The sequence below is a fragment of the Frigoribacterium sp. VKM Ac-2530 genome (assembly GCF_015350835.1).
In the GTDB taxonomy this organism is placed as follows: Bacteria; Actinomycetota; Actinomycetes; order Actinomycetales; family Microbacteriaceae; genus Frigoribacterium.
On the sequence record NZ_JADKSE010000002.1, the window covers coordinates 565,795 to 789,511 of the forward strand.

General features: G+C 72.6%; 218 protein-coding genes, 3 tRNA genes, 1 pseudogene and 1 riboswitch (1 of these 223 cut by a window edge). Of the genes and pseudogenes, 106 read left to right on the top strand and 116 right to left on the bottom strand.

All coding sequences use genetic code 11. The features are described 5' to 3' along the window. Both ITJ48_RS11495 and ITJ48_RS11500 read right to left on the bottom strand, forming a co-directional pair. Nucleotides 1–648, bottom strand: partial view of a hypothetical protein gene (locus ITJ48_RS11495; protein WP_194613781.1) — the 5' portion only. Its footprint begins 6 nt before the window's first position; 648 of the gene's 654 nt are visible here — the first part of the coding sequence; its start codon is at nt 646–648; the stop codon falls past the left edge of the window. Continuing rightward, entirely contained in the window at nt 645–1,133 is a 489-nt protein-coding gene (locus ITJ48_RS11500; RefSeq protein WP_370544901.1) for an RNA polymerase sigma factor, read from the bottom strand. The genes ITJ48_RS11495 and ITJ48_RS11500 overlap by 4 nt, the downstream gene beginning before the upstream one ends. Before the next feature lie 420 nt (nt 1,134–1,553). Here ITJ48_RS11500 and ITJ48_RS11505 point away from each other — a divergent pair, with 420 nt between their 5' ends. The 8 genes from ITJ48_RS11505 to ITJ48_RS11540 all read left to right on the top strand — a co-directional run bounded on the left by ITJ48_RS11505 (nt 1,554) and on the right by ITJ48_RS11540 (nt 6,669). Continuing rightward, complete coding sequence (locus ITJ48_RS11505; protein WP_194613782.1) at nt 1,554–2,603, top strand: helix-turn-helix domain-containing protein; 1,050 nt, start codon at nt 1,554–1,556, stop codon at nt 2,601–2,603. A gap of 202 nt (nt 2,604–2,805) precedes the next feature. Next, nucleotides 2,806–3,237: an Asp23/Gls24 family envelope stress response protein gene (locus tag ITJ48_RS11510; protein WP_146903457.1), complete on the top strand. Its 432-nt coding sequence runs from the start codon at nt 2,806–2,808 to the stop codon at nt 3,235–3,237. Beyond that, entirely contained in the window at nt 3,237–3,425 is a 189-nt protein-coding gene (locus ITJ48_RS11515; protein WP_123547931.1) for a DUF2273 domain-containing protein, read from the top strand. The genes ITJ48_RS11510 and ITJ48_RS11515 overlap by 1 nt, the downstream gene beginning before the upstream one ends. Next, a complete protein-coding gene (locus tag ITJ48_RS11520; protein WP_123547930.1) occupies nt 3,422–3,775 on the top strand; it encodes a hypothetical protein in 354 nt (117 codons plus the stop codon). Before ITJ48_RS11515 ends, ITJ48_RS11520 begins: the two co-directional genes overlap by 4 nt. Continuing rightward, nucleotides 3,772–4,353, top strand: coding sequence for a DUF6286 domain-containing protein (locus ITJ48_RS11525; RefSeq protein ID WP_192040955.1), 582 nt, complete (start codon nt 3,772–3,774; stop codon nt 4,351–4,353). Before ITJ48_RS11520 ends, ITJ48_RS11525 begins: the two co-directional genes overlap by 4 nt. Further along, complete coding sequence (locus ITJ48_RS11530; protein ID WP_194613783.1) at nt 4,350–4,955, top strand: hypothetical protein; 606 nt, start codon at nt 4,350–4,352, stop codon at nt 4,953–4,955. The genes ITJ48_RS11525 and ITJ48_RS11530 overlap by 4 nt, the downstream gene beginning before the upstream one ends. A gap of 206 nt (nt 4,956–5,161) precedes the next feature. After that, nucleotides 5,162–6,220 carry an Asp23/Gls24 family envelope stress response protein gene (locus tag ITJ48_RS11535; RefSeq protein ID WP_194613784.1) on the top strand — a complete coding sequence of 353 codons (1,059 nt, stop codon included), beginning with the start codon at nt 5,162–5,164 and terminating at the stop codon, nt 6,218–6,220. Nucleotides 6,221–6,267: 47 nt separating this feature from the next. After that, nucleotides 6,268–6,669, top strand: coding sequence for a hypothetical protein (locus ITJ48_RS11540; RefSeq protein ID WP_194613785.1), 402 nt, complete (start codon nt 6,268–6,270; stop codon nt 6,667–6,669). 30 nt (nt 6,670–6,699) lie between these two features. Here ITJ48_RS11540 and ITJ48_RS11545 read toward each other — a convergent pair whose 3' ends face one another. From ITJ48_RS11545 to ITJ48_RS16245, 4 genes are all read right to left on the bottom strand, one after another. Further along, on the bottom strand, nt 6,700–7,101 hold the full coding sequence (locus ITJ48_RS11545; protein ID WP_194613786.1) for an arsenate reductase ArsC: 402 nt from the start codon (nt 7,099–7,101) through the stop codon (nt 6,700–6,702). Between the two features lie 62 nt (nt 7,102–7,163). Beyond that, nucleotides 7,164–7,538 carry a CrcB family protein gene (locus tag ITJ48_RS11550; RefSeq protein WP_194614450.1) on the bottom strand — a complete coding sequence of 125 codons (375 nt, stop codon included), beginning with the start codon at nt 7,536–7,538 and terminating at the stop codon, nt 7,164–7,166. Next, nucleotides 7,538–7,978 (bottom strand): CrcB family protein, encoded by a 441-nt coding sequence (locus ITJ48_RS11555; RefSeq protein ID WP_194614451.1) that lies wholly within the window; start codon nt 7,976–7,978, stop codon nt 7,538–7,540. Before ITJ48_RS11555 ends, ITJ48_RS11550 begins: the two co-directional genes overlap by 1 nt. Before the next feature lie 178 nt (nt 7,979–8,156). Beyond that, the gene (locus tag ITJ48_RS16245) at nt 8,157–8,654 is read right to left on the bottom strand and encodes a pyridoxamine 5'-phosphate oxidase family protein (RefSeq protein ID WP_370544902.1); all 498 of its coding nucleotides are present in this window, start codon (nt 8,652–8,654) and stop codon (nt 8,157–8,159) included. A 217-nt stretch (nt 8,655–8,871) separates the two neighbouring features. Between ITJ48_RS16245 and ITJ48_RS11565 the strand changes: the two genes are divergently transcribed. Beyond that, nucleotides 8,872–9,303, top strand: coding sequence for a hypothetical protein (locus ITJ48_RS11565; RefSeq protein ID WP_194613788.1), 432 nt, complete (start codon nt 8,872–8,874; stop codon nt 9,301–9,303). Between the two features lie 4 nt (nt 9,304–9,307). Here the strand turns inward: ITJ48_RS11565 and ITJ48_RS11570 are convergent, their stop codons facing one another. After that, nucleotides 9,308–9,691 carry a helix-turn-helix domain-containing protein gene (locus tag ITJ48_RS11570; RefSeq protein ID WP_194613789.1) on the bottom strand — a complete coding sequence of 128 codons (384 nt, stop codon included), beginning with the start codon at nt 9,689–9,691 and terminating at the stop codon, nt 9,308–9,310. Between the two features lie 114 nt (nt 9,692–9,805). Here ITJ48_RS11570 and ITJ48_RS11575 point away from each other — a divergent pair, with 114 nt between their 5' ends. Next, nucleotides 9,806–10,216 carry a RidA family protein gene (locus tag ITJ48_RS11575; RefSeq protein ID WP_123547921.1) on the top strand — a complete coding sequence of 137 codons (411 nt, stop codon included), beginning with the start codon at nt 9,806–9,808 and terminating at the stop codon, nt 10,214–10,216. 51 nt (nt 10,217–10,267) lie between these two features. On the opposite strand, the gene ITJ48_RS11580 is transcribed toward ITJ48_RS11575, so the two are convergent. The 4 genes from ITJ48_RS11580 to ITJ48_RS11590 all read right to left on the bottom strand — a co-directional run bounded on the left by ITJ48_RS11580 (nt 10,268) and on the right by ITJ48_RS11590 (nt 13,256). After that, the gene (locus ITJ48_RS11580) at nt 10,268–11,095 is read right to left on the bottom strand and encodes a phosphatase PAP2 family protein (protein WP_194613790.1); all 828 of its coding nucleotides are present in this window, start codon (nt 11,093–11,095) and stop codon (nt 10,268–10,270) included. An 88-nt stretch (nt 11,096–11,183) separates the two neighbouring features. Then, nucleotides 11,184–12,350 (bottom strand): RtcB family protein, encoded by a 1,167-nt coding sequence (locus tag ITJ48_RS11585; RefSeq protein ID WP_194613791.1) that lies wholly within the window; start codon nt 12,348–12,350, stop codon nt 11,184–11,186. Between the two features lie 134 nt (nt 12,351–12,484). Further along, complete coding sequence (locus ITJ48_RS16470) at nt 12,485–12,619, bottom strand: hypothetical protein (RefSeq protein ID WP_255524536.1); 135 nt, start codon at nt 12,617–12,619, stop codon at nt 12,485–12,487. A gap of 139 nt (nt 12,620–12,758) precedes the next feature. After that, entirely contained in the window at nt 12,759–13,256 is a 498-nt protein-coding gene (locus ITJ48_RS11590; protein WP_194613792.1) for a CGNR zinc finger domain-containing protein, read from the bottom strand. 86 nt (nt 13,257–13,342) lie between these two features. Here ITJ48_RS11590 and ITJ48_RS11595 point away from each other — a divergent pair, with 86 nt between their 5' ends. Both ITJ48_RS11595 and ITJ48_RS11600 read left to right on the top strand, forming a co-directional pair. Continuing rightward, nucleotides 13,343–14,206 (top strand): alpha/beta fold hydrolase, encoded by an 864-nt coding sequence (locus ITJ48_RS11595; RefSeq protein ID WP_194613793.1) that lies wholly within the window; start codon nt 13,343–13,345, stop codon nt 14,204–14,206. A 52-nt stretch (nt 14,207–14,258) separates the two neighbouring features. Next, nucleotides 14,259–14,792, top strand: a complete 534-nt coding sequence (locus ITJ48_RS11600; protein WP_194613794.1) for a GNAT family N-acetyltransferase — start codon at nt 14,259–14,261, stop codon at nt 14,790–14,792. A 55-nt stretch (nt 14,793–14,847) separates the two neighbouring features. On the opposite strand, the gene ITJ48_RS11605 is transcribed toward ITJ48_RS11600, so the two are convergent. The 4 genes from ITJ48_RS11605 to ITJ48_RS11620 all read right to left on the bottom strand — a co-directional run bounded on the left by ITJ48_RS11605 (nt 14,848) and on the right by ITJ48_RS11620 (nt 17,899). Beyond that, nucleotides 14,848–14,919: transfer RNA gene (locus ITJ48_RS11605), tRNA-Arg, on the bottom strand. A gap of 193 nt (nt 14,920–15,112) precedes the next feature. Then, nucleotides 15,113–15,607, bottom strand: coding sequence for an HNH endonuclease (locus ITJ48_RS11610; RefSeq protein ID WP_192040924.1), 495 nt, complete (start codon nt 15,605–15,607; stop codon nt 15,113–15,115). 328 nt (nt 15,608–15,935) lie between these two features. Further along, the gene (locus tag ITJ48_RS11615) at nt 15,936–16,943 is read right to left on the bottom strand and encodes a C40 family peptidase (protein ID WP_228506877.1); all 1,008 of its coding nucleotides are present in this window, start codon (nt 16,941–16,943) and stop codon (nt 15,936–15,938) included. Between the two features lie 263 nt (nt 16,944–17,206). Then, nucleotides 17,207–17,899: a metal-dependent transcriptional regulator gene (locus ITJ48_RS11620; RefSeq protein ID WP_123547908.1), complete on the bottom strand. Its 693-nt coding sequence runs from the start codon at nt 17,897–17,899 to the stop codon at nt 17,207–17,209. Nucleotides 17,900–17,986: 87 nt separating this feature from the next. On the opposite strand from ITJ48_RS11620, the gene serC reads away from it, so the two are divergent. Beyond that, nucleotides 17,987–19,099: a phosphoserine transaminase gene (gene serC / locus ITJ48_RS11625; protein WP_194613795.1), complete on the top strand. Its 1,113-nt coding sequence runs from the start codon at nt 17,987–17,989 to the stop codon at nt 19,097–19,099. Between the two features lie 116 nt (nt 19,100–19,215). Here serC and ITJ48_RS11630 read toward each other — a convergent pair whose 3' ends face one another. Continuing rightward, a complete protein-coding gene (locus ITJ48_RS11630; protein WP_194613796.1) occupies nt 19,216–19,962 on the bottom strand; it encodes a DUF3027 domain-containing protein in 747 nt (248 codons plus the stop codon). After that, nucleotides 19,955–20,332, bottom strand: a complete 378-nt coding sequence (locus tag ITJ48_RS11635) for a cold-shock protein (RefSeq protein ID WP_123547905.1) — start codon at nt 20,330–20,332, stop codon at nt 19,955–19,957. The genes ITJ48_RS11630 and ITJ48_RS11635 overlap by 8 nt, the downstream gene beginning before the upstream one ends. A gap of 92 nt (nt 20,333–20,424) precedes the next feature. On the opposite strand from ITJ48_RS11635, the gene ITJ48_RS11640 reads away from it, so the two are divergent. From ITJ48_RS11640 to ITJ48_RS11665, 6 genes are all read left to right on the top strand, one after another. Further along, on the top strand, nt 20,425–20,703 hold the full coding sequence (locus ITJ48_RS11640) for a hypothetical protein (protein WP_194613797.1): 279 nt from the start codon (nt 20,425–20,427) through the stop codon (nt 20,701–20,703). A gap of 39 nt (nt 20,704–20,742) precedes the next feature. Continuing rightward, the gene (locus tag ITJ48_RS11645; protein ID WP_194613798.1) at nt 20,743–22,602 is read left to right on the top strand and encodes a helicase-associated domain-containing protein; all 1,860 of its coding nucleotides are present in this window, start codon (nt 20,743–20,745) and stop codon (nt 22,600–22,602) included. Between the two features lie 67 nt (nt 22,603–22,669). Beyond that, nucleotides 22,670–24,304 (top strand): DNA repair helicase XPB, encoded by a 1,635-nt coding sequence (locus ITJ48_RS11650; protein ID WP_194613799.1) that lies wholly within the window; start codon nt 22,670–22,672, stop codon nt 24,302–24,304. Continuing rightward, the gene (locus tag ITJ48_RS11655; RefSeq protein WP_194613800.1) at nt 24,301–24,870 is read left to right on the top strand and encodes a hypothetical protein; all 570 of its coding nucleotides are present in this window, start codon (nt 24,301–24,303) and stop codon (nt 24,868–24,870) included. Before ITJ48_RS11650 ends, ITJ48_RS11655 begins: the two co-directional genes overlap by 4 nt. A gap of 106 nt (nt 24,871–24,976) precedes the next feature. Continuing rightward, nucleotides 24,977–25,669 carry a response regulator transcription factor gene (locus ITJ48_RS11660; RefSeq protein ID WP_123355366.1) on the top strand — a complete coding sequence of 231 codons (693 nt, stop codon included), beginning with the start codon at nt 24,977–24,979 and terminating at the stop codon, nt 25,667–25,669. A 67-nt stretch (nt 25,670–25,736) separates the two neighbouring features. After that, complete coding sequence (locus ITJ48_RS11665; RefSeq protein WP_194613801.1) at nt 25,737–27,494, top strand: cell wall metabolism sensor histidine kinase WalK; 1,758 nt, start codon at nt 25,737–25,739, stop codon at nt 27,492–27,494. Nucleotides 27,495–28,116: 622 nt separating this feature from the next. On the opposite strand, the gene groL is transcribed toward ITJ48_RS11665, so the two are convergent. The 5 genes from groL to ITJ48_RS11690 form a co-directional block, all read right to left on the bottom strand. Beyond that, nucleotides 28,117–29,736 (bottom strand): chaperonin GroEL, encoded by a 1,620-nt coding sequence (gene groL, locus ITJ48_RS11670; protein WP_192040916.1) that lies wholly within the window; start codon nt 29,734–29,736, stop codon nt 28,117–28,119. A 134-nt stretch (nt 29,737–29,870) separates the two neighbouring features. Then, the gene (locus ITJ48_RS11675) at nt 29,871–30,074 is read right to left on the bottom strand and encodes a cold-shock protein (protein WP_123547899.1); all 204 of its coding nucleotides are present in this window, start codon (nt 30,072–30,074) and stop codon (nt 29,871–29,873) included. Nucleotides 30,075–30,266: 192 nt separating this feature from the next. Continuing rightward, the gene (locus tag ITJ48_RS11680; RefSeq protein WP_194613802.1) at nt 30,267–30,857 is read right to left on the bottom strand and encodes a LytR C-terminal domain-containing protein; all 591 of its coding nucleotides are present in this window, start codon (nt 30,855–30,857) and stop codon (nt 30,267–30,269) included. Between the two features lie 26 nt (nt 30,858–30,883). After that, a complete protein-coding gene (locus ITJ48_RS11685; protein ID WP_194613803.1) occupies nt 30,884–31,177 on the bottom strand; it encodes a DUF3263 domain-containing protein in 294 nt (97 codons plus the stop codon). A 91-nt stretch (nt 31,178–31,268) separates the two neighbouring features. Then, entirely contained in the window at nt 31,269–32,231 is a 963-nt protein-coding gene (locus ITJ48_RS11690; protein WP_194613804.1) for a DUF2332 domain-containing protein, read from the bottom strand. Nucleotides 32,232–32,388: 157 nt separating this feature from the next. Here ITJ48_RS11690 and msrB point away from each other — a divergent pair, with 157 nt between their 5' ends. Together msrB and ITJ48_RS11700 are read left to right on the top strand one after the other, a co-directional pair. Beyond that, entirely contained in the window at nt 32,389–32,817 is a 429-nt protein-coding gene (gene msrB / locus ITJ48_RS11695) for a peptide-methionine (R)-S-oxide reductase MsrB (protein ID WP_123548307.1), read from the top strand. Next, the gene (locus tag ITJ48_RS11700) at nt 32,817–33,377 is read left to right on the top strand and encodes a nitroreductase family protein (RefSeq protein ID WP_194613805.1); all 561 of its coding nucleotides are present in this window, start codon (nt 32,817–32,819) and stop codon (nt 33,375–33,377) included. Before msrB ends, ITJ48_RS11700 begins: the two co-directional genes overlap by 1 nt. A 49-nt stretch (nt 33,378–33,426) precedes the next feature. On the opposite strand, the gene ITJ48_RS11705 is transcribed toward ITJ48_RS11700, so the two are convergent. Next, nucleotides 33,427–33,609 (bottom strand): hypothetical protein, encoded by a 183-nt coding sequence (locus ITJ48_RS11705; protein WP_123547894.1) that lies wholly within the window; start codon nt 33,607–33,609, stop codon nt 33,427–33,429. Nucleotides 33,610–33,814: 205 nt separating this feature from the next. Here ITJ48_RS11705 and ITJ48_RS11710 point away from each other — a divergent pair. Continuing rightward, nucleotides 33,815–33,888 (top strand) — tRNA-Thr (locus tag ITJ48_RS11710). A gap of 125 nt (nt 33,889–34,013) precedes the next feature. Continuing rightward, complete coding sequence (locus ITJ48_RS11715; RefSeq protein ID WP_194613806.1) at nt 34,014–35,108, top strand: FUSC family protein; 1,095 nt, start codon at nt 34,014–34,016, stop codon at nt 35,106–35,108. On the opposite strand, the gene ITJ48_RS11720 is transcribed toward ITJ48_RS11715, so the two are convergent. After that, a complete protein-coding gene (locus ITJ48_RS11720) occupies nt 35,105–35,356 on the bottom strand; it encodes a hypothetical protein (protein WP_192040910.1) in 252 nt (83 codons plus the stop codon). The two genes, ITJ48_RS11715 and ITJ48_RS11720, sit on opposite strands and share 4 nt — an antisense overlap. 89 nt (nt 35,357–35,445) lie before the next feature. On the opposite strand from ITJ48_RS11720, the gene ITJ48_RS11725 reads away from it, so the two are divergent. The 4 genes from ITJ48_RS11725 (at nt 35,446) to ITJ48_RS11740 (ending at nt 40,913) form a co-directional block, all read left to right on the top strand. Next, nucleotides 35,446–35,727, top strand: a complete 282-nt coding sequence (locus ITJ48_RS11725) for a hypothetical protein (protein WP_194613807.1) — start codon at nt 35,446–35,448, stop codon at nt 35,725–35,727. A 403-nt stretch (nt 35,728–36,130) separates the two neighbouring features. After that, nucleotides 36,131–37,093, top strand: coding sequence for a 3-oxoacyl-ACP synthase III (locus ITJ48_RS11730; protein ID WP_194614453.1), 963 nt, complete (start codon nt 36,131–36,133; stop codon nt 37,091–37,093). Between the two features lie 5 nt (nt 37,094–37,098). Then, complete coding sequence (locus ITJ48_RS11735) at nt 37,099–39,933, top strand: alpha/beta fold hydrolase (RefSeq protein WP_194614454.1); 2,835 nt, start codon at nt 37,099–37,101, stop codon at nt 39,931–39,933. Continuing rightward, nucleotides 39,930–40,913 (top strand): NAD-dependent epimerase/dehydratase family protein, encoded by a 984-nt coding sequence (locus tag ITJ48_RS11740; RefSeq protein WP_194613808.1) that lies wholly within the window; start codon nt 39,930–39,932, stop codon nt 40,911–40,913. The genes ITJ48_RS11735 and ITJ48_RS11740 overlap by 4 nt, the downstream gene beginning before the upstream one ends. Nucleotides 40,914–41,130: 217 nt before the next feature. On the opposite strand, the gene ITJ48_RS11745 is transcribed toward ITJ48_RS11740, so the two are convergent. Further along, a complete protein-coding gene (locus ITJ48_RS11745) occupies nt 41,131–44,619 on the bottom strand; it encodes a bifunctional proline dehydrogenase/L-glutamate gamma-semialdehyde dehydrogenase (protein ID WP_194613809.1) in 3,489 nt (1,162 codons plus the stop codon). 216 nt (nt 44,620–44,835) lie between these two features. Between ITJ48_RS11745 and ITJ48_RS11750 the strand changes: the two genes are divergently transcribed. Next, the gene (locus ITJ48_RS11750) at nt 44,836–45,852 is read left to right on the top strand and encodes an ATP-binding cassette domain-containing protein (RefSeq protein WP_194613810.1); all 1,017 of its coding nucleotides are present in this window, start codon (nt 44,836–44,838) and stop codon (nt 45,850–45,852) included. Next, nucleotides 45,849–46,697: an ABC transporter permease gene (locus ITJ48_RS11755; protein WP_194613811.1), complete on the top strand. Its 849-nt coding sequence runs from the start codon at nt 45,849–45,851 to the stop codon at nt 46,695–46,697. Before ITJ48_RS11750 ends, ITJ48_RS11755 begins: the two co-directional genes overlap by 4 nt. 38 nt (nt 46,698–46,735) lie before the next feature. On the opposite strand, the gene ITJ48_RS11760 is transcribed toward ITJ48_RS11755, so the two are convergent. Continuing rightward, nucleotides 46,736–47,431 (bottom strand): TetR/AcrR family transcriptional regulator, encoded by a 696-nt coding sequence (locus tag ITJ48_RS11760; protein WP_194613812.1) that lies wholly within the window; start codon nt 47,429–47,431, stop codon nt 46,736–46,738. Between the two features lie 76 nt (nt 47,432–47,507). On the opposite strand from ITJ48_RS11760, the gene ITJ48_RS11765 reads away from it, so the two are divergent. Beyond that, nucleotides 47,508–48,818, top strand: a complete 1,311-nt coding sequence (locus tag ITJ48_RS11765; RefSeq protein WP_194613813.1) for an MFS transporter — start codon at nt 47,508–47,510, stop codon at nt 48,816–48,818. Here the strand turns inward: ITJ48_RS11765 and ITJ48_RS11770 are convergent. From ITJ48_RS11770 to ITJ48_RS11815, 10 genes are all read right to left on the bottom strand, one after another. Further along, the gene (locus ITJ48_RS11770) at nt 48,809–49,045 is read right to left on the bottom strand and encodes a hypothetical protein (RefSeq protein ID WP_123547884.1); all 237 of its coding nucleotides are present in this window, start codon (nt 49,043–49,045) and stop codon (nt 48,809–48,811) included. The two genes, ITJ48_RS11765 and ITJ48_RS11770, sit on opposite strands and share 10 nt — an antisense overlap. Nucleotides 49,046–49,056: 11 nt before the next feature. Beyond that, on the bottom strand, nt 49,057–49,263 hold the full coding sequence (locus ITJ48_RS11775) for a DUF2945 domain-containing protein (RefSeq protein WP_123547883.1): 207 nt from the start codon (nt 49,261–49,263) through the stop codon (nt 49,057–49,059). Between the two features lie 138 nt (nt 49,264–49,401). Further along, on the bottom strand, nt 49,402–49,911 hold the full coding sequence (locus ITJ48_RS11780; RefSeq protein ID WP_194613814.1) for a YdeI/OmpD-associated family protein: 510 nt from the start codon (nt 49,909–49,911) through the stop codon (nt 49,402–49,404). Between the two features lie 111 nt (nt 49,912–50,022). Further along, complete coding sequence (locus ITJ48_RS11785; RefSeq protein ID WP_228506881.1) at nt 50,023–50,787, bottom strand: SDR family oxidoreductase; 765 nt, start codon at nt 50,785–50,787, stop codon at nt 50,023–50,025. 201 nt (nt 50,788–50,988) lie between these two features. Continuing rightward, nucleotides 50,989–51,393, bottom strand: a complete 405-nt coding sequence (locus ITJ48_RS11790; RefSeq protein WP_194613815.1) for an SRPBCC family protein — start codon at nt 51,391–51,393, stop codon at nt 50,989–50,991. A 74-nt stretch (nt 51,394–51,467) separates the two neighbouring features. Continuing rightward, a complete protein-coding gene (locus ITJ48_RS11795) occupies nt 51,468–51,791 on the bottom strand; it encodes a hypothetical protein (protein ID WP_194613816.1) in 324 nt (107 codons plus the stop codon). 76 nt (nt 51,792–51,867) lie between these two features. After that, complete coding sequence (locus tag ITJ48_RS11800) at nt 51,868–52,263, bottom strand: hypothetical protein (protein WP_194613817.1); 396 nt, start codon at nt 52,261–52,263, stop codon at nt 51,868–51,870. Between the two features lie 93 nt (nt 52,264–52,356). Continuing rightward, nucleotides 52,357–52,704, bottom strand: a complete 348-nt coding sequence (locus tag ITJ48_RS11805; RefSeq protein WP_194613818.1) for a hypothetical protein — start codon at nt 52,702–52,704, stop codon at nt 52,357–52,359. Between the two features lie 9 nt (nt 52,705–52,713). Then, nucleotides 52,714–52,956, bottom strand: a complete 243-nt coding sequence (locus tag ITJ48_RS11810) for a hypothetical protein (RefSeq protein WP_194613819.1) — start codon at nt 52,954–52,956, stop codon at nt 52,714–52,716. A gap of 48 nt (nt 52,957–53,004) precedes the next feature. After that, nucleotides 53,005–53,778, bottom strand: coding sequence for a LysR family transcriptional regulator substrate-binding protein (locus tag ITJ48_RS11815; protein ID WP_194613820.1), 774 nt, complete (start codon nt 53,776–53,778; stop codon nt 53,005–53,007). A gap of 136 nt (nt 53,779–53,914) precedes the next feature. On the opposite strand from ITJ48_RS11815, the gene ITJ48_RS11820 reads away from it, so the two are divergent. The 3 genes from ITJ48_RS11820 to ITJ48_RS11830 all read left to right on the top strand — a co-directional run bounded on the left by ITJ48_RS11820 (nt 53,915) and on the right by ITJ48_RS11830 (nt 56,500). After that, complete coding sequence (locus ITJ48_RS11820; RefSeq protein WP_123547879.1) at nt 53,915–54,364, top strand: DUF5997 family protein; 450 nt, start codon at nt 53,915–53,917, stop codon at nt 54,362–54,364. A 102-nt stretch (nt 54,365–54,466) separates the two neighbouring features. Then, nucleotides 54,467–55,363, top strand: a complete 897-nt coding sequence (locus ITJ48_RS11825; protein WP_194613821.1) for a neutral zinc metallopeptidase — start codon at nt 54,467–54,469, stop codon at nt 55,361–55,363. A gap of 135 nt (nt 55,364–55,498) precedes the next feature. Continuing rightward, nucleotides 55,499–56,500, top strand: coding sequence for an NADP-dependent oxidoreductase (locus tag ITJ48_RS11830; RefSeq protein WP_194613822.1), 1,002 nt, complete (start codon nt 55,499–55,501; stop codon nt 56,498–56,500). A 110-nt stretch (nt 56,501–56,610) separates the two neighbouring features. On the opposite strand, the gene ITJ48_RS11835 is transcribed toward ITJ48_RS11830, so the two are convergent. Next, entirely contained in the window at nt 56,611–57,501 is an 891-nt protein-coding gene (locus tag ITJ48_RS11835) for a carbohydrate kinase family protein (protein WP_194613823.1), read from the bottom strand. A 140-nt stretch (nt 57,502–57,641) separates the two neighbouring features. Between ITJ48_RS11835 and ITJ48_RS11840 the strand changes: the two genes are divergently transcribed. Next, nucleotides 57,642–58,613: an ROK family protein gene (locus ITJ48_RS11840; RefSeq protein ID WP_194613824.1), complete on the top strand. Its 972-nt coding sequence runs from the start codon at nt 57,642–57,644 to the stop codon at nt 58,611–58,613. Nucleotides 58,614–58,788: 175 nt separating this feature from the next. Next, entirely contained in the window at nt 58,789–59,832 is a 1,044-nt protein-coding gene (locus ITJ48_RS11845; RefSeq protein WP_194613825.1) for an NAD(P)-dependent alcohol dehydrogenase, read from the top strand. Between the two features lie 219 nt (nt 59,833–60,051). Here the strand turns inward: ITJ48_RS11845 and ITJ48_RS11850 are convergent, their stop codons facing one another. The 4 genes from ITJ48_RS11850 to ITJ48_RS11865 form a co-directional block, all read right to left on the bottom strand. Next, nucleotides 60,052–60,591, bottom strand: a complete 540-nt coding sequence (locus ITJ48_RS11850; RefSeq protein ID WP_192040888.1) for a MarR family winged helix-turn-helix transcriptional regulator — start codon at nt 60,589–60,591, stop codon at nt 60,052–60,054. After that, nucleotides 60,572–62,620 carry an MDR family MFS transporter gene (locus tag ITJ48_RS11855; RefSeq protein ID WP_370544904.1) on the bottom strand — a complete coding sequence of 683 codons (2,049 nt, stop codon included), beginning with the start codon at nt 62,618–62,620 and terminating at the stop codon, nt 60,572–60,574. Before ITJ48_RS11855 ends, ITJ48_RS11850 begins: the two co-directional genes overlap by 20 nt. Before the next feature lie 201 nt (nt 62,621–62,821). Continuing rightward, complete coding sequence (locus ITJ48_RS11860) at nt 62,822–63,964, bottom strand: AI-2E family transporter (protein ID WP_194613826.1); 1,143 nt, start codon at nt 63,962–63,964, stop codon at nt 62,822–62,824. 83 nt (nt 63,965–64,047) lie between these two features. After that, entirely contained in the window at nt 64,048–64,857 is an 810-nt protein-coding gene (locus ITJ48_RS11865; protein WP_370544905.1) for a glycosyltransferase family 2 protein, read from the bottom strand. A 31-nt stretch (nt 64,858–64,888) separates the two neighbouring features. Here ITJ48_RS11865 and ITJ48_RS11870 point away from each other — a divergent pair, with 31 nt between their 5' ends. Further along, the gene (locus tag ITJ48_RS11870; RefSeq protein ID WP_194613828.1) at nt 64,889–65,440 is read left to right on the top strand and encodes a metallophosphoesterase; all 552 of its coding nucleotides are present in this window, start codon (nt 64,889–64,891) and stop codon (nt 65,438–65,440) included. Here ITJ48_RS11870 and ITJ48_RS11875 read toward each other — a convergent pair. After that, entirely contained in the window at nt 65,437–66,411 is a 975-nt protein-coding gene (locus ITJ48_RS11875) for a thioredoxin domain-containing protein (RefSeq protein ID WP_194613829.1), read from the bottom strand. The genes ITJ48_RS11870 and ITJ48_RS11875 overlap by 4 nt on opposite strands. 276 nt (nt 66,412–66,687) lie before the next feature. On the opposite strand from ITJ48_RS11875, the gene ITJ48_RS11880 reads away from it, so the two are divergent. Continuing rightward, entirely contained in the window at nt 66,688–67,788 is a 1,101-nt protein-coding gene (locus ITJ48_RS11880; protein ID WP_123547868.1) for an ABC transporter ATP-binding protein, read from the top strand. Nucleotides 67,789–67,992: 204 nt separating this feature from the next. After that, nucleotides 67,993–69,303: a DUF4032 domain-containing protein gene (locus ITJ48_RS11885; RefSeq protein ID WP_194613830.1), complete on the top strand. Its 1,311-nt coding sequence runs from the start codon at nt 67,993–67,995 to the stop codon at nt 69,301–69,303. Between the two features lie 111 nt (nt 69,304–69,414). On the opposite strand, the gene rlmB is transcribed toward ITJ48_RS11885, so the two are convergent. The 4 genes and pseudogenes from rlmB to ITJ48_RS11905 all read right to left on the bottom strand — a co-directional run bounded on the left by rlmB (nt 69,415) and on the right by ITJ48_RS11905 (nt 73,757). Next, on the bottom strand, nt 69,415–70,455 hold the full coding sequence (rlmB, locus tag ITJ48_RS11890) for a 23S rRNA (guanosine(2251)-2'-O)-methyltransferase RlmB (protein ID WP_123547866.1): 1,041 nt from the start codon (nt 70,453–70,455) through the stop codon (nt 69,415–69,417). Further along, nucleotides 70,452–71,870, bottom strand: a complete 1,419-nt coding sequence (gene cysS, locus ITJ48_RS11895; protein WP_194613831.1) for a cysteine--tRNA ligase — start codon at nt 71,868–71,870, stop codon at nt 70,452–70,454. The genes rlmB and cysS overlap by 4 nt, the downstream gene beginning before the upstream one ends. A gap of 152 nt (nt 71,871–72,022) precedes the next feature. Then, nucleotides 72,023–73,285: pseudogene (gene ispD / locus ITJ48_RS11900) on the bottom strand (2-C-methyl-D-erythritol 4-phosphate cytidylyltransferase); the annotation flags it as partial. Then, nucleotides 73,275–73,757, bottom strand: coding sequence for a CarD family transcriptional regulator (locus ITJ48_RS11905; protein WP_043597211.1), 483 nt, complete (start codon nt 73,755–73,757; stop codon nt 73,275–73,277). The pseudogene ispD and the gene ITJ48_RS11905, both read right to left, overlap by 11 nt. A gap of 135 nt (nt 73,758–73,892) precedes the next feature. Here ITJ48_RS11905 and ITJ48_RS11910 point away from each other — a divergent pair, with 135 nt between their 5' ends. Then, nucleotides 73,893–74,522 carry a hypothetical protein gene (locus tag ITJ48_RS11910; protein WP_194613833.1) on the top strand — a complete coding sequence of 210 codons (630 nt, stop codon included), beginning with the start codon at nt 73,893–73,895 and terminating at the stop codon, nt 74,520–74,522. 93 nt (nt 74,523–74,615) lie between these two features. Here the strand turns inward: ITJ48_RS11910 and ITJ48_RS11915 are convergent, their stop codons facing one another. Both ITJ48_RS11915 and ITJ48_RS11920 read right to left on the bottom strand, forming a co-directional pair. Further along, nucleotides 74,616–75,302, bottom strand: a complete 687-nt coding sequence (locus ITJ48_RS11915) for a response regulator transcription factor (RefSeq protein ID WP_146903278.1) — start codon at nt 75,300–75,302, stop codon at nt 74,616–74,618. Further along, nucleotides 75,299–76,489, bottom strand: a complete 1,191-nt coding sequence (locus ITJ48_RS11920) for a cell wall metabolism sensor histidine kinase WalK (RefSeq protein WP_192040880.1) — start codon at nt 76,487–76,489, stop codon at nt 75,299–75,301. The genes ITJ48_RS11915 and ITJ48_RS11920 overlap by 4 nt, the downstream gene beginning before the upstream one ends. Nucleotides 76,490–76,682: 193 nt before the next feature. Here ITJ48_RS11920 and phoU point away from each other — a divergent pair, with 193 nt between their 5' ends. Then, a complete protein-coding gene (gene phoU, locus ITJ48_RS11925) occupies nt 76,683–77,336 on the top strand; it encodes a phosphate signaling complex protein PhoU (protein ID WP_123547860.1) in 654 nt (217 codons plus the stop codon). Between the two features lie 126 nt (nt 77,337–77,462). Continuing rightward, complete coding sequence (locus ITJ48_RS11930; RefSeq protein ID WP_194613834.1) at nt 77,463–77,996, top strand: AAA family ATPase; 534 nt, start codon at nt 77,463–77,465, stop codon at nt 77,994–77,996. A gap of 62 nt (nt 77,997–78,058) precedes the next feature. Here the strand turns inward: ITJ48_RS11930 and ITJ48_RS11935 are convergent, their stop codons facing one another. Beyond that, nucleotides 78,059–78,802: a phosphoglyceromutase gene (locus tag ITJ48_RS11935; RefSeq protein ID WP_194613835.1), complete on the bottom strand. Its 744-nt coding sequence runs from the start codon at nt 78,800–78,802 to the stop codon at nt 78,059–78,061. A 41-nt stretch (nt 78,803–78,843) separates the two neighbouring features. On the opposite strand from ITJ48_RS11935, the gene ITJ48_RS11940 reads away from it, so the two are divergent. Next, a complete protein-coding gene (locus ITJ48_RS11940; protein WP_194613836.1) occupies nt 78,844–79,620 on the top strand; it encodes a class I SAM-dependent methyltransferase in 777 nt (258 codons plus the stop codon). A 3-nt stretch (nt 79,621–79,623) separates the two neighbouring features. On the opposite strand, the gene ITJ48_RS11945 is transcribed toward ITJ48_RS11940, so the two are convergent. The 4 genes from ITJ48_RS11945 to ITJ48_RS11960 form a co-directional block, all read right to left on the bottom strand. Further along, a complete protein-coding gene (locus tag ITJ48_RS11945; RefSeq protein ID WP_194613837.1) occupies nt 79,624–80,688 on the bottom strand; it encodes an FUSC family protein in 1,065 nt (354 codons plus the stop codon). 5 nt (nt 80,689–80,693) lie between these two features. Continuing rightward, nucleotides 80,694–81,821: a folate-binding protein YgfZ gene (locus tag ITJ48_RS11950; RefSeq protein ID WP_194613838.1), complete on the bottom strand. Its 1,128-nt coding sequence runs from the start codon at nt 81,819–81,821 to the stop codon at nt 80,694–80,696. Continuing rightward, nucleotides 81,814–82,449 (bottom strand): FABP family protein, encoded by a 636-nt coding sequence (locus tag ITJ48_RS11955; protein ID WP_123547854.1) that lies wholly within the window; start codon nt 82,447–82,449, stop codon nt 81,814–81,816. Before ITJ48_RS11955 ends, ITJ48_RS11950 begins: the two co-directional genes overlap by 8 nt. A 198-nt stretch (nt 82,450–82,647) precedes the next feature. Then, complete coding sequence (locus ITJ48_RS11960) at nt 82,648–82,941, bottom strand: hypothetical protein (protein WP_194613839.1); 294 nt, start codon at nt 82,939–82,941, stop codon at nt 82,648–82,650. A gap of 120 nt (nt 82,942–83,061) precedes the next feature. Between ITJ48_RS11960 and ITJ48_RS11965 the strand changes: the two genes are divergently transcribed. The 12 genes from ITJ48_RS11965 (at nt 83,062) to ITJ48_RS12020 (ending at nt 96,633) form a co-directional block, all read left to right on the top strand. Beyond that, nucleotides 83,062–83,742, top strand: a complete 681-nt coding sequence (locus ITJ48_RS11965; protein ID WP_123547852.1) for a winged helix-turn-helix domain-containing protein — start codon at nt 83,062–83,064, stop codon at nt 83,740–83,742. Beyond that, nucleotides 83,739–84,569, top strand: a complete 831-nt coding sequence (gene mshD / locus ITJ48_RS11970; RefSeq protein ID WP_194613840.1) for a mycothiol synthase — start codon at nt 83,739–83,741, stop codon at nt 84,567–84,569. The genes ITJ48_RS11965 and mshD overlap by 4 nt, the downstream gene beginning before the upstream one ends. A 345-nt stretch (nt 84,570–84,914) precedes the next feature. Beyond that, on the top strand, nt 84,915–85,208 hold the full coding sequence (locus ITJ48_RS11975) for a WXG100 family type VII secretion target (protein WP_123547850.1): 294 nt from the start codon (nt 84,915–84,917) through the stop codon (nt 85,206–85,208). A gap of 122 nt (nt 85,209–85,330) precedes the next feature. Further along, nucleotides 85,331–85,621, top strand: a complete 291-nt coding sequence (locus ITJ48_RS11980; protein WP_194613841.1) for a hypothetical protein — start codon at nt 85,331–85,333, stop codon at nt 85,619–85,621. Further along, nucleotides 85,621–87,102, top strand: a complete 1,482-nt coding sequence (locus ITJ48_RS11985; protein WP_194613842.1) for a hypothetical protein — start codon at nt 85,621–85,623, stop codon at nt 87,100–87,102. Before ITJ48_RS11980 ends, ITJ48_RS11985 begins: the two co-directional genes overlap by 1 nt. Next, nucleotides 87,099–87,725, top strand: coding sequence for a hypothetical protein (locus tag ITJ48_RS11990; RefSeq protein ID WP_194613843.1), 627 nt, complete (start codon nt 87,099–87,101; stop codon nt 87,723–87,725). Before ITJ48_RS11985 ends, ITJ48_RS11990 begins: the two co-directional genes overlap by 4 nt. Beyond that, entirely contained in the window at nt 87,722–88,411 is a 690-nt protein-coding gene (locus tag ITJ48_RS11995; RefSeq protein ID WP_194613844.1) for a hypothetical protein, read from the top strand. Before ITJ48_RS11990 ends, ITJ48_RS11995 begins: the two co-directional genes overlap by 4 nt. Continuing rightward, a complete protein-coding gene (locus ITJ48_RS12000; RefSeq protein WP_194613845.1) occupies nt 88,408–89,475 on the top strand; it encodes a hypothetical protein in 1,068 nt (355 codons plus the stop codon). The genes ITJ48_RS11995 and ITJ48_RS12000 overlap by 4 nt, the downstream gene beginning before the upstream one ends. Further along, the gene (locus ITJ48_RS12005; RefSeq protein WP_194613846.1) at nt 89,472–93,872 is read left to right on the top strand and encodes an FtsK/SpoIIIE domain-containing protein; all 4,401 of its coding nucleotides are present in this window, start codon (nt 89,472–89,474) and stop codon (nt 93,870–93,872) included. The genes ITJ48_RS12000 and ITJ48_RS12005 overlap by 4 nt, the downstream gene beginning before the upstream one ends. A gap of 13 nt (nt 93,873–93,885) precedes the next feature. After that, nucleotides 93,886–95,043, top strand: coding sequence for a hypothetical protein (locus ITJ48_RS12010; RefSeq protein ID WP_194613847.1), 1,158 nt, complete (start codon nt 93,886–93,888; stop codon nt 95,041–95,043). Between the two features lie 156 nt (nt 95,044–95,199). Continuing rightward, the gene (locus ITJ48_RS12015; RefSeq protein WP_123547843.1) at nt 95,200–95,418 is read left to right on the top strand and encodes a hypothetical protein; all 219 of its coding nucleotides are present in this window, start codon (nt 95,200–95,202) and stop codon (nt 95,416–95,418) included. 96 nt (nt 95,419–95,514) lie between these two features. Then, nucleotides 95,515–96,633, top strand: a complete 1,119-nt coding sequence (locus ITJ48_RS12020; protein WP_194613848.1) for a DUF418 domain-containing protein — start codon at nt 95,515–95,517, stop codon at nt 96,631–96,633. A 12-nt stretch (nt 96,634–96,645) separates the two neighbouring features. Here the strand turns inward: ITJ48_RS12020 and ITJ48_RS12025 are convergent, their stop codons facing one another. Then, nucleotides 96,646–97,254, bottom strand: a complete 609-nt coding sequence (locus ITJ48_RS12025; protein WP_194613849.1) for a TetR/AcrR family transcriptional regulator — start codon at nt 97,252–97,254, stop codon at nt 96,646–96,648. Nucleotides 97,255–97,288: 34 nt separating this feature from the next. On the opposite strand from ITJ48_RS12025, the gene ITJ48_RS12030 reads away from it, so the two are divergent. From ITJ48_RS12030 to pstB, 7 genes are all read left to right on the top strand, one after another. Then, the gene (locus tag ITJ48_RS12030; protein WP_194613850.1) at nt 97,289–98,251 is read left to right on the top strand and encodes a DMT family transporter; all 963 of its coding nucleotides are present in this window, start codon (nt 97,289–97,291) and stop codon (nt 98,249–98,251) included. Between the two features lie 126 nt (nt 98,252–98,377). Further along, a complete protein-coding gene (locus tag ITJ48_RS12035; protein ID WP_123547840.1) occupies nt 98,378–100,546 on the top strand; it encodes an RNA degradosome polyphosphate kinase in 2,169 nt (722 codons plus the stop codon). Beyond that, on the top strand, nt 100,543–101,487 hold the full coding sequence (locus ITJ48_RS12040) for an NUDIX domain-containing protein (protein ID WP_194613851.1): 945 nt from the start codon (nt 100,543–100,545) through the stop codon (nt 101,485–101,487). Before ITJ48_RS12035 ends, ITJ48_RS12040 begins: the two co-directional genes overlap by 4 nt. Before the next feature lie 273 nt (nt 101,488–101,760). Continuing rightward, nucleotides 101,761–102,858 carry a phosphate ABC transporter substrate-binding protein PstS gene (locus tag ITJ48_RS12045; RefSeq protein ID WP_369878301.1) on the top strand — a complete coding sequence of 366 codons (1,098 nt, stop codon included), beginning with the start codon at nt 101,761–101,763 and terminating at the stop codon, nt 102,856–102,858. A gap of 151 nt (nt 102,859–103,009) precedes the next feature. Beyond that, complete coding sequence (gene pstC / locus ITJ48_RS12050; protein WP_194613852.1) at nt 103,010–103,972, top strand: phosphate ABC transporter permease subunit PstC; 963 nt, start codon at nt 103,010–103,012, stop codon at nt 103,970–103,972. Next, nucleotides 103,972–105,069: a phosphate ABC transporter permease PstA gene (gene pstA, locus ITJ48_RS12055; protein ID WP_194613853.1), complete on the top strand. Its 1,098-nt coding sequence runs from the start codon at nt 103,972–103,974 to the stop codon at nt 105,067–105,069. Before pstC ends, pstA begins: the two co-directional genes overlap by 1 nt. Nucleotides 105,070–105,136: 67 nt before the next feature. Beyond that, nucleotides 105,137–105,916: a phosphate ABC transporter ATP-binding protein PstB gene (pstB, locus tag ITJ48_RS12060; RefSeq protein WP_123547836.1), complete on the top strand. Its 780-nt coding sequence runs from the start codon at nt 105,137–105,139 to the stop codon at nt 105,914–105,916. Nucleotides 105,917–106,075: 159 nt separating this feature from the next. Here pstB and ITJ48_RS12065 read toward each other — a convergent pair whose 3' ends face one another. The 3 genes from ITJ48_RS12065 to ITJ48_RS12075 all read right to left on the bottom strand — a co-directional run bounded on the left by ITJ48_RS12065 (nt 106,076) and on the right by ITJ48_RS12075 (nt 109,041). Next, a complete protein-coding gene (locus ITJ48_RS12065) occupies nt 106,076–106,987 on the bottom strand; it encodes an anti-sigma factor domain-containing protein (RefSeq protein WP_194613854.1) in 912 nt (303 codons plus the stop codon). Further along, complete coding sequence (gene sigK / locus ITJ48_RS12070; RefSeq protein WP_194613855.1) at nt 106,984–107,580, bottom strand: ECF RNA polymerase sigma factor SigK; 597 nt, start codon at nt 107,578–107,580, stop codon at nt 106,984–106,986. Before sigK ends, ITJ48_RS12065 begins: the two co-directional genes overlap by 4 nt. A gap of 831 nt (nt 107,581–108,411) precedes the next feature. Beyond that, nucleotides 108,412–109,041 (bottom strand): DNA-directed RNA polymerase subunit beta, encoded by a 630-nt coding sequence (locus ITJ48_RS12075; RefSeq protein WP_133738326.1) that lies wholly within the window; start codon nt 109,039–109,041, stop codon nt 108,412–108,414. Between the two features lie 154 nt (nt 109,042–109,195). Here ITJ48_RS12075 and ITJ48_RS12080 point away from each other — a divergent pair. After that, nucleotides 109,196–109,268, top strand: a tRNA-Lys gene (locus tag ITJ48_RS12080). Between the two features lie 421 nt (nt 109,269–109,689). Here ITJ48_RS12080 and ITJ48_RS12085 read toward each other — a convergent pair. Together ITJ48_RS12085 and ITJ48_RS12090 are read right to left on the bottom strand one after the other, a co-directional pair. Next, complete coding sequence (locus tag ITJ48_RS12085) at nt 109,690–110,655, bottom strand: aldose 1-epimerase family protein (RefSeq protein ID WP_194613856.1); 966 nt, start codon at nt 110,653–110,655, stop codon at nt 109,690–109,692. A gap of 112 nt (nt 110,656–110,767) precedes the next feature. After that, nucleotides 110,768–111,616: a DeoR/GlpR family DNA-binding transcription regulator gene (locus ITJ48_RS12090; RefSeq protein ID WP_370544906.1), complete on the bottom strand. Its 849-nt coding sequence runs from the start codon at nt 111,614–111,616 to the stop codon at nt 110,768–110,770. 88 nt (nt 111,617–111,704) lie between these two features. Here ITJ48_RS12090 and galT point away from each other — a divergent pair, with 88 nt between their 5' ends. Then, a complete protein-coding gene (gene galT / locus ITJ48_RS12095) occupies nt 111,705–112,805 on the top strand; it encodes a galactose-1-phosphate uridylyltransferase (RefSeq protein WP_194613857.1) in 1,101 nt (366 codons plus the stop codon). Continuing rightward, the gene (gene galK / locus ITJ48_RS12100; protein ID WP_194613858.1) at nt 112,805–114,049 is read left to right on the top strand and encodes a galactokinase; all 1,245 of its coding nucleotides are present in this window, start codon (nt 112,805–112,807) and stop codon (nt 114,047–114,049) included. Before galT ends, galK begins: the two co-directional genes overlap by 1 nt. A 112-nt stretch (nt 114,050–114,161) precedes the next feature. On the opposite strand, the gene ITJ48_RS12105 is transcribed toward galK, so the two are convergent. Together ITJ48_RS12105 and glyA are read right to left on the bottom strand one after the other, a co-directional pair. Next, nucleotides 114,162–115,055 carry a bifunctional methylenetetrahydrofolate dehydrogenase/methenyltetrahydrofolate cyclohydrolase gene (locus ITJ48_RS12105; protein ID WP_194614458.1) on the bottom strand — a complete coding sequence of 298 codons (894 nt, stop codon included), beginning with the start codon at nt 115,053–115,055 and terminating at the stop codon, nt 114,162–114,164. A gap of 317 nt (nt 115,056–115,372) precedes the next feature. Then, nucleotides 115,373–116,704 (bottom strand): serine hydroxymethyltransferase, encoded by a 1,332-nt coding sequence (gene glyA / locus ITJ48_RS12110; RefSeq protein WP_194613859.1) that lies wholly within the window; start codon nt 116,702–116,704, stop codon nt 115,373–115,375. A 63-nt stretch (nt 116,705–116,767) separates the two neighbouring features. After that, nucleotides 116,768–116,852: riboswitch (ZMP/ZTP riboswitch) on the bottom strand. Between the two features lie 39 nt (nt 116,853–116,891). Here glyA and ITJ48_RS12115 point away from each other — a divergent pair. The 3 genes from ITJ48_RS12115 to ITJ48_RS12125 all read left to right on the top strand — a co-directional run bounded on the left by ITJ48_RS12115 (nt 116,892) and on the right by ITJ48_RS12125 (nt 118,283). Beyond that, the gene (locus ITJ48_RS12115) at nt 116,892–117,419 is read left to right on the top strand and encodes a hypothetical protein (protein ID WP_194613860.1); all 528 of its coding nucleotides are present in this window, start codon (nt 116,892–116,894) and stop codon (nt 117,417–117,419) included. A gap of 103 nt (nt 117,420–117,522) precedes the next feature. Further along, a complete protein-coding gene (clpS, locus tag ITJ48_RS12120; protein ID WP_123547824.1) occupies nt 117,523–117,825 on the top strand; it encodes an ATP-dependent Clp protease adapter ClpS in 303 nt (100 codons plus the stop codon). Continuing rightward, nucleotides 117,822–118,283: a DUF2017 domain-containing protein gene (locus tag ITJ48_RS12125; RefSeq protein ID WP_194613861.1), complete on the top strand. Its 462-nt coding sequence runs from the start codon at nt 117,822–117,824 to the stop codon at nt 118,281–118,283. The genes clpS and ITJ48_RS12125 overlap by 4 nt, the downstream gene beginning before the upstream one ends. 55 nt (nt 118,284–118,338) lie before the next feature. Here the strand turns inward: ITJ48_RS12125 and ITJ48_RS12130 are convergent, their stop codons facing one another. Then, nucleotides 118,339–118,524: a PspC domain-containing protein gene (locus ITJ48_RS12130; RefSeq protein WP_123547822.1), complete on the bottom strand. Its 186-nt coding sequence runs from the start codon at nt 118,522–118,524 to the stop codon at nt 118,339–118,341. A 160-nt stretch (nt 118,525–118,684) separates the two neighbouring features. Between ITJ48_RS12130 and ITJ48_RS12135 the strand changes: the two genes are divergently transcribed. The 3 genes from ITJ48_RS12135 to ITJ48_RS12145 all read left to right on the top strand — a co-directional run bounded on the left by ITJ48_RS12135 (nt 118,685) and on the right by ITJ48_RS12145 (nt 122,695). Beyond that, on the top strand, nt 118,685–119,563 hold the full coding sequence (locus ITJ48_RS12135; RefSeq protein WP_194613862.1) for a hypothetical protein: 879 nt from the start codon (nt 118,685–118,687) through the stop codon (nt 119,561–119,563). 169 nt (nt 119,564–119,732) lie between these two features. Beyond that, nucleotides 119,733–121,427: an ABC-F family ATP-binding cassette domain-containing protein gene (locus ITJ48_RS12140; protein WP_194613863.1), complete on the top strand. Its 1,695-nt coding sequence runs from the start codon at nt 119,733–119,735 to the stop codon at nt 121,425–121,427. Then, entirely contained in the window at nt 121,424–122,695 is a 1,272-nt protein-coding gene (locus ITJ48_RS12145) for an SGNH/GDSL hydrolase family protein (RefSeq protein ID WP_194613864.1), read from the top strand. The genes ITJ48_RS12140 and ITJ48_RS12145 overlap by 4 nt, the downstream gene beginning before the upstream one ends. Nucleotides 122,696–122,752: 57 nt before the next feature. On the opposite strand, the gene ITJ48_RS12150 is transcribed toward ITJ48_RS12145, so the two are convergent. The 3 genes from ITJ48_RS12150 to ITJ48_RS12160 all read right to left on the bottom strand — a co-directional run bounded on the left by ITJ48_RS12150 (nt 122,753) and on the right by ITJ48_RS12160 (nt 125,984). Then, nucleotides 122,753–123,370 carry a hypothetical protein gene (locus ITJ48_RS12150; protein ID WP_194613865.1) on the bottom strand — a complete coding sequence of 206 codons (618 nt, stop codon included), beginning with the start codon at nt 123,368–123,370 and terminating at the stop codon, nt 122,753–122,755. A gap of 539 nt (nt 123,371–123,909) precedes the next feature. After that, nucleotides 123,910–125,259: an MFS transporter gene (locus ITJ48_RS12155; protein WP_194613866.1), complete on the bottom strand. Its 1,350-nt coding sequence runs from the start codon at nt 125,257–125,259 to the stop codon at nt 123,910–123,912. A 176-nt stretch (nt 125,260–125,435) separates the two neighbouring features. Then, nucleotides 125,436–125,984 carry a DUF805 domain-containing protein gene (locus tag ITJ48_RS12160; RefSeq protein ID WP_194614459.1) on the bottom strand — a complete coding sequence of 183 codons (549 nt, stop codon included), beginning with the start codon at nt 125,982–125,984 and terminating at the stop codon, nt 125,436–125,438. A 259-nt stretch (nt 125,985–126,243) separates the two neighbouring features. On the opposite strand from ITJ48_RS12160, the gene ITJ48_RS16715 reads away from it, so the two are divergent. Genes ITJ48_RS16715 through ITJ48_RS12175 form a run of 3 tightly spaced genes read left to right on the top strand, consistent with a single transcriptional unit; the run spans nt 126,244 to nt 127,387 of the window. Next, on the top strand, nt 126,244–126,639 hold the full coding sequence (locus tag ITJ48_RS16715) for a DUF3253 domain-containing protein (RefSeq protein WP_192040828.1): 396 nt from the start codon (nt 126,244–126,246) through the stop codon (nt 126,637–126,639). Then, entirely contained in the window at nt 126,636–127,010 is a 375-nt protein-coding gene (locus tag ITJ48_RS12170) for a DUF202 domain-containing protein (RefSeq protein ID WP_194613867.1), read from the top strand. Before ITJ48_RS16715 ends, ITJ48_RS12170 begins: the two co-directional genes overlap by 4 nt. Next, nucleotides 127,007–127,387 carry a DUF202 domain-containing protein gene (locus ITJ48_RS12175; RefSeq protein ID WP_194613868.1) on the top strand — a complete coding sequence of 127 codons (381 nt, stop codon included), beginning with the start codon at nt 127,007–127,009 and terminating at the stop codon, nt 127,385–127,387. The genes ITJ48_RS12170 and ITJ48_RS12175 overlap by 4 nt, the downstream gene beginning before the upstream one ends. Nucleotides 127,388–127,528: 141 nt before the next feature. Here the strand turns inward: ITJ48_RS12175 and ITJ48_RS12180 are convergent, their stop codons facing one another. Continuing rightward, nucleotides 127,529–128,047 (bottom strand): DinB family protein, encoded by a 519-nt coding sequence (locus tag ITJ48_RS12180; RefSeq protein WP_194613869.1) that lies wholly within the window; start codon nt 128,045–128,047, stop codon nt 127,529–127,531. A gap of 165 nt (nt 128,048–128,212) precedes the next feature. Here ITJ48_RS12180 and ITJ48_RS12185 point away from each other — a divergent pair, with 165 nt between their 5' ends. Further along, complete coding sequence (locus ITJ48_RS12185) at nt 128,213–129,586, top strand: LysM domain-containing protein (RefSeq protein ID WP_194613870.1); 1,374 nt, start codon at nt 128,213–128,215, stop codon at nt 129,584–129,586. A 135-nt stretch (nt 129,587–129,721) separates the two neighbouring features. On the opposite strand, the gene bla is transcribed toward ITJ48_RS12185, so the two are convergent. Both bla and ITJ48_RS12195 read right to left on the bottom strand, forming a co-directional pair. Beyond that, the gene (bla, locus tag ITJ48_RS12190; protein ID WP_194613871.1) at nt 129,722–130,741 is read right to left on the bottom strand and encodes a class A beta-lactamase; all 1,020 of its coding nucleotides are present in this window, start codon (nt 130,739–130,741) and stop codon (nt 129,722–129,724) included. A 149-nt stretch (nt 130,742–130,890) separates the two neighbouring features. Then, nucleotides 130,891–131,436 (bottom strand): MOSC domain-containing protein, encoded by a 546-nt coding sequence (locus ITJ48_RS12195; RefSeq protein ID WP_194613872.1) that lies wholly within the window; start codon nt 131,434–131,436, stop codon nt 130,891–130,893. A gap of 223 nt (nt 131,437–131,659) precedes the next feature. Between ITJ48_RS12195 and ITJ48_RS12200 the strand changes: the two genes are divergently transcribed. Beyond that, nucleotides 131,660–132,835, top strand: a complete 1,176-nt coding sequence (locus tag ITJ48_RS12200; RefSeq protein WP_194613873.1) for a hypothetical protein — start codon at nt 131,660–131,662, stop codon at nt 132,833–132,835. 220 nt (nt 132,836–133,055) lie between these two features. Here the strand turns inward: ITJ48_RS12200 and ITJ48_RS12205 are convergent, their stop codons facing one another. Then, nucleotides 133,056–133,631: a GIY-YIG nuclease family protein gene (locus ITJ48_RS12205; RefSeq protein ID WP_194613874.1), complete on the bottom strand. Its 576-nt coding sequence runs from the start codon at nt 133,629–133,631 to the stop codon at nt 133,056–133,058. A 52-nt stretch (nt 133,632–133,683) separates the two neighbouring features. Beyond that, the gene (locus ITJ48_RS12210) at nt 133,684–133,917 is read right to left on the bottom strand and encodes a hypothetical protein (protein WP_192041470.1); all 234 of its coding nucleotides are present in this window, start codon (nt 133,915–133,917) and stop codon (nt 133,684–133,686) included. A 149-nt stretch (nt 133,918–134,066) separates the two neighbouring features. Between ITJ48_RS12210 and ITJ48_RS12215 the strand changes: the two genes are divergently transcribed. From ITJ48_RS12215 to ITJ48_RS12235, 5 genes are all read left to right on the top strand, one after another. After that, nucleotides 134,067–135,242 carry a hypothetical protein gene (locus tag ITJ48_RS12215; RefSeq protein ID WP_194613875.1) on the top strand — a complete coding sequence of 392 codons (1,176 nt, stop codon included), beginning with the start codon at nt 134,067–134,069 and terminating at the stop codon, nt 135,240–135,242. Next, nucleotides 135,239–135,928, top strand: a complete 690-nt coding sequence (locus tag ITJ48_RS12220) for a hypothetical protein (protein WP_194613876.1) — start codon at nt 135,239–135,241, stop codon at nt 135,926–135,928. The genes ITJ48_RS12215 and ITJ48_RS12220 overlap by 4 nt, the downstream gene beginning before the upstream one ends. Nucleotides 135,929–136,045: 117 nt before the next feature. Beyond that, complete coding sequence (locus ITJ48_RS12225; protein ID WP_133738305.1) at nt 136,046–136,492, top strand: MarR family winged helix-turn-helix transcriptional regulator; 447 nt, start codon at nt 136,046–136,048, stop codon at nt 136,490–136,492. 82 nt (nt 136,493–136,574) lie between these two features. Next, a complete protein-coding gene (locus tag ITJ48_RS12230; protein ID WP_133738304.1) occupies nt 136,575–137,015 on the top strand; it encodes an OsmC family peroxiredoxin in 441 nt (146 codons plus the stop codon). A 297-nt stretch (nt 137,016–137,312) separates the two neighbouring features. Then, on the top strand, nt 137,313–137,555 hold the full coding sequence (locus ITJ48_RS12235; protein ID WP_194613877.1) for a hypothetical protein: 243 nt from the start codon (nt 137,313–137,315) through the stop codon (nt 137,553–137,555). A 112-nt stretch (nt 137,556–137,667) separates the two neighbouring features. Here ITJ48_RS12235 and ITJ48_RS12240 read toward each other — a convergent pair whose 3' ends face one another. Further along, a complete protein-coding gene (locus tag ITJ48_RS12240) occupies nt 137,668–138,405 on the bottom strand; it encodes an HAD family hydrolase (RefSeq protein WP_194613878.1) in 738 nt (245 codons plus the stop codon). Between the two features lie 117 nt (nt 138,406–138,522). Here ITJ48_RS12240 and ITJ48_RS12245 point away from each other — a divergent pair, with 117 nt between their 5' ends. Further along, the gene (locus tag ITJ48_RS12245; RefSeq protein WP_244644732.1) at nt 138,523–139,200 is read left to right on the top strand and encodes an NADPH-dependent F420 reductase; all 678 of its coding nucleotides are present in this window, start codon (nt 138,523–138,525) and stop codon (nt 139,198–139,200) included. Nucleotides 139,201–139,433: 233 nt separating this feature from the next. On the opposite strand, the gene ITJ48_RS12250 is transcribed toward ITJ48_RS12245, so the two are convergent. From ITJ48_RS12250 to ITJ48_RS12280, 7 genes are all read right to left on the bottom strand, one after another. Further along, nucleotides 139,434–141,506: a hypothetical protein gene (locus tag ITJ48_RS12250; protein ID WP_194613879.1), complete on the bottom strand. Its 2,073-nt coding sequence runs from the start codon at nt 141,504–141,506 to the stop codon at nt 139,434–139,436. Between the two features lie 118 nt (nt 141,507–141,624). After that, a complete protein-coding gene (locus ITJ48_RS12255; RefSeq protein WP_194614462.1) occupies nt 141,625–142,638 on the bottom strand; it encodes a glycosidase in 1,014 nt (337 codons plus the stop codon). A gap of 70 nt (nt 142,639–142,708) precedes the next feature. After that, the gene (locus ITJ48_RS12260; protein ID WP_123547795.1) at nt 142,709–143,542 is read right to left on the bottom strand and encodes a carbohydrate ABC transporter permease; all 834 of its coding nucleotides are present in this window, start codon (nt 143,540–143,542) and stop codon (nt 142,709–142,711) included. A gap of 1 nt (nt 143,543) precedes the next feature. Beyond that, nucleotides 143,544–144,518 carry a carbohydrate ABC transporter permease gene (locus ITJ48_RS12265; protein ID WP_194613880.1) on the bottom strand — a complete coding sequence of 325 codons (975 nt, stop codon included), beginning with the start codon at nt 144,516–144,518 and terminating at the stop codon, nt 143,544–143,546. 5 nt (nt 144,519–144,523) lie between these two features. Then, nucleotides 144,524–145,813, bottom strand: a complete 1,290-nt coding sequence (locus ITJ48_RS12270; RefSeq protein ID WP_194613881.1) for a sugar ABC transporter substrate-binding protein — start codon at nt 145,811–145,813, stop codon at nt 144,524–144,526. A gap of 74 nt (nt 145,814–145,887) precedes the next feature. Continuing rightward, nucleotides 145,888–147,213 carry a hypothetical protein gene (locus ITJ48_RS12275; RefSeq protein WP_228506883.1) on the bottom strand — a complete coding sequence of 442 codons (1,326 nt, stop codon included), beginning with the start codon at nt 147,211–147,213 and terminating at the stop codon, nt 145,888–145,890. Nucleotides 147,214–147,468: 255 nt separating this feature from the next. Beyond that, nucleotides 147,469–148,572: a LacI family DNA-binding transcriptional regulator gene (locus tag ITJ48_RS12280; protein ID WP_194613882.1), complete on the bottom strand. Its 1,104-nt coding sequence runs from the start codon at nt 148,570–148,572 to the stop codon at nt 147,469–147,471. A gap of 227 nt (nt 148,573–148,799) precedes the next feature. On the opposite strand from ITJ48_RS12280, the gene ITJ48_RS12285 reads away from it, so the two are divergent. Then, on the top strand, nt 148,800–150,047 hold the full coding sequence (locus ITJ48_RS12285) for an AI-2E family transporter (RefSeq protein ID WP_228506885.1): 1,248 nt from the start codon (nt 148,800–148,802) through the stop codon (nt 150,045–150,047). A gap of 76 nt (nt 150,048–150,123) precedes the next feature. On the opposite strand, the gene rbsD is transcribed toward ITJ48_RS12285, so the two are convergent. The 6 genes from rbsD to ITJ48_RS12315 all read right to left on the bottom strand — a co-directional run bounded on the left by rbsD (nt 150,124) and on the right by ITJ48_RS12315 (nt 156,183). Then, nucleotides 150,124–150,507, bottom strand: coding sequence for a D-ribose pyranase (gene rbsD / locus ITJ48_RS12290; RefSeq protein WP_194613883.1), 384 nt, complete (start codon nt 150,505–150,507; stop codon nt 150,124–150,126). Beyond that, nucleotides 150,504–151,469, bottom strand: coding sequence for a ribokinase (locus tag ITJ48_RS12295; protein ID WP_194613884.1), 966 nt, complete (start codon nt 151,467–151,469; stop codon nt 150,504–150,506). The genes rbsD and ITJ48_RS12295 overlap by 4 nt, the downstream gene beginning before the upstream one ends. Beyond that, nucleotides 151,469–152,416 carry a substrate-binding domain-containing protein gene (locus tag ITJ48_RS12300; protein WP_194613885.1) on the bottom strand — a complete coding sequence of 316 codons (948 nt, stop codon included), beginning with the start codon at nt 152,414–152,416 and terminating at the stop codon, nt 151,469–151,471. Before ITJ48_RS12300 ends, ITJ48_RS12295 begins: the two co-directional genes overlap by 1 nt. 131 nt (nt 152,417–152,547) lie before the next feature. After that, complete coding sequence (locus ITJ48_RS12305) at nt 152,548–153,519, bottom strand: ABC transporter permease (RefSeq protein WP_146903122.1); 972 nt, start codon at nt 153,517–153,519, stop codon at nt 152,548–152,550. Nucleotides 153,520–153,625: 106 nt separating this feature from the next. After that, nucleotides 153,626–155,149: a sugar ABC transporter ATP-binding protein gene (locus tag ITJ48_RS12310; RefSeq protein ID WP_194613886.1), complete on the bottom strand. Its 1,524-nt coding sequence runs from the start codon at nt 155,147–155,149 to the stop codon at nt 153,626–153,628. A 2-nt stretch (nt 155,150–155,151) separates the two neighbouring features. After that, nucleotides 155,152–156,183 (bottom strand): LacI family DNA-binding transcriptional regulator, encoded by a 1,032-nt coding sequence (locus ITJ48_RS12315; RefSeq protein ID WP_194613887.1) that lies wholly within the window; start codon nt 156,181–156,183, stop codon nt 155,152–155,154. A gap of 219 nt (nt 156,184–156,402) precedes the next feature. Here ITJ48_RS12315 and ITJ48_RS12320 point away from each other — a divergent pair, with 219 nt between their 5' ends. From ITJ48_RS12320 to nagA, 4 genes are all read left to right on the top strand, one after another. Beyond that, a complete protein-coding gene (locus ITJ48_RS12320; RefSeq protein ID WP_194613888.1) occupies nt 156,403–156,819 on the top strand; it encodes a DUF1304 domain-containing protein in 417 nt (138 codons plus the stop codon). A 72-nt stretch (nt 156,820–156,891) separates the two neighbouring features. Further along, entirely contained in the window at nt 156,892–157,785 is an 894-nt protein-coding gene (gene purU / locus ITJ48_RS12325; RefSeq protein ID WP_194613889.1) for a formyltetrahydrofolate deformylase, read from the top strand. 44 nt (nt 157,786–157,829) lie between these two features. Beyond that, on the top strand, nt 157,830–158,216 hold the full coding sequence (locus tag ITJ48_RS12330) for a YrdB family protein (RefSeq protein WP_123547788.1): 387 nt from the start codon (nt 157,830–157,832) through the stop codon (nt 158,214–158,216). Beyond that, nucleotides 158,213–159,424, top strand: a complete 1,212-nt coding sequence (gene nagA, locus ITJ48_RS12335) for an N-acetylglucosamine-6-phosphate deacetylase (protein WP_194613890.1) — start codon at nt 158,213–158,215, stop codon at nt 159,422–159,424. The genes ITJ48_RS12330 and nagA overlap by 4 nt, the downstream gene beginning before the upstream one ends. Nucleotides 159,425–159,458: 34 nt before the next feature. On the opposite strand, the gene ITJ48_RS16720 is transcribed toward nagA, so the two are convergent. Further along, the gene (locus ITJ48_RS16720) at nt 159,459–160,571 is read right to left on the bottom strand and encodes a M23 family metallopeptidase (protein WP_194613891.1); all 1,113 of its coding nucleotides are present in this window, start codon (nt 160,569–160,571) and stop codon (nt 159,459–159,461) included. A gap of 220 nt (nt 160,572–160,791) precedes the next feature. Between ITJ48_RS16720 and ITJ48_RS12345 the strand changes: the two genes are divergently transcribed. Continuing rightward, nucleotides 160,792–161,544, top strand: a complete 753-nt coding sequence (locus ITJ48_RS12345) for a GntR family transcriptional regulator (RefSeq protein WP_194613892.1) — start codon at nt 160,792–160,794, stop codon at nt 161,542–161,544. Nucleotides 161,545–161,604: 60 nt separating this feature from the next. Here the strand turns inward: ITJ48_RS12345 and ITJ48_RS12350 are convergent, their stop codons facing one another. Together ITJ48_RS12350 and ITJ48_RS12355 are read right to left on the bottom strand one after the other, a co-directional pair. Next, entirely contained in the window at nt 161,605–162,066 is a 462-nt protein-coding gene (locus ITJ48_RS12350) for a PTS glucose transporter subunit IIA (RefSeq protein WP_194613893.1), read from the bottom strand. Continuing rightward, the gene (locus ITJ48_RS12355; RefSeq protein ID WP_192169580.1) at nt 162,063–162,302 is read right to left on the bottom strand and encodes a glucose PTS transporter subunit EIIB; all 240 of its coding nucleotides are present in this window, start codon (nt 162,300–162,302) and stop codon (nt 162,063–162,065) included. Before ITJ48_RS12355 ends, ITJ48_RS12350 begins: the two co-directional genes overlap by 4 nt. 241 nt (nt 162,303–162,543) lie before the next feature. On the opposite strand from ITJ48_RS12355, the gene ITJ48_RS12360 reads away from it, so the two are divergent. Further along, entirely contained in the window at nt 162,544–163,800 is a 1,257-nt protein-coding gene (locus tag ITJ48_RS12360) for a PTS transporter subunit EIIC (RefSeq protein WP_194613894.1), read from the top strand. A gap of 3 nt (nt 163,801–163,803) precedes the next feature. Further along, nucleotides 163,804–164,592 (top strand): glucosamine-6-phosphate deaminase, encoded by a 789-nt coding sequence (nagB, locus tag ITJ48_RS12365; RefSeq protein ID WP_194613895.1) that lies wholly within the window; start codon nt 163,804–163,806, stop codon nt 164,590–164,592. Between the two features lie 24 nt (nt 164,593–164,616). On the opposite strand, the gene ITJ48_RS12370 is transcribed toward nagB, so the two are convergent. Further along, nucleotides 164,617–166,344 carry an AMP-binding protein gene (locus tag ITJ48_RS12370; RefSeq protein ID WP_194613896.1) on the bottom strand — a complete coding sequence of 576 codons (1,728 nt, stop codon included), beginning with the start codon at nt 166,342–166,344 and terminating at the stop codon, nt 164,617–164,619. A gap of 85 nt (nt 166,345–166,429) precedes the next feature. Between ITJ48_RS12370 and ITJ48_RS12375 the strand changes: the two genes are divergently transcribed. Both ITJ48_RS12375 and ITJ48_RS12380 read left to right on the top strand, forming a co-directional pair. Beyond that, nucleotides 166,430–167,335: a copper homeostasis protein CutC gene (locus ITJ48_RS12375; RefSeq protein ID WP_194613897.1), complete on the top strand. Its 906-nt coding sequence runs from the start codon at nt 166,430–166,432 to the stop codon at nt 167,333–167,335. A 64-nt stretch (nt 167,336–167,399) separates the two neighbouring features. Next, nucleotides 167,400–168,380 carry an NAD-dependent epimerase/dehydratase family protein gene (locus tag ITJ48_RS12380; protein ID WP_194613898.1) on the top strand — a complete coding sequence of 327 codons (981 nt, stop codon included), beginning with the start codon at nt 167,400–167,402 and terminating at the stop codon, nt 168,378–168,380. Between the two features lie 74 nt (nt 168,381–168,454). Here ITJ48_RS12380 and ITJ48_RS12385 read toward each other — a convergent pair whose 3' ends face one another. Together ITJ48_RS12385 and ITJ48_RS12390 are read right to left on the bottom strand one after the other, a co-directional pair. Next, nucleotides 168,455–169,972 carry a hypothetical protein gene (locus ITJ48_RS12385; protein WP_194613899.1) on the bottom strand — a complete coding sequence of 506 codons (1,518 nt, stop codon included), beginning with the start codon at nt 169,970–169,972 and terminating at the stop codon, nt 168,455–168,457. Nucleotides 169,973–170,052: 80 nt separating this feature from the next. Continuing rightward, nucleotides 170,053–171,408: an alanine racemase gene (locus ITJ48_RS12390; protein ID WP_194613900.1), complete on the bottom strand. Its 1,356-nt coding sequence runs from the start codon at nt 171,406–171,408 to the stop codon at nt 170,053–170,055. 148 nt (nt 171,409–171,556) lie between these two features. Here ITJ48_RS12390 and ITJ48_RS12395 point away from each other — a divergent pair, with 148 nt between their 5' ends. Continuing rightward, a complete protein-coding gene (locus ITJ48_RS12395; protein ID WP_194613901.1) occupies nt 171,557–171,961 on the top strand; it encodes a RidA family protein in 405 nt (134 codons plus the stop codon). A 69-nt stretch (nt 171,962–172,030) separates the two neighbouring features. On the opposite strand, the gene ITJ48_RS12400 is transcribed toward ITJ48_RS12395, so the two are convergent. From ITJ48_RS12400 to ITJ48_RS12430, 7 genes are all read right to left on the bottom strand, one after another. Continuing rightward, the gene (locus ITJ48_RS12400) at nt 172,031–172,657 is read right to left on the bottom strand and encodes an NAD(P)-dependent oxidoreductase (RefSeq protein ID WP_194613902.1); all 627 of its coding nucleotides are present in this window, start codon (nt 172,655–172,657) and stop codon (nt 172,031–172,033) included. Nucleotides 172,658–172,748: 91 nt separating this feature from the next. Further along, the gene (locus ITJ48_RS12405) at nt 172,749–174,413 is read right to left on the bottom strand and encodes an amidohydrolase family protein (RefSeq protein ID WP_194613903.1); all 1,665 of its coding nucleotides are present in this window, start codon (nt 174,411–174,413) and stop codon (nt 172,749–172,751) included. Nucleotides 174,414–174,558: 145 nt separating this feature from the next. Next, nucleotides 174,559–176,265: a beta-N-acetylhexosaminidase gene (locus ITJ48_RS12410; protein WP_194613904.1), complete on the bottom strand. Its 1,707-nt coding sequence runs from the start codon at nt 176,263–176,265 to the stop codon at nt 174,559–174,561. Between the two features lie 4 nt (nt 176,266–176,269). Beyond that, entirely contained in the window at nt 176,270–177,256 is a 987-nt protein-coding gene (locus ITJ48_RS12415; RefSeq protein ID WP_370544907.1) for a carbohydrate ABC transporter permease, read from the bottom strand. Next, complete coding sequence (locus ITJ48_RS12420) at nt 177,253–178,215, bottom strand: carbohydrate ABC transporter permease (protein ID WP_194613905.1); 963 nt, start codon at nt 178,213–178,215, stop codon at nt 177,253–177,255. The genes ITJ48_RS12415 and ITJ48_RS12420 overlap by 4 nt, the downstream gene beginning before the upstream one ends. A gap of 167 nt (nt 178,216–178,382) precedes the next feature. Next, nucleotides 178,383–179,705, bottom strand: a complete 1,323-nt coding sequence (locus ITJ48_RS12425) for an extracellular solute-binding protein (protein WP_228506887.1) — start codon at nt 179,703–179,705, stop codon at nt 178,383–178,385. Nucleotides 179,706–179,883: 178 nt separating this feature from the next. Continuing rightward, nucleotides 179,884–181,089, bottom strand: a complete 1,206-nt coding sequence (locus ITJ48_RS12430; RefSeq protein WP_194613907.1) for an ROK family transcriptional regulator — start codon at nt 181,087–181,089, stop codon at nt 179,884–179,886. A 344-nt stretch (nt 181,090–181,433) separates the two neighbouring features. Between ITJ48_RS12430 and ITJ48_RS12435 the strand changes: the two genes are divergently transcribed. The 4 genes from ITJ48_RS12435 (at nt 181,434) to ITJ48_RS12450 (ending at nt 183,751) form a co-directional block, all read left to right on the top strand. Further along, nucleotides 181,434–182,372 carry an ROK family protein gene (locus tag ITJ48_RS12435; protein WP_370544908.1) on the top strand — a complete coding sequence of 313 codons (939 nt, stop codon included), beginning with the start codon at nt 181,434–181,436 and terminating at the stop codon, nt 182,370–182,372. 65 nt (nt 182,373–182,437) lie between these two features. Beyond that, nucleotides 182,438–182,911, top strand: coding sequence for a GNAT family N-acetyltransferase (locus ITJ48_RS12440; RefSeq protein ID WP_123547763.1), 474 nt, complete (start codon nt 182,438–182,440; stop codon nt 182,909–182,911). Continuing rightward, a complete protein-coding gene (locus ITJ48_RS12445; protein WP_194613909.1) occupies nt 182,908–183,300 on the top strand; it encodes an MGMT family protein in 393 nt (130 codons plus the stop codon). Before ITJ48_RS12440 ends, ITJ48_RS12445 begins: the two co-directional genes overlap by 4 nt. 34 nt (nt 183,301–183,334) lie before the next feature. Continuing rightward, complete coding sequence (locus tag ITJ48_RS12450) at nt 183,335–183,751, top strand: hypothetical protein (protein WP_194613910.1); 417 nt, start codon at nt 183,335–183,337, stop codon at nt 183,749–183,751. Nucleotides 183,752–183,776: 25 nt separating this feature from the next. Here ITJ48_RS12450 and ITJ48_RS12455 read toward each other — a convergent pair whose 3' ends face one another. The 7 genes from ITJ48_RS12455 to sucC form a co-directional block, all read right to left on the bottom strand. Then, the gene (locus ITJ48_RS12455) at nt 183,777–185,744 is read right to left on the bottom strand and encodes an ABC transporter ATP-binding protein (protein ID WP_228506889.1); all 1,968 of its coding nucleotides are present in this window, start codon (nt 185,742–185,744) and stop codon (nt 183,777–183,779) included. Further along, entirely contained in the window at nt 185,741–187,573 is a 1,833-nt protein-coding gene (locus ITJ48_RS12460; RefSeq protein WP_194613911.1) for an ABC transporter ATP-binding protein, read from the bottom strand. Before ITJ48_RS12460 ends, ITJ48_RS12455 begins: the two co-directional genes overlap by 4 nt. Nucleotides 187,574–188,116: 543 nt before the next feature. Next, a complete protein-coding gene (gene purH, locus ITJ48_RS12465; protein ID WP_194613912.1) occupies nt 188,117–189,784 on the bottom strand; it encodes a bifunctional phosphoribosylaminoimidazolecarboxamide formyltransferase/IMP cyclohydrolase in 1,668 nt (555 codons plus the stop codon). After that, the gene (gene purN / locus ITJ48_RS12470; RefSeq protein WP_194613913.1) at nt 189,781–190,374 is read right to left on the bottom strand and encodes a phosphoribosylglycinamide formyltransferase; all 594 of its coding nucleotides are present in this window, start codon (nt 190,372–190,374) and stop codon (nt 189,781–189,783) included. The genes purH and purN overlap by 4 nt, the downstream gene beginning before the upstream one ends. 123 nt (nt 190,375–190,497) lie before the next feature. Further along, on the bottom strand, nt 190,498–192,522 hold the full coding sequence (locus ITJ48_RS16260; protein ID WP_228506891.1) for a DUF6350 family protein: 2,025 nt from the start codon (nt 192,520–192,522) through the stop codon (nt 190,498–190,500). Between the two features lie 220 nt (nt 192,523–192,742). Continuing rightward, on the bottom strand, nt 192,743–193,630 hold the full coding sequence (gene sucD / locus ITJ48_RS12480; protein ID WP_123547757.1) for a succinate--CoA ligase subunit alpha: 888 nt from the start codon (nt 193,628–193,630) through the stop codon (nt 192,743–192,745). Nucleotides 193,631–193,647: 17 nt separating this feature from the next. Next, nucleotides 193,648–194,811: an ADP-forming succinate--CoA ligase subunit beta gene (gene sucC / locus ITJ48_RS12485; protein ID WP_194613914.1), complete on the bottom strand. Its 1,164-nt coding sequence runs from the start codon at nt 194,809–194,811 to the stop codon at nt 193,648–193,650. Between the two features lie 316 nt (nt 194,812–195,127). Between sucC and ITJ48_RS12490 the strand changes: the two genes are divergently transcribed. The 4 genes from ITJ48_RS12490 to ITJ48_RS12505 all read left to right on the top strand — a co-directional run bounded on the left by ITJ48_RS12490 (nt 195,128) and on the right by ITJ48_RS12505 (nt 198,539). After that, nucleotides 195,128–196,852 (top strand): RecQ family ATP-dependent DNA helicase, encoded by a 1,725-nt coding sequence (locus ITJ48_RS12490; RefSeq protein ID WP_194613915.1) that lies wholly within the window; start codon nt 195,128–195,130, stop codon nt 196,850–196,852. A 104-nt stretch (nt 196,853–196,956) separates the two neighbouring features. Beyond that, complete coding sequence (locus ITJ48_RS12495; RefSeq protein WP_194613916.1) at nt 196,957–197,367, top strand: ester cyclase; 411 nt, start codon at nt 196,957–196,959, stop codon at nt 197,365–197,367. 40 nt (nt 197,368–197,407) lie between these two features. After that, nucleotides 197,408–197,641 carry a hypothetical protein gene (locus ITJ48_RS12500; RefSeq protein ID WP_133738265.1) on the top strand — a complete coding sequence of 78 codons (234 nt, stop codon included), beginning with the start codon at nt 197,408–197,410 and terminating at the stop codon, nt 197,639–197,641. A 379-nt stretch (nt 197,642–198,020) separates the two neighbouring features. Further along, nucleotides 198,021–198,539 carry a hypothetical protein gene (locus tag ITJ48_RS12505; protein ID WP_194613917.1) on the top strand — a complete coding sequence of 173 codons (519 nt, stop codon included), beginning with the start codon at nt 198,021–198,023 and terminating at the stop codon, nt 198,537–198,539. Between the two features lie 798 nt (nt 198,540–199,337). Here ITJ48_RS12505 and ITJ48_RS12510 read toward each other — a convergent pair. After that, a complete protein-coding gene (locus ITJ48_RS12510) occupies nt 199,338–199,601 on the bottom strand; it encodes a hypothetical protein (RefSeq protein ID WP_194613918.1) in 264 nt (87 codons plus the stop codon). Nucleotides 199,602–199,753: 152 nt separating this feature from the next. On the opposite strand from ITJ48_RS12510, the gene ITJ48_RS12515 reads away from it, so the two are divergent. Together ITJ48_RS12515 and ITJ48_RS12520 are read left to right on the top strand one after the other, a co-directional pair. Further along, the gene (locus ITJ48_RS12515; protein ID WP_194613919.1) at nt 199,754–201,166 is read left to right on the top strand and encodes a HEPN domain-containing protein; all 1,413 of its coding nucleotides are present in this window, start codon (nt 199,754–199,756) and stop codon (nt 201,164–201,166) included. A gap of 223 nt (nt 201,167–201,389) precedes the next feature. Continuing rightward, a complete protein-coding gene (locus ITJ48_RS12520) occupies nt 201,390–204,011 on the top strand; it encodes a TrlF family AAA-like ATPase (protein WP_194613920.1) in 2,622 nt (873 codons plus the stop codon). A 141-nt stretch (nt 204,012–204,152) separates the two neighbouring features. Here ITJ48_RS12520 and ITJ48_RS12525 read toward each other — a convergent pair whose 3' ends face one another. The 3 genes from ITJ48_RS12525 to ITJ48_RS12535 all read right to left on the bottom strand — a co-directional run bounded on the left by ITJ48_RS12525 (nt 204,153) and on the right by ITJ48_RS12535 (nt 208,240). Next, nucleotides 204,153–204,386, bottom strand: a complete 234-nt coding sequence (locus ITJ48_RS12525; protein WP_194614467.1) for a recombinase family protein — start codon at nt 204,384–204,386, stop codon at nt 204,153–204,155. A 349-nt stretch (nt 204,387–204,735) separates the two neighbouring features. Beyond that, on the bottom strand, nt 204,736–207,162 hold the full coding sequence (locus ITJ48_RS12530) for an ATP-dependent helicase (RefSeq protein ID WP_194613921.1): 2,427 nt from the start codon (nt 207,160–207,162) through the stop codon (nt 204,736–204,738). Nucleotides 207,163–207,253: 91 nt separating this feature from the next. Continuing rightward, entirely contained in the window at nt 207,254–208,240 is a 987-nt protein-coding gene (locus ITJ48_RS12535) for a glycerophosphodiester phosphodiesterase family protein (protein WP_194613922.1), read from the bottom strand. Between the two features lie 243 nt (nt 208,241–208,483). On the opposite strand from ITJ48_RS12535, the gene ITJ48_RS12540 reads away from it, so the two are divergent. After that, complete coding sequence (locus tag ITJ48_RS12540) at nt 208,484–209,329, top strand: Bax inhibitor-1/YccA family protein (RefSeq protein ID WP_194613923.1); 846 nt, start codon at nt 208,484–208,486, stop codon at nt 209,327–209,329. Between the two features lie 420 nt (nt 209,330–209,749). Here ITJ48_RS12540 and guaA read toward each other — a convergent pair whose 3' ends face one another. The 7 genes from guaA to ITJ48_RS12575 form a co-directional block, all read right to left on the bottom strand. Next, complete coding sequence (gene guaA, locus ITJ48_RS12545; RefSeq protein ID WP_123547738.1) at nt 209,750–211,336, bottom strand: glutamine-hydrolyzing GMP synthase; 1,587 nt, start codon at nt 211,334–211,336, stop codon at nt 209,750–209,752. Next, on the bottom strand, nt 211,333–211,776 hold the full coding sequence (locus tag ITJ48_RS12550) for a DUF3817 domain-containing protein (RefSeq protein WP_123547737.1): 444 nt from the start codon (nt 211,774–211,776) through the stop codon (nt 211,333–211,335). Before ITJ48_RS12550 ends, guaA begins: the two co-directional genes overlap by 4 nt. A 99-nt stretch (nt 211,777–211,875) precedes the next feature. Then, a complete protein-coding gene (locus ITJ48_RS12555) occupies nt 211,876–212,691 on the bottom strand; it encodes an SURF1 family cytochrome oxidase biogenesis protein (RefSeq protein WP_194613924.1) in 816 nt (271 codons plus the stop codon). A gap of 139 nt (nt 212,692–212,830) precedes the next feature. Then, nucleotides 212,831–214,339: a cation:proton antiporter gene (locus ITJ48_RS12560; RefSeq protein ID WP_194613925.1), complete on the bottom strand. Its 1,509-nt coding sequence runs from the start codon at nt 214,337–214,339 to the stop codon at nt 212,831–212,833. A 6-nt stretch (nt 214,340–214,345) separates the two neighbouring features. Beyond that, nucleotides 214,346–214,858, bottom strand: coding sequence for a cation:proton antiporter regulatory subunit (locus tag ITJ48_RS12565; protein ID WP_370544911.1), 513 nt, complete (start codon nt 214,856–214,858; stop codon nt 214,346–214,348). A 231-nt stretch (nt 214,859–215,089) separates the two neighbouring features. Further along, on the bottom strand, nt 215,090–216,949 hold the full coding sequence (locus ITJ48_RS12570; RefSeq protein ID WP_194613926.1) for a glycerol-3-phosphate dehydrogenase/oxidase: 1,860 nt from the start codon (nt 216,947–216,949) through the stop codon (nt 215,090–215,092). A 117-nt stretch (nt 216,950–217,066) separates the two neighbouring features. Continuing rightward, nucleotides 217,067–218,188, bottom strand: coding sequence for a GuaB3 family IMP dehydrogenase-related protein (locus ITJ48_RS12575; protein ID WP_123547732.1), 1,122 nt, complete (start codon nt 218,186–218,188; stop codon nt 217,067–217,069). A 290-nt stretch (nt 218,189–218,478) separates the two neighbouring features. Here ITJ48_RS12575 and ITJ48_RS12580 point away from each other — a divergent pair, with 290 nt between their 5' ends. Then, the gene (locus ITJ48_RS12580; RefSeq protein WP_194613927.1) at nt 218,479–219,432 is read left to right on the top strand and encodes a hypothetical protein; all 954 of its coding nucleotides are present in this window, start codon (nt 218,479–218,481) and stop codon (nt 219,430–219,432) included. A 94-nt stretch (nt 219,433–219,526) separates the two neighbouring features. Here ITJ48_RS12580 and guaB read toward each other — a convergent pair whose 3' ends face one another. Then, the gene (gene guaB, locus ITJ48_RS12585) at nt 219,527–221,029 is read right to left on the bottom strand and encodes an IMP dehydrogenase (protein ID WP_123547730.1); all 1,503 of its coding nucleotides are present in this window, start codon (nt 221,027–221,029) and stop codon (nt 219,527–219,529) included. Nucleotides 221,030–221,304: 275 nt separating this feature from the next. On the opposite strand from guaB, the gene ITJ48_RS12590 reads away from it, so the two are divergent. Next, a complete protein-coding gene (locus tag ITJ48_RS12590) occupies nt 221,305–222,672 on the top strand; it encodes a branched-chain amino acid ABC transporter permease (RefSeq protein WP_370544912.1) in 1,368 nt (455 codons plus the stop codon). An 11-nt stretch (nt 222,673–222,683) separates the two neighbouring features. Then, nucleotides 222,684–223,670, top strand: a complete 987-nt coding sequence (locus ITJ48_RS12595; RefSeq protein ID WP_194613928.1) for a branched-chain amino acid ABC transporter permease — start codon at nt 222,684–222,686, stop codon at nt 223,668–223,670. Nucleotides 223,671–223,717: the final 47 nt, after the last annotated feature.

A 223,717-nucleotide genomic window follows, 5' to 3' on the forward strand; every position in this document is an offset into this window, starting at 1 on the left:
CGCGCCTCCCTCGTCCAGCCACACGTCGTCGACGACGACGTGCACGGCAGCGATCCGCAGCTCGGTGTGCAGCGTGAGCGCGGAGACCGCCGCCGCGCGCAGGGTGCCGGCCGCCTCGCGCAGCGGCACGCCGTACCGCGCGGTCATCGTGAGCGTCACCTCGATCGGGGCACCCGCCTCCGTGACGTCGCCGTCGAGCTCGCTCGACCGCACGACGACCCCGTCGACGGCGTCGCCGACCTGGCGCAGGAGCCCGCGCACCGCCGCCTCGGTCACGCCGAGGCGCACGCCGGGGTCGGGGTGCCGGAGGGGGATGTCGCGTCCGCCCACGACCTCGGCCTTGATCGAGTCGATCAGCCCGGCGATCCAGGTGTCGTCGCGCGACGGCAGGCGCGACGCCTCGTCCTCGAGCACCGACAGCGAGAGTCCGCGGACCCGCTCCAGAGCCCGCAGCGTCAGGCGGCACTCGGCGCTCGCCTCGATGCCGGGGTCGCGGGGCGTCCGGCCGCGGTCGAGGTAGTCCTCGAGCTCGTCCAGGGTTCGGCCGTCCACGAGCTCGTCCTGGTCCGCAGGCTGCAGGGGCACGCCCGGCACGCCCGGCACGCCGGGCGCGTCCGGCACGCGCGCGTCGTCGTCGTGGTCGCTCATCGCCAGGCCTCCATCTCGTGGAGCAGGAACTTGCGGGCACGCGCGATCTGCCCGCGCACGGTCGAGAGGGGGAGCTGCAGGGCCTCGGCGATCTCCGCGTACGACCAGCCGCCGGTCTCCCGCAACAGCCAACACCGTCGCTGGTCGAGGGGCAGCTTGTCGAGGGCGGTCCACATCGCGTCCAGCTGCAGCCGCGACTCGACGACGCGGTCCGGGGCGGCTTCGCGGGACGCCGGCGCGTCGTGCGCGTCGATGTCGTCGTGGTCGCGGCGCACGCGGAGCCGGTCGATGCTCTTGTTGCTCACGATGCGCATCAGCCAGGGACGCAGGCGGGACGGGTCCTCGAGGTCGGACAGGCGCCTCCAGGCGGTGAGGAACGCGTCCTGCACGACGTCGTCCGACTCGAGGTCGGTGCCGAGCAGGCGGCCGGCGTAGACGCGCATCAGCGGGCCGTGCCGACGGGCGACGACCTCGAACGCGTGCACGTCGCCGTCGCGCGCCCGGACCGCGAGGGTCGCGTCGGTCGCGGACGAGAGCGGGTCGACGACGGGCTCGGGACCGGGGGCCTCGTCGGGCGTCGCGGTGCCGGAGATGTCGTCCTCCTCCGGCTCGGCCCTGCGGCCGAGGTCACGGCCGTCGCGCCTCCGAGGATGCCACCGCGCGAGGAGCGGGCGCCCAGCACTGGCCGCTGACCGAGTGGGCGGGCAGCCGCGAGGCGCTCTCGACGTGAGCGTTCTGCCCCCGTTCTGGGGCGCCTCCTCGACCCGTCGATCGCGCCACAAGTGCCGAAGATCCTTCAGGTCCTGCGGATCTGTGACGTTCTCGCCTCGGCGGACGTCTTGAAGGTGCACGAGCCGCTCACCAGGAGGCGCGCGCAGCAGGGCAGAGCACCGAGAGGACCACGCATGACCACGACGAGCACAGGACCCGTCACCACGGCGCGACCCACCACCGACGCCGACGCCCCCACCACCACCGACCGGGCGACCACCGCCGCCCACGACGACTCCCCCCGCCGCCACGTCCGCTCCGAGGACGGCGGCGACGACCTCGGCGAGGCCGCCGCCCGGCTCGAGGAGCTCTACGGCGGTCGCCGCTTCCGGGTCCGCACCAGCACCGAGCCGTTCCGCTGGCGCTACGCGTCGGCGGGCGACGACCGGCTGAGCCTGCGCACCTCGACCATCACGGGCCACCTCCAGGGCGAGGTGCCCTGGTCGACCGAGTACGTCATGTCGTGGTTCCGGCACGGCAGCGGCACCCTCGCGAGCCGTGGCGGCTCGTTCGCGAGCATCGGCGGCGAGCCGTTCCTGCTGCCGGCCGAGACGTCGTTCTCGTTCACGCTGACGCCGCACCGCAACTCGCTGGTGCACGCCTCGGCCGAGTTCCTCGAGCAGGTCGCGACCGAACGGCACGGCGGCCCGCCGCAGCGCGTCCTCTTCCAGCCCGGGCCCACGCTGTCGGCCGAGGCCCTCACGGCCTGGCGGACCAGCGTCTCCGGGGCCACGGCGGCCGTCGTCGACGAGGACGTCCCCGCGCTGACCCGTCTCGAGGGGCAGCTCACGTTCGCGCGGGCGATGCTCGACCTGTTCCCGTGGCGTGCCGTCGACGTGCCGCGCAGCATCCGCACGCCGCGCACGGCCCGGCTCCGCGAGGCGGCCGAGTACGTCCACGCGTACGCCGACCAGGCCATCACGCCGGCCGACGTCGCGAACGCCGTCGGCATGCACACCCGCACGCTGCAGCAGGCCATGAGCACGCACCTCGGGATGTCGCCGACCAGCTACCTCCGGCAGGTGCGGCTCGACCGTGCCCACCGGGAGCTGCTCGACGCGTCCCCTCGAGAGGCGCTCGTCTCCGAGGTCGCCCGTCGCTGGGGCTTCGGGAACCTCGGCCGCTTCTCGGCGGCCTACCTCGCCCGCTTCGGCGAGTACCCCCGCGACACCCTGGCCCGCTAGGGCCTCCCCCAAGCCAGGGAAGCGGCGACAGCTCGTCCAGAAAACGAGCGCCGCCTCCCCGGATGCTGAGAGCAAGCTGAACGACCGTGACACCCCCAGCCCTCGATGCGTCTGAATGATGAGTCCCACACCGGGGCCCCGGACGACCACCCGGTCGTCCACCACTAACGACCCATGCACACCACGAACTGAGGAGCACCACATGACCAACGTCGCCCCCGCCACCAACTCCGTCGCGAAGCACACCTCCGACGCCGCGGGCAAGAACACGATCGCCGACGGCGTCGTCTCGAAGGTCGCCGGCATCGCCGCCCGCCAGGTCCCCGGCGTGCACGACCTGGGCAACGGCGCCGCCCGTGCCATCGGCGCGATCCGCAACGCCATCAACCAGCAGGACCGCGGCCAGGGCGTCTCGGTCGAGGTCGGCGAGAAGCAGGTCGCTGCCGACATCGTGATCGTCGCCGAGTACCCCGTCGACCTCCAGCAGGTCGCCGACGAGGTCCGCTCGTCCGTCACCGACGCCATCTCGCAGGTCGTCGGCATGGAGGTCACCGAGGTCAACGTCACCGTCTCCGACGTGTACATCCCCTCCGAGGACGACAACGACGACAACAACGACAGCCGCGTCCAGTAATGACTGCGACCAACAGAGGCATGCTCGTCGGCGCGGTCCTCGCGCTGGCGGCCCTGCAGTTCGGCTTCGGAGGCCTCCTCCTGGTCGCCCTCGCGATCGTGATCGGCTACTTCGTCGGTCGCTTCACCGAGGGCAAGCTGGACGTCCGCGGTGTCGCGGACGCCCTCCGCGGGCGGCGGTCCTCGTGACCGCGGCGGTGACGGCCGACCAGGCCTCCCACGGCCGCACCGTGATCACGTCGCGCGCCGTGCGCCGTGTGGTGTCGGCCGTCACCGCGGAGGCACTGGACGCCAAGTCGTCCGACGTGTCCGTGGAGCTGACCGACCGTGACGGCGGGCTCACCCTCGTCGCCAAGGCACCCGTGCGCATCACACCGCTCGGCCTGCCGAACCGCGCGTCGGGCACCCTGCTGGACCGGCTCACGTCGGCCCAGACCACCATCCGGGAGCGGGTCCGCCAGCTCACCGGCACCGAGGTAGAACGCGTCGACCTGCAGATCACCGGCGCCGAGCTCAGCCAGAGGAGGCGGGTCTCATGAGCACCAGCACCACCTACCGCCGCATCCTCCGCCGGGAGACGCACTCGTCGAGGTCCGGCATCGCCGTGACCCTCGCCGTGCTGCTCATCCTGGTGTTCGCCTGGATCGGCACCGAGTCCGTCCTGGCCGCCGTCGGCACCGCGCCCCTCCTGGTCGCTCCCGCCGACGCCGCCTCGGCCGTCCTCGGGGCAGCCGGCGCCCCCGTCGGCGCCCTCACCGCGATCGGCGTCGTCGTCGCGATCATCGGCCTCGTGCTGATCGTCGTGTCGCTCGCCCCCGGCCGCCGTGGACGCCGTGCCGCCGGTGCCGACCGCACCGCAGCCGTCGTCGACGACCGGGTCATCGCCCGCTCGCTCGCCCGCACCGCCAGCTTCGCCGGCGACGTCCACCCCGACCGGGTGAACGTCAGCGTCGGCAAGAAGGTCGCGCTGGTCGAGATCGACCCCGTCACGGGACGCACGGCCGACCTCCGCAGCATCGAGGAGGCGGTCCGCGACGAGATCTCCGGGTACGACTACACCCCGGCGCTCCGCCCCCGCGTGAAGCTGTCCAAGAAGAAGGGCAAGGTCGGCCGATGAACGACACCAACCGCGGTCTCAACCGCTTCGTCGTGTTCCTCGTGGGCCTCGTGCTCCTCCTCGCCGGCGCAGCCGTCGCCGTGGGCGCCCTGTGGCCCGACGTGCAGCAGACGGTCTCGGACGGCGCGTCCGACGCGACCGGCCAGGTCACGGACGCCCTCTCGGGCGGCCAGGTCTGGATCCTCTGGGTCACGGCCGCCGTGTGCGCCGTGCTGATCGTCCTGCTCGTCGCGTTCATCGTCCGTCAGGGCGGCGGCCGCACGAGCACGCTGATCGACCTCTCGGAGTCGGACGACAGCCACTCGCCGACCGGCGGACACGTGGTCGTGGACGCCAAGGTCGCGGCGAACGTGCTCGAGGAGGCCCTGTCGAACACGCCGGGCGTCCTCGCCGCCGACGTCGTCGCGTTCCGCGTCAAGGGCGAGAACGTCCTCCGCGTGACCGTGGACGCCCGCCGCGGCGCCTCGCCGGTCGACCTGCGTCGCGCCGTCGACGAGGCGGTCGTCCGCTGGGACGACCTGCTCGGCACGGTGACCCCGGTGGTCGTGCAGATCAACGGCGGCCTCCGCACGCAGATGTCGTCGGCCACGCGCCTCGACTGACGCCGCTCCACCCGCACCACCCCGGACGGCCCTCGCTCTCGCACGAGGGCGGGGGCCGTCCGCGTCCCGCCCGGGACGCCCGCGTCGACCTCGACCGCCAGGCCGACCTCGGCCACCACGTCGACCTCGACGCCCGGGAGCAGCCACCGGCGCTCCCCCCAGACTCCGGACCCCCGGTCCGCACCCTCCAGGAAGGACGGCCCCTCGTGACCGACTCCGCGCACCACGTGACCCCCATCGACCTCGACGACGCAGGCCCCGCCGAGGCGGAGACGCCCGAGCAGGCCCTGCACCGCATGATCGCCGTGACCGCCCTCGGCACCACCGGCGTCCACAAGCTGGGCACCACGGCCGCCCGCGTGGCCGGTGCCCTCCGCACCGCCGTCGGCGCCACCTCCACCCCCGGCATCCGCACGAGCACCACCGACGCCGGCCTGCTGGTCGAGGTGTCGGTCGTGGCCGAGTACCCCGCGAAGGTGACCGACGTCGCCGACCACGTCCGCACCGCGGTGCAGCACGCCGTCGGACAGGTCGGCGACGAGGCCGTCACGGTCGACGTGGCCGTCACCGACGTGCACGGCCCCTTCGACGAGGCCGACGAGGCCCGTCGTCAGGCCGCCGCCGAGAAGCGCAAGGCCGCCCTCGCCGACGCCCGCGACTCGGCGAAGGCCAAGGCCGGTCAGGTCCGCGACACCGTCGCCGACCGTGCCGGCCAAGTGGGCGACGCCCTCAAGGAAGGGGCCGACAAGGCCTCCGACACGATCCAGGAGAAGGCCGCCCAGGTCGCCGACAAGGCCGACGAGGTCCGCGAGGCCGCGTCCGACAAGGCCGACGAGCTCGGTCAGCAGGCGAGCCGCAAGGCCGACGAGCTGGGCGACCAGGCCCGTGACCTCCGCGACGAGGCGAGCCGTCGCGGCGACGACGCGGCCGCGAGCGCAGGAGGCGCCGCCTCCGACGCGAAGGACGCCGCCGGCGACCTGCTGGACGCCGCCCGCACGCGCGCCGCCGACGCTCTCGACTCGCTCTCGGACGCCTCCGACCGCGCCGGCGACGAGCAGGACCGCGACCGTGCCGAGACCGGGAGCGACGCCTCCTCGTCCACCCGCGCCTCCTCGGCGGACTCCGACGACGTCGTCACCGACGTGCCCGACGGCACGACCGTGACGGTCACCGTCGAGGACGGCGACACCACCGTCGTCGTCGACACGGCGGACGACTCTCGCCGCGACGGCGACACGGACGACCAGGGCACCTCCGCCCGCTGACCCCCACCACCTCCACCACCACCACCTGACCGCGAGAGGCGACGACGATGTTCGGACGCACCACCATGTCCACCCGACGGGCCCGGCCCCGTGCCGTCTGGGCAGCGCTCGTCACCTCCGCGGTGCTCTGCTTCCTGATCGTGGTGGGGGTCTTCGTGCCCGTCCTCGGTCTCATCGGGGCTGCCGACGGCGGCACCGCCGGCGCACTCGACGTGCCGGTCGGCTCGATCGCCGCGGCCGCCGTGATCGGCTACCTGCTCGCGGTCGTGCTGCTGGCGCTGATCCTCGTGGTCCGCAACGGGGCGCTCGCGTGGGTTCTCGGCGTCGCCGCCGTGATCTCGACGCTGCTCGTGTCGCTCTGGCCGCTGCTCGCGACCGCGCTGGCGGGCGTCGACCAGGCGCGCGACGTCGGCCCGTTCATCCAGGAGCTCATCCAGCGCTTCAGCTGACTCCCGCCCTCGACGTGGTCCGCGGCTGACTCAGCTCCGCAGCTCGGCGAGCAGCCGCTCGACGCGGCCGCGGATGTCGTCGCGGATCGGCCGGACGGCGTCGATGCCCTTGCCGGCCGGGTCGGCGAGCTCCCAGTCCTCGTAGCGCTTGCCGGGGAAGATCGGGCAGACGTCGCCGCAGCCCATCGTGACGACGGCGTCGGAGGCGTGGACCTGCTCGGTCGTCATCAGCTGCGGCACCGCCGTCGAGATGTCGATGCCGACCTCGGCCATCGCCTGCACGGCGACCGGGTTGATGCTCTCGCCGGGCTCGCTGCCGCCCGACCGCACCTCGACGGTGCCGTCCGAGAGCGACCGCATGAAGCCGGCGGCCATCTGCGACCTCCCCGCGTTGTGGACGCAGACGAACAGGACGACGGGCTTCGGGCTCATGCCGTCATCCTGGCCGACGGCGCTCTCCCGTTCCTGAGGACGAGGCGAGCGCGCACGCTGACTCAGGCCGAGCCGAGCAGGACGCCGAGCACGCCGGCCGCGACGGCCAGCACGAGCACGCCGAGCCCGTACACGGCACCCGGCACGCAGCGACGCTCGGCGAGCAGCCGAACGGTCTCGACGCTGGCCGTGCTGAACGTCGTGTAGCCGCCCATCAGCCCGCCGCCCAGCACGAGCAGCCACCCGGGGGCCAGGGCCGAGGAGGCGGCGAGCCCGGTGAGCAGGCCGAGCACGAACGAGCCCCCCACGTTGATCACCGCCGTGGCCAGCGGCAGCCGCGTCGACACGGCCGCGCGGACGATCCCGTCGACGACGAGCCGCAGCGCGGCGCCGAGGCCGCCGGCGAGCGCCACGGCAGCGAAGAGCCAGGGCGCGATCACGAGTCGTGCCGCCGGTCCGGGCGCACACGGGAGCGGTCGCGATCGCGGGCGAGCGCAGCTCCCAGCGCGATGCCGCCGGCCGCGGCGAGCGCCCCGACGACGACCGACCCGAGCGCGTACGCGAGGGCGACGCCGGCGTGCCCGTCGAGCAGCAGCCCCGTGTCGACGGCGAGCGCGCTGTACGTCGTGAAGCCGCCGAGCACCCCCGTGCCGACGAACAGGCGGAGGTCGCGGCGGCGTCCGTGGTCTGGCCCGCGGCGCAGCTGCGACTCGAGCAGCAGCCCGAGGGCGAACGAGCCCACGACGTTGATCACGGCGATCGTGACGGGCAGCGTGCCGGGCGCCGCAGGGAAGGTCAGGGCCAGCGCCTCCCGGGCCCCGGTGCCGAGGGTCCCTCCGACGACGACCAGGCCGAGCGACCGCCAGCGCAGGTGCACCGGCCGGGCCGTCGCCTCCTCGCCTCGCAGGTCGCCGTCCCCGGGGTCGGCCGACGGCGGTGCGGTCACGTGCGCCTCCCCGGTCCCGTGCCGACGGGCGCGGCACCTCGGCAGTCAACCACGCACGAGGGCCCCGGGTCGGCGACGACCCGGGGCCCTGCACGAGCGAGTGGCGCGCCTAGAGCTCGATCTTCTGGTTGTCGGCGTCCAGTGCGTCGCCGGTCACCTTCGACTTGACGAACGAGAGGGCCGAGGCGACCTTGCCGCCGGGGCTGTCCCAGTACTCGGCGCTGTCGGCGGAGAACTTGACGAGGCCGACGGTCGGGTCCGACGGGCCCTCGGGGAACCACGCCTCGACGCGGCTGTTCCACAGCTGCTCGAGCTTCGCGTGGTCGTCGACGACGGCTGCGGTGCCGGCGAGCGAGACCCACGAGTCGCGGGCGCTGAGGGTGACGCCGACGGTGTCCTTGCGCTGGAGGTGCGCGACGGCCGTCGAGCCGAGGCCGACGATGAACCAGAGGTCGCCGTCGAACTCCGTCTCCTGCAGGGTCATCGGGTGCCCGACGAGGGCCCCCTTCTCGTCGATGGTGGTGAGCATCGCGAAGTCGAAGTCGCCGAGCAGCTTCGCGAGCTTGGCGACGTCGTCGTGATGGGTGGTGTTGGTGCTGTCGGCCACGAGTGGCTCCTTCCGTCCGTCGGCCTGGGCCGACACGAGTCGAGCGGGGGTGGTGCTCCGCCCACACTGCTCCCCCGGGCGCCCCGGATGCACGGCTCCCGACGCGGGACCTCGGAGACCGTTCCCAGCCGGGTGCGTGTCTCCCGTGAGGAGGAGCCGCGACGTACGCTGTCGGTGCACGCTGCCCCGTGCACGTCCCCCGGCGCGAAGGACCCCCATGCGACACGACGGTCACCCCGACGACCTGCCTGCCGACCTGCCCGAGGGCGGTGCGGCGACGGGACCTGCCGAGGATGCGCACGAGGCGGGGCGGGAACGCCCGGTGACCGACGCGGCCGCCCAGGAGGCGCCTCCTGCGTCCGACCTGGACGCCTGGTCGGAGGAGCGGCACCGCGAGCTCGAGCTCTACCTCGAGCACGACCGCGAGGTCGAGGCGCTGCGGCAGCGTGAGCTCGAGGCCGCCGAGCGGCAGCGCCGGGAGCGCGCCGCCCGGCTGCGCGAGGCCGAGCTGCCGGCCGAGCTGCGCGACGCGGACGACGACGACTGGGTCCCCGGACGACGCCGTCGCCTCGTCATGGGCACGTCGCGGGTCGTCGCCGCGATCGCCCTGGTGGCGGTCCTGGCGCTGGCCGTCACCGCGGTCTTCTAGGCGACTAGGCGTCCGTCTCGGCGTCGTAGCGGGCGCGGGCGCGCTCGACCTCGGGCAGGTTCCGGCTCGTCCAGGTCAGCAGGGCGTCGACGAGCTCGTTCAGCGAGTCGCCGATCGGGGCGATGCGGTACTCGACGGCGATCGGCCGCGTCTGCAGCACGACCCGCTCGACCATCCCGTTGCGCTCGAGCCGGCGGAGCGTGGCCGTCAGCGACTTCTGGCCGACGGCGGGCACGACCCGGCGCAGCTCGTTGAAGCGCAGCGGCCGCTCGCAGAGCTGGTCGAGCACCTGCAGCGACCACTTGTCGAGCAGCTCGTCGAGCAGCTCGCGGTGCGGGGCGTCGACGTGCAGCAGCTCGGGGCCGGGCGGGGAGGTGGTGTCGTCCATGCCACCTAGTCTCGTTGAAGTTCCTCTCGGGCACCAGGTAGACAGAGGGAACCACGACGACCCGCGACGAACGGCGTCGCCCTGTCGCGTCGTGCCACGAGAGGAAGCCCTGAGATGACCGTCCAGACCCTGAGCCCCGAGGGCATGTTCCAGCCCGTCCCCTACGACCACGTCTCGATCGCGACCGGCTCCCGGCACGTGCACGTCGCAGGCCAGATCGCGCGCGACGGCGAGGGCCGCCGCCTGTTCCCCGGGGATCTCGCACAGCAGGTGGCCCAGGTGCTCCGCAACGCGCACCGCGGGCTCGCGGCCGCCGGAGCCGACTTCTCGGACGTCGTCCGGCTCCGTTTCTTCCTCACCGGCTCGACGCCCGAGATGTTCGCCGACTTCACGGCCGGCATCGCGCTGGTCGCCGACGAGCTCGACCTGCCGACTCCCCTGCCCCCGGTGTCGGCGATCGGCGTCGACTTCCTCTTCGAGCCCGACGTCCTGGTCGAGCTCGAGGCCTACGCGATCCTCGACTGAGGCGGCGGAGCTCCGCGCGCAGCGGGCGGAGGCCGAGCTGGGCCGAGTCGGCTACTCGGCGATCTCGTCGTCGTCCTGGGCGCTGAGGTAGAGGCGGTGGCTCGTGATGATCAGCGAGAGCCAGCCGGTGCCGGTCACCCAGCCGACGGCGACGTCGGTGAACCAGTGCGCTCCGAGCAGCACCCGCGAGAGGCCGACGGTGACCGCAGCGGCTGCGGCCCCGCCGATGACGGCGACCTGGGGGCCGTTCCTCTCCTGCCGCAGGGCGACGAGGTAGGCGAGCACGCCGAGGATCGTCGTCGTGTTGAGCGTGTGGCCCGACGGGAACGAGGGCGACTTCTCGAAGGGCGGGATCGCCTCGTGCCGGGGCGGCCGGTTCCGCGCGATCAGCTTCTTGCCGATCAGCGTCATGGCGAGCGACCCGGCCCCCGCGGCCACGATCAGCGTCACGGGGTTGGCCCGCCGGTCGCGCACGCCGAAGGCCACCGCCGCGCTGACGGTGAGCAGCGGCATGGCGATCGGGCCGAAGACGTGGGCGATGGTCGCGGCCGCGCCGTTGACGACGGGCGAGCGCAGCGCCTTCGCCTTCTCGAGGGCCGGCCGGTCGAGGCGGCCGATGCCGTCGCGGTCGGTGACGCCGTCGTAGATGTAGGCGGCCCCCACGGTCGCCGCGGCGAGGACGCTCCCGCCTACGGCGAGCGTGCCGACGAGCGCCCGGCGGGCGCCGACGCGCTTGGCGATCTCGCGGTGCTGCGACGCGAGCCGCCGCCCCGCCGGGGTGCGCCACTCGGTGAGGTCGCGCTGCCCGATCCGCCGGTCCGCCCGGGAGCTCCCGGCTGCGGTCGGACGTGCGGGGGCCGAGTTCGTGGAACGGGTCATCTGCCCAGTCTGGCCCTCGGGGCCGCAGTGCCGCCGGGAGGTGCGGACCGGGTCCCGATGACCCGGCCCGCACCTCCTCGGTGCCCTGCTAGTCGCCCTTCACGTTGACGATCTGGCGCAGCGTGTGCCGGATCGTCACGAGCTCCGCCGCGTCGGCCATCACCTGGTCGATCGGCTTGTAGGCCGCGGGGATCTCGTCGAGGAACGCGTCGGTGTCGCGGTACTCGATGCCCTCCATCGCGGTGCGGAGCTGGTCGTGCGTGAACGCCTTGCGGGCCGCGCTCCGCGAGTACGCCCGGCCGGCGCCGTGCGGCGACGACTCGAGGGCGACGGGGTTCCCCGTGCCCTCGACCACGTAGGAGGCGGTGCCCATGCTGCCGGGGATCAGCCCGGCCTGCCCCGCCCGCGCCGAGATGGCGCCCTTGCGGCTGAGCCACACGTCCTTGCCGAAGTGCCGCTCGCGCTGCGTGAAGTTGTGGTGGCAGTTGATCCGCTCCTGCTCCTCCACGGGCGCGCCGACCCAGTCGGCGAACTGGCGGACGACCCGGTCCATCATCTCCTCGCGGTTGAGCAGGGCGAAGCGCTGTGCCCAGCCGAGCTCGGCGATGTACCGGTCGAACTCGGCCGTGCCCTCGACGAGGTAGGCGAGGTCAGGGTCGGGCAGCGTGATCCACCAGCGCTTCATGGCCGCCTGGGCGACCTTGATGTGCGCCTGGGCGATCTTGTTGCCGACGCCCCGGCTGCCCGAGTGCAGGAACAGCCAGACTGCGTCGGTCTCGTCGAGGCTGACCTCGATGAAGTGGTTCCCGCTGCCCAGCGTGCCGAGCTGCAGCTGCCAGGTGCGGGCGTACGAGGCCGGGTCGAAGCCGGCCTCGGCCGCCAGCGCCTCGAGCTCGGCGACGCGCGGCTCGGCGGTCGCGACGACCTTGCGGTTGTAGGCGCCGGCCGAGGTCGGCACGGCCCGCTCGATCTGCTCGCGCAGCGGCTTGCGGTCGGTCGGCAGGTCGGCCGCCGTGAACTGCGTGCGCACGGCGATCATGCCGCAGCCGATGTCGACGCCGACGGCGGCCGGCATCACGGCGCCGAGCGTCGGGATCACCGACCCGACGGTGGCGCCGAGGCCCAGGTGGGCGTCGGGCATCAGCGCGAGGTGCGGGTGGATGAACGGCATCGTCGACGTCGTCCTGGCCTGCTGCTCGGTCTTCTCCTCGAGCAGGCTGGCCCAGCTGAACAGCCGGGCAGTGATCTTCTCCATGGTCCTCTCGGTCCTCTGTGGGGTGGGTGTCGTCGTCCGGGGCGGACGGACGCACGCCGACCCTGCAGTGTCGGTGGATGCGGGAGATGCGCCCCGGCCCTCGTGGGCGCGGGGCGTCGGGTGACGCGGGCGGCCTACGAGAGGGTGTCGAGTTCGAGCACGGTGATCTGCTGCTGCTCGGGCAGTGCGTGCTGCGCGAGATAGCGGACTGGACCACGGCCGTCGAGGAGGCGCGGTGCACGCAGGTCGGTCAGGGTGCGGTTCGACACGGTGCGGTCCTCTCTCTCGGGGTGCTGTACGTCGACGAGGCGACGGGCGTACCGACTGTCGGCACGAGAGGCGACAGTACAGCCCGGGCGTGTCGCTGTCCACATCCCGGGCGTGTCGCGGACCAGATGAGCGCCCCTGTCAGGCCCGGAGACGACCGGCGTGTGCGCGGGCCTTCATCCGGTTGCCGCAGGTCGCCATGGAGCACCACTTCGCGGTGCCGGGGCGGCTGTGGTCGACGAGGAACAAGTTGCACTCGTCGTTCGCGCAGGCGCGGACGCGACCCGGGAACTGCTCGGCGACGCGTGACCACGCCAGGACGGCCGTGGTCGCGAGGCGGTCGTCGTCCGCCGCGACGAGGTCCCAGACCACGCCCTCGGACGTGACGCGAGGCGTGCGCACCGCCCCCTCGACCACGCGCGCGAGCTCGTCGACCGCCTCCGGCCCGGCCCCGCGGATGACGGCCTGGAGGGCCGCGCGAGCCCGGCGGAGCTGAGCGCCCTCGTCGACCGAGCCGACGCCTCCCCAGCTCCGGGCCAGCTCGCGACCCTGGTCGCCCTCGAGGTCGTCCGTCGGGTGCCCGTCCACCACCGGGGCGCTGTTGAGCACGGCCAGCAGCAGCCCTTCGTCCGTCAGCATCGGTCCTCGTCTCCTCGCACCTGTCCGGCGCGACCTGACCCATGCTACCGTCGGCTAACCAGTAAAACAATCCAAAGGGGTTACTCATGGTCGCCGTCCACCACCGCACCGTCTCCGTCGACGGGCACGACGTGTTCTACCGGGAGGCCGGGCCCGCCGACGCCCCCGTGCTGCTCCTCCTGCACGGGTACCCGTCGAGCTCCCACATGTTCCGGCACCTCATCCCGGCGCTGGCCGACCGGTACCGCGTGGTGGCCCCCGACCACCTCGGCTTCGGCCGCTCGTCCGCCCCGTCGACCGACGAGTTCGACTACACCTTCGAGGCCCTCGCCGCCGTGACCGGGCGGCTCCTCTCGTCGTTGGGGATCGAGCGGTACACGGTCTACGTCCAGGACTACGGCGCCCCGATCGGCTGGCGTCTCGCCCTCGCCGACCCTGCGGCGATCACCGGCGTCATCACCCAGAACGGCAACGCCTACGAGGACGGCTTCGTGCCGAGCTTCTGGGACGGCATCTGGGTCGACGCCGCCGAGCGGACCGACGAGACCCGCGACGCGCTCCGCCCCGCGCTCGGGAGGGAGGCCGTCGAGTGGCAGTACACCCACGGCGTGCCTGACCCCACGACCGTCGACCCCGACGCCTGGGAGCACGACCTCGCCCTCCTCGCCCGCCCCGGACAGGACGACGTCCAGCTCGCCCTCTTCCGCGACTACGCGACCAACCGCGCCCTGTACCCGGCGGTGCACGACTGGCTCCGCACCTCCGGCGTGCCCGTCCTGGCCATCTGGGGACGCAACGACGAGATCTTCGCCGCCGCCGGCGCGAGCGCGTTCCTCGAGGACTCCCCCGCGGCTCGCGTCGAGCTCGTCGACGGCGGGCACTTCCTCCTCGAGTCGCACCTGGACGAGGTCGCCGGCACGATCAGGGACTGGCTCGCAGACCAGGCCTGAGCGCTCCGCACCGCTCCCCTTCCGCCGCGGGCGCGTGCAGGGAGAATGGACCATGATCAGCGACCTGAGCCTCCCCGTCGTCGTCTCGGCCCGTGGCGCCGACGTGCTCCTGCGACGAGCGGTGCCGGACGATCTCCACGCCGTCATGCGGCTGTTGGCCGACGACCCGGTCAGCGCAGGCCGAGGCGACGTCGCCGGCGAGGAGGACGTGGACGCGTACGCGTCGGCGCTCGGTCGCATCGTCGCCGACCCGGGCAACGACCTCGTCGTCGCCGAGGACCGGGACGGGGTGGTCGTCGGCACGCTGCAGCTGACGGTCGTCCCCGGCATGGCCCGGCGGGGCAGCACCCGGCTGCTCGTCGAGGCGGTCCGCGTCGCGAGCACGGAGCGCTCGTCCGGCATCGGCAGCGCGCTGATGCGATGGGTGGTCGAGCAAGCCGCCGTCGAGCTCCGCACGCCGCTGGTGCAGCTCACCTCGGACGGCGCACGCACCGACGCTCACCGCTTCTACCTGAGGCTCGGCTTCGTCGACTCGCACGTCGGGTTCAAGTACGCCGTGACGCTGCCGGACTCGCCGAGCCGGTAGCCGCCCGTCTGCCGCGGTCTCGGCCGCGGCCGCGGCCGCGAGCGTCATCGAGGGGTGCCCCTGGAGGGACTCGAACCCCCAACCCTTTCCTTAGGACGGAACTGCTCTTCCATTGAGCTACAGAGGCTGACCGGACGAGTCTACCGAACCCGCACCTCCTCGTCCCGGCACCCGCACCTCCTCGACGCTGCGCTGCACTTCACTGCACCGGGTTTCGTACATCGCACCGGGACTAGACCCGGTGCAGTGTACGAAACCCAGTGCGAAGCCGGAGCCGGAGCTGGAGCCGGCGCGAGGCCGACCAGCTGCGGCGCGCGAGCTCACGCCGCCGCGAGGTACTCGTCCCACTCCGCCTGCGGCCGGTCGGTGCCGCGCACGACCCAGCCGACGCCGTGGGGCGCCTTCGGCTGCCAGCGAAGGGTCCAGCCCATCTCGGCCGGAGTCCGGTCGCTCTTGACGTTGTTGCAGCGGAGGCAGCACGCGACCAGGTTCTCCCAGCTGTCCGCGCCTCCTCGCGACCGCGGCTGCACGTGGTCGATCGTCGACGCCGACCGGCCGCAGTAGGCGCAGTGGTGCGCGTCGCGGCGCAGCACCCCGCGGCGCGAGACCGGCACGGTGCGGCCGTGCGGGATGCGGACGTAGCGCGTCAGCACGATCACCGACGGACGGTCGTAGGCGAACCCGGCGCCGAGCACGGGGTGGTCGGCGTCGGCCGAGACGACCGTCGCCTTCTGGGTCATGACGAGCACGAGGGCCCGACGGAACGACACGACGGCGAGGGGCTCGAAGCCGGCGTTGAGGACGAGAGTGCGCATGCTTTCCCTTTCGAAGCACCCTGGACGGCTTCCAGGGATTCGACTGCTCTCGGAGCAGCGGGGGCCAGCAGGCCGACGAACGAGAAAAGCACCGTCACGGATGACGGTGCTCTATCGATCGGCGGTGTGTCGTATGTGCTCGTGCGACAGCGCACCCATGGTGCGGGTGGCTGTCGTGCGGCTCATGTGACGCTCCTGGTCTCAGCGGAACTCCGAGATCGCCAGGTTAACCCGCGAGAGCCGCCCTGCCTAGGGGCGGGGCGGCTCTTCACTGCTCGTTCACTGCTGCCCGACCGACAGCCGAGCCGAGGAGGCGGGCGACCGTCCCCTAGACGGCGTAGCGCACGTAGTGCACCGCGCTGCTCCACAGCGGGCGCACGCTGACGGAGCCGCCGGGCTTCGGCGCGTCGAGGATCATGCCGTTCCCTGCGTAGAAGCCGTCGTGCGAGCCGTCGTTGAAGACGACGACGTCGCCGGGGCGCGCCTCCGAGGCCGAGATCGTCGTGCCCAGGGCGGCCTGGCTGCCGACCGAGTGCGGCAGCGAGACGCCGAACTTCGCGTAGACGTACATGATGAAGCCCGAGCAGTCGAAGCCGGCGGGCGTCGCGCCGCCGAAGACGTAGGGCGTGCCGACGTACTGCAGGGCCGCCTGGTACACGGCGGCCTGGCCCGTGGACCCGGACGAGGCGATGGCCTCGGTCGCCATCGAGCGCGACGACCCGGAGCCGGCGCCCGCCGAGCTGGCGGACGACGAGGCCGACGACGACGCGGCAGCAGCCGCGCTCGCCTGCTCGGCCTGCTGGGCGGCGAGGGCCTGGGCCGACGCGGCAGCCGCCGCGTCGAGCGTGGCCTGCGACGTGGCCGACCAGTCGGCGCGCGTCGCGTCGGCCTCGACCGCCGTGGCGTCGACGGCGAGCGTCTGCCCGCCGGCGACCCGGGCGTCGGTGACGGCGGCGGCTGCCGCTGCCTCGCTCGTGGCCGGGTCGTCCTGGTCGAGGGCGAAGGCGGGCAGGGCCACCGTGCCGAAGAGCCCCGCGGTGACGGTCATGACCGTCACGCTGACGACGCTGCGACGGACGGACAGGCGCGACCGGGTCGCGGGCACCGCGGCGGCGGTCGTCGAGGCGTGGTGCTCGGCGGCACGGCGCGCGACGAGCTCGGACCGCAGCACACGTCGCGCCGCAGGGACGGACGACGACGAGCCGCGACGTCCGGGGGAAGCCGCTGCGGCAGCGGCCTCGGCACGGCGGAGGGAGGAACGGGTGGGGAACTCGGCGGAGTCGGCGCGCTGGGCTGCGCTGCCGCCTCCTTCGGGGGGAAGAACGGGAGTGGTCAAGAGGTCGGGTCTCCTGCGCCTCGTCACCCTAGGGAGGTGCTCCGTCCGACGTCAGATCGCCTTCTCACGGCAGGAGACGGATGCACGAGACGTCCTGCCACGGGCCCCGCGGCCGGATTCCTGGCTCGGGGACCCTGCGACGCTACGTCATCTCCGCCGAGAAATCATCCTGGAGAGGGACATTCGTCTCGAATTGGTAACGGCCATTGCGTCAGCAATCAGGAACCTCTATGAGACCTGGGAACCCCCGGTGCGGGGAGGCGTCAGGCCGAGACGTAGATGTGCTGCGCGACCTCGGTCGGCAGCTCGAGCCCGTCGTCGTGCCCCTCGACCTTCACGAGCACGTAGGCGCCGGCCGACGTGACGGTCGCGACGCCGCCGGGAGTGACCCCCGCGTCCTGCAGCTGCTGGAGCAGCTCGGGCTCGAACTGCACGGGCTCGGCGAGGCGACGCACGGGGCGCGTCACGCCCTCGGGGTTCTCGGCGAGCACCTGCACGAGGTTGACGACGCCGTCGAGGAACCGGCCGGCAGGCGAGTCGCCCAGCTCGTCGAGACCTGGGATCGGGTTGCCGTAGGGCGACTCGGTCGGGTGGTCGAGCATCTCGAGCAGACGGCGCTCGACCTGCTCGCTCATCACGTGCTCCCACCGGCAGGCCTCGTCGTGCACGTAGGCCCAGTCGAGCCCGATCACGTCGGCGAGCAGGCGCTCGGCCAGGCGGTGCTTGCGCATGACGTGGGTCGCCTTCGACCGGCCGTCGTGCGTGAGCTCGAGGTGGCGGTCGCCGGAGACGACGACGAGCCCGTCGCGCTCCATGCGCGCGATCGTCTGCGACACCGTCGGGCCGGAGTGGCCGAGTCGCTCGGAGATGCGAGCCCGCAGGGGCACGATGTTCTCTTCTTCGAGATCGAGGATCGTGCGCAGGTACATCTCAGTGGTGTCGACGAGATCGGTCAACAGGGGCCTCCCGGTGGAACGCGTGGACTACCTCGTCAGCTTACCGGCTGCGCGGGGCGGCCCGTGCCGCGTCACTAGGATCGTGCCATGGCGGACCTCTCGATTCCCACTGACCTCCTCCCCCGCGACGGGCGCTTCGGCTGCGGCCCGTCCAAGATCCGGGGCGCCCAGCTCGAGCACCTCGTCACCGCCGGCGCCACCATCCTCGGCACGTCGCACCGCCAGCCGCCCGTGAAGCAACTCGTCGGCCGCGTCCGCGCCGACCTGGCCGACCTCTTCCGCCTGCCCGACGGCTACGAGGTCGTGCTCGGCAACGGCGGGTCGACGGCGTTCTGGGACGCCGCGGCGTTCGGGCTCGTCGAGAAGCGCGCCGAGAACCTGTCGTTCGGCGAGTTCGGCTCCAAGTTCGCGAAGGCGGTCGCCGCCCCCTGGCTCGAGGCTCCCGTCGTCCGCACCGCGGAGGGGGGCTCGCTCAGCGAGATCGAGGTCGTCGAGGGGGTCGACGTCTACGCCTGGCCGCACAACGAGACCTCGACCGGCGTCATGGCCCCGGTCACCCGCGTCGCCGGCGACCCCGGCGCCCTCACCGTCGTCGACGCCACGAGCGCCGCGGGCGGCATCGACTTCGACGCCTCGCAGGCCGACGTCTACTACTTCGCGCCGCAGAAGAACTTCGCCTCCGACGGCGGCCTCTGGTTCGCACTGATGTCGCCCGCGGCGATCGAGCGGATCGAGCGGATCGCCGCGAGCGGTCGGTACGTCCCCGAGTTCCTCAGCCTCAAGAACGCCGTCGACAACTCCCGGCTCGACCAGACGCTCAACACCCCGGCCCTCACGACGCTGCTGCTGCTCGAGGACCAGACCCGCTGGATGCTCGAGAACGGCGGCCTCTCGTGGGCCGACGCCCGCACGCGCGAGTCGTCGTCGGCGCTCTACGACTGGGCCACCGCCTCCGAGTACGCGACGCCCTTCGTCGTCGACCCGACGCACCGCTCGCAGGTGGTCGCGACGATCGACTTCGCCGAGTCGATCGACGCCGCCGCGATCGCCGCGACCCTCCGCGCGAACGGCATCGTCGACACCGAGCCGTACCGCAAGCTCGGCCGCAACCAGCTGCGGGTCGCCACCTTCACGGCCATCGAGCCCGACGACGTGCGCCAGCTGATCCGCTCGATCGAGCACGTGGTCGGCGCCCTCTAGGCACCGCCCCGGCACGCGGGAGGCCCCGACACCACCAGGTGTCAGGGCCTCCGTGCGTCAGCAGCGCCGGGCGTCAGCAGGACCGAGCCGAGGAGGCGCGGGCCGCGTCGCGCAGGTCAGCGGCGTCGACGAGGCAGCGGGTCCTCGTCCTCGCCGTCCCAGTCGCCGTGGTGCGAGTCGTCGTCGGCGTCCGCCTCGGGGTGCGCGGCCGGAACGACGGGCTCGTCGTCGTCCGAGTCCTCGTCGTCCGAGTCGTCGTCGGCCTCCGAGTCGTCGTCGTCGTCGTCCTCGTCGTCCAGGTCGTCGATGTCGACGCCGTCGACGTCGCCGCCGTGGACGGGCCGAGGGCCGTCGTCCTCGTCGGAGTCGTCGTCCTCGTCGGACTCGTCGTCGTCCGAGTCGTCGTCCTCCTCCGAGTCGTCGTCGTCGTCCGAGTCCTCATCGTCGTCGTCCGACTCGTCGTCGTCCTCGGAGTCCGCGTCGCCCGCCTCCTGCGCCTTCATCTCGGCGAGGCGGTCGGCCCACGGCACCCAGTCGGGCGCGATCAGGGCGTGGTCGCCGGGCAGCAGCTCGACCTCGAGGACGGTGGGCTCGGAGCCCTCGACCTGGGCGACGCTGACCGTCCAGAACCAGCCGGGGTAGCCGGGCAGCAGGGTCGCGAAGCGGACGGAGACGACGCCGTCGACCTCGTCGACCGGAGGCGCCTCGGCGCCGATCGTCTCGTCAGGGGTGATCTCGAGCAGGGCGGTGCGGGCCAGCCCGGCGAAGGGCGACGTGCGGGGCCCGTCGGTCACGGCGACCTCGGGCGCCGCGGCGGCGTCGGGCGTCGAGGCGGCGTCGGGCGTCGAGGCGGCGTCAGGCATCGAACTGGTCCGCGACGGTGCGCAGCAGCACGGCGAGCTTGGCGCCGTTCTGCGGGTAGCGGCCGTGGCGCAGGTCGCCGCCAGCCTGGTCGAGCACCTTCACGAGGTCCTCGACGATGACGGCCATGTCGTCGGCGCTGCGTCGGCTGCGCTTGACGAGGCTCGGGGCGGCCTCCAGCACGCGCACGGACAGCGCCTGCGCGCCGCGCTTGCCGTCGGCGATGCCGTACTCGAGGCGGGTGCCCGCCTTGACGCCGACGGTGCCGGCGGGCAGCGCGGACGCGTGGAGGAAGACCTCTTGGCCGTCATCGCTGCTGATGAAGCCGAAGCCCTTCTCGTCGTCGTAGAACTTGACCTTGCCGGTGGGCACGATGTGACTCCTCGTGGTGTGGGGGTGCGTCCTGAGCCAGGACGCGAGGTGCGGGACCGCCCTGCCCGGCGGTCAGCCACTATCCTGTGGAGGTGGCAGACAAGAACGAGCAGAACGCACCTCAGGGCGTCCATCGTACTGAACGCGTGCTGATCGTCATGATGGTCACGATCGTCGGCCTCTCGATCGCCGCGTTCGTCGCGCGGCTCGTGGGTGCAGTCGTCGGCGTCGACGACTACTCGGGCGGGGCGTGGCCGATGGTCACCGTCCTCCCGTTGATCGGGCTGCCGCTCGCGATCCTGCTGATCATCGCCTCGGTGGTGGTCGGGATCGTCCGGCGCAGCAGGGCGAGTCGCGACACCACACGGTAGACGCAGCACGGCGCTGCTCACCACCAGGAGGCCATGCCCATGTCCAGTGCACTCGACCTCGCGGGCGTGCTCCGCTCCTCCGCGCCCGACGACCTCGTCCGGCTGCTCTCCGCCCGGCTGCTCCGCGCCTCCTCGGTGAACGACGCCTTCGACCTCGCCGACACGCTGCTCGACCCCTCGTCCGTGCGCGACGCGCTGACGCACCTCGACCGCACCGAGCTGCTCGTGCTGCACGCCGCCCGCACGCCGGGCGACCTCGACGCCCTCGTCGGCCGCCTCGACGCGGTCTTCGACATCGGCCGGGGCGCCGTCGCGGTCGCGGTCGACCACCTCGTCGAGCTGTTCCTCGTGGTGCGCCAGGGAGACGGGCAGACCGCGAGCGTCAGCACCCTCGACGGCGTCGGCGACCGACTCGACGACGACCCGGCGCTCTCGCCCGGCCGGCTGGGCGCCGAGCACCCGCCCGTCGTGCTCGAGGCCGTGGCCGACGTCGACCGCGACGCCACCGACGCCCGGTCGGCCGAGCGTCTCTACGCCGTCGTGATCGAGGTCGCCGAGATCCTCCGCGCGCTCGACCGGTCACCGGCTCGCGAGCTGGCCAAGGGCGGGCTCGCCCTGCCCGAGGTGCGACGCCTGGCCGAGGCCGCCCGTCTCGACGTCGACGACGTCCCGACGGTCGTGGCCATCGCCTCCCGCGCCGGCCTCGCGGCCGCCGGCCCCGAGGGCGTGGCGAGCACGCAGGAGGCGGCGGCCTGGCTCGCCTCCTCGTGGCCCGACCGCTGGGAGTCGCTGACCCGCGCGTGGCTGGCCTCGCTGCCGGCCGAGATCCTCGCGGTGCTGCACGAACGCGTCGAGACCTCGTGGGGCGAGCCGCTGTCCGAGTACGCGCGCTGGGCCTACCCGGCCGGCGACGCGTGGATCCCCGACCGCCTCGCGGTCTTCGCCCGGGCGGCCGAGCTGCTCGGGCTGACGAGCGGCCAGGCCCCGACCCGCGCCGCCGTCTCGCTGCTGCGCGAGGGCCCGGAGGCGGCCCGGGCCCGCGTGGCCCACCTGCTGCCCGACGCCATCGAGCAGGTCTACCTGCAGCACGACCTCACCGTCGTCGCGCCCGGCCCGCTGGCCCCGGGGCTGGACGCCCGCCTCCGGGTCATCGCCGACGTCGAGAGCGCCGGCCTCGCCGCCACCTACCGCATCACCGAGGGCGGCATCCAGCGCGCCCTCACCGCCGGCGAGACGGCCGACAGCCTGCGGTCGTTCCTCGAGGGCATCAGCCTCAGCGGCGTCCCGCAGCCGCTCGACTACCTCCTCCAGCAGTCCGCCGAGCGGCACGGCCGGTACCGGGTCGAGCGCGTGGTGGGCAGCGCCGACCTGCCTGCCGGAGCGGTCACGGTCGTCAGCTCCGACGAGCGGGCGAGCGTCGACACGCTCGAGGTCGACCACGCGCTCGCGCCCCTGGCGCTGCAGCGGGTCGACTCCCTGCGCGTCGCGACGACGTTCGACCGCGACACCGTCTTCTGGGCCCTCAGCGACGAGCGGTACCCGGTCGTCGTGGTCGACGACGGCGGCGAGGCGACTCCCCCGGCGCGACGCCGCCTGCACCGGCCGACGCCCGTGCCGCCGCGCGACGCGGTGCGCGACATGGTCGAGCGGCTCACCGCGGGCAGCGAGGCCAGCAGCGAGACGACCGACCGCGCCTGGATCACCCGCCAGCTCGACGCCGCGGTCAAGGGCCGCCTGACCGTCACGATCGCCATCGCGATGCCCGACGGCAGCACGAGCAAGCTCGAGATGGAGCCCACGGGCGTCGGCGGCGGGCGGGTGCGCGGACGCGACAAGAAGTCCGACGTCGAGCGCACGCTGCCGCTGTCGCACGTCGTCTCGGTGTCGAGCTCGGCCTGAGCCGCGAGACGACGCTGAGGGCGGACAGCAGCCGCACCCAGGCAGGGCGCGCCTAGACTCGACCCTCATGACCGGCCCCCTGATCGTGCAGAGCGACCGCACCGTCCTGCTCGAGGTGGCGCACCCTCAGGCCGAGGACGCGCGCCACGACCTGAGCGTGTTCGCCGAGCTCGAGCGCGCCCCCGAGCACGTGCACACGTACCGCATCACGCGCCTCGGCCTCTGGAACGCGCGCGCCGCGGGCCACACCGCCGAGGACATGCTCGGCACCCTCGAGAAGTACAGCAAGTTCCCCGTGCCGCAGAGCGTCACGGTCGACGTCGCCGAGACGGTCGCCCGCTACGGGCGCATCGTGATCGAGCGCGACGGCGAGACCCTCGTGCTGCGCGGCACCGACGACGCCGTGCTGCGCGAGGTCACGCGCGTCAAGAAGATCGGCGAGCTGCTCGGCGTCCGACGGAGCGACACGGTGTGGGAGCTGCTCCCCTGGGCTCGCGGCGAGATCAAGCAGCAGCTGGTCAAGCTCGGCTGGCCCGCGGAGGACCACGCCGGCTACACGCCCGGCACCCCGCACGCCATCGAGCTCGACCAGACCGACTGGCAGCTGCGCGGCTACCAGCAGCAGGCCATCGACGAGTTCTTCTCGGGCGGCTCGGGCGTGGTCGTGCTGCCCTGCGGCGCCGGCAAGACGCTCGTGGGCGCCGGGGCGATGGCCGCCGCCGGCACGACGACGCTGATCCTCGTCACGAACACGGTGAGCGCACGGCAGTGGCGCGACGAGCTCCTGAAGCGCACCTCCCTGACCGAGGACGAGATCGGCGAGTACTCGGGCTCCGTGAAGGAGGTGAAACCGGTGACGATCGCGACCTACCAGATCCTCACCGCTCGCCGAGCAGGCAAGTACACGCACCTGTCGCTGCTGGACGCCCTCGACTGGGGCCTCGTCGTCTACGACGAGGTGCACCTCCTGCCTGCCCCTGTCTTCAAGCTGACGGCCGAGCTGCAGGCACGCCGCCGCCTCGGCCTCACCGCGACCCTCGTGCGCGAGGACGGCCGCGAGGGCGACGTGTTCAGCCTCATCGGGCCCAAGCGCTTCGACGCCCCCTGGAAGGAGATCGAGGCGCAGGGCTACATCTCGCCCGCGAGCTGCTTCGAGGTCCGTGTCGACCTGCCCCAGCAGGACAGGCTCGAGTACGCGGCCGCCCCCGACGACGAGCGCTACCGCCTCGCCGCGACGGCACCGGCCAAGCTCGACGTCGTCAAGCACCTCGTCGCGCGGCACGAGGGCGAGCAGATCCTGGTCATCGGCCAGTACCTCGACCAGCTCGACCAGCTCGCCGAGGTGCTCGACGCCCCGACGCTGACCGGCGCGACGCCGATCGACGAGCGCGAGCGCCTGTTCCAGGCGTTCCGCACGGGCGAGATCAAGGTGCTGGTCGTCTCGAAGGTGGCCAACTTCTCGGTCGACCTGCCGGAGGCGACGGTCGCGGTGCAGGTCAGCGGCTCGTTCGGCTCGCGGCAAGAAGAGGCGCAGCGTCTCGGGCGCCTGCTGCGGCCGAAGAAGTCGGGCCTGCCCGCCTCGTTCTACACGCTGGTGAGCCGCGACACGGTCGACCAGGACTTCGCGCAGAACCGCCAGCGGTTCCTCGCCGAGCAGGGCTACAGCTACACGATCCTCGACTCCCCGGTGCTGGCCGCGTGAGCGGGCCCGATCTGGGCCCCGGCGACGTCCCCCTCGGCGACGACGAGCTCTGGCGCGACGGCCTGCGCCGAGTGTTCCTGGCCGACCAGTCGCCGTGGGCGGCCTTCGGGCCGCTGGTCGCCTCCCTCGACCACGAGGCCGTCGAGTACCGGGGCCAGCGCTCGCGCACCGCGCCGTGGGACGACACGGTCGTCGTCTCGGTCGAGCGCACCTACGAGGTGCAGGGCGGGCTGCACGCCGGCGCGAGCCTGAGCGTCGTCACCTGGACGCGCGACCCCGAGGTCCTCGAGCGCAGCGACCTGCTCGCGGGCTCCCCCGTCGTCGACCACCTCTACGCCGGCCTCAGCGCGCTCGGCGAGCTGGACGACGCCGAGGAGGCGCGGGTCGTCACGGCCCCGGTCGAGCGGTTCCCGGGATGGGAGATCGCCCGCGCCTCCGGCTACACGGCCGTGCTCGAGCAGCGCGACGGCGTCGCCTTCACGCTCGCGGTGCCGGACGAGCTGCTCGAGCTCACGACGCGCATCGCGCTCGTGCCGAACACCGAGTGGGACGACACGAGCCGCTGACCCGGCTGGCCGACTCGGGCCGCTGACGGCCCGCGTGCTGCTCGCTCGCGGCAGGCGCACTCGCGACTCACAGGGAACACCGAGGGCGCGGACAGATACTGGGGCCATGAGCGACGGCCCCAAGATTCTCATCGTCGATGACGAGCCCAACATCCGCGACCTGCTGACCACCAGCCTCCGGTTCGCCGGCTTCGCCGTGCGAGCGGTCGGCAACGGCGCGCAGGCGATCTCCGCGGTCCTCGAGGAAGAGCCCGACCTGATCATCCTCGACGTGATGCTGCCCGACATGAACGGGTTCGGCGTGACCAAGCGCCTCCGGTCGTCGGGCTACACGTCGCCGATCCTGTTCCTCACGGCGAAGGACGACACGGAGGACAAGATCACGGGCCTGACGGTCGGCGGCGACGACTACGTGACCAAGCCGTTCAGCCTCGACGAGATCGTCGCCCGGATCAAGGCGATCCTCCGCCGCACCATGAACGAGGACGAGGACGCGATCATCCGCGCCGGCGAGCTCACCATGGACCAGGACACCCACGAGGTCACGATCGGCGAGACCGCGATCGAGCTCAGCCCCACGGAGTTCAAGCTGCTCCGCTACCTCATGCTCAACCCCAACCGCGTCCTGTCGAAGGCCCAGATCCTCGACCACGTGTGGGAGTACGACTTCAACGGCGACGCCGGCATCGTCGAGAGCTACATCTCGTACCTGCGCCGCAAGCTCGACCAGTTCTCGGCCGAGCCGATCATCCAGACGAAGCGCGGCTTCGGCTACATGCTCAAGGCCGCCAAGGCCTGACGCGGAACGATCACCGGTGGCGCCCGGGAGCCTCGGCTCCCAGGCGCCACCGGTATCTTCGCTTCTCATGCACGAACGCCTGTCGCAGTGGTGGAACGAGATCTCCATCCGCACCAAGATCACCGGGATCACGGTCACCCTGGTGACCCTCGGCCTGCTCGTGGCGGGCCTCGGCACCATGACGGTGCTCAGCACGTACCTCTACGGCCAGGTCGACCTGTCGCTCAAGTCGGCCGCCGAGAGCTTCACGGGTGCCTCGCCGAGCGCGACGAACGCCCAGTCGTGCACCGTGACCTTCGGGGCGACGAGCAGCAGCTTCGTCGCGCTCTTCCGTGAGGACGGCACGCGCATCTGCGACAACGCCGACGAGCTGCAGGGCGGCACGGGGCCCGACCTCTCGGCCGTCGACCTGCCGAAGGCAGGCACCACGGCCGAGCCGATGAGCGTGTACAACTCCGACCACGACCAGCAGTGGCGCATCTACGCGTTCGACAAGACCCTGACCCAGCGCGACCAGGCGACCGGGGTCGTGGAGCAGATCGACGCCACGATCGTCACCGGCACCAACCTCGCCAGCACCAACGCGGTCATCGGGCGCTTCAGCGGCATCTTCCTGGGCTTCGGCGTCTCGGTCATCGTGCTCGGCGCCGCCCTGACCCGACTGCTCGTCACGTCGACGTTCACCCCGCTGCGCGACGTCGAGGCGACGGCGGCCCGGTTCGCCGACGGCGACTTCAGCCAGCGACTCGACTCGACGACGCCCAACACCGAGGTCGGCCGCCTGAACCGGTCGCTCAACACGATGCTCAGCCGGATCGACTCGGCCTTCGACGACCGGTCGCGGACCATCGACCAGATGCGCCGGTTCGTCGGCGACGCCAGCCACGAGCTCCGCACCCCGCTCGTCAGCCTGCGCGGCTACGCCGAGCTCTACCGGATGGGCGCGCTGACCAAGCCGGAGGACGTCGCCCAGGCCATGGACCGCATCGAGAAGGAGGCGATCCGGATGGGCGTCCTCGTGCAGGACCTCCTCGCGCTCGCCCGTCTCGACGAGTCGAAGCCGCTGGAGCTCGGCCCGGTCGACCTGGTGGCCATCGCCCGCGACTCGGCCCTCGACACGATGGCGTCCAACCCCGACCGCGACATCGCCGTCGTCGTGCACGACCCGGTCGTCAGCGACGCGCCGGACGAGGCGCCGGTCGCCGCGCTCCCTGCCGCGCCGGACGACGCCGCAGCCGTGCCGCCCGGGTCGACGGGGGCGATCTCGTTCGCGGGCGCGACCCTCGCGCGCCTCCGCGGCCTGAGGGCTCGAGCCGTCAGGGCGGGCGACCCCGTGGACGACGGGCAGGCAGGCGACCTGTCCGGCCACGGCCCGCAGGCACCGGCCGTGGTGCTCGGCGAGGAGAACAAGCTGCGCCAGGTGATCACGAACCTGATGGGCAACGCGATGCGCTTCACCGAGCACGACAGCCCGATCGAGCTCGCCGTGCAGTCCGACCCGGGCCGCGGTGTCGCGACGATCGACATCGTCGACCACGGCGAGGGCATCCCGCCGCAGATCCGCGAGAAGATCTTCCAGCGCTTCTGGCGTGCCGATTCGTCACGGACCCGCGACACGGGCGGCTCGGGTCTCGGCCTGGCCATCGTGTCCGGCATCGTGTCGGCGCACGGCGGCAGCGTCGACGTGTTCGACACCCCCGGAGGCGGTGCGACGTTCCGCGTCGCGCTGCCGCTGTTCCCCGAGGTCGGGGGCGCGGGTGCTGGTGCTGGTGCTGGTGCTGGTGCTGGTGCCGATCAGGTGTCCGTGGCGCCCACCGCCTCCTAGTCCCGCCGGGCGCCAGTCCCGCGATTCGCGCGCCCTGGTCCAGTGATCTGCGCGCGATCCGCCCTGCCCGCACCACAGAAGCTGGCCGCCGAGTCTTGCGCCGCGCGGATCACTCTCGCCTTGCGACCCCACGCCCCAGACAAGGTGCGGGGCAGCCGCGGCCCCTATCCGCTCACGCGACCCACCCGTGATCCGCGCGCGATCCGCATCATCGGAACCGCGCCTCCCGCACCGCGACCGACGCCGCACGCGGATCACTCTCACAGTGCGGGTGCGTCGCAGATGCCGACCGAGGCGCCTCCAGTACCGGAGAATCCGGGTACAGCGACGACTCCGAGCGCGCTGCGGTCGGCTTCTGCGGCTCACGCGCGCACGTGCACGGCCCCTGGTTCGCAAATGCCGACCAGCGTGCCCACAACAACCGCTTTTCCCGTTGTTGTGACGCGCGGGGACACCGTCTGGTCGGCATGTGCGGAAGAGCACCTGCACGTGCACGAACGCAGGCACGAACGCAGGCCCGAACACGCACCCGCACCCGTACGCACGCGCACCCGCACGAACGCCGAAGGGCGGCTCCCCCGGAGGAGAGCCGCCCTTGCGGTGTGACTGGTGCGGTCGCGGACTAGAAGTCCATGCCGCCCGAGGGGTCGCCGGCCGGGGCCGGGTTGCGCTCGGGCTTGTCGGCGACGACGGCCTCGGTGGTCAGGAACAGACCAGCGATGGAGGCGGCGTTCTGCAGGGCAGAGCGGGTCACCTTGGCCGGGTCGATGATGCCGGCGGCGATCATGTCGACGTACTCGCCGGTCGCGGCGTTGAGGCCGTGTCCGACGGGCAGGCTGCGGACCTTGTCGGCGACGACGCCGGGCTCCATGCCCGCGTTGAAGGCGATCTGCTTCAGCGGAGCGTCGATGGCGACGCGCACGATGTTCGCGCCGGTCGCCTCGTCGCCCTCGAGGTGCAGCTCGGCGAGAGCGGTCTTGCCGGCCTGGATGAGGGCGACGCCACCACCGGCGACGATGCCCTCCTCGACGGCTGCCTTCGCGTTGCGGACGGCGTCCTCGATGCGGTGCTTGCGCTCCTTGAGCTCGACCTCCGTGGCCGCGCCGGCCTTGATGACGGCGACGCCGCCGGCGAGCTTGGCGAGGCGCTCCTGGAGCTTCTCGCGGTCGTAGTCGCTGTCGGTCGCCTCGATCTCCGAGCGGATCTGACGGACGCGGCCCGCGATCTGCTCGGGGTCGCCGGCGCCCTCGACGATGGTCGTCTCGTCCTTGGTGATGACGACCTTGCGAGCACGGCCGAGCAGGTCGAGCGTCGCGTTCTCGAGCTTGAGGCCGACCTCCTCGGCGATGACCTGGCCACCGGTGAGGATGGCGATGTCCTGCAGCTGGGCCTTGCGACGGTCGCCGAAGCCGGGGGCCTTGACGGCGACCGACTTGAAGATGCCGCGGATCTTGTTGACGACCAGGGTCGCCAGCGCCTCGCCGTCGACGTCCTCGGCGATGATGAGCAGCTGCTTGCCGCTCTGGATCACCTTGTCGACGACGGGGAGGAGGTCCTTGATGTTCGAGATCTTCGAGTTGACGATGAGCACGTAGGCGTCCTCGAAGACGGCCTCCTGGCGCTCGGGGTCGGTCACGAAGTACTGCGACAGGTAGCCCTTGTCGAAGCGCATGCCCTCGGTCAGCTCGAGCTCGGTGCCGAAGGTGTTCGACTCCTCGACGGTGACGACGCCCTCCTTGCCGACCTTGTCGATGGCCTCGGCGATGAGCGCGCCGATGGTGGGGTCGGCGGCGGAGATCGAGGCGGTGGCCGCGATCTGCTCCTTGGTCTCGATGTCCTTCGCGTCGGCGAGGAGCTGGGCCGAGACGGCGGCGGCGGCCTTCTCGATGCCGCGCTTCAGCGAGATGGGGTCGGCGCCTGCGGCGACGTTGCGGAGGCCCTCACGGACGAGCGCCTGGGCGAGCACGGTGGCGGTGGTGGTGCCGTCGCCGGCGACGTCGTCCGTCTTCTTGGCGACCTCCTTGACGAGCTCGGCACCGATCTTCTCGAACGGGTCGTCGAGCTCGATCTCCTTGGCGATGGAGACGCCGTCGTTCGTGATGGTGGGGGCGCCCCACTTCTTCTCGAGCACGACGTTGCGGCCGCGCGGGCCGAGCGTGACCTTCACCGCGTCGGCCAGGATGTTCAGGCCGCGCTCGAGGCCACGACGGGCCTCTTCGTCAAAAGCAATGATCTTAGCCATGTGTTTCCTCGTCCCTCCCGGACGTCATGAAGCAGAAGCATTGGCACTCACCAACGGCGAGTGCCAGGGACGATTCTGGCACTCTCACCTATGGAGTGCAAGTGAGCCCCGCACCTCACGACGCCCGGCCGGGGTCAGGCCAGGCGGACGCTCTCCGCCTGCGGCCCCTTGTCGCCCGTGCCGACCTCGAAGACGACCGCCTGGCCCTCCTCGAGGACCTTGTAGCCGTTCATGTCGATGGCCGAGTAGTGGACGAAGACGTCCTGTCCGCCGTCCGTCACGGTGATGAAGCCGTAGCCCTTCTCCGCGTTGAACCACTTGACGGTGCCCTGTGCCATGGTGTCGTTCCCCTTGCTGTGCTCTGGTGCGGCGCGTGCGGTGGTGCCAGTGCCGGGACCAGATGCTAACCAGGGCGCGCGGGCCCGCAGAAGGCCTGGGCGCAGGGTTAACCCGTCAGAAGTGACGAATTCACACGTTCCGCAACGAGGCGGCAACACGGCCGCAACGGGACGGCAACGAGGAGGCGCGCCTCAGGACGCGTAGTCCGCCCCCAGCACCGCGGTCACCGACGAGTCGGGGAACGCGTCGCTCAGCTCGACCGTGGTCGCGCCGAGGTCGCGGGCCACGCCGCGGGCCACGGCCTCGTCGGCCGCGTCGGCGTAGTAGACGATCGTCGAGGGCACGGTGCCGTCGGCGTTGCCCTGGCCGGCCACGGTCCAGCCGGTCTCGGCGAGCGCCAGCGACGCACGGCTCGCGAGGCCGCTCGTCGTCGTGCCGTTGAGCACGGTGATCGTGGTGACGTCGGGGTCGACGGACGCCGGGTCGGCGGGGGCGACGGTCTCGGCCGGCGTCGTGGGGGCGGCGGTCCCGTCCGTCGCGTCGTCGGCCGGCGTCCCGGAGCCGGCCTCGGCCGTCTCGTCGGAGGTCGGCGAGACGAACTGGAAGCTGTCGTTCGCGACGCCGAGGTACACGACGCCCGCGCCGACGAGGACGCCGACCGCGAGGGCGCACCACGCGAAGACGACCCAGCCGCGACCTCGCCGTGCCACGGCTCGGTGGGCCCCGACCCTGTGCAGGTCGTCGGGCACCTCGTCGAATCGGTCGCGGGGGTGTTTCGCCATGGTGTGGTGTCGGTCTTCCGTGTGGGTCAGCGGTCGGTCGGCCCGAACGAGCGGGCGGCCCTCGCCCGCGAGCGCTCCTCGCGCAGTCGCAGGAGCCTCCCCACGAGCATGGGCGAGTAGGCAAGTGCAGCAGGTCTGTCGAGGAGGGAGCCGAGCATCTGCTGATAGCGCGCGGTCGTGAGGCCGAGCTCGCGCCGCACCGCCGCCTCCTTCTGTCCAGGTGAAGAAGGGCTGCGCTGCTCGAAGTCGAGCAGGGCACGGTCGCGCTCGGACAGCGCGCTCGTGCGCACGTCCGCGCTGCTGCTGCCCTCGTCGCTCACTGCCCCGCCCTCTCGGTCCCGGCCAGCTTAGGGGCGGGCGGCGGAGCAGCCGGGGAGGCGCGGGGCGGTTCGGCCGGTCCGCTCGCAGCCGTCAGCCGGTCGTCCACAGGCGGGTGCCGTGGGCGTCCCCCACCGCCAGGGCACGCCCGTCGAGGGCGAGCACGGCGAAGGACTCGTCCGGGGGCACCCCGTCGGGCAGGACGACCGGCACGTCGTGCAGCAGGCCCCGCCGCTCGTACGAGATCCACCGCGCGCCCAGGCCGCGCACCAGGTCGACGAACTCCTGCCGACGGCGTCCGGGCAGGTAGACGAGCGTGCCGGTCGAGACGACGACGAGCGTCGCGTCCCGGGGCGCCTCGGCCGCGAGCCGCGCGAGGTCGTCGACGGCGTCGCCCCGCTCGACCCGAGGAGGCGCGGCGCCGGCCACCGAGACCGCCTGCGCCAGCAGCGCGGCCCGCCCCGTCGCCCCGGGCGGGAGCAGCGCCTCGAGCCAGCCCACGTCCGCCGCGGAGAGCACGTCGAGCGGGTCGAGGTCGAGGCCTGCGCGCCAGACGACCTCGGGCAGCCGCACCTCGCCGAGGTCGCCGTGCACGACGACGTCGAGCTGGACGGCGCTGTCCGGGGCGCCCCAGCGCACGTCGCCCGCGCGGTGCCCGTAGCGGTCGGGCAGCAGGCCGAGGCCGGCCGAGGCGCCGACCTCGAGCAGGGCGACCGGCCCCTCCACCCGAGCCAGGGCGAGCGACACGGGGCTGGTGCGCCGCACGTCGTTGGTCTGCGTGAGCCGCCGGCCGAGCTCGTCGAGGAACCGGTCGGGGTGGTCGAGCAGCCAGCGCCGCAGCTCGGGCCAGGGGCCGAGGGGCGCGCCCAGCCACCTCGCGACGGCGAGCACGAGCACCGGCTGGCGCCGCGCCTCCTCGGCTCGCTCGACCAGCGCGAGCACCTCGGCGTCGCCGGCGATGCCCCGGGCCGCAGCCGCCCAGGTCGGCGACCCCTCGAGCAGGACGGCGTCCGCGTAGGCGGCGAAGCGGTCGGAGAGGGTCGGCGGCGGGGTCACCGGCCGAGTCTCGCACCCCTGGGAGGCAGCCCCGAGGAGGCGGCGGCGCGGAATGGGCGTCGGCGGCGCGGTGTTCAATGGAGAGTCCCCGACGAGCAGGCCCCGACGCCTGCGAGTCCCCCCTGACGCAGAGGAGTGCACCATGGCGAACGAGCCCGTGTCGTACCAGGTCGAGAAGTCCGACGAAGAGTGGCGTCGTGAGCTCGACCCCCAGGCCTACCAGGTGCTCCGCCAGGCGGCGACCGAGCGCCCGTGGACGGGCGAGCTGCTCGACGAGAGCCGTGCCGGCGTCTACGCCTGCGCCGCCTGCGGCGCCGAGCTCTTCAAGAGCGGCACCAAGTTCGACAGCGGCTGCGGCTGGCCGAGCTTCTACGAGTCGGTCGACCCCGAGGCCGTGCAGCTGATCGAGGACGACTCGCTCGGCATGGTCCGCACCGAGGTCCGCTGCGCGACCTGCGGGTCGCACCTCGGCCACGTGTTCCCCGACGGCTTCGGCACCCCGACCGGCGACCGCTACTGCATGAACTCGATCTCGCTCGACTTCAAGGCCGAGGGCACCTCGGCCGGCGACCAGGCCCAGGCCTGATGGGCGCCGTCGCCGACGCTGCCCGCCGGCGACGGTCCCGCGCGAAGGTGACCGACGAGGCGCCCGGGCACGGACAGCTGCTCGAGCTCGTGCAGGCGGCCGCGACGGTGGCTGACCACTCGTCCCTGCGGCCGTGGCGCCTCATCGAGCTGCGCGGCGACGACCGGCTGCTGATCGGCCGAGGGCTCGCCGAGGCGAGCGCTGCCGACGGGAAGTCGGCCGAGAAGCTCGAGCAGAAGTCGCTCCGGGCGCCGCTCGTCCTCGCCGTCGTGCTCTCGCCCGTCGAGAGCCGCAAGGTGCCCGAGTGGGAACAGGAGAGCGTCGCCTCGGGCGTCGCCCACCTGCTGTCGCTCGTGCTCGACGACGAGGGCTGGGGCGTGTTCTGGCGCACCGGCACCGACACCCGCCACGAGGCGGTGCACCGGGCCCACGGGCTGGCGCCGCACGAGAAGCTGCTCGGCTGGCTCTACGTCGGCGGGCGGACCGAGCGCGACGAGAAGCCCCGCAAGCTGCTCGAGCCCGGCCGCTTCGTCAGCGCACCGGGCTCGGCGACGGCCTAGGCCGCGGCTGGCAGGCTGCGCCCGGCAGGCCGTGCCTGCCAGGCCGTGCTCACCAGGACTTGCGGCTCTGCCCCACCACGGTGATCGGCAGCCAGAACGAGCCGGTCATGAGCACGATGCCCGCGAAGAAGACGAAGGCGTTGGGCTCGTCCTGGCCGAACGAGTACGCGAAGAGCGCGAAGCTCGCGAGCAGCAGGATGATCGAGCCGATGGCGGTCAGGACGTTGGTCATGGGAGCTCCTCGTGGTCGGTGCCCGGGGCGACCGGGCGCGACCGCACGGGTCGCTGCAGCTCCTACTTCACCACTTGCGCCGGGTCTGCGCCAATCCTGCGTGGCGTGCAGGCCGTCCGCCGCGCCCCAGCCCGTGCCCGCCGCTCTCGTCCGTCGCCCTCGTCCGTCGCCTGCCCGACGTCGGATCGGTAAGATGGGTCCGCCCGCCGCCTTGGCGCAGTCCGGTAGCGCAGTGCTCTTGTAAAGCGAAGGTCGTCGGTTCGAATCCGACAGGCGGCTCCCCCGGCCCCGTCCCGCCCCTCGGCGGGGCGGGGCCTTCCCCGTGCCGGCCTCAGCCCTCACCCACCGCCCACAGCCCCGCAGCCCCCGACGACGTGCGCTCCCGACGAGAGGACCTCTCGACCGTGCCGTCCCGCCCGCCCGCCGCCTCCGGCAGCCCCTTCCCCCGGCCCCGCGACTTGCTGCGCATGGGGCCGCACGACGGCGCCCACCTGCCCGCCCTCCGAGTGGCCGTGTCCGTCGTGCTGCCGCTCGCGGTGCTCGTCGCGATCGGGCACGCCGAGTGGGCGCCCTACGCCACCTTCGGCGCCTTCGCCTCGGCGTTCGGCCGCGGGCTCGGTCGCGTGCAGCGCCTCGGCATGCAGCTCGAAGCGGGCGCGCTGCTCGTCGTGGTCGTCGTGCTCGGCACGGCGCTGTCGGCGGCGCAGCTGCCCGCCGTGGCCCTGGTGCCGGTCGTGGCGCTCGTGGCGGGGGCGGCCTCCGTGGTCGCGGACGTGCGCGGCTGGAACCCGCCCGGCCCCCTCTTCCCGGTCTTCGGGCTCGGCGTCTGCGCCTTCGTGCCTGCGGTGCCGGCGAGCATCGGGATCGCGGCGGTCGTGTCGTCGCTGAGCGTGCTGCTCGCGCTCGCGACCTCGCTCGTCGGGCTGGTCCGCCGCTCCGGCCGGCGGGCCCTCGCCGAGCCCGGCGCCCGGGTCGTCGGGCGCCCCGTCGTCGGCGTCGACCTGCGCCGCGCCCTCCTGCACGCCGGCGTCTGCCTGGTGGCCTCGCTCGCGGCCGGTCTCCTCAGCGTCGGGCTCGGCCTGCAGAACCCGTACTGGGCGATGGTCTCCGCCGTGGTGCCCGTCGTGGGCCGCGCGACGTCGGGCCAGCTGCTGCGAGCCGGCCACCGCCTCCTCGGCACGGTCGTGGGGCTGGGCCTCGCGACCCTGCTGCTGGTCCTGCAGCCGAGCGCCGTCGCGCTCGTCGTCGCCTTCGGGGTGCTCCAGTTCGCGACCGAGCTCGTCGTCGCACGGAACTACGGCCTGGCCCTGGTGTTCATCACGCCGATGGCGCTCGGCATGCCCGCCATCGGCGGCGCGCCCGTCGACGTGGGGGCCCTGATCGCGGCCCGCGGCGCCGACACGGCGATCGGGGTGGGCGTCGTCGTGCTGGTGCTCCTCGCGACGCACCGGCTCCGCAGCAGGCCCGCGTCGGACGGCGCGCCGACCAGGCTCGCCTAGGAGGCGTCGGCCTGCGCGCGCGCCCGCCGGTCGCCCCGGGACCACCAGACGAGGTCCGCGACGCCCTGCGCGATCAGCAGCACGGCGACGAGGGACACGATCAGCGTGATCGTCTCGACCGGCCCGCCGGAGGTGAGGGTCAGCAGCTGCACGACGAGCCCGAGCACGCCGAGGACGATCTCGAAGACGGGAGGCAGGACGGTGCCGGTCTTCGTCAGCGTGAACCAGGGGCGGCGGAGTTCGCTCATGGTCCGAGTCTAGGGAGGACGTATCCTCGACCGGGTCGCCCGGACGGCGACACGGCACGCCGCCGCGCGGCACGACCCAGGAGGCCATCGTGAGGACCAGGCAGGTGCCCGTCGACCCCGACGTGCCGAACTGGCTGCTGACGAAGGACGGCGGCCTCGTGCGGCCGATCGTGACCGTCGTCTCCGCCGCGCTGCTCGCGGCCAGCATCCTCACGAGCCTGCTCGTCGGGGGCGGCAGCCTCACCGTCGTCGCCGTGCTGCTGCTCGTCGTGGCCGTCGCGGTGACCGTGTGGGCCGTCGTCGACGTCGTCTGGTGGACCCTCGGCGGTCGTCGCCGCATCGTCCGACTGCCGCGAGACCCGAACGGCTGACGCCTCTCCGCCCGACGACACATGCTGCCGAGGGCATGTTCGTGCCCCGCGATCCTGGCAACCGCACAGAGAACTGCGCCGTAAACTTGACCGATGCACCCGACCGGTGCTCACGATCTCTCCGGCTGCCGACGACCACCGTTCGTCGCCCGAGCCGGTGCACACGCCCGAGACAATTCGACAGGGAGTCCCGTTGACAGGACACGCCACGACAGGCGCGGCGCCCACCGACGCCGCCTTCTTCGGAGCCGACGCCGCGACCCTCGAGGCCGACGCCGCCGAGCGCGAGGCCGGAGCCGCCTCCGCGGCCGCACGGGACGACGACGCCGCGGTCCCCGCGGTCGGGGCAGGCAACGCCACGACGCGCCACCGCAACGTCGCGCTGCTCAGCGTCGCGAGCACCATGGCGACCCGCGTCACCACCTCCGCCAGCATCGACGAGAAGCTCCGTCCGGTGCTCAAGCGCCTCAAGCTGCCCACGGGCCTCCTGCAGCGCGTCGCCGGCGTCGAGGAGCGACGCAACTGGGCCGAGGGCCAGAGCTTCGACGAGGCCGCGATCGACGCCGGCAAGCGGGCGCTGGCCGAGGCCGGCGTCCGACCCGACCAGGTCGGCCTGCTCATCAACACCTCCGTGACGCGGCCGCACCTCGAGCCCTCGGTGGCCGTCCGGCTGCACCACGGGCTGGGGCTGCCCTCGTCGGCCACGAACTTCGACATCGCGAACGCGTGCCTGGGCTTCGTCAACGGCATGACCCTCGCCGCGCAGCTGATCGACGCCGGCCAGATCGACTACGCCGTGATCATCGACGGCGAGGACGCGGACGACGTCCAGGTCAACACCATCGACCGCCTCCTGACCAAGGGCTACGAGCGCGACGACTTCATGAGCGAGTTCGCGAGCCTGACGCTCGGCTCCGGCGCCGCGGCGGCCGTGATCGGCCGTGCCGACCGCCACCCCGAGGGGCACCGCATCCTCGGCGGCGTCACCCGTGCGGCGACCGAGAACTACGACCTCTGCGTCGGCAGCGTCGACGGCATGTTCACCGACGCGAAGGCCCTGCTCAAGCGCGGCATGGAGCTCGTCGTCTCGGCCTGGAAGGAGGCGGCCCGCGACTGGAACTGGCAGCGCATGGACCGCTACATCATGCACCAGGTCAGCGACGTGCACACCGGCGCCTTCGTGAAGGCCGCGGGCATCGACCGCAAGCGCGTCCCGCTCACCTACCCCACCCTCGGCAACGTCGGCCCGGCCTCGATCCCGATCACCCTCGTCGAGGAGTCGCGCACCCTCTCCAAGGGCGACCGCGTGCTGCTGATGGGCGTCGGCTCGGGCATCAACACCGCGATGATGGAGCTCGCCTGGTGAGTCGCCTGCCCTCGGCCGCGCGGGCGACGTCGCCCGCGACGCTCCCCCCGGCCGGGCTCGACGGCCTCGACCCGTCGTGGTCGCGGCTGGTGACCGTGCCCGCAGGAGGCGCCGAGCGCGTCGAGCGCACGTGGCACCTCCTCGACAACGCCGCCTCCCTCGAAGCACTCGGGGTCGAGCCCGTCGGCACCGTGCTCTGCGTGCACGGCAACCCGACGTGGTCGTACCTCTGGCGTCGTCTCGTGGCGCAGGCGACCGAGGCCGCCGCAGCTGGCCGGCCCGCCTGGCGCGTCGTCGCCGTCGACCAGCTCGACATGGGCTTCTCCGAGCGGACCGGCGTCGAGCGGGGGCTGCCTCAGCGGGTCGCCGACCTCGCCGCGCTCACCGCCGAGCTCGGCCTCGACGGCCCCGTCGTCACGCTCGGACACGACTGGGGCGGCGTCGTCTCGATGGGCTGGGCGGTCGACCACCCCGGCCATCTCGCCGCGGTGACGATGCTCAACACGGCGATCCACCAGCCGGCCGACGAGCCGATCCCGGCGCCCCTCCGCCTGACGCTCGCCCGCGGCGTCCTCGGACGCGCGACCGTCGCGACGACCGGGTTCATCGACGTGACGCTCGGGCTCGCCCACCCCGCCCTGCCGGACACCGTTCGGGCGGGTTACCGCGCTCCCTACCTCGGCGCCCCGCGCCGGGGCGGCGTCGGCGGCTTCGTGGCGGACATCCCGGTCGACCAGCAGCACCCGAGCCGGGCGGAGCTCGACCGGATCGCGGGGGCGCTGCGCGACGTCACCGTCCCGAGCCTGATGCTCTGGGGGCCGCGCGACCCGATCTTCGGCGACCGCTACCTCGACGACCTCGTCGACCGCCTCCCGCACGCCGACGTGCACCGATTCGAGGGCGCCGGGCACATGATCGCCGAGGACGTCGACTACGCGGCCGCCGTGCTGACCTGGCTGGGCGACCGGTTCCCCGAGGGGCCGGGCCGCACCTCCTCGTCCGGCGACGGCCGCTCCTCCTCGACCGGCGGAGGTGCAGCGGCGACCACCGCAGGCCTGCCAGGCACGGCGCCGACGACCGCCGAGGAGGCGCCGGGCACCCTCCAGGACCGCCCGCTCTGGTCGTACCTCGACTCCCTGGCCGACAGCCCCGAGGCCGCCCTGATCGAGATGGTGCCGCACGGGGCCGCGCGCGGCTCCGGCGCCCGCCGGGTCAGCTGGCGGCTGCTCAGCCGACGGGTGCACGAGATCGCCCTCGGCCTCCGCAAGCACGGCGTGCGACCGGGCGACCGGGTCTCGCTGCTCGTGCAGCCCGGGGCCGACCTCACCGCCGTGCTCTACGCCTGCGTGCGCATCGGGGCCGTGGTCGTCGTCGCCGACGCGGGGCTCGGCGTCCGCGGGCTCACCCGCGCCGTGCGCGGCGCGTGGCCCGACCACGTCATCGGCCAGCTGCCCGGCCTGACGGCAGCCCGCGCCCTCGGCTGGCCGGGACGCGTCGTCTCGACCCAGCGCCTCTCGCCCGTGCTGGCCCGCTCGCTCGGTGTCGAGACCTCGCTGCCCGAGATCGCCGCCCTCGGTCGTCGAGCCCACGCCGCGATGGCCGAGCTGCCCGAGCCGCCCGTGGCCGAGGCACCCGCCGCGATCCTCTTCACGTCCGGCTCGACGGGGCCCGCCAAGGGAGTCGTCTACCGGCACGGCCAGCTGACCGCGCTGCGCGACGCCCTCGCCGACCGGTACGGCGTCGGGCCCGGCACCGGCCTCGTCGCCGGCTTCGCCCCCTTCGCCCTGCTCGGCCCCGCGCTCGGCGCGACGAGCGTGACGCCCGACATGGACGTCACCTCGCCCCGCACGCTGACCGCCCGCGCCGTCGCGGCGGCGGCCGAGGCGGTCGACGCGACGGTCGTGTTCCTCTCCCCCGCCGCGCTGACGAACGTGGTCGCGACCGCGGACGAGCTCGACGAGGCCGGTCGCCGGGCACTCGCCGGGGTGTCGACGTTCCTGTCGGCCGGAGCCCCCGTCTCGGCGACGCTGCTCGCCGCCGCGGGCGACCTGATGCCGGGAGCCGTGCCGCACACCCCCTACGGCATGACCGAGGGACTGCTGATGACCGACGTCACGCTCGACGAGGTCCGCGAGGCCGCCGGCGACCCGTCGGCGAACGGCGTCTGCGTCGGCCGCCCGGCGCCGACCGTGCAGGTGCGCGTCGCTCCGCTCGACGAGGCAGGGCGCGCCTCCGACGCCTTCTCCGACGCCGTCGGCGTCACGGGCGAGATCGTCGTGTCGGCGCCGCACCTCAAGCACGGGTACGACCGGCTGTGGCTGACCGACCGGGCCAGCGTGCGCGGCGTGGGCGACACGACGGGCGTGGGCGGCGCTGCCGCCGGGACCGACGCCTCCTCGGCCGGGTCGTCCGGTCGGTGGCACCGCACCGGCGACGTCGGGCACCTCGACGAGCTGGGCCGGCTCTGGGTCGAGGGGCGCCTGCCGCACGTCGTGACGACCGCCTCCGGCCCCCTGACCCCGGTCGCCGCCGAGCAGGCCGTCGAGTCGCTCGCCGGCGTGGCCCGCGCGGCCGTCGTCGGCGTCGGACCGGCGGGCACGCAGCAGGTCGTCGTCGTCTGCGAGGGGTCCCCCGCCGTGCGGCGTCCCGGGCTCGCGGCCGCCGACCTCGCCGCCGACGTGCGGGCGGCCGTGCTCGACGCGGTCGGCCACCGCGTCGCCGCCGTGCTCGTCGTGCCGGAGCTGCCGACCGACGTGCGCCACAACAGCAAGATCGACCGCGCGCGCCTCGCGACGTGGGCCGCGTCCGTGCTCTCGGGCGGACGGATGCGCCGCCCGTGAGGGTGCTCGTCACGGGCGCCAGCGGCCTGCTCGGCGGCGCCGTCGCCCGGGCCGTCGCGGCCGCCGGGCACGAGGTCACGACGTTCCAGCGTCGACCGTCGGGCGTCGCCGGGGTGCGCGACGTCGCCGGCTCGATGACCGACGCGGCGGCCGTCGCGGCGGCGGTCGACGGGCAGGAGGCGGTGGTCCACCTGGCCGCCAAGGTCTCGCTGGCCGGCGACCCCGCCGACTTCGAGGCGGTCAACGTCGGGGGCACGAGCTCCCTGCTCGACGCGATGCGCGCCTCCGGCGTGGCCCGCCTCGTCTTCGTCTCGTCGCCGTCGGTGGCCCACGGAGGCGCCTCGATCGTCGGCGAGGACGCCGCGCCGGCATCCCCCTCGGGGGCACGTGGCGACTACGCCCGCACCAAGGCCGCGGCCGAGCTGCTCGCCCTCGCCGCAGCGACGGACGAGCTGCGCGTGGTCGCCGTGCGGCCGCACCTGGTCTGGGGCCCCGGCGACACGCAGCTCGTCGAGCGCATCGTCGAGCGGGCCCGGCAGGGGCGGCTGCCGCTGCTCGACCACGGGGCCGCCCTGATCGACTCGACCTACGTCGACAACGCCGCCTCGGGCATCGCCGCCGCGCTCGAGCGGGTCGACGCCCTCTCGGGCTGCTCGTACGTGATCACCAACGGGGAGCCGCGCACGGTCGCCGACCTGATGGCGGGCATCTGCGCCGCGGGCGGGGCACCGGTGCCGCGCCTCCGCGTGCCGGCCGGGCTCGCCCGCGTCGCGGGATCGCTCGTCGAGCGCGTCTGGGCCGTGCGGCCCGGCGCCGACGAGCCGCCCATGACGCGGTTCCTCGCGGAGCAGCTCTCGACGGCGCACTGGTTCGACCAGCGCCGCACGCAGCACGACCTCCGGTGGATGCCCGAGGTCTCGGTCGACGAGGGCCTCCGCCGCCTGGCCGCCTGGTACGACGCGGGCAGCCCCGCCGTCTGACCCACCCGCGCCCGCACGACCCGGCGAACGAGTTGCCCGAGAAGGCTGCCCCGCCCGCGCCGGGCGACCGTTCGGGGCAACTCGTCCGAGCCCTGGTGCGCACACTTGCACGACCCGGCGAACGAATTGCCCCGAAAGACTGCCCCCGCACGTGCGGGGCGACCATCCGGGGCAACTCGTTCGCGCCCACGGGCGAGGCGCGCGGGGCGGCAAGCGGCTAGATGACCGCGTCGCTCCAGCCGTCGGGGTTGCCGAAGCGGTGCGCCGTGATCGACACGGCCTGCTCGCGCAGGAACGGCAGCAGCTCGAGACGTCCGGTCGGCGTGACCGGCGCGGCGAAGACCGCGACGGCCGGGTCGCCGCCGAGCGCGTCGGCGAGGGCCGAGGAGGCGGCGCCCCCGTCAGCAGCGCCCGTCACGAGGCGCACGCGCTCGGTCCGCAGCCCGCCCGCCCGGACGCGGTCGTGCCAGGCGTCGTCGTTCTCGACCCGGATCGCCCCGACGCCGAGGCCGAGCGCTGAGACGAACGGCTCGGGGAGGGCCGTGGCGACGGAGGCCGTGAAGGGCGAGCCCGAGCGCAGGGCGGCGAGCAGCACGCGCACCACGTCGGCGAGGGAGGCGCCCTCGGCGGCGCGCACCGTCACCGCGAGCGGGCGGTAGCGCAGCAGGTCGCGCTCGAGCCCGAGCTCGCTGACGTCGCGGGCGACGCCGAACTCGGAGGCCCAGACGTGCTCGTCGGTGGCGACGGCCGCGGCGACCAGGTCGGCGTCGGCTCCGAGCGACGGGGTCGCCGCGCGGAGGGCGGCGGCGACGGCCTTCGTGGGCCGCGCCTCCGTCGAGGCAGCACCCGCGAGCGTCGTCGGCGTCCACGACCCGAGGTGCACGAGGTAGTTCGGACCGCCGGCCTTGGCCCCGGCGCCGACCGACGACTTCTTCCAGCCGCCGAACGGCTGACGCCGCACGACCGCGCCGGTGATGCCGCGGTTCACGTAGAGGTTGCCGGCCTCGACGCCGTCGAGCCAGGTCGACAGCTCGGCCGGGTCGAGGGTGTGCAGCCCGGCGGTGAGGCCGTAGTCGGTGGCGTTCTGCAGCGCGATCGCCTCGTCGAGGGTCGCGGCCGTCATGACGCCGAGCACCGGGCCGAAGTACTCGGTCAGGTGGAACTCGCTGCCCGCGGCCACCCCGGCGCGCACGCCGGGCGACCAGAGGCGGCCGCTGTCGTCGAGCCGACGGGGCTCCACGAGCCAGGACTCCCCTGCGCCGAGCGTCGTCAGCGCGCGCTCGAGCTTGCCGGAGGCGGGCTCGATGATCGGGCCCATCTGGGTCGTGGGCTCGGACGGGTACCCGACGCGCATGGTCGAGGCCGCGTCGACCAGCTGGCGGCGGAACCGCTCGGAGCTGCCGACCGAGCCGACGAGGATCACGAGGCTCGCGGCCGAGCACTTCTGCCCGGCGTGGCCGAACGCGGACTTGATCACGTCGGCGGCCGCGAGGTCGAGGTCGGCGCTCGGCGTGACGATGATCGCGTTCTTGCCGCTCGTCTCGGCGAGCAGCGGCAGGTCGGTGCGCCAGCTCGTGAACAGCGCGGCCGTCTCGAAGGCACCGGTGAGGATGACGCGGTCGACGGAGGGGTGCGAGACGAGGTGGCGGCCGAGGTCGCCCTCGTCCACGTCGACGAGCCGCAGCACGTCTCGAGGCACGCCGGCCTCCCAGAGCGCCTCGACCATGACGGCGCCGCAGCGCTTCGCCTGGCCGGCCGGCTTGACGACGACGCTGCTGCCCGCGGCGAGCGCCGCGAGCGTCGAGCCGGCGGGGATCGCGACGGGGAAGTTCCACGGCGGGGTCACGAGCGTCAGGCGCTCGGGCACGAAGTCGGCGCCGTCGACGACGTCCAGCTCCTCGGCGAGGTGGGCGTACCAGTTGGCGAAGTCGATCGCCTCGCTGACCTCGACGTCGCCCTCGGCGACGGTCTTGCCGGTCTCGCTCGCGGCGACCTCCATCAGGTCGGCCCGTCGGGCGGCCAGCGTGACGGCGGCGGCACGGAGGACCTCGGCCCGGCCCGCGCCTCCTCGTGCCGCCCACGCGGGCTGTGCCGCGACCGCGCCGGCGACGATCTCGTCGAGCACGGAGGCGTCGGTCACCCGCGCCTGCTCGATCAGGTCGACGCCGAGCACCGAGTCGGTCGAGCGACGCTGGATCTCGCGGCCCCAGGCGCGGTTGTCGGCCTTGGCGGGGTCGGTGTCGGGCTCGTTGTCGAAGCCGCTGCCGGCCTCGCGCGGCCGGAGCGCCTGGGCGTCGTCGAGTCGGCTCTGCACGCGGTGCGGGGCGGGCGCCTCGACGTCGACGTCGGCGAGCGAGGCGAGGAACCGGCCCTTCTCGCGCTCGAACATCGCCTCGTTCGAGGCGAGCTCGAAGACGGCCGACATGAAGTTCTCGCTCGAGGCGTTCTCCTCGAGGCGGCGGATCAGGTAGCTGATGGCGACGTCGAACTCGCGCGGGTGCACGACCGGCGTGTAGAGCAGCAGCCCGCCGACGTCGGCCTTGACGAGCTCGGCCTGGCCCTCGGCCATGCCGAGCAGCATCTCGAACTCGACGCGGCCGCCGACGCCTCGCGCCTCGGCGAGGAGGTGCGCGAAGGCGATGTCGAAGAGGTTGTGGCCCGCGACGCCGATCTTCACCGCGCGCGTGCGCTCCGGCGTCAGCGCCCAGGCGAGGACGCGCTTGTAGTTCGTGTCGCTGGCCTGCTTCGTGTCGTAGGTGGCGAGCGGCCACTCGTGCACGACGGCGTCGACGGTCTCCATGGCGAGGTTCGCGCCCTTGACCACGCGGACCTTGATCGACGCCCCGCCCGCGTCGACCCGTCGGGTCGCCCACTCGGTCAGCCCCTGCAGGGCGCCGAGGGCGTCGGGGAGGTACGTCTGCAGCACGATGCCCGCCTCGAGGCCCTTCAGCTGCGGCTGGTCGAGGAGGCGCGTGAAGACCGCGATCGTCAGGTCGAGGTCGCGGTACTCCTCCATGTCGAGGTTGATGAACTTCGGCTCGCGCGAGCGGGCGGCGAGCTCGTACAGGGGCGTGAGCTTCTCGACGACGCGCTCGACGGTCTCGTCGAAGGCCCACATCGAGAGCTGGCTGACGATCGACGACACCTTGATCGACACGTAGTCGACGTCGTCGCGCTCGAGAAGCGCCCGGGTGCCCGCGAGGCGGTGCTCGGCCTCGGCGTCGCCGAGCACGGCCTCGCCGAGCAGGTTGAGGTTGAGGCGCGTGCCCTCCGCCTTGATGCTGCTGATGGCCGCGCCGAGCTTGGCGGGCCGGGCGTCGGCGATGAGGTGGCCGACCATGCCGCGCAGCACGCGTCGGGCGACGGGCACGACGACGCCGGGCAGCACGGGGGCGACGACGCCGCCGACCCGGACGGCTCCGCGCATGTACCAGGGCAGGAACGCGGGCACCTGCGACGCGAGGCGCGACAGGTTGCGGGCGGCGACGCTCAAGTCCTCGGGGCGGACGACGCGGTCGACGAAGCCGATGGTGAAGGCGAGGCCCGACTCGTCCTTGAGCACCTGGGCGAGCAGGTGGGCCGAGTCGGTGCTGGGCGCCGACGACGCCTCGTGCGCCCAGCGGCGGGCCAGGGCGACGGCGTCGTCGCCGATCGACTCGGGGAGGGCTGCAGCTGCCGGCCGGGCCGGCTGGTCGATGGTGGTCATGCGGTCACGATAAGACCGGAACTTGCCAGGTGGCAAGGTTTGACACATGACCGTAACGTGGCGGCCGATCCGCGCCTCCTGCACAGGTGGCCGGCGCCTCCTCGGCACCGCACGGGACCGACCCGTCCTCTGGTGGGCGGGCCGCACGACTGCTACTTTCGCCTCGTCACCGAACCAGGGGGTCCGGCGACGTCACCCCACGTCGGAGGCGCGCAGATGGCGATGATCGAGGCCTCGGGCCTGACGAAGACCTACCGCTCGAAGTCGGGCCCGGTGCACGCGCTGACCGGCTTCGACCTGACCGTGCCCGAGGGCACCGTCAAGGCGCTGCTGGGGCCGAACGGCGCCGGCAAGACGACCGTGGTCAAGATGCTGACGACGCTCGAGGTGCCCGACTCGGGCACGGCGCACATCGCCGGGATCGACGTGGTCGCCGACCCGCAGTCCACCCGCCGCACCATCGGGGTGTCGGGCCAGTACGCGGCCGTCGACGAGAACCTCACCGGCTTCGAGAACCTCGACATGATCGGTCGGCTCTACCACCTCGGCGCGAAGGTGTCGCGCGAGCGGGCCCGCGAGCTGATCGACGTGTTCGACCTCTCGGCCGCCGGCGACCGCCCGGTCAAGGGCTTCTCGGGCGGCATGCGCCGACGGATCGACCTCGCGGGCGCCCTCGTGACGAACCCGCGCGTGCTGTTCCTCGACGAGCCGACGACGGGGCTCGACCCCCGCAGCCGCCTCGCCCTCTGGGACATCATCACCTCCCTCGTCGCCGGCGGCACCACGGTGCTGCTGACGACCCAGTACCTGGAGGAGGCGGACCGGCTGGCCGACGACATCGCCGTCATCGACGGCGGGCGGGTCATCGCCGAGGGCACCGCCGACCACCTCAAGGCGCAGGTGGGCGGGCACCGCCTCGTCGTCGCGCTCGTCGACGAGGCCCGTGCGGACCAGGCGCTCGAGGTGCTTCGACGGCACGGCGACGCCGAGCCGACGCTCGGCAGCGACGGCCGACAGGTCGAGGTCGCCGTCACCGACGGCCCGACCGCGCTGCAGCGCACCCTGGCCGACCTCGGCGCCGCGGGCATCGAGCTGCACGACGCCGGCATGCGCCGTCCCACGCTCGACGACGTGTTCCTGCAGCTGACCGGGCGCAAGGCCGTCGACGACGACGACCCCGACACGGGCTCGGTCGCGACGAACAAGACGAGCAAGAAGGAGGCGCGGCGATGACCACGACGACGAGCGCGCTCGCGCAGACCCTCACGCCCGTGGGCCCCACGGGGCTCGGCACCTGGGCCTCCGACGGGTGGACCGTGACGAAGCGCAACCTGATCAAGGTCAAGCGCTCGCCCGACATGCTGATCTTCGCGGTGCTGCAGCCGATCATGTTCGTGCTGCTGTTCAGCCAGGTCTACGGCGGCGCGATCGCCGTGCAGGGCACCGACTACACGCAGTTCCTGATGGCGGGCATCTTCGCCCAGACCGTCGTCTTCGGCTCGACCTTCTCGGGCGCCGCGATGGCGCAGGACCTGAAGGAGGGCATCATCGACCGGTTCCGCACCCTCCCGATGAGCCCCTCGGCGGTGCTGATCGGCCGGACGAACAGCGACCTCGCCCTCAACTCGATCTCGATGGTCATCATGATGCTCACCGGGCTCGCGGTCGGCTGGCGGGTGAACACGCCGCCGCTGATGTTCCTCGGGGGCATCGCGCTGCTGCTGCTCTTCAGCTACTCGTTCAGCTGGGTGATGGCGCTGCTCGGCATGAGCGTCAAGACGCCCGAGACGATCAACAACGCGTCGTTCATGGTCCTGTTCCCCCTCACGTTCATCTCGAACGCCTTCGTCCCGAGCGACACCCTGCCGACGGTGCTGCGCGTCTTCGCCGAGTGGAACCCGGTGTCGTCGCTGGTGCAGGCCGCCCGCACGTCGTTCGGCAACCTCGGCGAGACCCCCGTGCCCGACATCTGGACGCTGCAGCACCCGTACGTCACCGTGCTCGTCGGCCTCGCGGTGATGCTCGTGGTGTTCGTGCCGCTGAGCATCCGCAAGTTCCAGCGGATCAGCTCGAAGTAGGGCACGGCCCGGCGATCAGCTCGGCACGGCCCGGCGGATCAGCTCCGGGCGGCGGCGACCTGCTCGCGCACGGCGTCGTCGAGCTGCTCGGTCGGCACGGTCACGACCGTGCCGATGACGAGCCGCATCAGGTCGGCCACCTGCACCTCGTCGCGTCGGTACAGCCACTGCAGCTGCAGGCCGTCCTGCACGGCCAGCACGACACGGGCCGCCGACTCGGCCGTGAACCCCTCCCGCAGCCAGCCGCGCGCCTCCGCGACGGCGAGGTACGCCGAAGTCGAGCCGATGATCCGGTCGTAGTGGTCGGCGTAGTAGTCGTGCGCCGGGTGGTCGCTCGACGTCGCCTCGGCCGACGCCGTGATGAACAGCGAGATGACGGCGGGCACGTCGACGTTGTACTCGGCGAGCGCGACCAGCTCGGCCAGGCGCATGCCGCCCTCGTCGTCGAAGTGCTGCCGGAGGCGCTCGTCGCGTCGACGGAGGACGGCCATGAGGAGCTCGTCCTTGGTCGCGAAGTAGTGCATCAGCGACTGGTGCGAGACGCCGCAGCTGCGGGCGATCTCGCGCAGCGAGGCCCCGTGGAAGCCGACCTTGCCGAACACCGGCAGGGCCGCCTCGAGGATCGCCTCGCGCTTGGCGACGCCCTTGCGGTAGCGGCCGGGCGGGGCGGGCGCGGGCGGCTGCTCGACGACGGACTCGTCCGAGGCGGCGGCAGGCTCGTCGAGTGCGGACATCGGGGCCAGCCTAAGGCGGGCCGCGGGCGATCGCACCGCCTCCGAGACCCCCATGAGCCGAGCGTAGGCTCGCCGCGTGAGGTGGTCGCTGCTGCGCATCCCGGCGTTCCGCGCCCTGTGGGTCGGACGCCTGCTGTCGTGGGTGGTCGGCGGCCTGGCCCCCCTGGCCCTGGTCTTCGCGGCCGTCGACCTCGGCGCGGACGCGACGCAGCTCGGCCTCGTCGTGGCGGCCCGTGCGGTGCCGAACGTCGTGCTCGTCCTCGTGGGCGGCGCCCTCGCGGACCGGCTGCCACGGCGCCTGGTGGCCACCGCCTCCTCGGTGGTCTCGGCCGCCTCCCTGGTCGCTGCGGGGGTGCTGCTGCTGACGGGGCGCGAGACCCTCGTGACGCTGGCCGTCGCGGCGGCCCTGACGGGCGCGGCCGCCGCGTTCTTCGGCCCCGCCTCGAGCGCGATGCTCCGCGACGTGCTCGTCGAGCCCCTCGTGCGCGACGGCACCGTGCTCGCGCGGATCAGCATGAACGTCGGCCTGATCGTCGGCACGGCCCTCGGCGGCGCGCTCGTCGGCGTCGCGGGGACGGGCAGCGCGCTGCTCGTCGGCGCCGGGCTGTCGGCGGCGGCGGCGCTGGCGTTCGGGCGCGTCCCGCGGTCGGTGACCGGCGCCTCCGGCTCGGGGTCGCTGCTGCACGACCTGGGCTCGGGGATCGGCTTCGTCGCGCGGTCGCCGTGGCTGCGAGCGACGCTGGCGCTCGCGTTCGTGCACCAGCTCAGCTTCGCGGGCGGGGTGCAGGTGATCGGGCCGCTCGTGGCGGACGAGTCGTTCGGCCGGGTGCTGTGGGGCTTCGCCGGGGCGGTGCAGACCCTCGGCCTCGTCGTCGGGGCCGTCTGGGCGGGCCGGCTGCGCGGGCGCCTGCGGCTCGCGGTCGCGTGCCTGGCGACGTCGGCGTTGGTGCTGCCCCTGGTGCTGCTCGCCGGCGCCCACGTGGACCAGCCGGAGGTGCTGGACGCGCCGTACGTCGACCCGCTGCACTGGGCGTTCTGGCTCTGCCTCGGCCTCTTCGTGTCGAGCGTCGGCCTCGAGCTGTTCACGGTGCCGCTCGACGTGGCGGTCCAGACCCTCGTGCCGCGCGCCTACCTCGGCCGGGTCTTCGGGGCGCTGACGCTCGCGACGCTGGCCGGCATCCCCGTGGGCGAGCTGGTGGTCGGGCCCCTCGCCGGCCGCTTCGGCACTCCGACGGCCCTGCTGGTCCTGGCCGGCCTGATCGCCGTCGTGGCCGTGGCGGTGGCCGTCAGTCCGCGGGTGCGCCGGATCGACGCACCCGCGGTCCTGTCAGCAGACGATCGGGTCGGCCACGGGCCGTCCGATCAGGAGCCGTTCGATCAGCGGTAGTCGCCGCGCGCGATCGCCTCGGCGTACTTGCGCACGTCCGGGCCGGGCTCGTAGTCGATGAAGCGGCCCTTGAGGCGCTCGTTCAGCGCGGCGAAGGCGGGCTCCCAGTCGTCGCCCTCGTGCTCGGCCGCGACCTCGCGGACGGCGTCCTGCAGCACGCGGTCGGCGTCGGTGAGCATCTTGTCGCGGGCTTCCTGGTTCCAGGTCACGTCGGTCAGATCTGCCATGGTGCTGTCCCCTACTTCTTCTTCGAGAGGGCCGACTCCTTGTGAGCCGCCTCCGCGTCGGTCTTGTCGCTCTTCACGATGAAGTACGGCTCGTCGCCCGAGGCCTTGAAGGTCTGGCCGTCGAACTGGAACTCCTTCACGCGCTTGTCCACCACGGTGCCGTGGGTCTCGCCCTGCGGCGTGTTCCACGTCACGTGGTCGCCCTTGCTGAACGTCATCGTGCCTCCTCAGGCTGTCGGATGCGCTGGACGGTACCCGCGCCTCCTCGGGCCTTCCCGGGCGGGGCACAGGCAGGGCGCGCCGGCGGGTCGGTCCGGCGGCGAGAGCCTGCGTGGCCGGCTGCGTGGCTGGCGGGGTCAGCCGCGCAGCGCATCGAGCGCGGCGGTCACGCGTCGCTCGCGGGTCGCGTCCGTCCTCGCGTCGGCGATCGGCAGCGTCAGGGCCTTCTGCCTGCTGGGCGACAGGGCGTCGAAGGAGGCGCGGAGAGCCTCGTCCCCGGCCCACGCCTCGGCGAGCGCGGCGGGCACCTCGACCACCCGGGGCTCCGTGTCGAGCGCCAGCGTCACCTCCACCTGCTGGCCGCCGACCAGCCCGGACGCCCGACGGTGCTCGGCGCTGAGCGACAGGAGGAGCTGGCCGCCCCTGCTGCCCACCGTGTTGCGGTACGTGTAGGGCGCGGTGGGGGCGTCGCCGGTGCCGTGCACCGTCACGACGACGGCCGGGCGCTTCCCGGCGCCGAGCACCGCGAGCTCCTCGGGCGGCACCACGAGTCCGGTGACGCCCGGGCGGGCCTCGAACACGACGGTGGGGAAGGTGACGGGAGCGACCGGGGTCGCCGTGTCTGCGGTGTCTGCGGTGTCGGTCATGGCACGAGGGTAGGCGGCAGGCCGCGCTGCGGGCAGGGCCCTTCGTCACGGACCCGGCCCGCGCCTCCTCGTCCCGGCGCGCGCCTCCTCGTCCCGGCCCGCGCCTCCTCGTCAGACGGAGATGCCGCCGTCGGTCGTGATCAGCTGGCCGGTGACCCAGCGACCCTCGGGCGACATCAGGAACCGGACGGTGCGCGAGACGTCCTCGGGGGTGCCGAGGCGACCCGTCGGCTGCATCGCGGTCAGCGTGCGGCGGGTGTCGTCGTCCATCCAGCCGGTGTCGACCGGTCCCGGGTTGACGGCGTTCGACGAGATGCCGAGGTGGGCCAGCTCGCGGGCGGCGGCGATCACGATGCGGTCGAGGGCGCCCTTGCTCGCGCCGTAGGGCAGGTTGTGCACGGTGTGGTCGCTCGTGAGCGCCACGACGCGGGCGCCGTCGGGCAGCTCGTCGAGGGGAGGCAGCTGCTCGGCGAGCGCCTTGATGCTCAGCCAGGCGGCGCGGGTGTTCACGGCGAAGTGCCGGTCGAAGGACTCGACGGAGGTGTCGAGGATCGACGAGTCCACGCCCTGCGAGTGCGACAGGACGAGGCCGGTGACGGGCCCGAGGTCGGCGTTCACCTGCGCGAGGAGACGGGCGGGGGTCGCGGCGTCGGAGAGGTCGGCCTGGTAGACGCGGGCTCGCCGCCCGAGGCCCTCGATCTCGGCGACCAGCTCGGAGAGGTCGCCCGGCCTGGCGCCCCAGCTCATGGAGTCGTCGTACGGGTCCCAGGTGGCGAGGGCGAGGTCCCAGCCGTCGGCGGCGAGGTCGCGGGCGACGGCCCGCCCGATGCTCTCGCGGCGTCCGGCGCCGGTCAGGAGGCAGGTCTTCATCGACATGGTGCCAGCGTAGGGGGCTGGCCGCCTCGCGCGACGTTCGCATGCTCATTCGCCCTCGCGCACGCCTCGCCTCGCCTCGCCTCGCTCCGATCGACGATCGAGTTGCCCCTTCCTGCTGCCTCATTCCGCGTAAGGCAGCAGAAAGGGGCAAGTCGCCCGCCCGCCGCTAGCGACTTCAGCGGGCGAGCTCGTCGCACGAGGTCACGGAGCGAGCGCGTCGAGCAGGGCGGCGAGCCGGTCGAGGTCACGCCCGACGGCCTCGACGTCGGCCGCGAAGTCCGCGTCGGAGGCGCCCGGCCGCCTGAAGAGGGTGAAGACCACTTCGCTGCCCCGGTCGTTGGCCAGCACGCGGAGGGGGTTGTGCACGACGGTGCCGTCGGGCAGCGTGACGTCGTGGTCGAGCACGCCGAGCTCGACGGGCCCGGTGAACGCCACCTCGACGACGCCCATCGGCGAGTCGGCGAGCCACCGCCCGGCCTCGTGCCGCACGCCGCTGCTGAGGCCCGCCGCCCACGACGGCAGCTGAGCCGGGTCGCCCGCGACCCGCGACACGGCAGCCACGTCGTGCTCGATCGGACGGGAGACGTGCACGGCGGGCCAGGTCATGCGGGGACGGTACCAGCGCGCCTGCCGCGGCGCCACGACGCTCGGGTCGCCCCTTCGCGGGTCTCTGGGCCCCGTCAGGCCCCACGACGTGGCAAGCCAGTCGTCCCTGCGGCGGGTGCGAGCGCGTTGAGCTCGTCGACCAGCCGGGCCATCCGGTCGACTCCGAGCCTGAGCACGAGGGACTCCGAGAACCAGTGTGCCCAGACGTCCTCGACGTCCCGCACGGTCACGGCCCCCTCTGCGAGGAGCACACGGGCCAGGTCGAGGGCCTCCGGCTCGTACTCGTCTGCCGGAGGCCCCTCCGGCGTGCCGGGCTCGAGACCGTACGGGTCGACCGCGGTGAGGACGGTCAGGACCGCCGCGACGGTCTGCCGGTAGCGGCGGGTCCTCTCCCTCATCCGACGATCATGCACCAGGGCGCAGGCTCGGCCAGGGCGCCGGACGGCCGAGAGGCCTGCAGACGGGCTCGACGCCTCAGTCGGAGCCGGCGCCGTCGGCCGGCTGCTCGCGGGTCCGGACGACCCGCAGCAGGAGCAGCACGGTGACGAGCCCCCCGAGGGAGCCTCCGAGGACGAGCCCGAGGCCGTCCGTCGGATCAGCCCGGGACCACCCCGCCAGTCCGACCGCCACTCCCACGGTCAGGAGGACCGTCGCGGAGAGCAGCACGACGACATGGACCTCGCCCGGAGAGCCCCGCCGCGCACCCGCCCTCGCGATGCCCCAGGCGCACGCCGCCACGACGACGACGCCGAGCGGGAGGCCGACCACGGCCGCCGCGGCCACGAGGAACGCCAGGCTCCAGAGAGCCGTGCTCGCCGGTTCCCCGGGAGCCGACTGCGGCAGGCCCTCGCCCGCGAGGGAGCACGTCATCGCGAGGGCGCCGGAGAGGGCCCCCCGAACAGGCCGGCTCGCCAGGTCTGGCCCCAGGTGATCCGCGCGGTCCGCCGCGGCGAGCGACGCCTCCTACTCACCGGCGGCCCGCCGAGAGAGCCAGCGGGGCCAGCGGGCACGGCGTGCAGCTCGTCGAGCGCGGCGGGCGGCGTCCCGGTGCGCCTCCAGGTGAGCACGGCGCGCACGGTCCATGATCTCGTCCCCTCGGGTCCGGCGCGTCCGATCGGGTCCGCCCGCCGAGAACAGGCCCGCGCCTCCCCCGATGGCCAGGCCGCCGGTGAGGACGACGAAGAGGGGGTGTCCTCTGCCTCCGCCGTCCCAGTCCCCCCGCAGCCAGAGCGATGTGGTCCACAGACCGACGATGACCAGGGCGACCCCCAGGACGACGACGACGACGCCCGACACACGCCATCTCCGCACGCTGCGACCCTAGTGCCCGCGCCGTGCCTGCCAGCGGTTGACGAAGAACACCACGATGCCGACCGCGGCCAGCGCGAGGCCCACGACCAGCCACGCGGTGTCGTCGCCGGGGCTGCGCCCGAGCGCCGCCCGGACGACGAGGACCAACCCGACCACGACCGCCACCCAGGGCAGGACGTCGCGCAGGGGGTTGAACCTCAGGCGTCGGAACCGCCTCGGGACCGGCTTCTCGCCGTCGGTGCTCTCGCTCATGCCCGCCAGGATGCCAGGCGGGCCGGACCGGCGAACAGGAGGCGCGGGTCAGCGGCCACGGCGCGGGCGGCTGCGGCCGGTGCCGCGCTGCGGCCCGCCGCGACCACCGGGCGGCGTCTTCTTCTGGCCGGGCCCCGAGCCGCGACCGCCGGCCGCGCCCTTGCCGCCCGCGGCGCCGCCCTTGCCGGGACCCTTCGCCTTGGCGGCGGGCGCCTCCTGCGCGTCGTCGTCGCGCCTCCTCGACCGGCTGCTGTTGCGGGTGCGCCCGCGGACGACCCCGATGAAGTCGTCGATGTCGTCGTCGAGCTCGCCGATCGGCCAGACGAGCGCGATCGTCGTCGGCGGCACGTCGGAGAGGAACCGGTGCGTCACGCCCGAGCGTCCGTGCAGCCGGGCGAGCGACTGCGGCATCACGGCGACGCCGGAGCCGGTCGCGACCACCTCGATCGCCTGCGCCTCGTCGAGGGCCGGGTCGAGGTCGTGCCGCACCTCGCCGGAGAGGTCGGCCAGCGAGAGCTCGTCGTCCTTGCCCGCGGCGGCCAGCGGGTGCTCCTTGCCGAAGCAGACGACGGCGCGCTCCTCGTAGAGCGCGATGGACGAGAAGTCGTCGCCGAGCGCCAGCGGCAGCCGGGCCAGCACCATGTCGACGCGGTCGTCGCCGCGGAGCACGTCGAGCACGTCTCCGGTCGCGTCGCCGCTGACCTCGACGACGTCGAGGGGCAGGTCCGCGCGCCGCTCCTCCCACAGCCGCGACCACTTCGAGAGGGTCACGCCGGGCACGAAGCCGATGCGGAAGGAGGCGCGGCTCGGCTCGGTCGTCATCGCGCCAGGCTACCGGGCGGCCTGCGTCCCCCGGCCCGTGGCCCGTGCCCCCGCCCGCGGCGGGTGCCCGCGTCGCCCGTCCACAGGCGTGGGCGGCGGCCCCGGCTCCCGCCCGGCCGGGCGGTACCCTTGCGGGATGACCTCGGAGACCCCCAGCGGCAAGAGCCCGCAGACCCTCAAGCCCTTCACGGCCGCGAAGAAGCTCGGGGTGCACCTGCCGGCGACCCCCGAGTCGTTCCAGGCCAGCCCCGTCACCCGCGAGGAGTTCGCCGAGCTGACCGCGAACCCGCCCGAGTGGCTCGCCGAGCTGCGTCGCACCGGCCCGCACCCGCGCCCGGTCGTCGCGCAGAAGCTCGGCGTCACGATCTCGGGCCTCGCCCGTGCCGGCGTCGACGACGCGCTCACCACCGACCAGATCCACGCCCTCCTCGAGGAGATGCCGCAGTGGCTGGTCACCGAGCGCGCCAACCTCGCCGAGGTGCGCGACGAAGAGCTGCGCGTCAAGGAGCGCGACGCCGGCCGTGCCGTGCTGCGCGCCGAGCGCGAGGCCGCCGAGCAGGCCGAGCAGGAGCGCCGCGGCCTCTGACGGCCTGCGGCCCCCTGCCCGGCCCGGCCCCGACTCCGGGCCGGGCCGGGCCGCACCGTCCGCTCCGGTCCCTGGTCTCGCCGGGGCAGTAACGTCTGCTCCATGTCCTTCAACGACGACACCCGCATCGACAGCAGCAAGGTCAAGCGCGCGGGCCGCGGCCGCACGACCGGCATCGCCGCAGGCGGGGTCGGCATCGTCGGCGTCATCGTCGTCGCGCTGATCAGCCAGTTCACCGGCGTCGACCTCTCCGGACTCGTCGGCGGTGCGCAGGTCGGCCCGGCACAGCAGATCGAGGGCGAGTCGCTCGAGGGCTGCTCGACGGGCGCCGACGCGAACGCGAGCATCGACTGCCGCATGGCGGGGGCCGCCGACTCGCTCGACACCTACTGGGCCTCGGCCGCCCCCGAGGTGGGCATCCAGGGCTACGCGAGCCCCGAGTTCTTCCTCTTCACCTCCTCCGTCGACACGGGCTGCGGGGGCGCCACCAGCGCCACCGGGCCCTTCTACTGCCCGCCCGACCGCGCGCTCTACGTCGACACCGACTTCTTCGACCAGCTGCGCGAGCAGTTCGGCGCCTCGGCCGGGCCCCTCGCCCAGATGTACGTCGTCGGACACGAGTGGGGCCACCACGTGCAGCAGCTCAGCGGTGCCTTCGACCGCGCCGACCGCAGCCAGACGGGCCCCGGCTCCGACACGATCCGCCTCGAGGTGCAGGCCGACTGCTACGCCGGCGCCTGGGTGGGCTCCGCGACGACGATCCAGAACGAGTACGGCGAGACGTTCCTCGAGCCCGTGACGCGCGAGCAGGTCGCCGACGCGCTCGACGCCGCCGCCGCGGTCGGAGACGACCGGATCCAGGAGGCGTCGGGCGGCCGGGTGGACCCCGACACCTGGACCCACGGCTCCGCCGAGCAGCGCACGAAGTGGTTCGAGGCTGGCCGCGCCGGCGGCCCGACGGCCTGCGACACCTTCAGCGTGCCGACGAGCGAGCTCTAGCCGGACCGAGCGCCGCTCGGTGGCGCCGGTGCTGCCCCGGGCCGCCCCGCGAGCGCAGGCAGAACTCCCAGCCCGTTCCCGACCCGCCGCGCCTCCGCAGGAGCAGACTCGGCTCACGTCGCGAGGAGGCACGCCATGGTCAAGACAGGCAGAGCAGTGGAGTACGACCGGTACGGGGACATCGACGAGCTGCACTTCGTCCCGCAGCAGCTGCCGGTCCCGGCCGACGACGAGGTCGTCGTCGAGGTCGTGTGCGCCGGGCTGAACCACATCGAGAACTTCACCCGCGCGGGCGACTTCCAGGACCGCCTCCCGCAGACGTTCCCGGCCCACCAGGGCTCGTGCTTCGCGGGCATCGTCAAGAAGCGCGGCTCCGCGGTGCGCGACCTCGCGGTCGGCGCCGAGGTGATCGGCCACGCCGTCGGCGGCGGCGCCCACGCCACGTGGATCACCGTCCCGGCGACCGCGGTCGTCCGCAAGCCGAGCAGCGTCTCGTGGGAGGTCGCGGGCGGGCTCTACCTCGCCGGCGCCACCGCGTACGACATCGTCCGCTCGCTGCACCTCGGCGAGGGCGACGTCGTCGTCATCACGGCCGCGGCGGGCGGCGTCGGCCACATCGAGTGCCAGCTCGCGCTGGCCGCCGGAGCCAAGGTGATCGGCACCTGCAGCCCCGGCAACCACGACTACCTGCGCCAGATCGGCGTCACCCCCGTCGACTACGGCGAGGGCCTCCAGGAGCGCATCGAGAAGGCCGCGGGCCGGCCGGTCACGGCGTTCATCGACAACTTCGGCGGCGACAACCCGGCGCTCAGCACCGAGCTCGGCGTGCCCGAGTCGCGCTTCAGCTCGAGCGAGCACCGGTTGGACGTCGAGATCCGGTTCATCACCGCCGAGCGCGGCGACACCGAGCCGTCGATGATCCTGGCGGCGCTCGCGAAGCTGATCGCCGACAACAAGGTGCGGGTGCTGATATCGGGCTTCTACCCGTTCGACAACATCGCGCAGGCCTACGAGGACCTCGCCGAGCACCACTCCCGCGGCAAGGTCGTCGTCGGCATGCAGCCCGTCGAGACCGGCGCCCGCTCGCACTGGTACCTGTCGGCGAAGGCCCGCACGCTCGCCGAGCAGCGCGGCTAGGGCCGGTTCACTGCGCCGAGTGGTCAGTTGTGGTCCTTCACCGGGCCCTGACGGACAGGAACTGACCACTCGACGCTGGCCTGCGGGCCGGGGAGCAGGGAGCCAGGGAGCTAAGGGCGGCGCAGCAGTGCGCCGGGGGCGCGCACCGTCGCGGCCGCGACCCGCATCGCGTCCGTGAGGGCCGCCTCCCAGTCGACGCTCCCCGGGTCCGCCGACCGCGCCAGCGACGACGCCACCACGGAGGCGAACGTCGCGTCGCCCGCGCCCATCGTGTCGACGACGTCGCCGTCCAGCGACGCGATGCCCTGCCGCAGCGGCGCGTGCCCGGCGAGCGTCAGGCTGGCCCCGTCGGAGCCGCGCGTCGCGAGCACTCCCCCGGCGCCCGCCGCGAGCAGCGCCTCCTGCCACTCGTCGAGCGTGCCTCCCGCGACCAGCGCCGCGTCGTCCTCGCCGATCTTGACCAGCAAGGAGGCGGCGGCCGCCCGGGCGAAGCCGGTCGCGAAGGCCTCGGGGTCGCGCAGGAACCCGGGGCGCGGGTTCGGGTCGACGACGAGCCGCGGCGGCTCCGCGCCCACGGCGGCGAGCAGTCGCTCGGTCAGCCGGGCGTCGTCGAACGGGTACGAGCTGACGGCCACGAGCGGCGCGGCCGCGATCGCGGCGAGCTGCGCCTCGCCGAAGTCGAGTCCCCGGGCGACGGCCGCGTCGCTGAAGGCGTAGGTCGGCTCGCCGTCGACGCGCTCGCTCACCGCTCGGCCGGTGCCGAGCGGGTTGGTCGTTGCGACGAGCTCGACGCCGTGGTCGGCCAGGTACGAGCGGATCGACGCCCCGTCGGCGTCGTCGCCGACCGAGGCGAGCAGCGTGGTGGCGACGCCGAGCCGGGCGAGCCCGACGGCGACGTTGAGGCCGGCTCCGCCGACATGGTCGTCCGATCCGAGGGGGGTGCGCAGCTCGTCGATGAGGGCGTCGCCGATGACGACGACGCGGCGTGCAGAGTGGTCCATGTCGACACCCTACGGGCGGCTCGGGCGGGCGCGGGCCGTCGGCGCACCGGGCGAGCGCACCCCGCCGCCGCACCGGCCTCCCGTCGCGCCGGCCCTCGCCCCTCGCTCACCCGGGTCGGGCGCCGCACTACGCTGGCGCGGTGACTGACTACGCTCTGGCCGTCGACGTCGGCGGCACCAAGGTCGAGGCCGCGCTCGTCGCGGCCGACGGCGTCCTCTCCCCCGGCAGCCGCGACCGCCGCCCCACCGGCCACGACTCGACGAGCGACCAGCTGGCCGACGCCGTCCGAAACGTCGTCCGCCACGCGCTCGCGGCGCTCGGCGACGACGACGTGCTCGTCGGCGCCGGCATCGGCAGCGCGGGCCCGGTCGACCTCGTCGAGGGCACCGTCTCGCCGATCAACCTGCCGTCCTGGCGCGGCTTCCCGCTGCGGGCACTCGTCGTCGAGCTGCTGGCGGAGGCCGGCGAAGCGCCCGACCGCAGCACCGGCACCGACGCCGTCGACCTCCCCGTCACCCTCCGTCTCGACGGCGTGAGCCTCGCCCTCGCCGAGCACTGGGTCGGCGCCACGCAGGGCGTCGACAACGCCGTCGCCATCACCGTCTCGACGGGCGTCGGCGGCGGGCTGATCGTGAACGGCCGCCTCCTCTCGGGGGGCACCGGCAACGCCGGCCACATCGGCCAGATCCAGATCGCCGACCGTCCCGCCGGCGAGAACGCCTGGGCCGCCACCCTCGAGGTCATCGCCTCGGGCCCCAACGTCGTGCGCTGGGCGCAGCAGCAGGGCTGGCAGGGCGAGCGCGGCGAGGACCTCGCCGCCGGCTACGTCGCCGGCGACGAGATCGCCGTCGCGGCCGTGCGCCGCTCGGCGAACGCCGTCGGCGAGGCCATCTCGTCGGTGACGACGCTGCTCGACCTCGACGTCGCCGCGATCGGCGGGGGCTTCTCGCGCGTCAGCGACGACTACCTCGACCTGGTCAGGGCCACCGTCGAGGAGGCGCCCGTCAACGGCTACGCCCGTCGCGTCCGCGTCGTCCGCTCCGGCCTCAGCGACGAGAGCCCGCTCGTCGGGGCCGCCGCCCTCGTCTGGCAGGCCGACCTGCTCGGCTGAGCCCGCGCCTCCTGCGGCTCCGTCCGGGTCCGGACGACACCGGTGTGAGAACGGTTCCCGTCAGGAGCCCGTGTCGGCGGCCTTGCCTAGGCTGGAGACATCCCCACGACGACGTCGGGATCCCGCGCGCCCGCACCCGGGTGCGCACGACCCGCCACCACACGGAGGTATCTCCATGCCCACCACCGTCCCCGTCATCCAGACCCCCTCGGCCGGCGCGCCCTTCGAGCGCTCGACCATCCAGCTGCGCGACGTCGGCCCGAACGACGTCCAGATCGACATCGCCTTCGCCGGCGTCTGCCACAGCGACATCCACCAGGCCCGCGAGGAGTGGGGCAAGGCCATCTTCCCGATGGTCCCCGGCCACGAGATCGCCGGCGTCGTCACCCAGGTCGGCTCCGACGTGTCGAAGCACAAGGTCGGCGACCGCGTCGGCATCGGCTGCTTCGTCGACAGCTGCCGTGAGTGCGAGAACTGCCTCGCGGGCGAGCAGCAGTTCTGCGTCAAGGGCAACGTGCCCACCTACAACGGCCGCCAGTACTCGGGCGAAGAGACCTACGGCGGCTACGCCAAGCAGATCGTCGCCGACGAGAACTACGTGCTGTCGATCCCCGAGGGCATCGCGCTCGACGAGGCCGCGCCGCTGCTCTGCGCCGGCATCACGACCTACTCGCCCCTCAAGCACTGGGGCGCCGGCCCCGGTAAGAAGGTCGCCGTCGTCGGCATGGGCGGCCTCGGCCACATGGCCGTCAAGATCGCGCACGCCATGGGCGCCGAGGTCACCGTCATCAGCCAGACGCTCTCCAAGCAGGAGGACGGCCTGAAGCTCGGCGCCGACCACTACTACGCGTCGAGCGACCCGGCCACGTTCAAGCAGCTCCGCAGCTCGTTCGACCTGATCATCAACACGATCTCGGCCGACATGGACATCGACGCCTACGCCCGCACCCTGCGCCTCAACGGCACGATGGTGTTCGTCGGCCTGCCCGAGAACCCGCAGTCGTTCGGGGCCGGCTCGCTCATCGGCGGTCGCCGCAGCCTCGCCGGCTCGAACATCGGCGGCATCCCCGAGACGCAGGAGATGCTCGACTTCTGCGCCGAGCACCACATCGGCGCCGAGATCGAGACGATCAGCGCCGACGACATCGACGACGCCTACGAGCGCGTCGTCGGCAGCAAGGTCCGCTACCGCTTCGTGATCGACACGGCCACGATCTAGCGCCTGCACGACGAAGGCCCCCTCCCGCACCGGGAGGGGGCCTTCGTCGTCTGTGGCGCACGGATGCGTGGGTCGGTTCCCCGACGGACCACCCCGAACCAACGTGGAAGGGACGAGACGACGCGGGGCCCCGCGTCGTCTTGTCCCTTTCGCGTCGGTGAGCGCCGATCCGGCCAGCCGGCCAGGTCGACGACGCAGCCCCGAGGAGGCGCAGGTCGCCTACCGCGGGTCGGCGGGCGTGTTGAAGCGGTGCAGCCAGCCGGCGAACTCGCCGAGCTCGTCGTCGGTCCAGCCCTCCACGTGGCTGCGGAACACGGCGCGGTTCTCGTGCCGCACCTCCAGCATGCGGGCCTCGGCGCGGTCGGTGCTGCCGAGCGTCATCACGCGGCCGTCGGCGGCGTCGGGAACGACGTCGACGAACCCCGCCTCGCGCAGCAGCGCGACCTGGCGGCTCACGGCGCTCTTGTCGAGGGCCATCGCCTTGACGATGTCGCCGGCGGTGCAGGGCTGGTGCTTCATCACGTAGCGGAGCACGTAGAACGCGGTGGGAGGCACGTCCGGGTCGAACCGCGACGCCGCCGCGGCGATCGTCCGCTTGGCCTCGACCATCATGGAGCCGATCTCGTCGACGACGCTCGCCATCAGGCCCTCGCGTCCGTCGTCGTCCGGGCTGGCCAGGCGCGGCGCTGTGACGCCGACCGGGCGCGGTGCGTCGAGCACCGCGCCCGCGGGCGTGCCGTCATCGGTCGGCTGCGACATCCTTCTCCTCGACCAGGGACGAGAACACCGGGCTCTCGGCCAGTTCGTCGTCCGACACGGGGTGGCCCGCCACCTCGGCGGCACCGGTGGCGATGATCGTGTCGATGGTACCGGTGCCCGTCGTGGCGTGGGAGTGGTGGCGTCGCCCGGCCGCGGCCGGGGCCGTGCGCGTGTCCGCCTCCGTGCCCGCAGGGTCGACGACGGGCTCGTCGTCGCCCTGGTCGACGGGCGACGTGGGGGCAGGCGTCGAGGCGCCGTCGGTCGTGGCGGCCGGTGCGCTCGACACGGACGGGGCGAGCCCTGCCGTGGCCGCGACGCCCTTCTCGACCGCCGAGGCGTCGTCAGGCGCGGCAGCAGCCGCACCGGCCCCAGCAGCACCGGAACCAGCCGTCGCACCAGCACCAGCACCAGCACCAGCACCAGCACCGTCACCCGACGCGGCAGCCCGCTGGATGCCGGTCTTCGTGCCGAGCTCGACGTTCGGCAGCAGGCAGACGAACACGATGGTGATGACGGCGAGCGGCGCCGCGATGAGGAACACGTCGGCGACGCCCTGGCCGTAGGCCGACTCGATGATGGTGCGGATCGGGCCGGGAACGGTGCTGAGGTCGGGGATGCTCGTCGAGCCGCCGCTGCCGAGGGCGCTGGGGTCGACGCCGGCGTCCGTGAGGCCGTCGGTGATGTAACCGGAGACCTTGGTGCCGAGCACGGCCCCCATCACCGAGACGCCGATGGTGCCGCCGAGGCTGCGGAAGAACGCGACGCTCGAGGAGGCGGCGCCCACGACGCTGACGTCGACCGAGTTCTGCACGACGAGCACGAGGTTCTGCATCACCATGCCGATGCCGAGGCCCATCATCGCCATGAAGACGGAGACGATCGCGAAGTTCGTGTCGTACTCGATGGTCGACATGAGGAACAGGCCGGCCGCCAGCAGGACCGAGCCGACGATCATGTAGGGCTTCCACTTGCCGTACTTCGAGATCAGCGCGCCGGCGACCATCGACGAGATGAGCAGGCCGAGCACCATCGGCAGGGTCAGGATGCCCGCCATGGTGGGCGACTGGCCGCGGGCCAGCTGCATGTACTGGCCGAGGAACACGCTGGTGCCGAACATCGCGACGCCCACGCTGAGCGAGGCGACGACCGCGAAGGTGAAGGTGCGGTTCTTGAAGAGCGTGAGGGGGATGATCGGCTCCTTCGAGCGGAACTCCACGACGACGGCCAGCGCGAGCAGCACGGCTGCGCCGACGCCCATCAGCCAGCTGGTGGTCGAGTTCCAGTCGAACTGCTTGCCGCCGAGCGACACCCAGACGAGCAGCAGCGAGACGCCGCCGGCGATCAGGCCGGCGCCCCAGTAGTCGACGACGACGGCCTTCTTGGGCTTCGGGGGCAGGTGCAGGGTGCGCTGGATGACGATGAGCGCGGCGACGCCGACGGGCACGCCGACGAAGAAGTTCCAGCGCCAGCCGATCGAGTCGGTCAGGACGCCGCCGAGCAGCGGGCCGCCGATGGTGCCGACGCTCATCACGGCGCCGAGGTATCCCATGTACCGGCCGCGCTCACGCGGGCTGATGATGTCGCTCATGACGACCTGCACCAGGGCGGTGAGGCCGCCGGCGCCGAGGCCCTGGAACACGCGGAACGTGATCAGCGTCGCGGTGTTCTGCGAGAACCCGGCCGCGACCGACGCGAGCACGAAGAGCACGAGCGCCACCTGCAGCAGCACCTTGCGGTTCGTGAGGTCGGAGAACTTGCCCCACAGCGGCGTGCTGACGGTGGTCGCGAGCAGCGTCGCCGTGATGACCCAGGTGTACGAGGTCTGGCTGCCGTTCAGGTCACTGACGATGCGCGGCAGCGAGGTGGACACGACGGTCGACGAGAGGATCGCCACGAGCATGCCCATCAGCAGGCCCGACAGGGCCGTGAGGACTTCGCGGTGGCTCATGCCGGGCGCTTCGCCCGGTTCGTGCGGCGCGGCGGGCTTCGTGCCCGCGCCCGCGGCGGCGGTGGTGGTGGTCTGCGACAAGGTCGGCTCCGTGGTGACTCTGAGATGTGGGGGCCCGGACGTCGTCGGCCAGGTAGTTGTAGAACCACAACCATACGCCTCAGTTGACGATCCGCAACCATTTCCGTGCAGATCGCGCACTTTTCTTTCGGAGCGGCCACACGGAGGAGGCGCGGTGCCCGACGAACGGACACCGCGCCTCCTGCACTCACCAGCGCTGGGCTAGCGGACTTCTTCCGGTCTCTTCTGCCGGAACATCTCGGCGGGCTGGTCCGGGCCCTTCCAGACGCCGACGATGCCCCAGGCGACGGCCGTCAGCGGCACGGCGATCACGGCGCCGACGATGCCGCCGAGCACGGTGCCCGCGGTCAGCGCGACGAGGATGACGAGGCCGTGCAGGCGCAGCGTGTGGCCCATCAGCACGGGCTGCAGCAGGTTGCCCTCGAGCTGGTTGACGAGCACGACGACGGCGATGACCCAGATGGCGTCGATCGGCCCGTTGGCGACGAGGGCCACGAGCGCCGCGAGGATGCCGGCCGCGGTCGCGCCGACGAGCGGGATGAACGCGGTGAGGAACACGACGACGGCCAGCGGCAGCGCGAGGGGCACGCCGATGATCCAGAGGCCCAGGCCGATGCCGATCGCGTCGACGGCGGCGACGGTGGCCGTGCCGCGCACGTACCCGCCGAGGGTCTGCACGGTCTTGTCGCCGATGCGGCGGGCACGGGCGTACTGCTGGCCGCGGAACGGACGGAGCATGAACTCCCAGATCGCGGGCCCGTCCTTGAGGAAGAAGAACAGCACCACGATCATCAGCACGAGGCCCGTGGCGAAGCTGCCCACGGCGCTCGCGCCGGCGAGGGCGCCCGAGCCGAAGGAGGCGCTGGTCACGAAGTTCACGACGGTGTCGCGGACGTCCTCGATCTGCTGGTCGGTGATCGAGAACGGCAGCGTCGTGATGAAGTCCTGCAGCTGGCCGATGCCCTTCTCGGCCGACGAGACGAGCGACGAGGCCTGGTTCTCGACCGCCCAGACGACGAGCCAGCCGACGAGGCCGAGCACGGCGAGGATGCCGAACAGGGCGATCAGCGTCGCGACCAGCGAGGGCACGCGGTGCTTGCGCAGGAACGACACCACGGGGTGCATCGCGGACGCGAAGATGAGGGCGAGCAGCACCGGGATGGTGACGAGGCTCAGGGTCTTGAACGAGTAGATCAGGCCGGCGGCGACCACCACGACCACGATGATCTGGATCGAGCGCGTGGCGAGGCGGCCGAACGGGTCGCCCCACTGGTTGGCCTGGGTGGCGACTGCCTGCGCGGCGTCGGCCGTCGCGTCGCCCTCGCGGCTGCGGAATATGGCCACGTGGTGTCCTCTTCGTCTCGGTGCGCCGGTCTCGGCGGCACGGGTCGTCGACCCCAGCGGTCGACCGCACCCATCGAACCGCGTCAGCGTGCCCGAGGGCCGGATCTCGCCCGGCGTGCCCCGCCCGATCCGCCGCCCGTCAGCCCCGCGCGCAGCGAGAACGGGTCGCGGCGCCACCAGCGGACGAACGGCACCCCGTCCCGTCCGTGCACCGCGAACGACCGGACGGCGCGCGTGCTGCGGAGCCACTGCCGACCGCCCCGCGCGAAGGGGCGGGCCGAGATCGCCGCGACGACGTCGCGGCGCCACACGATGCGCCCCGGCCGCCCGAGCACGAGGTCGCCGAGGTGCACCGCGAGGTCCATGTCGTCGTGCAGCCCGATGTCGCGGCGGTGCACCTCGTCGCGCACCGCCTCCCAGGCCGAGCGCCGCATCATCATCGTCGAGCCGAAGAGCGGCCAGTGCGCGAGGCCGGCCCCGACGAGCACGTGGTACGCCCCGACGTAGCCGAGCGAGAGGATCCGCTGCAGGCCCACGGGGGCGTCGTAGAAGCGGGCGCCGGTGCTCACCGCGACGGCCTCGGGCCGCTCGGCGAAGGTGCGCGAGAGCTCCTCCACCCAGGTGCGCGGCAGCACGCTGTCGGCGTCGCAGCGCCCCACGAGGTCGCCGAGCGCGCCGTCGTAGCCGGTCGAGGCCGCGGCGGCGATGCCGACGACGGGCTGGTGCAGCACGCGGGCGCCCGCGGCCAGGGCGACGGCCACGCTGTCGTCCGAGCTGCCGTTGTCGACGACGACGACCTCGTCGGGCAGCACGGTCTGGCGGGCCAGCGACCGCAGGCAGACCTCGAGGTGACGTGCGTCGTCACGGACCGGGATCACGACGGAGACACGCACGGCCCCATCCTGCCCGCCTACCCTGGGCGCCATGAGCACCTCCGTCGTCGTCGTGTCCGACACCCACGTCCCGCAGAAGGCGAAGGCCGTGCCCGCCGCCGTCTGGAGCGCGGTCGAGAGGGCGGACGTCGTCGTCCACGCGGGCGACTGGACCGGCGTGCCGCTGCTCGACGAGCTCGAGGCCAGGGCGCGCCTCCTCGTCGCTGTCTGGGGCAACAACGACGGCGACGCCCTGCGCGCCCGCCTGCCCGAGGTGGCCCGGACGACGATCGACGGGGTCCGCCTCGCCGTGGTCCACGAGACAGGACAGAAGGAGGGGCGCGAGGCCCGGATGGACCGCGCCTTCCCCGAGACCGACCTGCTCCTCTTCGGACACAGCCACATCCCGTGGGACACGACCACCCCGGCCGGCCTGCGGCTGCTGAACCCCGGCTCGCCGACCGACCGCCGGCGCCAGCCGAGGGCCACCTACCTCACGCTCACGCTCGACGCCGGGTCGGTGCGTGACGTCACCCTTCACGAGCTGCCGCTGCGCACCGACGCGCTCGACGGGGTGCTGCCGCACCCCCGGATGACGACCTAGCCGGCGGGGGTCTCGGCCGGCGCCTCCTCGGCGGGGGCCTCGGTCGACGTGGGCGCGGGCGTCGCGGTCGCGGCGTCCGCGTAGCTGTTGCCCGCAGCGGTCACGACGAAGTTGCGGAACTCCTCGTTGGTGAACGGCTGGCTGAACTCGTACTGCTGGCCGTTGACGAGCACGGTGGGGGTGCCGCGGAACGACTGGACGTTGCTGTTGGGCAGGGGACCGTCGAGCGCCCGCTCGGTGGCGGCGCCCACCCACGACGCGAACTCCTGGTCGTCGATGCACTGGGTGATCTGCGACGCCGACGTGACCCCGTCGACGCCGGTCGCGATCTCGGCCAGGCGGGCGTCGTCGAGACCCCGTGTGCCCTCTTCCGGCTGGTTCTCGAACATCGCCGTGTTGAAGTCGAAGAACGAGTTCGGCGAGTAGTTCGCGACGCACGCCGCCGCGTTGGCGGCACGGTTCGAGTACTTCGTGCCGAGGGAGCTGTTGGTGAGGATCGCCACCGGGTGGTACTCGACCGTGGCCGCGCCCGACGAGACGAGGCCGGCGATGTACTCGTTGTTCGCCTGCTCGAAGCCGCCGCAGATCGGGCACAGGTAGTCGAGGTAGATCACGATGTCGACGGTGTCGGACGACGCGGTCGTCTCGGTGGCCGTGGGCTCGTCGTCGGCACCGAGGGCCGGGGTCGTCTCGGCCACGAAGTCCTGGCCGATGCGGATGCCGTCGCTGGCCATGTTGGCGGGGCCGGGGCCCGCGGGACGGATGCTGTTGGTGATCACGACGACGACGGCCACGACGATGGCGAGCACCACGACGACGAGGCCGCCCTGCAGCAGCCACCGGCTCGTCTTCTGGCGCCGCTTCTGCTTCTTGCGGGCGAGCTGGGCGCGCTCACGGGCGGCTGCGCGGCGCTGGTTCTTGGTCGCGTTCTTGCTCAGCGGCTCGGAGCCTGAGGGGCCGATGTCAGTCATGGAACGGTTCTCCGATGCGCGACGAGGTCGCGGTCGCGTCGTAGGGGGCTGAACGGGCCCGAGGAGGTGGAGGGCCCGGTCGATGGTACGAGCGCGGACTGGGAAAAGTCCAAACAACCCGTGGCCGGATCGTGACTCCGTGGCCCCCGGAGAGGTGGGGATGAGTCACCTCCTGTGGCATGCTGGGCGGAGTGGTCACCGCTGACCCAGGGTGATCACCAATCCGTTCACGAAGGATCGTCCGGCACGTACCTGCCGGTGAAGGAGAAATGAATCATGGCGTCCGTGACGTTCAGCAAGGCAACCCGTCTCTACCCCGGCTCGACCCGTCCCGCGGTCGACGCGATCGACCTCGAGGTCGCCGACGGCGAGTTCCTCGTCCTCGTGGGCCCCTCGGGCTGCGGCAAGTCCACCACCCTGCGCATGCTCGCCGGCCTCGAAGAGGTCAACAGCGGCGACATCTTCATCGGTGACCGCAACGTCACCGACGTGCCCCCGAAGGACAGGGACATCGCGATGGTGTTCCAGAACTACGCGCTGTACCCGCACATGACCGTCGCCGAGAACATGGGCTTCGCGCTCAAGATCGCCGGCGTCGGCAAGGAGGAGCGCGCCACCCGCGTCCTCGAGGCGGCCAAGCTGCTCGACCTCGAGCCCTACCTCTCGCGCAAGCCCAAGGCCCTCTCCGGTGGTCAGCGTCAGCGCGTCGCCATGGGCCGCGCCATCGTGCGCCAGCCGCAGGTGTTCCTCATGGACGAGCCGCTGTCGAACCTCGACGCCAAGCTGCGCGTGCAGACCCGCACCCAGATCGCCTCGCTCCAGCGCCGTCTCGGCGTCACCACGGTCTACGTCACGCACGACCAGACCGAGGCCCTGACCATGGGCGACCGCATCGCGGTCCTCAAGGACGGCGTCCTCCAGCAGGTCGGCACCCCCCGCGACCTGTACGAGAAGCCGCAGAACGTCTTCGTCGCCGGCTTCATCGGCTCCCCCGCGATGAACCTGCTGCCCGCCGACGTCGTCGCCGGCGGCATCCAGTTCGGCACGGCGGTCACCGCCGTCGACCGCGACACCGTCGGCCAGGCCAACGGGACGAGCGTCACCATCGGCGTCCGCCCCGAGGACGTCGTCGTCAACACCGCCGGCGAGGGCCTCGCGGTCACCGTCGACGTCGTCGAAGAGCTCGGTGCGGACGGCTACCTCTACGGCCACACCGAGGTGAGCGGCCAGCGCGTCGACATCGTCGTGCGCGTCGACGGTCGCAACCACCCCAAGCTGGGCGAGACCATCCACATCACGCCCCAGGCGCACCACGTGCACGTCTTCGACACCGAGTCGGGCGAGCGCCTCGGCGACAAGGCCGTCGTCAGCGCCTAGCGACACCCTGATCGGCCCGTCGAGACCGTCCGGAGCAGCGCTCCGCACGCCTCGGCGGGCCGTTCGGCTGTCCGCGGCCGCAGCTCCTGCGTGACTCGGCCCGCGCCTCCTGCGACACTGGCCCGAGCTGTGCGTCCGCCTCCCCGCAGACCACCGGCTTCCTCGCCCGCACTCCCCCGGTCCCGCCACCCCTCGAAAGCGACCATGAGCGACTCCCTCAACATCACGTCCGCCACGGCCGACCCTGCCCTCCTCGACCTGCCCTGGGCGCTGCCCCTCGACGAGTGGCCCGACGACGCGATCGCGACCCTGCCGAAGGGAATCTCGCGGCACCTGGTCCGCTTCGCGCACCTCAGCGGCTACGTCATCGCGATCAAGGAGACCTCGGGCGAGATGGCCCGCGGCGAGTACGAGATGCTCCGCACCCTGCAGCGGATGGACATCCCCTGCGTCGACCCGCTCGCGGTCATCACGAACCGTCACGACGTCGACGGCAGCCTGCTCAACCCCGTGCTCGTCACCCGGCACCTCAAGTTCTCGCTGCCCTACCGGGCGCTCTACTCGCAGACGCTGCGGCCCGAGACGGCGACGCGCCTCGTCGACGCGCTCGCCCTGCTGCTCGTGCGCCTGCACGTGATCGGCTTCTACTGGGGCGACGTGTCGCTCTCGAACACGCTCTTCCGTCGCGACGCCGGAGCCTTCGCCGCGTACCTCGTCGACGCCGAGACCGGCAAGCTCTACCCGGGCGGCCTGTCGAACGGACAGCGCGAGAACGACCTCGAGGTCGCCCGCGTCAACATCGCCGGCGAGCTGCTCGACCTCGAGGCCGGCGGCCGCCTCGACGACAACCTCGACGCCGTCGACGTGAGCAACGGCATCGTCGCCAAGTACCGCAGCCTGTGGACGGAGCTCACCGGCAGCGAGACCTTCGACAGCTCGGAGCGCTGGCGCATCAACGACCGCGTCGAGCGTCTCAACGACCTCGGCTTCGACATCGAGGAGCTGGCGATCAAGACCACCGAGGGCGGCACGCAGGTGCGCATCCAGCCCAAGGTCGTCGACGCCGGGCACCACTCGCGCCGTCTGCTGCGCCTCACCGGCCTCGACGTCGAGGAGAACCAGGCCCGCCGCCTGCTGAACGACCTCGACGCCTACCGCCTGCGCACCGGCCAGATCGACGCCGACGAGGAGATGGTGGCGCACGAGTGGGCCGCCCGCGTCTTCGAGCCCGTCGTGCGGTCGATCCCGCGCGAGATGCGCGGCCGGCTCGAGCCCGCCGAGGTGTTCCACCAGCTGCTCGAGCACCGCTGGTACCAGTCGCAGCAGGAGGGCCGCGACGTGCCGATCGCCGAGGCGCTGACCTCGTACATCAACGACGTGCTGCGCCACCGCCGCGACGAGCGGACCGTCATCGCCCCCGCCACCGAGTCCATCCGGCTGCCGGACGCCGACCTCGACGGTGACGACGAGCTCGACGGGGACGACGAGCTCGAGGACTGGCGCGCGAAGGTCTGACGCCGCCGGCCACCGGACAGCCGGACACCCCGGAGTGGACGGAACACCCCGCATCGACGGGGTGCTTAGTCCACTGCGGGGTGTTCGCGACCGGGCGAGGCGAAGGAGGCGCTACTTGCGCTCGGCGCGCAGCTTCGAGATCTCGTAGAGCGTCACGCTCGCGGCCATGCCGGCGTTGAGCGACTCGACGGCCGTCGTGATCGGGATCGACACCACCGCGTCGCAGGTCTCGGCGACGATGCGCGAGAGGCCCTTGCCCTCGCTGCCGACGACGACGACGAGCGGGCGGTCGGCGAGCTCGAGGCCGGGCAGCATCACGTCGCCGCCGCCGTCGAGGCCGAGCACAAAGACGCCCTGCTCCTTGAACGACTTGAGGGTCTGGGTGAGGTTCGCCGCCATCGCGACGGGGACGCGGGCGGCGGCGCCGGCCGAGGTCTTCCAGGCGGAGGCGGTGAGGCCGACCGAGCGACGCTGCGGGATGATGACGCCCTGGCCGCCGAACGCGCCCACGGAGCGGATGATCGCGCCGAGGTTGCGGGGGTCGGTGATGCCGTCGAGTGCCACGAAGAGCGGCGTCTGCTGGCGCTTGACCGAGGCCTCGAGCAGGTCGATCGGGTGTGCGTACTGGTACGGCGGCACCTTGAGGGCCACGCCCTGGTGCACGGAGTCGGGGCCGGTCAGGCGGTCGAGCTCGGGGCGCATGACCTCGAGCACGGGCAGCCCGCGACGGGTCGCCAGCGTGAGGATCTCCTTGGTGCGGTCGTCCATCTCGATGCGCGCGGCGATGTAGAGCGTCGAGGCGGGGATGCGCGTGCGCAGCGCCTCGAGCACCGAGTTGCGGCCGGTGACCATCTCGCTGTCGTCCGCCGTCTTCGGGCGACGACGGGGCGCCTCCTGCCCGCCCCGGCCGGCCACGGCCGACCCGGCGCGCGGGCCGTTGCCGGCACGGCCGCGGGCGGCGTCGAGGCGCTCGCGCGCCGCCTTCGCCTTGCCTGCGGGGTGGTACGGGCGGTCCTCCGCCGCGGGCGTGGGCTTCTTGCCCTCGAGCGCCTGGCGCCCCTGGCCGCCGCTGCCGACCTGCTTGCCCTTGCTGCCCTTGCGGACGGCGCTGCTGCTCGGCCGCCCCTTGTTCGCTCCGCTGGTGTTCTTCACTGTTCGAGGCTCCAATGCGACCCGCTGGGGGTGTCTTCGATGGTGATGCCGGCGGACGCCAGCATCTCGCGTACGCGATCGGCCTGCGCGAAGTCGCGCGCGGCCCTGGCTTGCTGACGCTGTGCGAGGAGGGTCTCGACGATGGTACCGAGCGCGCGGTGCGCGTCGCCCTCGTCGGCTCCGCGCCACTCCGGCGCGAGCGGGTCCACCCCGAGCACCGCGACCATGGCCTGGACGTGCTGCCACTCGCGGGCTGCCGCGTCGAGGTCTCCGTCGTCGAGCGCGGAGTTGCCGGTGCGCACGGCGTCGTGCAGCACCGCCAGCGCCTGCGGCACGTTGAGGTCGTCGTCCATCGCCTCGGCGAAGTCGTCGGGGACGACGCGCGCCCCGACGCCGGCGAAGCGGGTGCCCGTGAGGCGACGGCCCGCACGCGAGAGGAACGTCTCGATCCGGTCGAGGGCCGCCTCGGCCTCGAGCAGGGCGCCGTCGTGGTAGTCGATGGTCGACCGGTAGTGCGCCGAGCTGAGGAACCAGCGGACGACGACGGGACGGGCCGCGGCGAGGAACTCGCTCGCGAAGATCGAGTTGCCGAGCGACTTCGACATCTTCTGGCCCTCGACGGCGACGAGGCCGTTGTGGAGCCAGTACGACGCGAAGTCGTCGCCCGCGGCGGTCGACTGCGCCAGCTCGTTCTCGTGGTGCGGGAACCGCAGGTCGAGGCCGCCGCCGTGGATGTCGAAGGCGCTCCCGAGGTACCGGCGCGACATCGCCGAGCACTCGATGTGCCAGCCGGGACGCCCGTCGCCCCACGGGGACGACCACGCGGCGGACGCGGGCTCGTCGGCCTTCGCGCCCTTCCACAGGGCGAAGTCGCGCGGGTCGCGCTTGCCTCGGGGATCGGCGTCGGCGGCCGGCGCCATGTCGTCGAGGCCCTGGTTCGTCAGGGCGCCGTAGGTCGGCCAGCTGGCCGTGTCGAAGTAGACGTCGCCCGAGTCGTCGGGCGCGACGTAGGCGTGGCCCTTCTCGATCAGCGTCGTGACGAGCTGCTGCATCTCGGTGACGCTCGCGGTCGCCCGCGGCTCGTAGGTCGGGGCGAGCACGCCCAGCGCCTGGTACCCGGCCGTGAACTCGAGCTCGTAGCGGTACGCGCGCGCCCACCATTCTTCGTCGGTGCCGCTCGACAGCGCGAGGATCTTGTCGTCCACGTCGGTGACGTTGCGCACCAGCGTCACGTCGAGCCCGCGGTAGGTGAACCACCGGCGCCACAGGTCGTAGACGAGGGCGCTCCGGAGGTGGCCGATGTGCGGCGACGACTGGACCGTCGGCCCGCAGACGTACAGCCCGACCTTGCCGGGGACGAGGGGGACGAAGTCGACGAGCGCCTGCTCGCGCGAGTCGTAGAGGCGGATGGTCACGCGGATCGGTCCGTTTCGGTGGTGTCGGTCTGGTCTGGCTGGTCGGTCAGGTCGGGGTGTTCGGTGTGGTCTGGCTGGTCGGTCAGGCCGGTGGATCCTGCCGCCGAGGGGCCACGAGGAGGCGCGGTCCGCTCCCGCGGCTCGACCACCGACACCAGCGCGGTCGCGATCGCGGTCACGCCCTCGCCGCGGCCGGTGGCGCCGAGCCCGTCGGTGGTGGTCGCGGACACGCTGACGGGCGCGCCGACGACCTCGATGAGGCGCGCCTCCATCTCGAGGCGGCGGGCGCCGACGCGAGGACGGTTGCCGATCACCTGGACCGCGACGTTCACCACGTCGAAGCCCGCGTGCGTGAGGCGCTCGAGCGCCGCGGTGAGGAAGACCTCGCCGCTCGCCCCGGCGAAGCGCGGGTCGGAGGTGCCGAAGACCGAGCCGATGTCGCCGAGGCCCGCGGCGGAGAGCAAGGCGTCGACCACGGCGTGCGCGACGGCGTCGCCGTCGCTGTGGCCGGCGAGGCCCGCCTCGCCGGGGAAGTGCAGGAGGCCGAGGTGCAGCGGCTCGTCCGCGTCGAAGGCGTGCACGTCGACGCCGAGGCCGGTGCGGAGCCGGTCCGCGGCCGCGCGGACGCCGTCGGCGGCAGAGGATCCGCCGGCGCGCTCCGCGACCAGCGTCTCGGCCCGGCGCAGGTCCCAGCTCGTGGTGATCTTGAACGCGGCGGGGTCGCCCGCGACGACGACGACCTCGTGGCCGGCCGCGGCGAAGAGCGCCGCGTCGTCGGTGAACTCGACGACGGGAGCCTCGCCGGCGGCCGCGTAGGCGGCGTCGAGCTCGGCGCGCGGGAACCCCTGCGGCGTCTGGACGGCGACCAGCTCGGAACGGTCGACCGTGCCGACGACCCGGCCCGCGCCTCCTGCGGAGACCTTCTTGATCGTGTCGGTGACCGGCAGCCCGGGCACGACGCCGTGCCCCGTGGCCTCCACGGTCTCGGCGACGAGGTCGAACTGGCCGGTGGGGGTGAAGGGGCGTGCGCAGTCGTGCACGAGCACCGTGCGCACGTCGGGCGCGACGGCGGCGAGGCCGGCCGCGACCGAGCCCTGACGGCTGTCGCCGCCGACGACGACGGTCACGTGGTCGGCGGCGACCCCGGCGACGTCGCGCACGAGGACGGTCGCCTCGTCGACGAGCGCGGCGGGAACGACGACGACGACCTGCGTCGGGACGGAGGAGGCGAAGACGGCCTCGAGCGAGCGCTCGAGGATGGTGCGGCCTGCGACCTCGACGAAGGCCTTGGGGCGGCCCTGGGCGAGTCGGGTGCCGCTGCCCGCCGCTACGACGACGACCGCGCGGACGGTGCCGCCGAGGGGTGAGACCTCGGGGGCGCCGACCGCGCGGTCGTCGGTGGTGCTAGGAGGCAAGAACCTCGTCGAGGACGCTCGACGCCTTCTCTTCGTCCGTCTTCTCGGCGAGCGCGAGCTCGCTGATCAGGATCTGACGAGCCTTGGCGAGCATGCGCTTCTCGCCGGCGGACAGCCCGCGATCCTGGTCGCGGCGCCACAGGTCGCGGACGACCTCGGACACCTTGATGACGTCGCCGGACGCGAGCTTCTCGAGGTTCGCCTTGTAGCGGCGGGACCAGTTGGTGGGCTCTTCGGTGAAGGGGGCGCGGAGCACGTCGAAGACGCGGTCGAGCCCTTCTTTGCCGATCACGTCGCGGACGCCGACCAGGTCGACGTTGTCCGCGGGTACTTCGATGGTCAGATCACCCTGGGTGACGCGAAGCTTGAGGTACAGCTTCTCTTCGCCCTTGATGATCCGCTTCTTGACTTCAGATATGGTCGCGGCCCCGTGATGGGGGTAGACGACGGTCTCTCCGACCTCGAACTGCATGAATCAGGCTCCGTTCTGCGGCACCCAGGATACCATGCGCACCCCTCGGCCAGGCATGCCTGAGAAGCCGGGGTGCACGGCATCGCCTAGGCTAGACGAGAACCCTTGCCGTGAACTGGAACCTGGAGGTCACCCGTGCGAGTCGGACCTGTGCTCGAGACGAACTCGACGGTCGCCCGTGCGCGACGCTTCTCCCGCGGGGCCGCCGTCACCGCGACCGCCCTGGCCGTCGTGACCCTGGTCGCGGGCTGCAACTTCATCAGCCCCCAGCGCACCACCAAGATCTACGACGCGAGCGACGGCACGAGCGTCACCGTCGGCGACGTCAAGGTCCGCAACGCGATCGCCCTGACCGACGACGGCGCCGAGGCCAGCCTCGTGATGACCGTCATCAACGACAGCGACGACGCGGTCGAGGTGTCGTTCCAGTACGAGACCGAGTCCGGCGACGAGACGCAGACCGTCGAGGTCGACGCCCGCTCGCAGGTCGACCGCGGCACGAGCACCGACGTCGACCAGTTCGTCATGACCGACCTCGACGTCACCCCCGGCCAGCTGCTGCCGGTGTTCGTCCAGTACGGCACCGAGACGGGCAAGATGCTCCAGGTGCCCGTCCTGACCGGTGCCCTGCCCGAGTACGCGACGCTGCTCCCCACCCCGACGCCGAGCGGCGAGGCGGTCGAGCCCGGCGAGTCGTCGACCCCGCTGCCCGAGAGCGACGTCCAGGAGGCGGAGCCCAGCCCGTCGGCCACCGCCGACCGCTAGCCCCGGCAGAACCACGAGAGAGGCCCGGCCCCGCAGACGCGGGGCCGGGCCTCTCTCGTGTCGCCCCATGACGTGCGTCGCGGCGACGGGACGCTAGGCCTCGATCCGATACCCGAGCCCGCGCACGGTCACGAGCGCCTTCGGCTCGGACGGCACCGGCTCGATCTTCGAGCGGATGCGCTTGATGTGCACGTCGAGGGTCTTCGTGTCGCCGAAGTAGTCGGAGCCCCACACACGGTCGATCAGCTGGCCGCGGGTCAGCACCCGGCCGGCGTTGCGCATCAGCAGCTCGAGCAGCTCGAACTCCTTGAGCGGCATCGCGACGTCCTCGCCGCGGACGGTGACGACGTGCCGCTCGACGTCCATCCGGATCTCGCCTGCCTCGAGCACGCCGTCGGCGAGGTCGTCGTCGTCGTCGACCCGGCGGCGCAGCACGGCGCGGATGCGGGCGAGCAGCTCCCGCGTCGAGTACGGCTTCGTGACGTAGTCGTCGGCGCCCAGCTCGAGCCCGACGACGATGTCCACCTCGCTGTCCTTCGCCGTCAGCATGACGATGGGCACCTGCGACTTCGAGCGCAGCACCCGGCAGACCTCGGTCCCCGGGATGCCGGGGAGCATGAGGTCGAGCAGCACGAGGTCGGCACCCGTCTTGTCGAAGGCGGCGAGGGCCGAGGGGCCGTCGTCGGCGACGGTGACGCGGTAGCCCTCGCGCTCGAGGATGAACGCCAGGGGCTCGCTGAGCGACTCTTCGTCCTCGACGATCAGGATGTGGGTGGTCATCGGGTATCGGTGTCTCCTCGTGTGGTGACCGGGATGGGGACGCTGCGGGTCTCAGGACGGGTCTCGACCTGGGGCAGACGGACGGTGAAGGTCGACCCGCTGCCGACCTGGGACCAGACGCGCACGTCGCCGCCGTGGTTCTGCACCACGTGCTTGACGATGGCGAGGCCGAGGCCGGTGCCGCCCGTGCGGCGGGACCGTGCGGGGTCGACGCGGTAGAAGCGCTCGAAGACGCGCTCCAGTTCTTCTTCGGGGATGCCGAAGCCCTGGTCGGTGACGGCGACCTCGACCGAGCCGTCGCCGCCCGAGGCGAGGCCGATGCCCACCCGCGAGCCGTCCGGCGAGTACGCGATGGCGTTCGCGACCAGGTTGTCGACGGCCGTGACGAGCATGGCCTCGTCGCCGAGCACCTTCGCGCTCTTGCCCCCGCGCACGATGAGCTCGACGGACCGCGCCTCGGCGACGACGCGGTTGCGGTCGACGGCGGTGTCGACGACCGACCGCAGGTCGATGGTCTGCGACGCCCCGAGGGCGTCGACGGCCTGCAGGCGCGACAGCTCGATGATGTCCTGCGTCAGGCGCCCGAGCCGGTCGGCCTCCTGCGTGAGGCGGCCCGCGAAGTGGCGCACCCGGTCGGGGTCGGCCGAGGCGGCGTCGAGCGCCTCGGCGAGCAGGCCGACGGCACCGATGGGGGTCTTGAGCTCGTGGCTGATGTTGGCCACGAAGTCGCGGCGCATGTCGTCGAGGCGGCGCCCTTCGGTGTGGTCCTCGGCGAGCACGAGCACGTAGCGGCCGCCCAGGGCCGCCGCCCGGACGCCGAGCTGGATGGTGGCCTCGGAACCGGGGAGGCGCGCGAGGGTGAGCTGCGCCTCCTGCGGCTCGCCCTCGTGGCGCACCCGGCCGACCATCGCCTCCATCTCGGGGTGGACGAGGTGGTGCTGCGCCGAGACGAGCCCGAGCTGCGTCGCCGCCGCCGAGGCCTTGAGGACGTTGCCCGAGGGGTCGACCACCATGCCGGCGGACTCGAGGGCGTCGAGCACCGCGTCGATGCCGTCGGGCAGGGTGCTGTCGACCAGGGCCGCGACCCGCGCGGCACGGTGCTGCGCCGCCACGACGACGAGCACGATCGCCGCACCCACGACGGCGCCGAAGAGCAGCGACGCCGGCACCAGCCAGGCGGAGTCCATGCGGTCGACTTTAGTGAACAGCCGGGGGCCGGATCGACCGCCCCCTGCCCATCCGCTGTACTTTGGTGACTGTTCAGTCGCTGGGCACCAGTCGTTAACCTCCACCCGAGAGAGTCGTCTGGAATGTGCGGGCGACGTCGTCTGCGGCACGGGCGCACACCCGCCCCGACACCACGAGAGGTCCCATCACCACATGCGCGAGGTATTCCAGCAGGAGCTGCAAGAGGTGCAGGAGCGCCTCGTCGAGATCGCAGGCCTCGTCGCGATCTCGATCGACAACGCCACCACCGCCTTCAACGAGTCGAACGTCACCCTGGCCGAGAAGGTCATCGCCGACGACGACCAGATCGACCAGCGGGCCATCGCGCTCGACGAGCTCGCGATCGACATCCTCGCCCGCCAGAACCCCGTGGCCCGCGACCTGCGCATCGTCGTGAGCGCGCTGCGCATCAGCTCGTCTCTCGAGCGCATGGGCGACATGTCCGAGCACATCGCCCAGCTGGCCCGCTACCGGTTCCCCGAGAAGGTCGTGCCGAAGTCGCTGCGCCCCACCTTCAAGGAGCTCGGCGAGCTCGACGTCGCGATCGCCCACAAGCTGACCGAGCTGCTCACGACCGAGGACGTCCGCCTCGCGGAGGAGATCCGCAACGACGACGACCGCATCGACGAGCTGCACCTCAGCGTCTTCGACAAGGTGCTCGGCGAGACCTGGAAGGGCGCCGCCGTCGACACCGTCGACTCGACCCTCGCGTCGCGCTACCACGAGCGCTTCGCCGACCACGCCGTGTCCATCGCGAAGAAAGTCCAGTACCTGGCCACCGGCGACTGGGTCGCCCCCGAGGCCTGATCGGCCCGGTGGCCTGATCGGCCCTCAGGCCTGATCGGCCCCGCGGCCGCCGTGCCGTGACGCGCAGGAGGCGCGGTGTCCGCTCGTCGGACGTCGCGCCTCCTTCGTCGCGAGAGGATGGGGGGCATGGCTTCCGTCGCGATCCTCGTCAACGGTCTTCCCGGCTCGGGCAAGACCACCCTCTCGGCCACGCTCGCCGGGGTGCTGGGCTGCCCCCTCCTGGCCAAGGACCCGATCAAGGAGGCGCTGGCCGACCTGGCCGGGCCGATGATCGCCCCCGACGCGCTCGGCTCCATCGCGATGGACACGGTCTGGTCGATGGCGGCCGAGGTCGAGGCCGGCGTGGTCGTCGACTCGTTCTGGCACCGGCCGCGCGACCTCGAGCTCGCGCGGGCCGGGGTGTCGAGGGCGGGCTCGCCTCGCACTCTCGAGGTGTGGTGCGACGTCGACCCCGACGTGGCCCTGCAGCGCGTCGTCGACCGGCTCGCCGCCGGCGGTCGCCACCCCGCGCACGGCACCGTCGAGTCCACCCGCGCGTCGTGGGCCGAGTGGGCCGAGGTCGCCGCGCCGCTGGGCGAGTGGCCCGTGCTGCGCGTCGACACGAGCACCCCGGTCGACGTCGACGCCCTCGTGATGGAGATCAGCGAGCAGTTCGTCTAGGCACGACGAGGCCCGCACCTGCGCGGAGCAGGGCGGGCCTCGTCGTGACGGGACGGAGCGGGCTACTTCTTGCCCTGGGCGGCGACGGCCGCGGCTCCCGCGGCGGCGGCCTCGGGGTCGAGGTAGCGCGCGGGGCCGGTGGGGCGGAAGTCGTCGTCGAGCTCGTAGACGAGCGGGATGCCCGTCGGGATGTTCAGCTCGGAGATCTCGTCGTCGCCGATGCCGTCGAGGTGCTTCACGAGCGCGCGCAGCGAGTTGCCGTGCGCGACCACGAGCGTGACGTCGCCGGCCGCGAGGCTCTGCGTGATGTCGCTCTCCCAGTAGGGGATCATCCGCTCGATGACGAGGGCGAGCGACTCGGTGCGCGGCGCGTCGATGCCGAGCTCGGCGTACCGCTTGTCGTGGGCCTGCGAGAACTCGCTGTCGTCGTCGAGCGGGGGCGGCGGCACGTCGAACGAGCGGCGCCAGGTCTGGAACTGCTCGGGGCCGTACTGCTCGAGGGTCTGGGCCTTGTCCTTGCCCTGGAGGGCGCCGTAGTGGCGCTCGTTGAGACGCCAGGAGCGCTTCACGTCGATCCAGAGGCGGTCGGCCTCCTCGAGGGCGATGTCGGCGGTCTGGATCGCGCGGGTCAGGCGCGACGTGTAGAGGATGTCGGGCAGCAGGTCGTGCTCGCGCAGCAGCTCGCCCGCGCGCTTCGCCTCGGCGCGCCCCTGCTCGGTGAGCCGCACGTCGACCCATCCCGTGAAGAGGTTCTTGGCGTTCCATTCGCTGTTGCCGTGTCGCAGGAGGATGAGCGTCGAAGTCATGCCTCCAGCGTATCGCTGCGCCCCGGTGCGAGACTTGGCGCATGCCCGTCGGATCCGTCACCCGCGGCACCACCGGCACCAACCGCCTCCGTCGGGTCGACCGCTGGATCGCCGCCCACCCGGCGCTGCGCCGCGCCGACGACCCGCTCGTCGTCGACCTGGGGTACGGGGCGAGCGCGACCACTCCCCTGGAGCTGCACCAGCGCCTCCTGCGGGCCCGCCCCGACGTCGAGGTCGTGGGCATCGAGATCGAGCCGGAGCGCGTGCGACGGGCGCAGCTCTCCGCACGGCCGGGTGTCAGCTTCCTGCTCGGCGGCTTCGAGGTGCCGCTCGACGGCGGCCGTCGACCTGCGGTCATCCGGGCGTTCAACGTGCTGCGCCAGTACGACGAGTCGCAGGTCGCCGCGTCGTGGGCGCTGATGACGTCGCGCCTGCAGCCGGGGGGCGTGCTCGTCGAGGGGACCTGCGACGAGATCGGCCGCGTCTCGAGCTGGGTCGACGTCGACGAGGAGGGGCCCCGCACGTTCACCATCTCGCTGCGGCTGGCCTCGCTCGAGCTGCCCTCGATCGTGGCCGAGCGGCTGCCGAAGGCGCTGATCCACCGCAACGTCCCCGGCGAGCGGGTGCACGACCTGCTCGTCGACCTCGACCGCGCGTGGGCCGTCGCGGCGCCGCTGTCGGTCTACGGGCCCGTGCAGCGCTGGGTCGCCACCATCGAGGGGCTGCGGGCCGGCGGCTGGCCCGTACGGCACGGCCGCACGCGCTGGCGGCTCGGCGAGCTCACGCTGCCCTGGGACGCGGTGGCGCCGCGCGCCTGAGCGTCAGACGGGCGCGAGCCGGCGCCGGGCCTCGGCGTGGTCGAGCCCGGTCGCCATCAGCAGGTCGATCACGAGCGGCCGCATCATCAGCACGACCATCGACTCGGTGACGGGCGCCCCGGGTGCGACGACCGCCGGGTCGAGCCGGCCCGCGACCGCGCTGAGGGCGTCGCGCGCGACCGGCACCCGCTCGACGTCGTCGACCGACTCGCCCAGCACGGCCACCGCGCGACCGGTGCTCTCGAGCACGTCGGCGAGGCCGAGGCGGTCCCGCCCGTCGCCGACCGCGGTGTCGATGCGCCGGGCGATGACTCGGAGGTTGCGGACGGCGAGGTCGACGTCCTGGCGCAGCTCCTGCTGCTGCCGCAGGTACGGGAGGCGCGAGCGGAGGAAGGGGGACAGCCGGGAGATCGAGACGGCCGACTCGAGGGTCGAGGCCCAGTCGTCGAGCAGGGGCTGGGTCGAGCGGAGGCGGCGGAGCGCCTCGTCGGCCCGGCGGACGTCGTCGGAGCGGAGCGCCTCGACCAGCGCGGCGAAGGCCGCGGCGAGCTCGGCGAAGAGCATCCGGGCGTCGAGGCGGACGAGGCGGATCGGGTCACGGGGCACGATCGCGGTGACGGCCAGCGCCACGGCTCCCCCGACGGCGCCGTCGATGCTGCGGACGAACGGGCCGCCGTCGGGATCCGGCAGCAGCATGACGAGCATGGCCTGGGTCGCGGCCGCGGCGGCGAAGCCCGCGCTCGGCGACGCGAACCGCGCGACCGCGAGCACCACGAGCAGCACGACGGCCACCTGCCAGAGGCCCTTGCCGAGCGCGAGCAGCATCACCTCGCTCAGGGCGATGCCGATCAGGATCCCGACGGCGTTCTCGAGCACGACCTTCGGCCGGGCGTCCCGGGCGAGGCCCAGCGACGAGATGGTGATGGTGACGGCCAGGAGGGGCACGGCGTGGCCGAGGCCGTAGTGCGCGATCGAGTACGACGCGGTGACGGCGACGACGATCTGCACGATCGCGGGCAGCGCCGTGACCGTGCGCCGCGCCGAGGCCCGGACGTCGAGCCGCGCCACGACGGCTAGCGGCGGACGGCCCCCAGGCGCGGCAGCCGGGGCACCCCGGCTGAGGCGCCCGCGGAGGCCGGCACGATCGTCTGCGGGGAGGCGGCGACGACGATGTCGGCCGAGAGGACCGCGAGCGGGGCGGTCTCGTCGGTGGTGCGCTTGACCAGCGCGAGGGCGATCGGGCCGAGCTCGTGGTGCACGGCGGAGGAGGTGACGTGGCCGACCTCCCGGCCGGTGTCGGCGGCGAGCACGACCGGGTCGCCGTGCACGGGCAGCACCGAGTCGCTGCCGTCGAGGTGCAGCATCACGAGGCGCCGCGGCGGGTGCCCGATGTTGTGCACCTTGGCGACCGTCTCCTGGCCGCGGTAGCAGCCCTTGGCGAGGTGCACGGCGCTGCGCATCCAGTCGAGCTCGTGCGGGATGCTGCGCTCGTCGACCTCGGTCGTGAGGCGCGGGCGCCAGGCCTCGATGCGCAGGGCCTCGAGCGCGAGCGTGCCCGCGGCGGGCACCGAGGAGGCGGCGAGCGCGTCGAGGTCGGACCGTGCGACGAGCGTCTCGCGGGCCGTCCACTCGCGACCGGGGTGGGCCTCGGCGTCGGCGTACGAGTGGCCGCCGACGGCGACCTCGGACCACGGGTCGACCCAGACGACCGGGACGCCGGCGGGGGCGAGCACGGGGACCGGCAGCGCGACGTCGCCGAGCGAGCCGATCGTCGCGACATCCGCGGTGCGGTCGGCCACCTCGACGCGGAGCATGAAGCGCATCCGGTCGAGCCAGGCGCGCAGGGGCTCCGCCTCGGGGAGGTCGACGAGCAGCCAGGTCGTCTCGCCGTCGTCGACGACCCGCGCCGCGTGCTCGAGGCGACCGTTGGCGTCGAGCAGGAGCGTCTCGGTCGAGTCGCCGGGGGCGAGGCCGGTGAGGCTCTGGCTCGTGAGCGAGTGCAGCCAGGTGAGCCGGTCGGGGCCGCTGACGGTGAGGACGCCCCGGCTCGAGAGGTCGACGATCGCGGTGCCGGCGGCCAGGGCGCGCTGCTCGGCGACGGGGGTGCCGTAGTGCGCCGCGACGCCGGTGCCGTCGTCGACGAAGCCGTCGCGGCCGGAGAACGGCGAGACGACTGCGGGGACCTGGTCGGCGTCAGCCAACGCGGGCCAGCCGACCCGACGCGTGCGTGCGCAGTTCCTGGCCGAGGGCCGCGACGTCCCAGGCCCAGAGCAGGTCGTTCTCGACGAGGCCGTACATGCGGGTCGCCGCCGAGTACTCCTTCGCGTTGCTCGACCGGAGCACCGCGTCGGTCGACAGGTCGATGCGGGGCCCCTTGACGCGGCCGAGGTAGAGCTCGTTGACGCCCGTCGGGTGCACGAGCTGGACCTCGAGGCCGAACCCGTCGTCGGGGCGGCGGAGGATCTCGACGGTCTGCGCGGTCGAGTACGGCGCGACGCCCTGGCCGGGCAGCATGCCGGGGCCGCGGTCGCCGACCTCGGCCGGTCGCTCGAGGCGCCAGAAGCCGGTCTCGCTCGCCAGCGGGGTGCGCTCGTCGTCGAGCTCCCACGAGAACGAGCTGTAGTTGAGCCAGGGCGCGCCGTCGTGGCTGAAGCTGACGCGCTGTCCGAACTCGTGGGTGCGGCGCACGGCGGGCGGCTTGCCGTCGACGGGAGCGTCGGGGTCGCCGTCGCCGATCTTGTAGTCGACGACGCCGGTGCCCTCCCAGACGCCGATCAGCCACGACAGCGGGACGAGCTCGGCCGGCAGGTCGGTGGGGATGTCGATCACGGGTCTAGCGCTGTCCCTTGAACAGCTTGACCAGCACGACGACGGAGACGAACGCGATGGCGAGCGACGCGAGGCCGAGGAGCCCGATGTAGAAGATCTCGAGGGCGAGCAAGGAATCCATGCCCCGAGCCTACCCGGGGGGCGACGAGATGGACAGGCGCAGGAGGCGCGGTGCGGGCAGCGTCGAACGACCTGCGGTCAGCGCAGCAGCGCGACGACCCCCGTGGTGAGCGCCAGGAGCACGAGGCTGCCGCACAGCGCGAGCATCGTGCGCGACACCAGCCCGTCCTTCTCGCTCGTCGCGAGCTGCAGGACGAACGTGAGGAGGATCGAGCCGCCCAGGGCGAGCGACAGCCACGTGTAGTGCTCGTCACCGGTCGTGGTGATCGCGATGACGACGCCGGCGACCAGCGCGAAGAGCCAGACGGGGACGATCGTGACCGGCTTGAGGCGCGCGAGTCGGCTCGGGGTGCTGTCGGGTGCTGTGCTCACTGGGGTCGTCCCTCGTTCGTGACCTGCGCCTCCTGCCCTAGCATCGGGGTGGTCGGGCTGGTCGTGGCGGTCGTCGCGCTTGTCCTAGGCTGTTCGACAGTACATTCACTGGAGGTCCGTGTGGCACAGCTGTTGGTCCTGACCTCTGCCGGCTCCTCCGACGTGCTCCCCGCGCTCGCCCTGCTGAGCCACCGTACGCGGCAGATCCCGGCCGAGCCCGCGCAGCTCGTCAACGCCCCGTCGAGCGACCTGATCTTCGTCGACGCCCGCGTCGACCTGGCCAGCGCGAAGTCGCTCTGCAAGATCCTCCGCACGACCGGCGTCACCGTGCCGCTCGTGCTGGTGCTGACCGAGGGCGGGCTCACGGCCGTCAACCACGAGTGGGGCGCCGACGACGTCGTCCTCGAGACCGCGGGCCCGGCCGAGGTCGACGCCCGCATCCGCCTCGTGGTCGGGCGCCTGGCGCAGTCGCAGACGGGCTCGAAGATCCACGCGTCCGGCGTGGTCATCGACGAGGCCAGCTACTCGGCCAAGGTGCACGGCCGGCCGCTCGACCTCACCTTCAAGGAGTTCGAGCTGCTCCGCTTCTTCGCCACGCACCCCTCCCGCGTCTTCACGCGCGAGCAGCTGCTGAGCGAGGTGTGGGGCTACGACTACTTCGGCGGCACGCGCACGGTCGACGTGCATGTGCGTCGCCTCCGCGCCAAGCTCGGCGACCTCGAGTCGCTGATCGGCACGGTGCGCAACGTCGGCTACCGCTTCAACGTGTACGACGACGAGCCGGGCGCGGTCGTCCGATGACCGCCGGGCTCGATCCGGCCGAGCTCGACGCCACGGGCCTCGCGGCGCTGGCGCGGGCGGCCCAGGTCGTCGACGGCAGCCCGCCGGTGAACGACCAGGCGCTCGTCGAGGTCCGCACGGGCGAGGCACGACTGCTCGGCGACGAGCACGCGGCCGCGGTGCTCCGACTCGGCGAGGTCGAGCTCGTGGTGCACCCCGACCACCGGCGACGCGGGCTCGGCGCCGCGCTCGCCCGCCGCGTCGTCGACGAGACGACCGGCCCGCTCGCCTTCTGGGCGCACGGCGACCACCCCGGCGCCCGCGCCCTCGCCGCGCAGCTCGGGCTCGTCGAGACGCGGCGCCTGCTCCAGCAGCGCGCGCCGGTCGAGGGACGCACGCCGCGCCTCCGCGACGGCGACCGCGTCGCCGCCTTCCGGCCCGGCGTCGACGACGCGGCCTGGCTCGCCCTCAACGCCCGCGCGTTCGCCGACCACCCCGAGCAGGGCTCGCTGACCCAGGCCGACCTCGACGCCCGCACGGCGGACGACTGGTTCGACGCGGGCGACCTGCTGCTGCTGTGGCGGGGCGACGAGCTGCTCGCCTCGTGCTGGCTCAAGCTCGAGGCCGGCCAGCCGGGCGAGTTCTACGCCGTCGCCGTCAGCCCCGAGCACCAGGGCGAGCACCTGGGAGGCGCGGTGGTCGACGCCGGCCTCGCCCGCCTCCTCGACAGGGGCGTCGACACCGCCGCCCTCTACGTCGAGGGCGACAACACGGCCGCGCTGCGGCTCTATGCGGCGCGCGGGTTCGTCGACCACGCCGTCGACGTGCAGTACACGCTCTCGCGCTGACCTGCCCCCGTCGTGCCGCCCGACCGGCGGTGCTGCGCCGTCGCGCCGACCCGTCGGCCGTACCCCGATCGAGGTGAACGTCGGGGTGAACTGCGGCTCCTGCACGGTTCTGTGCAACTTCGTGCGCACCACGCAAGAAACGCCGGTCACGCACGCGATGCCCGTGAGTACGGGCCACGGCGGCGCACCAGGTCGTTCGGTCGTCGAGATTAACAGTGCGTGACCGACCCCCGATCGGGGGTCGACGGCCCCTAGCTTCGATCTCGGCTCGCCCCGGCGGGCCACCGATCACGCCCGGCCGACGCGGCCCGGGCGACCACACGGAAGACGACCCCGAGGAGCACCATGCCCAACTTGAACGTCACCTACGGCGACATGCGCGACGCGGCCACCCGCCTGACCAACGGCGAGGCCGACATCGAGTCGAAGCTCCGCGAGCTCAAGGCGCAGGTCGACAGCCTGATCAGCGGCGGCTACGTCACCGACCAGTCGTCGGTCGCCTTCGGCGCCTCCTACCAGGAGTTCAACGACGGCGCCACGAAGACCATCCAGGGCCTCGAGGGCATGAGCTCGTACCTCAACAGCGCCGCCGAAGCGCTCGAGCAGACGGACTCCGAGCTGGCCAAGGCGCTCAAGTAGCGCGTCGCCGCGGTCCCGCCCCCGTCGCGGGGCGGGACCTCGGCGTTCCCCCTCCGCCCCACCTCCTCCGCCCCACCTCCACCGCCCCACCTCCTTCGGCCTGCCCCACGAACGGACGCCCCATGCCAGACCTCATCGTCGACGGAGAAGCCCTCCGCACCTCGATCGACTCCCTCTCCCGCGTGCGCGACGAACTGGGGAACCAGATGTCGGGCCGGGACGAGAACCACGACATCTTCGGCCAGCGGGACCTGGACAAGGCCATGCGCGACTTCGCCGGCGACTGGAAGATCCACCGCGAGAAGATCAAGGGCGACGTCTCGAAGCTGCACGACAAGCTCGTCGAGATGAGCGAGACCTGGGACGAGGCCGACGGCGAGATGGCGAAGAGCATCAGCACGGAGACCGTCTGATGGGCGCGCGTCCCGGAGAGTGGGCCCTGCTGCACGAGAGCCGCGACCCCATGTCGGCCGACGTCGCGCAGGTGCAGGTGCTCGCGGCGTTCTACGACGACATGGCCCGCACCATCCACGAGCAGGCCGACGTGCTGAAGCGCATCGGCGACGGCGACGAGAGCCAGTTCAAGGGGCAGAGCGCCGACAAGGTCCGCGAGAAGAGCAAGTCCGTCGGAGCCTCGCTCGAGCAGATGTCCGGGCGCTACGACGCCGTCCGCGACGCGCTGCGGTCGTACCTGCCCCAGCTCGAGCACGGCCTGGCCGAGTCTGCGTCGGCCCTGCAGGAGGCGGTGGCCGCCCGCGACTCGATGTCGCAGGCCACCGGCATGGCCGACCCCCGCCAGGACCGCCCGGACGACGCTCCCCCGCTCACCAGCGAGGAGGAGGGGGCCGGCCGCGCCAAGGACGCCGCGCTCGACTCGGCCCAGGGCGCCACGGCCGCCGCGATCGCGCACCTCCGCCGCGCCCAGGCCGACCTCGACGCGGCCGGCCACGCCGCCTCCTCGACCATCAGGGGAGCGTGGGACGACGGGCTGCACGACACCCTCGGCGACAAGATCCGGGCCTTCTTCAAGAAGTTCCTGGCCATCCTCATCAAGATCCTCACCTGGATCGGGATCGCCCTGGCGATCATCGCGATCATCATCCCGGGGCTCGGGTTCGTCACGCTGATGGCGGCCGTGACGGCCGGCGTGGCCTTCGCGGCCACGATCGCGCAGGCGGCGATGGGCGACGCCTCGTGGCTGACCGTGCTCATGGCCGGCATCGGCATCCTGTCGCTCGGCGCGGGGGCGCTGATCACCAAGGCGACCAACGTCACCAAGGGCACGATGATCGCCGGGGGCGCCGCCCACACGGCGAAGATCACCAAGAACGCCCACGCGGCGATGGCGTTCACCGCCAACCAGACCGTCAAGCGTCAGCAGATCTTCGACGACCTGCTGGCCGGCCGCGCCACGGTCGAGGCGACGGTGACGCGGCTCAAGGACCTCCCGGTGCGGATGAAGGAGATCCAGGCCTCGGCGGTCAAGCAGTTCAAGGCCGCCGACCTCGGCGAGGTCAAGCCGAACTGGTGGAACATCGGCCGGGCGGGCGACATCGCCAAGTTCGACAAGAAGGCGATCCTCGACCGGTTCGGCGAGAAGGGCTGGTCGTTCGAGAAGGTCATCGGGGTCGACGGGCTGAACGGCCTGAAGGAGATCGCGACGAAGGCGTCGCAGAGCGGCATCAGCCTCAGCTCGATGCAGAACGTCCAGGGCCTGACCTACTTCACGGGCGGCGCGAAGGTGTTCGGCTGGGGCAGCGCGGCCTTCGGCCTCGGCGCGAACCCCACGGGCATCGGCGCCGACCAGCTGCGCTGGCAGGCCTGGGAGGACGCCAAGGCGAACTTCCCCGGCGGGACGCCGTCCGTCGCCGAGGTCGAGGCGAGCAAGCTGTGAGCGGGCCGGAGCAGGGCGGATCCGTCGTGGTCGTCGACGTCGACCCGCCCGCGTGGCTGCTCGTGCCCGCGGACGCCGAGGTGGACGCGGAGGCGTCCGCGGCATGGCGAGAGGGAGCCGCCGAGCTCTTCGCCCTCTCGGCCGAGATCGACCGTGCGGCGGGGGTCGTCCCCCCCGACGTGGACGTCGAGGTCGCGCTCGACAGCTTGCTCGCGATGGCCGCCACGCTGGGCGACACCTCCCGCCTCGCCGCCGGCTTCTCGGTCCCCGGAGCCTGGCCGCTGCCGGTCGTCGTCGACGCCGGGCTGACCGGCGACGACGCCCCCGACCTGCTCGAGCTCGGCCGCGCCCGGGGCGGCTCGCCGCTCGAGGCGCCCCTGATCGACGAGCTGCCGGACGACGTCGGCCCCGGCGTCGTCGTGACGCGCTTCGACCTGGACCACGAAGGCCGCATCTGGGCGACCGTCACGGCCGCCGCGCGACGCGACGGGCTCGACGCGACCGCCACCTGGCGGAGCACCGACCTCAGGCTCGCGGCGCTGCAGACGCCGGCCCTCGTCGAGCTGCTCGGACGTGTGCGCCTCGTCGCCCGCGCCGACCGACTGCAGGAGACGACCCGATGACCACCGCGACCTCCCCCACGGCGGCGCCCGCCGCCTCCTTCGCCCTCGCGCTGCCGACCGGGTGGGCCCGGCTGCCGGCGCGCGCCGAGCACGGGCGTGACCTGGCCCGTGAGGTCGACCGGATCGTGCGCGAGGCGCTGCCCGACGACCTGCCCCGCGACAGCGCCGAGCCGCTGCGGCGCCAGCTGCGTCGACGACTGACCGACGCGGTCGAGGAGGCAGGGCGGGCCGGCGCGAACGCCGTCTACCTGCCCGCGTCGATCGACGGGTTCGCCCTGCCCGTCAGCCTCAGCGAGGCCGAGGTCGACGACGAGTCCGAGACCGAGCCGGTGCGCATCGTCGCCGACCTGCTGAGCGACGCCGGCCAGCTCGACGGCCTGCGCGACGTCGACGGCGCCGCGGCCGCCCGCACGGCCGTCACGATCGCCTCCGACCAGGCCGAGGGCTCGTGGGAGCGCACCTGGTCGAGGCGCGTCGTCTACACGATCTCGGTATCGCACCGTCCGGGGCGCTGGGTCGTGCTGACCTGGTCGGCCGTCTACGGCGACGAGCCGAGCGAGCGCCTCGCCGACGCCCTCGTCGAGCTGTTCGACTCGATCATGACCACGTTCCGCTGGACCGACGTGCCGGGCGAGGACCCGACCCCGGTCGAGCTCGCCGTCGCCGCCGCCGAGGAGGCGCGGTGACGGCCACGGCCCTCGCGGTCGACCTGCCCCCGATGCTCGAGCCGTTCGGCGACCTCGCCCTCACGGTGGCGGTGCTGCTCACGGTCGCGGTGCTCGCGTTCACGATCCCGGTCTGGGTCGCGTCGCGCCGGGTCGTCAAGGTCGAGGCCGCCGCCTGGGCCGACGACGTCCGCGGCGACCCCTCGGCGACCTGGGCCGCCGACCGCGCGCTGCGCGTGCTGCTCGCCTCGTGCGAGCGCGAGCACGTCGTCTTCCCCGGGCTCGCCCGTGTCGTGGTCGGCGCGGAGCGGATCGACGTCGACCTCGTCACGCCCACCGTCGCGCCCCCTGCCCCCTGGAGCACCAGCCGCGACGGTCGCCGCTGGTCGGCCCCCGTCGAGCTCGTGCAGCTCGAGGCGCTGCCCCCGCGGCGCCCCGAGGGGCTCGCGACGGTCGTCGCGCTCGGGTCGTCCGCCGAGGGCCGCGTCCTCGTCGGGCTGCACGCGCTGCACGGCGTCCTCGGCGTCGACGGCGACCGGTCCGCCCGCCTGGCCGTCGCCCGCCGGATCGCCGACCAGCTCGCCACCTCGCCCTGGAGCCGGTCGACCGCGGTGCTGCGCGTCGGCGTCCGCGACGACGAGGTGGCGGCCGGGGCCCTGCTGTCGCTCGACGACGCCCTCGACGTCGTCGTGACGGGCGCCTCCTCCGGGGTGCTGTTCCTCTCGGAGGTGCCCTCGGCCTCGGCCTGGACCGCCCTCCGCTCCGCCCTCGAGCGACCCGAGAACGACTGGGGGGTCGTGCTGCTCGCCCGGCACGACCAGGTGCGCTGGCAGCTGACCGCGCGCCGCGACGGCACGCTGGTCGGCGACGCCGTCGGCGAGCTGCGCTGGGTCGACGTCGCGCTGAACGGCCACGACGCCGTGGCCGTGCCGGCCGGGCTGCCGCGGTCCGCCGCCGAGGGTGCTCCGACCTCGCCTCCCGTGCCCTCCCTGCCGGTCGCCCCGGGGACGGCCCCGGCAGGCCGTCGGCGCGACGCGGGCCGAGGAGGCGCCGCCCGCCCGAGCGACGCCGTGCCGACCCGATGAGGGTCGTCCTCACCGTCTCCGACGACGTCGCCGGGACGCGCTCCGACCTCGTCGTCGACGCCCCCGGCGAGACGCCGCTCGCGCTCGTCCTCGACGCGATCGGCCGCGAGGTCGGCACCGTCTCGCGGATGCCCGAGGGGGTCGACGAGCAGGCGACCTTCGCGACGAGCGGCCTGCTCGACGGGGCTCTCCTGCACGTCGGCTCCGCGCCTCCCGGCCGTGCCGCCCCCGGCGTCGTCGACCTGCGCCTCGTCGGCGGCGTCGGGGCCGGCCGCTCTGCGCCGCTCGTCGTCGGACGGACCCTCCTCGCCGTCGACCCTGACGGACACTTGGTCACCGGCGTCGCCGACCTGCCCGCCGTCGCCGAGGTCGACGTCTCGTTCGACGCGGCCGTCCGCGTGCGCGCCGTGCTGCCCGAGGGGGTCGGCGGTGCAGCCGCCCCGGCCCTGCTCGAGGAGGCGCCGCTCACAGACGAGTGGACGCCGTGGCCGCCCGAGGCCCGGCTGCGCCTCCGCGAGTCCGTGCTCGCCGCGCTGCCCGTGACCGTCCCGGACGTCGTGCTGCTGCGCGCGCCCGACTCGGGCTGGGTCGACTACAACCGCCCGCCGCGCCTGCTGCCGCCGACGCCGCCGGTGAAGTACGTGATCCCCCGGGTGCCCGCCCCGCCGCAGCGCTCGCCCCTGCCCTGGATCATGGCGGCCGTGCCCGCGGTCTTCGGGATCGTGATGGCCGTGGCGTTCCAGCACGCTTTCTACCTGATGTTCGCCTTCATGTCGCCGATCATGATGATCGGCACGACGGTCACGAACCGCCGCAACGGCAAGAAGAGCCACGGCAAGGCCCTCGCCGAGCACCGCGAGCTCGTGGCGCGCATCGAGGGCTGGGTCGACGACTCGATCGACGCCGAGCGCGACCGTCGGCGCACGCGCGCCGCCGACGCGGCCGAGCTGCGCACCGCGGCCCGCGTGCCCACGCACCGGCTCTGGGAGCGCCGCCCGACCGACCCCGACCACCTGCACGTCCGCGTCGGCACGGCCGACCTGCCGAGCACGGTCGAGATCCAGGACGAGCGCTCGACCGACCAGCGGAGCACGGCCACCGGCACGACCCGGCAGGTGCCCGTCGTGCTGTCGCTGGCCCGTACCGGCGTGCTGGGCGTGGCCGGTGCCGGGAGCCGCCCGCGCCTCCTCGGCCGCTGGCTGGTGGGCCAGCTCGCCGTGGCGCAGAGCCCGCACGACGTGCGGCTGGTCGTGCTCACGTCGGTGGCGTCCCTGCCGGCGTGGGAGTGGACGACCTGGCTGCCGCACGCGCGCCCGGGCGACGGCGACGACGCCCTGGCCGCGATCGGCGCCGACGGCGAGACCATCGGCCGTCGCCTGGCCGAGCTCTCGCTCGTGCTGCAGGAGAGGCGGGCGGCGTCGACGGCGTCGCACTCCTCCCGCCCCGCGCGGTTCTCGCCCGAGTACGTCGTGGTGCTCGACGGCGCCCGACGCCTTCGCGCCATGCCCGGCGTCGTGGGGCTGCTGCGCGACGGGCCCGAGCACGGGATCCGCGTCGTCTGCCTCGACGCCGAGGAGTGGCAGCTGCCCGAGGAGTGCACGGCGACAGTCGTGCAGCACGCCGACACGCGGCTGACGGTGCGCGAGCAGGGCCGGGCCGACCTCGACGACGTGCTGGCCGACCTCGTCGTCGACGACTGGTACGACGACGTCGCCCGCGACCTCTCGCCGATCCGCGACCTCAGCTCGAGCGAGACCGCGGGCCTCGTGCCCGACTCGGCGGCGCTGCTGCCCGTCCTGGGACTCGAGCACCCCACCGGCGAGCTGCTCGCCGAGCGCTGGCGGCGCGACGGCGGGGCCTCCACCTCGGCGGTGGTCGGGGTCTCGATCGACGGCCCGTTCTCGATCGACATGGTCTCGGACGGCCCGCACGGCCTCGTCGCGGGCACGACCGGGTCGGGCAAGTCCGAGTTCCTCCAGACGCTCGTCGCGTCGCTGGCCGTCGAGAACCGGCCCGACGCGATGACGTTCGTGCTCGTCGACTACAAGGGAGGCGCGGCGTTCGCGGCCGTCGCCGACCTGCCGCACACGGTCGGCCTCGTCACCGACCTCGACAGCCACCTCGTCGAGCGCGCGCTGCGGTCGCTGCGGTCCGAGCTGACGCGGCGGGAGCACGTGCTGGCCGCCTCGGGCGCGAAGGACGTCGAGGACCACGACGAGCACCTGGCCCGCGGCGGTCTCGGCGAGCGCCTGCCGCGCCTCCTCATCGTCATCGACGAGTTCGCCGCCCTGGCGAAGGAGCTGCCCGACTTCGTCAGCGGGCTCGTCGGCATCGCCCAGCGCGGCCGGTCGCTCGGCGTGCACCTCATCCTCGCGACGCAGCGGCCGTCGGGCGTGATCAGCCCCGAGATCCGCGCGAACACGAACCTGCGGGTGGCCCTCCGCATGACCGACACGGGCGAGAGCTCGGACGTGATCGACGTGCCCGACGCGGCGCGCATCGCCAAGTCGCTGCCCGGCCGGGCCTACGCGCGTCTCGGGCACTCGTCGGTCGTGCCGTTCCAGTCGGCCCGCGTGGGGGGCCGCAGCGCCCTCGACAGCGACGGGACGACCGCACCCCCGTTCGTCCGCCTCTTCGACTGGCGCGACGCCGCGCTCGCCCTGCCGACCCGGCCCGCCACCGGGGCGACCGCGGTCGAGACCGACCTGACCGTGCTCGTCGGGGCCCTGCGCCGGGCCACGGAGCTGTCGGGCCTCGGCCGCCAGCGCAGCCCGTGGCTGCCGCCCCTCGAGGCCGTCGTGCCGCTCGACCTGGTCCCGCCGGAGGCGCGGGCCGGCCAGGGCGCGCCCCTCGCCTTCCGCTGGGGCACCGAGGACCTGCCCGACCGGCAGGAGCAGCGCGCAGCCACGATCGACCTCGACCAGCTCGGGCACCTCTACGTCGTCGGCGCCCCCGGCTCCGGCCGCTCGCAGGCGCTGCGGAGCATCGCCGCGGCGGCCGCCTCCGCGGTGTCGAGCGACGACCTGCACCTCTACGGCCTCGACTGCGGCAACGGCGGCATCACGTCGTTGTCCGGGTTCCCGCACACGGGCGCGATCGCGCAGCGCACCCAGCTCGAGCGGTCGACCCGGCTGATCGACCGCCTCGTCGCGGAGATGGGGAGGCGGCACGAGGTGATCGGGGCCGCCGGCGTCGCGAACATCGCCGAGCAGCGGGCCACTGTCGCGCCCGGGGACCGCCTGCCCCACGTGCTCGTGCTGATCGACCGGTGGGAGAACTTCGTCGGCACCCTCGGCGAGCTCGACGGCGGGCGGCTGACCGACTCGGTGCAGGCGATGCTGCGCGACGGGGCCGGCGCGGGCCTGCACCTCGTCATCTCGGGCGACCGGTCGCTGCTGACCAGCCGGATGGCGGTGCTCACCGACGACAAGGTCGTGCTGCGGCTCACCGACCGGCTCGACTACAGCCTCGCCACGATCGACCACAAGACGCTGCCCGCCGAGATCGGCGCGGGCCGGGGCTTCCGCTCCGGCAGCGGCGTCGAGGTGCAGGTCGGAGTGCTCGGCGACGACGTCAGCGGGCAGGCGCAGGTGGCCGCCGTGCGCGCGCTGGCCGAGCGCCTGCAGGCGGTCGAGCCGCGGGGCCTCCGCCGCACCTCCCCCCTGCGGGTGGACGACCTGCCGAGCCAGCTCGACCTCGACGCGGCGCTCGAGCTCGCCGGTGCCGACGCCAGCCGACCGCTCTGGGCCCTCGTCGGCGTGGGCGGCGACGAGATGACGGCGCAGGGCATCGACCTCGAGGCGGACGCCCCGACCTTCGTCGTGGCCGGCCCGTCGCGCAGCGGCCGCAGCACGATGCTGCTCACCATCGCCGAGTCGCTGCTGCGGGCCGGCACCGAGATCGTCGTCGCGACCCCTCGTCCCTCGCCCCTCCGCGGGCTGGCCGGGCACCCCGGCGTCCGGGGCGTGCTGACCGGCTCGGACCTCGTCGAGGACGACCTCGCGCCCCTGCTCGCGCCCGACGGCAGGCCGGTGGCGCTCATCGTCGACGACGGCGAGCTGCTGCTCGACGTCAGCGCGAAGCAGTGGCTCCGCTCGTTCGTGCAGTCGGCGGCCGACCACCGCCGCGCGCTCGTGCTCGGCGGCAACGCGAACGGTCTCTGCGCGGGCTTCTCCGGCTGGCAGGTCGAGGCGAAGAAGAACCGCCGAGGGGCGCTGCTCAGCCCGCAGGCGACCCTCGACGGCGACCTCGTCGGAGTCCGGGTGACACGGTCGATGGTGTCGTCGCGGGTCGTCCCCGGGCGGGCGCTCGTGCACCTCGGCAGCGGCGAGCCCCTGACCGTGCAGGTGCCCGTGGCGCCGACGAGGGCGGCGGTAGTGTTGGCCGGTCACGACTGACCAGGGGGACCAGATGAGCGACGACGCACTGCCGCAGGCCGAGGGCCAGACCGCACCGGGGGCGAGCGGAGGGCCGACGCCGGGGCCGCAGCACGAGTCGTCTCCGTCCCCGTCGCCGTCGCCGTCGCCGTCGCCGTCGCCGAGCGGGCGTCGCGGCTGGAGCCGTCGCCGCACGCTGCTGCTCGGCGGGGCCGTGGTGCTCTTCGCGCTCGGCGTCGTCGCCGCCGTCGTGGTGGGCCGCACGGCCGCCACGCACCGGCCGGAGGCCGCGGCCGTCGCGTACCTCGAGGCCGTGCAGCAGGGCGACGTCGAGCGCGCGATGTCGCTCGACGGCACCGAGGTCGGCGACGACGACGTGCTGCTCACGAACGAGGCCTACGCGGGCGTCACCGACGGGGTCACGGGCTGGGACGTGTCGGGGTCGCGGGTCGACGGCGACTCGGCCGTGGTCGTCGCCGTCGTGCAGCAGGGAGGCGAGGGCGGTGCCGTCTACGACCAGCAGTTCGCCCTCGAGAAGGACGGCACCGACCTCCTCTTCTTCGACCGCTGGACGCTCACTCCCGTCGAGCTCGGCACCCTGACCGTCCAGGTCGGCGCACCCGACGCCGCCGTGGTGACGGCGGCCGGCGTCGAGGTGCCGCACGCCGGCGCCGAGGGCGACACGGTCGAGCTGCGGGCGTTCCCCGGCAGCTACCCCGCCACGCTCGACGGGGCGGGCGCCTACGCGGCGGACGACGTCGTCGGGATCGCGACCGGCGCCTCCTCGACCGGCAGCCCCGCCACGCTCGTCGCGACGCTGACCGACTCGGGCCAGGCGTCGGCACGCGTCGCCGTCGACGCGTGGCTCGCCGCGTGCGTCGCCAGTCCCGACCTCAAGCCCGCCGGCTGCAGCTTCCAGATCCTCAACGAGCCGACCGGCTACACGCTGACCGACCAGAAGTGGACGCTCGAGACGACGCCCGTCTACGAGATCGGCGACTGGACGAGCCAGGGCTGGCAGGTCGAGGCCACGACGGAGGGGTCGGCGACGTTCACCTCGTCGCTCAGCGACGGCGCGGGCGGCACCGGCACGTTCAACTCGGTCGGCGCGGTGCGCGTGCCGATCCAGGGGGTCATCTCGGACGTGACGGCCGACGGCGCGACCTACACGTCGACCCTGCTGGAGTACTGACGGCGAGAGCCGTGCGGGGCCCTCGGGGTACGCGTCGGGGTACGAGGAGGCCTGTCGGCGGCCTACTCGGAGGTGCACCCCGACCTGGCACGCCGCTCACAGCCTGAGGGAGTGGATTGTCGTCATCGGATCGTCCACGACCTGCAGGAGAACACCATGAACCCCGTCAAATTCATCTCGGACCTCGGCGTCAAGAGCGAGCACGCCTACTGGGGCGGCTTCGCCTCGATCGTCATCGCGCTCGTCGCGTGGCTCGCCTCCCAGGGCAAGGACTCGAACGACAAGGCGCAGTCGGACCGCTGGGGCATCTTCATCGGCCACTGGGCGCCCACGTTCTTCGCCCTCGGCATCGCCCTGAAGCAGGAAGAGAAGTAGGCAGCTCCTCGATCTCGTCCCCCCGGACGACGGCGCCGCGGCGACGTCATCCGGGGGGACGACTCGTTCGCGGCGGGGCTCCGCGACGCTGGTGACATGCCACAGATCACCCGCTCCTCCTCTGCCCCGGCCTCCCCCGCCGCTCCTGCCGTTCGTCACGGCCTCGACACCACCGTCGCGACCGTGCGTGGTGACGGGAGCGCCTCCGCCTCGGCGACCCCCGCGCGCCGCTGGCGGCTCGTCGATGCCCTCCGCGGGTTCGCGCTCTGCGGCATCCTGTTCGCGAACGCCCCCTTCCTGCTGGGCATCGGCGAGGGCCTGTCCCCGGACGACTTCGCGGGCCAGCTCTCGTCGAGCACCGGCAGCGGCCTGCTCGGCGTGCTGGTCGAGCAGCGGTTCGTGCCGATCTTCTGCTTCCTCTTCGGCCTGAGCTTCCAGCTCATCGTGCTGTCGGCCCGCCGGCGCGGCACGTCGCCGTGGCTGCCCTTGGCGCTGCGACTGGTCGCCCTGCTCGGGATCGGCCTGGTGCACGCGCTCGTGTTCCCCGGGGACGTGCTGCGCGAGTACGCCGTCGCCGGCCTCGTCCTGCTGCCGGTCGTGCTGCTCGCCCCTCGCTGGCTGACCGCGGCGCTGGGCGCCGTGCTCACGATCGTCGCGTTCGCCGTCCTCGGCGGAGGCGTCGTGACGGTCCCCGGCCTGCTCCTGCTGGGCTCCGCCGCCGCCTCGTACGGGCTCCCCACAGTGCTCGAGCGGCCGGGTCGATCGGTCGTCGCGGTGTTCGTCACGGCCCTCCTCGCCTCGGTCGCGGGCACCGTCGCGCAGGTCGCCGGCGGGCCGGAGGCCGCGTTCGGCGCCGTCGGAGCCTCGACCGGCCTCGTGGTCGCCGTGACCTACGCGACGGGGCTCGCCCTGCTCTGGCGCACTCGTACCCGGCGCCTGCTCGCCGCGGCGTTCGAGCCGCTCGGCCGGATGGCCCTCACGAACTACCTGGCCGCGTCGGTCGTGCTCACCCTCGTCGCGCTCGCCTCGCCGGGCCTCGGCTGGTCCACGATGACGAGCTACCTGCCGATGGTCGTCGCGAGCGCCGCGCTGCTCACGATGCAGTCACTGCTCAGCCGGCTGTGGCTTCGGCACTTCTCGTACGGACCCGTGGAGTGGGCCTGGCGATCGGTCACCTGGCGACGCCTCGCGCCGATGCGCGGCGGGGTGCTCTGAGGCCCGGGCAGGTCAGGGGCGACGGGCGCCGACGAGCAGGGCCGCGGCGAGCTCGCGTGCCGTCTCGACCGGCTGCGGGAAGGTCGCCATCCCGAGCGTGACGAGGGCGCCCTCGTGCAGCAGCATCAGCTGCCGCGCGAGGGCGCCGTCGTCGTCGCGCGCGAACCCTGCCTCCGAGAGGAGGTCGGCGACCAGCCCGAGCATCCAGCGCTTCTGCCGGGTGAGCTCAGGCAGCACCGGCCCGCCGTCGTCCGGGCCGCCCACCTCGGCGCGCGCGTTGATCACGCCGCAGCCCTTGGGCGAGTTGTCGGCGGCCCAGGTGAGCGTCGCGTCGAAGACCGCGAGCACCCGCTCGGGGCCGGGCTCGGGCGTGCGGGCCAGCTCTGCGGCGAGGTGGGCTCGCCATCTCGCGTCGCGGTGCTGCAGGTACGAGACGACCAGCGCCTCCTTCGAGCCGAAGCGGTCGTACAGGGTCTTCTTCGTGACGCCGGCCGCCTCGGCGATCGTGTCGACGCCGACGGCGTGGACGCCGCGGTCGTAGAAGAGGTCGGAGGCGGCGTCGAGGAGGCGGCGCGCACCGGGCGTGAGGGAGGGCAGCTCGGGCGCGGTGAGATCGACCATGCCCTCCACTATACCTACCTGTATAGTCTGGAGCATGACTAAACCGATCGGTGTACTCGGCGTCCGCGCGAACGGTCGGGCGGGCCGCGTGTCCGGCGTCGTCACGGTGCTCGCCGCCGCCGCGTTCGTCCTCGCGTGGAGCTCGGGCTTCACCATCGCGGCCGTCGCCACCGTCGACGCACCGGCGACGACGCTGCTGCTCTGGCGGTTCCTGCCGCTCGCGGTGGTGCTCGTCGTGGTCGCCGCCGCTCAGGGGCGGCTGCGCGGCGTCCCTGGCGTCGAGCTGCGGCGGCAGGCCGTGATCGGGCTGCTCGCCCAGTTCGGCTACGTCGTCCCCGTCTACGCGGCGGTCGGCGCCGGGGTGGCGACCGGCAGCACGGCCCTCGTCGACGCGGTGCAGCCGCTCGTCGTCGCCACCCTCGTCGGCCCGCTGCTCGGGCTGCGGGTGCGCGCCGGGCAGTGGGCCGGGCTCGGCGTCGGGGCCCTCGGCGTCGTCCTCGTCGTCGGGTCGCAACTCGGCGACTCGGACGCGCCGGCCTGGGCCTGGGCGTTCCCGGCGCTGGCCATGGCGAGCCTGATCGCCGGCACGCTCGTCGAGCGGCGCGGAGGGGCGGAGCTGCCCGTGCTCACGACGCTGACGGTGCACGTGAGCCTGACGGCGGCGGCGCTCGTGGTGCTCGCGGCCGCGACCGGGACGCTCGTGCCGCCTCCGTCGCCCTCGTTCTGGGCCGCCACCGTGCTGTCGGCGCTGGTGCCGACCCTCGCCGCGTACGGGCTCTACTGGTGGCTGCTGCGCCGGCTGGGCGTGACCGCCCTGAACGCGCTGTTGTTCCTGGTGGCGCCGACCACGGCGGCCTCCGGCGCCCTGCTGCTCGGCGAGCCGCTCACGGCGTGGACCCTCGCGGGGTTCGTGCTCAGCGGCGCCGGCTCCGCCCTCGTGCTGGCGGGCGGGCGGAGGAGGCGCGCGCGGGTCGGCGAGGCCCTCGCGACCGCCTGAGGCGCCTCCGACACCCCACCGACACGCCTCCGTCGTGCCTCCTCCACAGCCGCCGGGCCGGGCCTCGTCACCAGCCGTTCACGTGGCGGGGACGTCGGCGGCCACCAGGGGTGGCACGATGGTGCGATGGACAGCGAACCACGCGTCGACGGCGCCGGCGTCACCCCCGATTTCCTCGACGACTTCGACGAGATCGTCAGCTTCGAGGACGGCACGCTCCCCGCCGAGCGGTACCTCGACCGAGAGCTCAGCTGGCTGGCGTTCAACCAGCGCGTGCTCGAGCTCGCCGAGGACCCGACGACGCCGCTGCTCGAGCGGGCGAACTTCCTCGCGATCTTCGCCAGCAACCTCGACGAGTTCTTCATGGTGCGCGTCGCCGGCCTGAAGCGGCGCATCGCCACCGGGCTCGCCGTGCCCACGAACGTCGGCCGCGGCCCGAACGAGGTGCTCGCCGACATCAACGCCAAGGCGCACGACCTGCAGGAGAGGCACGCCCGGGCGTTCCTCGACCTGGTCAAGCCCGACCTCGACGACGCGGGCATCCACATCGAGAAGTGGTCCGACCTCGAGGAGGCCGACCGCGTCCGCATGCGCGAGATCTTCACCGAGCAGATCTTCCCCGTGCTCATGCCGCTCGCCGTCGACCCCGCGCACCCGTTCCCCTACATCTCGGGCCTCTCGCTGAACCTCTCGGTGCGCGTCCGAAACCCGAAGACGATGCGCCAGGAGTTCGCGCGCCTCAAGGTGCCGCAGATGCTGCCGCGCTTCGTGCAGCTGCCCGACAACGACAGCGGGCGCGTGCGGTTCATCCCGCTGGAGGACCTGATCGCGAACCACCTGCAGGACCTGTTCCCGGGCATGGAGGTCGTCGAGCACCACGTGTTCCGCGTCACCCGCAACGAGGACGTCGAGGTCGACGAGGACGAGTCGGAGAACCTGATCCAGGCGCTCGAGCGCGAGCTGCTGCGTCGGCGCTTCGGCCCGCCCATCCGCCTCGAGATCACCGACGACATGGACCCGGTCACGCTCGAGCTGCTCGTCCGCGAGCTCGACGTCACCGACCAAGAGGTCTACCGGCTGCCGGCCCCCCTCGACCTCGCAGGCCTCTTCGAGATCACGAAGATGCCGCGCTCCGACCTGAAGTACCCGAAGCACCTGCCCCAGACGGCGCTGCAGCTGCAGCCGACCGAGCCGAACATGAAGCCCGACATGTTCGCCAGCATCGCCCGGCAGGACATCCTGGTGCATCACCCGTACGAGTCGTTCGCGACGAGCGTGCAGGCGTTCCTCGAGCAGGCGGCGGCCGACCCCAACGTCCTCGCCATCAAGCAGACGCTCTACCGCACGAGCGGCGACAGCCCCATCATCGAGGCGCTCATCGACGCCGCCGAGTCGGGCAAGCAGGTGCTCGCCCTCGTCGAGGTCAAGGCGCGCTTCGACGAGCAGAACAACATCACCTGGGCCCGCAAGCTCGAGAAGGCCGGCGTGCACGTCGTCTACGGCCTGGTCGGGCTCAAGACCCACTGCAAGCTCGCGCTCGTGATCCGCCAGGAGAAGGGCCGGCTGCGGCACTACACGCACATCGGCACGGGCAACTACAACCCGAAGACGAGCCGCATCTACGAGGACATGGGCCTCTTCACCGCCGACGACCAGGTCGGCAAAGACCTCACGCGCCTGTTCAACGAGCTCTCCGGCTACGCGATCGAGAAGAAGTTCAAGCGCCTTCTCGTCGCGCCGCGCTACCTCCGTCGCGGGCTGCTCAAGCAGATCCAGGGCGAGATCGAGGCCGCGCAGGCCGGTCGCCCCTCGGGCATCAAGATCAAGATCAACTCGATCGTCGACGAGCAGATCATCGACGCGCTCTACAAGGCCAGCCAGGCCGGCGTGCCCGTCGACGTCTGGGTGCGGGGCATCTGCACCATCAAGCCGGGCCAGCCGGGCCTCAGCGACACGATCCGCGTGCGGTCCGTCCTCGGCCGCTACCTCGAGCACTCGCGCCTGTTCTGGTTCGCGAACGACGGCGACCCCCAGGTCTTCATCGGCAGCGCCGACATGATGCACCGCAACCTCGACCGCCGCATCGAGGCGCTCGTGCGCCTCACGCAGCAGGACCACCTCGACCAGGTCTCCGAGCTCTTCGACCGCGCGATGTCCGACGAGACGGCGTCGTGGTGGCTCGAGAGCGACGGCACCTGGACGCGCCACGCGCGTGACGCCTCCGACGCCCCGCTCGCCGACATGCAGAACGTGCTGATGAAGCAGATCACGCAGCGCCGCCGGGCCAGCCGGTGAGCACGGTCGCCCCCACGACGATCGTCGCCGCCGGCGCGGTCTGCTTCCGCCTGGTGGACGGCAAGGCACGCGTGCTGCTCATCCACCGCGAGCACCACGGCGACGTCTCGCTGCCCAAGGGCAAGGTCGACCCCGGCGAGTCGACGCCGCAGACGGCCGTCCGCGAGATCCGGGAGGAGACGGGGTACCGCGTCGCCCTCGGGGCCCCGCTCGGCACCGCCGAGTACGTCATGCCCGGCGGGCGGGACAAGATCGTGCACTACTGGGCGGCCGAGGTCACCGACGAGGCGTTCGCCCAGGCCGGTCGCTTCACGCCGAACAGCGAGGTCGCCGCGATCGAGTGGGTCTCGGTCGAGAAGGCGCGCGCCAAGCTGACCTACGAACGAGACGCGGAGGTGCTCGACCGGTTCGCCGACCGCGTCGCCTCGGGCGCCGCCCGCACCTTCGCCCTCGTGGCCCTGCGGCACGCGAAGACGACGTCGCCCGGCGACTGGAGCGGCTCGGACGCCACCCGCCCCCTGCTGCCCCAGGGCCGCCGCCAGGCGAAGTCGATCGCGCCCGGCATCGCCGCGTGGGCCCCGCAGCGGCTGATCAGCAGCACGGCCGCCCGCTGCCTCGCGACGCTCGAGCCGGTCTCGGCGCTGACCCGCGTCGGCGTCAAGCAGAGCGACTCGATCAGCCAGGACGCGTTCGACCGCCACGACGACGACGTGGCCGGCGTCGTCGCGAAGCGGCTCAAGAAGCGGGTGCCGGCCGTGTTCTGCACGCACGCCCCGGTGCTGCCCGAGATCGTGCGCCAGATCGCCGCGGGGACGGTCGGCGGCCATCGGCTCGACCTGCGCCGCGCCTCCTCGCTGAGCCCCGGCGAGTACACCGTGCTGCACGTGTCGTGCTCCGACGCCGCGCTCGTCGCCGTCGAGACGCACGGCCCCGTGCTCTGAGGCCGGTCGCCGGCCTGTCGACCCTCACGCCCCGTGTCCCTGCCGCGGGGCGTGAGCCGTGTCGTGACGGGTCCGCGCCACGGGTGGACTCGGCGGGTGATCCTGGCCCTGCGGCACCGTCGAGGCGGGCACGCCCGGCCGATGTTCCCCCCGCGTTAACCTCCCGTTCACCATCGCAGACGACCGTGGTTAACCGCCCGACGTAGCGTCTCGCAACGGGCCAGCACCGGCCCCCCAGCACCCCACAGCACCACATCCCGAGAAGGAACCTCTGTGAACTTCAAGCGCACCGGCAGCATCGTGGCGATCGCCGCGGTCGGCACCATGCTCCTCGCGTCCTGCGCCTCCAACGAGGGCGGCTCCGGCACCTCGACCGAGGGCGCCTCCTCCGACCTCTCCGGCACGATCGCCGGCATCGGCGCCTCGTCGCAGCAGGCAGCCCAGGAGGCCTGGGTCGCCGGCTTCCAGACCGCCAACCCCGACGTGACCGTCAACTACGACCCGCAGGGCTCCGGCGGCGGCCGTGAGAGCTTCATCTCCGGCGCCGCGGCCTTCGCCGGCTCGGACCGCGCGTTCAAGACCGACGAGATCTCGTCGAGCACCTTCGCGGGCTGCACGCCCGACACCGGCATCGTCGAGCTGCCCGTCTACGTCTCGCCCATCGCGGTCGTCTTCAACCTGGACGGCGTCGACGAGCTCAACCTCTCGCCCGCCACCATCGCCGGCATCTTCAGCGGCGCGATCACCACGTGGGACGCGGCCGAGATCAAGGCCGACAACCCCGACGCCGACCTGCCCAGCACGCCCATCACGGCCGTGCACCGCTCGGACGACTCGGGCACCACCGAGAACTTCACCGAGTACCTGAACGCCAACAGCCCCGACGTGTGGTCGTCGGAGCCCGACGGCGTCTGGCCCCTCGAGGGCGGCGAGGGCGCCTCCGGCACCTCGGGCGTCATCGACGCGGTGACCAACGGCACCGGCACCATCGGCTACGCGGACGCCTCGCGCGCCGGCGACCTGGGCGTCGCGAAGATCAAGGTCGGCGAGGAGTTCGTCGAGTACTCGGCCGAGGCCGCCGCCGCGATCGTCGACGAGTCCCCCGAGGAGGAGGGCCGCAGCGAGGGCGACATCGCCATCGAGCTCGACCGCACCTCGACCGCCGACGGCGTCTACCCCCTCGTGCTCGTCAGCTACCTCATCGGCTGCGAGTCGTACGAGGACGCCGCCCAGGGCGAGCTCGTGAAGTCGTACTTCGAGTACGTCTCCAGCGACGAGGGCCAGCAGGTCGCGGCCGACGCCGCCGGCTCGGCTCCCATCTCGAGCACCCTCTCGGGCCAGGTCGCCGACGCGATCGCTCTCATCAAGTAACACCTGCCACACCGGGCCCGGGACCGCACGCCGTGCGGTCCCGGGCCGTCGCCCTGACAGGGGCACCCGTACGATCAGCACCACCGGCAGCACCGCATCGCCACCCGAGCACCGCCCGCACACCGAGCACCCACCCGGAGGACCTCGTCCGATGACCGCCCCCGCATCGACCGCCACGAAGGTCAGAGCACCTCGTGCGCCGCGTCGCCCCGCAGACCGGATCTTCTCGGGCAGCACCGTCGTCGCCGGCGGCCTGATCCTCGCCATCCTCGCCGCCGTCGCGATCTTCCTCGTCGCGCAGAGCATCCCCGCCGTGGTCGCCGACCCGGCCGACATCTCGCTCTCCGGCTTCCCCGACTCGTTCTGGCAGTACGTCGGCCCGCTCGCCTTCGGCACGGTCTACGCCGCCGCGCTCGCGCTCGTCATGGCCCTCCCCGTCGCCATCGGCATCGCGCTCTTCATCTCGCACTACGCCCCGCGCCGCCTCGCCGCGGGCCTCGGCTACGTCATCGACCTGCTGGCCGCCGTGCCGTCGGTCGTCTTCGGCCTGTGGGGCAGCATCGTCCTCGCCCCCGCCGTGCAGCCCGTCTACGCCTGGATGGCCGACCACCTCGGCTGGTTCCCGCTGTTCGCCGGTCCCGTGTCGGGCACCGGCCGCACGCTGCTCACCGCCTCCATCGTGCTCGCCGTGATGATCCTGCCGATCATCACGGCTCTGAGCCGTGAGGTGTTCCTCCAGACGCCGACCCTGCACGAGGAGGCGGCGCTCGCGCTGGGCGCGACCCGCTGGGAGATGATCCAGGTCGCGGTCCTGCCCTTCGGCCGCCCCGGCATCATCTCGGCCTCGATGCTCGGCCTCGGCCGGGCTCTCGGCGAGACCATGGCCGTCGCCCTCGTGCTGTCGCCGGCGCTCGTGATCAACCCCGCGATCCTCACCTCGACGAACTCGTCGACCATCGCCGCGAACATCGCCCTGAGGTTCCCCGAGGCGCACGACATCGGCATCAACACCCTGATCGCGACCGGCCTCGTCCTCTTCGTCATCACGCTGGTCGTCAACTCGATCGCCCGCGTCGTCATCAACCGCCGCAAGGCCTTCTCCGGAGCGAACTGATGGCCACGACCACCCAGGACCGTCCCCGCGCGGCCAGCCGTACCGTCAACACCCTCACCACGGGCAAGCTGCCCAAGGCGGCGCCGCTGGCGATCCTCCTCGGCAGCTGGGCCGTCATGCTCGTCGTCTTCGGCCTGCTGCAGGCCGGCGGCGTCACCGAGACCTTCAACTGGGTCGCCGCCATCGTGCTCGGCACGATCCTCTACGCCGCGCTCGTCTTCGTCATCTCGATGCAGGTCGAGGGCATCCGCCGCGCCAAGGACCGCGTCGTCACGACCCTGGTCAGCGCGGCGTTCATCCTGGCGCTGATCCCGCTCGTCTCCGTGCTGCTCACCGTCGTCACCTCGGGCGCCGCCCGCTTCGACGGCGACTTCTTCTCGATGTCGATGCGCAACGTGGTCGGCGCGGGCGGCGGCGGCCTGCACGCCCTCACCGGCACCCTGCTGATCACGGCCCTCGCCGCCGTCATCTCGGTGCCGATCGGCCTGCTCACGGCCATCTACCTGGTCGAGTACGGCCGTGGCCGCCTGGCGCGCGCGATCACGTTCTTCGTCGACGTCATGACGGGCATCCCGTCGATCGTCGCCGGCCTCTTCGCCTACGCCCTGTTCGTGATCTTCTTCGGCGAGGGCGTCCGCATGGGCGCCGCCGGCTCCGTGGCCCTGGCCGTGCTGATGATCCCCGTCGTCGTGCGCAGCACGGAGGAGATGCTCAAGCTCGTCCCGAACGAGCTGCGCGAGGCCGCCTACGCGCTCGGCGTGCCGAAGTGGCTGACGATCCTTAAGGTCGTGCTCCCCACCTCCATCGCGGGCATCACCACCGGCGTCATGCTCTCGATCGCCCGGGTCATCGGCGAGACGGCCCCGCTGCTCATCACCGCGGGCTTCACGGCGAGCATGAACTACGACCTGTTCGACGGCCGCATGCAGTCCCTGCCGGTCTTCGCCTACAGCTCGTACGTCAGCCAGGGCACCGACGCGGCCGCCTACATCGACCGGGCCTGGACCTCGGCACTGACGCTGATCCTCATCGTCATGGCGCTGAACCTGCTGGCCCGCCTCATCGCGCGCCTCTTCGCCCCCAAGCTCGGCCGCTGACGGCCACGCGCCTCCCCCACTCTCCCCGCGTCCCCGCACGACGCCGCACCTCACCGAAGGAATGTGAATGTCCAAGCGCATCGAGGTCAAGGACCTCAACGTCTACTACAGCAAGTTCAAGGCCGTCGAGGACGTCAACATCACCATCGAGCCGCGCACGGTCACGGCCTTCATCGGCCCGTCCGGCTGCGGCAAGTCGACGTTCCTCCGCACGCTGAACCGCATGCACGAGGTCATCCCCGGCGCCTACGTCGACGGCGAGGTGCTGATCGACGGCAACGACCTCTACAGCCCCGGCGTCGACCCGGTGCTCGTGCGCCGTCAGGTCGGCATGGTGTTCCAGCGCCCGAACCCGTTCCCCACCATGAGCATCCGCGACAACGTGCTCGCGGGCGTCAAGCTCAACAACCGCCGCATGGGCAAGGGAGAGCAGGACGACCTGGTCGAGAGCTCGCTGCAGGGCGCCAACCTCTGGAACGAGGTCAAGGACCGTCTCGACAAGCCCGGCTCGGGCCTCTCAGGCGGCCAGCAGCAGCGCCTCTGCATCGCGCGCGCCGTCGCCGTCTCCCCCGACGTGATCCTGATGGACGAGCCCTGCTCGGCCCTCGACCCGATCTCGACGCTCGCCATCGAGGACCTCATCGAGGAGCTCAAGCAGCAGTACACGATCGTCATCGTGACCCACAACATGCAGCAGGCCAGCCGCGTCAGCGACAAGACGGCCTTCTTCAACATCGCGGGCACCGGCAAGCCCGGCAAGCTCATCGAGTACGACGACACCGCCACGATGTTCTCGAAGCCCAGCGTCCAGGCGACCGAGGACTACGTCTCCGGCCGTTTCGGCTGAGCCCGGAGGCTGTGCACGGCCGACGGTCGTACGCGGCCCACGGGTCGTCGCCGGCCCGGCACGACGCGAAGGAGGCGGCCCACCTGCTGGTGGGCCGCCTCCTTCGTCGTGTGGCCGGGTCGCGCTGTCGCGGGGCCCGACCGGGTCGTGCAGCCGCTGCTAGGCGCTCTGCACGGCCATGATCGGGTCGCTCGTCGGCTGCTCGGAGCCGCCTGCGGGCTCGACCGTGAGGCCGATGGTGGCACCAGGCGTCATCTCGCCCTTGAGCACCTTCGTGACCGTCGAGTCGGTGTCCGTGTCGAACGTGCCGGCAGGCACGGCACCGTCGGCGCCGATGTACCAGAGCTCGTACGTCTTGTCGCCGGGCAGCGAGGTGAGGCCGTCGAGGACGACCGCCGAGCGCTTGAGCTCGTTCGACCAGACCAGCGTCGCCGTGCCGCCGGTGCTGACGTCGGCGACGGTGCGCTGGAAGTCGCCTGCCGCGTAGATCTCGTCGATCGAGGAGGCGGTGGCCTCCTGCTGCTGGCTCGGGCCGGTGACCTCGGACAGCAGCGCGCCTCCTCCGAAGAAGAGCGCGGCGGCTGCCGCGGCGACGCCGAGCATCGCGACGGGCCGGGTGAACCAGCGGGCACGGGCGGCGCCGGTGGGCTCGAGCACGCGGGCAGCGGTCTCGGTCTCGCTCGGCTCCATCTCGGGGACGGCGTGACGGCCGGGGCGGGCGATCTCGTGGTCGTCACCCGCGCCTCCTGCGACCGGGGTCGCGGCCGGCGTCTGCGAGGCAGAGTCGGAGGTGGTCTGGGCGGGCAACTGAGGCAGCCCGACGATGGCGTCCATGATGCTCGCGCGGAGGGCGGCCGAAGGCATCACGGGCGGTGCCGCGTGGGCGAGCAGCAATGCGGTCTCTCTCAATTCGGTCACTTCCCTTCTGGTGCTCTCGGACTCCTCCAGCAGAGTCTCGAAGTCGTGTCGTTCGTCGTCGCTCAGGGCGTCGAGCGCGTAGGCGCCCGACATCGCCTCGAGCGAGTCGTGGGGCGGGTTCCCGCCGGTGGTGGAGTCGTCGCGGTAGGTCACGATGCCACTCCCATCTCGTCGCGCAGGCGGATCATGCCGTCGCGCAACCTCGTCTTGACGGTGCCGATCGGCACCCCCAGCATCGCGGCCACCTCGCTGTGGCTGTAGCCGCCGTAGTACGCCAGCCTGACGGCCTGGCTCTGGAGCTCCGTGAGTCGTCCCAGTGCACGCTCGACGCGCTCGTGCTCGATCCGGATCTCGACCGACTCGGTGACCGAGTCGTAGCCGGGCTCCAGGTCGCGGACGCCGATCTTGAGGTCTCGGTCGCGGCCGGCCTGCGAGGCGCGGACGCGGTCGACGGCCCGGCGGTGGGCCATCGTCAACATCCAGCTCGAGGCACTGCCCCGGGTGGTGTCGAAGCGAGCGGCGTTCTGCCAGATCTCGAGGAAGACCTCTTGGGTGACTTCCTCGGACTGCGAGTGGTCCTTCAGGAGGCGCTTGATCAGACCCATCACACGAGGTGCGGTCTGGTCGTACAGCTCGGCGAAGGCCACGCGATCGGCCTGGGCGACCCTGATGAGGAGCTCGTCAGGAGTCGACGCACGCGCCTGTTCCTGCGGAGTCTCGATGTCGTGGGTCACGAGCTTCAGCATGTCAGGGTTCACCTCGATCCGCTTGTGTCGGGCTGACCGTCACAGGGGAGTGACGGGTTCGTGCTGGTCTCTGGTGGTGCTGGTTCTTGCTGGTGTGAGTCGAACCCCCCGCCCGGTGACCGTCTGGGATGGCGTTCAGGCCCGGGCCGAGCGGAGGGAACGACCGCGTCGTCCCGCCAGTCAGGGCGGCGGGAAGTCAGCAGAGGATCTCTCGATCCCTCACGCTCATGGTTCGGCACCGGGGGGCTGCTGGTTTGGGCGAGTTTGCCCCGGGTGCACGGAACGCCTGGCGGGGCCTCTGCCTCCGTGGCCGAGTGGTCGACAACGGTCGGTCACCACGTCGGGAGGGACCATTTCGGACCGCTCGACCGCGTGCCCCGGGTGGAGGAACGAGGACGGGACCCCGGATCAGCCGAGCGGGATGGTCACGCTCGGTGAGGAGGAAGAGGGTGTCGGGCCGCAGGAACGCCTCTCGGCGCGAGGCCGCTCGAAGCGGCTAAATTTGGAGCCCGGGGTTTCTACGGCCCGACAGTGAACGAGTGTAACCGTCGTCGCCGGGCCTCGCTCGGGCGTTCGCCCGGTGCGAACGCTGAGCGTCAGTCGCCGCCTCCTCAGCTCCGCTCCGGCCTTCGCCGCTCCGCTCCGGTCCTCGAGGACGTCGCCGCGCCTCCTGTGGCGTCACCCTCGAAATTTGAGAGTGATCCGGCCCGGAGGAGGCGCCGCGCCTGTCGAGCAGGCCAGACCGAGTCCCGATCTGTCTCGCTCTGAGACGGCGGGTGCCGATCGCGTTGGTGCGCGGCGCCGATCCACGCTGCGCCAGCCGAGACTGCGTCAGTCGAGGCTGCCGTCGCGCCAGAGCGCGGCGCACGCGGTGAGGTCGACACCGAGCTCCGAGAGGCGGAGCGCGCGCCGGGTCAGCGTCGAGGCGAGGTCGGAGCCGATCGAGTCCTGCTCGTCGGCCACGGTCGTGGCACCCGCCGAGGCGAGCCGGCAGAACGCCGCGCCGCGCTCGAGCGCGACCGCGAAGTCACCGTCGAACACCCCGCGGAGGATGAGGTCGGCCAGTGCGAGCACCTCGGCCGGGGTCGCGGGCGTCGGGGCCCCGGCGACGATCGGGTCGATGGTGGTCGACGTCTCGACGCCGCGGTCGAAGAGGTAGGTAACCTCCTCGGGCGCCTGGCGGATGACGGCGCGCACGAGGTAGATGCGCCACAGGGCCCCCGGCAGGGTGTGCGGCGCCGCCCGTGCCCACAGCTCGGCGACGACGTCGATGCCGTGCTCGTCGCTGAACGAGACGAGCCGGTCGAGGATCTCGGGCTGAGGGTCGTGCTTGACCCGGGCGACGAGGGCGGCCGCCGACTCGTGGGCGATCCGGTTCACGGTCGCCGGGTCGTCGCCTCCCTGGAACGCCTCGAAGGCGGCGCTGGGGAACTGGGTCGGGCGGTGGAAGTCTCTGGGCATCGCCTCGACGATACGCGCGTGCACCGACAGCGGCGTGTGGATCGGGCGTCGCCGCCCGTGGTCGCTCGTCGTCGCTCGTCGTCGCTCACGGCCGCGAAGGAGGCGCGCTGCCGGCCCGCGAGGACGCCCGCGATCACGTATCCTCGACCACTGAGGGCCTCTAGCTCAGTTGGCAGAGCATCGGACTTTTAATCCGCGGGTCGTGGGTTCGAGCCCCACGGGGCCCACGAACGACGAAGGCGACACCCCAGCTCCACCGGGTGTCGCCTTCGTCGCGTCGAGGACGCACCAAGAGTCGGCTGCCGACGCCGGAGACGAGCGTGCCCCCGACCGGCGGAGCCAGCGGGGGCACGGTGCACCGGGAGCGGCTCCGGTCCCCGGATCAGGTGGGGAACGGCGCGCGGACCTCCCGGCGACTTGTGTCCGGTAACCAGCCGAACGGATACACGCTAGCGCCCGGACGAGCAGATCCGGGTGTGCGTCAGGGACCACCTGCGCATACTGGACAACAGGTCAGCGGGTCGGTTTTGCCGGGCGACATGTGTTGCACACCTGCATCTGTGCCTCCCCGACGGCGGTGGGGCGACAGCGACGCGATGACGACGAGACCACGCCGCACATCGCGGAGCGTCGTCGCGATCACGTCTCCTACGCCTGCGCCTGCGCCGGGACGCCCGAGGCCCCCGCGGCGACCCGCCGGATGCCCCACGCCGCCGTCCACGTCTCGCCCGGCTCGAGCCAGAGGAGCCCCTCGCCGGTCGCGAGCGCGTTCGGCGGCGCCGTCATCGGCTCGACCGCCACGGCCAGCCCCTCGACCCCCGCGCGCGGGAAGTTCCGCGGCGTGAACACCTGCACGTACGGGAACGCCTCGTCCTGCCAGAGCTCGGTCGCCGTGCCGTCGGGCGCCGTCAGGCGTGTGCGGCGCACGCCGTCGGCACCGGGCTGCACGTCGCGGTAGGGGGTGTCGAGGTCGAGGTCGCCGAGCCGGGGCCCGCCACGGAGGTCGGCCGGCGTGCCCGCCACGGGCGACGTGCCGGTCGGGATGCCGCGCTCGCTGACCTCGTACCGGGTCGCCGCCTCCAGCGTGATCGTCAGCGTCGCCGGGTCGTGCGGGCCGACGCGCAGGAACGGGTGCGAGCCGACGGCGAACGGCGCACGGGCTGCACCGAGGTTCGAGACGGTGTGCACCACCCGCATGCCGTCGGCGACGAGCTCGTGCCGCACCGTCGTCTCGAGGGTGAACGGCCAGCCGTGCTGCGGGTACACCGTCGCCGCGAGCGTCACCGCGTGCGGCTCGACGTCGACCGCCCGGTACGCCGTGTACCGCAGCAGCCCGTGGCTCGCGTTGCCCTTCGCCGGCTCGGTGAGGTCGAGCTGCAGCTCGCGCCCGTCGAGGGTCCAGCGGCCGCCGTCGACGCGGTTCGGCCAGGGGAACAGCGTGATGCCGCAGGCCGACGGGGGCGTCTCGTCCTCGGCGAACGTCTCGGCAAGCCCCTCGCCGTCGACGGCCAGGGCGCGCAGCCCGGCGGCGACCTCGGTCACCGTCGCCGTGACGACGCGGCCGTCAGCCTCGAGCCTCAGCTCGTGCTGGTGCCCGGTGGGTGGGGTCGTCATGGTCGTCCCTTCGTCGTGAGCGTCGCGACCGTGGTGAGCGTCGTCGCAGGAGGTGCGGGTGCGGAGTGCAGGAGGCGCAGCCGTGCCGGCGGCCGACACCGCGCCTCCGGCGTCAGCCTGCCAGGTCGTCGGCCGCCCCGGCCGGGCCGGGGCCGTCGTCGGGCAGCTCGGCCTCGACGACCTCGAGCCCTGCTCGCCGCAGGGCGGCGACCTGCTCGGCGTCGGCGTCGGCGGTGATGAGCGCCTCGAACCGGTCGAGCGGGCCGATGACGCCCAGGTGCGCCTCGCCGAGCTTGCCGCCGTCGGCGACGATGTACGAACGCCGGGCTGTGGTGGTCATGAGGCGCTTCAGGTCGGTCTCGGGCAGGTTGACGTTGGTCGCGCCGTGCTCGGCGTGCACGCCGGTGCAGCCGATGAAGGCCAGGTCGGCGGTGATCGAGCTGAAGACGCTGGTGGCCAGGGGGTTCACGAGCGAGTGCTGCAGGGGCCGGAGCGTGCCGCCCGAGACGATCACCGTGAAGCGGGGCACGGCCTGCTCGAGGGCCAGCGCGATGGTCAGCCCGTTGGTGACGACGACGACCCCCTCGAGGTCGTGTCGGTCGAGCAGTGCCAGGGCGATCTGCGTCGTCGTGGTGCCGACGTCGATCACGACGCAGTCGCCCGACCGCACGAGCGAGGCGGCGCGGACGCCGATCGCCTTCTTGGCGTCGGTGCCGACCGCGCTCTCCTCCTCGAAGGGGCGCTCGACCGGCCGGTCGACGGAGAGGGCGCCGCCGTGGACGCGCGACAGCAGGCCCTCGGCGGCGAGGCTCTCGAGGTCGGTGCGGATGGTCACCTCGGAGAGCCGGAACTCGCGCGCCAGCTCGGAGGTCGAGACGAACCCTCGGCGGCCGACCAGGTCGGCGATGCGGCCGCGCCGACGCTCGCCGGGCAGCGGGGCGTCGTCGGGGTTGCGGGTCACCCCTCGATCTTCGTATGCTTTCACCTGCTTTCGCAAGTGCAAGTCGCGGGGGCGTCCGCAGGCCCACCCCCGCCCCCGAGGAGGCACCATGGCGTCGATCGCCATCCGCCCGACGACACTGGCCGACGGCCGTGAGCTCATCTACTTCGACGACGCCGACACCTCCCTCGGCGCCGAGCGTCGTGCCGACGCACGCGTGCTCGACCCGCGGCCCGAGACCGCCTCGATGCGCCAGGACCCGCTCACGGGCGAGTGGGTCTCGATCGCGGCCTCGCGTCAGAACCGCGTGTTCCTGCCGCCGGCCGAGCTCGACCCCCTGGCCCCCGCCTCCTCGACGAACCCCTCCGAGATCCCCGACCTCTACGACGTCGCGGTCTTCGAGAACCGCTCCCCGTCGTTCGGCCCGACCCTCGACGGGCCCGACGCCCCTGCCGGTCTCGCCGACCTGGCCGAGGTCGGCCTCGGCCGCACGCGCCGCAGCGTCGGCCGCTGCGAGGTCGTCTGCTTCAGCCCCGAGACGCACGGCTCGTTCGCCGGCCTCAGCGACTCCCGTGCCCGCACGGTCGTCGAGGCGTGGGCGCACCGCACCGAGGCCCTCTCGGCGCTGCCCGGCGTCGAGCAGGTCTTCCCGTTCGAGAACCGCGGCCAGGCCATCGGCGTGACCCTGCACCACCCGCACGGCCAGATCTACGCCTACCCCTACGTGACGCCGCGCACCTCTGCGCTGCTGCGCAGCATCGACGCCTACGGCCCCGACCTCTTCGCCGACCTGCTCGCGAGCGAGCGCACCGGTCCGCGCGTCGTCCTCGCCGGCGAGCACTTCACGGCGTTCGTGCCGTTCGCCGCGCGCTGGCCCATCGAGATCCACCTGCTCCCTCACCGCCACGTGCCCGACTTCGCGGGCCTGACGAGCGACGAACGCGACGAGCTCGCGGTCATGTACAAGCGCCTCCTCGCGGGCCTCGACGCCCTCTACGGCGACGAGACGCCCTACATCGGCGCCTGGCACCAGGCTCCTGTCAACGTCGGACGCGACACCGTCCGCCTGATGCTGCAGATCACGTCCCCGCGACGTGCCGAGACGAAGCTGAAGTTCCTGGCGGGCTCCGAGGCCGCGATGGGAGCCTGGGTGGGCGACCTCGTGCCCGAGGTCCAGGCCGACCGACTGAGAGAGGCGATGACGCGCTGATGGACACCACCCCCGACACCGCAGGAGGCGCGGCCCGCGCCACCGAGACCGGTCACGCCCGCGACTTCGCCTCCGTCTTCGACACCGCCGTCGCCGGTCGGTGGTCGGCGCCCGGCCGCGCCAACCTGATCGGCGAGCACACGGACTACAACGACGGGTTCGTGTTCCCGTTCGCGATCGACCGCCGCACGGTCGTGACCGTCGGCGTGCGTGACGACCGCCTCCTCCGCGTCGCCAGCACCTTCGACGAGGGCGTCCACGAGATCTCGCTCGACGAGCTCGACCCGGCGCGCATGGACGGCTGGTCCGCCTACGTCTTCGGCATCGCCTGGGCGCTCTCCGTCGCGCCGACGCGCGCCGCGTCGCCGTCGTTCGCCGCCGCCGGCGGAGACCTCTCGACCATCGACCTGTCGTCGGTGCCCGGGCTCGACCTGTTCGTCACCTCCGACGTGCCGATCGGCGCGGGGCTGTCGTCGTCCGCCGCGCTCGAGTGCTCGGTCGCCGTCGCGATGACCGAGCTCTGGGGCCTCGACGTGAACCGCGCTGCCCTCGCCGCCGTCGGCCAGCTGTCCGAGAACGAGGCCGTGGGCGCGCCCACCGGAATCATGGACCAGTCCGCGTCGCTGCTGGGCCAGGCCGACTCGGCCGTGTTCCTCGACTGCCGCAGCCTCGACGCCGACGTCGTCGACCTCGGCTTCGACGCGGCCGGCCTCGAGATCCTCGTCGTCGACACGCACGTCGAGCACGCCCACGCCACCGGCGGCTACGTCGATCGCCGCACCTCGTGCGAGCGCGGCGCCGAGGCACTCGGCGTCAGCTCGCTGCGCGACCTCGACGTCGACGACCTGACCCGTGCCGCCGAGGTGCTCGACGACGAGACGTTCCGCCGTGTGCGCCACGTGGTCACCGAGAACCAGCGCGTGCTCGACACCGTGCGCACCCTGCGAACCGACGGCGCCGAGGCCATCGGCGCGCTGCTCGACGCCTCCCACGTCTCGATGCGCGACGACTTCGAGATCTCGGTGCCCGAGCTCGACCTCGCGGTCTCCACCGCCCAGGCGGCCGGAGCCGTCGGCGCGCGCATGACCGGCGGCGGCTTCGGCGGCTCGGCGATCGCGCTCGTCCGCTCGGCCGACCGCGACGCCGTCGCGTCGGCCGTGACCGCCGCGTTCGCGGAGGCCGGCTTCACCGCGCCCACCGTCTTCACGGTCCACCCCGCCGAGGGCGCGCGCCGCGACGCCTGACGCGACCCGCACGGCACGAGCGCAACTTACGCGAAAAGGGACGAAGTAGGGCTGGGCCCGCCCCTACTTCGTCCCTTTTCGAGCAGCTCCGGCGCGCAGCGGGCGCCGCGCCTCAGGCGACGCGCTCGGCGGCCTCCACCACGTTGGCGAGCAGCATCGCGCGGGTCATGGGGCCGACTCCCCCGGGCACCGGCGACAGGGCGCCCGCCACGGCGGCCACGCCCGGGTCGACGTCGCCGCGCAGCTTGTACTTGCCGGTCTCCTCGTTGAGGACACGTGTGATGCCCACGTCGATCACGGTCGCTCCGGGCTGCACCCAGTCCGGCTTGACCAGCCCGGCCACCCCGGCGGCGGCCACGACGATGTCGGCCCGGCGCACCTCCGCGGCGACGTCGGCCGTGCGCGAGTGCGTCAGCGTGGCCGTCGCCTCGAGCCGAGTCAGCAGCAGCCCGAGCGGACGCCCCACCGTCAGCCCCTGGCCGACGATCGTCACGTGCGCACCGGCGATCGGCACGTCGTAGGCGCGCAGCATCGCGACGATGCCGCGCGGCGTGCAGGGCAGGGGCGTGTCGATGGAGCCCTTGCCCCCGGGCACGGCGAGCACGAGCTCGCCGAGGTTGACGGGGTGCAGGCCGTCGGCGTCCTTGGCGGGGTCCATCAGCTCGAGCATCGCCGTCGGGTCGATGCCCTCGGGCAGCGGCAGCTGGATGATGAAGGCCGTCACGGCCTCGTCCGCGTTCATCGTCTCGATCGCGGCGCGGATCTCGGCCTCGGACGCCGTGTCGGGCAGGTCGATGCGGATCGACTCGATCCCCACCTCGGCGCAGTCGCGGTGCTTGCCCGCGACGTACGACAGCGAGCCGGGGTTGGCCCCGACGAGGATCGTCCCGAGCCCCGGCGCCGTGCCGCGTGCTTTCAGCGCGTCGACGCGCTCGCGCAGGTCGGCCTTGACGGTCGCGGCCAGGGCCGTGCCGTCGATCTTGACGGCGCTGCCCGGCCCGGCGATCAGCGGCCGTCCCTGCTCGTCGACGTCGACGTCGACCCCGACGGCACCGGCAGGCGAGGGCCCCGCGCCGACGGCGGCACCACCGGAAGGCACGACGCCGGCACCAGCACCGACGACCGCGGCCGCACCAGCACCGGTGACCGCGGTCGCACCGGCAGCAGCACCGGCAACGGCAGCACCGGCAGCACCGGCAGGGGCAGCAGCCGCAGCGGCACTCGGTGCAGCAGCAGCCGCAGCCGCAGCCGCACGGTCAGCCGTGCCGGCCGGCTCACGGGACGAGGAGGCGCCGGTCGCGTCGACCGGGCCCACGCCCGTGCTCACGCGTAGAGCGGGAACGCGTCGGTCAGCGCCTTCACCCGCGCGGCCAGCGCGGCGATGTCGGGCTCGGGCATCAGCGTCGCGGCGATGATGTCGGCGACCTCGGCGAACTCGGCGTCGTCGAAGCCGCGCGTCGCGAGGGCGGACGTGCCGATGCGGACGCCGGAGGTGACCATCGGCGGGCGAGGATCCCACGGGACCGAGTTGCGGTTCACGGTGATGCCGACCTCGTGCAGGAGGTTCTCCGCCTGCTTGCCGTCGACCTCGCTGGCGCGCAGGTCGACGAGCACGAGGTGCACGTCGGTGCCGCCGGTGAGCACGTCGACGCCGGCCTCCTTCGCGTCGGCCTGCATCAGGCGCGCGGCGAGGGCCTTGGCGCCGCGGATGGTGCGCTCCTGGCGGTCCTTGAACTCGGGCTCGGCCGCGAGCTTGAACGCGGTCGCCTTGGCGGCGATGACGTGCATCAACGGGCCGCCCTGCTGACCGGGGAACACCGCCGAGTTGAGCTTCTTGAAGAGCGGCTCGTGGTTCGACAGGATCACGCCCGAGCGGGGACCGGCGAGCGTCTTGTGCACGGTCGACGAGACGACGTGGGCGTGCGGCACGGGCGAGGGGTGCAGGCCGGCGGCGACGAGCCCGGCGAAGTGCGCCATGTCGACCCAGAGGTACGCGCCGACCTCGTCGGCGATGGCACGGAAGGCCTCGAAGTCGAGCTGGCGGGGGTAGGCCGACCAGCCGGCGATGATCACCTTGGGCTGGTGCTCGATCGCCTGGCGACGCACGACGTCCATGTCGATCAGGTACGTCTCGGGGTCGACTTCGTACGCGACGGCCTCGTACATCTTGCCGCTGAAGTTGAGCTTCATGCCGTGGGTCAGGTGGCCGCCGTGCGACAGCTCGAGACCGAGGATCGTGTCGCCGATGTCGGCGAGCGCCGCCAGCACGGCGGCGTTGGCCTGGGCGCCCGAGTGGGGCTGCACGTTGGCGAAGTCGGCGCCGAACAGCGACTTGGCGCGCTCGATGGCCAGGTTCTCGGCGACGTCGACGAACTCGCAGCCGCCGTAGTAGCGGCGGCCCGGGTAGCCCTCGGCGTACTTGTTCGTGAGCACGGAGCCCTGCGACTCGAGCACGGCACGCGGCACGAAGTTCTCGGAGGCGATCATCTCGAGGTAGTCGCGCTGGCGGCCGAGCTCTTGCTCGAGCACGGCGGCGATCTCGGGGTCGACCTCGCTGAGGGGGGCGTTGAAGGTCGAGGGCAGCTTCTGGCCGGCGCTGGTGCCGGCCGCAGTGGTGCCGGCGGCGCTGGCGGTGGACTCTGACTGGATCGTCATGGCGGGTCTCTCTCTACACGGTCACGGGACGAGGGCGGCACGAGGTGCCGGTTCTTCAGGTGGTGAGGTGGCCCAGGCGTACGGCCACGTACCGTGTGTGCGTCGCTCCCCGATGGTGACCATCTGAACGCCAGTCGCGACGGGTCGATCATATCTCGGCGGGCTGGGCGGATGCGAGACTGGGGCGATGCTGGACCGCACCGCCACCTCCTCGTCCGACGTCCGGTTCCGCACCGGCATGACCGGCTGGCTCCGGTGGCCGCTGGCGGCCGTGATGCTCGCCCTCGCCGTGTTCTCGTGGGTCGCGCCGGGCGACGACGCCAGCACCTCCGAGCGGACCGTCGGGCCCCTGGTGCTCGTGCTCGTCGCGGTGGTGCTCGCGTCGATGGGCGTCACGGTCAGGGCCGACCGCGAGCGCCTCCTCCTCGCGTTCACGCCTTTCTACCGGCGGTCGGTGGCACGTCAGGAGATCGTCTCGGTCACGGCCGAGACCTGGAGCCCGATCAGCTTCGGGGGCTGGGGCGTCAAGGGCTGGGCGCGGTCGAGCAAGGGGCTGCTGCTGAACGCCTCGCTCGGGCGTCGCGGCGACCAGGGCCTGCGCGTCGTCACGACCGACGGGCGCACCTACAACGGCGAGGTGCCCGACCCGGTCGGTGCGGCCGTGAGGGTGCGCGAGCTGCTGGACGTGCCGGAGGCGTCGGTCGCCACCCGCTGACCGGCGGCGGCCGGCGCGACGGCCGGCCTGCGAGAGGCGCCGGAGGAGGTGCCGACAGACCAGACGGTTCGTTCTGTCGGGCGAGCCGTGGCACGCTGGTGCGGTGACGCAGACCCTCGACGACACGCGCACCGGGACCGAGACCGGCGAGCGCCTCCTCGTCGCGCCCGACGTGCCCTGGGTCGTGCTCGTCTGGGACGACCCGGTCAACCTGATGTCGTACGTGAGCTGGGTGTTCCGCAGCTACTTCGGCTACGCGGCGGCCGAGTCGGAGCGCCTCATGATGCAGGTGCACACGACCGGCCGCGCCGTCGTGGCCACCGGCCCGCGCGAGGCGATGGAGCGGCACGTCGAGGCCCTGCACGACTTCGGCCTCTGGGCGACCGTCGCGAAGGCCGACGAGTGATCCCGTTCCGGCGCCGCGGCGACGACCTGCTGCTCGACCTGCCCGCGAACGAGGCGAGGCTGCTCGGCGACCTCGTCGCCCAGCTCGTCACCGTGCTCGAGGGCGGCGACCCCGGTGACCCGGCCGTGGCGCGCCTCCTCCCCTCCGCTTACCCCGACGACGAGGAGGCGGCGGCCGAGTTCCGCAGGTTCACCTCCGACGACCTCATCGCCCGCAAGCTCGCCAACGCGCGACGGGTGCTCGACGACGTCGCCGCGCCGACGGCCGAGCGGCTCGACGCCGCGGGGCAGCAGTCGTGGCTGCGGACGCTGACCGACCTGCGGCTCGTGCTCGGCAGCCGTCTCGGCGTGACGGCCGACGGGCCGGCGCCGAGCGACGACCCGCACGTGGTCGTCATGCACGACGTGTTCGACTGGCTCGGCTACCTGCAGGAGAGCCTGGTCCAGACGCTGGGCTGACCCTGCGTGCTGCGAGACCCGACCCGCTGCGGACCGTGGCCGGTCCTGCCGGGGGCTAGCGCCCCTCCTTCGGGAAGACCACCCAGAGCACGAGGTACAGCAGCACCTGCGGGCCGGGCAGCAGCAGCGACAGCACGAACAGCAGCCGCACGAGGAACGGGCTGAGGCCGAAGCGGTTCGCGAGTGCGGCACAGACTCCGGCGATGACCTTGCCGCGGCGGGGACGAGTGAGGGTAGCCATGGGCCCACCCTGCCAGCCCGGGCTCGATCGCGGCTGGGTCGCGGCTCGGCAGCGGACGGGACGATCCCGAGGAGGCGCGGCGCGCGGCCTCGGGACGGCCAGCGCTGCCAGGATCGGAGGCAGGCCGCCGCCGAGAGCGGCCGGCGACGAGGGGGAACTCGTGGGGAGCACACCGGACCGGCCGCGGCCTGGAGCACCGCAGCACGACGGGCGACGGCGGCCCCGTCAGCAGGAGCGCCGTCCGCAGCAGCGGCAGCAGCCCGCCGACGCCCTCCGCCGACTCGCGCCGTCGCCGGCGCTCGCGCCTCCGTCGGTCGACCGCCTCGTGCTCGCCGTCGCCGCACTGCCCGTCGGCGTCGCCGCCTCCCTCTTCGGCGGCGTCACGCCCGGTCTCGTCGTCTTCTGGGCGGTCGTGGCCGTGTTCGCCGGCACGGTGACCGGCAGCCGCCGGCACCGCCCCGACGCCGTGCGTCTCTCCGTCACGGTCGGGGTGCTCCTCGTCGTCCCGACCGTCGCCCCCGGCCTGCCCGAGGCGTGGAACGTGCTCACCACCTCCGCCGGGGTGTTCTGCGGCGCCAGCCTCGGCCGCGTGCTGCGTGCCCGGGCGGACGCCCGTGCCGTCCGCGAGCTCGACCCGCCGACCCGGCCGGAGGACGTGCCGGGCCGGACCGTCCTCCGTCTCGAGACGGACCGCCTCCGGTGGGAGGCAGTCGACCCGTCAGCTCGGTTGCTGGAGAAGGCCGTCCGGAGGCTGCGCGACCAGCAGGCCTACCAGGTCGAGCTGCGGCGGGGGCCGGCGGGCATGTTCCTCCTGCGAGAGAGCGCCACGCCCTACTTCGTGGTGCAGGCGGACGACGTCGTGGCGGGGCCGTGGCACGAAGCCCTCGACACGGAGACCGTGCCTGTAGAGGGGCGGCCGCACCCGCGCCTCCTGGGGGCGCGGGAGCTCAGACGGCGGTCTCTCTCGGCGGCGGTGCACTTCGCGCGGACAGGAGGGCGGACGCCCGATCTGCCGTGGGGCCCGGTCCGCCCGCGCTGAGCTGTGCCGGCTCGGGAGGTAGTTCAGGAAATCGCGTGACGCGCTTCCTGAGCGGTGCACCGTTCAGGACTCGTGGTCCCCCCGGTGCGCGGATCAGGACGGGACTTCCTGAATGAGGGAGGCGGGCCTCCCGAGCACGGGGGCGACGGTCGCCTGGGAAGATGGTCCGATGAGCGCATCACTCGTGGCGAAGGACCTGGCCGGCGGCCACGGGCACCGCACCCTCTTCGACCACCTCGACCTCACGGTCGCGCCCGGCGACGTCGTGGGCGTGGTGGGCGTGAACGGGGCCGGCAAGTCCACGCTGCTGCGCCTCCTCGCCGGGGTCGACGAGCCGCAGGGCGGCTCCGTCGTGCTGAGCCCGGGTGACGCGTTCGTCGGCTGGCTGCCGCAGGAGCACGAGCGCGTGCCCGGCGAGACCGTCGCCGGGTACATCGGCCGCCGCACCGGCTGCACGCAGGCCGCCGCCGAGATGGACGAGGCCGCCTCCGCCCTCGGCGACGTCGACGCCGCCCCGCGCGCCGACGGACTCGACCCGGCCGACGTGTACTCGACGGCGCTCGAGCGTTGGCTCGCGAGCGGCGCGGCCGACCTGGACGACCGCCTCCCCCAGGTGCTCGCCGAGCTGGGCCTCGGCGCTGAAGCCGCCGCCGAGGGCGCCGTGGGCCCCGACAGCCCGATGACCTCGCTCAGCGGCGGCCAGGCGGCCCGGGTCGGCCTCGCCGCCCTGCTGCTCAGCCGCTTCGACGTCGCGCTGCTCGACGAGCCCACGAACGACCTCGACCTCGACGGCCTCGAACGGCTCGAGCGCTTCGTGCAGGGCCAGCGCGGCGGCGTCGTGCTCGTGAGCCACGACCGCGAGTTCCTCGCGCGCTGCGTCACGAAGGTGCTCGAGCTCGACCTCGCCCAGTCGGCGAACCGGGTGTTCGGCGGCGGCTACGACTCCTACCTCGAGGAGAGGGAGACCGCCCGACGTCACGCCCGCGAGGCCTACGACGAGTTCGCGGACAAGAAGGCCGACCTCGTCGGCCGTGCCCGCACGCAGCGCGAGTGGTCGAGCCAGGGCGTCCGCAACGCGATGAAGAAGGCCCCCGACAACGACAAGATCCGCCGCAAGGCGTCCGCCGAGTCGAGCGAGAAGCAGGGCCAGAAGGTCCGGCAGATGGAGAGCCGCATCGCGCGCATGGAGGAGGTCGACGAGCCCCGCAAGGAATGGCAGCTCGAGTTCACCATAGGCTCGGCACCGCGGTCGAGCGCCGTCGTCGCGACGCTCAGCGGCGCGGTTTTCCGCCAGGGCGAGCCGGGCGACGAGTTCGTGCTCGGTCCCGTCTCGCTGCAGGTCGACGGCGGCGACCGCATCGGCATCACCGGGCCCAACGGGGCCGGCAAGTCGACGCTGCTGCGCGGGCTCCTGGGGCGCCAGGCCCCGAGCGAAGGAGGCGCCAGCCGCGGAGCCAGCATCGCCGTCGGCGAGATCGACCAGGCGCGTGCGCTCCTCGCCGGCGACGAGCCCCTGGCCGAGGCCTTCGAGGCGCTCGTGCCCGACTGGCCCCAGGCCGAGGTGCGAACCCTGCTCGCCAAGTTCGGGCTTAAGGCCGACCACGTCTCGCGCCCCGTCGACGAGCTCTCGCCCGGCGAGCGGACCCGCGCCGGACTCGCCCTGCTGCAGGCGCGCGGCGTGAACGTGCTCGTGCTCGACGAGCCGACGAACCACCTCGACCTCGCCGCGATCGAGCAGCTCGAGCAGGCGCTCGAGTCGTACGAGGGCACGCTGCTGCTCGTGACCCACGACCGGCGGATGCTGCAGACCGTGCGGCTCGACCGGCAGTGGCGCGTCGAGGGCGGCCGGGTGACGGAGTCGTGACCCGCGCCTCCTCGATGTCCCGCTCGCCCTCGACGACCCGCTCGCCGCGCTCGTCGACACGACGCGCCGCCCTGCCCGTCGCGGGGCTGCTCACCGCGGCCCTGCTGCTGACCGGGTGCACCGGCGGCGGCGGGGCGGACGACGACGCGACGTCGGGCGCGACGGGCAGCGCCTCGACTGCACCCGACGCGGGCACCGGCCCGAGCACCGGCTCCGACGACGCCTGGGCCGCCTGGGACGCGGCCCTCGCCGACGTAGACGGGTCGCCCGCCCGGTGGCTCGCGGTCGGCGACTCGATCACCGAGGGGCAGGGCGCCTCCTCGGTCGGCTCCCGCTGGGTCGACCTCACCCGCGACGCACTGCGCGCCGCGCACCCCGTCGACGGCGTCCCGGGCGGCGTCGGCTACCGACCGGCGGTGTTCGCGACGTACGGGCCCGACTCCCCCTGGGGCGACTGGGCGACCGACCGGCAGGGCGGCGTCGACCTCGACGGCACCTCGCCTGCCCTGGGCTTCCGCAGCCTCGAGCTCGAGCCCGGAGCGCGGGTGAGCTGGCCGGTGACGGGCACCGACGTGGACCTCTGGTGGGCAGGAGGCGGCGGCTCGTTCACGTGGGACGTCGACGGCACCCAGCAGGGCCGGGTCGACACCGGCGACTCGGCCGCGTCGTCGTCGGTGACGCCCGTCGGGGGCCTGGACTCGGGGCCGCACACCGTCACGGTGACCGTGGCGGCCGACGACCGCTCGGACGAGCCCGTCGTGCTGCACGGCCTGGCCGCCTTCGACGGCGACCGGGAGCGCGGCGTGACCCTGTACGACTCCGCGCGGTCGGGCGCCACGACCGGCACCTTCACCGACGACCTCGCGGGCTGGCTCGAGGCGGTGGCCGCGGCCGAGCCCGACGTCGTCACGATCACGCTCGGCGCCAACGACCTGCGGGGCAGCAGCCCCGAGGAGTTCGCGGACGGCTACCGGGACGTCGTCGAGGGGCTGCAGGCGCTGGACGCGCCTCCCACGGTGGTCGTCGTCGACGAGTTCCCCGTGGCGGCCGGCCTGGCCGACACCGGGAAGGCGCCGATCGCCGACTACGCCGCCGCGCTCGACGAGGTCGTCGACGAGACCGGCGTCGTGTCGGTGTCGCTCGGCGACGCGCTCGCGAGCTCGGGCACGACCGACCTGCGCAGCCTGCTCTCGTCGGACGGGCTGCACCCGAACGACGCCGGTCAGCGCGCGATCGCCGCGTTCATGACGGGCGTGCTCGCGCGCTGACCTGCCTGGCCGCGTGGTGCGGCTCCGGGCTGCCGCTGCCGGCTGTCGATGCCGCTGTCAGTTGATCAGCGAGAACGCCGCGTCGAGGGCCTGGTCGGCGTCGAGCGAGGTCTCGCTGGTCGCGGTCGCCGTGACGTTGAACAGGCCGTGGGTCGTGATGACCGTGCCCCCGTTCACGAGGATGCCCGTGCTCTCGCCGGTCTGCGTGAACGCGCGCCCGTCGAGGTCCGCGGCGCGGCTGTCGTCGACGGCGGTGACGCCCTCGGTCGCGGCCACGGTGTCGGCCTGCTCGGCGATGGTGTCGGCGTCGAACTCCTGCACCTGGGCGACCGCGATGACCGCCTGCACGGCGCTCGCGTCGGTGGTGTCCTCGGTCGACGAGGCCCATGAGCACTGGAAGCCCTCGTCGGTCGCCGTGCTCTCCTCACGCAGCTCGAGACCCTCGATCGCAGAGCCCAGGGCCTCGCCCACGGCCTCGCACGACCCGAAGGCGACCATCGTGCCGGGCCCGCCGTCGGCGGCAGCCGCCGAGCCGCCGGTCGCGCTCTGGCTGGCCTCGTCGTCGGAGTCGCCGCCGCTCGTGCAGCCGGTGAGGAGGAGCGCCAGCGCCAGCGCCCCGGAGGCGGCGGTCGCCACGGCCCTGCGCGAGCGGGTCGTCGAGATGGTCGGTGTCATGGGTGTCTCCCCCTGGGGACTCGCCGCCGGCTCCCTGCGCCGACGGGCCGTGCCACCTTATCGAGGGCCACCGACGGCGGTCCCGGCGACGGGGGCGCGCCTCCGCGTGGCCGGCCCGGCCGCTCCCGCGGCCCTGGTGGCCTCGGCTGGCCTGGCCGCTGGGCGCAGGACGGGAGGTGCGTGCGCCTGCTCGTGAGCCGTCGCGGCGACCAGCGGGTACCGTCGAGCGTCCACCGACGATACGGAGTCACCCATGGCCTCGCTGCTCCGCAGGCTCGCGCCCCTGCTCATCCCCATCATCATCCGCAAGTTCCAGAACCGGAAGGGCGGCGGGAACGGCCAGGCCGGTTCCGGCTCCGGTCGCCGCCGCTAGGCGCGCCTGGCACGGTCTGCCTCGGCCCTCCGGCCCCGGCTGACGACGAACCCCGTTCCGTTCAGAGAACCGCGTTGCTTCGCGGTTCCCTGAACGGAACGGGGTTCTTCGTGCGCGGGGCCACCTGCGGGAGGCAGCCAGCCGCGGGCTCGCTGCCCCGGCGGAGCTAGCGGCGCGCGCGGGCGACCAGCACGCGGTCGGTGACGACGACGGCCACGAGCACCACGGCGGCGATGCCGACGTAGAGCAACGGCAGGGTGTCGAGCCCCGACCCGTCGAGCACGAGGGCACCGATCAGCGCACCTCCGCCGATGCCGGTGTTGAACGCGGTGGTGTAGAACGCGCTGGCGATGTCGCGGTGCCCCTCGGGGCTGACCTGCAGCATCTTCGTCTGGAACAGCGGGGGCAGGGCCCCGAAGGTCACGCCCCAGATCACGAAGGCGACCAAGGAGGGGCCCGGCTGCCCCTCGAGCAGCACCAGCGCCAGCACGGACACCACCACGATGCCCACCCCCACGGGGATGCTGACCCGCGGCCGCTTGCCGAGGAACCAGCCGACCATCAGCAGGCCGACGCCGCCGGCGATGCCGAACGCGAAGAGCGCGACGCTGAGGCTCGACTCCGCGATGCCCGTCGAGCGCAGCAGGTACGGCGCGATGTAGGTGAAGAACGAGTAGTGGCCGACCATGAACACGGCCGTGATCAGGCAGCTGAAGACGATGCCCATGACCGACGGCGGCGGCAGGTGCCGCGAGGCGGTCGGCGTCGAGCCGGTGAGCGTCGGGACGCTGCCCGTCGCGGTCGACGCGGCCAGCGCCTCCTCGGAGTCGCCTGCGGGCCGCGGCGTGTGCGTCGACGGCACCGGCGGCAGGAGCCGCCACACGAGCACCGCGCCCAGCGCCATGGCACCGGCGAGGATGCCGAAGGCGGCACGCCAGCCGAGGGCCTGGCCGAGCGCCGTGCCGAGGGGGACGCCGAGCACGAAGGCCAGCGTGCCGCCGCTCATCGCGACGGCGAGCGCGCGCCCGACCTGCTCCCGCGGGACGAGGTGCGCCGCGTACGCGCCGCCGATCGCCCAGAACATGCCGTGCGCGAGCCCGCCGAGCACCCGCGACGCGACGACGAGCTCGTAGGTCGGCGCGATCGCCGTGAGCGCGGCGCTGATCGCGAGCACGGTGATCAGGCCGACGACGATGAGGTGGCGGGGCAGCTTGCGGGTCAGGTGCGTGAGCCCGGTGCTGGTGAGCACCACGGTGAACGCGAAGACGCTGACGAGCAGGCCGATGCTCGACTCGCTGACGCCGAGCTCGCCGCTCATCTCGGGCAGCAGGCCCGTGGGCAGCATCTCGCCGGAGATGCTGAGGAACGTGGCGACGGCGAGCGCGAGCAGCCCGGCGAGGGGGAACTTCGCGGGGGTGACAGGTCGACCCGTCGAGGAGGCGCGGGTCGCGGCGCCGGTCGAGGACGGAGAAGAGGTGGAGGTCGTCGAGGGACGATCCTGGGCAGCAGGTGTCATGGGAGGGTCTCGGTCAGTCGGCGGGCGCCGTTCCCTCGACCCGGGGTGCCGTGGCTCCGGCAGCTCTGCTGCGGTTCAGCATGCTGCGGGGCCGGCTCGGCGGGGAGGATGGTGATCCCGACTGCGCGCTGTCGTGCACGCCCGGGGCCGCGCGTGCCGCGCGACCGTGGCCGATCTTACCGGCTGCCCTCCGGGGGCGCCAGGGCCCCTCTGCCGCCCGGCCCGTCGGCGGGCAGGCGGTGGAAGCGGACGCCCGCCACCCTCGACCCCCGTGCCAGCAGCACGAGCATCAGGAACGACAGCATCGGCACGACCACGGCGACGAGCGCCCACCAGCCCGAGATGTCCGCGTCGTGCAGTCGTCTGATCGCGAGGGCGACCATCGGCGCGAGGGTGAGCAGCGACCAGACCGTCCAGATCACGACGGAGGCGCCGCCCGCCGGGTCGCCGGAGGTGTCGGTCCAGGAGAAGAGCGGCTGCGTGCCGAGCGGGCCGGCGCCGAAGGGGCCGGTGGGCAGCCGCAGGTCGCGGGTGCGGCCCTGCAGGAACGGCACCAGCAGGAGCAGCACCGCCCCGACGGCGGTCTGGAGCAGCCACGTCCACCAGAACTCCGAGCGGCTGGCCCGCCCCGTGGTGGTGAGGCGGGTGACGGCCCGGGCCCAGGCGATCCAGGGCCGCGAGACTGAGACGGGGCCGTCGACGGTCAGCGAGTCGGGCAGTCGGATGCGCGCGCCTCCTCGGTGCGGACGGCCGTCGCCATCGTGGTCGTGCGGCGGCCCGGTCGGCGCCGTCGCCCCTCGACGCTACCGAGAGCAGACCGCTCTGTCGAGGGCAGGTCGGCCGACGGGTCGCGACGCAGAAGCGAGGCGGAAGCGAGGCGGAAGCGACGCGGGAGCGACGAACCTCCGCGGAAGATCGCGTCGGTTCATCGTCCTCACGTCGCTTCGTCAGCCACGCGTCAGCCGCGAGGCGCAGCATGGAGGCGTGAGCACGCCCGACGAGAAGACCTGCCGCTCGTGCGGCCGACGCATCGAGTGGCGCAAGAAGTGGGCTGCGAACTGGGACGAGGTCGCGTACTGCAGCGACGCGTGCCGTCGCCGCAAGGTGACCGCGCTCGACCGCCAGCTCGAGGAGCGGATCCGCGAGCTCCTCGCCGCCCGTGCCGCGACGTCGACGATCTGCCCGTCCGACGTCGCTCGCTCGATCGCCCCCGACGACGAGGCTGCCTGGCGCGACCTCATGGAGCCCGTCCGACGGGCCGCCCGACGGCTCGTCGCGGCCGGCGAGGTCGACATCACCCAGGGCGGCTCCGTGGTCGACCCGTCGACCGCCAAGGGCCCCATCCGCATCCGTCGGCGGCGCGCAGGAGGCGGCCGGTGACCACCGAGGACCGCGACCGCCGGTTCCCCCGTCGCGTCTACGGCACGGGGCAGGAGCCCGACGTCCGGTTCAGCCTCGCCAACGAGCGCACGTTCCTCGCCTGGGTGCGGACCTCGCTCGCGCTGGTGGCGGGCGGCGTCGCCCTCGAGGCGCTGGGGCTCGGGCTGCAGCCCGGGCTGAGGCTCGCGGCGTCGCTCGTGCTGATCGTGGCCGGGATCGCGGCCCCCGTGCAGGCCTGGGTCGGCTGGGCCCGCACCGAGCGCGCCCTGCGGGCCGACCGCCCGCTGCCGTCCGCGCCGCTGGCGCTGCCGCTCGGCGTCGCCGTCACGGTCGCCGGAGTGCTCGTGCTGCTCGGGGTCGTGCTTGCGTGAGCGACGGCCCGTGGGACCCGGGCCTGCAGCCGGAGCGCACCGCGCTCGCCTGGCGCCGCACCGGCCTGGCGCTGACCGTCGGGTCGCTGATCGGGCTGCGCGTGCTGCCGCCCCTGCTCGGACCTGCCGCGTTCGTGCTGGCCGGGCTCGGGGTCGTCGCCTCGCTCGCCGTCCTCGCGGCGGCGCACCGGCGGTACCGGCGGGTGCACCGCCTCCTGCTGGCCGCCCGTGACGCCGGCCACACCCGCGCCGACGGCGGCTCGACGAGCTCGCCGTCGCGGGTGCCCACCACCGGGGGCGCGCTGCCCGCGGCGACCGCGGCCCTCGCCCTCGCGGCCGGCCTCGGCGCCCTCGTCGTGGCGCTCGGGGTCCGCTGACCGCACGCAACGGCGGTCGAGTTGCCCCGGACGGCTGTTCCACGTCAGCCCTAGCGACCGTTCAGGGCAACTCGGGCGACTCGGGTCGACTCGGCGACCCGATCGTCGGCGCTGACGGAGCCCCAGGACCCGCGTGGGCCGTCAGCGGCGCACGTCGTGCAGGTGGTGCACCGGGTCGTGCACGAAGTAGAGGCCGAGCGTCTCCACCGTGAAGGCGGCACCGTCGCTGCGCAGTCCCGTGCGGTGCACCTGGTCGGCGGGCACCTCCTCGAAGCGGCGGGCGACGACCTCGGCCGCGGCGAGCAGCTGGTCGGCGACGACGGCAGGGTCCTGCCCGGCGTAGTCGTCGGCGAGCGCCGTGGAGTCCTGGTCCCAGTTATCGAAGGCGGGGGCGTCCTCGTCGAGCATCCGCAGGAGGCGGCCGTCGAAGACGCGGAACACGTCGCGCACGTGGGCACCGTACTCGAGCGGCGACCAGGTCGCGTCGTCCGGTCGCTCGCGCGCGTCGGCGCGGCCGAGCTCGGCGGGCCACGCGGCGGCGTTCGCCCGCACCAGGCCGGGCACGTCGCCCAGCGCGACGTCGGCGGCGTCGTAGCCGCACTCGGGGCAGGGCTCGTCGAGCACCCAGGTCCAGTTCTTCGTGTCGGGGACGATCGGCATGACCCGACCGTAGCCAGGGGCCGAGGAGGCGCGCGAGGGAGATCCTGCCGACCTGCGTCGAGCGACCGCCACGAGGAGCCGGAGGGGACGGCGCGCGGCGGGACGTCGAACGGGCCCGGCTCGACCGTGTCGGCAGCCTGTCCTAGGATCACGGCAGGGGGGAACATGACGGACGATCACACACCAGGGCCGCACGACGACGACGTCGAGCGTGGTGACACAGCACGCGGGCCCGAGCCGCACGGCGACGACGCGGCGGCCGAGCAGGCCGATGTCGACGAGCGCACCGGCACCGCTGGGCGCCCTGGCGCTGACGAGCACGGCGGAGGAGACGAGCGACCCGGCGCCGACGACACGCCGACGCGCGCGACGACGCAGCCCACCGACGTGCAGCCCGCGGCGCACACGTCCGCCGACGAGTCGGCCACCGCGACGGGCGCGGGCCCGCGACTCGTGCCGTGGACGCACCGCCCCACGACGTCCGAGGGCACGGCCGGGTCGGCCGCCGCCTCCTCGGGGCGCGCCGGTGCGGCAGGTGCCGCCGGAGCAGCCGGGGCTGCGGGCGCCACGGGCGCTGCCGCGAGCGCCGACACGGACTCCGAGGACGACGAGCCCGGGCGGCGACGCATGCGCCCGGCGGCGATCTTGGCCGTGGTCGGCGGAGCGGCCGTGGTCGCCGTGGTGCTCGGCACGGTCCTCGCGTTCTCGAGCGGCGGCCCGCTCGCGTCCGGCGCCCCCGCCGCGACGTCGGAGCCGGCCTCCCCGATCACGACCAGCGCACGTCCGTCGAGCACCCCGACGCCGAGCGAGACGCCGACGGCGTCCGCCTCGCCGTCCCCGCGTGCCGCGACCCCTCCCCCCGCGGAGGCCGCCGAGGAGGCGCCCTACGTCACTCCCGTCGCCGCGGGCACGGTGGTGGCCGAGGCCGACGTGCGGTCGCCCAAGGGCAGCATCGCGTTCCACTACCGGGTCGTCGCCGTGGGCGACGGCACCTTCTCGACCGAGTGGTCGGACTACACCTCGACCCTGCCGGTCACGGTGCAGCTGTCGTACTTCGAGATCGCGCCCGCGGTCTTCGACGGCCTGACCTCCCCCGGCGACGGCGTGGCCGTGCTCGGCGGGCCCACCTCGGCACCGACGTCGGGCTCCGCGCCCCTGCCGATCGGACAGCCGTCGTACCTCGGCACCCTCGTCGTGTCCACGGCCGAGGCAGCACCCGACGTGCCCGTCGAGATCAGCCGGGGCAAGGTCCTCGCGGTCGCCCCGGTCAGGTGGTCGGTGCCCGCGAAGACGACCAACATCGTCCCGGTCGACGGCGGCGTCGCGAACTTCGCCAACGGCGTCGTGACGGCGACCACCGCCGCGGGAGCGCCCAAGCGCTACCAGGTCTCCACCGGCGACACCGCCGACGCCGTCGCGGCCCGCTTCGGCATCACGGTCTCGGCCCTGATCTACCTGAACCAGGGCCTCGAGGTGATCGACGACGAGCAGCGCCTGTTCGACGGCACGGAGCTCCTGCTCGACCCGGACAGCCTCTGAGGGTTCGGCGAGCGTCGACAGCCGGCAGCCGGCAGCCGGCGAGCGGTCAGTTCCTGTCGTCCCGGAGCCATCAAGCGACCGGAACTGACCACTCGAGCTCCGGGTCGGGCCGAGGCCAGACGGGGCCCGGCCTGGTCAGGAGGGCGTAGGCAGGGCCCCGAGCACGATCGCGGCCGCGCGGGCGACGAGGGCGTCGTCGTAGCGGGCGTCGGGGTCGTTCCGCGTCGTGAACACGGCGACCACGACCGGTGCCCGGCCGGGAGGGGTGACGACGGCGACGTCGTTGCGGATGCCGCCCGCGCCTCCTGACTTGTCGGCCACGACCCAGCCGTCCGGGGCCCCGGCACGGATCAGGGTGTCACCGGTCGCGTTGCCGCTCATCCAGTCGAGCAGCAGCGCGCGGTCGGGGTCGTCGAGCCAGCGGCCGTCGAGCAGCGCCCCGAGGTCGGCCGTGAAGGCCGCGGGAGTGCTCGTGTCGTCGGTGCTGCCGGGCTCGATCGTGTTGAGGTCGGGCTCCCGGTTCACGACCTCGGTGGTCGTGTCGCCGATGTCCTCGAGCCCCTGGTCGAGCCCGGCCGGCCCCCCGACGCGGTCCAGCACGATGTCGAGGGCCGTGTTGTCGCTCTTCCGCACGGCCGCCTCCGCGAGCTGCGCGAGGGTCAGCCCGTCGGCGACGTGCTCGCTCGTCACCGGCGAGTAGCCGGCGGCCTCGACGTCGGCCGCGGTCCAGGTGACGACCTCCCCGCGCTGCTCGGCGGGCACGTCGTGCAGCAGCTGGGCCGCCGCGAGCGCCTTGATCGACGAGGCGTAGCCGAAGCGCTCGTCGGCGCGGTGCGAGGCCGTCGCCCCGGTCTCCGTGTCGACGACGCTGACGCCGACGCGGGCGTCGAACTCGGCCTCGAGCGCGGCGAGGTCGTCGGCCACGTCGGCGGAGACGTCGACCGTCGGCGTCGCGGACGGCGTGGCGGCAGCGCTCGACGACGGGCTGGCAGTCCCGGCGGCACCCGACGGGGTCGTGCTGCAGCCGCTGACGACGACGGCGACGAGCGCGGCCGTCGCGAGCGCCGCCGTGGTGCCGGTGGTGCGCGTGGCGCGGCGAGCGGCGGCGCTGGTGCTGGTGCTGGTGCTGGTGCTGGTGTGCGACCTGGTCCTCATGGAGCTCCTCCTGGCGTCCCCTCGCCGGGGCCGCGGTCACGACCGGGCGGGGACGTCCCCGACAGCATGGCCGCCGTCGCGGCCTCGCCGGGGGCGGACGACACGAGGAGGCGCGCAGTTCGTCCCCGAGGATGACCCGCCCTCCGACCTCAGACGGGCTGCAGCGCCCCGTGCTCTCCCTCGGGCAGCTCGACGCCGACCCTGTCGCCGGGGGCGACCCGTCCGCCGACGAGCACCACGGCCATGACTCCCGCCTTGCGCACGACCTGGCCCTCGTCGTCGCGGGTCACCAGCTCGCGCATCAGGCCGGCCTCGAGCCCGTCGATCTGGACGCACGGGTTGCGCAGCCCGGTGACCTCGACGACCGCGTCCGGCCCGAGCCGCAGCACGGTCCCGCGGGGCAGCCCGAGCAGGTCGACCCCGCACGTCGTGACGTTCTCGCCCAGCTCGCCGGGGGCGACCTCGAAGCCGGAGGCCTCCACCTCGTCGAACAGCTCGGCGTGCACGAGGTGCACCTGGCGCAGGTTCGGCTGGGAGGGGTCGCGGGCGACCCGCGAGCGGTGCTGCACGGTGGTGCCGGCGTGGGCGTCGCCCTCGACGCCGAGCCCGGCGATCAGGACGATGTCGTCGACCACCTCCTTCGAGAAGCGGTGCTCGGGGTCGCGGCTGACGGAGACGACGGAGGCGGCGGTCATGTCCCCATCATCCGCCGCGACGGGCGCCGGGTCGAGGGGGTCCCTCCTCGGGGCTCGGGTCTTCCCCGCCGTGTGCCTCGTCACCTCGAACCGCGTTCCGAACCATGAACCGCGAAGTTTCGCGGTTCATGGTTCGGAACGCGGTTCGTCACCGGCGCGGGTCGCGCAGGGTCGTGCGCGGGTCGGCAGTGTCGGTGTCGGTGGCGGGTCGTAGCGTCGCGACGTGCCCGAACCGATCGAGAGCTGGTGGGCCCGCCGCCAGCGGTCCCGCGCCGCCGAGGTGCCGTACGCCCCCGGCGCCTACCGCGACGCGTGGGCGCGCTACCCCGTGCTCGTGCGGCAGTACCGGCCCGAGCACAACCGGGGGCTGCTGCTCAGCCAGGTGCCTCCCGCGGCCGACGTCTGGCTGACCTGGCTCTGCGACGTGGGCCACCAGTTCGTCGCGACGCCCGACGAGCAACGCCACCGGCCCGGGCGTGAGCGACGGCGGTCGTCGTGGTGCCCGACCTGCGCCGATCTCGCGTCGCCCCGCCGCCTGCCGGCCGTGCCGATGGACCCGGCACCGAAACGCCCGCGCGACGCCCCCGAGACGGCGGCACCGGTCGCCGCGACCACGGATCCGCCGCCGGGTCGGGGACCGGGACCGGGTCCGGGCCCAGTCGTCGACGGCGGCGAGCGGGCCGCCCTGCTCCGGCGAATCGGGGCGTCCCGGCCGGCTCCCCCTCGGACGCCGCGGACGGGCCGGTCGGCCGAGGTCGGTCAGCTGCCCTCCGCAGGGGAGGCAGGACGGACGTCCCCGGCGGGCCGCGCAGCCCCCGCGGGGCACGAGACGCAGCGAGGGCAGGCGCCCCGAGGCGGCCGGACATGGGCGACGGGCCTGCCGTCGGGGCCGCCGCGCCCGTCCCCCGCACCGAGCGTCCCGAGGAGGCGCGACCAGCTCTGCGACCGCACCCCCGACCTGCCCGTCGGCGAGGCGTTCTCGAGTGCGTGCGCACCGCCTCCTGCGTCCGCGGTCGAGGAACAGCTGCGGGCCGACCTCGCCGCCGCGATCGCGTTCACCGCGGGGGTCAACGCGGTCCGCCTCGCGCGGCCGTTCTTCGAGCACCTCGAGGCGTGGCCCGACGTGCTGCTGCCCGAGCTCCGCGTCGCGGTCGAGTACGACTCGACGGGCAGGCACGGGCTCGAGCACGTCGGCCACCGCGAGGAGGCGGACCGCCGCAAGGACCGCGCGCTCCGCTCCGCAGGGTGGGAGGTCGTCCGGGTCCGGACCGGCGGTCTCGAGGCGCTCGGCCCGCACGACCTCGTCGTCTCGGGGCTGACGCGCAGCACGGTGCCGCAGCTGCTCGACGTGTTCCGCGAGGTGCGCGGCGACCTCTACGTCGACGCCTGGCTGCGCTGACCCGCGCGGGCCCACCCGATCGAGCCCGCCCGAGCGGGTCGACCCGATCGAGGTGACGCGTCGGGGGCGTCACCGGCCGCGGCACCCCTCCCTGGCTGCGTTGACCCACGCGGGCCCACCCGATCGCGCCCACCCGAGCGGGTCGACCCATCGAGGTGACGCGTCGGGGGCGTCGGCGGCCGCGGCACCCCCGCGACGCGTCACCTCGATCGCCCGGCGATCACGAGCGCAGGGCGAGTGCCTCGCTGCGCCAGCGCGCATAGGTGCTCCACGGGTCGTCCGAGCCGGCCCGGAGCGCCGCCGCGTGCGCGAGCAGCTCGGGCGCGGCCGTGAACCACTCGGTGCGCGCGAGGCGGTGCTCGGCGAACTGCACGTGCCGGCGGTGCTCGACGAGCCGGTCGCCGCGCTCGAAGGCGAGCAGGTCGTCGTGCCAGATGCGGGCGACCCGGCGGCGAGGGTCGGACGAGGTGCCGATCTTGATCCGGTCGTCGAAGCGCAGGTAGTAGACGACGTCGACCCGCGGAGGTGCGAGCTCGCCGTCCGGCGAGTCGCCGTGCCGCCACTCGCAGACCGCGCAGAGCCAGCCCGACGGCCAGTGGACGCCGAGCCGGGACCCGCACGCGACGCACGGCGAGGGCAGCAGGTCGGTGAGGCCGTGCTCGCGCTCCGACCAGTCGGCGGCGGCGTCGAGGTGCCAGGCGCAGAGCGGGGCCGGGGCGCCGGGCTCGACCGGACGACCGCAGCCGTCGACGCAGCAGACGGAGGAGGCGCGGTCGGCGCTCGAGGACCCGGTCACGTCGTCACCGTAGGCGCCGCCCCCGACATCGGAGCAGCTCGTCCGCAGCGGGTCAGTCGCGCGTGTGCGCCTCTCCCCCGCCGGGACGGACCTTCGCGGTGTCGGCGACGTCGATGCGGGTGACGCCGTCCGGTCGCTCCTCGGTGGTGATGCGCGGGGCGGCGTCGGTCTCGTCCGACTTCGGCGCGCGCGTCAGCTGGTCGTGCCGCTTCTCGTCGGCGGTCATGCCGGTGGGGTCGTCGTGGTCGCCGGTCGTGCCGTCGTGCTCGGTCGCGTCGCTGCTCATGTGGTCGAGGCTACGCGGGCGCCGCCCCCGTGGCCCCGCCGCATCCCCGGGCAGGCGCCTCGTCCGATCGCCCTCGGTCCACCCGTCCGGGCAGGCTCCCACCCGGCGATCGCCGTGCCCCCCGAAAGCGGGGCGGCCACACTGGGAGCGTGACCGACGACGACCACCGCCCCGCGTCCCCGCCGCCCGCCGCACCAGCGCCCGCCGTGCCCACCGCCGCCACCGCCACCGCCACCGGCGGGGCGACGCCGACGCAGCAGCGACGCACCGGCCGTCGCGACCTCGTGGGTGCCCTCGCGTTCGCCGCAGCGGTCGTCGTCGTGGCGGCGGCACAGATCGGGGGCACGGTCGTCCTCGTCCTGCTCGTGGACGGCGGCGGCGTGACCGCTCTCCTGCTCGGGGCCTTCGGCCTGGCCCTCCTGACGATCGCCCCGATCGTCCTCGGCGCCGTCCTCGCGGCGTGGGACGTGCCCACCACCCACCGGGAGCAGCAGCGCGCCCGGCGCCTGCTCGGGTGGATGCTCGGCGTCCAGGCGGGAGGAGCGGCCCTGGTGCTGCTGTCCGCGTGGCTGAGCGACCCGCCCGCCTGGCTCCCCGCCTCCTTCGTCGCCCTCGGCGCCGCGCTCACGGTGGTCGCCCTCGTCGCGGGCCCGGCGGTCGGCGAGCACGTCCGGCAGGGTGCGGAGCCGGTCGAGTGGCGACAGGTCCCCCGGGGGGAGGTGCGCCGCGGGGTGCGCACGGTGACGCTCGCGTTCGTCCTCACGTTCCTCCCGGCCGCCGTCGGCCTCTCGTTCGTTCCCCTCGACGACGACGACTCAGGCGCGGACCTCCTCTTCGTCGCCGCCGGGCTGGGGTTCCTCGCTGCCTCCGTCGCGTGCACCGTCGTCTCGTTCCGGCTGATGAAGCAGGCGGGGGCGGTGATCGGCCGCGACCACGACAGGGCCAGGAGGATCGGCAAGGCCGTCCTGTCCCGCCGCCCGCTCGAACTGGGCCCCGACGACGAGCGGGCCGCCGCCCGGTGGGCCTCCGTGAGCGCGGTGTCGCTCCCGGTGCAGTACGCCCAGAGCGCGACGCTGTTCGCCGGCCTGATCTGCAACCAGCTGCCGCAGGCGCTCGGCGAGGACGGCTGGATCTTCTCCCGCGTCCTGATGGTCGTGATGGCCGCCATGCTGCTCGGCTTCGCGCCCTTCTTCCTGACGCGGGCCTCGCGTGCTCGGCGCTACGCCGCGGCACGGGCCCACCTGCTGCCGCCGAGCGCGGCCGAGACGGCGGCGTCTACGGGCACGGCGGGCCCGGCTCCCGCGCCCGCCGGCGAGCCCTCGTGACCGTGCCGTTCCCCAGCCGGCGCGACCTCCGCCGCCGCGGCTGGCACGAGTGGCGGGCCGGGGCCGCGCAGCTCGTCACGCCGCGTCGCCGTCTCGTGCTCGCCGTGGCGGCCGTCGTCGTCGGCTCCGCGGCCGCACTGGGCATCGACCGTTTCCTCTCGGGCGTCGACGCCTTCGACGGGCCGGGCGCGGTCCGTGCGGTCGCCGCACTCGCCTTCGCCTCGATGTCCGTCGCCTTCGTCGTCCTGGTGGCCGTCGGAGTCTGGCTGCGGCGCGATCGTCGGTCGCTGGCACCGGTGTCGTGGCGGGACGACCGGCTCGTGGGCGACTACTCGAGCGAGGGCGCGCCGGAGCTGTCCGCGACCCTGGCGCCGCGCCTCCTCGCCTCGGCCCGCAAGCAGCGGCTCGGCCTCGTCGGCGTGCTCACGATGACCCTCGGTGGCGCGGCCGCGTTCACGGTCGGCATCGTCGGCGTGGTGGTCGTCGCTATCACGGAGGGGTTCCCCGGATTCGGCTTCGCCGGCGCCCTGCTCTCGGTCCTCAGCCTGCCGTTCACCGCGGCCACCAGCCTCGAGGGGCTGGGCCGCGCCGCCGTCGCCCTCGACCTCGCCGAGGCGCACGCATCTCGTTCGCACCTCGCGGGCATCGAGTTGCCCCGGGATGCTGCTTCTCCCTCGTCGAACTGACGCTCCGGGGCAACTCGTCGGGATCGCAGCCCACACGCGGGCCGCCGTGGGAGGCGCTCGGGCCAGAGAATGAGTTGCGTGCAACTGAGTTGTACGCAACGTGCTACTGTCGTGGACATGACCGCGGCCGCCCCGACCACCCCCCTGCTCGACGAGCAGATCTGCTTCGCGCTCTACGCCGCGTCGCGGGCGCTGACCACCCGGTACCGCGAACTGCTCGAGCCGCTCGGCATCACCTACCCGCAGTACCTCGTGATGCTGGTGCTGTGGGAGCAGGGGCCGACCGGCGTCTCGGGCCTCGGCGAGCGCCTCCATCTCGACTCGGGCACGCTCTCTCCCCTGCTGCGCCGCCTCGAGGGCCAGGGCCTCGTCACCCGCACCCGGGTTCCCGACGACGAGCGCAGCGTCCGCGTCGAGCTCACCGCCGACGGCGAGGCGCTCCGGGCCTCGGCGGCCGGCATACCGGCGAGCATCTGCGCCGCGACCGGACTCGACCCCGCGGCGATCGCGGCCCTCACGGCCCAGGTCGGCGAGCTGGGCGACAGCGTCCGCGCCGCCTCCTAGGCCTGCCGCCGGGTCGGCACGCCGCCGCACCGGCCCCCACGACTCCACCGACCCCCCCATCCCCACACGAAAGAAGGACACGATGCCCACTCGCACCTCCCGCACCGCATGGAACGGCAGCCTCGAGACCGGCGAGGGCCAGGTCGAGCTCTCGAGCTCGAAGCTCGGCACGTACGACGTCTCGTTCCCGAAGCGCGCCGCCGACGACGCCAACGGCTCGACCAGCCCCGAGGAGCTCCTCGCGGCCGCCCACTCCGCCTGCTACGCCATGCAGTTCAGCGCCGTCCTCGGCCAGGCCGGCGGCACCGTCGAGGCGCTCGACGTGAAGGCCGACGTCTCGCTCGGCCCGGACTCGGCCGGCGGCTTCAAGCTCACCGGCATCGCCCTCACCGTCCGCGGCGAGGTCTCCGGCATCGACGAGGCCCAGTTCCAGGCCGCCGCGAAGGACGCCAAGGAGACCTGCCCCGTGAGCAAGGCGCTGACCGGCGTCGAGATCACGCTCGACGCGACGTTCGAGAGCTAGGCAGCACCGCAGCACCGCTTCACCGACGAGCCCCGCTCCTCGCCGTCCGCGCACGACGCGGCGAGGGGCGGGGCTCTCTGGTGCGGCTGATCCGTCACGAGACGGAACAGCCCACGCGGACACCCTCGTCCCGGGCAGCACCGCGGCCGCAGCATCGCGACCGCAGCCCCGCGGCCGCAGCCCCGATCTGGGGCCAGGCCGGGGCCAGTCTCGAGGAGGCGGCACTCCGAACCCGAGACGACGCAGCAGCGCTCGGGCACGGACGACCGGGCGGATCCTCCACGGAAGGCCCCGACGATGCACGACGAGACGCGCCCCACGGCGACCCCCACCTGCCCCGACTGCCACGGCCCGGCGCGGCTCGTCGACAACCCGTACTACGGCTCCGGGCTGAGCGTGCACCCGTGGGTGCTCACCTGCACGGCCTGCTCGTCCTCGACGTTCGTGCCCCGACAAGAGCCGCGGGCGGCCGCCGTGCCGTGCCCGGTCCGGGGCCGCAGCGCCTGGGCCCGCCTCGTCGGCCGGCGCGGTCGCCGCTGACGCGTGCTCCTCGTCACCGCACCGGGTTTCGTGCACTGCACCGGGACTAGACGCGGTGCAGTGCACGAAACCCGGTGAGACGCAGCGCAGGCCGGCGCAAGCTCAGCGTGGCTCAGCGCAGCCGACCGACGACGCTCCCGTCGAGCCCCTCGAGCAGCGCCGCCACGTCGTCCCACACCTCGACCGCGCCGGCCTCCGTCAGCGACGCCGCCGACGTCCCGCCCGAGCGGACGCCGACGCAGGTGACCCCGGCACGACCGGCCGCCTCCACGTCCCAGACGGCGTCGCCGACCATCACCGCCTGCGCGGCGTCGACCCCTGCCTTGTCGAGTGCACCCTGCACGATGCCCGGGTCGGGCTTGGCGGTCTCCGCGTCCTCCGACGAGGTGACCGCCCAGAGCGCACCCTCGACGTCGAGCAGGTCGCGGAGCACGGCGAGCTCCTCCTCGGGGGCGCTGGTCGCGAGCACGACCCGGTGACCCCGTCGCGTGAGCTCGTCGAGCAGCTCGGTCGCCTGCGCGAAGACGTGCAGGTCGGTGTCGCCGTGGGGCAGGTAGTGCGCGGAGTGGCGCTCCTTCGCCTCGTCGCCCCGCGCCTCCGCGACCTCGTCGCCCAGCAGCCCCGAGAGCAGCAGGGTCGAGTCCTCGCCGATCGCCTCGTGGATCCTCCAGCTGTCGACCGGGTGCCCGATGTCGGCGAACGCCTTCGACCAGGCGTCGACGTGCGCGTAGTTCGAGTCGACCAGGGTCCCGTCGATGTCGAAGAGGACGGCGGTCGTGCGGGCGTCGGAGGCGGGGGCGTCGGAGGTGTCGGTCCTGGAGTCCGAGGAGGCGCGGGTCGAGTCGGTCATGCATCCACCCTGTCCCTGCAGTGACTGCACCGTTCGCCCCTCGCGACGACTGGGCGCCTCCTCCGAGCTGCCTGGGAGCGGGAACACACGACCGTCGCGCGGGCGTTGGCTGGACACATGACTACGTACGGAATCATCGGAGCAGGCAACATCGGCAGCCAGGTCGCTCGGGCACTCATCACCCAGGGACACGACGTCGTGATCAGCAACTCGCGCGGACCCGAGACCCTGGCCGACCTCGTCGCCGACCTGGGTGACAAGGCGCGCGCCGCCACGTCGCAGGAGGCGGCCGAGGCAGGCGAGGTCGTGGTCGTCACGGTCCCGCTGAAGAACTACGAGGAGGTGCCGGTCGAGCCGCTCGCGGGCAAGGTCGTCATCGACACGAACAACTACTACTTCGAGCGCGACGGCCACATCGCCGCCCTCGACAACGGCCTCGACACGGTGTCGGGCATGCTGCAGCGCCACCTGCCCGAGAGCAAGGTCGCCAAGGGCTTCAACCACATCATGGCGAAGGACATCACCACCGACGGCAAGCCCGCCGGCACCGAGGGCCGTCGTGCGCTCGCCACGTCGAGCGACTTCGAGGAGGCCGCCGAGCTCGTGCAGCGCCTCTACGACGAGGTCGGCTTCGACACCGTCAACGTCGGCCCGCTGAGCGAGAGCTGGCGCGTCGAGCGCGATCAGCCCGCCTACGTCGTGTCGCAGACCCGCTCGGAGCTCGTCGAGAACCTGGCCAAGGCCACCCGCGCGACGGCGACGAACGAGCCGGCGCCGCACGCCGACGAGGCGTAGCCGCAGCTCTCCCGCAGGAGGCGCCCCGCACCTCCGCGGGCTGGTCCCGGCACCTCCTGGGGCGTTGAACACGCTTCAGAACCCCGTTCCGTTCAGAGAACCGCGAAGCAACACGGTTCTCTGAACGGAACGGGGTTCTTCGTTCGCGGAGGAGGCGTGCGGGGTGATGGTCGGGGCCCGCACGCTCGTTCGAACCCGTTCCCGCGCGCCCTCGCCCGCGCGCCTGTGACCGCCTAGCGCGTCACGACGACGAACCCGCCCGCGCGCACCAGCGCGACCGACTGACCCGAGACCGTCCGCTGCGACACGAGCGCCCCGCGCGAGTCGTAGCTCGCGACCGTCGACCGCACGCCGCGTGCGCCGACCGTGGTCGGCAGCGGCAGCTTCGAGGTCGACGAGACGAGCTCGGTCGCCCGTCCGCCGGCCCCGGTCAGCGCTAGCCGCTGCACGAGCGGCCGGACGATCAGCGCGTCCACCGTCACCGGCTGCGACCCGCGGGCCGTCACCGTCACGGAGGTGGCCCCGGGCCCGACGGGGATCGGCAGCGTCTGCGGCAGCAGCGCCCCGGAGGCGGCGGTCACGCCCTGCGCGCCCACCCGGGTCGTCAGGGTGCCGAGCGGCACCCGTCCGGCCTTCCAGGTCGAGGTCGACACGACTCCCTCGGCGCCGAGCAGCACCGGCTCGACGTGGCGCAGGCCCGACCCCGCGGGCACCGCGATCGTGGCGCTCTGTCCCGGCTGCAGCGTGAGCGCCGCGCCGCCGCTGTACTGCGACTCGCCCGTCCACGCCGAGTCGGGGGTGACGACGGTGCCGGTCGTGGGCGACGCGGCCTCGGCCTCGATCGTCGTCAGCCCGTCCCGCGACGCGACCGTGGTCGACGCCTGGGCCAGCGCCGACACGTCGGGGGCCCCGTCGAGCGCGATCATCGACAGCAGGCCGTGGATGGTGCTCTCGGCACCGCTGTTGCGGTTGACCGAGCCGTCGGCCTGCACGCCGTCGTTCGTCACGCCGGTCGCCCGGTCGTAGACCGGCTTGCCCGAGCGGTTCGTGCCGAAGTACCAGCTCGCCGCGACGGCGGCCACCTGGCGGAAGCCCGCCCCGCCCGAGGCGTCGGCCACGGCCAACGCGGACTGCAGGCGCGAGTCCGCACCGTAGGCGATCTGCGTCTGGTCGACGGGAGTCGGGTACCAGGCGTTGTCCGGCCCGCTGGCAGTGAGCAGGGTCGTCGTGAAGGAGGCGGTGTCGACGACCGCGGGAGCCAGCAGGTCGCTGCGCCCCAGCACGGTCGAGGCGCGCGCCAGGGCCGCGGGCATCTGCGACGCCCACGAGTGCCACATCGAGCGCGAGTTCGTCCACGGCAGCACGGCGCCGTACGGCCAGGTCTGCGGGTCGCCCGACGCCATGCGCGCCACGCCCTCCGCGAGCTGCGTCGTCGCGGTGCGCACGGTCGCGTCGTCGGGGGCGGCGGCCACGTACGAGCTGAGGCCGAGCACGGCCTCGGCCGTCGCGTCCGCGCCGTCGACGATCAGCCAGGCGGGCACCTGCGCGCCGTCGGCCACGTCGTACTGCCCGTAGCGCGACAGCGTGTCGCGCTGCAGCGCCGTCACGCCGAGCTGGAGGCGCTGCTGCAGGAACGCGGCGAACTCCGGGTCCTCGTCGCGGAACGCCGCGTAGCCCTCGCCGAACGCCCAGATGCTGCGGGCGAGCCAGTAGCTGTTGCCGCTGTCGGAGGGGTCGGGCAGCTCGACGGGGACGGGGCTGCGGTTGAACGTTCCGTCCGGCTGCATCCACAGCACGACGTTGCCGGCGGCCGGACCCGTCGTGGTCTGGAAGTACGCGGTCGCGCGCAGCAGCTCGTACGCCTTGTCGCGGCTCGCCTCCGCCCCGGTCTGCTGCCAGTCGCGCAGGTACACGACCGCGGCGCGCGACACGTCGTCGGAGTTGTACGCGCCCTGCCCCCAGTACCCGGTCGCAGGGTCGAGCGGACCGCCGCCCACACGGGCGAAGGTGCCGCCGTCGCGGGCGTCCGCGTAGGTCCACGGCAGGGTCAGCGTCGGCTCGGCGTCGAGGCGGTACGAGGTGTGCCCCTCCTCGGCGGCGGGCGTCGTCTGGTCGAGCAGGAAGTCGAGGTGCGCGAGGTTCGTCAGCGGCGCGGGCGCAGCGGCAGCCGTCGGCGCGGCGGCGCTCGGCGCAGCCGGTGCCGCAGGAGGCGCGGCGGACGCCGGCAGCGCCCCCGTCACCCCCAGCGCGATCGCGGTCGTGGCGGCCAGGGCGAGCCCGGCCCATCGTGAGGTGCGTGCGGTCATCGTCGACCGCCTCCTTCTGTCTCGTCGTGCATGGTCGTCGAGTCGCCCCGGGATGTCGGGCCGACTCGTTCTGGGTGACGTTCTGGGGCGGCTCGCCAGCAGCGCCCGGGAGCGCGCGTCAGGCGCGGTCGAGCCGGGCGACGCCGATCTTCGAGTCGGCCATGCCGTAGAAGACGAACGGCACCCCGTCCACCTCCTCGATCGCGGTGGGGAACACGACGTTCGGCACGATGCCGTCGCGCTCGTCGGCGGTCTCGGCCTCGAGCAGCGGCACGGCCGAGCGGGTCACGACGCGGGAGGGGTCGTCCGCGTCGAGGATCATGCCGCCCGCCGCGTAGTTGACGTTCTGCTGCTGGGCGAACACGTCGTCGATGACGCCCGTGACGCCGTGGTGCAGCAGCAGCCACCCCTCGGGCACGCGGCGCGGGGGCGGGCCGCCGCCGATCTTGAGCTCCTCGAAGGGGAACTCGGGGCCGGCGACCGGGCGGTGCTGCCCCCAGCGGGCCAGGGCGCGCTCGTCGGCCGCGACCGCGTCGACGGGCACGTAGCTGATCCAGATCGAGTGCCGCCCGTCGGTGACGCCGGCGGGCAGCGGGCTGCCCTCCCCCGGCACGGTGGCGCCGATGTGCCACATCGGCCGGTGGAGCACGGCGAAGCTGCGGACGCCGTCGGGCGCGGTGACGGGCGACGGGAAGAACGTCGTGTCCTTGTTGTGGAACAGCCCCAGGTCGGTGTCGAGCTCGTCGACGTAGTCGAACGTCACGGGCCCGAGACGGCGCCACTCGCGCAGGTCGTCGCTGACGGCGACGGCCGTGCGGGGCCCGAGCGGGCCGTACGCGACGTAGGTCATCACGTGCAGGCCGAGCTCGTCGACCCGGGTGACGCGCGGGTCCTCGACGCCCGAGTGCGCGGCGCCGCGCTCCCAGCCGCGGTCGGGGGCGAGCACGACGCCCTCGCGCTCGACGCCGACGGGCACGCCGTCGTCGACGACCACGCGGGCGAGGCCGACGCGCGAGACGTTGCCGGCGGCGACGAGCCGCGGCAGCAGGTACAGCTCGCCGTCGGGCCCGCGGCCCGAGCCGGGGTTGAGCACGCCCTCGGCCTCGAGCGGCTCGTCGGGGTCGGGCGCCATGACGACGCCGAGGCGCGTCAGGCGGTAGGGGAACGGAGGAGGTGCGGTGTCGGTCACGGGGGATCTCCTGTCAGCCCTTCACGCTCGAGCCGACGTCGGTCGAGATGAAGTAGCGCTGGAACACGATGAACAGCAGCACGACCGGGGCGGCGAGCACGACGGCTCCGGCCAGGGTCGCGCCGAAGGGGTTGGCGGCGGTGGCGGCGACGTTCGAGATGTAGTTCGCCAGCGAGACGGCGAGCGGCTGCATCGACGCCTCCTTGGTGATGAGGAACGGCCAGAGGAACTCGTTCCACGGCCCGATGAACGTCAGCAGCAGGGCGGTGACGAGCGCGGGGCGGACGAGCGGCAGGGCGATGTTCCACAGCAGCCGGAACTCGCCGGTGCCGTCGATGCGCGCCGCCTCGAACAGCTCGCGTGGCAGCTGCAGGAAGTACTGCCGGAAGATGATCACCGCCGTCGAGTTGATGGCGAACGGCAGGATCATGCCGAGGTAGTTGTCGCTCAGCCCGTAGTTGCGCGCGATGAGCACGTACAGCGGGATGACCAGCAGCTGGAACGGCACCACCTGCACGAGCAGCGCGAGGGCGAAGGTCACGCCGCGTCCTCGCCACTGCAGCACGGCGAGCGCGTAGCCGACGAGCACCCCGAACACGACGGTGCAGATCAGCACGCCCGCGGTGAAGATGCCCGAGTTGACGAGCCCCGTGAGCAGCCCGATGCGGCTGTCGATCGCGGCGTAGTTCTCGAGGGTGAGGTTCGACGGGTGCGGGAACGCGCCCGCGACCGTCGGGTCGGGCCGCGCCTGCAGCGAGCCGATCACCATGTAGTAGAACGGGAAGAGGAACGCGAGCGCTCCCAGTGCGAGCACGACGCCTCGCAGCGTGGTCTGGGTCCTGGACATCTCAGTCCTCCTTGCCGCCGGCGAACCGGTTCTGCAGCAGCGCGATGATCAGAACGAGCACGACGAGCACGACGCCGATCGCGGCCGCCTGGTCGGGGTTCCCCTGCTCGATGCCCTTCTGGTACATCAGCAGGACGGGCGACGTGGAGGCGCCGTTCGGGCCGCCTCCGCCGGTGAGCAGGTACGGCTCCGTGAACAGGTTCGCCCCGGTCACCGTCGACACGAGCAGCACCAGCACGGTCGCGGGGCGCACCCCGGGCACGGTCACGGTGAAGAACGACCGGACCGGGCCGGCACCGTCGCTCGACGCCGCCTCGTACAGCTCCTTCGGCACGTTCTGCAGCGCCGCGAGGTACAGCAGGATGTAGAAGCCGAGCTGCTTCCACGTGACGAACAGCGCGATCGAGGGCATCGCCCAGGCCGAGTTGATCAACCACGACGGCGACGGCGCCAGCGGCCCCAGCACCTGGTTGACGAGGCCGCTCCCGTTGAAGAGGAACAGCCAGACGGCCACGACGGCGACGCTGGCCGCGAGGTACGGCACGTAGAAGGCGACGCGGAGGAAGCCCTTGAAGTGCGACACCTTGTCGAGCGCCGACGCCAGCACCATGCTCAGCACGACCGTGAGCGGCACGTTGATGACCAGGAAGACCCCGACGTTGCCGAACGACCGCAGGACGGCCGGGTCCGTGAACGCCGTGACGAAGTTCGCCAGCCCGACGAACGGCCGGTCGACGACCGCGCCCGGCGCGGTGAAGAAGTAGTCGTGGAACGCGATGTACACCGCGTAGATCAGCGGGTACGCGAAGACCGCGAGCACGAAGACCAGGTACGGCGCGCTGAGGAGCAGACCGAGCGGGTTCTTGCCCAGCAGCGAGCCTCGCCCGCGGGCCTTCCGACCCGAGGAGGCGGGGGGCGCCTCCTCGGGTCGGCTGCCGGCGACCGGGGCGGTCGCCCCGGCACGGAGGGAGGACACGGGTCTCAGCCCTGGGCCGCGAGCTCGTCGACCTTGTCGGCCGCGTCCTTCAGCGACGATCCGACGTCGCCCTCGCCGAAGATGACGCTCTTCGACCACGCGTCGCGGAACGCCTGCAGCTCGGCGACGGTGTTCGGGCCGGACGGCACCTCGATGGTGCGGGCCGCCTGGTCGCCGAACAGCGCGTACGACGGGTTGGCGTCGAAGTAGTCGGAGTAGGTCGAGGCGAGGTCGGTGCGGATCGGCATCTGGCCCGTGGTCTCGAGCAGGGCGCGGTCGGAGTCCTCGCTGGTCGAGTACTTCAGGAACTCCCACGCGGTGCCCTGGTTCTCGCACGCCGTGTACATGCCGACGTTCTTCGCGTCGCTGAACGTGTAGGTCTCGTCGGCGTCGGTGCCGTCCTTGGTGGGCACCGGGACGGCGCCCCAGTTCACGTCCTCGTAGACGTTGACCGCCCACGGACCGACGATCGACATCGCTGCCTCGCCGTCGGCGAAGCTGTCGCCCGTGTACTGCTCCTGGCCGGCCAGGCCCTGGTCGTACAGGTCGCGCCAGAAGCCGGCGACGTCCTCGCCCGCGCCGTCGGCGAAGGTGGCCTTGCCGTCCTCGATCAGGCCGGTGCCGCCGGTCTCGGCCGCGTAGAGCGGCATGAAGTCGAACTGCGACTGGAAGAACTCGCTCGTCGGGGCCGGGTGGATCGCGTAGTCGGAGACACCGGCGTCGACGAGCGTCTTGCTCGTCGCGAGGAAGTCGTCGTAGGTCGACAGCTCGGGGTTCTCCGCGTCGAGGCCGGCCTGGGTGAAGAGGTCCTTGTTGTAGAAGATCATCACCGGGTTCGACTTCCAGGGCATCTGGTAGTACTTGCCGTCGGCGTCCTGGTACTGCTCGGCGAGGTCGCCGCTGCGGTCCTCGATGTACCCCGCGCCGTCGTCGAAGCTCGACAGGTCGACGAGGCCGCCCTGCTTCTGGAACTGGCCGACCGCGCTCGGGGCCGTGTTGTAGACGAGGCAGGGGGCGTTGCCGGCCGTGATGGCGGCGCCGATGACCTCTTCGCTCGACTTGCCGGCGGGGATCTCCTGGCCCTTGACCTGCTCGTCCGGGTGGTCGGCGTTCCAGGACGCGACCGTGGCCTTGCCCCACTCGACCTCGGACTCGTTGTTCGAGTACCAGATGGTGATGGGGCCCTTCGCGGTGAGGGCGTCGCCGCCTCCTCCTCCCCCGCCGCCCGAGCAGGCGGTCAGGCCGAGGCCGGCGAGCAGGACGGTGGCTCCGATGAGTGCGGTGCGTCGTTGCACGGTGTTCTCCTTGGGTTCGGGTGGTGCGCTGCGGTGCAGGGGTCGTGCGTGGTGTCGTGCGGGTGCGGTGCGGGTCAGGAGGGGCGGTCGACGGGGTCGTCGTCGACGCCGCCGTCCGCCTCGCGGTAGACGTAGAGGTCGCGGCGACCAGGAGGCGCGTCCCAGCCCTGCGCGAAGGTCCAGCGGCCGTCGACGCGGCCGAGCCCGCCCCAGCAGAGCGAGCCGCCGGGCGTGAGCGCGAGCTGGTCGAACGGGCGCTCGATGTCGTAGAGCGCCTGGCTCGCGGCGAAGCGGCCCTCGGCGTCGTCGTGGAACACGTCGAGCACGAGCCGCCCGTCGCCGGTGACGATCGCCGCGGCGACCTCGTGCAGGTGCCCGCCGACGCTCGACAGGTCGAGGTACGGCGTCGGCTCGAAGCGCCAGGTGCGCATGTCGTCCGACCGGCCGACGTGCAGCACGCCGTCGAAGCCCTCGCTGACGAACATCAGGTACTCGCCCCCGACGCGGACGGCGTCGCCGTGCTCGTCGCGCGGGATCACCGCTCCCTTCGCCCACAGCCGCGTCTGCTCGGGGTCGGCGATCGGGCCGAGGCGCTCCCAGGTGACGAGGTCGTCGCTGACCGCGAGCATCATGTCGCAGCCGACCGCCTCGACGGGGTAGCCGGTGCTCGGGAACGCGGCCCGCGCCTCCTCGGTGATCGGCCAGATGCCGTTGTAGAAGAGCCAGAAGCGGCCCTCGGCCCGGTAGATCTTCGGGTCCTCGGTGCCCAGCAGCTCGAGGTCGCGGGTCGGGCGGACGACCGGGTTCGCCGGGTCGTCGACCCAGGCGGCGCCGGTGCCGGTGCCCGCGTCGGAGCCGGAGTCGGAGCCGGTGCCGGTGCCGGTGCCGGTCAGGTCGCGGGTGGCGTGGCCGATGCGGCTGCCGAGGCTCTCCTTGACGGGCGAGGCGCGGTAGAAGAGGTGCAGCACGCCCTCGTGCTCGATCATCGTCGGGTTGTAGAGCGACGAGCTGGTCCAGCCGATGCCGTCGGGGTCGTCCCACTGGTGGTCGAGCGTGAAGGTGAGGGAGGGGTCGGGGGCGAAGGGACCGACGGCCCAGTCGGGACGGTCGGCGCCGTAGGCCGCCTCGCCCGAGAAGGTGAGCTGGGCGAGCGCATTGGTCAGCGCGTTCCGGTGCGCGAGCGCGTCGTCGAGCACCTGCCGGAGGCGGTCGCGGGTCAGCGGGACCAGGTGCGCCGCGAGGGCGGTCGCCCCCGTCGCGTCGTGGTCGGCGCTGCCCGCGGGCGCGGTGCCTTCCGCTGCGCGGTCCTCGTCGTGGACCGGTCGCTCGTGGCGGGCCTCACCGTGGCGGGAGGCGGCTCGGGCGAGGTCGCGGGCGGCGGTGGTCGTCGCGGGGTCCATGGGCACCAACTTCGTCGTCGGGTGGCTGTCTCGATCTACCGAAACGTTTCGGTAGAGGTGAAGCTAGCACGGAGCCGCCGGGAGCGTAACCCCCGCGCCTGCCCACGGCACCCGCACCTGCCGTGCACCTGCCCCCGCCGGGAGCTGAAGAACCTCGTTCCGTTCGAAGAACCACGTTGCTTCGCGGTTCTGTGAACGGAACGAGGTTCGACGCGCAACGAGGCGCGGTGCGGCAGCAGCAGGCGGGACGGAGGCTCAGCGCGGGGCGGGGCCGGTGGAGGCGCGGACCAGCAGGCGCGCCGGCTCGATGTCCGCCTGCGCGACGGCGAGCACCGCGGAGCCGGTGCCGGGCGAGGCCGCGGGCACGGCGTCGGGGCCCTCGACGGCGGCGAGCAGCAGCCGGGCGGCCTCCGCGCCGAGCAGCCGCGGCGCCGTCGTCAGCGTGGTCAGCGCAGGCCGCACGTAGGTGCCCAGCTCGATGCCGTCGAACCCGGCCACGCTGACGTCGTCGGGCACGCGGACGCCACGCGCGTCCGCCTCGGCCATGAAGCCGATCGCGGCGAGGTCGTTGGCGCAGAACACGGCGGTCGGCCGGTCGCCGGGGCCGGCAGCGCCGTCGCCGGCACCCCCGTCGCGAGCAGCGCCGCCGAGCAGCTCGGCCGCGGCGCGCCGTCCCCCCTCGTACGTGAAGTCCGCCTCGACGAGCACGCCGGGGTCGCACCCCGCGGCGACGAGCGCCTCGCGCCACGCCTCGACCCGGTGCACCGCGTGGACGAACCGCGACGGCCCGGCGACGTGGGCGAACCGCCGGTGCCCGAGCGACACGAGGTGGGCGACGAGCTCGTGGACCCCCGCCGAGACGTCCTGGTGCACCGCGGGCAGCGGGAACCCCGGGGCCGGGTTCACGCCGACCGCCGGCAGGTCGAGCTGCTGCACGAGGGCGACGCGCGGGTCGTCGACGACGAGCTCGTTGAGGAACACCCCGTCGACCCGACGACCGGCCGCGAGGCGCCGGTAGCGGTCGAGCGTCTCGTCGGCGGCCGAGCCCATCTGCAGGATCAGCGCGTAGCCGCGCGGGTCGAGCACCGACTCGAGGCCGCCGATGAAGCTGCCGAAGAACGGGTCCGACTCGAGCACGAACGGGTCACGGTGCACGACCAGCCCGACGGTGAAGGCCCGCTTGGCGCTGAGCGAGCGGCCACGGACGCTGGGGACGAACCCGAGGTCGGAGGCGGCCTGCTTGATCCGCGCGCGCGTCTGCTCCGAGACGCCGGGCCGGTCGTTGAGCGCGCTGGAGACCGAGCTGATGGCGACGCCGGCACGGGCGGCGACCTCGACGATGGTGACCCTGTCCGTCACGTCGCGCCTCCTCGTCGGTCGGCCTGTCGGCTGGTCCGCGGCGGCGGCCGGGGACCCGTCGATGCTACGGCAGCCCCCGCGAGCGCCCCCTGCCCGGCCGCCGGGACGACGCAGGAGCAGTCGTCCGCCCCGGCGCACGAGCCGACGGATGGCCGTCCAGCGCACGCCCACGCCCGGATCGGCGGAGTCACAGCCCACTGATAGCCGACTGACCGGAGACTCCGACCATGGACCTCCCCTGGCGCCGCCGCAGCGCGACGACCGACCCGACCACCTCGACGACCGGGGCCGACCTCGGCGAGCCCGGAGCGCCTCCTCGTGTCCCCGTCGCGGGCGAGGCCGAGGAGGCGCGGGCCGGCTCCCCCGGCCGCGCCCTCGCACCCGGCGCGGTCCCGCCGGGCATGCTCGTGGCCGGTGCCTGGGGCTGGCGCCTGCTGGTCGTCGCGGCGTGCCTCGCGGTGCTGGGCTGGCTGGTGTCGCGCCTCGAGGAGATCGTGGTGCCGCTGCTGATCGCGATCCTGATCTGCGCGCTGCTGCAGCCCGTGGTGCGCCTGCTCACGCGGCGGCGGGTGCCGCACTGGCTCGCGATCGTGGTGGCGCTGCTCGCGCTCGTCGTCGTGGTCGGCGGCCTGCTCGTGCTCGTCGTGACCCAGGTGCGTGCCGGTGCGGGCGACCTGAGCGACAAGGGCATGGCGGCGTACGACAGTCTGCGGCAGTTCCTGCGGACGTCGCCGCTGAAGTTGACCGACGGCGAGTTCGACCAGTACGTCGGCCAGGCAGGGCAGGCGCTGCAGGACGCGAGCCAGCAGATCCTCAGCGGCGTCGCGGCGATCGGCTCGGCGGCCGGGCACCTCGTCGCGGGCGGGCTGCTGACGCTCTTCGCGACGATCTTCCTGCTGATCGACGGTCGGGGCGTGTGGCACTGGGTCGTCCGGTTGTTCCCGCGGGCGGCACGGCCGGCCGTCGACGGCGCCGGCCAGGCCGGCTGGCAGACGCTCACGTCGTTCGTGAAGGTGCAGGTCGTGGTCGCCGCGGCGAACGGCGTCGGGATCGGCCTGTTCGCGTTCTTCCTCGGGCTGCCTCTGGCGGTGCCGATCGCGATCCTCGTGTTCCTGGCGTCGTTCATCCCCGTGCTCGGAGCGATCGTGACGGGTGCACTCGCGGTCGTGCTCGCGCTCGTCGTCGCCGGGCCGGTCCAGGCGCTGGTGATGCTCAGCGGCGTGCTGCTCGTGCACCTGCTCGAGGCGCACGTGCTGCAGCCCCTCGTCATGGGAGGCGCGGTGAAGGTGCACCCCCTCGCCGTGGTCTTCGCGGTGGCGGCGGGCTCGCTCGTGGCCGGCATCCCCGGAGCGCTCTTCGCCGTGCCGACCGCCGCGACCGTCAACGTCATGGTCAAGTACGTCGCGTCGGGCCGCTGGAAGGCCCGACGCGAGGGCCCGGCCGCCGTCGACGGAACGCCGCCCGCCGGCGCCTGAGGCGCGGGCGGGCGGTCGGCAGGGTCGGCCGGACCGACGTGGGCGCGGAGCCCGGCTCAGCTCAGCTCGGTTCAGCTCAGAACGGGACCCCGCAGCGCAGCACCACGTTGGCGTACGGCGTCGCCTCGCCCGTGCGGACGAGCAGCCGTGCCCGCCCGCTCAGCGCCTTGAGCTCGTCGTGCGACACGTGTGCGATGTCGTCGAACCGTGCGGCGATCTGCTCGCCCGCCGCGGTGCCGACGCTCTCGTCCGCCGCCGTGCAGGCCTCGAAGACCGCGTCGGCCAGCAGGGCGTCGAGCACCCCGGCGAACGACGGCAGGCCGTGCACGACCGCGAGGTCGACCACCGGAACGCCGACGGGGAGGGGCAGGCCGCAGTCCGCGACGACGACGAGGTCGCCGTGGCCGAGGCCGCTGATCGCCGCGTTCAGCTGGGCGTTGAGGATCCCGCCGCGCTTCACGCCCGCACCTCGATGGCCGTGACCTGCTCGTCGGTCGACGGCAGCTCGTCGTCGACGCCCGGGTACGAGGGCTGGGTGCCCGTGGTCGTGACCGAGTAGGCACCGACGCGCACCGCCTCCTGCGCGGCCTCGAGCAGCGAGGAGCCGCTCGCGAGGGCGGCGCTCAGGGCGCCGACGAACGCGTCGCCGGCTCCCGACGAGTCGACGGCCCGCACCCGCGGGGACGGCACCGACCACGAGCCGGAGGCGTCCGAGACCAGGGCGCCGGCCGCACCGCGCGTGAGCACGACGGAGGCGACGCCCAAGCCGCGCAGCTCGGCGACGACGGCCGCGTCGTCCGACGCGTCCCCTCCCGCGAGGCGCTCGGCAGCCTCCGGCGCGACGAGCTCGAGCAGGAGGCGACCCTCGTGCTCGTTGAGCACGAGCGGGTCCGCGAGCCGGACGACCTCGGCCGAGACCGCCACGACGGGCGCCAGGTTGAGCACCAGGCGTCCCGTCGCGAGCCGTGCCGCGCGCTCGATCCCCGAGACGGGGATCTCGCCCTGCAGCACGACCACGGCGGCGCGGGAGACGACCTCGGCGTGCCGGGCGACCGCCTCCTCGTCGACCGACGCGTTGGCGCCGGGCACGACGACGATCGTGTTCTCGGAGTCGGAGCCGACGCTCACCACGGCGAGCCCCGTGGGGCCCTCCGCCGTGGCGACCCGCTCGACGTCCACGCCGCTCTCGACGAGCAGCGGCAGCGCCGCCGAGGCGTGCACGTCGTCGCCGACCGCGCCGATCATCGTCGTGGCGGCGCCGCGACGGGCCGCGGCGACGGCCTGGTTCGCGCCCTTGCCGCCGGGCAGCAACGTCATCGACGTGCCGATCAGCGTCTCGCCGGGGAGGGGGAGGCGGTCGACCGTCACGACCTGGTCGACGTTGATCGACCCGACGACGACCACCTCAGCAGAGCCGTGCATCAGGAGAAGTCACCCACGTTCTCCTTCGTGACCGTGATGACCTCGACGGCCTGGTCGGAGGGGCCGTCGTCGCCCTCGCCGCCGTCGATCGCCTTGACGGCCTGGTCGACGGCCAGCGCGCCGAGCTCGCCCGGCTGCTGGGCGATCGTGCTCGACATCGTGCCGGCCTCGATGGCCTTCAGCCCGTCCTCGGTGCCGTCGAACGCGGCGACCTTCACGTCGGTGCCGGCACGAGAGCCGAGCGCCTGGATCGCGCCGAGGCCCATCTCGTCGTTCTCGGCGAAGACGCCGACCGCGTCGGGGTGCGCCTGCAGCAGGTTGGTCGTGACGTCGAGCGCGGTGGCGCGGTCGAAGTTGGCGGTCTGCTGCGCGACGACGGTGATGCCGGGGAACTCGGCGATGCCCTTCGTGAAGCCCTCGCCGCGGTCGCGGCTGGCGGAGGTGCCCGCGACGCCCTGCAGCACGATGACCTCGCCCTGCTCGCCGATGGCCTCGGCCAGCGCCTTGGCGGCCTGCTCGCCTCCGGCGACGTTGTCGCTGGCGACGAACGACGCGACGTCGGCGCCGTTGACCGCGCGGTCGACGGCGACGATCGGCACGCCGGCGTCGTTGAGCTGCGAGGCGGCGGGGCCGGCGGCGTCGCTGTCGACGGCGTTGAGGATGACGGCGTCGGCGTTCGACGCGGCGGTGGCCAGCTGGTTGCTCTGCGTCGCCGAGTCGTTCTGCGCGTCGACGACCTGCAGGTCGACGCCCTTCTCGTCGGCCTCGGCCTGGGCGCCGTCGCGGAGCTCGACGAAGAACGGGTTGTTGAGGGTCGACAGCGACAGGACGACCGTGGGGCGGTCGGCCTCTCCTGCGGGGGTGCGGTTGCAGCCGGCGGTGCCGGTCACGACCACTGCGACGACGGCGGCGACGGTGGCGGCCTTGCGGAACGAGGAAGACTTCATCGTGTGTCCTTCGGTGGGGTTCTGGTGGTGCGGGTGGGGTTCAGGGGAAGAGGAGAGGAAGAGACGAGGAGGCGCGGATCGGGTCGCGACGATGCGCCGCGGGTCACGCGCCGCGGGTCACGCGCTGCGCGTCACGCGCTGCGCGTCTTGCGGCGCAGCACGTCGACGCCCACGGCGAGCGCGATGACGAGGCCGATGACGACCTGCTGCCAGAACGACGTGACGTTGAGCAGGTTCAGCCCGTTGCGGATGACGACGAGCACGAGGGCGCCGATGACCGTGCCCGAGATGCGGCCGACCCCGCCTGCGAGGCTGGCCCCGCCGATGACGACGGCGGCGATCGCGTCGAGCTCGTAGCCCGCCGCGGCCTGGGGCTGGGCGGAGTCGAGGCGCCCGGCGAGCAGCAGGCCGGCGAGGGCGGCGAACAGCCCCGCGAGGCCGAAGACCGTGACGACGATCCGCTTGACGGGCAGGCCCGACAGGCGGGCCGCCTCCGCGTTGCCGCCGACCGCGTACATGGTGCGGCCGATCACGGTGCGGTTGAGGATGAACGACGCGATCGCGGCGGCGACGACCAGCACGATGACCGGCACCGGCACGGGTCCGACGTTCCCGCCGAGGAACGACACGGCGGCGGGCGTCGAGATCGGGCGGCCGTCGCTGACGACGAGCGTGAGGCCGCGGGCGACGCTGAGCATCGCCAGGGTCGCGATGAACGACGGCAGCTTGCCGTAGGCGCTGGCGAAGCCGTTGACGAGGCCGGCGACGAGGCCGGTCGCGAGGCCGACGACGAGGGCGAGGCCGCCGGGCAGGCCCGCCGTGGCGAAGGTCCAGCTCGACACCATGGCCGAGAGCGCGGCGACCGAGCCGACCGAGAGGTCGATGCCGCCCGCGACGATGACGAAGGTCATGCCGAAGGCGAGCACGGCGACGGTCGACACCTGGATGCCGATGTTGAGGAGGTTGCGGCCGGTCAGGAAGTCGGGCGTCGCGATGAAGAGGGCGAGGCAGAGCACGACGAGCCCGACGAGGGCGCCGTTGGCGGCGAGGAACGCCTTGATGTCGAAGGAGCGTCGCTGCGCCTTCACGGTGGTGGTGGTCATGGGTGTCTTCCTGGTCTGGTGGGGTTCGTCGGGTCGTGGTGGGGGGAGGCAGCGCGGGAGGCGGCAGTGCGGGAGACGGCCGTCCGGTCTGCAGCGCGCGGTCGCGTCAGGCCGCGTCGGAGTCCGGGACGTCGCGGGCGGCGAGCGTCATCAGCGCGTCCTGGGTGGCGTCGGCCGCGGCGAGCTCGCCGGCCACGACGCCGTCGCGCATGACGATGATCCGGTCGCTCATGCCCATGACCTCGGGCAGCTCGCTGCTGACCATGACGACGGCTCCGCCGGCGGCCGTGATGGTGTTGATCAGCTCGTAGATCTCGACCTTCGCGCCGACGTCGACGCCGCGGGTCGGCTCGTCGAGCAGCAGCACCGTGGAGCCGGCGATGATCCAGCGGCCGAAGACGGCCTTCTGCTGGTTGCCGCCCGAGAGCGCGCCGATCGGCTGGTCGATGTCGCGCATCCGGATGCGCAGGCGGGAGGCGACCGCCTCGGCACGCTCGCGCTGGCCGGTGAAGTCCACGAGTCCGCCCCGGGCGCTGGAGGCGAGCGTCGCGTACCCGAGGTTGTCGTTGACGGAGGCGCCGAGCACGAGGCCCTGGCCCTTCCTGTCCTCGGGGACGTGGCCGATGCCCGCGGCGATCGCTCCGGCGACGTCGCCCTTCTTGAGGACCTCGCCTCGCACGCTGACGGTGCCCTCCGAGTAGCGGTCGACCCCGGCGATCGCGCGGACGACCTCGGTGCGGCCGGCGCCGACGAGGCCGGCGATGCCCAGCACCTCCCCCGCCCGCACCGTGAACGACACGTCGCGGAACCGCTCGCCGGTGAGGCCCGAGACGACGAGCACGTCGCCCGCGCCGTTCCCGGCGCCGGTGCCGCGTGGGTACTGCTCGTCGATGTCGCGGCCGACCATGAGGCGCACGAGCTCCGCCTCGGGCGTCGACGCGGGGACCTCGGCGACGAAGCGTCCGTCGCGGAGCACCGCGACCGTGTCGCCGATCTCGGCGATCTCGTCGAGGTGGTGGCTGATGAAGAGCATGCCGACGCCACGGGCCCGCAGCTGCGCGACGACGGCGAAGAGCTGCTCGGTCTCGTGCCGGGTCAGCGCCGCCGTCGGCTCGTCGAGGATGAGGATGCGTGCGTCGATGCTCAGCGCCTTGGCGATCTCGACCAGCTGCTGACGGGCGATGCCGAGCTCGGCGACCTTGGTGTCGACGTCGACGTCGAGCCCGATCAGCTCGAGCGCGGCTCGGGCCCGACGCTTCAGCTCCCGCCGGTCGACCATGCCGAACCGGGTCGGGAACCGGCCCATCATCACGTTCTCGGCGACGCTGAGCGACGGCACGAGGTTGAGCTCCTGGTGGATGGTGGCGATGCCGAGCTTCTCGGCGGCGAGCGTGCCGGGCAGCGAGACGGGCTCGCCGTCGACGAGGACGCGGCCGCCGTCGGGCTGGTAGACGCCCGACATCATCTTGATGAGGGTCGACTTGCCCGCGCCGTTCTCGCCGAGCAGCACCTGCACCTGGCCGGAGCGCACGTGCACCGTGACGTCGTCGATGACCCGCACGGGCCCGAACGACTTGCTCACGCGGTCGAGGGTGAGGAGGGGACGATCGTCGCTGATCGAGGTGGTCATGGTCAGTTCCTGCCGAGGGGTCGGGACGGGGTGGGGACGGGAGAGGACGAGGAGGCGCGGACGACGAGCTCGCTCGGCAGCGTCACCGAGTCGGGACGCCGTCCCGCGATGACCTCCTGCAGCAGCTCGACGGCGCGTCGCCCCATCTCGTCGACGCTGTGCGCGATGACGGTGAGGGCCGGGTCCAGCAGCGAGAACCACTCGACGTCGTCGAAGGCGACGACGGCGACGTCCTCGCCGATGCGGAGGTCGAGGCGGTGGAGCATCGCGATGGCGCCGACGGCCATGAGGCTGTCGGCCGCGAGGATGGCGGTCGGCGGCTCGTCGAGGCTGAAGAGCGCGTGCACGCCCTCCGAGCCGCTGGCGCTCTGGAAGTCGCCGAGGTGCACGAGGGCCGGGTCGTCGCTGAGGCCGCTCTCGGCGACCGCGCTCGTCCACGACTCGAGCCGCTCGCGGCCGGTCGAGACGCTCTGCGGCCCGGCGATGTAGCCGACGCGCACGTGCCCGAGCTCGGCGAGGTGCCGCACGGCCGCCCGGATGCCGGGGCCGCTGTCGGTGGTGACGCTCGGCACGTCGACGCCCGGGATGGTGCGGTCGACGAAGACGGTGGGCACGTCGCGCGTCAGCAGCGCGTCGATGCTCGCGGAGTCGCCGCCCTGCGGGGCTACGATGACGCCGTCGACGCGGCGCGAGATGAGCGTGTCGAGGTAGCGGTCCTGCTGCTCGCGGTTCTCGTTGGCGTTGCCGAGCAGCGTCACGTAGCCGAGCTCGAGCAGGCCCTGCTCGATCGTGTGGGCGAGGTCGGCGAAGAACGGGTTGCGGACGTCGGAGACGAGCAGGCCGACCGTGTCGGACCTCGTGGAGCGCAGCGCCCTGGCCTGGGCGTTCGGGCGGAAGTCGAGCGCGCGCACCGCCTCCTCGACCTGCTGCCGCGACTCGGCCGACGTGGCCGGGTTGCCCGACAGGACGCGCGACACCGTCGCCGGGGAGACCCCGGCGCGCTGGGCGACGTCCTTGATCGTGACAGCGGTCATCAGCTACTCCGTCGTGAGCTCGGGTGGTGCGGCAGGTCGCCCTGCGGGGCACCGGTTCATGGAATCGATTCCATGGAACCGATTCCATGACGGTAGCCGTGAGCGCCGCGAGTGTCAACTGCGCCCGTCGCGTCGCGGCCGCCGACTCGCCTCCCGGCCAGCCGCCTCCCTCAGGGACCCGCCTCGCGGGCAGCGCGGCCCCGGGCCTAGAGTCGGCACATGATCGTCGCCCTCGTCGCCGCCTCCCTCGCGGCCCTGCTGCACGTGTACATCTTCGTGATGGAGTCCGTGCTCTGGACGACCCCGCGCGTCCGCGCCACCTTCGGCATCACGAGCGACGCCCAGGCCGAGCACACGAAGCCGCTCGCGCTGAACCAGGGCTTCTACAACCTGTTCCTCGCGATCGTCACGATCGTCGGCGTCGTGCTGGTCGCGGCCGGCGATCCGGCCGGCGCCGCCAGCGCCTTCGAGGCGTCACCCTCGGGCAACGCCCTGATCGTGGCCGGCACGGGCTCGATGCTCGCCGCTGCCCTCGTCCTGCTCGTCAGCGACCGCACCAAGGCACGCGCCGCCGCGGTCCAGGGCCTGTTCCCGCTCGTGGCGCTGCTGGCCCTGCTCGTCTCCGCCGCCGCGTAGCCGGCACTCGGGGTCGGGCCGTCGGCGCACGGCAGCGCGAGACCGGCGCACGCCGCGCACTACCCTGGGCTGGTGACCGACCCGACCACCGCCTCCTCGGCTTCCGCCCCGGCCGCGCCGACGACCCACTGGACCCTCACGCTCGTCTGCGACGACGCCCCCGGCATCGTCCACGCGATCAGCGGAGCGGTGGTGGAGGCGGGCGGCAACATCACCGAGTCCGCCCAGTTCTCGAGCCACGACACCGGGACCTTCTTCATGCGGCTGCAGGTCGAGGCGCCCGGCGAGCGCGCGGCGTTCGAGGCCCGGCTCGCCCCCGTCGTCGAGCGCTACGGCATGCAGCACGAGCTCGACGTCGTCGGCCGGCCGACCCGCACGCTCGTGCTCGCGAGCAAGGCGGCGCACTGCCTCAACGACCTGCTGTTCCGTCAGCGCGCCGGCCAGCTGCCGGTCGAGATCCCCCTCGTGCTCGCCAACCACCCCGACCTCGGCGAGCTCGCGGAGTTCTACGGCACCCGCTTCGAGCACCACGCCGTGTCGGACGCCGAGAGCAAGGCCGCCTTCGAGGCCCGCGTGCTGCAGGTCGTCGACCGCTACGACATCGAGCTGGTGGTGCTCGCGCGCTACATGCAGATCCTCAGCCCCGAGCTCTGTGCGGCGCTGGAGGGGCGGGCGATCAACATCCACCACTCGTTCCTGCCCGGGTTCAAGGGCGCGAACCCGTACCGGCAGGCGCACGCCCGCGGCGTGAAGCTGATCGGCGCGACGGCGCACTTCGTGACGAGCGACCTCGACGAGGGGCCGATCATCGAGCAGAACGTCGTCCGGGTCGACCACACCCGCAGCGCGCCCGAGCTGATGGCGATCGGCCAGGACGAGGAGAGCCGCACGCTCACCCAGGCCGTCCGCTGGTTCGCGGAGAACCGGGTGCTGCTCGACGGCGCCCGCACCATCGTCTTCCGCTGACCTGCAGGCACCGCGCACCGGGCGCACGGTCGTACGCTGGCACCGTGACCCCGACCGACGCCGCGACAGCCGACCACCGTCCGCCCGCGGCTCGCCGCCCCGCCCCCTTCGACCTGCTCCGCTTCGCCGTCGAGCTCTTCGCCCTGTTCTCCCTCGCCCTGTGGGGCTACCTGGCCTGGGCCTGGCCGTGGCCGGCCCTCGCGTTCATGCTCGGCGCACCCGGCTTCGCCGTCGTCGTCTGGGCCCTGTTCCGCTCGCCGCGGGCCGTGGTGCCCACCGACCGGGTCGGCCGCAGCCTCGTCGAGATCGCGGTGATGGGCGCGGCCGCGATCGCCTGGGCCCAGCTCGGGCACCCGGTCGTCGCGGTCGCCTTCGCCCTCGTCGCCGCCGTCACCGGCGTCGTCGCCGCCCGCCGGGAGGACCGCGCATGAGCACCACCCTCTTCACGAACGCCCACGCGGTCGACGCCACGGGCGAGACCGAGGGCTTCTGGATGCTCGTCGACGGCGACACCATCGTCGCGACCGGCAGCACGGCCGAGCAGGCCTTCCCGCTCGAGGCCCCGGGTCGGCACCGCGACGGCCGGGACGGCCTGGGAGGCGCGCTGCCGGTCGCCGACGTCGTGGTCGACCTCGACGGCGCCCGCCTCACCCCGGGCCTCGTCGACCTGCACACCCACGGAGGAGGCGGCGCCAGCCACGACGGAGGCGCCGACGAGATCGAGCGCGGCCTCGCCCTGCACCGCGCGCACGGGACGACCCGCTCGCTGGTGAGCCTCGTCGCGAACCCGATCGACCGCCTCCGGGGCTCGCTCGAGACGATCGCCCAGCTGCGACGCCGCGACCCGCTCGTCCTCGGCGCGCACCTCGAGGGGCCGTTCCTCGCGCCGCACCGCAAGGGCGCGCACGCCGAGCAGCACCTCGCCGTGCCCTCCCCCGAGAACGTCGACGCCCTGCTCGGGGCCGTCCCCGGCGTGGTGCGGCAGGTCACGCTCGCCCCCGAGCTGCCGGGCGGGCTCGACGCCGTCGAGCGCATCGTCGCCGCCGGGGCCGTCGTCGCCGTCGGCCACACCGACGCCGACCACGACCTCGCGGTCGCGGCCTTCGACCGCGGCGCGACCATGATGACGCACGCGTTCAACGCCATCGCGGGCATCGGCCACCGCGAGCCCGGCCCCGTCGTCGCGGCCGTCAGCGACGACCGCGTCACGATCGAGCTGATCCTCGACGGCGTCCACGTGCACCCGGAGGTCGTCCGCATGGTGTTCGCCTCCGCCCCCGGCCGCGTCGCCCTGATCACCGACGCGATGTCCGCCGCGGGCTCGGCCGACGGCGACTACCTGCTCGGCGAGCTCGCCGTGACGGTGAGCGACGGCGTCGCGGTGCTCGCCGGCACGGACACGATCGCCGGGTCGACCCTGACGCAGGACGCCGCCCTGCGCCTCGCCCTGACCGGCGCGGAGCAGTCGCCCATGTGCGCCGTCGAGGCGTTGACGACGGTCCCCGCGAAGGCGCTCGGCGAGGACGACCGGATCGGCCTGCTCGCTCCCGGCTACGTCGCCGACGCCGTCGCGTGGACGGACGACTGGCACGTGTCCCGCGTGTGGGCCGCAGGCCGCGAGCTGACGGACGGTCGCTGAGCCCCGCCCGCAGTCGGAGTGGCGGCGGCCGCGGCTAGAGCGTGCGTCCGGCGTTGGCGTCGAGCCAGGCGCGCGGGTCGACCTGGGTCGAGCCGCCGATCAGCACCTCGAAGTGCAGGTGCTCGCCCGTGGCCACGCCGCTGCGGCCGACGAGCCCGACGAGCTCGCCCACGGCGACCTTCTGGCCCACGACCAGCGGGCTCGACCCGACGATCATGTGCGCGTACAGGGTGCTGACCTTCTGGCCGTCGATCACGTGGTCGATGACCGCGTACTGGCCGAACTGCGCGTGCAGGCCCGACGTGCGGACCGTGCCGGCGGCGACGGCGCCGATGGGCGTGCCGCCTCCCGGGGTCATGTCGAGGCCCATGTGCATGCTCGAGCAGGCGGCGCAGGGCGCGGCGCGGGGGCCGAAGCCCGAGCTGAGCACGACCGTGCCGGGGAACGGCCACCGGATGTCGCCCGTGCCCGAGTTGACGATGGTGCCGCCGCCCGCCGCGACGCCGCCCTTGCGGGTCGACTCGGCGTTCGAGGTGCCCTTCTCGGGCGTCGGCGCGACGACCGGAGGCGGGGGCGGCGGAGGCGGGGCGTCCTTGACGACGAAGGCGTCGCGCTCCGAGACGGTGAGCACCACGAGCGAGGCGGCGAGCGTCTGGCCGGGGACGGGCGTCGCTGCCGAGGTCTGCACGACCGACACGCCGAGGTCGCTCGCCGTCGCCGGCGTGACGTTGGACGAGAAGAACAGCCCGCTCGCGAGGAAGGCGACGGCGGGCACCGCGGCGGCGCGCAGGCGGCGAGCGGCCTTCGACATCGTCGCGCGGGCGACGGGCGGGGCCGACGGCACCCGGGACGACGAGGAGGCGCGGGTCGGCGAGGTCGGGACGGGCACGCGGCGGGGGCGCACGGCCACGACGGCACGGCGGGAGGCCGAGGCCGGCGCCGCGGTCGGAGCGCTGACGGACGCGGCTCCAGGAGACGGGACGGCCACAGGGGCTGCGGGAGCAGCGGGGGCCGGAGCCGACGAGGCGGCGTCGGACGGAGCGACGACGGCCGATGCGCCGGCGAGCGCCGCGCGTTCCCGGGCCAGGGCCTCGCGTCGGGTCAGCGGAGGAGCAGGCTCGACCGGGGCGCCGTCGGGGGCGCTCACAGGGCCGCCACGAAGGGGCCGGGGCTGTCGATCACGGTCCTCCTCGCTCCACGGGTCCCGTCGAGTGTAGGCCAGGGGCGCCCGTCGCACCAGGACCGCGACCCGGCCGCGGGCCAGCGCCGACGGAGCGGGGGTGCGTAGTCTGAGGGACGCACAGATAGGTCATGACCGGACGGGACCACCGCCTCCGGCCCGACGACGACAGCCGAGGGGGCACGCCATGGCACGGGCGACGGGGCAGCGGATCACCGACGGGGCCGTGCCGAAGCACGAGCAGCTCCGCACGATCCTGCAGCGCCTGGCGGCCGACGAGCTGCCCGCCGGCGCCGCGGTGCCGAGCGAGCGCCAGCTCATGGTCGACCACGGGGTCAGCCGCATCACGGTGCGTCAGGCCGTCGGGCAGCTCGTCGCCGAGGGGTGGCTGACGAGGGTCCGCGGCAAGGGCACCTTCGTGGCGCACCGCGCCGTGCAGTCGACCCTGCGCCTCAACTCGTTCACGAGCGAGATGACGTCGCTCGGCCACCGCCCGAGCACCGTCGTGCTCGTGCGCGACGAGTGCCTCCCCGCACCCGAGACCGCGGCGGCCCTGGGCCTCGGCCCCGACGAGCCGGCCCTGCACGTCAAGCGCCTGCGCCTCGCCGACGGCGAGCCGGTCAGCATCGACGACGCCTGGTACCCGTCCGCCCGGCTGCCGGGGCTGCTCGACCGCGACCTGAGCCTCTCGCTCTACCGCCTGCTGGCGGACGAGTACGGCCAGCCGGTGACCCGGGCGACCCAGACGGTCGCCGCCCGCGAGGCGCCCGTCGACATCGCGACCCTGCTGGGCACGCCCGACGGCGCCCCCGTCCTGCACTTCGAGCGGGTGTCGTTCTCGGGCGACGAGCCGATCGAGCGGTCCGAGAGCTGGTACCGGTCCGACCGGTACCGCCTCACGATGCAGGTGACGTCGGCGGACGGGCCGCAGGACGCCTGAGCCCTCGAGGCACGACCTGGTCAGGACGCCTGGGCCCTCAGGCCTCCGGGCAGCGCCGGCTCAGAACTCGAAGAGCGGCGATCGCGCCTCGAGGTCGGTGCCGACCGACCCCTGGGGCACGCTGTCGGGTGCGCTGTCGAGCACGATGACCGGGCAGACCGCCGAGTACCCCGCGGCCGCGACGACCGCCGGGTCGAACCGGACGACGACGTCGCCCGCCGCGACGGTCGCGCCCTCGGCGACGGCGAGCTCGAAGCCCTCGCCGCCGAGCTTCACCGTGTCGATGCCGACGTGCACGAGCAGGCCGGTGCCCGACTCGTGCACGACCGCGAACGCGTGCGGGTGCAGCTTGACGATCTCGCCGTCGACCGGCGAGACGACGTCGACGAGGCGGCCGCCCGCAGGAGGCGCGCTCGGCTCGATGGCGACGCCCGCTCCCACGAGCTGGCCGGCGAACACCGCGTCGGGCACGTCCGCGAGCGAGACGACCCGGCCCGTGACGGGGACGAGCGCGACGCTCACAGCTCTTCCAGGAGGTCGTTGATGTCCTCCGCGAGCGAGTCGGCGATCGTGCCGACGATCACCTGGACGCTGCCGCCGGCGTGGACGACCGCGGTGGCCCCCGCGGCCTTGAGCGCGGCGTCGTCGACGAGCGAGACGTCCTTCACGTCGGTGCGGAGGCGCGTGATGCAGCCCTCGATCTCCTCGATGTTGTCGGCGCCGCCGAGTCCGTCGATCATGGCCTGTGCTTTCGACATGAGCTGTTCTCCTTCGTCGTGGGGCTCGAGCCCGGCAGTGCGTCGGGGCGGTGCGTCCGAGGACCGAGCGCGCCTGCTAGTTGACACCACCGGCGGGTCTGAGGAAACTACCACTCACTGGTCATGACCGGACAGGACCGGCCGACCCGCACCTCCTGCACCAGGGCCCTCGCCCGCCCCGACGATCCGTCGGGTCACGGCCCCTGCCGCACGACTCTGCGCCCCGACGAGAGGACCCCTGATGACCACGACCGACACGACGGCCACCAAGCCGAAGAAGGGCACGGCCGCCTTCGCGGTGCTGCAGCGCCTCGGCCGCAGCCTCATGCTGCCGATCGCCGTGCTGCCCGCGGCCGGCCTGCTGCTGCGCCTCGGCCAGCCCGACCTGCTGGGCGCGATCCCCGGCTTCGAGACCGGCGGCTCGGTCATCAGCGCCGCGGGCAACGCGGTCTTCACCTGGCTTCCGCTGATCTTCGCGGTCGGCATCGCCATCGGCTGGGCCAAGAAGTCGGACGGCTCCACGGCCCTCGCCGCGGTCGTCGGCTACATGGTCATCGACGGGGTCTTCACCGCGATGTCGCCGCTGGTGCTCGCCGGCGAGACCACCGCCTCCGGCGACCCCGCCGTGATCAACTACGGCGTGCTCGGCGGCATCGTGATGGGCCTCCTGTCGGCGATGCTGTGGCAGCGCTTCTACCGGACGAAGCTGCCCGACTTCCTCGGGTTCTTCTCGGGTCGACGCCTCGTGCCGATCCTCACGGCCGTCACCGGCCTCGTCGTCGGCGTCGTGATGTCGTTCATCTACCCGCTGTTCAACTCGGCCCTCACCTGGATCGGCACGGCGGTCGCGGCGAACGACGTCGTCGGCGGCGGCGTCTTCGGCGTGGTCAACCGCCTCCTGATCCCCACCGGCCTGCACCACATCCTCAACAACGTCGTGTGGTTCCTCGTCGGCGACTACACCGGAGCCGACGGCACCCTGTACCGCGGCGACCTGACCCGCTTCTTCCAGGGCGACCCGAGTGCCGGCGTGTTCATGACCGGCTTCTTCCCCATCTTCATGTTCGCCCTCCCGGCGGCCGCCCTCGCGATCTGGCGCCACGCCCGCCCCGAGAAGAAGAAGCTCATCGGCGGCATCATGCTGTCGACGGCGCTGACGGCGTTCCTCACCGGCATCACCGAGCCGCTCGAGTTCTCGTTCATGTTCGTCGCCTGGCCGCTGTACCTGATCCACGCCGTCCTGACGGGCACGTCGATGGCGCTGGTGAACGCGCTCGACATCCACACCGGGTTCTCGTTCTCGGCCGGCCTCATCGACTACGTCCTGAACTTCAACATCTCGCAGAACTCGATCTGGCTGATCCCGATCGGCCTCGGCTACGCGGTGATCTACTACGTCGTCTTCAGCTTCGTGATCAAGAAGTGGAACCTCAAGACGCCGGGTCGCGAGGACGACGACGTCTCGGCCGAGTCCGCCGACGCGGCGACGAAGGCCTGACGCGTGGAGATCGTCATCGTCCGCGACGCCGCCGAGGCAGGCCGCGTCGCCGCCCTGAAGATCGCGTCGGTCGTCGAGCGGAAGCCCGAGGCCGTGCTCGGCCTCGCGACCGGCTCGTCCCCCACCGGCATCTACGCGTCGCTGGCGGCCCGGGTGCAGGCGGGCGAGCTCGACTTCTCGCGCGCCTCCGGCTTCGCCCTCGACGAGTACGTCGGCATCCCGCTCGAGCACCCCGAGAGCTACGCGTCGGTCATCCATCGCGACGTCGTCGAGCCGCTCGGCATGGACCCGGCCCGCGTGCGGGTCCCCGACGGCCGCGCCGACGACATCGAGGCCGCGGCCGTCGAGTACGACGAGGCGATCGCGGCCGCGGGCGGGATCGACATCCAGATCCTCGGCATCGGGGCGAACGGGCACATCGGCTTCAACGAGCCGACGTCGTCGTTCGCGTCGCGCACCCGGATCAAGACGCTCGCGCCGCAGACCCGTGCCGACAACGCGCGCTTCTTCGACGACCCCGCGCAGGTGCCCACCCACTGCATGACGCAGGGCCTCGGCACGATCCTCGACGCCCACGAGGTCGTGCTGGTCGCGGTCGGCTCGTCGAAGGCCTCGGCCGTCGCGGGCATGGTCGAGGGCCCGCTCTCGGCGATGTGCCCGGGCAGCGCGCTGCAGCTGCACCAGCACGCGACGATCGTCGTCGACGAGGAGGCGGCGGCGCTGCTCACCCTCGCCGACTACTACCGCTACACGTACGCGAACAAGCCGGCCTGGCAGCGCTTCGAGCACTGACCCCGGGTCGCGGGAGGCGGGGCGTCAGCCCCGCAGGTCGGGGAAGTCGGCGTCGCGCCACTCCGCGGCGAGGCGCTCGCCCGACCGGGCCGCCGCCTCCTCGCGCTCCCGCAGCTCGACCCGACGGATCTTGCCCGAGATGGTCTTCGGCAGCTCGTCGACGAACTCGAGGCGTCGCACGCGCTCGTACGCCGGCAGGCCGGTGCGGGCGTGCGCGAGCACGGCACGGGCGGTGTCGGCCGTCGGCTCCCAGCCGGCGGCGAGCGTGACGTACGCCTTGACGATCGCGAGGCGCACGTCGTCGGGAGCCGGTACGACGGCCGACTCCGCGACGGCGGGGTGCTCGATCAGCACGCTCTCGACCTCGAACGGCGACACCTTGTAGTCGGACGACTTGAAGACGTCGTCGGTGCGCCCGACGAACGTGATCATGCCGTCGGCGTCGCGGGTGGCGACGTCGCCGGTGTGGAACAGGCCGTCGCGCTGCGCCGCGGCCGTGCGCGCCTCGTCGCCGAGGTAGCCCGCCATCAGGTTGACCGGGCGCACCCGCAGGTCGAGGCAGACCTCGCCGGCGTCGCCCACGACGCCCGTCGCCGGGTCGACGAGCACGACCTCGACACCCGGCAGCGGGTGGCCCATCGAGCCGGCCCGGACGACCGACCCGGGCGGGTTCGCGACGATCGCGGTGGTCTCGGTCTGGCCGTAGCCGTCGCGGATGTCGAGGCCCCAGGCCTGCTGCACCCGCGAGATGACCTCGGGGTTGAGCGGCTCCCCCGCCGACAGGGCCTCGCGCAGCGCCACGGGACGCTCGCCGAGCGACGACTGGATCAGCATCCGCCAGACGGTCGGCGGCGCGCAGAACGAGGTCACCTCGGCCCGGTCGAGCTGCTCGCGCAGGGCGGCGGCCGAGAAGCGCGCCTGCTCGTGGACGAACACGGTCGCCTCGGCGGTCCACGGGGCGAAGAAGAGGCTCCACGCGTGCTTGCCCCAGCCCGGCGACGAGATCGTGAGGTGCACGTCGCCCGGACGCACGCCGATCCAGTACGTGGTCGTGAGGTGCCCGACCGGGTACGAGGCGTGCGTGTGGACGACCATCTTCGGCTTGCTGGTCGTGCCCGACGTGAAGTAGACGAGGCACGGGTCGCTCGTCGCCGTGTCGACGTCGGGCGCCGTCCCGGAGGCGCCGCGCGAGTCGGCGAACGACGCCCACCCCGGGTGCTCCCCGCCGACCACGATCCGCCCGACGCCCTCGGCGATGTGGTCGAACTTGGGGGCGTCGGCGACCGCGGCCACGACGTGCCGGACGAGCCCCCGCTCGACCCGGTCGGCGAGGTCGTGCGGGGCGAGGACGACGGAGGTGGGCAGGATGACCGCACCGATCTTCATGATCGCGAGCATCGCCTCCCACAGCTCGACGCGGTTGCCGAGCATGAGCATGACGTGGTCGCCCTTCGCGACCCCGCGCTCGACGAGCCACGCGGCGACCTGGTCCGAGCGGCGGCGCATCTCGTCGAAGGTGACCCGGTGGTCGACGCCGTCCTGGTCGACGATCCAGAGCGCGACGCGGTCGTTGCCCCGCGCGATCACGTCGAACCAGTCGCGGGCCCAGTTGAAGGAGTCGCCGACGTCCGGCCAGCAGAACGCCGCGCGGGCCGCCTCGTGGTCTCCGGCGTGCGCCGCCAGGGAGTCTCGGGCGGCGCGGAACGCAGCGGTGGAGGGCTTCTCGGCGGCGGAGGCTTCGACGGGGACCATGTGCCCATGATGCTCGCCCGCCCATGCCGAGCGCGGCATGCGGCGCCGGGGAGTGCGGGGCGGGCGCCTCTGGGAGGATCGGGGGATGAGCGACCGCACCCGCACCTCCTCGTCCGACGCCGACATCGCTGCTGCTGACGGCGTCGCTGCTGCCGGCGCCGCCGGCTCCGGCCCGAGGCGCGTCGCGCTCGAGATCGCGGTGACGTCGCTCGCCGGTGCCCGCACCGCGCTGGCCGAGGGAGCCGACCGGGTCGAGCTCTGCACCGCGCTCGAGATCGGGGGCGTCACGCCGTCCCAGGGACTCACGGAGGCGGTGGTCGCGACGGGCGTGCCGGTGCACGCCCTCGTGCGGGCGCGCGGCGGCGACTTCGTCTACGACGACGCGGACCTCGCCGTGATGGAGCACGAGGTCCGCACCCTCGTCGCGGCCGGCGTCGCCGGGGTCGTCGTGGGCGCGCTGCGGGCCGACGGTTCCCTCGACGTCGACGCCGTCGCGCGGCTCGTGTCGGCTGCGCGCGACGCGGCGGGCGTCCGTCCTGCCGAGCTCGGCGGCAGCCGCCTCGACGTGACCGTGCACCGCGCCGTCGACCGGGCGGCCTCGCCGGTCGACGCGGTCGCCGCCCTGTCCGCGCTCGGAGTCGACCGGGTGCTCACCTCGGGAGGAGCCTCCCGGGCACGCGACGGGCTCGCCTCGGGTGCGCTGCCCGACATTGTCGCTGCGGCCGGCGGCGTCGAGGTCATGGCGGGCGGCGGCGTCCGGCTCGACGACGTCGCGGCGCTGGTGGCCGCAGGCGTCGCCGCGGTGCACCTGTCGGCGTCGACCGCCGCGACCTCGGCGCGAGGGGAGGGGAACGGCCCGTCGCCCGTGTCGTTGGGGTCCGCGGGCGCGACCGACGCGTACGCCGTGACCGACGCCTCCCTCGTCCGGGCCGTGCGGGCGGCGCTCGACGCTGCGGAGCTCACGCGGACGCCCTCGCCGCGCACCCCCTGACGCACCCGGGCGACCTGGCCGGCGAGCCTGGCCCGCCCCGACCGTGAGCGTGCACAGTGGAGCCATGACGCAGAAGTCCCTCCTCGTGGTCGGCGGCACCGGCCAGATCAGCGCCGCGTGCGTGCGCGAGGCGGTGCGCGTCGGCTGGTCCGTCTCGGTGCTCAACCGCGGCAGCACGGCCAGCCGCCCCCTCCCCGACGAGGTCGAGTCGATCGTCGCCGACGTCCGCGACGAGCAGGCGCTGGTCGCGGCGCTGGAGGGCCGTCGCTTCGACTCCGTGGCCGACTTCCTGACCTTCACGCCCGACGAGCTGCGCTCGATGCTGCGCGCCGTGGTGCCGCACGCCGACCAGTACGTGTTCATCGGCTCCGCCTCCACGTACCAGAAACCGCCCGCCGCCCTGCCGATCTCGGAGTCGACCCCGCTCTTCAACCCGTGGTCGCCCTACGCCCGCGACAAGATCGCCTGCGAGCGGCTGCTGCGCGACGAGCACCTCGCCGGCCGGGTCCGCGCGACCGTCGTGCGCCCGTCGCACACCTACGACCGCACCCACGTGCCGCTGCTCGGCGGCTGGACCGTCGTCGAGCGGATGCGTCGCGGAGCCCCCGTCGTGCTCCACGGCGACGGCACCTCGATGTGGGCGATGACCCACGCGGACGACTTCGCGCGGGCGTTCGTCCCGCTGCTCGGCGCCCCCGAGGCGTCGGGCGAGGCCTTCAACATCATGTCGTCCGAGCTGCTCACCTGGAACCAGATCGCGCGCTGCCTCTCGGACGCGGCCGGCGGGTCGCTGCACGTCGTCCACCGCACGACGCACGACCTCGTCGCGGCGGCGCCCGAGTGGGACGCCGACCTGCGCGGCGACCGCAGCCACCCCGCCCTGTTCGACTCGTCGAAGGTGCGCGAGGTCGCCGTGGGCTGGGAGCCGCGCGTTCCCTTCGCCGAGGGCGCCCGCCAGATCGTCGCGTGGCACGACGCCGACGCGTCGAGGCGCGTCGTGGACCCCGAGGTCGACGCCCTCTACGACCGGCTCGCCGCGAGCTGACCGGCTGCCCGGCGCCGGGGGCACGGAGGCCGGGCCGCCGTCGCCAGCAGCGCTCAGCGCTCAGCGCTCAGCGCTCAGCGCAGCCGGTTCCAGGCGTCGACGAACCCGGTCGTGTGCGCTCGCGTAGCGGCCGGGTCGACGTCCTGTGCCCGCACGCTGAGGTCCGACACCGACAGGGACTGAGCGGCCGTGAAGGAGGCGGCCCACGCCTCGCCCTCGGGGTCCTCCCGCGCCGGCGAGAAGCCGACGCTCACGGCGGTGCCGTCCGTCGTCCCGGCGAGGGCCGTGGTGATCGCGTCGACACCCTGGGTCGTCCACCGGTCGTCGACGTCCACGTCGACCGCGCCGTCGTCGCGGACGTAGGCCGTCACCTCCGCGGGGTCGTCCGTGAGGGCGGCCAGCCCGGCCAGGACGCCGACCGTGGACGACACGGGCGCCCCCTGCACCCGTACCTGGCCCTGACCGCCCCCGTCGCCGGGCGCGACGACGAGTGTCAGCACGACGTCGGCCGCGGCCGGCACCTCTGCCAGCGAGCGCGCCAGGGCGGCCCCGACCCCGAGGTCGGCCGTCGTGGCCGTGAGGGCGCCTGCCCCGATGGTGACGTCGTCCAGGTCGACGCGTGCCGCGAGGGCTGCCCAGAGCTGCCGGGCGGGAGCGTCGGGCGCGGTGTCTGCCTCGATCACGACGTCGTCCCAGGCGACCGAGATCGTCGTCATCGACCCCGCGCCGGGCAGGGCCCGGACGGCGTCGTCGACGGCGTCCGCCTCGGCCAGGGCGGAGGTGCCGAGCCGGGTCGTGCCGCCGTCGGTCGTGTCGATGCGCCAGCCGGTCAGCCCGGGCACGGCCGGCGCCCCGGACGCCGGGTCGAGGCCGTCGAGCAGCGCCAGCTCGTCGCCGATCGTCTCGCGCGCCCCCGACGGCGCCCTGAAGCTGCGCACGCCGGTCGGAGCCGGGTCGTCCGAGGCCGACCGGGCGGCGACGAGGGCGTCCCGCCCGACCGACGTCCCGCCGGGCGTGAGCACCACCTCGACGTCCGCGGACAGCTGCCGCGACGCCAGGCTCTCGGCCCAGGTCGCGTAGACCCGTGAAGCCGGGGCGTCGTCGACACGGCGCACGACGAGGGTCGACAGCGACTCGTGGTCGAGGTCGAGGTCGACGCCCACCACGTCGGGGTCGACGGCGGCCTGCTCGACGAGCGCGAGGGAGGCGTCGAGGGCGTCGTCGTCCTCGGGCAGCGCCACCCCGCCGGTCGGCCCGTCCACGGTCAGCGCGAAGCGGTCGTCCGGCCGGGAGTCGGTGAAGTCGCGTGCTGCGCGCGCGACGCGGACCACGTCGTCCGCCCCGGCGTCGTCGGTCAGGACGATCGTCGCGACGCCGACGGACTCGCCCGAGAACGGGTTCGCCGGGTTCGTGAGCTCGGACGAGGTGTCCACGACGTCGACGACGTCGTCCTGCGCCCGCGACCACTCGTCCAGGTCACGGAGCGGCCCGGCGGAGTCGGGGAAGTACACGCACCCGCCGAGCAGCAGCGCGATCGTGGCGGCCCCGGCGGTCATCGCTCCGGCACGTCTCGAGACCGCCCCCGTCGTCATGCTCTGACCCTAGCCGCCGGGCTGGCGACGCCTGCCCGCCTGCACGCCCGAGGGGCCCGGCACCGCACGACCGGGGACGCTCAGAAGCGCGTGAGCCAGGTGCCCTCGACGACGGGCGGCTGTTCGCGGCCTGCCGTGCCGCCTCGCACGAGCGAGAGGTCGCGCCACTGGGACAGCGTCGTGCAGGGGTGCGAGACGCCGAGGCGCACCAGGTCGCCCACGGCCAGCCCCGAGGAGGCGCCCAGCCGGAGGAACGCGTGCTGGTCGTTCAGGGCGGTCACCACGGCACCCTCGAGCACTCCGTCGAGGCGCGTCGCCGATGTGTCGTCCGTGCCGCCTCCTGCGGTCGGCCGCCAGGCGTCGAGGGGCAGGGGCAGTCCCTCGTCGTCGGCCGTGTCGCGTCTCCCGACGTTGAGCAGGGCGAGGCCGGGCTCGGGCCTGGAGATGACGGTGGCCCAGAGCTCGAGCGCGGGCAGGAAGGACTCGTCGCCCGTGACGCCGTCGATCGGTGGGGTCGTGTCGCGGGCGAACGGCGTGAGCCGGCGGTAGAGGTCGTGGTCGTGCGCGACGTACGAGCCCGAGCGGAGCACCACGCGCGTCCGGGGCCCGCGTTCGCCGTCCGGGTCGTGCCGCCCGGCGAGCACGGCGACGACGCGCTCGAAGTAGACGCTGCCGCCCGCGCTCACGACGACGTCGCCGCCGCCCGCCAACCAGGGCTCGAACGCCTGGGGGTCGATCGCGTCGAGCAGCTCGAGCACCGTGCGCAGGTAGTCGTCGATCATCTCGATGCCCGCGGGGTCGACGTCGTGGGTGAGGGCGCCCTCGTAGCCGGTGACGCCGGCGAGGACGAGGCGCGGCGCCGCGACGACGGCGTCGACCACGGCGAGCGCCTCGGCGACCGTGCGGGCCCCGGTCCGGCCGACGGGCGAGCCGATCTCGACGAGCACGGCGAGGGGCGGCACCTCGGCGGCAGTGTCGGCGTCGGCGTCGGCGTCGGCGTCGGCGCGGCCCGAGGCCCGGGCGGCGGCCCGCGCGAGCGCCTCGTCGGCGAGCCGGACGGCGGCGACCGAGTCGACCCACATCAGCACGCGCGTCGACCCGGGGTCGGCGGCGAGGGCGACGAGCGCCTCCTCGGAGAAGGTCGTCCCGGCCAGCACGACGTTCGGCACGTCGGACTCGCGGGCCACCGACGCCTGGAACGCCGTCGCGACGGTGATGCCCCACGCGCCCGCGTCGAGCTGCCGCCGCCAGATGTCGGGCGACATGGTGGTCTTGCCGTGCGGCGCCAGGTCGACGCCGGCCGCGCGGCACCACGCGGCCATCGTGTCGACGTTGTGCTCGAGGGCGTCGAGGTCGACGGTGAGGAGGGGCGTGGGGAGGCGGAGCAGCGGCACCGGCCGGCGTCCGCTCGCGAAGGTGGCCTTGGACGTCTGCACGGGGTGTCCTCTCGTCGTGGAGCGGGGCGGTCTCCCGATAGCTTTGCAGGGGTGACGGCGCCACCGTGCGCCGTCCACAGCCACCGCCTCCTCGACGGGGAGGCCACAGCCCCACGACACCACCACCGACACAGAAGAGAGACCCCCTGTGAGTGACAAGACCCAGGTGATCACCACCGGAGCCCCTACCCCCATGCCGATCTTCTCGCAGGGCGTGCTGAAGAACGGGTTCCTCGCCGTCTCCGGCCAGGGCCCGCAGGACCCGGCCACGGGCGAGTACCTGTTCCGCGGAGACCTGACGGCCCAGACCCTGCGCACGCTCGACAACGTGAAGGCGATCGTGGAGGCGGCGGGCGGCACCGTCGACGACGTCATGTCCCTGCGCGTGTTCCTCACGCAGCGCAGCGACTTCGCCGAGATGAACGCGGCCTACGAGACCTGGGTGAAGGCGAACGTCACCAGCGGCGTCTTCCCCACCCGCACGACGATCTTCGTCGAGCTGCCGAACGAGGCGATGCTCGTCGAGATCGACGCGCTCGCCGTCCTCGGCTGAGCCGGCGGCAGCGGCGGCGGCAGCGGCAGCGACAGCGGCAGCGAAAGGCGTCTCCGCAGCCGGATCCGCCTACGCGCCCGTGAGCACCGCCGTGCGGCGGAGCCAGGTATCGTCGCCGAGCTGAGCCAGCATGAACCGGGCCACGTCGGCACGCGTCACCTGGGTCGACGCGCCGTCGGCCAGGTGCTCGGATGCCACGACATCTCCCGTCGCGGGGTCGTCCACGAGGCGGGTGGGGTAGACGAGGGTCCAGTCGAGGCCGCTGGCGCGGACCTGCGCGTCGGCCGCCTCCTTCGCCTCGTAGACCTTGCCGAGCACGGTGTGGAAGAAGATCTTCTGCAGGGCGCCGGCGTCGGCCTCGGAGTCGCCGACGCCGAACGCCGAGCAGACGACGAGACGACGGACCCCCGACGCCTGCATCGCGGGCAGCAGCGCCTCGCCCACCTCGACCTCCACGGGGTGCCGCACGCGGCGGGAGCCGACCGCGTTCAGGACGGCGTCCTGCCCCACGACCGCCTCGGCCACGTCGTCCGCGGAGGTGGCGTCGCCGACGACGACGCGCACGCCGCCCACGTCGGCGTCGTCGAGGGCCGTCTCGTCGCGCACCAATACCGTGACGTCGTGGCCGGCGGCGAGCGCCTGGCGCAGCAGGTGCGACCCGACTCCCCCGGTGGCTCCCAGCAACAGCAGCTTCATGGCGTCTCCTCGTCGTCCGGCGCGCGTCGAGTCGGGTGTCGGCGAGCTGGGGTCGAGCGAACACCCCCGGGCAGTGTCGCGGCCGTGAGCCTCAGGCGAGCCCTGCGAGCTCGCCCGCGACGAGCTCCCCCGCGACCCAGACCCCGCGCACCCCCGACGGCGGGCGCCGCGGCTCCGCGTACGTCGCCCGGTCGGCGTACGCGACCGGGTCGACGAGCTGCAGGTCGGCTGACGCCCCGGGCACGACCCCCACGGGCGTCGAGGAGGCGACGGTCCGGAAGCGGCGGTGCGCGGCGACGCTCATCCGGTGCACCGCCTCCTCGCGGGTCAGCACCGCCGACGGCCCGGTGCCGCTGTACACGTCGAGCAGCCGGGCGAAGGTGCCGTACAGCCGCGGGTGCACGGTGCCCGACTCGCGCGGAAGCCCGTCCGAGCCGACGAGCGTGTGCGGCCAGGCGAGGGCGGTGCGCATCCCCTCGAGGTCGGTGTGGAACACGATCACGGTCAGCGCGCCCCGCTCGGCGAGGACGAGGTCGGCGAGTACCTCGCGCGGGTCTCCGCCGAGCTCGGCGGCGGTGTCGGCGACGCTGCGCCCCTCGAGCCCGGCGTCCTCGGGTCGCGCGAAGCCGGCGAGCAGGATGCGCGCAGGCCCGATCGCCGCCCACTGGTTCTCGAGCGCCGTGCCCGGCCAGGGCTGCTCGAGGCCGGCGAGCACCGTGGCCCGGGCGGTCGGGTCGCCGAGCGCCTCGAGCAGGCTCTCGACCCCGCGGTCGGCCGTCGAGGGAGGGAACAGCGACGCCACCGTCGTGCTCCCGGCGTCGTAGGGATAGACGTCGGCGCTGATGTCGAGACCCTCGGCGCGCAGGTCGTCCAGGTGGTCGACGATCGCGCCCATCCCGCCGACGTTCCGCGGCCCGGTCACCTTGAGGTGGCTGACGTGCACGCGAGCGCCCGACTCCCGGCCGAGCGAGGCGAGCTCGTCGACGGAGGCGCGAAGCCCGTCGGCCTCGTTGCGGACGTGGGCCACGAGCAGCCCGTCCCTGGCCGCGACCTCGCGGGCGATCGCGAGCAGCTCCGGCCGGTCGGCGGCGTCGCCGGGCGCGTACATCAGGCCCAGCGAGACGCCGAGCGCACCGGCGTCGAGCGCGTCGCCGAGCGCGCCCGCGATGCGTGAGGTCTCGCCTGCGTCGGCAGGCCGCCGCACCATGCCGAGCACGGAGGCGCGCACCGGGGCGTGCGGCACGAGCGCCCGGGCGTGGATGCCGAGCGGCTCGTGGGCGAGCGTGTCCACGTAGTCTCCGAAGGTCGTCCAGCGCCGGTCGGGGAACGGGCCGAGCACCGGCAGGGAGTACTGCTCGAGCGACCGGTCGGGCGGGTCGGTCTGCCGGGGCGGCAGCGGCGGGGACGGCGCGACGCCCTGGCCGCAGTTGCCGACGATCGTCGTCGTCACGCCCTGCGCCGTCTTCGGCGCGATGCCACCCGGGCGGAAGAGCGCAGCGTCGTCGTGCGCGTGCACGTCCACGAACCCGGGCAGCACCTCGAGCCCGCGGGCGTCGACCACCTCGACGTCTGTGACGGAGCCCGATCCCGAGCCGGAAGCGAGCGTCGAGGAGGCGCGGCCCGCCTCGACGACGGAGGCGGCGGCCCCGGGTCCCGCGGCCGCGACCACCCCGTCGCGCACGACGACGTCGGCGACCTGCGCCACGCCTCCTCGACCGTCGTGGACCGTCGCCCCGACCAGCACCAACGTCGACACGGGACTCTCCTCACTCAGGAACGGGCGGTCGCGCGTTCCTGATCAGTGCACGACTCAGGACTCTTGCTCCCTCCCCTGCGCGGATCAGGACCGACGTTCCTGAATGAGGAGAGGCGGGGCAGGGCAGAGCGCGACGCGGCTGCGGTCAGGCGATGTTCGCGGTGATCCCCGCGATGTACGCGGCGCGGTCCTCCCGCGAGGCCGGCCGGCCGGGCACGCCCGGACGCGTCTGCCACGGCAGGGGGCCCGACGCCCGGTGGTACTCGACCCCTGCCGCGTCGAGGCGCAGGAGGTGGTGGTCGAGCCGTGCGGAGAAGCCCGCGAAGTCCCGGGGCGCGTCCGACCAGAGGACGTCGGCCACCGCGCAGAGGCGAGGGAACACGAGGAAGTCCACGGTGCGGGGCGAGTCCATGTGCTCGGTCCAGACGTTCGCCTGGCCGCCCAGCACGTGTCGCGCCTCCTCGGCGGTCAGCTCGGCGGGGACGGGCTCGAACGCGTAGACGTCCTCGAGGCCGAGCACGATCGAGACCGGGATGGGCTCGTCGGGCGAGTCGGACTGGCGGTAGTCGAGGTACACCTGGTCGTCGGGGCAGGCGACGACGTCGTAGCCCAGCCGGGCGGCGGTCACCGCGCCGGTCATGCCCCGCCAGGAGGCGACGGTCGCGCCGGGCGACATCGGTCGCGTGCCGCCCTCGCCGTGACCGCCACGGCTTTGTCCCCCGAGGCTGTGTCCCTCCAGGATCTCGTCCCAGCCGAAGGTGCGGCGGCCCGCGGCCGTCACGTGCTCGTCGAGCTGGCCGATGAACCAGGCCTGCAGCTGCTCCTCGTCGGCGAGGCCGCGCTCGCGCATCAGCTCCTGGGTGCGGGGGTCCGCCTCCCACTGGGCCTTCGGGCACTCGTCGCCGCCGACGCCGATCCAGGTGCCGGGGAACAGGTCCATCACCTCGGTGAGGACGTCCTTGTAGAAGTCGACGGTCGACTGCTCGGTGTTGAGCACGTCCTCGAAGATGCCCCACTCGGTGCCGACCGCGATCTGTCGCGGCTCGGGCACGGGCAGCCCGCCGACCTCGACCGCGCCGACCCCGAGGTGCGGGTAGGCGGTGATGGCGGCCATCGAGTGGCCGGGCACGTCGATCTCGGGCACGACGGTGACGTGCCGCGCGGCGGCGTAGGCGACGACCTCGCGGATGTCGGCCTGCGTGTAGAAGCCGCCGTGCGGGCGGCCGTCCTGCGTCGCCTCGGGGCCGGCGCCCACCTGCGACGACGCGCGCCACGCGCCCACCGTCGTCAGCCGGGGGTACTTGACGATCTCGACGCGCCAGCCCTGGTCCTCGGTGAGGTGCCAGTGCAGCGTGTTGAGGCGGTGCATCGCCATGAGGTCGACCATGCGCATCACGTCGTGCGTCGGCATGAAGTGCCGCGCCACGTCGAGGTGCATGCCGCGCCAGCCGAACCGGGGCGAGTCGGCGATGTCGACGGCGGGCACCGACCACTCGACGCCCTCGACGAGCGAGCGACGGAACACCTCGGGCGGCAGCAGCTGCCGCAGCACCTGGGCCCCGTAGAAGACGCCGGCCGCCGAGCCGCCCGTGATCCGGACGCCGGCCGGGCGCACCTCGACCCGGTACCCCTCGTCGTCGAGCGCGAGGTCGAGGTCGAGCGAGATGCCGGCGCCGTCGCCGTCCCCCTCGCGCAGGGGCAGCCCGGTCGCGGGCCGCAGCACGGACTGCAGCCAGGCGACCGTGCCGGCGAGCGAGTCGGGCGCCGAGACGCGGGTGGCGGAGTCGAGCAGGTACGCGCCGGAGGCGGTGGTCAGCTGGTCGACACGGGGCAGCAGCAGGGGGTCGGTCACGGTTCTAGCCCTTCACGGCGCCGGCGGACATGCCCGACACCAGGTTGCGTTGGATGATGACGAAGAAGACGACGACCGGCAGCGAGAACAGCACGCTGGCCGCCATCTGCCCGCCGGAGTCGGTGCCGGTGTTCTGCGAGACGAACGACGCGAGCCAGACCGGCAGCGTGTACATCGACTGGTCCTTCATGAACGTGTAGGCGATGATGTAGTCGTTCCAGGCCGCGATGAAGGCGAAGATGCTCGTCGCGATGACGCCCGGCGCCACGAGCGGGAACAGGATGCGCGTCAGCACCTGCCAGGTGTTCGCCCCGTCGAGCTGGGCCGCCTCCTCGATCTCCATCGGGATGGCCACGAAGAACCCGCGCATCACCCAGATGGAGAACGGCAGCACCGTCGCGATGTACGCCAGCACGAGGCCCGCGTAGGTGCCGAGCAGCCCGATGCTGTTGAAGATCAGGAACAACGGGATGAGCAGCGCCGTCGTCGGCAGCATCTGCACCGCGAGGATGATGATCATGATCGTGCGTCGCCCGCGGAAGCGGAACCGCGAGAGCGCCGCGGCGGCGAAGAAGCCGAGGATGATCGCGAGCAGGACCGTCGCGATCACCACCACCGCGCTGTTGCGCAGGTTCAGGAGGAACCCGCTCTGCGTGATCGCGACGACGAAGTTGTCGAGGGTCGGGTGCTGCGGCAGGAACAGCGGGGTCGACGTCATCGACTCCGACCGTGGCTTGAACGCCGTGTTGACCATCCAGTAGACGGGGAAGATCCACACCGCGCTGAAGATCACCGCGAGCGAGTTGCTGAACCAGCGGGGCTTCTTGCGGCGACGCGACCGGCGGACGGGCGACGCACCTTCAGCGGTGCCGTCGGAGGAGCCGGCGGCAGGGCCGGCGGAGGCGGGGACGGCCGAGTCGGCGGCCGCAGCGGTCTCGGAGGGCCCGTCGGTCGCAGAGGCGCCGACTCCGGTGGGGACTGTCGTGGTCACAGGTCTTCTCCCGAGCGGATCAGGTTGCGGATGTAGAAGGCGGTCAGGCCGAGCAGCAGCAGGGTCGTGACGACCGAGATGGCGGCGCCCTGTCCGATCTCGAAGCCGACGAACGCGGTCTTGTACATGAAGACGCCGAGGGTCGACGTCGCGTCGTCGGGGCCGCCCTGCGAGACGAGCCAGATCTGGTTGAAGACGTTGTAGTCCCAGATGATCGAGAGGATCGTCACGAGCAGCAGGGTCGGCTTGAGGAACTGCAGGGTGACGTCGCGGTAGACGCGCCACTCGCCGGCACCGTCGAGACGGGCCGCCTCCTTGTACTCGGGCGAGACCTGCGTCTCGGCTGCGTAGAGGGTCAGCGCGATGAAGGGCACCGCCTGCCAGACGATCAGCATCCAGATCGACGTGTACGACAACAGGGGGTCGTTCGACCACTGCGTGTCGGTCATGTCGCCGAAGACCCGCAGCTGCGTGAGCATCCAGTTGACGACGCCGTAGCCCGGCTGGAACAGCCAGTTCCAGACCAGCGAGGAGGCGACGTTCGGCATCGCCCACGCGAAGATCAGCACCACCGTGACGACGTACCGCATGCTCGTGTGGATCCGCGTGAGCAGGTGCGAGACGCCCATGCCGATGACGACGCTGCCGGCGACCATCGCCACGGTGAAGAGGACCGTGCGGAGCAGCGACCACCAGAAGTCGCTGTCGGTGAACAGCGTGACGTACTGCTGCAGGCCGACGGACTCGTAGGCGCCGGTGAACAGGCTGCGCTGGTCGTAGTTCGTGAACGAGGTGAAGACCAGGAACACGATCGGCGCGACCATCACGACGAGCAGGACGATGCCGGCCGGGCTCAGCAACCAGAGCGGGGCGAGCTGGCGCTTCTTCCTGGGCCGCGGGGCCGAGCCCTCGGGGGCGTGCTGGCGGGGCGGGAGGGGCGGCGCTGTGGTGACGGCCATGGCTGCTTCCTGGGTCGGGACTCAGAGATCGGGTCGAGCGGTGATCGGGTCGAGCGGCGGAGCTGGTCGAGCGGCAGAGCAGGTCGAGCGGGGTGGTGCCGGCCGGGCGGCGCACGTCCTGCTCGTGCGTCGCCCGGCCTGCGGTGCGGGGCTGGTCCCTGGTGGGACTACTTGTTGAGGGCGTCGTCCGTCGTGCTGTCGAACGACTCGGCGGCGGCCTCGGGCGACTTGCTGCCCGACGCGACCCCGCTGAAGAGGTCGTTGATGCTCAGGTCGCCCTCGAGAGCGGCCCAGTTGCCGCTGGCGGGGGTGGCCTTCGAGTTGAGCGCCGCCGAGAAGAAGCCCTCGTCGATGTCGCCGAGCGTGCTCTGCGCCGCCTCGATGCCGTCGGTGCTGTTGGGGATCCAGCCGTCGTTGCCGTAGACCCAGTCGCTCTGGATCTCGGGGCTGGCCGCGATCTTGACCCACTGCAGCGCGAGGTCGGAGTTCGCGCTCTTGGCCGCGATGCCCCAGTCCGAGCCGCCGAGCATGACGGGCTGCGACTCGCCGGACTTGCCCGGGAACGGGAAGGTGCCGAAGCTGTCGTCCGTCAGGGCGGGGTTCGCCTCCTTGATCAGGTCGATCTTGCCGTTGGTGCCGAGCATGGCGCCGGCCTTGCCGTCGGCGAAGATCTGGTCCTGGTTCGGCACGTCGGTGTCGAGCGTCTGCGAGGCGCCCGTCGAGTACGTGTTCTGGAACTCCTTGAAGTCCTCGAGGCCCTGCTGCGCCTCGTCGGACGACAGGCCGGCCGACCAGGTGCCGTCGTCGCCCTGCGTCGCGATCTCCCCGCCGGCGTCCCAGACGAACTGCATGCCGGCGTACCAGTAGGCGCCGGGCATGTAGAAGGGCGAGAAGTCGCTCGCCGGGTTCGCTGCCGCCAGCTTGTCGAGGTCGGCCGTGAGCTGCTCGTAGGTGGTGGGCTCCTCGGTGATGCCGGCCGCCTCCCACATGTCCTTGTTGTAGATGACGGCGCGGGCGCCCGCGAAGCCGGGGACGCCGTAGAGCGAGCCGTCGACCGTGGCGGGCTCCTCGAGGCCGGTGAGCCACTCCTGGCCCTGGGCGATGTCGTCCGCGTAGTCGGTGAGGTCGAGCAGGGCGCCGTTCTCGGCGTAGCTCGCGACCTGGGTGTTGCCGAGGTCGAGCACGTCGGGCGGCGTCGACGTCGCGAGCGCGGTGCTGATCTTGGTGGTGATGCCGTCCCACTGCTGGGTCTGGACGTCCACCTCCGCGCCGGTCTGCTCGGTGAACTCGTCGTTGATCGCCTTGATGGTCTCGTCGGTGTAGTCGCCCGTCATGACCCAGACGGTCAGCGTCTCACCGTCGCCCTTCGTGGTGGGCACCGTCTGCGGCCCGTCGCTGCTGCCGCCTCCTGCCGTGCCCGCGCTCGAGCAGGCGGTCAGGGCAAGGGCGGCCGTGAGGCCGAGGGCCGCGACCGCTGTGTGACGTGTCATTCGCATTGTGTCTCCTCGTGGACGGGGCGGCGGTGCCGCAGGGTGCTGCTGGGAGTGATGGTGGTCGGGCAGGTGCGAGTGGTGCTGGTGCGGGTGGTGCGATCTGGGGCGGATCGGGCCGAGGGGCCGCCTGGGGAGGGGCCACCCGAGCGGCCGGGCGCCGTGCGGCGGGGCGCCGTCACGAGACGCCCAGCTCGGCCGAGAGCACGAGGGAGGCGGCGCCGAGCACCGCCAGGTCGCGGTCGTCGCCCGCGTAGCGGAGGACGAGCCCCTGGCCGACGGCCGCGAGCGTGCGGGCCCTGACGGTCTCGACCGCCGCGCGCAGCAGCACGCCGTCGAGCAGCTCACGGGGCCCGGAGAGCACGACCTCGTCGAGCCCCAGGGCGCTCACGACGGGGGCGAGCACGAAGCCGAGGTCGCGCCCCGCGGCGTGCAGCACGGCGCCGCGCGAGCCGGGGTCGACGGCGAGGAGGCGGGCCGACAGCCCCGGCGCCGCGAGCGAGACCTCGAGGCAGCCGCGTCGGCCGCAGGCGCAGACGTCGCCGGCCTCGTCGACCGTGACGTGCCCGATCTCGCCGGCCGAGAAGCGGTCGCCCTCGACGAGCGCTCCCCCGACGATGAGGCCGACGCCGACGCCGTGCTCGATGGTGATGACCATCAGGCTGCGGGACGGGTCGCGCTCCGGGTCGCCGAAGGTGTGCACGCCGAGGGCGGCCAGGTTCGCGTCGTTGCCGACGTGCACCGGCACGCCCGTGCGGGCGCTCAGCCGGGCCGCGAGCGGCAGGTCCCACCAGCCCAGGTGCACGGCGGTCCGTACGACGCCCTGGTGGTCGACGATGCCGGGCGTGCCCACGCCGACGCCGAGGAGGCGCGTGGTCGTCAGCGAGGACAGCTCGTCGACGAGGCGCTCGGCCAGCGCCACGGCCGCCTCGCCCGTCGCCCCGTCGATGTCGACGCTGGCCCGGCCGACGACCTCGCCGCGGACGTCGACGACGGCGCCGGAGAAACGGTCCGCCGACGAGAGGTCGAGCGCGAGGATGTGGAAGGAGTCGGGCCGGATGCCGACGAGCGTCGCCGGCTTGCCGACCCGGGAGTCGCCGCGCAGGCCGAGCTCGGCCACGACCCCCTCGTCGGCCAGCTCCTGCACGATGCCCGAGACGGTCGGTCGGGTGAGCCCGCTCTCGCGGGCGAGGTCGGCGCGGCTCATCGAGCCCCGGTGCCAGAGGGTCTGCAGCACGAGCGAGCGGTTGCGGGCCCGGGTGTGCTGCGGCAGCGACTTGGCGGTGACCCGCAGGGTCGAGGAGGCGCGCTCTGCGACCGCGGGAGCGGCACCGGCACCGAGGGCGGCGACGCCGGCGGCACGGGGGGCGGCTGCTCGGGGCACGGTCGCCTCCTCTCGTCTCGGGCGTCGCCGACCGGGGCCTCGAGAGGCGTGCGCCGTCTCGTGGTGCGAGACGGGCCCGGCAGCGTTGCCGTTTAGTAAAAATGCCTTACAAACACGTTGTCAAGGCTGGTGCGGTGAGTTTACGAGCAGGAAACACGGCTGGTCAATACCCGAAACGAGCCCGAGATCTCGGGCCTCTCGTGCTTGCTGCCGTTCGGTTAGTAAGCTTTACTAACACCCATGAGCAGGCCCGTCCCCGCCTTCCCCGGCATCGTCGTGAGGCCCGTCCTGGTCGCCGCCGAGGCTCCTCGCGGCGATCACGCCACGGCGTCGAGGGCGTGCCCGTGAGGCTCGGCCTCGACATCGGCGGGACGAAGATCGACGCCGTGGCCGTCGCCGACGACGGCGCCCGGTCGCCCCGACCGGTGCACCGCGTCCGGCTCGCCTCGGGCTTCGGGGCCGACGAGGTGGTGCGCAACGCGGTCGAGGCTGCGCAGCGCCTCGCGGCGCTCACCGGCGTGCCGCTCGACCGTCTGGCGTCGGTCGGCGTCGGCGTGCCCGGCGTCGTCGACGCCACCACAGGCAGGGTCGGCCACGCCGTCAACCTCGGCCTCGTCGACACGGCGCTCGGCGACGAGCTGGCCCGTCGCCTCGGCGTGCCCGTCCGGGTCGAGAACGACGTCAACGCCGCAGCGCTCGGCGCGTGGCACGCGATGTCCCTGCAGGGCTCGATCGCCTACCTGAACCTCGGCACCGGCCTCGCCGCCGGGCTGGTCCTCGACGGTCAGGTCCGCCGCGGCGCGCTCGGCGCGGCGGGCGAGATCGGCCACGTCCCCGTCGACCCGGCCGGCGCCTGGTGCGCGTGCGGACAGCGCGGCTGCCTCGAGACCGTGGCCTCGGGGTCGGCTGCGGCCCGGCTCTGGCCGACCACCGCCCTGCACCCGGCCCGCGCCCTCCTCGACGCGGCGGCTGACGGCGACCACCTGGCCGTGCAGGCCCGACGCACCCTGGTCGACGGCGTCGCGCAGGCCGTCCGGCTGCTGGCCCTGACGGTCGACGTGCAGACGATCGTCGTCGGCGGCGGGATGAGCGCGCTCGGCGACGAGCTGATGGAGCCGGTGCGCGAGGCGCTCGCCCACCAGGCCGCCGCCTCCTCGTTCATCGCGTCGCTCGACCTCGCCTCGCGGCTCGTGCTGCTGCCCGCGGGCATGCCCGCCGCGGCCGTCGGGGCCGCCATGGCGGGTGCGCAGGCCGACCCTGCCCCCGTCGCCGTCGCTCACTGAGGCGGTCGTCCACATCCTCCCCGCGGCAGTGGTGCCGGGCGGGGCTGCCCCGTTACCCTGAGGCCATGTCGGACCTGCGCCTCGAGACCCTGTCCGCCGCCACCGTCGTGGCGGCCAACAACCTGACGCTGAAGCCGGGCCAAGAGCAGTACGTGGCCCCGGTCTCGCACTCGATCGCCGAGGCGTACGTGAACCCGACCACGGCCTGGCCCCGCGTCGTGCTCGACGGCGACGAGGTCGTCGGCTTCATCATGGGCAACTTCGACGCGGACGCCGACGACGAGTCCCTGCGCAGCTGCATCTGGCGGGTCAACGTCTCGGCCGAGCACCAGGGCCGGGGCGTCGGGCGCTTCGCGATCCACGCCCTCGCAGGCGAGGCGCGCAGCCGCGGCTTCGACACGCTCACCGTCATCTACGAGCCGGGCGACGACGGCCCGGAGCGCTTCTTCGCCCACATCGGCTTCGAGGTCGTCGGCGAGACGCCGTACGGCGAGCACCTCGCGGCGCTCACCATCAGCCCGACGCCGCAGGGCGAGTGACCGCGGGGGCAGCCGCTCCCGGCGACGCCCCGGCTGACGACACCTCGCCGGGCGACGACTTCGTCTCGCGCGTCGTCTCGGTCGTCGAGTCCGTGCCGGAGGGGCGGGTCATGTCGTACGGCTCGGTGGCGGCGGCCGTCGGCTCGCGCTCGTCGCGCGGCGTCGGCAAGGTGATGGCGCACGCGGGCGCCGATCTGCCGTGGTGGCGGATCGTGAAGGCGTCCGGACACGCACCCGAGGGCCACGGCCAGCGCGCGCTCGAGCAGTGGCGCGCCGAGGGGACGCCGCTGCGGTGGTCGCGGACCGGCACGGTCCGGGTCGACCTCGAGCGCGCCTCCTGGTGGCCCGACGTCAGCCTGTCGGACGAGCCGGTCGACCCGTTCGGCTGACGCGCTCGCGGCTGCCAGGCGCTTCGATCGGAACATGCCCTCGCTCCCCCGTCTCGCCGCCGCCGTCGCCGTCGCCGCCGCCGTCTGCGTCACCGCCTCCTCCTGCTCGGCCCTGGGCCTCGGCTCCGACGAGAAGACGTGGGAGTTCGACCGCTACGGCGACGCGCCCAAGGCGGGCACGCGCTCGTTCGTGCTGGATGCCTGGGTGCCGACCGACGCGGTCGACATCCGGGCGATGACGAGTCGTGAGGCCCCCGAGGAGGCGGTCCTCACGTTCCACAGCGCCGCCCTCCCCGCCGACGCCGCGGGCTGCGCCGCCGTCGAGCCGGTCACGGCCGCGCCGCCGCTGTCTCCGGCGTGGCTGCCCGACCCGGCGCCGACGACCGGCTGGAGCTGCGGCGACTGGACCGTCGTCGCGGACGACGGCACGGTCTGGGCCTGGCGCGGCTGACGCCGCACCTGGACGGGGAGGCGGCCTACACGAGCGAATCGCGCCAGGCCGCGTGCAGCTGTGCGAACCGCCCGGTGCCGGCGATGAGGTCGGCGGGAGTGCCGTCCTCGACGACGCGACCGTGCTCCATGACGAGCACCCGGTCGGCGATCGCCACCGTCGACAGCCGGTGCGCGATGATCACGGCGGTGCGGTCGGCGAGCAGAGTCTGCAGGGCCTCCTGCACCATGCGCTCCGACGGGATGTCGAGCGACGCGGTCGCCTCGTCCAGGATGAGCACCGCCGGGTCGGCGATGAACGCCCGCGCGAACGACAGCAGCTGGCGCTGCCCGGCCGAGACCCGCCCGCCTCGCTTGTTCACGTCGGTGTCGTACCCGTCGGGCAGCGCCACGATGAACTCGTGGGCGCCGACCGCGCGGGCGGCGCGCTCGATCTCGTCGCGCGTCGCGTCCGGCTTGCCGAGCGAGATGTTGTCCGCCACCGAGCCCGAGAACAGGTACGCCTCCTGCGTGACCATGACGATGGCTCGTCGGAGGTCCTTCGGGTGCAGGTCTCTCAGGTCGACGCCGTCGAGCGTGACGCGGCCGCGGGTCGGGTCGTAGAACCGCGACATGAGCTTGGCCAGCGTCGACTTGCCGGCGCCGGTCGAGCCGACGAGCGCGATGGTCTGCCCCGCGGGCACGTCGAGGTCGAACTCGGGCAGCACGACCGTGTCGGCCGAGTACGCGAACTCGACGTCGTCGAAGACGACGGCGCCCTTCGCGTGCCGCAGGTCGACGGGCGACTCGGGGTCGGGCACGCTCGGCTCCTCCTCGAGGACGCCCGAGATCTTCTCGAGCGCCGCCGAGGCCGACTGGTAGCCGTTGTAGAACATGGCCATCTCTTCTGCGGGGTCGAAGAAGCGCTTCGCGTACAGCGCCGCCGCGAGCAGGGCGCCGATCTCGAGCGAGCCGTCGATCACGCGGAACCCGCCGAAGAGCACGACGGCCGCGAGGGTGGCGTTGCCGATCAGCACCAGGCCCGGGTCGAACGTGCCGAACAGCGTGAACACCTTCGAGTTGGCCTGGCGGTACTCCTCGACGTAGCCGGCGTACTCCTTCTCGTTGCGCGCCTCCTTGCGGAACGCCTGCACGGCCCGCATGCCCGTCATCGTCTCGACGAAGTGCACGATCACCCGGGCGCTGGCGACGCGCGTGGCACGGAACAGCTTCTGCGAGCGCACCTGGAACCACCGCGTCAGCGCGATCAGCGGGATGAGCGCGACGGCGAGCACGAGCCCGCTCGGCGCGTCGAGGCTGACCAGCGCGATCGCGGTGAACCCCATGTAGAGCAGGCCCGAGACGAGCTGGTTGATGCCCGAGTCGAGCAGCTCGCGGATCGAGTCGAGGTCGCTCGTCTGGCGCGAGATGATGCGCCCCGACGTGTACGTCTCGTGGAACTCGAGGCTGAGCCGCTGCGTGTGCAGGAACAGCCGCTTGCGCAGGTCGAACAGGATCGCCTGGCTGATCCGCGCCGACAGCACCGTGTACTGCGCCATCAGCACCGCGCCGAGCACGCCCGTCACGAGGTAGACGACGACCACGAGGATCGCCGGTGCCCAGTCCTGTCGGTCCATCAGCGCCGGCAGCGCGGTGTCGATGCCGAACGCGATCAGGGCGGGGCCGGCCACCTGGGAGGCGGTGCTGATGATGACGACGACCGCCATCAGCGCCAGCCGCCAGCGCAGCGGACGGATCAGCGAGCCGAGGAGGCGCAGCGAACGACGACGGAGCCGCTTGCTCTCGGCCTTGGTGAAGTCGTCGCGCTCCTCGCCGCGGACGCCTTGGGTCGTCGAGCCCTGCTCGGCCCGCTTCTCGGCCGGGGTACGGCCGTCGAGGGCCTCGTGGGCGGGGCCGCCCCCGGTGCCGTCGACCATCCCGTCGTCACGGACCGCGCCGTCGGGCGCGTCATCGGTGCGGCGCGTGGTCTGGTCGTGCGTCGTCTGCTCGGTCATGCCAGCACCTCCTCTCGGGCGGGCGTGGTGTCGTCGTCGAGGGACGAGATCACCCAGCGGTAGTGCTCGTTCGTGGCGAGCAGGTCGGAGTGGGTGCCGACCGCGGTGACCCTGCCGTTCTCGAGCAGGGCGACGCGGTCGGCGAGGGTGACCGTCGACGGACGGTGCGCGACGATCAACGAGGTCGTCGACGCGAGCACCCGGCGGAGGCCGGCCTCGACCCGGGCCTCGGTGTCGACGTCGAGCGCCGACAGCGGGTCGTCGAGCACGAGGATCGCGGGACGCGCCGCGACGGCGCGGGCCAGGGCGAGCCGCTGGCGCTGCCCGCCCGAGAGGCTCAGCCCCTCTTCGCCGACGCGGGTGTCGACGCCGTCTGGCAGGCGGTCGACGAAGTCGGCCTGGGCGATCTCGAGGGCCTCGCGCATGACGCGGTCGGCCTCGGCGGGGTCGTCGGCGAGGTCGGGACGGCCGAGCAGCACGTTGTCGCGGACGGACGCGCTGAACAGCGTCGCGTCCTCGAACGCCATGCCGACGAGCCGGCGCAGCTCTTGCCGTGAGAGGTCGCGCACGTCGACGCCGTCGATCCGGACGCCTCCGCCCGTCACGTCGTACAGCCGCGAGACGAGCGCGAGGAGCGTCGTCTTGCCCGAGCCGGTGAGCCCCACGAGGGCCATGGTCTCGCCCGGCTCGACGACGAGGTCGACGCCGTTGACGAGGTCCGGGTACTGGGCCGGGCTGTCCTGGTAGCGGAAGTGGGCGTCGGCGAACTCGAGCCGCCCCTCCGGTGCCTCGATCGTGACCGGCTCGGCAGGATCGGTGATCGCGTTCTCGCTGTCGAGCACCTCGAAGAACCGGTCGGCCGCCGTGCGGGTGTCGAAGGTCATCGAGAGCAGGAACCCGATCGACTCGACGGGCCACCGCAGCACGGTGGCCGTCGCGAAGAACGCGAACAGCTGCCCGACGGTCAGCTGGCCGTCGGCGGCCAGCCAGATGCCGCCGAGGAGGCAGAGGGCGAAGGCGACGTCGGGCACGAGCAGCAGCCACAGCCACAGCCGGCTGATGGCCTGGGCCTTCTCGATCTCGGTGCCGCGGAGGTCGTCGGCCTGCTTGGCGAACTCGTCGAGCGAGTGCTTGCCGCGGCCGAAGGCCTTGAGCACCCGGATGCCGTGCACGCTCTGCTCGACGCTGGTCGCGAGGTCGCCGACCTGGTCCTGGCTGCGCCGCGCGACGATCGAGTAGCGCTTCTCGAACGCGAAGCTGACGAAGAACACGGGCATCGACGCGACCATGAACAGGAGCGCGAGCGCCCAGCTGTAGAAGAAGAGCACGGCGAAGCCGACGACGATCGTCAGCACGTTGACGACGAGCAGGACGACGCCGAACGCGAGCCAGCGCCGGATCAGCGAGAGGTCGCTGACCGACCGGCTGAGCAGCTGGCCGCTCTGCCACCGGTCGTGGAACGCCACCGGCAGGTCTTGCAGCTTCGCGTAGAGCGAGTTGCGCATCGACGCCTCGACGTGGGTGCTGGGCGTGAGGACGAGCCGTCGACGGAGGCCGATCATGACGGCCTCGACGATGCCGAGCCCGAGCACGACGGCGAAGGCCGGCCACACCTGGGCACGGTCGCCGCTCGACAACGGACCGTCGACCAGCAACTGGAGGACGGCAGGGATGAGCAGGGCGACGACGGCGGCGGCGAGCGCGGCGACGGCGCCGAGCACGATGCGCGGGATGGCCGGCTTCGCGTAGGGGCGGAGCCGCATCAGCGCCCGGAACGTCGACGGGCGACGCTGCGGCGCGGACGGGGGCGGAGGGGACTTCGGGGACATGGTTGATCCAAGTGTCGTGATCGGGAGCGTCGGTGCCGTCACGGCGGCGACCGGCTGGGGAGGGAGTCGCGGCCCGGGGCCCTGGTGAGGGCACGGCGGCGACCCTGATGTGGAGCGCACGAGGCGCCCGGGTGGAGGAGGTGCGGTGCCGGCGGCGAGCCCGGCCTGCGTCCCGCTCGGCCTAGCCGACGAGGGTCCGGGCTGCCCGGCGGGCGGCGACGGAGGTGCGGGCGGCAGGCACGAGGGCACCGGCGGGGGCCGAGGCCACCGTGGTCAGCGTCGAGTTCATCGTGTCCTCCTGTGCAGGTCGTCGTTCGTCCGTCGTGTCAGTCGCGAGCGACCGGCTGTGAGCAGCTTTTCAGGATATGTGTGCTGACACCTCCCCCGCAAGGGCGAGGGACGAGAAGATGCGCGACAGGTGTCCGGGCGGCCGTGGCCGCGGGCGGGCGAAGCGGGCGGAGGGAGCGGCACGTGCGTGCCACGACGGACGACGAACGCCCCGGCCGCACGGGCCGGGGCGTCGGTCGACGAGGACTCGACGGCTCAGTGGAAGAAGTGCCGCTCGCCGGTGAAGTACATCGTGACTCCCGCGGCGGCGGCCGCCGCGACGACCTCGTCGTCGCGGATCGACCCGCCGGGCTGGACGACCGCGCGCACACCCGCGTCGAGCAGCACCTGCAGGCCGTCGGCGAACGGGAAGAACGCGTCGGAGGCGGCGACCGAGCCGCGTGCTCGCTCCCCCGCCCGCGTCACGGCCAGCTGGCACGAGTCGACCCGGTTGACCTGGCCCATGCCCACGCCCACGGAGGCGCCGGCGTCGGCGAGCAGGATCGCGTTCGACTTGACCGAGCGGCAGGCCCGCCAGGCGAACTCGAGGTCGGCGCGCGTGGCGGCGTCGACCTCGTCGCCCGCGGCCAGCGTCCAGCCCTGCGACGAGAAGCCGTCGAACGAGTCGACCTGCTGCACGAGCAGGCCGCCCGAGATCTGGCGCGCCTCGACGGTCGGGCGGGCGAAGTCGGCCGGCAGCACGAGCAGCCGGATGTTCTTCTTCGTCTGCAGCAGCGCCAGCGCGTCGGGCTCGAAGGCAGGGGCGATGACGACCTCGGTGAAGATGTCCTTCACCGTCTCGGCCATGGCCAGGGTGACCGGGCGGTTCGCCGCGATGACGCCGCCGTAGGCCGACACGGGGTCGCAGGCGTGGGCCCGACGGTGCGCGTCGGCGATCGCGTCGACGGCGTCGGCCGAGGCGACGGCGATGCCGCAGGGGTTGGCGTGCTTGATGATCGCCACAGCCGGCTCGGCGAAGTCGTAGGCGGCGCGCAGGGCGGCGTCGGCGTCGACGTAGTTGTTGTACGACATCTCCTTGCCGTGCAGCTGCTCGGCCTGGGCGATGCCGGCGCCCTCCGGCGACGCGTACAGCGCCGCCTGCTGGTGCGAGTTCTCGCCGTAGCGGAGCGTGGCCTGCCGCGTGCCCTCGAGGACGACGTGCTGGGGGGCGTCGAACGCCGCCGACCCGGCCCGCGCCTCCTCGGCTGCGGTCGCTGCGTCGGCTCCGGCACCGGCCTCGTGCTCGGCCCGCGCCCCGACGTTCTCGGCGAACCAGGCGGCGACGGCCGTGTCGTAGGCGGCGGTGTGCGCGAAGGCCTCGCCGGCCAGGCGCTGCCGCTGGGCCAGGGTCGTGCCGCCGAGCGTCAGCGACTTCACGATCTGCCCGTAGCTGGCGGGCGACACGGCGATGGCCACGTTCGCGTGGTTCTTGGCGGCGGCGCGCACGAGGGCAGGCCCGCCGATGTCGATGTTCTCGATCACGGCCGGAGCCTCGGCGCCCGACGCGACCGTCTCGACGAACGGGTACAGGTTGACGACGACGAGCTGGAACGGCGCGATGTCGAGCTCGGCGAGCTGCTGCTCGTGCGACTCGAGGCGCAGGTCGGCGAGCACGCCCGCGTGGATGCCGGGGTGCAGCGTCTTGACCCGGCCGTCGAGCGACTCGGGGAACCCGGTGACGGCGCTCACGTCGGTGACGTCGTGGCCGGCATCGCGGATGGTCGACGCGGTCGAGCCCGTCGACACGATCTCGACGCCCGCCGCGGCGAGCGCCTCGGCCAGGTCGAGGAGTCCGGTCTTGTCGCTCACGCTGATGAGCGCGCGGCGCACGGGGACGGCGTCCCGGTCGCGGTAGAGGGTGGGGTCGATCTGGTGGCCGCTCATGCGGGTCTCGTCTCCTCGAGGTCGGTCGTTCCGTCGGCGATCTCGCGCACGGTCTGCACCAGCAGCTCGCGCTCGACGATCTTGATGCGGTCGTGGAGCGACGACTCGTCGTCGCCGGGCAGCACGGGGATGCGGCGCTGCGCCAGGATCGGGCCGCTGTCGACGCCGGCGTCGACGACGATGACGCTCGCCCCGGTCTGGTCGACGCCGGCGGCGATCGCGTCACGAACGCCGTGCGCGCCCGGGAACTCGGGCAGGAACGCAGGGTGCGTGTTGATCAGGTGCGGGCTCAGCGCGTCGACGACCCCGACGGGCAGCAGCCGCATGAAGCCGCTGAGCACGACGAGGTCGGGCTGCCACTGGCGGATCTGCGCGAGCAGCTCGTCGCCCCACGAGGCCCGGTCGTCGAAGCTCGAGAACGGCACGGTGAAGGTCGGGATGCCGAAGTGCTCGGCGTGCTCGAGGCCGTCGGCCTCGCGGTCGGCGCCGACGGCGACGACGCGGGCGGGGTAGCTGTCGTGGTGCGCTGCCTCGAGCAGGGCACGCAGGTTCGAGCCGCCACCGGAGATGAGCACCACGAGCTTCAGCACCCGGCAAGCCTAGTGGCCGAGGCGGGGGCTCCCGGGGCCTCAGAGCCCTCAGAGCCCTCAGAGCCCTCCGGGTCCTCCGGTCCTCCGGGTCCTCCGGGTCCTCCGGGTCCGAGGAGGCGCGGGTCAGCGGTCGAGACCGCGGACCGGCTCGGTCTCGTCGTCGTCGGGCCCCGGGGCCGACCGGTCGGCGGTCGATCCGAGCCTGCGCCACCACGGGGCGGGGCCGTCGCGCTCGTCGTCGTGCTCCTCGCGGTCGCGGGCCTGGTCGCGGTCCCGGTCGCGTGCGGCACGCGCGGCGCGCGCCGCGTCGACGTGCGCCTCGCGGGGGTCGTGGACGCGGTCGCTGGGCGCGCGCAGCCCTGTCTCGACGACGGCCGTCTCGTCCGTGTCGGCCTGGGCGATCGACGGCGCCCGGGTGTCCGACCGAACAGCGGCTGTGCCGTGCGCGTCGGCTGCCCCGTCCCCGCCGGCCCCGCGGTCCCTGCTGTCCGTGTGGTCGCCGCTGTCCTCGTCGTCACCGCTGTCCGCGCCGTCCGTGCGGCGATGCGGACGGAGCCGACGGATCCGCTCCGCCAGCCGCCGTCGCCGGCCGGCCACGCGGTCGTCCTCGCCGCCTGCATCGCCGTCGGTCTCCGCGCCGGGCGAGGGGACGAGCGGCTCGCCGCCGTGGTCGGTCGTCTCGTCGTGGTCGGAGCCGAGGCGGGCGGCTGCGGGGCTGGCGCCGGTGCCGGTCCGGTCGTCGGCTGCGCGCTCGGACGGCGGGTCTGATGCGCGCTCCGGCACGAGGCCGGACGACGTGGCCGCAGCACCCGTCGACGACCGCGACCACGGGGACGTGCCCGACAGCACCGGCTGCGGGCCGGTCTCGACGTCGCCGGCCGGACGCGCACCTCCTGCAGGAGCAGCCGCCGTGTCGTCGTCGTGCCCGAGGAAGCTCCGCAGCGAGACGACCATCGCCAGCACCGAGGGCACGGCCACCTCGAGGGCTCCGAACGCGCCGACGAGCAGGGGGTCGGGCCCGACGTGGGCGAGCCGGCCGGGCCCCGCGGCTCCGGAGGCCGACCAGGCGAGCAGGCCGAGCAGCACCCCGGCGACGATTCCGCCGGAGACCCCGACGAGCACGCGACGCAGCACGTCGGCCGATCCGGACTCGGCGAGCAGCCGCTCGATCCGCGGGCGCAGCAGGGTCGTCACGACGAACGCGGCGACGACCGGCACGAGCAGCCCGACGAAGGCGAACGACGAGGAGGCGGTCGGCAGCGCCCCGAGGAAGGGCACGGCGGGCATCGGCCCCACCGAGGTGCCGAGCGGCGAGACGCCCGAGCCGGTGCCGAGCGCGAAGCCGGGGCCGACGAACCAGGAGGCGGCCCAGACGACCAGGTCGGGCAGCAGGGCGAGCTGGCCGAGGGTCAGGGCGATGCCGCCCAGCAGCCCGGCGTGCGCGCCTTCGTAGAGGGTGATCAGCTCGCCGTAGTTCGTGAGCATCAGCACACCGACGACGACGCCGGAGACGGCGAGCACGCCGGCCGCGCTCGCCGTCCCGATGCGGAGGCCCGCGGCGGCGACGACGCGAGCGGTGCGCGGCGTGCGGGCGACGAGCGAGACGAGCGCGCCCGTGACGGGGTCGGCCGGCTCGCCGCGACGTCGGCGCGTGATCTCGGCCATCGCCACGACGGGCACGGCGTAGACGAGCGTCGGCAGGACGATCCCCTGCCACAGGACGGGCGAGGCCAGGGGGTGCTGGGCCGTGGCGGTGACCAGCAGGCTCAGCAGGGCGAAGACCCCGATGGTGCTGAGGACCCCGACGACACGGTGCGAGGTCTCGGCGACGGCGCGACCGGCGCGCACCCCGAGCAGGACGGTCAGGACCGAGAAACCGAGCGCGGCGATCGTCACGGCGAAGGGGGCCTCGGCTCCCGGGACGCCGGAGGCGGCGGCGGTCACCGCTCCCAGCTGCAGGTCGAGGTCGACGCCGTGCCCGACGAGCCAGATGTCGACGGCGGCGCGCCAGAAGACGATCCAGTCGATCTGGAGGCCGTACTGGAACGCCCAGAGGAGGCTGAGGACGACGACGGGCAGCCCGACGCCGATGCCGACGACGAGCAGGGCCTCGAGCGCGGCGAAGACGGCGGTGACAGGGCGGTTCATCGGGCACGACTGTACCGCCGGGCCGCTGGGCGGCCGACGTGCCGTGCCGTGCGGCCGACGTCCCGTGCGTGCCGCGCGGTCGACGTCCCGTGCGTGCCGCGCCGCCGGGGACGCACGAGGGCGGGCGTGTCCGTCGACCGCGGTCCGTCGTGACGGACCGGGCCGGACGAACACGCCCGCCCAGGAGGCGCGGTGCCGGTCACGACACCGCGCGACGACCTCAGAGGGCCGCGTACACCTCGCGCAGCAGGGCCGCGGTCTCGCTCGGCGTCTTGCCGACCTTGACCCCGGCGGCCTCGAGCGCCTCCTTCTTGGCCTGGGCCGTGCCCGCCGAGCCGGAGACGATGGCGCCGGCGTGGCCCATGGTCTTGCCCTCGGGCGCGGTGAAGCCGGCGACGTAGCCGACGACCGGCTTCGTCACGTGCGCCTTGATGTAGTCGGCGGCTCGTTCTTCGGCGTCGCCGCCGATCTCGCCGATCATCACGATCGCCTTGGTGTCGGGGTCGGCCTCGAACGCCTCGAGGGCGTCGATGTGGGTCGTGCCGATGACCGGGTCGCCGCCGATGCCGATGGCGGTGGAGAAGCCGAGGTCGCGCAGCTCGAACATCATCTGGTAGGTCAGGGTTCCCGACTTCGAGACGAGGCCGATCGGGCCGGCGCCGGTGATGTTCGCCGGCGTGATGCCCACGAGCGACTCGCCCGGCGTGATGATGCCGGGGCAGTTCGGGCCGATGATGCGGGTGGCGCCGCCCTTCGACTTGGCGAGCGCCCAGAACTCCGCCGCGTCCTGTGCGGGGATGCCCTCGGTGATGACGACGACGAGCGGGATGCCCGCCTCGACGGCCTCGACGACGGCGTCCTTCGCGAACGCGGGCGGCACGAAGACGATCGAGACGTCGGCGCCGGTCTCGGTGATCGCCTCGGCGACCGTGCCGAAGACGGGCAGGGTGACGTCGCCGTGGGTGACGGTGGTGCCGGCCTTGCGGGCGTTGACGCCGCCGACGACCTGGGTGCCCGCCTTCAGCATCAGCGCCGTGTGCTTGGTGCCCTCGCCGCCGGTGATGCCCTGGACGATGACCTTGCTGTCCTTGTTGAGGAAGATCGACATGGTTGTGCTCTGTCCCTTTACTTCGAAGCCAGTTCGGCGGCCTTGTCGGCAGCCTCGTCCATGGTCGCGACGACGGTGACCAGCGGGTGCGCCGCCTCCGCCAGGATCCGTCGGCCCTCGTCGACGGCGTTGCCGTCGAGGCGCACGACGAGCGGCTTGGTGGCCGCGTCGCCGAGGATTCCCAGGGCCGAGACGATGCCGTTCGCCACGGCGTCGCACGCCGTGATGCCGCCGAAGACGTTCACGAAGACGCTCTTGACCTGCTCGTCGCCGAGGATGACGTCGAGGCCGGCGGCCATGACCTCGGCGCTCGCCCCGCCGCCGATGTCGAGGAAGTTCGCGGGCTTGACGCCGCCGTGCGCCTCGCCGGCGTAGGCGACCACGTCGAGGGTCGACATGACGAGCCCCGCGCCGTTGCCGATGATGCCGACCTCGCCGTCGAGCTTCACGTAGTTGAGGCCCGAGGCCTTCGCCTTGGCCTCGAGCGGGTCCGCCGCGTCGGCGTCCTCGAGGTCGGCGTGGCCGGGGTGGCGGAAGTCGGCGTTCTCGTCGATCGTGACCTTGCCGTCGAGGGCGACGACGTCGCCCTGCTCGGTCAGCACGAGCGGGTTGACCTCGACGAGCGTCGCGTCCTCGCCGGCGTAGACCTCGTACAGCTTGACGAGCACGGGGGCGACCTTCGAGACGAGCTCGTCGGGGAACCCGCCGGCGCGCGCGATCTCCTCTGCCTTGGCGAGGTCGATGCCCGCGAGCGGGTCGACCTCGACGCGGGCGAGGGCCTCGGGCTTCTCGACGGCGAGCTGCTCGATCTCCATGCCGCCCTCGACGCTGCAGAGCGACAGGTACGAGCGGTTGGCGCGGTCGAGCAGCACCGAGAAGTAGAACTCCTGCGCGATCTGCGCGCCGCCGGCGACCATCACGCGCTTGACGACGTGGCCCTTGATGTCGAGCCCGAGGATCGCCTCGGCCGCCGCCTCCGCGTCGTCCGGGGTCTTCGCCACCTTGACGCCGCCGGCCTTGCCTCGGCCACCGACCTTGACCTGGGCCTTGACGACGGTCACGCCGCCCATCTGCTCGGCTGCGGCTCGCGCCTCCTGCGGGGTGTCGGCGACGACTCCCGGCAGGACGGGCACGCCGTAGGACTCGAACAAGTCCCTGGCCTGGTACTCGAAAAGATCCACGCTGTTCTTCCAATCCGCATCGCTGCGCCAGTGCTCTGGAGGGGCTGCCGACCGAGTCGGCACCGGCCTCGTCGCCCACCTCGCGTCTGTCTCGACGTCGGGACGGACAGGCCTCGGCCAGCCTAGCGCCTGGCCTCCGGGCCCCTCCCGGGTGCGTGCCCGAGGAGGCGCGGAGGGGTAGGGTCCCGGCCCCGGGGTACGGCCGGGGAGGAGTCACTGCCGATCCGCTGTGGACGGCGCGCGTGTCGGTGGCCCCCGGCATCGTATGGACCGTCTCGGCGCGCTCCGGTGCCGGGACGCACCACGAGGACGCCGCATGACCACCACCCGCACCGCCGCCCGCAGCACCCGCACCAGCACCAGCACCCGCACTGCCCGCAACACCGATCGCGACCGCATCGCCGACGTCGCCGCCCGCCTCTTCGAGTGGGACGACCTCAAGCCCGCCCAGGTCGAGGCGGTCGAGTCGCTGCTCGCGGGGCGCGACACGTTCGGCATCATGCCCACGGGCTTCGGCAAGAGCGCGATCTACCAGGTCGCGGGCGCGCTGCTCGACGGCCCGACCGTCGTCGTCTCGCCGCTGATCGCGCTGCAGGCCGACCAGGTCGCGGGGCTCGTCGGGCACCCCGACGCCCCGCCCGCCGTCGACGTCAACTCGGGCCACACCGACGACGAGAACGACGAGAGCTGGAGGCGCGTCGACGCCGGCGAGGTCACGTACGTGTTCCTAGCCCCCGAGCAGCTGGCCCGCGACGAGACGGTCGAGCGGCTGGCGCGGGCGGGCGTGTCCCTGCTGGTCGTCGACGAGGCGCACTGCGTGTCGTCGTGGGGCCACGACTTCCGGCCCGACTACCTGCACCTGGGCGAGATCGTCGAGCGGCTGGGCCGACCCCCGGTGCTCGCGCTGACGGCGACCGGCTCCGGACCGGTGCGCGACGAGGTGATCGAGCGGCTGCGGCTGCGCGACCCGCTCGTGATCAGCCGCGGATTCGACCGCCCGAACCTGTCGCTCGCCGTGCACCGCCACGAAGACGAGGCCGAGAAGCGCCGCGCGATCGTCGAGCAGGTCGCCGAGCTCACGACGCCCGGCATCGTCTACGTCGCCACCCGCAAGGAGAGCGAGCGCTACGCCGACGAGATCGGCGAGCGCTGCCCCGACCGCACCGTCGAGGCGTACCACGCAGGCCTCCGCTCGGCCGAGCGCGGGGCGCTGCACGAGCGGTTCCACGCCGGCGAGATCGACGTGATCGTGGCCACGAGCGCCTTCGGCATGGGCATCGACAAGCCCGACGTCCGGTTCGTCGTGCACGCCGACGTGCCCGAGTCGCTCGACGCCTACTACCAGGAGATCGGTCGGGCCGGGCGTGACGGCGAGCCGGCCGACGCGACCCTGCACTACCGGGCTGAGGACCTGTCGCTGCGGTCGTTCTTCGCGGCGGGGCTGCCGTCACGAGCCGAGTTGCGGCGGGTGCACGAGGCGATCCGCGCCTCCTCGGGGCCGATCAAGCGCAAGGTGGTCACCGAGGCGACCGGGCTCAAGCCGCGGCAGGTCTCGCGGCTCGTCGACCTGCTGCTCGAGGCGGGCGTGGTCGCCGAGACGACGAAGGGCTACGAGGTCACCAACGACCTCGCCTCTAAGGAGGCGGCCGAGGAGGCGCGCCAGGTCGCCGAGGGACGCGAGCGGGTCGAGAAGTCGCGCATCGAGATGATGCGCACGTACGCCGAGTCGCACGGCTGCCGGCGGCGGTTCCTGCTCGGCTACTTCGGCGAGGAGGCGCCCGAGCGCTGCGGCAACTGCGACGACTGCCGGGCCGCTGCGGCCGAGCCCGACCGCCCGGCTGACGCCGAGGAGGCGCGGGTCGACGACCCGGAGCACGCTCCCCTCTTCGTCCCCGACACCCGTGTCTCGCACCCTGCGTGGGGCGAGGGCACGGTGATGAGCACCGAGGGCGACCGCATGACGGTGTTCTTCGAGGGCGAGGGCTACAAGGTGCTCGCCCTGGGGGCGGTCGAGGAGCACCACCTGCTCACGGCCGTCTGAGCACGATCCCGGCGCTCGTTCCCTGTGAAGCTCCGCAGGGGCCGGGGCACGGGGCGGGAGTAGACGGGAACCACCTGACACACACGAGAGACACGGAGAACGAGATGTCGAAAGAGAAGAACGTCGCCACCCAGCAGCTGATCGGCGAGATCCTGACCGCCCGCGAGATCGACCGACTCGGCGAGGGCTTCCACGCCGCCGTCGTCGACCACGACCCGGCGCCCGGCGCACCCGCGGGCGTCGAGGGGATCAAGGCGTTCTGGAGCGACTTCTTCACGGCGTTCCCCGACGCCGACCTGGGCGTCGAGACGCTCGTCGCCGACGACGAGAACGTGACCGCCGTCTTCACGATCAAGGGAACGCACACCGGGCCGTTCCAGGGCCACCAGGCCACGGGCAAGAGCTTCACGGTACGCGGCATCCAGGTCGGCCGCTTCGACGACGACGGCCTGCTCGTCGAGCGCTGGGGCGCCACCGACGAGGCCGGCCTGATGCAGCAGCTCGGCCTGGCCTGAGCCTCTCCCCCACCCGCAGCACCGATCGGAAGGACGCACCATGAGCGACACCCAGACCCCCGCATCCTCGGGCGACGAGCCCTACGACGAGGAGACCCAGTTCGAGGAGAGCCAGCAGATCGTCACGAACGACGCGGTCGCCGGCGAGACCGTGCTGCCGGGCCTCGGCGACGGCAACGACGGCCCCACCGGCGGCTCGCCGCGTGAGGCCGAGCCTTCGCTGGCCGAGAACGATCTCGACGACCAGGACGTCGACCTCGACGAGACCGAGTAGCGCGCAGCAACGCCACGACGCCCGCCCACCGCACCGCGGTCGGCGGGCGTCGTCGTGCGCACAGAGTCGCGCTCACTTGCTGTGCCATCCCCGAGCAGCGGCTCTACCGCAGGAAGCATGGCCGCGGGCCTTCGGTGAAAGGCGGGAAAACCAGCGCCGGGCGGCCATCCATTGGGCACTGGCTCAGGCGTAGGCGTGTTCCCAATCTCGCGCGAGGCCCACGCTCGGCTGGTCCGATTGCGCCTGGCCAAGATTTATACCGGAATAATACAAATAGATATTTCTATATGTATTTCTTATCGTAGTCAGGTATTGGTGTCCGACATACCAGTCTGTTAGTTTGTCCTGGCGGGAACTGCCCGCAGGAATGGAGAAATGGATGAGAAGCAAATACGCGGCCATTGGCGTGGCGGCGACACTTATGTTGACAGTCGCAGCCCCAACGACCTCGGCATCTGCCTCAGCCCTGTCGCCGCTGGCGCATCAGGACGTGGAAGGCATCTCAGTCTTTGGTGCTCCAGCGCTCGAAAGTCAGCGAGAGCTCCTTGGTCTCATTGAAGACACCCCCTCGGCGGTCATTCAAGACGTTAGGTCCGGGGAGATTCTTAGCGTGACGGTGAACCCGATGGTGCCCACCGCGAATCGGCGGAATGTTTGCCAGGCTGGCGATGCTTTTTGGGCTAGTGCACACACGCCCTACACGAATAAGTGCTTCTACGGAGGCAAAGGCACGATTCCATTGCCCGGGAGCTTTTCTCGTCAGATCTTCACCGGGGCTTACACAGCGAAAGGTACGTATAACATCAACAACCGAATTATGAGCACCCCGCGACAAGCACCTGGTTCCACTACGATCCTCACCGGGATTGCAGCGACTACAACGGGGACAATTTACTGACTCCTCGTCGCAACGAAGTACAGGTGCCGCTCGCCATTCGAAGGTGAGCGGCACCGCCTCTTTATTGAGGCAGCAATATGATGAAGTGAGCTGTGTGATTCATTTCGAGTCGCGAAAGAATCCCCAGGGCCGAGACGCCGGCGGCGCTCCTCGGACGGTTCGGCAAACCATTCGGCAACGGCCTCAAATTTTCTGCCGTGAGCCCAAGGCATGCTTCTCGGTGACAAGAAGCGTGGGCGGCGATCGAATGCTCCACAGAGACACTCCTACCGTGGTCGCATTCTCAGAGATGTTCTCGGGCACTCTCCTAGGCCTGGGGCACCCAAGACCATTGTCGTCCGCGAATCAGTTTGTCGAAATGCTGCCTAGGTTGTCGCTTTCGATCGAAAGCGACAATCTGATTTGCAGTTGAGCGCACTGGGTGCCATGTCCGAAGCGAAGTCTCCGACGGGGGACTCGTAAAGGATTGACGGGCATGAAGAAGCCCCTGCCCGGCTGGGGGGAGCCGGAATGCGGGGGCCGCTGCTGCCTAGCGGGTTAGGGACCGCCCGGCAGCTCTCGGCCAGCTTGGGGGAAAGCTGACCGGGGCCAAGCTACGCGCGGCCCCTGACGGCTCTCTCGGGCTCAGTAGGGAGCGACTGAGGTCACGACTCAGAGAGCGTGGCGCGCACCTGGTCGATCGCGTCGGCCGGCGTCGGGGCGTTCACCTCGACGGCCACGGCCTCGGCGCTCGTGTCGCCCTTGGGGCGGCGCCTGACGAACCAGCTCGTACCTCGACGCTACCCGCGGCTATGACGGTTACGACGGCCACTCTTCCGGCTCGGGGTGCAGCCGGCCCGTCAGGGCCGACAGCTCGGCCTCGTGCTGGATCATCCACGCGACGGCGCTGTTCAGGCTGTCCTCTCGGCGTAGCCAGGGCCGGCCGCCGGCATCGTCTCGGCCGTGGGCGTAGCAGTGATAGACGATCCCGCCCAGCTCGTGACGAGAGAGCACGTAGCCGAGGGGGGCGGCACGGTCCCGGCGGACCTGCCAGACACCGAACGTGCCAGGGATCGGAGGCACTGCAAGCGGGTGCGTCGGGATCGGCCGGCGCAGAATCTTCGCTGCCGTCTCGCCAGACCCTCGAACTCGCACGGCCAGAGCGTAGGGACCACCCCTGACATGTCTTCCTACTGCTCAGCCCGCAGGCCTGCAACCGGCTCTAGCCTGCCTTCATGGCTAAAGGGAAATTTTGGAATCCGGGGAGCCCGACCGACAGCTACGCCGGCCGCCTAACGTCTAAGAAGGGGACTCCTTGGCTCAAGCTCACGGCACGAGTCGACGACGTGCGCTTGGGCGAAAGTTTCCATGCAGCCGAGGTCATTCTCGGTGAGACGACCAAAGGCGAGGCGCTAACCCTTTGGCATACGGACCCCGCTAATAACTTCCTCTTCAACGAAAAGCAGAGAGGCGAGGAACACCTCTCTCACGAGCAGCAATTCGCATACCTCATACGAGGAGCACACATTGCCTCACCCGGGGACAAGCTATTTCGGCAGTCCACCGTGTCTTTTTGGGACCTCGCAGCCTGGGTCAGGCACCCAGACGTCGTGCCCTTCGATCAAGAGACCCCACCCCCCTTCGAGCCCGCGATCATTCCCTCTGTCTACGACACCGGGGCAGACGTGCGAGTAACAATCGAGAATGCCGCTTACGTCGAGCGGCAGCATGACGGCCGCGAATGCTATCGCCGCTTCCTAGGTACGGATGCACGAGTGGTCTTCACATTCGACGAAGGGCAGACACTTCTAACCCACCAGCGCCTCGCGTTTGACCTCCGAGCATTGATTACGTACTGCTACCAACGAGCCGCGAGCTACACAGAGCAAACACTGTCGTTTGAACCCGGCTCGATCAAGATGCCGTACTCCTACCACCAGGACCGAAAGCGCACGCAGCAGCGCACCCATCACTCTCAACTCGCGCTGTCTCCTGCCGAGCTGTCCCCTACGACCTTGCTCCCTCGCTGGTGGGCGGGCATCAGCGATCTGTATCCCATCCCTCAGATTCTCGCTGGCAGGCACTACACCCGTCAGGCCTACATGGAAGGCCACGTACTCGCCGCTGTGGCCTCGGCCGAAAAGCTCTATGCGTGCCTTGGCCTTCCCGAAAAGAGATTCGACGATTCCTTCTTCAACCCACGCAAAAAGGAACACAGTCAGCTCGAAAAGGAACGGAAGAAGACGGACGCCTCTCAGGAACAGCAGGACTTCGCAGCACTGGTGTCAACTGGCATTAAGAACGAGCCAACGTTCGACATGAAGCTCCACGCTCTCGTGGCTCACGTAGGCCCGGACCTCATGGTTGCTGCGGACATTGACACCGAATTGTGGGTCAAGAAAGTGAGGGAGGTGCGCAACAAACTTGCCCACGAAGGCTCACACGTTGACGGCATCAGCGACAGCGACGCGGCCGACTGGCTCGGAAGGGTCGACGACTCCACCCGTGTTCTTCTTTCCCTCGCCGTTCGTCAATGGCTCGGCGCACCCCGGATGGAGACTCCGCGAGTTAGACGCATCTTCCGGGGCCGAGGAGTCCGGCTGGAGCCCGACGAACAACCTGGAACGGGCGAGCAGGCCGACGCCTGATGAACGCGTCCGATAGAGGATCACTTATCGCGACACCTATGCAACACGTAACCGATAACAGCCTGTCATCGGGCAGCTAGGAAGGGGAACTACCCCACTCAAGGTTGCCCGGTTCACCTCCCGGCATGCAACAATCATGACAGCTTGTCACTTTGCGGGAGCCAGGACTTTGCGCGCTCGTGGAGTTCGGGCGTCTATCCGAGGACAAACAGATGGGGACTGCATGCCTGACGAGACGGCAATGGCTACAGGGGCGAAATGGTTCCGCGGCGCGCTTCAAGTCAATCCATTTGGCTATCAGGGGCATCCAGCCCCATCTGATGCCTTTCCAACAGAAGACGCATACAACGCTGCCCTTCTAGACAAATGCGCGGAGCAAGGCATTGACTTCCTTGCAGTCACCGACCATTGGAAGGCCTCTACGGCTGCGGGCCTCATCGAGGCAGCCGCATCAAGAGGTGTCGTCGTCTTGCCAGGCTTTGAAGCAAATTGCAAAGAAGGCTTCCACCTGCTGATCATCTTTGAGGCAGGTACCGAGTTAGACACAATTGCCGCGGCCATCGGATGGTGCGGTGCCCCAGAGGATGACCCACACGGTCCGGGCAGCAAATCCTTCTCCGAAGTCGCGGGCGAGATGACCCGCCGCGGCGCTCTAGTCATTCCTGCCCACGTCAACGTGGCTACATCGGGGCTGCTGAGCCGCGAGTCCGGGAAACCCCTGCAAAACATAGTCAAGGACGAAAACATCCTGGCGCTTGGAATCACGCCATCACAAGAGGCCATGGCCGATCAGGAGTCGATCCTCGCCAACCGAAAGCCCTATGAGCGACAGCATCCCCTCGTAGCTATCCATGCGGATGATGTCTCGCATCCCAACGCTTTAGCTACCGAGGGGGCATCGACCTGGTTCAAGATGTCCGCCCCTTCTCTGCGAGGCCTTCATCATGCGTTGCGGACCCCTCAGACCCGTGTCCGACGTACACTCCCCACTCCACTTCGCGGAACACGCTTGCGATCGATCAGCTGGACAGGGGGGTTCCTTGACGGTATGACCGTCCCGATCGGCCCCGAGTTGACTGCACTCATCGGGGGCCGTGGAACTGGAAAATCGACAGTGATCGAGAGTGTGCGGTTCGCCCTAGAACAGGCGCCCATCGGAAAAGACGCCCTGCGAGACCATGACGGGGTCGTCACGAAGGTTCTTGGCCCAGGTGCCATTGTGCGTTTGGAGATCGAACAACTCGAACCGACACCTGCGCGATACGTGGTGCAAAGGACTGTGGGCGATCCGGCACTCGTCCTGGATTCCAGCGGCACCAGGACCCAGCAGCGACCCTCAGACGTGATCGGCGAATTGGAAGCGTTTGGGCAGCACGAACTCGCCGAGCTCGCCCATGACAAAACCCTCCTGGCCGACCTCATTCGCCGCCTAGGCGGCGACTTCTCGTCCGAGGGCAAGCGGCCCGGGTTAGTTGCCAAACTCAAGAAAAATCGAACCGACCTCGCCGGCGTCGAACGCCTGCAGGAGGCCCTAGAAATAGATTTGGCCGAGATCCCTCGTCTAACAGAGCAGTCGCAAAAATTCGATGCAACCGACCTGGGGCAAAAACTCGAAGTTCACAAGCTCATCAACGATGAACGGGCAATCTTCGACGAAACCGACCGACGAGTGGAAGCGACACGTGCCCGCGTCGAAGCGTTCGACGCAACAGCTGCTATCACTGAGCTGACGACTCCTCTTCCTGATTCAACCGACAGCGCTCGTCGGGTGGACCTCATCGCTGCAGTGGCCTCAATCCGCAGCGTCGCTGACGTCGTTCAGGCCAGTGTTACGGCAATAGACAACGCCCTGGAAGCGGCTCGTCGCGAGCTTCAAGAATCACGCAAGCGGTGGACTGAGAAAGTCGAGCCCGATCTCGAAGCTCATGCATCGACGATGCGATCGCTAGCCGAGCAAGGCTATGAACCGGACACGTATTTGAAGACAGCGGCGGCCCTAAAAGCCCTGACGCTTAGGACGGATGAGCGGGCAGCTCTCGACGTGCGGCAAAAAGCCCTGATATCTGACCGGGCCGGCCTTCTCGGCGAGCTAGCCATCCTTGACGGACAAATTGCCTCTGACCTACACCAGGCCATCTCCGCGGCGAACGACGTGACCAAGAAGAAGGTGAATGTTCGGCCGACGCCGAATCCCGACCGAACCTCCCTTAAGGCCGTTGTCGATCGGTTCTTTAAGACACCTCGAACGCAAATAATGAGCGCCATCGATTCGGAGAACTTCTCGGTAGCGAGCTTTGTAAAAGCTGCCCGATCGCAGCCGCACGAGCTTGGCAAATACGGCATCTCAGGTGCCCAAGCTACGAATCTGCTCTCTCACGGCGAGGCCCTGTTCCGAGAGATAGAAGAACATACAGTTGGCCTCGCTGTCGACGTGCACCTGAATGTCGCCCCGGACGGTGTCGAATACCGCAAGCTCGACGACCTGTCCAAGGGTCAGCGCGCAACGGCTCTGCTTCTACTGCTGCTGAGCGTATCCACGTCTCCGCTAATCATCGACCAGCCTGAAGACGACCTTGATAACCGCTTCGTGTACCACGGCATCGTCCAGCATCTGCGGGAGCTGAAAGGAGTCCGACAGGTCCTAGTCAGCACCCACAATGCGAACGTACCTGTACTCGGCGATGCAGAGCTTGTTGTCGTCCTCGAGAGTGACGGTCACCATGGCAGCAACCCTGTCGGCGGCGTGGGTTCCCTTGATGAGCCGGCAATTCGCCAGTTCGCCGAACGTCTTTTGGAGGGGGGCGAAGAGGCGTTCCGGGCTCGCCGACACCTTTACGGGTTCTGACTTGCACGATATTGAGTGAGTATCGTCCCTGCCACACCATGTGATCGAACTCAGCCATGAGGCCCAAGGACGTTGCGCATCGCCTCTGGCGCAGCTCAATGAACAGCGGCCGCGGAGCTTGTCGGCGATGTCGGTCGCATCTCAAAGCGAGCGAGCGAGACGGTCGAGCTTGGTGACGACGAGGACGTCGCCGCCACGACATGCCGCAAGCGCTTCTCGGAGGCCCGGCCGCGCTCGAGTCGTGCCCGAGAAGCCATGATCAATATGCACGTGTTGATCGTCAACACCGCGCGCTGCGAGACCGTCACGTTGTGCTGCGAGTTCCTCTCTCGAGGTCGACTCGAGGGCGTATCCGATGAGCCCGAACGGCTGCAGCGTTTAGACCCCCGTCACCGGGCAATTTTGCGGGACAGGCATACGCGAATTCGCGGGTCAGGCGCCACTTGACCTCAGCCGGCCAATCGCGGTCGCGCAGAGTTACACGATGAACGACCAGTCAACGTCACGTCACCTGACGACGTCACGGCGACCCAAGAGGAATCACTGCAAGTTCAAACCTTGACCTTCACACCGGGGCTTGAAGGCTCGCACGCGTGAAGCGGCTCCACGTCTTGGACAAAGTCCAAGTCGCGATTAGAGGGAGAGACGACCAAAGGCACGCCGGTAGGCGTCCAAATCATGCCTGTCGGCCGACCTGGAGGAATTGGACCCCGCACAACCACCCCTAACTCACCTTCTCGATCGGCGCGACCTTGATCAGCAGCTTCTTGCGGCCGGCGGTGTCGAAGAGCACCTCGGCGATGCGACGGGCGCCCTCGCCGGTGACGGCCATGACGCGGCCCTCGCCGAAGTCGACGTGCGAGATGCGGTCGCCCGTCTCGAGCACGAGGTCGCCGTTGTCGCGCACGGTGCCGGTGACGCGGTTGGCCCACTCGGTCTTCGGCTTCGTCTTCGCCGCCGCCGTGGCGCGGTCGTAGCTGCCGCTGCCGTAGCCGCCCGACGCGCGCGGCGTCGCTCCGCGGTTCGTGTCAGGGCCGCCCTCGCGACGCGCGTTGAGCGCCCGCGGCTGGGTGCCTCCTCGGCTGTTCGCCATTCCCGGCGACTGCTTCCAGTCGATCAGGTCGACGGGGATCTCTTGCAGGTAGCGCGACGGCATCGCCACGTTCACCTCGCCGAACTGGGCGCGGGTCATCGCCAGCGACAGGAAGAGTTGTTTGCGGGCACGGGTGATGCCGACGTAGAACAGCCGGCGCTCCTCAGCAGGGCCGCCGGGCTCGCTCGCCGACATGCGGTGCGGCAGCAGGTCTTCTTCGACGCCGGTGAGGAACACCGCCTCGTACTCGAGGCCCTTCGCCGTGTGCAGCGTCATCAGCGAGACCGTGCCGCTCGAGTCGTCGAGGTCGTCGGCCGCGGCGACCAGGGTCACCTCGGTGAGGAAGTCGAGCAGGGTGCCGTCGGGGTTGTTCCGCTGGAACTCCTTCGTGACCGCGACGAGCTCGTCGATGTTCTCGGCACGCGCCTCGTCTTGCGGGTCTCTCGACGCCCTCAGCGCCTCCACCAGGCCGCTGCCCTCGATCAGCCGGGTGAGGATCTCGTGCACCGGCGCCGTGTCGGCCGTCGCCTGCACCTCGTCGAGCAGCGTCGCGAGACCGGTGATCGCCCCCGTCACCTTGGGGCCGAGGCCGAGCTCGCGGGCGTTGCGCATCGCGTCGCGCAGGGGCGCCTCGCGCTCGTCGGCCCAGCGCTGCATCGCCGTCTCGGTCGCCGGGCCGATGCCGCGCTTCGGCACGTTCATGATGCGGCGGAGCGCCATCGGGTCGGAGGGGTTCGCGACCGTGATCAGGTACGCCATCGCGTCCTTGATCTCGGCACGCTCGTAGAACTTCGTGCCGCCGAGCACCCGGTAGGGGATCGCCGAGCGGATGAAGATCTCCTCGAGCGCACGGGTCTGCGAGTTGGTGCGGTAGAAGACGGCGACGTCTTTGTAGGCCGTGCCCTGCTCGTGCAGCTTCGCGATCTCGTCGGCGACGAACTGTGCCTCGTCGTGCCCGGTGTAGCCCGTGAACCCGACGATCTTGGCGCCCTCGCCGACCGTCGTGAACAGGTTCTTGGCCTGCCGGTCGAAGTTGTTCGCGATGACGGCGTTGGCCGCGTCGAGGATGTTCTGGGTCGAGCGGTAGTTCTGCTCGAGCAGCACCACCTTCGAGTTGGGGAAGTCGCGCTCGAACTCGACGATGTTGCGGATGTCGGCCCCGCGGAACGCGTAGATCGACTGGTCGCTGTCGCCGACCACCGTGAGCGACGCCCCGGGGATGCGGCCGCTGCCGTCGCGCATCGACTGCACGAACTGCCCGCCGCGCTCGAGGGCGTCGACGTGCTCGGGGTCGACCGGACGCGTCAGCTCGCGGATCAGCGCGTACTGGGCGTGGTTCGTGTCTTGGTACTCGTCGACGAGCAGGTGGCGGAACCGCCGCTGGTACGTCGCCGCCACGTGCGGGAACGCCCGGAACAGGAACACGGTCTGCGAGATCAGGTCGTCGAAGTCGAACGCGTTCGCCTGCTGCAGCGACCGCGTGTACTGCCGGAAGATCTCGAGGAACATCACGTCTTGCGGGTCGCCGGCGTTGATCTGCCGCGCGTACGTCTCGACGTCGCTGAGCTCGTTCTTGAGCTTCGAGATCTTGCCGGCCGCCTGGCTGACGGTGAAGCCGAGCGAGTCGGCGTCGAGCTGCTTGAGGATGCGCTTGAGCAGCGCCTTCGAGTCGGCCGAGTCGTAGATCGTGAAGCTCTTCGTGAAGCCGAACTGCTCGGCCTCACGACGCAGGATGCGCACGCACGCCGAGTGGAACGTCGAGATCCACATGCCCTCGGCCGCCTGGCCGACGAGCTGCTGCACGCGCTCGCGCATCTCGGCCGCGGCCTTGTTCGTGAAGGTGATGGCGAGGATCTGGCTCGGCCAGGCCTCGCGGGTGGCGATCAGCCCGGCGATGCGGCGGGTCAGCACGCTCGTCTTGCCCGAGCCGGCACCGGCGACGATCAGCAGCGACTGCCCGCGGTACTCGACCGCCTCTCTCTGCTGCGGGTTCAGCCCCGCGGTCAGGGGATCACCGGCAGAACCGGAAGCGTCAGAGGGCTCGAGCACGATCGTCATGGCGCGGCCAGTCTAAGCCGGGCCCCCGACATCCGAGCCGGGACGGAGGAGGCGCGCCAGCCGAGCGTCAGCCCTGCGACACCGCGCAGGGTCAGAGCCCCGCGCGCACCGCGACCGCGCGCTCGGGGTGGTCGGCGAAGACCCCGTCGAGGCCCAGCGCCATCAGGTCGGCGAACTCCGACTCCCAGTCGCCCTCCGCCTCCTTGCCGCCGGCCTGGCGGTTGCCCTTCGCGAGGAACGCGTTCTCGATCCGCAGGGTCCAGGCGAACACGTCGAGACCGACCGCGTGCGCCCGGTCGACCAGCTCGGGCCGGGTCTCGCCGGAGGGGCGCAGCAGCATCGCCTTGTCGAACGAGACCCCGTGCAGGCCCGCCTCGACCAGGGCCGTCAGCGACGTCTCGTCGAGCTGGTCGGCGTAGGTCGGCGCCGCCGAGCCGAGCCGGGCCACCTGGTCGGCCGCTGAGCCCGCCTTCTCGACGAGCCAGACGAGGCTGCCGCCGACTCCCCTCTCGCGCAGCTGCCACAGCACGGTCTGCTCGAAGCTCTCGACGGTGAGGCGCGAGTCGTCCGCCCAGCCGTGCTCGGCCAGCTCGGCGGCGACGAGCTCGTCGAGGGGCAGCCCGAGCGCCTCGAAGTGCTGGGCGTGCTTGACCTCGGCGACGAGGCCCACCTCGCGCGGGGCGTCGTCGAGCAGCCGCAGCAGGTCGCTCAGCCGCTGGATGCCGCCCTCCCCGTCGTGGGCGGCACTGAGCGGACGCAGGTGCGGCAGGCGCTCACGCACGGTCAGGGTCGCGAGCTCGGCCCAGGTGAAGTCCTCGGTGAACCAGCCCGCCACCTCCTTGTCCTCGATCTGCTTGGTGGTGCGCCGGTCGGCGAACTCCGGCCGCTCGGAGACGTCGGTGGTGCCCGAGATCTCGTTCTCGTGCCGCAGCACGAGCACGCCGTCGCGGGTCGGCACGATGTCGGGCTCGATCGCGTCGGCCCCCAGCTCGACGGCCAGGCGGTAGGCCGCCTCCCCGTGCTCGGGCCGGTGCCCGCTGGCTCCGCGGTGGGCGATGACGAGGGGGCGAGGCGACATGGCAGCCACGGTACCGGCGGCGGGCGACGGACGAGGAGGCGCGGCGTCGGCAGGCAGCTGCACCCCGGCCCCGAGACGGTGCAACCCTGCAGCCGGTGCACTTTCGCCTGCCGCGAATACGGGCCTCATCAGGCAAATCCCCAGCCCTCCCCTGGCCGACACCCGTTAGCCTCTTCTGTACGGCGACGCAGCACACAGCACCTCGCGTCGCGACCACGTCTCACGACCAGAAGAGGAACTCCCTTGGCATTCTCGAATCCCGGCTTCAGTCAGTCGCCGGCCTTCTCGGAGAAGGGCGCCGCCGTCATCCGACAGGAGCGCGCCGCTGCGGGACAGCGCCCCGTCGAGTACAACGGCATGACCGCCGAGCAGCTGCAGGATCTCTACACGCAGCCCGCCGCCGGCCCCGTCGAGACCGACCGCATGACCTACGAGGACACGATCACGAAGACGGTCATCGCCTTCGCCGTCGTCGCCCTCGGTGCGGCCGTCGGCTGGTTCATCCCGGCCCTCGCCATCGTCGGTGCGATCGCGGGCTTCGTGCTCGCCCTCGTCAACATCTTCAAGAAGCGCCCTTCCGCCGGTCTGGTGCTCGCGTACTCGGCAGCCCAGGGCCTCTTCGTCGGCGGCATCTCGTCGATCTTCGAGGCTCGGCTCGACGGGATCGTCACGCAGGCGCTGCTCGCCACCGCTTCGGTGTTCGTCGTCACCCTGCTGCTGTTCCGCAGCGGCAAGATCCGCGCGTCGGCCAAGGCCACGAAGATCTTCATGATCGGCATGATCGGCTACGCCGTCTTCTCGCTGCTCAACCTGGGCCTCATGGCCTTCGGCGCCAACTCGAACCCCTGGGGCCTCCGCGGCACCGACATCCCGGGCACGAGCATCCCGATCGGGTTCGTCCTCGGCATCCTCGTGATCCTCATGGCCGCCTACTCGCTGGTGCTCGACTTCACGAACATCAAGACGGGCGTCGAGCGCGGCGCCCCGCGCATCTACGGCTGGTCGGCCGCCTTCGGCCTGGTCATGACCGTCGTGTGGCTGTACGTCGAGATCCTGCGTCTCCTCGCCATCCTGCGAGGCAACGACTAGCAAGCCGGAGACACCAGGAGGCGGGGCTCGTTCCGAGAGGGACGGGCCCCGCTTCTCTGTGTGCCCGGCGCCCCATGCGGGCGCCCTTGGCCCCGCGGACCCGTCCCTAGGTAGACGAAAAGGGACGTCGTACCGGTGGGCCCACCGGTACGACGTCCCTTTTCGCCTGCGACGCGGGGTCGGTGCCACACGTTGGCTCCACCCGCCTCAGCACGCTTCGCAGAGGCGTCTGCAGAACGCGATGCTCAGCACCTACTGGTGGGCACCGGGGTCGCAGGCTCCCCCGGAACGAGCGGGTTCGATGCTCCGCATGGAGACCCACCCGTCAGCACGCTTCGCAGAGGCGTCTGCGGAACGCGATGCTCAGCACCTACTAGTGGGCACCGGCGGCGCAGAGCGCCTCCGGAATGAGGCTGCGCCTCATTCCCACTCGATGGTGCCCGGCGGCTTCGACGTGACGTCGAGCACGACGCGGTTGACGCCGTCGACCTCGTTCGTGATGCGGTTCGAGATCTTGGCGAGCACGTCGTAGGGCAGGCGCGTCCAGTCCGCCGTCATGGCGTCCTCCGACGAGACCGGGCGCAGCACGATCGGGTGGCCGTAGGTGCGACCGTCGCCCTGCACGCCCACCGAGCGGACGTCGGCGAGCAGCACCACGGGGCACTGCCAGATGTCGCCGTCGAGGCCGGCCGCGGTCAGCTCGGCACGGGCGATGGCGTCGGCGTGACGCAGCAGCTCGAGCCGCTCGTGGGTCACCTCGCCGATGATGCGGATGCCCAGGCCGGGCCCGGGGAACGGCTGGCGGCCCACGATGACCTCGGGCAGGCCGAGCTCGCGACCGATGGCCCTGACCTCGTCCTTGAAGAGGGTGCGGAGCGGCTCGACGAGCTCGAACTGCAGGTCCTCCGGCAGGCCGCCCACGTTGTGGTGGCTCTTGATGTTCGCGGTGCCCGTGCCGCCGCCGCTCTCGACGACGTCGGGGTAGAGCGTTCCCTGCACGAGGAACTTGACGTCGGACTCGCCCTCGGCCGCGGCCTCGAGCACGAGCGCCTCGGCAGCGCCCTCGAAGCTGCGGATGAACTCGCGCCCGATGATCTTGCGCTTCTGCTCGGGGTCGGTGACGCCCGCGAGCGCGTCGAGGAACTGCTGCTCGGCGTCGACCGTGACGAGGCGGACGCCCGTCGAGGCGACGTAGTCCTCCTCGACCTGGCGACGCTCGTCGGCACGCAGCAGGCCGTGGTCGACGAAGACGCAGACGAGTTGGTCGCCGACCGCCTCGTGGACGATGGCGGCCGCGACGGCCGAGTCGACGCCTCCGGAGAGACCACAGATCACGCGCGACGAGCCGACCTGCTCGCGGATGCGGGCGACCTGCTCGGCGATGACGTTGCCGCTGTTCCAGTCGGCGGGGATGCCGGCGGCGCGGTGCAGGAAGTTCTCGAGCACGGCCTGGCCGAACGACGAGTGCTTCACCTCGGGGTGCCACTGCACGCCGTAGAGCTTGCGGGCGTCGCTCGAGAAGGCGGCGACGGGGGTCGCAGCGCTCGACGCGAGCACGTCGAAGCCCTCGGGCGCCTTCGAGACCGAGTCGCCGTGGCTCATCCACGTCGTCTGCGAGGTCGGCTGCCCCGAGAGCAGGGTGCTGTCGCCCTCGGCGAGGGTGACGTCGGTCGCGCCGTACTCGCGCTGACCGGTGCGCGAGACCTCGCCGCCGAGGGCCTTGGCCATCGCCTGGAAGCCGTAGCAGATGCCCAGCACGGGCACGTCGAGCTCGAGGATCGCGGGGTCGAGGCCCGGCGCACCCTCTTCGTAGACGCTCGACGGGCCGCCGCTGAGCACGATGCCGACGGGGTTCTTCGCCGCGATCTCGGCTGCGGTGATCGTGTGCGGCACGATCTCGGAGTAGACGTTCGCCTCACGCACGCGACGCGCGATCAGCTGCGCGTACTGCGCGCCGAAATCGACGACGAGGACGGGGCTCTGGGCCGTCTCGGTGGCTTCTGTCACGCGGGGGCTCCCTGGGTGCTGGGGGTGGGCTCGGCGACCAGCGCTGCGTGCTCACGCATCGCCAGCTTGGTCATGTGGCTCTCGACGAAGAACGAGAGGAACGGCACGACGCCGCCGAGCGCGATGATGATGAACCGCGAGAACGGCCAGCGCATCAGGCTCCAGAGGCGGAAGTCGGCGAAGAGGTAGACGACGTAGAGCCAGCCGTGCGCGATCAGGATCGCGGTCGACAGGTTGAAGCCGGTGGTGATCGAGTCGACGGGCACGAGGAACCCGCCCTCGCCGCCGAGCTGCATCTCGAGCTGCAGGGGCGTGTACTTGAAGGCCATCTCGAAGACGAGCAGCAGCAGCATCACGCCGGTGACGTAGGCGGAGATCTTGTAGAACTTGACGGCACCCGGGATCTTCGGGATGTCGCGTTGCCGGGGCTTCAGGGGCATGGCCTCGATCCTACCCGCGGAGGCGGCGGCGCCAGGGCGGGGTCGGTCGTCGTCGAGCCAGCGCAGGAGGCGCGGGTCGGCGAGCGCAGGAGGAGCAGGTCAGGAGGCGGTCCCGGCCTCGAGCCGCGCCTCCTCGGCCTCGTCGACCTCGCGCTCGAACCGGTCACGGACCAGCCGGAACCACAGGAAGATCGCGAAGCCGGCGAACACGACCCACTCGATCGCGTAGAAGACGTTCAGCCAGTTGAGCGAGCGGTCGCTCTCGGGCGCGACGGAGTCGATGGCGGCGAGGCCCTCGACCGGGTCGGCCGAGACGACGTAGCCGGAGTAGACGTCGCCGTCGAGGTCGGTCCACTCGTTGACGAGCATGGGCACCGACACGACGTTCTCGCGGCCGCCCTTGAAGTCGCCGTCGGAAGGCTGGTCGCTCGGCATGTACCGGCCGGTCACCGTCACCGTTCCCGTGGGCACGGCGCGTTCGGCGGCCTCGGCGCCGCCCTCGTCGCTGCTCCAGCCGAGGGCCACGACGACCGACGACCCGTCGACGTCGTCGACGAGACGACCGATCAGCCACGAGCCGGGGTCGCCGCCGTTGTAGCGGTCGACGACGACGCGGTAGTCGTCGGGCGCGAACTGCCCGGTGAGCGTGACCATCTGCCCGCCGACGCGGTCGTAGAACGGCGACTGCGGGTCGACGACGTCGCTGAGCACCTTGACCGTCTCCGTCCCGGGATTGACCTCTTGCCCGCTCTCGACGCTGCGCTCGATCTGCCAGTGGCCGAGCCAGGCGAAGATGCCCGAGATGACGAGGCAGAGGGCGAGCATCGCGATCCAGCGGGGGCGCCGGGCGACCTCCCACATGGAGGCGGGCACGTCGACGTCGCGCGAGACGGGAGGGTTCTCGGTGCGGGTCACGAGCCCGATGGTACCTGCGCCCCCGCGGGAGCCTGCTGGGTGCCGACCGTGCGCGCGACCTGCATCGGGGACCTGGTCAGCACGCGGGTCAGCGCCCGGGGCCAGTAGTCGGGATCGACACTCGGGCCGGTGCTCGGACTCAGTACTCGGGATCGCGCTGACGCGTGGCCCGCTGGTCGGACTGCTGGCCGGCCTGGTCGGCGAGGATCGCGGCGCGCACCCTGTCCTGCTCGTCGAGGTCGTCGTCGTCTGCGTCGTCGGCGTCGGCCTCCGCAGCCGCCTCGGCGGCGGCGCGCTCGCGCGTGCCGAGCAGCGCCTCCTCGTCGTCGGCGTCCGCCTCGGCACTGCTGCCGCTGCCGTCGCCCCTGCGGGACGTGCCCGGCTCGTCCCCGGCGAGCGCCGCCTCCATCAGGGCGATCTCCTCGGAGTGGCGCGCGTCGCGCTCGAGGCGGCGCGCCTCGGCCGCCTCGCGCTCCGCCCGTCGACGGGTGCGCAGCACGACCCCGCCGATGCGCTCGGAGTTGGAGGCGAGCACAGGGCCGAGCACCGCCATGATGAGGACGTAGAGCCCCGCGAACGGCTGCAGCCGCTCGTCGAGCCCTGCTCCGGCCGAGAGCGTCGCGAGGATCAGCGCGAACTCGCCCCTGTTCTGCAGGATCACCGCCGTGTTGATGCCTGCTTGCGGCCCGAGCTTGTTGAGCCAGGCCACGAACTGGCCCGCGATCACGTTCAGCGTGATCGTGATCCCGACGGCGATCGCGACGGGCCCGAGCACGCTCGGGAACAGCGACGGGTTGAGGCCGAGGCCGAAGTTGAGGAAGAAGAAGGCGCCGAAGACGTCGCGCATCGGCAGGGCGAACTGCTCGACCCTGTTGCGGTACCGCGTCGCGCCGATGATCAGGCCGATGAGGAACGCGCCGATCGCGTCGGTCACGCCGAGGATCTCGCCGAGGCCCGCGAACAGCACGGCGAGGCCGAAGAACAGCACCGTGAAGAGCTCGTCGTCGCGCGTCCGCATCAACTTCGACACGACGGCGCCGCCCCATCTCGCGACGGCGAACATCGCGACCAGGAACGCGAAGGCGACCACCAGCTTCAGCACGACCGGCAGCGGGTCGGTCTCTCCGCTGAGCACCACCGACACGATGGCCAGGTAGATGGCGATGAAGATGTCCTCGACGACGGTGACGCCCAGGATCATCGGCGTCTCGCGGTTCGCCAGGCGGTTCAGCTCGATGAGCAGCTTGGTGACGATGGCGCTCGACGACGTCGCCGTCATGCCGGCGATGATCAGCGCCTCCCGTGTGCCCCAGCCGATCATGAAGCCGAAGACGAGCCCGACGCCCATGTTGACGGCGATGTAGCTGCCGCCCGACACGATGAGGCGGCCTGCGTTCGAGAAGAACTCGTCCTGGTCGAACTCGAGGCCGAGGTTGAACAACAGCAGGATGAGCCCGAAGATCGCGATCAGCTGGATGTTGTGCGAGTCGAAGCTGATCGGGAACCAGCCGGTGTTCGTGCTGGCCAGCAGGCCGACGATCATGTAGATCGGGATGGACGGCAGGCCGATCAGCTTGCCTGCCCTGCCCAGCCCGTAGGCGATCAGCAGCAGGACGCCGAGGACGACCAGCTCTTCACCCAGGTGCACCGGCGATCAGCTCCCGGGCGGGGCGTCGGCCGGGCTGCGGTGGCGCAGCTCGCCCGTGCGGTACCAGGCGAAGGCCTTCGCGACCTTCTCGGGGCTGCCCGCCACGACCAGCGTGTCGCCGGGGAACACCTTGAAGTCGCCCGACGGCGCCGGGTTCGCCGCGTCGCCCCGCACGACGGCGACGACCGTCAGGCCGACGACGCCCTTCGCGCCGAGGTCGCCGAGAGGCTGGCCGGCGATGTGGTCGTCGTAGTCGACCGTGAACCAGTCGATGCTGAGGCCCGGGATCTGGTCGAGCGCCGACAGGGACTCGGTGATGCGCGTGCCGCCGAGCAGCTCGGCGAGCGTGTGCGCCTCGTCCTCGCTCAGGCGGAGGGACACCTTCTTGACGTCGGCACCGTCGGCGTCGTCGCTGAACGTGATCAGGTCGCTGTGGCCCGATCGGTGCGTGATCACCCCGCACTTGCCGCCGTCGTCGGTGACGAAGGTGTGCAGCACGCCCACACCGGGGAGCTTCACTCGACGCACATCAGCCATGGTCCGACTCCAGGTCACTCAGGGGCAGTCGTCTCAGCTTAGCGACGGGCACGGACGCGGACACCGGGCTGCTCATGCGGTGGACAACCCGCACCTCTCCCCCGGTGTTCCCGGGGCGACGCGCTGTTCTCGTCGGGCGGACGCAGGAGGCGCGGTGCCCGACCAGCGGGCACCGCGCCTCCTGCAGCCTGGTCGCGTCGCGACCTCGTGGTGCTAGCTGGCGCGACCGCCTGGGGCGTCCGCCGACGTGTCGTCGCCGGGCGTGCCCGCGGGCTCCACGACGTCCTCGCCGGGCTTGGGCGCGCCGCCCTGGTCGGCGCCGGGCACCACCATGTCGTCCTCGTCGAAGCCGAAGGTGATGTCGGGCGCCTCGAGGCGGACCCGGTCGGCGGACTCGTCGTCGGGCTCGAGCTGGCTCGCGCGCTCTGCCGCGACGCGCTTGAGGTAGTTGCCGACCTCCTCCTCGGTCTCGGCGTCGGACCAGCCGAGCACCTCGGCCATCAGCTTCGCGGCGACGGGAGCGGCGGACTCGCCCCTGTCCCACGCCTCGATCGAGATGCGGGTGCGCCTCGCCAGGACGTCCTCGAGGTGGAGGGCGCTCTCGTGGCTGGCCGCGTAGACGACCTCGGCCCCGATGTAGTCGTCGGCTCCCGGCAGCGGCTCGGCGAGCTCGGGACGCTCGCGGACCAGCGCGAGGACCTCGTCGGTCAGCGTGCCGTAGCGGTTCAGCAGGTGCTCGACCCGCGCCTTGTGCACGCCGAGCTGCTTCGCGATCTTGCCGCGCTTGTTCCAGGCGGCGTGGTAGCCCTCGGCGCCGAGCAGCGGGATCTCCATCGTGGTGCTCTCGGGGATGCGGCCGTCGAGCGCGGCGACCGCCTCGTCGATCGCGTCCTCGGCCATCACGCGGTACGTGGTCCACTTGCCGCCGGCGACGACCACGAGGCCGGGCACGGTGTGCGCGACGATGTGCTCACGCGACAGCTTCGACGTCTGGTCGGACTCGCCGGCCAGCAGGGGCCGGAGACCCGCGTAGACGCCCTCGACGTCGTCGCGGGTGAGGGGCACGGCCATCACCTTGTTGACGTGCTCGAGGATGTAGTCGATGTCGGCCGCCGTCGCCGCCGGGTGCGCCTTGTCGAGGTCCCAGTCGGTGTCGGTCGTGCCGACCAGCCAGTGGCGGCCCCACGGGATGACGAACAGGACGCTCTTCTCGGTGCGGAAGATCATGCCCATGTCGGAGTGGATGCGGTCGCGGGGCACGACGAGGTGCACGCCCTTCGACGCGCGGACCTTGAACTGGCCCCGCTCGCCGACCATGGCCTGGGTGTCGTCCGTCCACACGCCGGTCGCGTTGACGACCTGCTTCGCGCGGATCTCGAAGTGCTCGCCCGTCTGGTAGTCGTGCGCCTTCACGCCGACGACGCGCTCGCCGACCTTGACGAAGCCCTCGACCCGCACGCGGCTGGCGGCGTGCGCGCCGTAGCTCGACGCCGTGCGCACGAGCGACGAGACGTAGCGGGCGTCGTCGACCTGGGCGTCGTAGTAGGTGAGGCCGCCGACGACCGCGTCCTTCGAGAGGCTCGGGATCGCCCGGAGCACCTGCGTCTTGCTGAGGTGGCGGTGGTGGGGCACCCCGGGCGGACGCCCGCCCGTCCAGCTGAAGATGTCGTAGAGGGCCATGCCGGCGCCGATGTAGAAGCGCTCGTAGACCGGCTTGCTCAGGGGGTAGAGGAACCGCACGGGCTTGACGAGGTGCGGCGCGAGGCGCTGCAGCAGCAGCCCGCGCTCGATCAGGGCCTCGCGCACGAGGCGGAAGTTGAGCTGCTCGAGGTAGCGGATGCCCCCGTGCACCAGCTTCGAGGAACGGCTCGAGGTGCCGGAGCCCCAGTCGCGAGCCTCGACGATGCCGACGTTCAGGCCCCGCGTGACCGCGTCGAGGGCGGAGCCTGCCCCGACGATGCCGCCCCCGATCACGAGGATGTCGAGCTCTTCGGTCTTCAGCGCCTCGACGGCGCGCTCGCGCTCGTCTGGCCCGAGCTTCGCGGAGAGGGATTCGGTCGCGGTCGTGGCCATGCGGTGCCTCCATCGTCGGATCGGTCGCGGGCCCGAGGACCCGTGCATGCGACCATCCAACGCCCGATCAGCTGGCAGCGCCAGGTGAGATCGGGGTGCCTGGGGAGGCGATGCCGCCTAGTGCGGCTGGTAGGGAGCGACGACGACCTCGCTGCGCTGGAACTCCTTGAGGTCGCTGTAGCCGGTCGTCGCCATCGAGCGGCGGAGCGCGCCGATGATGTTCGCCTGGCCGTCGACCGAGTCGGCCGGTCCGTAGAGGATCTTCTCGAGCGTGCCGACCTGGCCGACGTGGACGCGACGGCCTCGCGGCAGCTCGGGGTGGTGCGCCTCGGCGCCCCAGTGGAACCCGCCGCCGGGCACGTCGGTGGCGCGGGCCAGCGCGGCACCCAGCATGACCGCGTCGGCGCCGCAGGCGACGGCCTTCACGATGTCGCCGGAGGTGCCGAGCCCGCCGTCGGCGATGACGTGGACGTAGCGCCCGCCCGACTCGTCGAGGTAGTCGCGACGCGCACCGGCGACGTCGGCGACCGCGGTCGCCATCGGAGCGTGGATGCCCAAGGAGGCGCGGGTCGTGCTGGCGGCACCGCCGCCGAACCCGACGAGCACGCCCGCCGCGCCCGTGCGCATGAGGTGCAGCGCCGACGTGTACGTGGAGGCGCCTCCGACGATGACCGGCACGTCGAGCTCGTAGATGAACTTCTTGAGGTTGAGCGGCTCGGTCGTCTTCGACACGTGCTCGGCCGACACCGTGGTGCCGCGGATGACGAAGAGGTCGACGCCGGCGTCGACGACCGTCTGGTAGAGGTCTTGCGTGCGCTGCGGGCTGAGCGAGCCGGCGACCGGCACGCCGGCGGCGCGGATCTCGGCGATGCGCGCCGTCACCAGCTCGGGCTTGATCGGCTCGGCGTAGATCTGCTGCATGCGGGCGACCGTCTCGTCCTCGGGCAGCCCGCGGATCTCGGCGAGAACCGCCTCCGGGTCGTCGTAGCGCGTCCAGACGCCCTCGAGGTCGAGGACGCCGAGGCCGCCGAGCTCGCCGATGCGGATGGCCGTCGCGGGGCTCACGACCGAGTCCATCGGGGCCGCGATGATCGGCGACTCGAAGTGGAACGCGTCGATCGACCAGCTGACGGACACGTCTCGGGGGTCGCGGGTGCGCCGGCTCGGGACGATCGCGATGTCGTCGAACGCATAGGCGCGGCGCGCGCGCTTGGAAACGCCGATCTCTACCTCAGTCACGCCGCAACCCTACCGGAGGCGCAGGCCGGCGCCCCGGGGCCCGCCTGCCAGCGCCGCCGCCCGCCGCCACCCGCCGGCGCCCGGCGCTGCTCGTCCCTCGCGCTTCGTCCCACGTGGGCGTCGTGGGACACGGCAGGTGTGGGCACGCCCCTGCCGCGTCCCTTCTCGCCGCCCGCGGGCGAAGGAATGCGTCATGTGCGGTCCCTCCACCTCCGCACCCAGCAGCGTGACTCTCCCCAGGCCTTCGTCATCGACACGGCCCGGACTCCCGGTCCCTGCAGGCTCGCGTCATGGCCTCCCTCGCTGCCGACGACCTGTTGCTCGCCCGGGATCTCGTCGCGTCGGGTCGTGACGACCGCAAGCTCGCCCGCGCATGCGCCTCCGGGACGCTCGTGCGTGTCTGGCCCGGTGCCTACGTACAGGCCGGCGTGTGGCACACGCTCGACCCACGGGAGCAGCATCGTCGCCGTGCGGTCGCCGCCCTCGTGACTCGCCGGAAGGCCGGGCTCCTCCTCTCCCACGAATCAGCCGCGCTCGTCTGGGGCCTCCCGACATGGGGGTGGCCTACCGGACCCGTCGAGCTCGTCGACCCGACCGCCCGACGCGGCACGTCGACCGCCCGCCTCCGCGTCCGCGCCTCGCCCCTTCCTCTCGAGGAACGCGCGACGCGCTCGGGACTCCCGGTCACCTCCCTCGACAGGACCGTCACGGACCTGCTCCTGTCGCGGAGCCGGGTCCAGGCTGTCGTCCTCGCCGACCACCTGCTGCACTCGGGGCTGTCGACGCGCGAGCACCTCCGTGCCCTGCTCGCCGTCCACCCCGCTGCACGGCGACGCCGGACAGCGTCCTGGGCCGTCGACTTCGGGAACCCCGGTGGCGAGTCACCCGGCGAGTCCGTCAGTCGCGTCGTCGCGCACGACGCCGGGTTCGTCGCACCCGAGCTGCAGGTCCCGTTCTCCGACGGGGACGGACTCATCGGGGTCGTCGACTTCGCGTTCCCCGTCCCGGACGAGCCGGACCGTCTCGTGCTCGGGGAATTCGACGGTGACGTCAAGTACCGGGGTGCGACGTACCGGCACGGTCGCACGCCGGAACAGGTCGTCCAGGACGAGAAGTCACGCGAAGACCGTCTCCGTGCCCTGACCTCGACGGCGGGCTTCGTCCGATGGACGCGCCGAGACATCGCCGACGCCTCGCGACTCACGGACAAGCTGCCCCGTGCAGGCGTCGCGCGGGAGCGGTGACGGCGATAAGGGACGAGGTAGGGGTGGGCCCACCCCTACCTCGTCCCTTTTCGCCTACGACATGAGGCGCAGCGCGGCGCGGCGCGGCGCGGCGCTAGCGGCGGTAGTTGGGCGCCTCGACGACCATCTGCAGGTCGTGCGGGTGGCTCTCCTTGAGGCCGGCCGCCGTGATGCGGACGAACTTGCCCTTCATCTTCAGCTCGTCGACCGTGCGGCCGCCCACGTAGAACATCGACTGGCGCAGCCCGCCGGTGAGCTGGTAGACGACGTTGCCGAGCGCGCCGCGGTAGGGCACCTGGCCCTCGACGCCCTCGGGGATCAGCTTGTCGTCGGTGGGGACGTCGGCCTGGAAGTACCGGTCCTTCGAGTACGACGTGTTCTTGCCGCGGGTCTGCATGGCCCCGAGGGAGCCCATGCCGCGGTAGTTCTTGAACTGCTTGCCGTTCACGAAGACGAGGTCGCCGGGGCTCTCGTCGCAGCCGGCGAGCAGCGAGCCGAGCATGACCGTGTCCGCGCCGGCGACCAGCGCCTTGGCGATGTCGCCCGAGTACTGCAGGCCGCCGTCGGCGATGACCGGCACGCCGGCCTCCCGGGCGGCGAGCGACGCCTCGTAGACGGCGGTGACCTGGGGCACGCCCACGCCCGACACGACGCGGGTGGTGCAGATCGAGCCGGGGCCCACGCCGACCTTGATGGCGTCGGCGCCCGCCTCGATGAGCGCCTCGGCGCCCGAGCGGGTCGCGACGTTGCCGCCGATGACGTCGATCGCCGCGAACGACGGGTCGGCCTTGATGCGCTTGATCATGTCGAGCTCGCCGGCGCTCTCGCCGTTGGCGGTGTCGACGACGAGCACGTCGACGCCTGCGTCGCGGAGCGCACAGGCGCGCTTCCAGGCGTCGCCGAAGAAGCCGATCGCGGCGCCGACGCGGAGGCGGCCCTCGTCGTCCTTCGTGGCGTCGGGGTACTTCTCGCTCTTGTCGAAGTCCTTCACGGTGATGAGGCCGCGCAGCTTGCCCGACTCGTCGACGAGGGGCAGCTTCTCGATCTTGTGCTGGGCGAAGATCGCGACGGCGGAGTCGGGGTCGACGCCCTCGGAGGCCGTGATGAGCGGCGCCTTCGTCATGACGTCGCGCACGAAGGTCGTCTGCATCTCGAACGGCGAGACGAATCGCATGTCGCGGTTGGTGATGATGCCCACGAGCGTGCCGTCGCGCTCGACGACCGGCAGGCCGGAGACGCGGAACTGGCCGCACAGGGCGTCGACCTCGGCCACGGTCGCGTCCGGCGAGGTGGTGACGGGGTTCGTGATCATGCCCGACTCGCTGCGCTTGACCTTGTCGACGTGCGCCGCCTGGTCCTCGATCGAGAGGTTGCGGTGGATGATGCCGATGCCGCCCTGGCGGGCCATGGCGATCGCCATGCGCGACTCGGTGACCGTGTCCATCGCGGCGGAGAGCAGCGGGACGGCGACGCGGATGCGCTTGGTGAGGCGCGACGAGGTGTCCGCCTCGCTCGGGATCACGTCCGTGCGCCCGGGGAGGAGCATGACGTCGTCGTACGTGAGTCCGATGAATCCGAACGGATCCGGCTGGTCCATGAGTCCCCTTCGAAGGAGCGAGTGAGGTGGGAGGAGGGAGCACCGGATCGCCGTCGACTCCGGTGATCGATCTTAACCCGGCCCGCGCCTCCTGCATTCCTGGCCCTGACACGCTGCAGAACGGCCAGAAGGACACGATTGGGTGACGAATTTTCGACTCTCGCCTGTGTCCTGCACGAAACACGGCCGACACACAGCGAAAGTATCTTCACCAACGACGGTGAGCCAGCGGCACCCGGGGCATCGCCCCGACTGGCACCTGTCCAGGAGGTTCCGTGAAACCCGACACGACCATCGCACCGCGCGCGCTGCGGCCTGCCCTGATCGTCACCGTCCTCGCGCTGTTGCTCGGCCTCGCCGGCTCCTTCGTCTCGGTGATGCTGGCGCCCGCCGCAGCCCACGCGTCCGGCGGCGCGACCGCCTCGTGCGCCGTCGACCCCGCCACCGGCTGCATCCAGGGCAGCATCCGCACCTCGGAGGGCGAGCCCGCGAGCGGGGTCGTCCTGCAGGTGGCCGGCCCCGGCGGCTTCGAGCAGACCGCGGAGGTGGACGGCACCGGCCGCTGGGCGCTGCCCGTCACCGAGGCCGGCCAGTACACGGTCACCCTCGACACCGACTCGCTGCCCGACGGCCAGTTCCTCACCAACGCGGAGCAGGACGAGCGCATGGTGAACGCCACGCTCGGCGCCAACGCCGGCGTGATCTTCCAGCTCAGCGAGACCGAGGGCGCCACCACCGGCGGCGCGCAGGCCTCGTCGTTCAGCTGGGACCGCGTCGCGCAGCAGTTCGCCTCGGGCATCCGCCTCGGCCTGCTGCTGGCCCTCGCGGCCATCGGCCTCTCGCTGATCTACGGCACCACGGGCCTCAGCAGCTTCTCGCACGGCGAGCAGGTCACCCTCGGCGGGCTCCTCGCCTACGTCTTCGCGAACCAGCTCGGCATGAACATCTTCCTGGCGGCGACGCTGACGGTGGTCATCTGTGCCGCGACCGGGTTCCTGCAGGACGCCGCGATCTGGAAACCACTCCGGAAGAGGGGGCTGAGCCTCACCCAGCTGATGATCGTCACCATCGGCCTCTCGATCGCGCTGCAGTACGCGTTCCAGTACTTCTTCGGCGCCGCGACGGTGCGCATCCAGACGGCCAACCCGACGACGATCACGCTCGCCGGGGTCACCCTGACGGTGCAGTCGTACGTGGCCATGGGCATCTCGATCGTGGTGCTCGTGCTCACCGGGCTGTTCCTCACGAAGACGCGCACCGGCCGCGCCACCCGCGCCGTCTCGGACAACCCGGCCCTGGCAGCCGCCTCCGGCATCGACGTCGACCGCATCATCCGCCTGGTCTGGGTGCTGGCCGCCGGCCTCGCGGGCCTCTCCGGCGTGATGCTCGGCCTCGTGCTCAACGGCGTCAACTGGATGACCGGCCTGCAGATCCTGCTGCTCATGTTCGCGGCCGTCACGCTCGGCGGACTGGGCACCTCCTTCGGGGCGCTCGTCGGCTCGCTCATCATCGGCGTCATCGTCGAGCTCACCAACCTGGTGCTCCCGGGTGACTTCAAGTACGCCACCGCACTGCTCATCCTGATCGTCATCCTGCTGTTCCGGCCGCAGGGCATCTTCGGTCGCGCCGAGCGGATCGGTTGAGGGGAAGAACCATGGACTACGTCATCGACCTCATCCGCCAGCTCACCGGCGAGGCGCTCGCCCCGACCACCGCGGCGTTCGCGCTCGCGGCCATCGGCCTCAACATCCACTTCGGCTTCACCGGCCTGATCAACATGGGCCAGGCAGCTTTCCTGCTCGTCGGCGCCTACGGCTTCGCGATCTCGCTCGTCAACGGCCTGCCCCTCGGGCTCGCCGTGCTCATCGGCCTCGCCGGCGGTCTCGTGTTCGCGCTCATCCTCGGCGTGCCGACGCTGAAGCTGCGGGGCGACTACCTCGCCATCGTGACCATCTGCGCCGCGGAGATCATCCGCATGGTCGGCCGCTCGAGCATCCTCACCGACGTGACCGGCGGCTCGAACGGCATCACGGGCTCGTCGTACCGCGACCCGTTCACCGCCCTGTCGCCGCTGCCGGACGGCCAGACCACGATCCTGTGGTTCACCTACGACAACAACGGCGTCAACGGCTGGTGGATCCGCATCGTCGCCTGGGCGCTCGTGGCGCTGCTCTGCCTCATCGTGTTCCTGCTCAGCCGCAGCCCGTGGGGCCGCGTGCTCAAGGGCATCCGCGAGGACGAGGACGCCGTGCGCAGCCTCGGGAAGAACGTGTTCTCGTACAAGATGCAGGCGCTGGTGTTCGGAGGCGTGATCGGCTCGTTGGCCGGCATCATCTACGTGCTGCCCTCGTCGGTGCAGCCCGACGCCCTCGGCCGCTCGACGACGTTCTTCATCTGGACGGCCCTGCTGCTGGGAGGCGCCGCGACGGTGTTCGGACCGGTGCTGGGGGCGATCCTGTTCTTCGTCGTGCGCCTCCTCGTCCGCACCCTGGCAGGCGACTTCATCCCGGCGAGCATCATGAGCAACCAGCAGGCGGACCAGTTCTCGTACGTCCTCGTCGGCATCGCCCTGATGTGCCTCATCATCTTCCGCCCGCAAGGGATCCTCGGGAACAAGAAGGAGTTGTCGTTCAGTGTCTGAGACGAACACGTCGAGCACGACCTCGGCGAACACGAGCGGCTCGACCG

What these genes read in the sequence shown, in the direction of transcription:
- ITJ48_RS11505 (WP_194613782.1), top strand. Translation starts at nt 1,554, where the DNA reads ATGACCACGACGAGCACAGGACCCGTCACCACGGCGCGACCCACCACC.
- ITJ48_RS11510 (WP_146903457.1), top strand. Translation starts at nt 2,806, where the DNA reads ATGACCAACGTCGCCCCCGCCACCAACTCCGTCGCGAAGCACACCTCC.
- ITJ48_RS11515 (WP_123547931.1), top strand. Translation starts at nt 3,237, where the DNA reads ATGACTGCGACCAACAGAGGCATGCTCGTCGGCGCGGTCCTCGCGCTG.
- ITJ48_RS11525 (WP_192040955.1), top strand. Translation starts at nt 3,772, where the DNA reads ATGAGCACCAGCACCACCTACCGCCGCATCCTCCGCCGGGAGACGCAC.
- ITJ48_RS11530 (WP_194613783.1), top strand. Translation starts at nt 4,350, where the DNA reads ATGAACGACACCAACCGCGGTCTCAACCGCTTCGTCGTGTTCCTCGTG.
- ITJ48_RS11540 (WP_194613785.1), top strand. Translation starts at nt 6,268, where the DNA reads ATGTTCGGACGCACCACCATGTCCACCCGACGGGCCCGGCCCCGTGCC.
- ITJ48_RS11545 (WP_194613786.1), bottom strand. Translation starts at nt 7,101, where the DNA reads ATGAGCCCGAAGCCCGTCGTCCTGTTCGTCTGCGTCCACAACGCGGGG.
- ITJ48_RS11565 (WP_194613788.1), top strand. Translation starts at nt 8,872, where the DNA reads ATGCGACACGACGGTCACCCCGACGACCTGCCTGCCGACCTGCCCGAG.
- ITJ48_RS11570 (WP_194613789.1), bottom strand. Translation starts at nt 9,691, where the DNA reads ATGGACGACACCACCTCCCCGCCCGGCCCCGAGCTGCTGCACGTCGAC.
- ITJ48_RS11575 (WP_123547921.1), top strand. Translation starts at nt 9,806, where the DNA reads ATGACCGTCCAGACCCTGAGCCCCGAGGGCATGTTCCAGCCCGTCCCC.
- ITJ48_RS11580 (WP_194613790.1), bottom strand. Translation starts at nt 11,095, where the DNA reads ATGACCCGTTCCACGAACTCGGCCCCCGCACGTCCGACCGCAGCCGGG.
- ITJ48_RS11585 (WP_194613791.1), bottom strand. Translation starts at nt 12,350, where the DNA reads ATGGAGAAGATCACTGCCCGGCTGTTCAGCTGGGCCAGCCTGCTCGAG.
- ITJ48_RS11590 (WP_194613792.1), bottom strand. Translation starts at nt 13,256, where the DNA reads ATGCTGACGGACGAAGGGCTGCTGCTGGCCGTGCTCAACAGCGCCCCG.
- ITJ48_RS11595 (WP_194613793.1), top strand. Translation starts at nt 13,343, where the DNA reads ATGGTCGCCGTCCACCACCGCACCGTCTCCGTCGACGGGCACGACGTG.
- ITJ48_RS11600 (WP_194613794.1), top strand. Translation starts at nt 14,259, where the DNA reads ATGATCAGCGACCTGAGCCTCCCCGTCGTCGTCTCGGCCCGTGGCGCC.
- ITJ48_RS11610 (WP_192040924.1), bottom strand. Translation starts at nt 15,607, where the DNA reads ATGCGCACTCTCGTCCTCAACGCCGGCTTCGAGCCCCTCGCCGTCGTG.
- serC (WP_194613795.1), top strand. Translation starts at nt 17,987, where the DNA reads ATGGCGGACCTCTCGATTCCCACTGACCTCCTCCCCCGCGACGGGCGC.
- ITJ48_RS11630 (WP_194613796.1), bottom strand. Translation starts at nt 19,962, where the DNA reads ATGCCTGACGCCGCCTCGACGCCCGACGCCGCCTCGACGCCCGACGCC.
- ITJ48_RS11645 (WP_194613798.1), top strand. Translation starts at nt 20,743, where the DNA reads ATGTCCAGTGCACTCGACCTCGCGGGCGTGCTCCGCTCCTCCGCGCCC.
- ITJ48_RS11650 (WP_194613799.1), top strand. Translation starts at nt 22,670, where the DNA reads ATGACCGGCCCCCTGATCGTGCAGAGCGACCGCACCGTCCTGCTCGAG.
- ITJ48_RS11660 (WP_123355366.1), top strand. Translation starts at nt 24,977, where the DNA reads ATGAGCGACGGCCCCAAGATTCTCATCGTCGATGACGAGCCCAACATC.
- ITJ48_RS11665 (WP_194613801.1), top strand. Translation starts at nt 25,737, where the DNA reads ATGCACGAACGCCTGTCGCAGTGGTGGAACGAGATCTCCATCCGCACC.
- groL (WP_192040916.1), bottom strand. Translation starts at nt 29,736, where the DNA reads ATGGCTAAGATCATTGCTTTTGACGAAGAGGCCCGTCGTGGCCTCGAG.
- ITJ48_RS11675 (WP_123547899.1), bottom strand. Translation starts at nt 30,074, where the DNA reads ATGGCACAGGGCACCGTCAAGTGGTTCAACGCGGAGAAGGGCTACGGC.
- ITJ48_RS11680 (WP_194613802.1), bottom strand. Translation starts at nt 30,857, where the DNA reads ATGGCGAAACACCCCCGCGACCGATTCGACGAGGTGCCCGACGACCTG.
- ITJ48_RS11700 (WP_194613805.1), top strand. Translation starts at nt 32,817, where the DNA reads ATGGGCGCCGTCGCCGACGCTGCCCGCCGGCGACGGTCCCGCGCGAAG.
- ITJ48_RS11705 (WP_123547894.1), bottom strand. Translation starts at nt 33,609, where the DNA reads ATGACCAACGTCCTGACCGCCATCGGCTCGATCATCCTGCTGCTCGCG.
- ITJ48_RS11720 (WP_192040910.1), bottom strand. Translation starts at nt 35,356, where the DNA reads ATGAGCGAACTCCGCCGCCCCTGGTTCACGCTGACGAAGACCGGCACC.
- ITJ48_RS11730 (WP_194614453.1), top strand. Translation starts at nt 36,131, where the DNA reads ATGGCGACCCGCGTCACCACCTCCGCCAGCATCGACGAGAAGCTCCGT.
- ITJ48_RS11745 (WP_194613809.1), bottom strand. Translation starts at nt 44,619, where the DNA reads ATGACCACCATCGACCAGCCGGCCCGGCCGGCAGCTGCAGCCCTCCCC.
- ITJ48_RS11750 (WP_194613810.1), top strand. Translation starts at nt 44,836, where the DNA reads ATGGCGATGATCGAGGCCTCGGGCCTGACGAAGACCTACCGCTCGAAG.
- ITJ48_RS11755 (WP_194613811.1), top strand. Translation starts at nt 45,849, where the DNA reads ATGACCACGACGACGAGCGCGCTCGCGCAGACCCTCACGCCCGTGGGC.
- ITJ48_RS11760 (WP_194613812.1), bottom strand. Translation starts at nt 47,431, where the DNA reads ATGTCCGCACTCGACGAGCCTGCCGCCGCCTCGGACGAGTCCGTCGTC.
- ITJ48_RS11770 (WP_123547884.1), bottom strand. Translation starts at nt 49,045, where the DNA reads ATGGCAGATCTGACCGACGTGACCTGGAACCAGGAAGCCCGCGACAAG.
- ITJ48_RS11775 (WP_123547883.1), bottom strand. Translation starts at nt 49,263, where the DNA reads ATGACGTTCAGCAAGGGCGACCACGTGACGTGGAACACGCCGCAGGGC.
- ITJ48_RS11780 (WP_194613814.1), bottom strand. Translation starts at nt 49,911, where the DNA reads ATGACCGACACCGCAGACACCGCAGACACGGCGACCCCGGTCGCTCCC.
- ITJ48_RS11785 (WP_228506881.1), bottom strand. Translation starts at nt 50,787, where the DNA reads ATGTCGATGAAGACCTGCCTCCTGACCGGCGCCGGACGCCGCGAGAGC.
- ITJ48_RS11790 (WP_194613815.1), bottom strand. Translation starts at nt 51,393, where the DNA reads ATGACCTGGCCCGCCGTGCACGTCTCCCGTCCGATCGAGCACGACGTG.
- ITJ48_RS11795 (WP_194613816.1), bottom strand. Translation starts at nt 51,791, where the DNA reads ATGAGGGAGAGGACCCGCCGCTACCGGCAGACCGTCGCGGCGGTCCTG.
- ITJ48_RS11800 (WP_194613817.1), bottom strand. Translation starts at nt 52,263, where the DNA reads ATGACGTGCTCCCTCGCGGGCGAGGGCCTGCCGCAGTCGGCTCCCGGG.
- ITJ48_RS11810 (WP_194613819.1), bottom strand. Translation starts at nt 52,956, where the DNA reads ATGAGCGAGAGCACCGACGGCGAGAAGCCGGTCCCGAGGCGGTTCCGA.
- ITJ48_RS11815 (WP_194613820.1), bottom strand. Translation starts at nt 53,778, where the DNA reads ATGACGACCGAGCCGAGCCGCGCCTCCTTCCGCATCGGCTTCGTGCCC.
- ITJ48_RS11820 (WP_123547879.1), top strand. Translation starts at nt 53,915, where the DNA reads ATGACCTCGGAGACCCCCAGCGGCAAGAGCCCGCAGACCCTCAAGCCC.
- ITJ48_RS11825 (WP_194613821.1), top strand. Translation starts at nt 54,467, where the DNA reads ATGTCCTTCAACGACGACACCCGCATCGACAGCAGCAAGGTCAAGCGC.
- ITJ48_RS11830 (WP_194613822.1), top strand. Translation starts at nt 55,499, where the DNA reads ATGGTCAAGACAGGCAGAGCAGTGGAGTACGACCGGTACGGGGACATC.
- ITJ48_RS11835 (WP_194613823.1), bottom strand. Translation starts at nt 57,501, where the DNA reads ATGGACCACTCTGCACGCCGCGTCGTCGTCATCGGCGACGCCCTCATC.
- ITJ48_RS11845 (WP_194613825.1), top strand. Translation starts at nt 58,789, where the DNA reads ATGCCCACCACCGTCCCCGTCATCCAGACCCCCTCGGCCGGCGCGCCC.
- ITJ48_RS11850 (WP_192040888.1), bottom strand. Translation starts at nt 60,591, where the DNA reads ATGTCGCAGCCGACCGATGACGGCACGCCCGCGGGCGCGGTGCTCGAC.
- ITJ48_RS11870 (WP_194613828.1), top strand. Translation starts at nt 64,889, where the DNA reads ATGAGCACCTCCGTCGTCGTCGTGTCCGACACCCACGTCCCGCAGAAG.
- ITJ48_RS11875 (WP_194613829.1), bottom strand. Translation starts at nt 66,411, where the DNA reads ATGACTGACATCGGCCCCTCAGGCTCCGAGCCGCTGAGCAAGAACGCG.
- ITJ48_RS11880 (WP_123547868.1), top strand. Translation starts at nt 66,688, where the DNA reads ATGGCGTCCGTGACGTTCAGCAAGGCAACCCGTCTCTACCCCGGCTCG.
- ITJ48_RS11885 (WP_194613830.1), top strand. Translation starts at nt 67,993, where the DNA reads ATGAGCGACTCCCTCAACATCACGTCCGCCACGGCCGACCCTGCCCTC.
- ITJ48_RS11905 (WP_043597211.1), bottom strand. Translation starts at nt 73,757, where the DNA reads ATGCAGTTCGAGGTCGGAGAGACCGTCGTCTACCCCCATCACGGGGCC.
- ITJ48_RS11915 (WP_146903278.1), bottom strand. Translation starts at nt 75,302, where the DNA reads ATGACCACCCACATCCTGATCGTCGAGGACGAAGAGTCGCTCAGCGAG.
- ITJ48_RS11920 (WP_192040880.1), bottom strand. Translation starts at nt 76,489, where the DNA reads ATGGACTCCGCCTGGCTGGTGCCGGCGTCGCTGCTCTTCGGCGCCGTC.
- phoU (WP_123547860.1), top strand. Translation starts at nt 76,683, where the DNA reads ATGCGCGAGGTATTCCAGCAGGAGCTGCAAGAGGTGCAGGAGCGCCTC.
- ITJ48_RS11930 (WP_194613834.1), top strand. Translation starts at nt 77,463, where the DNA reads ATGGCTTCCGTCGCGATCCTCGTCAACGGTCTTCCCGGCTCGGGCAAG.
- ITJ48_RS11935 (WP_194613835.1), bottom strand. Translation starts at nt 78,802, where the DNA reads ATGACTTCGACGCTCATCCTCCTGCGACACGGCAACAGCGAATGGAAC.
- ITJ48_RS11940 (WP_194613836.1), top strand. Translation starts at nt 78,844, where the DNA reads ATGCCCGTCGGATCCGTCACCCGCGGCACCACCGGCACCAACCGCCTC.
- mshD (WP_194613840.1), top strand. Translation starts at nt 83,739, where the DNA reads ATGACCGCCGGGCTCGATCCGGCCGAGCTCGACGCCACGGGCCTCGCG.
- ITJ48_RS11975 (WP_123547850.1), top strand. Translation starts at nt 84,915, where the DNA reads ATGCCCAACTTGAACGTCACCTACGGCGACATGCGCGACGCGGCCACC.
- ITJ48_RS11980 (WP_194613841.1), top strand. Translation starts at nt 85,331, where the DNA reads ATGCCAGACCTCATCGTCGACGGAGAAGCCCTCCGCACCTCGATCGAC.
- ITJ48_RS11985 (WP_194613842.1), top strand. Translation starts at nt 85,621, where the DNA reads ATGGGCGCGCGTCCCGGAGAGTGGGCCCTGCTGCACGAGAGCCGCGAC.
- ITJ48_RS11995 (WP_194613844.1), top strand. Translation starts at nt 87,722, where the DNA reads ATGACCACCGCGACCTCCCCCACGGCGGCGCCCGCCGCCTCCTTCGCC.
- ITJ48_RS12005 (WP_194613846.1), top strand. Translation starts at nt 89,472, where the DNA reads ATGAGGGTCGTCCTCACCGTCTCCGACGACGTCGCCGGGACGCGCTCC.
- ITJ48_RS12010 (WP_194613847.1), top strand. Translation starts at nt 93,886, where the DNA reads ATGAGCGACGACGCACTGCCGCAGGCCGAGGGCCAGACCGCACCGGGG.
- ITJ48_RS12015 (WP_123547843.1), top strand. Translation starts at nt 95,200, where the DNA reads ATGAACCCCGTCAAATTCATCTCGGACCTCGGCGTCAAGAGCGAGCAC.
- ITJ48_RS12020 (WP_194613848.1), top strand. Translation starts at nt 95,515, where the DNA reads ATGCCACAGATCACCCGCTCCTCCTCTGCCCCGGCCTCCCCCGCCGCT.
- ITJ48_RS12025 (WP_194613849.1), bottom strand. Translation starts at nt 97,254, where the DNA reads ATGGTCGATCTCACCGCGCCCGAGCTGCCCTCCCTCACGCCCGGTGCG.
- ITJ48_RS12030 (WP_194613850.1), top strand. Translation starts at nt 97,289, where the DNA reads ATGACTAAACCGATCGGTGTACTCGGCGTCCGCGCGAACGGTCGGGCG.
- ITJ48_RS12035 (WP_123547840.1), top strand. Translation starts at nt 98,378, where the DNA reads ATGGACAGCGAACCACGCGTCGACGGCGCCGGCGTCACCCCCGATTTC.
- pstC (WP_194613852.1), top strand. Translation starts at nt 103,010, where the DNA reads ATGACCGCCCCCGCATCGACCGCCACGAAGGTCAGAGCACCTCGTGCG.
- pstA (WP_194613853.1), top strand. Translation starts at nt 103,972, where the DNA reads ATGGCCACGACCACCCAGGACCGTCCCCGCGCGGCCAGCCGTACCGTC.
- pstB (WP_123547836.1), top strand. Translation starts at nt 105,137, where the DNA reads ATGTCCAAGCGCATCGAGGTCAAGGACCTCAACGTCTACTACAGCAAG.
- sigK (WP_194613855.1), bottom strand. Translation starts at nt 107,580, where the DNA reads ATGCTGAAGCTCGTGACCCACGACATCGAGACTCCGCAGGAACAGGCG.
- ITJ48_RS12075 (WP_133738326.1), bottom strand. Translation starts at nt 109,041, where the DNA reads ATGCCCAGAGACTTCCACCGCCCGACCCAGTTCCCCAGCGCCGCCTTC.
- ITJ48_RS12085 (WP_194613856.1), bottom strand. Translation starts at nt 110,655, where the DNA reads ATGACGACCCCACCCACCGGGCACCAGCACGAGCTGAGGCTCGAGGCT.
- galT (WP_194613857.1), top strand. Translation starts at nt 111,705, where the DNA reads ATGGCGTCGATCGCCATCCGCCCGACGACACTGGCCGACGGCCGTGAG.
- galK (WP_194613858.1), top strand. Translation starts at nt 112,805, where the DNA reads ATGGACACCACCCCCGACACCGCAGGAGGCGCGGCCCGCGCCACCGAG.
- glyA (WP_194613859.1), bottom strand. Translation starts at nt 116,704, where the DNA reads ATGACGATCCAGTCAGAGTCCACCGCCAGCGCCGCCGGCACCACTGCG.
- ITJ48_RS12115 (WP_194613860.1), top strand. Translation starts at nt 116,892, where the DNA reads ATGCTGGACCGCACCGCCACCTCCTCGTCCGACGTCCGGTTCCGCACC.
- ITJ48_RS12130 (WP_123547822.1), bottom strand. Translation starts at nt 118,524, where the DNA reads ATGGCTACCCTCACTCGTCCCCGCCGCGGCAAGGTCATCGCCGGAGTC.
- ITJ48_RS12140 (WP_194613863.1), top strand. Translation starts at nt 119,733, where the DNA reads ATGAGCGCATCACTCGTGGCGAAGGACCTGGCCGGCGGCCACGGGCAC.
- ITJ48_RS12150 (WP_194613865.1), bottom strand. Translation starts at nt 123,370, where the DNA reads ATGACACCGACCATCTCGACGACCCGCTCGCGCAGGGCCGTGGCGACC.
- ITJ48_RS12155 (WP_194613866.1), bottom strand. Translation starts at nt 125,259, where the DNA reads ATGACACCTGCTGCCCAGGATCGTCCCTCGACGACCTCCACCTCTTCT.
- ITJ48_RS12180 (WP_194613869.1), bottom strand. Translation starts at nt 128,047, where the DNA reads ATGCCGATCGTCCCCGACACGAAGAACTGGACCTGGGTGCTCGACGAG.
- ITJ48_RS12185 (WP_194613870.1), top strand. Translation starts at nt 128,213, where the DNA reads ATGACGGACGATCACACACCAGGGCCGCACGACGACGACGTCGAGCGT.
- bla (WP_194613871.1), bottom strand. Translation starts at nt 130,741, where the DNA reads ATGAGGACCAGGTCGCACACCAGCACCAGCACCAGCACCAGCACCAGC.
- ITJ48_RS12195 (WP_194613872.1), bottom strand. Translation starts at nt 131,436, where the DNA reads ATGACCGCCGCCTCCGTCGTCTCCGTCAGCCGCGACCCCGAGCACCGC.
- ITJ48_RS12210 (WP_192041470.1), bottom strand. Translation starts at nt 133,917, where the DNA reads ATGAGCAGCGACGCGACCGAGCACGACGGCACGACCGGCGACCACGAC.
- ITJ48_RS12225 (WP_133738305.1), top strand. Translation starts at nt 136,046, where the DNA reads ATGACCGCGGCCGCCCCGACCACCCCCCTGCTCGACGAGCAGATCTGC.
- ITJ48_RS12230 (WP_133738304.1), top strand. Translation starts at nt 136,575, where the DNA reads ATGCCCACTCGCACCTCCCGCACCGCATGGAACGGCAGCCTCGAGACC.
- ITJ48_RS12235 (WP_194613877.1), top strand. Translation starts at nt 137,313, where the DNA reads ATGCACGACGAGACGCGCCCCACGGCGACCCCCACCTGCCCCGACTGC.
- ITJ48_RS12240 (WP_194613878.1), bottom strand. Translation starts at nt 138,405, where the DNA reads ATGACCGACTCGACCCGCGCCTCCTCGGACTCCAGGACCGACACCTCC.
- ITJ48_RS12245 (WP_244644732.1), top strand. Translation starts at nt 138,523, where the DNA reads ATGACTACGTACGGAATCATCGGAGCAGGCAACATCGGCAGCCAGGTC.
- ITJ48_RS12250 (WP_194613879.1), bottom strand. Translation starts at nt 141,506, where the DNA reads ATGACCGCACGCACCTCACGATGGGCCGGGCTCGCCCTGGCCGCCACG.
- ITJ48_RS12255 (WP_194614462.1), bottom strand. Translation starts at nt 142,638, where the DNA reads ATGGCGCCCGACCCCGACGAGCCGCTCGAGGCCGAGGGCGTGCTCAAC.
- ITJ48_RS12260 (WP_123547795.1), bottom strand. Translation starts at nt 143,542, where the DNA reads ATGTCCAGGACCCAGACCACGCTGCGAGGCGTCGTGCTCGCACTGGGA.
- ITJ48_RS12275 (WP_228506883.1), bottom strand. Translation starts at nt 147,213, where the DNA reads ATGGACCCCGCGACGACCACCGCCGCCCGCGACCTCGCCCGAGCCGCC.
- ITJ48_RS12285 (WP_228506885.1), top strand. Translation starts at nt 148,800, where the DNA reads ATGGACCTCCCCTGGCGCCGCCGCAGCGCGACGACCGACCCGACCACC.
- ITJ48_RS12295 (WP_194613884.1), bottom strand. Translation starts at nt 151,469, where the DNA reads ATGCACGGCTCTGCTGAGGTGGTCGTCGTCGGGTCGATCAACGTCGAC.
- ITJ48_RS12300 (WP_194613885.1), bottom strand. Translation starts at nt 152,416, where the DNA reads ATGAAGTCTTCCTCGTTCCGCAAGGCCGCCACCGTCGCCGCCGTCGTC.
- ITJ48_RS12305 (WP_146903122.1), bottom strand. Translation starts at nt 153,519, where the DNA reads ATGACCACCACCACCGTGAAGGCGCAGCGACGCTCCTTCGACATCAAG.
- ITJ48_RS12310 (WP_194613886.1), bottom strand. Translation starts at nt 155,149, where the DNA reads ATGACCACCTCGATCAGCGACGATCGTCCCCTCCTCACCCTCGACCGC.
- ITJ48_RS12315 (WP_194613887.1), bottom strand. Translation starts at nt 156,183, where the DNA reads ATGACCGCTGTCACGATCAAGGACGTCGCCCAGCGCGCCGGGGTCTCC.
- ITJ48_RS12320 (WP_194613888.1), top strand. Translation starts at nt 156,403, where the DNA reads ATGATCGTCGCCCTCGTCGCCGCCTCCCTCGCGGCCCTGCTGCACGTG.
- nagA (WP_194613890.1), top strand. Translation starts at nt 158,213, where the DNA reads ATGAGCACCACCCTCTTCACGAACGCCCACGCGGTCGACGCCACGGGC.
- ITJ48_RS12345 (WP_194613892.1), top strand. Translation starts at nt 160,792, where the DNA reads ATGGCACGGGCGACGGGGCAGCGGATCACCGACGGGGCCGTGCCGAAG.
- ITJ48_RS12355 (WP_192169580.1), bottom strand. Translation starts at nt 162,302, where the DNA reads ATGTCGAAAGCACAGGCCATGATCGACGGACTCGGCGGCGCCGACAAC.
- ITJ48_RS12360 (WP_194613894.1), top strand. Translation starts at nt 162,544, where the DNA reads ATGACCACGACCGACACGACGGCCACCAAGCCGAAGAAGGGCACGGCC.
- ITJ48_RS12370 (WP_194613896.1), bottom strand. Translation starts at nt 166,344, where the DNA reads ATGGTCCCCGTCGAAGCCTCCGCCGCCGAGAAGCCCTCCACCGCTGCG.
- ITJ48_RS12375 (WP_194613897.1), top strand. Translation starts at nt 166,430, where the DNA reads ATGAGCGACCGCACCCGCACCTCCTCGTCCGACGCCGACATCGCTGCT.
- ITJ48_RS12380 (WP_194613898.1), top strand. Translation starts at nt 167,400, where the DNA reads ATGACGCAGAAGTCCCTCCTCGTGGTCGGCGGCACCGGCCAGATCAGC.
- ITJ48_RS12385 (WP_194613899.1), bottom strand. Translation starts at nt 169,972, where the DNA reads ATGACGACGGGGGCGGTCTCGAGACGTGCCGGAGCGATGACCGCCGGG.
- ITJ48_RS12400 (WP_194613902.1), bottom strand. Translation starts at nt 172,657, where the DNA reads ATGAAGCTGCTGTTGCTGGGAGCCACCGGGGGAGTCGGGTCGCACCTG.
- ITJ48_RS12420 (WP_194613905.1), bottom strand. Translation starts at nt 178,215, where the DNA reads ATGGCCGTCACCACAGCGCCGCCCCTCCCGCCCCGCCAGCACGCCCCC.
- ITJ48_RS12425 (WP_228506887.1), bottom strand. Translation starts at nt 179,705, where the DNA reads ATGACACGTCACACAGCGGTCGCGGCCCTCGGCCTCACGGCCGCCCTT.
- ITJ48_RS12440 (WP_123547763.1), top strand. Translation starts at nt 182,438, where the DNA reads ATGTCGGACCTGCGCCTCGAGACCCTGTCCGCCGCCACCGTCGTGGCG.
- ITJ48_RS12450 (WP_194613910.1), top strand. Translation starts at nt 183,335, where the DNA reads ATGCCCTCGCTCCCCCGTCTCGCCGCCGCCGTCGCCGTCGCCGCCGCC.
- ITJ48_RS12455 (WP_228506889.1), bottom strand. Translation starts at nt 185,744, where the DNA reads ATGACCGAGCAGACGACGCACGACCAGACCACGCGCCGCACCGATGAC.
- ITJ48_RS12460 (WP_194613911.1), bottom strand. Translation starts at nt 187,573, where the DNA reads ATGTCCCCGAAGTCCCCTCCGCCCCCGTCCGCGCCGCAGCGTCGCCCG.
- purH (WP_194613912.1), bottom strand. Translation starts at nt 189,784, where the DNA reads ATGAGCGGCCACCAGATCGACCCCACCCTCTACCGCGACCGGGACGCC.
- ITJ48_RS16260 (WP_228506891.1), bottom strand. Translation starts at nt 192,522, where the DNA reads ATGAACCGCCCTGTCACCGCCGTCTTCGCCGCGCTCGAGGCCCTGCTC.
- sucD (WP_123547757.1), bottom strand. Translation starts at nt 193,630, where the DNA reads ATGTCGATCTTCCTCAACAAGGACAGCAAGGTCATCGTCCAGGGCATC.
- ITJ48_RS12490 (WP_194613915.1), top strand. Translation starts at nt 195,128, where the DNA reads ATGACCACCACCCGCACCGCCGCCCGCAGCACCCGCACCAGCACCAGC.
- ITJ48_RS12495 (WP_194613916.1), top strand. Translation starts at nt 196,957, where the DNA reads ATGTCGAAAGAGAAGAACGTCGCCACCCAGCAGCTGATCGGCGAGATC.
- ITJ48_RS12500 (WP_133738265.1), top strand. Translation starts at nt 197,408, where the DNA reads ATGAGCGACACCCAGACCCCCGCATCCTCGGGCGACGAGCCCTACGAC.
- ITJ48_RS12505 (WP_194613917.1), top strand. Translation starts at nt 198,021, where the DNA reads ATGAGAAGCAAATACGCGGCCATTGGCGTGGCGGCGACACTTATGTTG.
- ITJ48_RS12515 (WP_194613919.1), top strand. Translation starts at nt 199,754, where the DNA reads ATGGCTAAAGGGAAATTTTGGAATCCGGGGAGCCCGACCGACAGCTAC.
- ITJ48_RS12520 (WP_194613920.1), top strand. Translation starts at nt 201,390, where the DNA reads ATGCCTGACGAGACGGCAATGGCTACAGGGGCGAAATGGTTCCGCGGC.
- ITJ48_RS12530 (WP_194613921.1), bottom strand. Translation starts at nt 207,162, where the DNA reads ATGACGATCGTGCTCGAGCCCTCTGACGCTTCCGGTTCTGCCGGTGAT.
- ITJ48_RS12535 (WP_194613922.1), bottom strand. Translation starts at nt 208,240, where the DNA reads ATGTCGCCTCGCCCCCTCGTCATCGCCCACCGCGGAGCCAGCGGGCAC.
- ITJ48_RS12550 (WP_123547737.1), bottom strand. Translation starts at nt 211,776, where the DNA reads ATGCCCCTGAAGCCCCGGCAACGCGACATCCCGAAGATCCCGGGTGCC.
- ITJ48_RS12570 (WP_194613926.1), bottom strand. Translation starts at nt 216,949, where the DNA reads ATGGCCACGACCGCGACCGAATCCCTCTCCGCGAAGCTCGGGCCAGAC.
- ITJ48_RS12580 (WP_194613927.1), top strand. Translation starts at nt 218,479, where the DNA reads ATGGCCTCCCTCGCTGCCGACGACCTGTTGCTCGCCCGGGATCTCGTC.
- guaB (WP_123547730.1), bottom strand. Translation starts at nt 221,029, where the DNA reads ATGGACCAGCCGGATCCGTTCGGATTCATCGGACTCACGTACGACGAC.
- ITJ48_RS12595 (WP_194613928.1), top strand. Translation starts at nt 222,684, where the DNA reads ATGGACTACGTCATCGACCTCATCCGCCAGCTCACCGGCGAGGCGCTC.